Origin of the sequence: Paenibacillus rhizosphaerae, from assembly GCF_014192015.1 — a bacterium.
Taxonomy (GTDB): domain Bacteria; phylum Bacillota; class Bacilli; order Paenibacillales; family Paenibacillaceae; genus Paenibacillus_AQ; species Paenibacillus_AQ rhizosphaerae.
The window spans coordinates 1,208,153-1,438,838 of record NZ_JACHXJ010000002.1 but is presented as its reverse complement, the minus strand read 5'-3'; the positions used below and the strand labels follow the sequence as shown (position 1 = coordinate 1,438,838).

The window sequence follows — 230,686 nt, the reverse complement described above, 5'->3', positions numbered from 1 at the left end:
GGGACGGACATCCTGCGCTGGTGGCCAATGACCAGCGGTACACCACGATCGCGGCAAGCGACCAGCATCCGCCGGGCATCGCCGAGATGGACCGCCATCGGCTTCTCGCAATAGACTCCCTTTACGCCGGCCTCAGCCGCTTGAAGTGTGAAACGTGCGTGGGTGCCGGTAGGCGTTGCGATGATAACCACATCGGGTTTCGTGTCCTGCAGCATAGCAGCATAATCCGTATAGACAGCAGCGCCCCCGGTAATTTCCGCATTGACCGCATGTGCCGTTTCTTCGTTTAGATCACATAAGGCCACCAGCTCGTAATCCGGCAGGGAGGCGACCGCCTTGGCGTGATTCGCGCCCATCCGGCAGCCGACGACCGCCGCCCGAAGCTTCGATTCGTTCGTTGCATTCGTCATTGCTATCGTAACCTCCTTCTTAAGCTGTTACGCCGTCGCCGGCTGCCCGGCGCCCAGCGATCGTACGAACCGAAGCGAGCGCTCCAGACATTCGGCCGGATCCATGTCATCTGGACTTACCATTTCGATCTCCATGACCAGCCGGTCCAGCGGAGCGTGCTTCATGAGAAGCTCATAACATTCGCGCAGCGGCACATCCCCCTCACCGAGCGCCGAGCCCGCGACCTCAAAATGCAGCGGACGCGCGTTGGGACAAGGACGGACGAGGTGATCCTTGAAGTGCGTACCGATAACATACGGTGCGGCGAGTTCGAAGGCCGGAAGCGGACGCTCGCCGATTAGGTATGTATTTCCCGTATCGAGATACAGATAAAGCGAGTCGGTTGCGCGGCACAGATCGACGAGGTCGGAGACGTAGAAGTCGCCATGGTTCTCCACACAGAGCGGCGCGCCGAGTTCCTCACAGATCCGAGCCAGCGGAGCAAGCGATTCCCTTACGCGCTCCAGCTTCGCTTCGACTGGCATAACCCGGTCGAAACGGTGGCCGGCATGCATCGCCGTCGTAACGATCGAACCGCGCAGCAGAGGAAGCGAGCGGCGCAGCTCCTCGCCGATCCGCGCGATCTCCTTCTCCCTTGTGTCGGCATCGGCGTGCAGGAAATCAAAACCGATGTGCGGCGTAAGCTGCAGCCCGTGCTGCGCCGTCAGCTCTCCGACGCGGCTGCGGGCCGCCCCATCCATACGTGTGAAATCGGCAAGCGAGATACCGGTTGACGTCAGTCCGTGACGCCGAAGAAAATCCAGCCTCTCCAGCACCGGGTTCCCCTCGGGCTTCAAAAAGCCCCCGTACCAGACAAGCGCGTACCCCCAGGTTACCACTGGCGGCGCGCTTCGCTGCAGACAATTCATACATCCATCCTCCTTCGCAGTGCGGCGGCGCCGTCCTGCCCTCTTCTAGTGTTTTCCGGCCGTTCAACCCTTTGACGCTGCAATGAAATCCCCTTGACGAAGTACTTCCTGGTACCCCTTCATTCAGGGCTCTTGAGTTTATTGTAGCAAACGCTTTCAGGCAGGGGCTACAATCCGATATTGACATTCATGGTCCATTATTAACTTTTGGGATGATGCACCTTAATTTCATCCCTGAGCAATAGCGATTCACGATACTCCGCCCGATCACGGAGGTTCCGTCCGCAGCCCGTTACGCTTACTTTGGCCCCCCATGGACGGACCTCACCGGTATGCCGTTCGCTTCCATCCGAAAGTGGCGGCGTACGATGCGTCGTTCAATTGTGGACCAACCTTATCCCGGTTCTCCTTATTTCGTTTGGTGGTGGCCGGATTAACGGTTAGCCATATATGGTCTAGTTTTTTTCGGCTAACGATATAGGTTCTTCTCGTCGGGGTTTTACAAGAACCTATATCGTTTTTACTTATTCATCGTCTCCGCATTTTCTCCTATAGCTTAAAAAAATAAGATCCTGCTGTAACCTTTCTTTTTTATAGCACGTCTATAAGATCATACATGGACCAACACACTATACTTACGAGGTGAATGAAATGAAGAGCACTTTCAAAATGATTACGCTATCTACTGCCGTTACCCTGACTCTCGGTCTTGCGGGACAACAACTCGCTTCCGCTGCAGCCTTCAAAGATTTAAATAACGTGCCGGACAAGGAAAAAATCATTTCCCTGCAAAACAGCGGCTTGATCAACGGGATCAGCATCGACCTGTTTGGTCCGTACAAGCCCCTCTCGGAGGTTGAAGGCGTTCAGCTGATCGTCAAAGCTGCGGGACTTAATCTGGATATGGTTCGATTTGTGAAAGAGCCTAAGGCCTCGGACTATTTTCCAAACGCCAACGATCATGCCTGGTACTCGCAAGCCCTTATTATTGCTGCCGTCAACGGACTGGATATTCCGGCCGATCTGAAGCCAAACCAGAAGTTAACCCGGGAGGAATTTACTCACGAGCTTATTCATGCGTTCGAGATCAGCGGCCAGCTGCCCAAGTTGAAGCCGGTTGTGGTTGATTTTAAAGACCAGGATCAAGTGAAGACAGAGTATTCCGGTTCGATTCAGCGTGCCTTGAAATATGGCGTTGTGAAGCTGGATGCCAATGAAAACTTCAACCCTAAACGAGTTATTACCCGGGCGGAGGCCGCTGTTGAAATTAGCAACATGCTGACATATTTGAAAGCCCACCCTGCACCTGGAACGGCTGTAAACGAGACCCTTACCGCGGAGCAGGCTGTTCAATTAATCAAGCAAGTGGCAGGACCGGATGCGGACCTGCAGATTAAGATCGATCCGAAGTCTGAGATGAGCCGTGAATCGTTTACGTACCTGCTGATCCATACGCTTCAAACGAGCGGACAACTGCCGATGATTAATGTCATTCCGGTCGAAATCAAGGATCAGAGTCAGATGGACATCTCGAATTCCGGTGCCGTTCAAACGGCGATTGCTCTTGATTTCGTTACATTAGATGAGGACGGTAACTTCATTCCGAAGGCAGCCATTACCCGTACCGCTGCCACCGACATCGTTAACAGAGTGGCCGAATTCTTTAAAGCCCACCCCGCACCGGATTTGGAAAACAAAATTCTTACAGCGGAGCAGGCCGTTGAATTGATCAAGAAAGCGGCAGGACCGGATGCCGACCTGCAGATCAAGATCGATCCAAGTTCCGAAATGAGCCGCGAATCGTTTACGTATCTGCTGATTCATACCCTCCAAACGAGCGGACAACTGCCGATGATCAACGTCATTCCGGTCGAGATCAAGGATAACGACAAGATTGACATCTTGAATTCAGGTGCCATCCAGACGGCCATTTCCTTGAACATTGTGAAACTGGATGCGGAAGGCAATTTCCATCCGAAGGAAGGAGTCACCCGCGGAGACGCGAACGCTATGGTCAATCGGGTCCATGAGATTATAAAAAAATTCCCGGATCATCAATAAGTGATCATTCAAGAAACTTACGACGAAGAAGCCCTCGGTTTAATCAACCAAGGGCTTTTTCGTTCTGTGTCGGTCGATCTGGCGCTAGCTTGCCTAATTAGTGAAGAATGTCAAGCCGGTATCCGTTTCTTCGATCGGTGCGGCGTATCGCGATAGTGCTTGCAAATCCGCAACTTGCCTTCCAGATCGCGGAGCAAGCTGGAGTGGCCGGCGTTCCGGTCCATGAGCAGCTGCTTGGCGTGTGTCCACGGCCCTTCAATGCGGCCATCGGTCAACACACAATGGCCACGGTACACGCGCCCAGGCGCTGAGCAAAATTCAAGTAACCGTCCTGCTTCAGATCAATCCAGTTCTGAGCTGCGTTCGTCAACAAATAAAACTCGACAAGGCCGCTGGAAAGAAAGAAACGCCTAGCAAATACGGATTGGGTCCTTTCGCTTTCAGCTCGTCCTGCGGCTTAACCAGGTCATCATAGGTGTAGGAGCCTTCGACACGAGATCTCTATTATAGAACATCGCTTATGCAGGGTCTGGGTGACTCTGTTATCTATTCAATTTTTACGGGGAAAACCTGCCCCTCTTTTATTCCGTCATTCACTGGCTTTTCGGCCGGAGAAGAAGTATGTCTGAGGCTTCCTCTTCCAGGACAGAGAATTGAAGTCCTTCCTTTGCCAGCTCCTCTCCGCTCATTTCTCCTATAAATCCGTGATCCTCCGAGCGGATTTCGTAAATTCCGGCAGGCTTCAGTCCTTCTAGATGACATACCCTGGACGGCTCCGCTCCAGCCAGCCGGAACACACAGCGCATGGCCTCCTCTGCTTCTTCCATCAGGTACAGGTAGGCGTTCCACGTCCCTCCTTTACCATCCCGCTCGGTCTGACCGGTCAGGCGGTGCATGTCAGCCTCCCTTACGAAGCGTCTTCCGATTCTTCTATAGAAGTCGATCAGCTCGCCCAAGCGGGTTCTTGTCCAATCCGGAAGCTCGGGAAGCCGGTAAGATACCCAGAAGCCGTTAAGCATATTGGCGCGAATCATTTAATCCAACTTATATCGCGGCATATCCGGCTTGATGGGGTCCTTGTCGACATTACTCTCGTAATGCACAATATTTTGTGACCAGGTGAAATGGAAGCAAGCCGACGGATGCAGCATGAGGGATGCACCCCAGAACAGCTGCAAATGGTGGCGCGTGATGTCCGGATCACTCAAAAAAGAGTCATGGGTATGTTGTGCAAGACCCAGGTCAATGCGAAGCCCTCCAGAGGAACAATTCGCCTGGTATACTTCCGGATACTTGTCCCTGATCCGCTGAAGCAGCTGATAATGAACCATCGCCCCGTCCGCTGCGCTTGATCCGTAATATCCATCCGGTCAAATCCTTCGCCAAACGCTGAAGATTTTGTCCGTCTGTTTTTTATCTCTTTGGGATGATTAGATATGATAAAAATGAACCAAGGCTGCCTTCTGCTTCCGTTTGATAATCTATCTCAATTACGATTAACCATATATGTTGTTGTCTTTTTCGGCAAAAGATATAGGTTCTTGTCGTCGGGTTTTGACAAGAACCTATATCGCTAAAACAAAAAAAGCCGCAGCTACGCGGCTATTTAGCGTGTATGTTCTTGTCGTCTTACAGCGGGCATTACGGAACTCAATTTACGAAGCCTACGCCTAGATCGCTGATCCCACTTTTGAGGTATATTAATCGTTTGGGAGAGGTTCTAACCGTCGTCCTACATCCGATGGGACAAGTCTTCTCGCGGTTCGCCCGAAAGATGGCCTTCTCCGTCTACCATTTGTGCGCCTCCTGGCGGTGCCAGGTAGCGGGCGGCATTCCGCAGCACCTGCCGGACTTCCCGCTGATAATAGATCGGGAAATCCTCGTGCCCGGGCGTAAACCCGAACAGCTTGCCGCGTCCGCGCTCGAACAGGCAGCCGCTGCGGCATACATCTCCGCCTTCCCACCAGGCGATGAAAAGCAGCTTTTCCGGGTCAGGGATCAGCATCGGTTCGCCATACATCTCATCATTCGGAATCTCGATAAAATCGCCGATTCCCTCGCAGATCGGATGACCTGGGGTGATGACCCAGTGCCTCGACTTCTCTCCATTTGGCATCGTGCGAAATCTTCCCCATTCCCCGGCTTCGTATTCGATGCCAAGAAGCCGCTGCCACGGCTTCGAGAAGCTTGCCGAATGCAGGGCAAGGAACCCCATCCCGTCTCTTACGACCCGCCTGCACACCTTACTCGCAACCGCATCGTCCAGCTTTGGATTATCCAAATGGCTCCACCAGATCAGCACGTCGGTGTGGTTCAGCACATCCTCGGTTAATCCATGCTCCGTCATATCCTGGGTCGCAATCGCAACGCGAAACTCGGGATCATCCGCAAAAGCGCCGGCAATCGCCGCATGAATCCCATCAGGATACACCTTGCTTACCGGCTCATAGCGGTCTTGATTATGCTCGCAAAACACGGTTACTCGAATCGTTGGGCTATCCGGCATGTCTCTATGCCTCCTTTAGTAGGATCTCCAGTCGAACAAAACGCAGCTTGCTTCATTCTGCAGGACGTTATCGCCGATTTCGCGGTACACTTCTCCACAATCTGCGGGATCTCGAACCAAAGCAATGCCGTCCACCTGAAGTTTGCCTTCCGCGATCCATTGCAGCGATTTATTCAGACTGTGATCATGGCTGTCCGGCAGAAACGGGCCCGATTTGCGCGGAAGATTCCATTCCCAGCCGGAGTGGACGTGAAGAAAGCCATAAAAGATTTTCAGCAGCAGCCCATGACCGTCCATCGAAGTCGTTTTCCGCCAAGGGACGCCCACCAGGAACAGCTCACCTCCTTGGCGCAAACTGTCAGCGCAGGCGTAAATCCCCGTTTCGTCCCCGCTGCAATCGAAAGCCGCACCGAACTTCCCGGCCATTCCGGGAACGTCCGCAATTTCAGCAACCGGATGCAATATACCGCATTTCTTTGCATAATCCCGCCGTTTTTGCACCGGGTCCACCGCATAAACATCATATCCGAAATTTTGCAGCACTTGACTGCACATCAGCCCAACCAATCCCAGCCCGGTGACAAGCACCGGTTCGGTGGGCCGAACCGTCATCGGGATAATGGAGCTCATCGATACGGCCGGAAAACGGCAAAATACCGCACGCTCAGGCGCTAGCCCGGAAGGGACCGGCAGGATCTCCTCCTCCGAAACCTGGCTGTAAAGCGCGTGTGGTGTACTTGCGTAAAACAAGTCGCCTTTTTTGACCCGCGTGACCGCGGAGCCGGTATCAACGACTTCCAAAACGGCAGCATACCCCGTCACTTGGGGGTACGCCATATTGTCATTGTAATCCATGTATCCCCCCCGCTCAGAGCCGGTGGAAATTAGGGACACGACCGTCTTTCCCAGGATTTCACGTTCCCGGAGAGCCCGTTCCTCTACTGGTTCTTCCACAAAACGGGCATCTTGCTTGCGTGCAAACAACACGCGGCGATTGATCAAGGGAGCGCTCATGCTTCCGGGCCCTCCACTTCCTGGATGAACTCGATTTCCTCCCCGTCAAACCCGACGACGTAAGCAAAATACATGTATACAGGTTTAGGCTGGGCTTCCAGAATATCCGCAAACGTCGGCGCAAGCTTCGGTTTGCCGCCCGCGTCAAGCGCCCGATTGTAACTGGCGTGGATATCGTCCGTCCGCAGCGCTACGTGCAGCCACCGGCCGCTCGCCGGGACGTCCTCTCCGCCGCCTTCAAATACCTCGATGCACGAGCCGTCGCCCATGTCCATCATATACACCCGCTGATCCCTGCCCCAGATATGCTTGATCGTAAAGCCAAGCCCTTCCTGATAAAACTTGACCGTTTCGTCAAAATGATAGGAGGTCATGCCGACATGATGCAGGCTTGGTTCCTTCGGTATTGGATTCATCATGTTATCCTTTCACCGCCCCGGCGACGGAATTGATATAGTTTTTCTGGAAGAAAATGAAAACGAGAATGATTGGAATAATCGAAATAATCGTGGCAGCCGCAATATAGCCGAACTGAAAGTTGAAGGTCCCGCCCAAATAGTTCAAAGCCGCAGCGATCGGATATTTTTCCGGATTCAATACGATGATCGGCCATAGGAAGTTGTTCCATTTGTTGATGAAGTCGAAAATGACGACCGTGGAAACAGCCGGAAGAATTTGCGGTACCATGACCTTGTACCAGATTTTGAATTCCGAGGCGCCGTCAATCCGCGAGGCTTCCATGACTTCATTCGAGACCGAAAAATACGCCTGCCGGAATAGGATAATGCTGAACACCGCCACGGAGCCCGGCAAAATAACGGCCCAATAGCTGCCCATCAACCGCAGGCCGCTAATGGTGATATAATTGACAATCAGCCCGGCGGCCGCAGGCAAAATCTGCGTGGCGATCAAAACGCCGGCGATGATCTTTTTCCCGTAAAAATCGAATTTGGCCAGCGGATATGCACATAAGGAAGCCAGCAAGACGTCCAGCACTATGCCGAGCACAGTCATGACGACCGTGTTCCAGATGTAAATCGGCAAATCGAGGAACTGCACGACCCCGACGTAATTATCGAAGGTCGGGTGTCTAGGGAACAGAGACATTTCATAAATATTTTCATTGCCTTTGAACGAGGTACTGAGCATCCACAGGAAGGGTCCTGCACAGAGCACCGCCACGAGAATCAGGATCAGGTACAAAATGACCTTGCCGGCGATTTTTCGGCCCGTGGTGGTTTTTTTGACGGTAACAACGCCGGTTTGCAAGCTATTCCCCATAACTCATCCCTCCCTTTTTCCCGTAGAAGAAAATAGTCAGGCTAAACACCGTGGTCACCACGCTCATGATAAGGCCGGCGGCGGCGGAGTAGCCAAATTCAAAGGTGCCGAACGCTTTGTTGTACGTATACAGGTTCATGACCATTGTTGCCTTGTCCGGCCCCCCTTTGGTCATGGCGAATACAACGTCGAAGACGCCCAAAGCCGACAGCACGCTGAACAGGCTGCAGAACCAAATATAAGGCTTAAGCATCGGCAGCGTGATCCGGAAAAATACCGTTACTTTCCCGGCACCGTCGATCAGCGCGGCTTCCTGCATCTCTTCGGGAACGGACTGCAGTCCAGCCAGGTACAGCATCATATAATAGCCGAGCCCCTGCCAAATCGTGACGAACATCAGCGAAGCCAGCGCATACCTGGTATCGGCCAGAAAGTAAATCGGCTGCTTGATCCAGCCGTACTGCAGCAGCAGGCTGTTGATGATTCCGTCCGGGTTAAAAATAAAACTCCAAATGATGGAAATCGCGATCATGGAAGTAACGACCGGAATATAGAACAGCACGCGAAAAAAAGTAACCCCGCGCAGTTTCGTGTTTACGACAACTGCCAGTAATATGGACAGGATCTGGAGCACGGGCACACAGGCAACGAAAATCGCCGAGTTCTTCATGGCAATCCAGAATTCAGAGTCGTTGAAAGCTCGCTTGAAGTTATCCAGACCTACAAAGCTGGTGTCCCCGATGGCAGAATAGTCGGTAAAAGCCAATGGGATGCTGTAAATAATGGGATAGAACACAAACAGCACCAAAACGATCAGCGCAGGAGCCATAAACGCATAGGCCATCAAGCTAGTCCTCATTTTTTTACTGGTTTTCTTCGGTGTACCGCTCATGTCGCCAGGGCCGTCTTCCTCTAAAGTTGCAACTGCACCTGTCATGTCACTCATCTCCTTCATGATCCGGCGGGCGGTTCCCCCTCCCGCCGGACAGGTATGCCGTCGTTTCTTATTATTTCAGAAGTTCGTTGACTTTGGCTTCGGTTTCGTCAAGCACCTTTTGCGGGTCTTTGTTCGCCTGCATGATCGATTCGAACATGCCGTTAATGGTACTCACCACGTCGCTTTCCTTCTCGACCCCGAGGCCGAGGTCAAAGCTGACCGCGGTCGCTTTGGCCGCTTCGGCGCGAGCGCGTCCTTCCAGCGTTTCCGTATCCGAAGTGAAGAACGAATCCTTGGCCGCCTCATTTGTCGTAGGCATAATCGCCGCAAGTTTGTCAAAGGCCAGCTGGTTTTTATCGTTGGTCAAGAAGTTCGCGAACAAGATGGCTTCTTCATGGTGCTTGGAAGCTTTCGGAATCGCCAAGCTTTGCAGCGCGCCTTGGGCAATACCTGCGGTACCGAGCAAAGGAGGAGCTACGGCGGTTTTCTTGATGGATCCCGGAGCTTCGTTCTGGATCCGGGTCACCGTTTGGGCCCCCAAACTGATTAATGCCAGCTTATCCTGTGCGTACAATTTGATCATGTTATCCCAGTTGTTCCAATCAGTTCTCGGCATCCACCCTTCCTTGACCCCGTTTTGCAGTTCGGTGAGCAGCTTCAGGGTTTCCGGCGTATTAAATGCCGCTGCAGTTTTGTCTTCATTGAGCAGTTGGATGCCGTTGCTGTACAGCACTTGGCACATTTCGTTAGGGAAGTACAGATAAGCGCCTGTTTTTTCCTTCATGACTTTCGCCATTTCGAACATTTCCGTATAATCGACCGGAGGATGATCCAGGCCCGCTTTTTTGAACAGCTCCGTATTATAAGTCGAAATTGGAGGGGTGACATACCAAGGAAAACCATACAGCCCGCCGCCGAATTCATTGGATTTGTTCAAGCTTTCTTGGTAAATGGACAGCTGCTCGGGCGTTGCTTCCTTGCGCAAATCCACCAGAGCGTCCTTCCCGGCCATGCCAAGCAACAGCGTCGTCCATACGTTGACCACGTCAGGGGCCTTGCTTCCGGCGATTTGGGCTACCAGCTTCTGCTGCATGGCGTCGTAAGGCAGATCCACCCATTTGACCGTGATGTATGGATACTGGGTTTCAAAATCCTTAATGACACCGTTTACATAATTGGTAAAGGTTGGCTGAAGCGATAACGTCCAGAATTCAATCGTAACGGGATCTTTCTTCTCGGTTTCGCCGGAGTTCGCAGGCTGCCCGCTCCCGTTCTCATTTCCGTTTCCGGCCGATTGGGAATTGGAGCTGTTGCCGCCACATGCCGCCAGAGCAAAACAAAGAGCACAAACCAAAATGATTGCCAATGCTTTCTTTACCATTGAAAATCCCCCCTAATTTTTAAACACAGGATGAATCCCGGTGTTATACAACGTTAAGGCATTCGGAGTAGATGCCGCTCAAGCTGCTTCAAATCCTGCTGGGCCACCTCGAATTTGCCGCCACGGGTTACCGCCTCGTTCTCCACGGCGAGCCAGCTGCAGCCGCCCGCGCGGCATTCCTCGAGAATCCGTTGCCAGTCGTTCAAATCGCCGGCTTCCGAGATCCCTGTTTCCACGCCGTCCGCTGCGCTGAAAGGTTTGCAGTGGACGACATCGAGTCTTCCTGAGGCTTCTCTTAGAGCGCGGACGGGGTCGCCTCCTCCTTCGAGGCAGTTTCCAGTATCCAACTCCAAAAAGATCGAAGGCAGGGTATATTTCAAGAGAATTTCCCAAGGCGTGACTCCAGCCAGATCATCCTCGAACTCGTGCGCATGGGTATGGTAGCCAAGACGCAGCCCTTCCGCCTCCAGCAGCTCGGAGATCCGGTTCATTTCCTCCGCGTGGCGCAGCCATGTAGCCGCGTTGTTCTCCTCCGGCCTATGGGCGATGTTCCACGGCCCGCCAAGGCAGGGTATGACGATGTTTCGGTTGCCCAGCTCCTTGTGATAGCGGATCGTCTTTTGGATCGTCTCCGGCTGAAGCAGCTTCCATTCCACATGCCAGCCGCAAATGTCCAGCTCGTAACGCTTCGCAAGCTCCCTTACCTCTGCCGCGGGCCACCGGGCTTCCCCGTACAGCTCCACCCCGGAGTATCCCATTTGATGCAGGGTACTGAACGTATTTTCCAGATCCTTTTGCAGTTCCTCATAAACGGTGTACAGCGCGAGCACGATTTTCATGGGCGGCTCCCAGCGTTTACGTCGGTAAGCCAATTCAGCGCATTAGTGGCCAGCTTCAGCATTTCCGGATCGTTTTGCATTTCCAGCGTATGGCCTTGGCTGATTCCTGCGACGCGGCCTTTACCGTAATCGTGGCACCAGACGCTTGCCGAGGTCAGATGCGCGGAAGTCGCACAGGCGAGTAAATGGGTACGGGCGACGTCCACCTGGCAGAAATAGTGCTCGTCGTTTTGGCAAAACACGCGAACGCCTTCGGTAATTGGATGCCGGACATTGCAGAGAGGGGTAACGGTGACGTCGCTTTGCTCCGGATGATGGACAAACCGGCCCGAGTTCAGTTCCTTATAGAACGGGCTCTCCTCGTCAATGAGGACCAATCCCGCATGATAAAAAAGAATACCCATGCCGCCGAACACTTGATCCACGATTTGAGACTGCTCGGCGAAGGTCAAATCGGTCTCGCCTTCCGGACGGCCGTTGGTGAAAAACACGGTCAGATCCGGCCGCCGGGAATCCAGCAAATCGCGGGCGCGCTCGGTTTTCCGCACATTCCATTCTGAAGCGGGAAACAGCTTCTCGACCGCAGTGGCCAACACTTCCTTGGGATGATAAAAATCGTTCCAGATGATCAACGCTTCTTTTTTCATCATAGATCCCTCCTAAATCCGGTTCAGGATTTTGGATGCTGCGGCCGCGTCCAGCAGAACCTCACAATGGGGATGCAGCTGAACGACCGATGCCGGCATATCCGTCGTGACAGGGCCAAACAAGGCCTCTTCAATGATATCCGCCTTATGCTCGCCCTTGGCCACCAGAATGAGATGACGGGTGTGCATGATGTTTTTAATGCCCCGGGTCAAGCCCCCCAGCGGATAATCGGGTCCTACGCCGGTTTCTTTCCTTACTCTCGCTTCGAAAATAGGGTCCATCGGAGAGACCCAGGTCGTACTCTCGAACGGGGTCCCCGGCTGGTTGATACCGATATGGCCGTTAAAGCCGATTCCCAGCATCTGCAGATCCACCCCGCCGCGGGCTTCCAGCTTCGATTCAAAAATCTCACATTCCCGCTCAAAATCGTCCGACAGCGTTGGCGGCATAATGAAATTTTCCTCGGGAATCCTTAAGTTTCTGACAAGCTGCTCGTAAATCATGGTGTAGCAGCTGCCGGAGTAACTCCGGTCCAGGTTCGTGAGCTCATCTACATTAAAGACGGTCACCTTGGACACGTCGAAAGGATAACTCTTGTAGATTTGCGATACGACTTCATGCATGCCCCCGGTCGTTTGCCCCGTCGACAACCCGATCACGGCCTCCGGCTTCTTCAGCATCTGCCCAATAATGCGCCAGGCCGCGGCAACGTCAAAGGCATGTTCGTCTTTCTCAATGGTGATTTTCATATGCGGCTCCTCCCTAGTAACGCTAAATTTACGAAAGTGCAAGGGTCGCAGCGCCGACTAGCCCTACCGTCGCCGGATCCAGGCGCGAAAAAATAACGCCCTTTGCGACAGAATCCATGACCGGCAACTCCAACCGTTTGGGCAGCTCGCGTCCCATCCAGGCGCTGCCCGCCACGCCTCCCCCCAAAATGACGAGTTCGGGATTGACGACGCGCACCAGGTTCATAATCAATTCGGCGGCCGCGTCGGCGGCGTCGCCGGCGATTCTGACCGCCAGCGGATCACCCTTGTCCGCATGGGCGAAAACTTCCTCCGCGCGGACGAAGCCTCGGCTGGCGAGCTGCAGCAGCGGCGATCCGGGATATCGCTGTCCCAGCAAACGCAGCCGGCGGTCCATCCCCCCGCCAGAAGCGATCGCTTCGGCACAGCCGAAACGGCCGCAGACGCAAGGGGTTCCACTTGTATAATCCACCGTCATATGCCCCACCTCGCCGGCATCGTTTTGCAAGCCCCGAATCAGCTGTCCGTCCGCTACAATCCCCGCGGCGATGCCTGTGCCGATGTTCAGATAAATAAAATGGTCGGTTGCTCGCCCCGCCCCAAATGTTCGTTCCGCTAAAGCCGCCGCTTTGACGTCATTTTCAAGCCGGCAAGGATAGCCGTAACGCTCCTGCAAGAGCGACGCCAAGGCTACCGGGCTTTTTCTTCCCGGATCGATCATGACCCAGTCGCCTTTCGCTGCGTCGACGAGTCCGATCAGCCCGACGCCCAGCGCAGCAGGTTCCGGACCGGAAGGCCTTGCCGTGGCCAAGAAATCGTCCAAGGAGGAACAGATTAATTCCACCGCCTGCTCCTGTTTCAGGTACCCCGAGGGATACGACTTGGAGCTGAGAATCCGCCCCTCTTTGTCCACCTCGCCGATCAGCAGCTTCGTGCCGCCCAAATCAAGGGCAATCACCGTGTCGCCGTTCATTTGCTGTTCACCTTCTCTCCGGGATACAGCTCTTGTTTATCCTCCAGCCTGCCGTCAGGCACCACGACCACAAGCCAAGGGCGGAGGCTGTTCCGTATAACCGTATTCAGCAAGGCCGTTTCTCCGGGAGCTAGGGTGACCGGTTTGATTTCCACAAGATTGTCAGTAAGGAAAGTAAACTCGATTGGTTTGGTCCCGCTGGCGGACAGGGAAATGATTAAAGTGTCGCCTTCGGCCCGCCAAGTCGCGGCATAATCGGCAAACCCGTTGTCCAGTCGATACTCCCTTCCGTTAACGAGTCGCAGTTTTCGAGTCAGCCCCTGCCACTTGAAGCGGTATTCCCCGCTCGGCAGCTCCAGCCTGAAACCTCCGGTATGTGGATCGGTATTGATCACCGTTAGGCGTCGGCTCGCAAGGTTTTCCGCTTCGAGCGGCGTTCCGGGTGCATCAGACAACCAGCCGTAAACGATCGCCTTCCGATTCATTTGGCCGGCCAACAGCAGGTAGCGGATGCTGGGATGAATCCACATTTCCCGGTAAACCGCATTATTGCTCTGCGGCCAATAAGGATAATCCTCGTTGCGGTAGCTCTGAATCCCGACGCAGATCGAACCAGACAATGGGCCGGGGAGGCAAACGTACTGTTGCGCATAATTGTATCCCTCGCCCAGCATTAGCGATTGACCAAACGGATTTTTTCCCACGACCCATTCCAGCTGGCGTTGAGCCAATTGCAGCAGCTCGTAGTCGTTGCGGACTTCCGCACCGAAGGCGGCCAAATTGCCACTGGCAACCACAAGTCCGTTGTTGCCACGGTAGCTGAACCAGGTCGGAAAGCGGCGAAGATAATACCCTTGACCCAAAGCCATGCCGTTTCTGACCTGCTCCCGGTATTCCGCCAGCATACCCGAATGGGCAAACGCCTGCTGGTTTAGGAACAATTCAGCGTCCTGATCCGCTTCGTCCTCATGGTAAATCGAGGCGGGAGCCATCAGGTAAGGCGCGGTATATCCCGCAGCCGTTTTCAGGTACTCCGTATGCAGCACGATCGCGTGATACCAGCGAATCCAGTCGGGATGCTCGGGAAGGATGCGGCACAGCAGGCTCAGCGCCATGACCGGCTCATGCTCGTGGGAGCGATGGTTGTAGTGCTGGATCTGCTCTTTCTTTTCGTCCCGATAATAAAATCCGGTGAGCGGAATGTCCCAGTCCGGATATTCCGTCTGCTGGCAAGCAAGCACGCGTTCGGCGATTTCAACGGCTTTTTCCGCGTAATACTCGTCGCCGGTTACGGCGTAAATATGGCCCGCCGCCAGCACTCCCGCACTGTACAGGAGGATCGGCGAGGATACCCGGGCCGGGTCCATCGCCTCCGTATATTCCTCGAAGTCCAGCTTTTCGTAAGCAAAACCCCAGTCCTCTTTGGCAACCTGTCTCAGATACCGGCTTTGGGGAGGATCGATATCTTCCAGCACCTCGGCGGCTAGCGCTTCGGCCGCGGCGGCCATGAAGTTCTCGATCGCCAAGTTTTGCGCCTGACTGTCGAGCTGGTCGCAATCGCCGATCAGATGACTCGTCCAGACCGATCCGCCGCTCCCCATGGTCCGGTAGCCGTCGCCGAAACGGGTCCGCAGCATCCAGTCGAGCCCCCATTTCCCCTCTTCGATCAATCGCTCGAATAAAGGAACGTTTTCTTTTTGCGCGATGGCGGCATAAAAGAAGGCATAAACGGCTTCCGCTGTGTTCGTCAGGTTTTGGGACATATCCGCCGCATCATGCCAGCCTCCGTTGGCGACCACGCTTTTGTCTCCATGATGGTCCACGACGTTGCCGTGGCAGTATTTATGTATACCGGGCACCTCGAAGCCGCATCGTTCGCAAAAAAAGAGATTGATCGTTTTCCAGATGGAGTTTTCCCACACGTCCTCCGCAATCGGGAAAGTTCGTGTGACCGTCTCGCCGCAAATGAGAAGATAGCTTCCCTCCGTTTGGACTTCGGAAAAATCGAGAAGCGAAAATTTCCCCTGCTCATTTTCCATCCGGATTACCGATTTCTTCAGGACAATACGTCCTGACTTGGCATCCACCAGCTTAAAGAGATCTGCGGCCGATTCGCCCGTAATCGCCGTCTTGACCGCTCCCGGCTGATATCCCGATCCGCAGAACAGGATGCTGCCCGCCTCCGGCTCCCAACCGCTCCACTTTGCGGTTTTCTCCACTCGCTCCAGGCGGATGTCGCTTAGGTAGAAGCACGACTCCTTCACAGCCTCCATCTCGTGGCCGATAATGTCATAGCCGAATTTCAGTGCGGCGACCCGATCCCTCGCCACGTTCGGAATCTCAACGCTCACGTGATTCCACTCGTGATTTTTGAGATTGAAGTGGTGGCAGCCCTCGCGGTTGTAGCGGTCAGGCACCGGGTCCGTCCCTTCGTTGACCAGCTGCAGATGCAGGCTGACGAATTTGAACCCGGGCATCTCCGGCCGGATTCTCAAGGAAATCCGGTTGTATGCCGTCCAGTCTTCCTTCTCGAATTTACGGCTGATATACGGGGTCGCATAAATTCGGGCATAGCTTTCCGTCCACTTTTCTAGACGGGTTGGTGTCGTGAACTTGATGGTTCGGTTACCTTCCCACATTTGTTCATCGCTTAACAACAGATTTGCCAAAGGATCAGCTTCCCAAGCCTCGAGATTTTCAAAGGTTTCAAGCACTCTGCTCTCGATCGCCGGAGTCGTCCCCAGCACATGCTCATAATACTCATCTTCGGCCAAAAACAAAGGCTGATGGATCATTTTGCTATCTTGAAGATGCTTGTCGAACAAAGGATTGGTCATAGCTGTTTTACTCCATTCACTCAGGTTAGCCCAAGAAGATGTTTTTCAAATTTTTATGTGTATCGATACACATAAAATATAACAACGCTTTCACCTGGTGTCAATCCCAAAAATCAGAATAATTCCTTCGAGAATGTTCAAGAAATCGTAAGGATGTGATCGCTTACATTCAATGTAATTTAGTATTTTCATGAATAACGACAAAAAATCCAGGGTCACCCCCCTCTCGGGCGGATGATCCTGGATTTTCTATGATATATGTGTAACGGTACATGTCATGCCTTCTTTTTAGCTGTTTCTGGGCATGCAACTGTCTCTGACGATCAATTCCGCTTTCAGCACCACTTTCTCCTTCGGCAGCTCGGGTTGATTCAGGCTTTTGATCAGCCGCTTGATGCCGATATAACCCAATTCGTACAACGGCTGCCGCATCGTGCTGATCGGTTTGCAACTACATTGGTAGTCCGCTGGGTTTTCGTCGTCGAACCCGATGATGGAAATATCCTCGGGCACCCGAATTCCCGCCTCTTCCATCGCCTGTATTGCTCCAAAGGCGGAAATGTCCGACGCAAAGAATATGGCGTCCGGCAGGTCGCCTCTGGCGATCATATTTTTCATTTCCCGGTAACCGACCTCATAATACGCGCGGTCTCCGCGAAAATTGGAATCCTGGGAAGGCAGGCGCACAGCGGGATCAAACGTCGGATACACGATCAGGTCGCTTTGCACCGGAATTTGATTGTCCTGCAGCGCTCTAATATACCCGTTCAGACGTTCCAGGGTAATCTTCAGGTTCATGTTGCCGGCCATGTGTGCGATCCGTTTATGCCCTTGCTTGATCAAATGCTCCGTGGCTCGGTAAGCTCCTTCGGCATTGTCGATGACGACCTTGTCCACGTCTACGTCGTCGACGTTGTTTTCAATGAGCAAAAATGGGAACGTCGAATCGGCCAACTCCCGAATGATCGTGTCGTCCGACGTCAAGCTTCCATATATGATGATGCCATCCACCCGCCCCTGCGTCAGGAAGCTGATGTGGCGACGTTTCTTCTGCAAGTCTCCGTTGGAGGAACAAAACAACACGTTGTATTTGTTTTCCTTGTCAAAATCCTCCGCCCCTTGCTCCAGGCCGGAAATCAGCCGTCCCGCAAAGGGTGCCCACAGATTGTCCAGAACGATGCCAATGCTTTGCGTTTTTTGAAGGACAAGTGAGCGGGCAATGCCGTTCGGCCGGTAGTTCAACTCCTTGATCGCCAGCTGGATTTTTTCTCTCGAAACCTGGCTTACACCTTTCCGACCGTTCAGATATCGCGAGACCAGCGTGGTAGAAAGACCGGCACGCTCTGCCACATCCTTGATCGTTGCCATCTTAACATCTCCTACAATAAATTAGTTTGCTCCCGCCGCGGTCGTTCTCCAGTCGAAAATCGTACAGGTTTTGGGCGAAGTTTTGCTCACGATTGCCTGGTAAACATCGTCGCAGCGGGCGGGATCGGCCAGCTCGTAAATGCCCTTGACCTTGATGTCACCGTCGTAAATCCACTGCATCCCTTTGGCGAAATTCCCATAATTACTCCCGGGCATCAACTCTGTCGAATGACGGGGAATGCTCCACTCCCAGCCCGAAGTCAAGGTGATGAACCCGTAAAAGACCTTATGAAACACCTCATGCGCCCAGGTGTCCGTCCCTCTGTACCAAGGTACGCCTACAAGGGACAGCTCTCCCCCTTTTCGCAGGACGTCCAGAGCGTCAAGCGCAGCTTGCTCCGCACCCGAGCATTCTACGGCAAGGCCAATCTTTCCTGCAACCGGGCAATCTTGTACGGAAGGATAAACATGGCGGATACCGCAATCCAGTGCGATTTGGCGCCGGTTTTCTCCCGGATTCACCGCGTAAACGTCATAGCCGCAATGCTGCAGCATTTGGGCGCACATCAAACCTACGATTCCAAGTCCCGTGACCAGAACAGGCTCCACCGGTCGAATCTGCGTCTTCAGTAACGTTGTCATCGAAACCGCCGGAAATCTGCACAACACAGCCTCTTCGGGCTTCATTCCCTCGATTACGGGAATGGTCTCGCCCTCCGGAACGACGTTGTACAACGAATGTGGCGCGCTCGCAAACACGAGTTGCCCGGGTGCCGTTCCTTTTACCCCGCTCCCCGTTTCAATGACTTCCATAACAGCAGCGTATCCCGTTTCCATCGGATAACGGTTCCCGCCGAAATAATCCATGTATCCGCCTCGTTCGGAGCCCGATGAAATGAGTGATACGAGCGTTTTGCCCAATATCTCATGGTCCCCCAGCGCTCGTCCCTCCAGGACTTCCTTCACCAGGGCCGCTTTGCCTTGTGCTACGAATTTCACACTAAGATTCTCATAGGTGTCCAAATCCACATTCTCCCCCATACCGTAGATTAATACGTTGAAACGAGATTAAATGTTTAACGTTACACAAAGATACCATACTCCTTTAATTTTTGTCAATGTAACCCATTTGGACAGGGTTGAATAAAGAAAATACCTGCCCCAAAGAATATTCACGATGTTCCTTTTACACTGAATGTTCGTCGCGATACACAGAGCAAAATAATTATAATCTGCTTCAGGCTTCCCGCCGTGATCTGAATCCAGGAAGTGATATCCACCAGTGTCCACTGAGAGTCCAGCGAAGAGGACCAGACGACAAATTCGTCCCCGGCTCGCTTTGCCCCAGTAGAAGCTTGATATCGGCTGTCGCATTACAAGCACTCAAACTCAAATGGTGATGAATAATTTGAATACCCTCACTCCATCACTCCTGCAGGGTTCTCCCACTTCTTTTGACTCCATATTTCGCCGTTACTTATGATCAGGTTCACCCCGCTGTCCGTAACAGCCAGTTTTTAGGCCATCCCTTGTGGGGATGGCCCTTCTGGTACATCGAATGAACGTTATTCACCTGAACTCAATAACCCACCGAATTCCTTAAAGTAAGAATATTCTCCTGAAGAAACGTTTGATTTTTTTCAATTCCTCTGTTTTTACACCAAACGACTGCGCAGAATGCATCGTAAAAATCATAAAATGGCAGCACGCTTTCCATAGCCAACATAGGTCGAATCGATTGATAACCTTCAATGAACGGTATCTTTGTTCTTGGATTGACTTCCCAAATATATCGATTGACCTTTGTAAAATCGATTTCCGACGATCCACCACGGGCGCTCTCGAAATCAATAATGCCGGTAACCTCGTTACCATTCACCAATATATTACCGGGCCTAAAATCCATGTGAACAATGCATGGTCCGTCAGGATCCGGTAAAGCAGAGAAAACTCCGTCAAAGTGAAGAATACATCTTTCATACAATTTTGATTCGAGAATCTCTTTGCATGGCTCTTTCCACTTTTCAAAATTACTTTTGATATGTAATCTCCAATTATTCTGGTCAAGGAACTTAAAACCATCCGTTACATGGTAACCATACCCAGGAGTTTTAACCTCATGGAGCATAGCAAGATACACGCCAATTTGAAAAGAGAGTTTCTCATCAATGTCTCCTATACAAGGCATTCCTTGAATTGCTGAAAGAAGCAATGCTCCAGTGTTGCTTTCATCCCCGTACCAAATGTCCAATACCTTAGGAACAGGAATTACTCCTTTCAATGTTTCAAGTATCTGAAACTCACGAAATAGTTTATCTTTGTTAAATGGAATTTTTACATACACGTTTTCTCCGCTAGCAAGAGTAAGTTTATATACATCAGAACTAAATGACTCTGGAACATCTTCTATATTCGAGACGTTCAACTTTAGCTTTTCAATCACTTTTAGAATAGAATTCATAAGTAACCTCCCGTTTTGAAGCGATTCTTCCGTTTGTTTCTCTAAAAACCGATGTTATAACCCCTCACCTATTGCAGGTCTTGACGAAGATATATTTAGCCATGAGGGAACCGGCTTGAAAATAGCACAGGCCCCAGACGTAGATTCCCTGAATCTAACACTGCTCAACTCCCTTACTGGTTACTAAAATGCCCGTTAGCTTAACGCTTGCAGATCATTGTAAGCAATCCAGCGAACTACATTCTTGCGGCAATCACTGCCCCTTTCTTCTTCATTTGCCAGCGTTAATCCTCCCAGTATCCTTTATCCTCAATCTCTTTCGTTCTATCGCATGGGATCATATGTCAAAAGAAATTCAGATACTCACCCGCTTAGATATTAATGAGGAAAGGTTATTTTTTATCGTTCGGATTTCTGGAGGACTGTTTCCTTTCTTGAACATGCATATATCGCATATACAAAAATGCCTAACGACGTTTTATGCAATAACACCTATCTTTTAGAACCGCTTCAAAGTATGCCCCCTCACCATTTGGGAAAGGAATGTTATGTATAAGATACCAATTTTTCCGATAGGAGAAGTTTCCTCATGAATTCAGCCAGCCAGAACTCAACTAACATCGATTCGGACTTACCCATCAGCGGCCATTTGTTAAACAATGAGCGCATGTTAAGAACAATATTCGAGCGCTGTTCAGACGTTGTGTTTCGGGATGTTACCCTGCAGGGAAACATCCGACTGCTTCTCATTTACGTAGATGGCATGATTGATAAAGATATAATCCAATCCACGATCCTCAAGCCGTTACTTTACGAAGGCATCCCCCAAGGAATCGGCCCTATCGACAGTATCGCACAAATGTGCGAGCAGGAAATGTTTGCGGTTCTCCAAACTAAGAAGGTCTACACGTTTCACGATGTGGCAGATCAGATATTACAAGGTAATGTAGCCTTTTTGGCAAACGGGGAGGATTCTGCTCTTCTGGCGGATGTGACCGGATTTGAAAAGAGATCCGTTGAAGAACCTTCTATGGAAGCAGCGATTCGCGGATCACGGGAGAGCTTCACCGAAACTCTGCGGACAAACACAACCTTGATCCGCCGAATTATTGTCACACCAACCCTGAAGATGGAATCCTTTCGAGTCGGCAAGCTGACCCAAACCGAGGTCGTTCTTGCCTATATCGAGGGCATTGTTTCCACATCAATGCTGGACGAGATTCGTTCAAGGATAGAACAGATCGATCTTCAAGGCGTGTTGGATTCCGGGTACATTGAAGAATCCATTGAGGACACTCACTTCTCTCCTTTTCCGCAAATGCAAAGCACCGAGCGGCCGGATGTCGTTTCGGCAGGACTGATGGAGGGACGGGTAGCGGTATTGGTTAATGGATCACCGATCACCCTGATCGTACCGATGACATTCTGGGACGGCCTGCAGGCACCCGACGATTATTACGAACGGTTTATGTATGTATCTCTGAACCGTTGGATACGCTATTTATTTGCCCTGTTTGCCCTTACGTTCCCTTCGCTATACATTGCGCTGACTACCTATCATCCGGAAATGGTTCCCCCAAAACTGGTGCTGAGCATCACATCCCTCAGGGAACAGGCTCCATTTCCAACGGTCATCGAAGTATTTATTATGGAATTTATGTTTGAGGGATTACGGGAAGCGGGGATTCGGTTGCCCCAGCAAATCGGTCCACTCGTCAGCATTGTAGGGGCTTTGGTTATTGGACAGGCTGCAGTACAGGCCGGGATCATTTCAGCGCCTATTGTCATCGTCGTATCGGCTGCTGGTATATCGTCGTTTGTGATACCACGCTACCGGTTCGGCTACCCCATGCGAATACTTCGCTTCCCACTGCTCGTGTTATCCGGTATTTTTGGACTTTTCGGCACGGCAATCGGCATGATCGCCATTTTGTCCCATCTGATCCATCTCAGCCCGTTTGGATCACCTTACCTTCAACCCGTCTCACCAAACCGAAAAAAGCAGCTGAAATATGTATTTATACGTAAACCGAGAGGGCGTACGAGTTAATTGTGAACAGGAAAGGATTAAGTCGAAGATAACTATGAAAAAAATCCTGTTTGTTTTCTGTCTATTACTTTTTTCAGCTTTGTCCACCGGCTGTTGGAACTTGAAGGAGCCCAACCAGCGTGCTTTTATTATCGGCGTCGGAATGGACATGGCCGAGGACAAGGAGTTGGAGATTAGTTCCGAGATTGCCGTACCCGCAGGTTTGGGCAGCAGCCAGGTTACGGGTGCAGGCAAAAAAAACACATTTACGGTCGTGAGTGCGAAAGGAAAAGATTTTATGGATGCCGGACAGCATATACAGACTGAACTGTCACGCTCCTTGTTTTATGCTCATCGCCAAACGATCCTAATCGGTCAGCATATGGCCGAAGAAGGGCTGGGTAAATATCTAGACATGGTTGTTCGAAACCCAAAATCGGAATTGCGTTCCGTCATACTCGTTGTTAAGGATGGAACGGCGAAAGAAGTCATCCGTGCCGACCCTACTTTTGATCCGTTCATTAGTACGACTCTTGGCAGTCAGCAAAATGCCCTTGGCATGAAGCCCTTCTACTTCCGGATGTTATTATGCGATGCCTTCAGCGAAGGAACCCAGCCAATTGTGCCTGCCATCACAGCGGATCCTGCCAGAGGTTATGTGTACGCTGGCTCGGCTATCCTGGATAAAGATCATGGTCTTAAGCTCATCGGTTTCCTCAATCCGGAAGAATCGATGTACGATAACTGGATTATGGGTAAACAAAAAGACCTCACGGTCACTACTTCCATTGGAAAGGGGAACGAGACGATCAGTTTAGTAGTACAATCCCTAAAGCACCGCATTCAAATTAAAATGGTTAAGCATCAGCCGCAGATTCATATATCGCTGCATGGCGTTGGCAGCATTGTTGAAAACAATTCATCACTCGATCCTTCCAAGGACGATGATCTTAAAACGATTCAACGCAAGCAGAGCCAGGAAGTGGAGGAAAAGGTTCGCAATCTGGTCGGTAAGGCACAGCACCAATATAAAATCGATATTTTTGGAATTGGGGAACGTATGCACAAGCAGCATCCGAGGATATGGAAAACACTCAAGCCGCATTGGCACGAATCGTTTCCCGAACTGCCGATCACTGTATCGGTGCATCTCCGGTACAGGGATCCGGGTCAAACCAATTCTTCTCTATAGATCATCAGAAACTAGGGGAATCACACATCCCGGAAAGGAGGAGAAGCTATGAAGCTGACCGGATCGCAAATATTTTGGACGGTAAGCACCGTAGAAATCATCATGGCTGTCTGGTTAAGAGTATCGCCTGCCATCGAAACGGCCAAGCAGGATGCTTGGATATCCATCATCATTGCGGGTGCGATCGGGCTGGCCATCACGTATCTGGTCACGCATGTCAGCCTACTCCATCCCGGAGAAACCTTAACGCAGTTCAGCCGTAAGCTGCTTGGCGGCTGGATCGGAAGAATCGTGATCCTTCCCTATTTTGTGGCCTGGTTCCTGTTATCCGGAGATGTGCTCCGCTCCTTCGCGGATTTCATCCATCTGACGATCCTGGACCGGACTCCCATCTGGATTCTCATGGTCATGATACTGGCTTTGGCCGTTTATCTGACCGGCATCAGCGGGATTACCGGCATCGGCCGATTTTGCGAACTGGCAGGACCCGTGACGTTCATTACGCTGATCCTCACTTTTTTGCTGAACGCCATGAACACGAAGCTTCTCCACATCCTGCCGATCGTGGGCGACTCAAGCTGGCAAGAGGTTTTCAAGGCGTCGCTGCCGCCCGCTTCTTTTTTTGGGGAATCGTTTATGCTGTTGGTCCTTCTCGCGTTTATATCCAGCAATAAAAAAGTGCTTGCCAAAGCACTGTCGAGTGTCGCATTCACTGCCATCATGGTATTGCTGGCCACGGTTATGGTGCTGCTCGTGTTCGGCCCCTACGTGGGAATGGAGCTGAGGTTCTCTTACTTTATGCTGGTACGCAGCATAAACATCCTGAACTTTATTCAAAATGTCGATGTACTCGTGATTTTCATTTGGATTTTTGGCGTCTTCGCCAAGATCTCCCTTTACTTGTTTATCACGAGCTATGAGATGGCCCAGTGGCTTCACGTGAAAAATTGGAAAAAACTCATGTGGTTTTGTGCACCGGCAATTTTCTTCATTGGATTGTTGATTCCGAATGAAGAAACTATATTAATGATTCAAAAATTCTGGGAGAGAATCGTCATTCCAATCTGTGCAATCGCTGTTCCACTACTTCTGTGGCTTATGACGATTATAAAAAATAAAAATTATCAGAAGAAAATAAAGTATAAAACTTAGTTTGTTGATTTGACGTGGTTTGGAGATGAAAAATCTTCAGGAATATTAGACGGATACACATAGAAGTACAGCGGCAGTCTTAGACTGAAAATAAAGGTCTTAGACTGCCGCTGTATTAATTTAACCATCGTTTTCCGTTAATTCAACGTCCATAGAACTTAAGTTTTTTGATGTCAACCCCCAATCCTAATCTGCTAATTGAAAGCTCTTAACTGGATCTATGCATACACTCACTCGTTATTAGTAGCGAGTGGCGATTTTTCCGGCGAATTGACCATGCAGGGCTTGTGCCAGCGTATCCTCTTCCAGAAAATCATGGGGAAATCCCAGGGGGATGCTACTGGCTCGGGTCAACGAATCCATCTGTTCAGTTGTCAACTCGAAGGTTAGGCAGTTTAAATTATCTTTGATCTGCTTTTCCGTCCTTGCTCCGATAATCGGAATCGTCGTCCCTTCCTGTTGCCGAATCCAGTTGAGGGCTACTTGTGCAGGAGTTCTGCCGATGTCCTGAGCAATGCTTTCAACCGTTTCCAGGATGGAGCGGTTTCTTTCCGAAACACTTAGATCGGTAAAATCAACCCGTTTAGAGTCCTCTGGCCGGCCCCCTTTGTATTTGCCGGTCAGCACGCCACCACCCAACGGACCCCAGGCGAATACTCCGATGTCCAACGCTTTTGCCATTGGGATTAAATCGCGTTCCGCCTCCCTTTGGACCAAGCTATACGAAACCTGCAAACCTGTAAATGGAGTCCATCCCCGCAGCTCCGCCATTGTATTGGCTTTTGCGACAATCCACGCCGGAGTGTCGGAGATGCCGATGTACAGAATTTTTCCAGCTCGAACCTGGTCATCCAATGCCCGCATTATCTCTTCGACCGGCGTCATAAAATCCCATGCATGCAGCCAATACATATCGATATAATCGGTTTTCAATCTTTTTAAGCTTGCATCCAGGGACTGAATCAGGTTTTTGCGGTGATTCCCCCCGGCGTTGGGGTCATGTGGATTCATGGTTAATGAATATTTTGTGGTGACGACAAATTTCTCCCGTTCCGATGAGATAAATTCCCCAACGAATTCTTCGCTATCTCCTCCCGTGTACACGTTGGCTGTATCTATCAAATTTCCTCCTGCATCCACGTAAGAGTCAAAAATTTTGCGACTTTCCGTTTTATCCGCTCCCCATCCAAAGCGATCCCCGAATGTCATCGTACCCAAAGCGATGTCCGATACTCTCAGTCCACTTTTGCCAAGTAATTTGTATTTCACTTGATTTCACTCTCCCTTTAAATTTTAAAACCAAGTTTTCGTTCCGGTCCGGTAATTCACCGATTGATTTAAGATTACTAAATCATACTGAACATGTTCGATCCCCTTTCATATAACCGCAAGGTTTGCCATACGGTGTATGTTGTTTTGTACAATTCAAATCCTACAACCTAAAGTTCACTTTAGATCAAGTGGTTAAATTTTGATTTTTTCGATGTCCGTGTGAAGAACACTGTATATCTTGGTTTATTATTTCTTATCGAGTATATTCTAGAGCATAAAGAACAGCATGTTTCAATAAACGATTAGCGGAAGGTGGATCATAATCGAATGAACGAGGAATTTACAATCGGCCAGGTGGCAGAAAAGACGGGGTTGCCCATCCATACCATAAGATATTACGAAAAAGAAGGTATTCTGCCGTTCATCAAAAGAAACGAAAGTGGAAGACGTATTTTTGAATATGAGGATATCCAGTGGATCAATCTTCTTAACTGTCTTCGCGATACCGGTATGCCAATTGCTCAGCTTAAAGACTATGCTGATCTCACTTTACAAGGCGACCCAACCGGTGAAAAACGTTTGGAAATTCTTAAGAAACAAAAAGAAAAGATAGAAGAACAAGTGAATATATTGAAGTCTCACATCGAGCTGCTTAATCTTAAAATGGAGTGGTATCCCCGACTAAAAAAAGAAAATATTCAATTTGATCATGCAGTGAAAGCGTGGTTGAAGGATGGTAAATTACCTCCTGAACAATAGTGAACTATGTTTCGGCAAACGATATATGTTCTTGTCGTCCTACAGTTATTTTTACCGGTGTCCACGCCACAAAAGATGAAACTTCCTTTGCGGCAATTGGCTGCCGGTTATGTCGCATGTTCGTAAAAAAGAAAAAGAGCCGAAACATCGGCTCATTTTTCTTTAACCCCAACTTTCCGGTTAGCTCAAACCTGCTTTACTTAATCCATATGCGGCGTCTGCCGATCCAGGCACTTGTTTAAAGGCCACGTTGACCCGGTTCCAGGCATTGATCGCCATAACCGAGAAAGTCAGATCGGAGATTTCTTTTTCCGTAAAATACTCGCGTACACGGTTATAAATCTCGTCCGATACCCCATGCTCAGGCAGGTGTGTCAGAACCTCCGTCCAAGCCAGCGCAGCTCTTTCACGAGGTTCGAAGAGAGTAGATTCTCTCCAGATCGAAACATGATACAGACGAAGTTCGCTCTCCCCGTTAATTTTCGCCTGCTTGACGTGCATGTCCAGACAGAATCCGCATCCGTTCATTTGGGAAGCTCTGATGTGAACAAGATCCAGGATCTTTTCCTCCACCGAGCTTCCTTTCTCCGCATTGCTGAATTCCATCATTTTTTTGAAAAGCTCCGGAGATTGCTGCATATAATTTAAACGCTGTGTCATTTTAAATTCCTCCTCTTTGTTTTACACTTCTAAGACAATGGACGAATTAAATTTGTGACACATCTGGAATGTAGTTCGAAATAATTTTTTTCGCATTATAACGCGGTTGGCCGGACCATAATTTCGCTGATTAAGGTATCGTCCGGTTCATTGATTGCAAACGCGATAGCTCTTGCTATGCTGTATGGGGAAATTCCCATACCGCTTATCTGATTTGCCAGAGCCTGTACCTCCGGACTGGTTATACTGTCAAAAAGTTCCGTCTTCGTCAGACCCGGCGCAATCACCGTTGATCTAATATGGGAGGCTGGAGATTCTTCCAGACGCAAACCTTCCGAAATCGCTCTGACCGCAAACTTTGTAGCCGCATATACGGCGGATGTTGCAGATACCTGATAACCGGAAGTAGAGGACAAATTAATGATATGACCCGACTGCTGCTTCCTCATGACGGGTAGAACCGCAGCCATTCCATGTAAAACGCCCTTGATGTTCACATCGATCATTTGATTCCACTCTTCCACTCTTAATTCATTGAGTCTCGAGCTTGGCATAACCCCTGCATTGTTTACCAATACATCAATCCGGCCATACGTTTCCAATGCGAATTTGGCTAGATCCTTCATGTCTTCAGCGGAAACAACGTCCGCTTTTACCGAAACGGCTTCCCCGCCAGCTTGTTTAATGTCATTAACAATTATTTGCAGGCGATCCTCTCTCCTGGCTGCCAATACGATTCTTGCTCCATGCTTCGCTAACAGCTTTGCTGCCGCTTCCCCTATTCCGCTGGATGCTCCGGTAATGATCACGACTTTGTTTTTTATATTTTCCATTGTTATTGGCTCCTTATGATCTATTTTAAAAGACGTTGAATATTTAACGGCCGTTGATTTAAATTATAGACAGCAGCCCTGCATCCTCAATGGTTGATCGAATAGAATTTGTTTCATATCCAACAATCTCTTAAGTTTTGTTGATTATCTGAAGAAGAGGTATCCCGAATAATGGAAAAGGCTATTAAAACCGACCGCCGTATTCTCCGCACAAAGCAATCCATCAAAAATTCGTTCCTTGAGCTTTTTTCGGAAAAAAATTTTGAACAGATTACGATAAACGAAATAGCGGAGCGGGCAAACGTAAACCGCGGCACCGTATATTTGCATTACAGCGACAAGTACGATCTTCTCGACAAATGTATTGAAGATCACATCAATGAAATAATCACATTATGCAAGAAAAGGGATATAAGCAGTCCGGGTATAGGTAATGAATCCAAGCCTGTATTTGACTACTTCCGCGACCATTATCCGTTTTTCTCCGCGATGTTTGCCAATGAAAGAGTTTTTCTGTTCCGGGACCGGCTGCTTAACTTCCTCTCGGTCAACATGATGGCCAAGATGAACAGTTCAAATCCTATCGCCAATGAAATGCAAGCCCAGTTCATGGCTTCTGCCTTTATTGGCATTGTTGAGTGGTGGATCCGAAAACAAATGCCGCAATCCACTCAATTCATGGCTGATCAGGTGAGAAATTTATTCGAGAAAAACCTGGTTTATAGCTGAGCTCAAAAAGCCCCCGTGGGCCCTTAATCGGGCTCACAGGAGCAATTTAGACCTTATATCACCGAATCGTACATGATATACCGCGTATACATCTCTTACATCATTTGGTATATTCATCCGGTGATTACCTTGAATTCAAAATCTGATTCGAATCAATTAATATAACAAGGGAAAAACCGTATGGAATAGGATTCCGTTACCGAGTTTATAATATCCGGTGGGGGGATAATTTCCATGAATACCATAAGTACAAGCATTGAAGTTAATGAAGCCAGTCTCAGGAAAGAATTCGATCATTGCTCGGATATCGTATTCCGTTCTTTTAGGTTAAGGGACCAAACTTTACTTTTACTTGTCTATTTTGATGGAATGACCCGCCTGCAAAGCGTAGAGGATAACATACTGAAGCCGCTTCTATTCAGCGGACTGCCGCAAGGCATAGATCGCATACAGTCTCTGGGCGAGATGTTCGGCCGCGAATGGCTTCCATTAACCGACATAAAAAAGGACAAATCGCTGGAAGACCTGGTCCATCACATTCTGCAGGGAAGTCTGGGCATATTGGTGGAAGGAGAAGCATCTGCGCTATCCGTTCAGGTTCAGGGCTATAAGACGAGAAGCATTGAGGAGCCGAAAAAGGAATCGACCTTGCGCGGATCCAAAGAAGGATTTGTTGAAGATATCCACACGAATGTGTCCCTGATTAGGCGAAGAATCATTCATCCCCATTTGAAGACGGACTCGTTTACGATAGGTACATACACGCAAACCGAAGTGATCCTTGCTTACATGCAAGGACTTGCGGACGAGAAGGTATTAGCGGAAGTAAGAAAAAAGCTCGAAAAGATCGAGATTGACGGCATCATCGATTCCGCCTATATCGAGGAATGGCTCGAAGAAAGCTCTTTTTCCATTTTCCCGCAAATCCAAAATACCGAGCGACCGGATATCGTCACCGCAAGTTTATTAGAGGGAAAGATCGCTCTCCTCACGAACGGAACTCCGTTTGCCCTCATTCTTCCGGTGACTTTCTGGTCAGGTCTTCAATCGGCGGACGATTATTTTGAGAGGTTTATATTCGTCATCTTAATTCGGTTCATCCGATTCTTGATGACTTTTATTTCATTTTCCCTGCCTGCTTTATACGTATCGCTGTCAACGTTCCATCCGGAGATGATCCCAAGAACACTCACGATCAGTATTGCAACCGCCCGAGAACAATCACCATTTCCGACCGTAATCGAAATGCTCCTTATGATGATTATATTCGACGGACTCCAAGAAGCCGGGGTTCATATTCCCAATCAACTCGGCCCTGTCATGAGCATTATAGGTGCACTGATCATCGGCCAGGCTGCCGTTGAAGCCGGCATCATTTCTACGCCGATCATCATTGTGATTTCTTTAACGGGTATCGCAGCGTACATGATCCCAAGATATAGCGCCGCACTTCCCTTTCGGATCATCCGGTACCTGCTGCTGTTCACTTCAGGCTTGCTCGGCTTTGTAGGATTTGCATTCGGCATGATCTTCATGTTGATCCATTTGGTCTCGCTAGAGTCATTCGGAACGCCGTACTTAAGCCCTATTGCCCCATTCGACGGTACACGTATTAAGGACCTAATCATCCGCTATCCCTTTTGGATGAAGAACGGCCGGAATAAGAAAGGACGTCAGCAATGATGCGAACCGTCTTCCTGGCTTTTTTCTCTGTAGGCCTTGTTTTGTCCACTTCCGGCTGCACCGATTTTGTCGAGTTGAATCAATTGGCTTTCATTATAGGGACAGCAATTGATTATGCCGAGAACGGGCAAATCGAAGTCAGCCAGCAGATCGTCATTCCTTCCAAGAAAGAAGACCCGTCCAAGAGAGAAGGCTCCAGCAGTTTTTTCGTTATGTCGGCTAAAGGTAAAGATGTTTTCCAAGCCACTCAGAAAATTCAGCTGCGTATGTCCCGCAAATTGATGGCGAACCATCGGATGATCATCGCTATTAGCGAAGAGTACTTCAAAAAGGACGACGTAAGAAAGCTGTTCGATAAACTCATCCGGGACCCCGCAAACAATCTAAGGGATACGATCGTCATGATTAAAGGAGGAAGTGCCAAGGAATTTCTGATGCTTAACCATCCCATAGAACCTCTCTCTACCATTGCTGTCGGAAAAGAGCTGCAGATTAACGGAATGAGAAGCTTTTCTTCGAGGCAGTTCGTGATTGAGACCCTGACCAAAGGGGCACGGCCATTCATGCCGGTCCTCCAAATCGAAAATGTAAAGCTGAGCAAAGAACATGACAGTCCTGTTGCGGAGTTGCACGGTTTTGCGGTGCTTGACCATCATCTTAAAGTCAAAGGGATATTGGGCTTACCTGAAGCCCCAGGAGCCATATGGATGTCGGGAAAAGGCTCCTCACAGGGAGCAACGATTCCCTGGAACAACAACAAAGACGTCGTATCGTTTCGACTGACCCGTCTTCAACGACAAATGACCTCCGCCAACGGCCATGATCCCAAACACATGGTCCTAACCGTTAAGGCACAGGCTTATCTTCTTGAGAACACGTCCCAACAAGACATGTCCGAGGTAGAGAACATGATGGAGCTTCAGAAATGTCTGAACAAGCAAATCCAAAAGGAACTGCAGTCTACAATTGAAAAAGTCCAGCAGTGGGGGCCTGATGTATTCGGCATCGGCGAGTACCTTCACCACAATTATCCTTACTGGTGGAAATCGCAGCGAGACGATTGGGATGACAAATTCAAGCGGATTGAGGTTACCGTCAAAACGGATATCATACTCAGGTCCATCGGCGTGAGCGGCGCACCGGTGAAATGAATACGGAAAAGAGTGAGTGACTGATGAAAGTAAGCGGTTATCAGATATTTTGGATGATTAGCATCTCTTCGATGATTATATTTTCCTACCTTCCGATCAAACTAGCCGCAGAGAAATCATACCAGGACAGCTGGATTTCCATTCTGCTGGGCGGCTTGATCATGATGACGATCACCTGGATGGTTCTCCGGGTATGCAGGCAGAATATGGACAAGACCTTGGTTGGTTTCATGAAAGATCTGTTAGGCACCGTACTCGGAAAGATCATCGTGGCCGTGTACTTTTTGCATTGGTTCATGCAAATGTCCTTGATCGCAAAAGGTACGGCCGATTTTCAAAATTTAGTCATGCTCCACAACACGCCCATGATCGTCATTTTATCATGCATGATGTTTCTTGCCGTTTATGCGCTGTATAAAGGGGGGATTACGGTGATCGGCCGTTGTGCGGAAATCATCGGCCCTTTTTTCGTATTTATGTTGTATGCCCAGCTGTTTCTGAATCCGCAAGACATGGACATAAAGCGAATTTTACCCATTTATGCCGACTCCGGATGGTTCTCCATTCTAGAGGGTACGTTAAGCTCCGTCAACTATATGATAGATCCTTCAATCATCCTGATGCTGTTCTTTTTTGCCGAGAACAAACAAACGGCCTCACGCGCGATCCTGTGGGGAACGGCAGTTTCCATGCTATGGGGCGTCATAGCCACGCTGGTTGTTCTTTTCGTGACCGGACCGAGCATTGCAGCCGAACTGGTTGTTCCCATATACTCACTTTCGAAGTATGTCTCGATCCTGAATTTTGTTCAGAATATCGATGCTATATTCATCCCCCTCTGGATTATCGGTGCCTTCATTAAAGTAGCGGTATGCTTATTCATCCTAAGTTACGGGTTGTCGGAATGGACCGGCTTTACAAACTGGAAGCGGATCGGCTGCGTCATCTCGGTGATTTGGCTGGCTTACGTACTCTATGGTTCGCATAATATCCGGATCTCGAATACGCTTAGAAGCACGCTTCTCGTCTCCTTCTTTTACCCGCTGGTTTACATAGGAATACCACTGATCTTGTGGTTCATCGGCAGCATAAGAAAACATTGGAAGACATGATTGTCACAGAATTCATTGGTGTGTTGTCTTACATATGAAAGGCAAACAAGCCCCATAGATGGGTAACTAATTAGGAGGATCAACATGAAGATTGTAGTTATTGGCGGCAGTGGGCTAATTGGAACCAAACTCGTGAATAACCTAAAGGCTCTCGGCCATGAGGTAACAGCCGCTTCGCGTTCTTTGGGCGTAAATACCCTCACAGGTGAGGGACTGGCAGAAGCACTTCATGGTGCTGAGGTCGTTGTAGACGTTTCGAACTCGCCTTCGTTCGAGGATAAGGCAGTTCTGGAATTTTTCGAGACATCCACGCGCAATCTCCTTGCCGCCGAGGCAGCCGCTGGCGTGGGACACCATGTTGCTTTGTCGGTCGTTGGTACCGAGCGGCTTCTTCAAAGTGGATATTTCCGTGCGAAAATGGCTCAAGAAGAGCTGATCCAGGATTCCAAGATTCCCTATACGATCGTCCGCGCGACGCAGTTCTTCGAATTCCTCGGCGGTATTGCCGATGTGGCCACCGAAGGAGACATCGTTCGTTTGCCTCCTGCCCTGATGCAGCCTATCGTTTCGAATGATATCGCCGCCGCGCTGGTTGACTTCACACTTGGAACGCCCGTGAATGGTATCGTAGATGTGGCTGGTCCGGATCAGTTCCGTATGGACGAACTCATTCGGCAATACTTGAGCGCCATTCAAGATCCGCGGCAGGTGGTCACAGACAAAGACGCGCTATACTACGGATCCGTAGAGGTGAATGATCAATCTCTCGTCCCAGATGAGCAAAGTGCGCGCATTACAACGACACATTTTCAAGATTGGCTTAGCAATTTGATATCCCAGAGGTAATTTCCCCAAATTCAAAATTATATTTTGTAAAGCATGGCTTAACTGATTTCATGGACGAATTACATTGCCACCATGAAGCTGCGACCGTTCCTCGGTACTCCACTGAGAAATGGTCGCTTCCTTACTTTCTGAGGACATTCACAACGAACGATGAGTGTTATATTTCATCAGCAAAAAGCCACTTCTCATTTTAAGAGAGAGTGGCTTTATCGAATTCTCCTTATAAGTTATTATCTTCGTTCCAGTTCCTTGGCAAAACCGGGATAAGAAAGACCGATTGGTTTAGAAGTTTGTCCCTATCACGAGCCATTTCGCTCTTTCCTTCCAGGCATAATTACATTGGATTAAACGACCTCATCGATACATTTGGATGCGTTACCGGCTTACATAACGATAATGCGTGTGCCCACTTCTCAAACCACTCTTTATCTTTCCAATCCAAGGACAGATCGATAAGTTCAGGTAAGTCGTCCATCCATATTACAACGTTGTTATTCCAATTAACCCGATCCGTTGAAACTTCGATAATTCCCAAGTCATGTGGAATTGTGGCTTGAACCAAAACCGTGGATTCCCGCATCAGCAACAAAAAGCCGGTTACCTTCTGCCCTCTGTAGCAGGCAGATACCCAATCTCCTTCGGTCATAATCCCATCAGCCTCCAATGAATTTGTACTTAGAATTAATGGATCGCCTTTATTTATACTTATGCTTCATGACATCAAATTAGAAAAAAAGCCTGGTTATTCCTAGTTATCTTAGGTCAGCATCTGGTCGGTTTATGCTGTTTGACCGCGGATCATAATGTTCGCTTCGCCTCGTTTTTAAGATACGCTCTATCGTTCCGCAAAGCCTAAGGCCTGCAGCGCAGATATCGATATGTAACTCTGTCTACTCGAACATCGACTTGTCGCTGTCCCTGTAGAAACCAAACGTAAAAAGGTAATGTGATTATTATGTTTTAAATTAAGCTGTGCGCTGAGCTTAAAGTCTTGCGGTTCTTATGGTACGGTTCACCGTAACGGGCCTATCTGCGAAAAACACTCTCGGTACAGATTTGTCTAGGTAGGGAGGAAATCGTCAATTGAAAATAGACAAAAACTGCCGACACTTTGTCGACAGTCTGGATGATCCCAATTGGATGCCCCTCTCCGCGCGTTTTTCCACAATCAATCTTATTGTTGAGAAATCGACTCTTTCAGGATCTCTCTAAAACTTTTTGGAGGCCGATCAAATCAGCTAGAGCAGGATCGACTTGTGCGAAGTCTCCGTGACGGCTCGCCAGAAACATCCCCATCCGCATAGTTATACTCGCTTCCGGCACGCCTTGAGCCAGCATGCGGTTTCGAAACTCTTCGTCCGACACAACGATTCGACGGATGGTCCGCCCTAAGACTTCAGAGGCGATTGTCGCAATCCCTTCCATGTCAATGGCCTCGGATCCAGTAAGATTAGGGCTCATACCATACAATTTCTGCTCACTAATGATCGCCGCCGCAGCCTCGGCCAAATCAGAGTGGGCTGTCCAGGCAACCGGACCGTCCTCAGGGGCGATCAGTTCCCCTGTTTTTATGGCTCCACCGATCAACAGTAGTGCCGATGCGGCGTAGTAGCCATTACGGAGCGACGTGAAGGCAATACCTGAAGCTTGGAGCAATTTTTCGGTAGCTGCATGGTGAATCATAGGAGCGAAGTGTGATGTTGGGGAAGAGCCCATGTGACTTGTGTATAGCACCCGACTAACCCCTGCCTTCTTTGCCGTGTTAATCGCGGTTTGATGCTGCTGAATGCCATGCGGGATGTCAGCTTCGCCCATGATGCCGGACGAAACGATGAGAGCCTGTGACGCCCCCTCAAAGGCGTGGCGCAGACTCTCGGCATGGTCGTAGTCGCCCCGTCGGACACGAACTCCACGTTCACGAAGCTCTTGTGCTTGATTCGGATCGCGGACGCTGACACCGATCTGCTCGGCAGGTACACGCTTAAGTAGCTGTTCTACCACAGCCCGCCCCAATTTCCCAGTTGCTCCTGTAACGATAATCATGGCAAACAACATCCTTTCATATGTATCATAGTGTTTATACGCGAACAGTCTTCCCATTTCTAAATTGCATATTGGGGAAAGAAGCGCCGGCGATCTCCTGTTCTGGTATCGCATCTTCAATTTCCCTGACATCATCTTCAGTCAAATGAATATCAAGCGAATGCAAAGCTTCTTGAAGATGAGCCGGCGATACGGTACCGATAAGCGGTATGATGTCTTCGCCTTTGGATAAAATCCATGCAAACGCCAGTTGGGATAACGTCATTTGTTTTTTTGCGGCGATCTCTCCCAGCTTTTGGGCCAGGGCAACGTTTTTTTCTATATTCTCTTCAAAAAACAACGGAACGTAGCCGCCTTTACTCTTTTGGATTCGCTCATCTGTCCAATGGCCGGCAAGAAGACCATGAGCCAATGCCCCAAAAGCAACTACGCCGATGCCCAATTCCCTCGCAGTCGGTAAAATATCTTTCTCGATGCTTCGGTTAAAAAGCGAGTATTCAACCTCCACCCAGCTGATCGGATGCGTGGCATGCGCTCTTCTCAACGTCTCTGCGTCGACCTGGCTGACTCCGATCTGCCTGACATAGCCGGCCTTAACCAGATCGGAAATAGCGCCGATCGTTTCTTCAACAGGGATACCCAGATCGATTCTTGCAGGCTGATACAGATCAATATAATCAAGATGGAGTCGATTGAGCGAATAGGCAAGATAGCTTTTAACATGATGAGGGGTTACATCCAGTCCGTACAAGGAGCCGCCCGGCGTATTTAATGCCCCGAATTTCAGCGATATATAATAGTCATCCCTTTTGTATCCCTTCAGCGCTTCGGCGATGACCATCTCGCTTCGGCCGGCACCGTAAAAATCCCCTGTATTGAGATGATGGATTCCACTCTCAAAAGCGGCATGAATGGCAGCAATGCCAGCATTTTTGAGAGCTTCGTTGACATTTGACATATGGCCGCAGCCAAGTCCAATTCTGGAAAGCTCCAGTCCGTTTTGTTGATCATTCATCGTGACCATCTCCTGAGCTTCAAAATCATATTATGTAGTCGTCTACATATTTGTTTAAAAAAATATACATAATACATGGCAAATTCATCACTTCGGCGGCTGTTTTTCGACGTTTTCAAAAGCACGGGTCAGCAAAGAAACAAACATGGCCTTTTCGGCATCAGACATCCCTTGCGTGATCAATTCTTCAGATTTCGAGAAGGCATCACTCCTCTCACTAAGAAATTGTTTGGCTTTATCTGTGATGTCAATACGGAGGTTGCGTCCATCCGTAGGGTTGCTATTACGCGTGACAAATCCGGATCTTTCTAAACCGTTTAATAAATTGGTCACAGACGGACCGCTTAGAGCCATTGTTTTTTCAAGATACTTACGATTGATCTCTATATGCTCCTCAATGGATTGATGAATATGCGAGAGAAGAATCGCTTGCGAGCTATTCAAGCCATGATCCTTCAGAAGCTGGTCGATGATTTCCCGGACCCGTTGTGCGATTACTTTGATGTATAGGCTATAGGGGTACATGTCAAAAATGCTTGGCATAGGTTTCTCCTTGAACTCATGTAGATGTCTACACTATATATTGGGTTTTTAGTTTTGTCAATGACTCCTTCTATGCGATCATCAGCGCAGTCACAAGTCTGTAATCGTTATCACTCCCTCTGATAATCAAAAAATAGTCCGGGTCTTTTTGACCTGTTGGAACGGCCCTATTCCGTTTTCGCCTTCTATTTGTCATCGATCATATTCATGATTCTTTTGATCACCGTGACCGCTTCCGCCCGGGTCGTTTGGGCTTGAGGCTTCACCGTGCGATCGGGGTATCCCGAGAGGATCCCTCGTTCTGCCGCGGCTTCGACGGCATTCTTCGCCCAATGTGAGATACGATCCCCATCGGCGAAGGACGGAATGGCCTTCGTATTCTCCACATGCAAGGCATTCGCCGCCATCACCGCCATCTGCTCTCTCATGATGGGCTGATCCGGCATGAAAGTATTGCCGTCGTAACCCCGGATCATTCCATCGGTATAAGCCGTTGAGATGGCCTCCCTGGCCCAATGGTTCTCCGTATCGATGAACACTTTATCTCTGCCTTCGGTTTCTGGATTAATTTAAGGTATTATCAACAGGATCAGCCCCCAATTGTCACTTCCAAAACCATAGCAACCGATGCCTTATAGGAACCATCCTCTCTATTTGCCTATGTAATGAATAGGGTATTCAATAATTTGCTGGTCTTTCATCGAAGCTCGAGATCGATTGACGATTATATGCCTATCATGCAAAATAATGGTTATCATCGGATAGTGACTAATCATCTAAAATGGAGTTGATTTCAAAACGGAATGAAAAATCCAGTTGAACATTTGCTTTCAGATGAATCGCTTGATGCAGAAACGACTCGTTTTGCCCGTCTGATCCATACCTATACTCCATTTGACGGCACCTTTAGCCAGTGCATTCCCGGTTTGAACGTCAGCCGTTATTCAAAAGTAAATATGGACTACGTAAGAACCTTCAACTCCCCCTCTCTGTTAATCGTTGCACAAGGTGCAAAGGCCGCCACCGTGGGGCAGGAGACCTATCAGTTTGGCCGGTCACATATGCTCATGTTCCCTGTCGCTCTACCGATCGCTGTGAAGACCATACAAGCCAGCCCTTTTGAACCTTTTTTGAGTGTAAAGCTGGACCTTGACCCACAAAGGATTGCTGAGTTGGCACTGAAAGTGTATCCCCAGGGCTTGCCTGCCATTGTGGAAAGACGAGCCGCTTATGTCATTAGTGCCGATTTGGGGATGATCAAAGCTGTATCGAGGCTTCTGGAATGCCTTTCTAATCCCGTCGAAGCTAAATTGCTTGCCCCGCTTGCGGTGGATGAGATATTAATACGAGTCCTGCTCAGCCCTGTTGGCGTTCATGTCGCTGAAATTTGTTCTGCCGACTCGAGCATGCAGCGAATTGTAAAGTCAATTATGTGGCTTCACGACAACTTCTCCCAGCAAATGAAGATTCGGGATTTGGCCAAGTTGGTACATATGAGCGAGTCCTCATTTCACGAGCATTTTAAGGCAGTCACTTCAATGAGCCCACTGCAATACCAAAAAGCGCTGCGCCTTCATGAAGCGAGACGTCTGATGGTTTCCAGCTCTATGGATGTAAACACGGTTTGTCAGCTGGTGGGGTATGTAAGCACGTCTCAGTTTAGCCGAGATTACAGCCGCTTTTTCGGTAGCCCACCAAAAAGAGATATCGCTAAATTACGTCAACAAAAGTAAAGTATACAGTAAAAACTCCAACGTCCTCGGACGTTCCTGTATACAGATTAATCCTTTAGCGGCCAGAGATCAGGGTGTATTCCGGGAGGAATAGGCAAAAAGTGACGAGGAACTGGCAAAAATCTGAGCGATACGCAGACTATAATGAGTTAGTCTTGAGGCCGGCGATGCCAATCTTTTATTCGCCATATCGATGCTTCAAGTAGATCCACTTTTAAGGAGGATATCATTATGCGTATTTTTGTCACAGGAGCGACGGGCTTCATTGGTTCCGCCGTCGTGAGCGAACTCATCGAAGCAGGACACCAGGTTGTCGGCCTTGCCCGCTCAGACAAGGCCGCCGAATCGTTGACGACAGTCGGGGCCTCGGTGCATTGTGGTGCCCTCGACGACCTCGACAGCCTGCATAAGGGCGCTGCCGCAGCAGACGGCGTTATTCACTTAGGCTTCAAGACCGACTTCGCGGATTTCTCCGATGCAGTCGCAGCCGATCTGCGCGCCGTCGAAACGTTTGGTACAGCGCTTGAGGGCTCCAATAAGCCATTTGTGTTCACCACAGGTTCCTTAGTGGTCGCATGGTCGAACCCAGTTACGATTCTAGGAACGGAGGAGACCGCGGTCGACTCCAATGTACCACGGGGGGCAGCGGAGAACGCGGCAATTGCTCTGGCAAATCAAGGGGTACGGTCATCGGTCATTCGTCTCGCACCAACCGTACACGGCCCGGGCGATCATGGCTTCATCTCCATGCTGATCGACATAGCTCGTAATAAAGGGTTCTCTGCCTATGTCGGGGACGGGTCCAACCGCTGGCCGGCTGTTCATCGCCTCGATGCGGCGCGCTTGTACCGTCTCGCAGTTGAATCAGCATCAGCTGGTTCACGGCTGCACGGTGTCGCCGAAGAAGGCATTCCATTCCGTGACATCGCCGGCGCCATCGGTCGTAACTTAAACCTGCCAGTAGCCAGCATTTCCCGTGAAGAGGCAGAAGCCCATTTCGGCTTTCTCGGCCCCTTTACGTATACCGACAACCCAATATCGAACACGCTGACAAGGGAACGCTTGGGCTGGCGGCCCGTGCACCCTGCATTGATCTCAGATATCGATCAGGGGCATTGCTTCAACAACAACTGAACCGCAGGGCTACATTAGTATCTTAGTGCCTGGGTTTCATTCGTGAGTCCAGTTGTGTGATTACTCTGCCAGTACCTACTACGCAGATGGGTAACTTTTTTTCAAAACAGGGAGAGTATTGGAAGACACTGAAGAATGAACACACTTGTGTTGACACTATAGCCTGTATAATCAGAAAGAAGAAGACATCTAACCTCAATATGGAGAGAGATGTCTTCTTTTTTGGTATCCAATGGGGGCCTAGTGATGGGACCTTGTTCCTCTTTAACCTTCCTGCCCGTTAGCTTAACCCCAAACACAAAACAGCCATCTCCTCCTCAGCGGACGGAAATGGCTGATACGACGGTACCGGTCAGACGTTTGCCGTCATCGCGCCTTTGCGAGTTTCGTGCCGCGAACCGATGCCGCAGCATATACGACAAGCGCTGTCCAGATGAGAACGAAGCCGATCAAGAGAACCGACGAGACCGATTCCTGGAACACGAATACGCTCAGTAACAGCATGATCGTCGGCCCGATATATTGTACGAAGCCGAGCGTGGACAGCGCCATCCGGGCGGCCGCTCGTGCAAAGAAAAGCAGCGGCAGCGCTGTTACCACACCGGAAAGAAGCAGTTCGATGAATGTCGGCACAGGCAGCGTCCATGCCGTCGTCTTTCCCACGGCGGCCAAATAAATCCAGTAGCCGAGTGCAACGGGCAGGACTACAGCTGTCTCCGACAGCAAGCCTACAGAAGCGTCTTGTCCGATCTTTTTCTTCGCGAGGCCGTACAAGCCAAATGTCGCGGCCAGTGAGATTGAGATCCATGGGAACCGTCCGTAGTCGATGGCGATGATGAGCACCGCGGCACTGGCGATGGCAATCGCGAGCCACTGGCCACGGCTTGGCTTCTCACGAAGGAAGACAACCGCAAGCAGCACGTTCAGCAGTGGATTCAAATAATAGCCGAGACTTGTCTCGACGACATGATCGTTGTTGACCGCCCAGATGAAGATGAGCCAATTCGCAGCGATCAGCAGTCCGCTAGCGGTGAGCGACAGCAGGAGCGAGCGACTAGCCGCGATCCGCTTCATGTCACCCCAGCGACGCTGAACTGCGACAAGAATACCCATAAAGACGAACGACCAGACAACCCGGTGTGACAGAATCTCTCCTGCCGGCACATCGTTAAACAACTTCCAATAAAGCGGGAGAACCCCCCACATGATATATGCGATAATAGCATTGACCAACCCGTTGTTCATCATCAATTTCCCTCTTCTCACTTCGATGTCTTAACGGATTATACGCCTGGATCATCGTTTTAGTAAAGGGAATTCATATTTTGGCCCAAATTAATAGGGGAGATTGCTACTCTGCCTTAGAAGGCAGCTTTAAAACATATTCTTCAACTTCCTGGGCACGAGCATTGGAAAACCCCTTGTCTTCACCACAAATGATAAACCCGCATTTTTCCAATACCCGAATAGAAGCTGTATTATCTTTCACTGCACGAGCAAATAAGGGACGAATGTTAACATAGTTAAGAAGTTGAGAAAGTGATCGAGTTGCAATACCTCTTCCCCAATACTCTCGTCCGATCCAGTAGCTGACTTCTGGTTCACCGAACTGTTCAAAACTCGAAACATGCCCCGCCACTTGATCGTTAAAGAGTACAGTCTTTTTCATGATCCGATCGTCGTCTAATATCTTTTGCCAGTGAGACATAAAGGCAATCTTGTCCGTTGGATCTTTGGCGGTAAAGGCAGCCATATAGTTGGCAGTCATGTCCAATTGTTGTTCAAAAAATATCGGCAAGTCCTCTTTATTCACGTCTCGCAATATCACTTCGTTATTCATATTTTCACCTCACGAAATGGTGTTTTCCGAATTTTTACTTTTAGTAATTCAATACAAAGGCTCAACTATCCTGCCCGTCAGCTTCATTAACCTGAGAATGTAGTCATCGCCTTAGGCTCGAACTCGTAGTTTTAAGGAAGTTACCACGATGATTTCAATTCAGTTCCAAAACCAACTCACGTTGCAGGAAGCAAGACATAAGTTGTTAAATGAATCTTCAGAAGCATCGGATGTTGCTTTTCGCGTAGGATGTCAGACCGTTAAATCATTTTCTGTTTTAATATTCATAGCTTCTTGTAAAAGTCTTTGGAGAACAGCAGCAAAAACGGCGATCACCATAGAGGCGAAAATTATGACCAATCCCATGGGTATGAAGCTTGGAGGGTCGACTCTCTTCCCCAGGAGATAGTAGAGTGGCATACCTAGCAGGTACAAGGTACTGATTGTGATGGCACAGTATCTTATGTTCTTTAAAGCTTTTACCGACAATTCCGAGAACGCTTGGTTCTTATCAATATAGCCTAAAAGTTTAAAAGCTTGATACAGGGCAAAGTAAAAAGGAATCGCTGCTGCGTACATATCGATTACAACGAGAGTGTTCATATAAGCTATATCGGGATACAATTCTCCAGCAAAGTTACCAATCTTAGGCACTAAAAAGATGCACAAAGCGAGAATTGGGATCCCAATAAGAATAACAGCCATCTTCAAAAAAAGTGTTGTTCCTCGTTTCATAAAGTACCCCTCACTTATCTAATATCAGTTTTTACTTTGCCACATTATTTATTGTTTTACAATAAATTAATATCGTTTTCTATAAAAAAGCATTTCTCATTATAAAGAAATAGAAATGCCCATGCTTTAAAATGTTAACTACAACTTATCCAACAAACTGCCGTTAGCTGAACGCCTGCAGCCCAGATATAGCTGCGTAACTCCGTCTACGCGGAGATCAGCTTATCGCTGTCCGTTCTTTTTTCGTAACTGCTCAGCCATGTATATTTAGATGCTTATTCTGGTAACCGAACAACGTTTCATATTCAGGCAACCATATCCGTGTTTTATAATCCTTATCAACCATCGTAAATATATGTTCTTGTCGTCGGGTTTTGACAGAGCATATATCGTTTAAAACAAAAAAAGCCGCAGCCACGCGGCTATTAAGCGTATATGACTTGTCGTCTTATATATTTTAATTCTGCCCGAATTATCCTTGATCTCTTTTTGATCAAATGCGTCATAATTATAGGTCCGTTTTGCAACTTCAACTTAGTTGCTGTTTGCAAAGCGCTGGCTTAATGAATCGATTGTCGGGTGGTTTGGTTGTAAAGGTCTGCAAGCGATTGGGCGATCCGGTCGATGACCGTCTTAGAGCGGTAATACCCGCCGTGTGAATTAAGTGGGGTGCTGGCCAGAAAACCTGGGTTTCTGACCTCTACATCCTCCGTCACGGCCGCATCATATTCCGCGCTTAAACGCTTAAGCGGATAGGCGATCACATCATCTTTATCGTAGAAATTAACCCATTCGCCGTACGGGAGCCCTTCGGCCAAAAGAGCAGGCGAAGGAAACGATATCGGCTTGCCAAAGTCCTTATACCGCATCGTCCAGATCGCGATCGGGCTGCCCATTGTGTAAAAATGTGTCAGCGTATCGCCGCGAACGAGTGCAGAAGGATTCTCACCTATCGAAGCAAGCTTGCCGCTGGGCAACCTGCCGTTTTGCAGGTCGTATAAGAAGTTACTTGCGATGATGGTGCCGAGACTGTGGCTTATGATGCACAGCGGGGCGTTAGGTCCTGTGCACTGCGCGAGCTCCTGCAGCTTTTCATAAAACCGTTCGTGAATTGCGGTGTAGATGTAGTTCCGGTCATCGTCACCTGCTTTATGGGGCAGCGGCTGATAGGCAATCGCATCACCTAAAAAGCTGATCGCGTACCCGCGAGCATCGATCCACGTGTCCCAGTGCAGTTTGTCAGGCGCAAGCCTTTCCTTGAGCTCATCTTCAAGTCGGTCAGTGATGTCCGCCCAATAAATCCCCCTGCTGATTAGCTCGACCGCGGGACATATTTCACCTAACCGCTTGCTAATGACGCCTGCCATGGCCTCATGAAAATGTTCCTTTTGCTTCCCAATGCCGTGCACAAACCCTACCGCGATTTTCATCGAATCCCCCACCACCTTCAGCGCAAATGAACTTCCATATAATTCTAATTATAAGAGAGAGTATTCCTTCTTGTAACTAGTCTCTTACCGGCTCCCAAGGGTCTAATCAAGACCGCCCTTGACCTCATGAAAACGGCAGACGATCATTTAGATCGGCTGCCGCATAGAGATCGCTTGCCTCCGCCCTCTCGCGCTTCGCTAAAAGGTCATTGTATTCGAAGCCGCCGCATACTCCGGTTATGATTGAGATGGCTGACGGCCCATTCAGCGGCTTTGGATCAATAACCAGATTCCCCCCTTATTAAAGAGGGTTTCTTGTTCATTCAAGCTCCTTTTTAGTACTGTGCTTGGGACTTTGCGAATATACTCTAAGGATGGGTATCACAATGGCTTCTGCTATGTTCAGGGAGGAAGATAAGCACATGCCGATAAGTCCGCCAATCCTGCAGAGGGGCGATACCGTTGGAGTCGTTACCTTGGGCAGCCCGCTCGCTGCAGACATCATTAATGCACGAATCGAAATTTTAAGAGCAATGGGGTTCAATGTTGTATTGGGTCAATATGTATACGCTCAAAATGGGTTTCTTGCCGGCACAGACGAGCAGCGGGCTTCGGATTTGATGATGATGTTTCAGGACGAGCGGGTTAAAATGATACTGCCCACCAGAGGCGGTACAGGAGTGGCTGGAATTCTTCCTTACCTGGATTATACTGTGATCCGAAATCATCCAAAAATTGTTACAGGTTACAGCGATATAACGGTATTATTAAACGTACTGCATCAATATGTGGATTTAATAACATTCCATAGTCTGCTGCTAATTGACTTCAAATCCGAAACGCCCGCTTATAGCTTCGATCAGTTTTTTTCCGCGACATCCGTATATTCGTTAACCCGGGCAATCATGAATCCGCCGGGGATGCCGCTGATTAGCCGTGTACCGGGCAACGTTACTGGGCAGCTTGTGGGCGGTAATCTGACATCCTTTGTCGATACGTTGGGCACGCCTTTCGAAATCGATACGAGGGGTAAAGTTCTCGTTCTTGAAGAAACACATGAACCTACCAATACCGTATACAGGTACTTGAATCATTTGAAGCTTGCCGGAAAATTTCGTGACTGTATCGGCATTATTATGGGAGAGTGCTCAGGCTGCCAGGCGGCATATGGTAAATCTTATGAGGATGTTATCAACGAATTTGTTGTACCTCTCGGTAAGCCGATGATAACAAACCTTGCCACAGGTCATGGTTTTTATAAAGCCGCTTTGCCGATTGGCGCAACCGTTAATCTCGATTCAGTCAATAATAGAATAACTATAGTTGAACCTACCATCAGCGTTATCCGTTAGCGCAGGGGATGGGACAATTCGTATCCAGGTGCGCCGGTGTATTGGGCTGGCCGTAAGTGTCTATATGTTAGTGTCGTTGACGTTTATTTTCTTCGCTTTGACGGATGATCTCGTCAACGACGTGCTCGATCGGCGCGGTGGCGTCGATTATAATTCCGTTTTTCGGAATGTCTTCTTTCGTTTGGTGCAATCGCGCGATGAGTACCCGCTCCGCGTTCTTTGCACCCCATTCATTTTCCGGCCGCTCGTCAAGCCGCCGGTTCAATGTGTCAAGGTCGACATCGAGGACAAACACGCCGTCAAATAGATCTATGAATTTCGAAAAATTCCTAGATCCACCACAGAAATATGTTACCGCCTCTTCATGATTGGCGACCAAAGCTTTTACTTTATCTACATGCCAAATGTGGTGCTCGTGCGTGACGCCATCCGTCCGTATTCCCGTTTCCGGATCGCCTTGATAAGCCAGTTCACGGTCACCATGAATGGCATGGTAGCCGCGCCGCTGTAATTCGTTGCAGACCGAAGTTTTGCCTGTGCCGGAAACACCTTCAATTAGATAATTCCTAATGCCCATAGCTAGTCCCTCCATTCAACTAATAATCTTCAATCCTACTTTGCACTCTTTCGTAAAGAAAAGTTATCTCTGCTTCGGTCCAAAGCAGCTGGCATTGGGGTCGGCTTGTATTCACCTGTCTTCATTGAGCTATCGTTCACCGTCAGCTTAATGGGACACATTTGTAGCCTCAATGCCACCTACCTCTTATTCCGTTATTCCCATTACTTCTTATTCACTTGGAATTAATTCATATAAGTCACGAACATCACAACCGACGGAATCGGCGATCGATATGGCAACTTTGAGTGGCATCACTCTTTTGTTTTCAATAAAGTCGTAAACTCGTTCCGGTTTAAAAAGCAAGTCTTTTGCCAGCCATTCCGCTGACTTTCCGGATTCCATCAATCGTTCTTGCAGTAAGCAACGTCCAAGTTCAAATTTCAAGAAGCGATGCCCCCCCTGTGTAATATCAATACATATTTTCGCATCCAATGTATGTTATACGTTGGATTTCCTTATCTTCACTTGGTAAGCTGCGATCATGAAAAAGAAGATCATGCACATCAAACAAAGGATTGCCGCGCCCAAGTCACCCGTGGGTTTTTCACTTGCCTGCAGCCACTGCACCGATATTTCCGGCAAGAAGCCGGGGCTGTAGGCATATCGTGGCAGCCATGTCGAAGCCATGGACAGGAGTATTGCCGCCCCTAAGCTGACGAAGGCGATGCCAGCTGCAGAATTCATGAGAGAGCTCATGAACAGCGTAAGCGATCCGGTAAACCAGAGCCATAGCATATAGAGAAGCGCTGCTTTTAAGGCCGCTGCTGTCTCGACGCTTCCGATCATCTGTACAGTGTAATACCAGGCCCCAGCGTAGCCAAGCACAAAGGATGCGGTAACGAGAGACAGCATGATTGCCCACTTGGCCGCCGCGTAGGATAGGTAAGACACCGGCTTTGCAAAAATCATCTGCGAAACGCCGCTTTGACGCTCACCTGATATCAGGGTCATGATGGAAAGCACCAGGATCATGAGCCCGACTGAGTTGAATTGACCTAGCGTCTGCGCCATCACTTCCATTCCAGAAGGAGGATCGATCGTGATTGTCATGCCTTTTGGCATATTGCCCGAGGATTCCAAAATTACCGGCATAAAACGCGTCACCACGGGTTGCATGATCCCCAGCATCAAAAATACGAGCGGTACCCACAGCCATTTAAAGCTGCGTCCCATCTCCAGCATTTCTTTACGAAAAAATAATAAAAACTGTCTCATGATTGTACCACCTTTAAAAACAAGTCTTCGAGTGTGCTGCGGCCTGCTTCAAGCGAACGAATCATGATGCGGCGGGATGCAGCGTCGGCCATAAGCGCAAGGGAAGCTTGCTCGACGTTCTCAACCCTCAACTTCGCCCGTCTTCCAGAAACCTCCGAATGGATGACAAAATTCTTGCTGCAGGCAGCGGTCAGCCAGGAACGCGAAGCTTCGTCTTCACCCACTTCCAACCTGATCACTGGCTCACTGTGAGTTCGGCGAACATGTTCAAGACTTCCTTGAAGGGCGATAGCGCCACTCCGAATCATGAGAATTTCATCACATATCTCTTCTGCGTCATGCAGTACGTGCGTGGAAAACAGGACTGTCGTCTCCCGGCGAATTCGCTGGAGCAGAGTCAGCACATCCTTACGCCCTGTGGGGTCGAGCGCTGACACTGGCTCATCAAGAATAAGCAGTTTCGGCCTATGAATAAGTGCCTGGGCAAGTCCCAAACGCTGTTTCATGCCACCCGAATAGCCGCCGATCCTTCGCTTACCCTCATCTCGAAGACCCACTGCCTCCAGCCACTCGCCGGTCTCCCTCTTGGCCTCACGGTTCGTCAACCCGGCAAGCTCTCCGGCATAGAGCAGAAATTCAGCCCCGGTCATCCAAGGATAAAACACGGGCATTTGCGGCAAAAAGCCGATGTATGGCCGCCGATCCGTAGTCGGACTTCCGTTTATCAGTAGCTTAATCGATCCTCCTGACGGCTGAAGTAATCCAGTTAGCATCCTGATTGTCGTTGTTTTGCCGGCACCATTTGGACCGAGTAGAGCAGCACAGCTGCCTTCAGCGATACTGAACGTGATTCCTTTGACAACTTCACGCTCTCTAAAGCGCTTGGATAAATCCCTTACCTGGAGCAACGTCCGGGTCATGAGGCATCCTTCCTTCCTATGATAAAATAAGCGACTGAGCCCAGAATGTTACCGCACAAGATGATGATGACCCACAACCATTTCGGTCCGCGAATGGCTTCCGCTTTATACAAAGATACCAATCCCACCACAGCCAGAATCAGCTGCAGGACGATTATAGGCATGATCAGACTCCAAGGAATGCTTGAATTTATCGTATCCATGAGTCTTTCCCCCTTTATTTGTTTGGTTTGTTGCGATCATTGCCTCTCTTCAGGTGTTCTTTTCTCTTGGGCCAATAAATATGAACAAGCCAATAGGCAATAAGCGGTCCCGGAGCCTGGATCAGCCCGACAATCCCCCAGATCCAGTAGTATTTCGTATGGCGGCGGGAATGAGTGAACAAAAATAGGCTTTGGATCAGTAGTATGCACGCGACTAGTAATAACGCCCACACGGGAACCGTTTCGAGATTCGTTTTATGCATGGCCGGATCTCACCTTCTCCTTTGAACGATAAAAAAATCGTACAGCAAACGCGATGGCACCGACGAAGACCAGCCCCTGAATGACGACGAATACAACGATGTTCATGGATGCCAGGAGCAAATTGCTTGCGATTAAGGCCAGAGCTATGATCAAAAACAGCGCAACTTCCAGTACTGCACGTTTGCGGAGCCTTTGCTGCTCGGCTGCGACAAACTGAGCCAGCTCATGTAGCGGCGGCGGATCCGGCTTACGGATAGCCAGCTCCATCTGGTCGAATCCGTGCAACAGTTCAGCGATCAGAGCCGGGTCCTCCGCCAATGATTCTTCATGGAAGCTTTCGCCATCCGTATGATCCTGCTCGTTCAGACCAGCAAATCGTTCCCGCGTTCCTTTATTCCTTTTCATCAGTCGCCATCTCCTTTCGTAACTGCTGCAATCCGTGATGGATTCTGGACTTCACCGTCCCTGGTGGAATGTCCATCATGTCGGCGATTTCATCATAGGTATAGCCGTAATAATGCTTGAGCAAAATCGGCAGCCGCCATTCGTACCCGAGCCTGGACAAAGCTTGGATTGCATCAGTCCATTCCTCCTGCTGGGCTTTCAACTGCCATTCTGTGCTTCGAAGTGCCTGCTCCTGGTCCCTCCACTGCTTCTCTACTTTGATACGGCGCATCTGGTCGATATAAATCCTGGTAGCGATCGTGATCATCCAGGAAGAGAACTTCGATTTTCCGTTATATTGATGAATCTTCTCAATACACCTCAGCATGGTTTCCTGCGCCACATCCTCGGCCAGCTCCGGATTCATCGTCATTTTGATGAGATACTTCATTAAAAAGGAGTAATGGTTCCGCAGCAGCTGCGCCATCGCCTGGCTATCCCCGCGCTGCGCGCGTTTTATTTGCTTGAGCTCATCCAACCGCAGTCCCTGCTCCTTTCCTTGGTTTCATGTTTGCCATAATGATCACATCAGCTCGTACGCGACTCATGCAATCAAACATATGACGAGGAGGTTCACGAAATCGTTCACCGAACCCTAAAAAATGTTTACAAGAACTTCGTTCACAATTACTCAAACTCATTTTCCGTTGCCGTTGCTGACTTTATTCCTAACTTTTTTGACTAGGTTCTATTAGATTGAGCCAATACAATCCCGGTAATTCTTGTTTAGCGTTTGGAAAACCATTATAATTGTTAAAATTATTTCTGGAGACAACAGTTCATGGATAATCAAACATTAATAAAGCAATTTTACGAAATAATCATAGTCGAGGTAAGCTTTCTCTACATCAATCAGACTGTACGGAGGATATAATCCATGTCATCAAATCAAGAGAAAATTCGTGTGAACTATAAAGATGCTTTAATAGAGGATGAAAGATTTTTACGTGATAAGGCTAGCCGAATGGAGTCTTTCTACACTAAAAAATATATCGGTGAGTATATTTCCTCAGAAAAGAATGTTATTGAAATTGGCTGTGGGACAGGTCACTATGGAATGTCTTTGCTGAAAAATGTAGTTCTTATTTAGGAATTGATATTACGCCCGAAAACATCGATTTGTTTAATCAGAAAATATTGAACTCCGGCTTAAAAAATATTAAAGCTCAAGTTGGTGACGCAACAAATCTCGAAGGCATATTAGATAAAAGCTATGACCTTGTATTAATTTTGGGCCCGATGTATCACCTACCACCAGAGGAACGCAATTTAGTAATGCAAGAAAGCAAACGAATATGTAAAGAAAACGGCAATATTGTTTTTGCATATATAAATAAAGTTGGTGCTTATTTGGGAGGATGCTTTATGGCACCTAAAGCTTATCCGAGTAAAACGGCTAACGACTTCGTTTTCAATAAAGGAATTGACGATGTACGACCCGAGGTATTCTATTTCACAACTCCAGAAGAAATGGAAACGTCCGCCACCAATAACAATTTAACCGTTATTAAAAATGTAGGCGTTGATTTTTCTTTCTGTGCAAAAGCAATTAACGCGATGTCAGATGAACAATTGGAGGAATGGATGGTACTGTCTGACGTTATGAGTCAAAGCCCGTCCTGCGTGGGTGTTAGTAATCATGCGTTACTTATTTGCCAAAATAGCTAACCCCGGTGACTCCTTTGCGAACCTGTAGTTTCATGTTGATCTACACTGGCATAAGAGGGGTTATTCTTCATTTTCACTCCGAGACGAGTTCCCGGATTCCCCGAATGATCTGCTCCCTTGCCTTAAGCTTGTCCTTGAGCCGACCAATTTCGGCCTCTGCTTCTTCAGACCTGCCCGAGCCACTGAACTCAAATCCAGTAATAAGCCAATCGGTAGACACCTTGTACAGGTCGGCAAGCCTGGACAGCGATACCAGATCCGGTTCCGCCTTTGCGGTTTCATACCCTCTCAAGGTTTTATTGTTGATCTGCGTCAAACGGAATACTTCCATTTGCGTTAGTTTACGGTTAATACGAAAAAGCAACTTCCTTCGCCGGAACGGTGAGAGCCTAACAGTCGACTTTGTCCATACGGTAGTTGAGGCGCAGCGAATCAAAGTGATTGAAAAAAGCTCGGCGTTTCTTCCGCGGCTGGTATTCACGTTTGGGCTCTGAGCGCGTATCCTATCGGGAAAGGATTTTAATTCGCGGAGGCATTGACAGTGGGATACTATGTGACAGTAGAGCCGGGGGTACAACTCTACGTGGAGGACATCAACCCGGCTGGAAGCAAGACGATTGTGTTTCTTCATGGCTGGCCGCTCAGCCATGACCAGTTCGAATATCAGTTTGACGTGCTGCCGGGCATGGGTTACCGCTGTATTGGTATCGACTGGCGAGGCTTCGGAAAGTCGGACCGCCCCTACGGTGGATATAATTTAGAAAGGCTTGCGGACGATATTCGCGCCGTCGTTGAAGCGCTGCAGTTGAACGATTTCGTGCTCGCCGGGCATTCGACCGGAGGCGCGATTGCGATCAAATACGTCGTTCGGTACAACGGCGGCGGCGTATCCAAACTCGTGCTGATCGACGCTGCGGCACCGCGCGGCTTCACGAAAGAGACGGCAGCGCAGCTGCTGAAGCAGACGTTGAACGACCGGGCAAAAATGATGCTTGGCGTGACGGACATTTTCTTCTTCCGTTACATCACCAAGCCATTCTCGGACTGGTTTCATCAAATGGGCATGCAGGCTGCCGGATGGTCGACGGCCGCAATCATCGTCATGCTGCGGGACTTTGATTTGAATGGCGATCTTTCTCTCATCCAAGTTCCGACGCTGATCGTGCATGGCATTCACGACCAGGTCATTCCTTTCAGCCAAGCGGAGGAGATGCAGCGGAAAATTCCCCATTCCCAGCTCGTGCCGTTCATGTACAGCGGCCACGGCTCGTTCTATGACGAACGAGACAAGTTTAATGAGCTAATACGTGAGTTCGTCGGAAATGCGCGGGGCGCCTCGACGCGAGAACCCCAGTAGCAGGACGACAGGCAAGTTAATAAACGACAGCCTTTATGCGGCTGTCATCTTTTCGAGTTTGATTGAACTATCGTTTCCCGTTAGTTCAATCATGTCTTCACTCTTGGTTAGATTGAGGTATAATACCATCGCAAACTGCTATTCCATAATCATATTTACTACTTGTTTCGCGAATGCAGCATAAGGCTTAACCAGATCCGGCCTTCGATTAATAGCCCACCTGAGGTTATCGAAAGCCCGTAATAAGAGATAATTCCTTATGCCAGAAAGGTCTTCCCCACTTATTCCGTACCCCTCCATAAACGCTTGGAATTCTTCAGTATTTGGGCTTTCATCCAGTCCTAGGATTTGGTAATGCATCAGTTGAGCAACGGTTGCATGCGGTACCACGCTTACTTTTGCATTCCAATCCAGCAAGATCACTTGGTTTGCCTGATTGACAATCGTATTCTTTAAAGAGATATCTCCATGGTTTAATCCGAAACGGAATGGTTCACTCTTTAAATCCTCAAACCGGTTTTTTATTCTCTCCGATTCCATCTGATTGATTACCCCAAGCTCAATCAAGCGATCATGCTCAGTCAAACTATTGATATTATGCTGTACATACCCTTGCCAAGTACCGTCTGATCCAGCATGAGGTGGTGACTGAAACTCTCCGTGGACTGGATCAATCAGATTTTCCCCGTATCCTTTCACCTGAATCGAATGAATAAGCTTGGCATATTCGCCCAGTCTTCTCCAAATAGTGGACTTTGGTACAGTACTGTCTACCCCGTTGTCTCCCTCAATAAAAGGTTGAATCATATATGCGGTCTCATCAACTATGCCAATGGACAACACCTCAGGTCCAGGAACGCCTACTTTGGCTGCTTGCTCGATACACCATTTCTCTTTGATAAAGCTTTGATATTCATCTTTTCCGTTCATACGGACAACCACTTTATGAATCTTTGTTTCAACTACGCAAACCTGATTTGTGATTCCTTTTCCTTCAATCGGATAAGAAGTTTTAACTTTTTCTTGAAGAAAATCCCCTGCAATTCGTGCTGCTTGTTTATCTAAAGAGTCTTTCATTGTGAGTTATATCCTCCCTCAAATACCTTGCTTTGAATAGTTTACCACGAACTTATTTGGGAGATCATTTATTTCACCGTTAGCTTAATGAACCTGCTGCAGTCTAGACTGTAAACATGTCCCTGTCTGCCGCTCCGTATTTAAACCCTCGTTACTCTAAAAGAGTTAATTGTTAACAACTTTTAAATCGAATGTTTAAGATGCCAATCTAAATCGTCGGTATCCTCTCTAAATGCCGAAGTCGCTGCGGCGCATAGGAGTTACTTTATTCTAGTGTGATGACCTTTCCTTTGGAGCTTCTTTCACATTTTACCCCTCCGGTATTGTTCGTTTTAGTTTTCGCTGCAAATTGTGCTGCGATCTTTCGTAATTTTAGTATAGAAAGAAGGATCCCGCTGTTCTATACACTAGTCTTTACATTCGTATACACCTCTTGACACCAGGCAAAAATCAATAAAAGGATATCAAACAAAAAATCACCGGCATACATGCCGGTGATTTTTTAAGATTTGGGAATCTGTAATGGTTTATTCCTGTGTGACAACGGACCGTGTCAAGTATTAATGGTTATGACTTCCCTTGCTTAACTCTTTCGATACTTGGGATTCGGTGCCTGGTTCGACAATGACAAACTGCCCCATCATACCGCTATCCTCATGATATAACAAGTGACAGTGATACATGTACGGTGTATCGGGATCAGGATAGCTTCCAAAGTCGACGGCCAGTCTGACTGTAGTGCCATTCGGAATAAAGACCGTATCTTTTCTCCCACGCTCGTATAATGGCGGCAATTCTCCATTCTTGTCAATTACGGTGAACGCTGCATCGTGAATATGGAAGTTATGATCCCAACCTTTATTTGTGATCTCCCATATTTCACGTGCGCCAGCCGGAATAACCTCATCAATACGATTCATGTCCATTTCCTTGCCATTCATTGCAGATTTCGTGGTGAGTTCAAATTTACGTACCTTTACTTTTTCAGGCACATCGATGAGCGGTTCAGCGGTAAGGTGATCCGGGAGTGGTGTCGAAGGCGATAAACTTGTATCCACGATCATCTTTACGAGATCAAACTCCCCATTCTCGATCCCTTCTTTTCCCGCAAAGCTGTGCAAGATCGTTTCTTCGCCAGCTTCAAACTCCACCACGATCTCTGCACGTTCACCCGGACTTAGCAACAAACGATCTAATAAAACGGGTTCAGGTAAAAGTCCCGCATCATTGCCGATCAGATTAAATGAACGATTATCCGAAAAGCCGATATTATAAGCTCTCGCATTCGAACCATTCAGTAATCTAAAGCGAACCTGACTTGCAGTGATCTCCAGGTACGGATCGTATGTCCCATTGACTAAGATTTGATTGCCTAACAACCCAAACGGAGTCATACTCATATTTTCGTTAAAAGAACCGTCGCCCTTAAATAATTTATCTTGGATGATCATCGGGATGTCGTTAACACCATATTCCGAAGGCAGCTTTTTAGACTCCTCATCCTCGACGATAAATAGTCCTGCAAGACCACGATAAACGTGCTGCGCTGTCTTCCCATGCAAATGGGGATGATACCATGTAGTCGCGGCAGGCTGCTCGATTGTCCAATAAGGTTCCCAGGTTGCTCCTGCTTCGATCATCTGATGCGGTCCACCGTCCATTACGGCGGGTAATCGCATCCCATGCCAATGCAAGGTTGAGCTTTCATTCAATTGATTGATCACATCGAAAGAAACTTGGTCGCCGCGCGAAACCCGGAGGGTCGGCCCTAAATAAGTTCCGTTAATTCCCCAAGTGGGCGTCTGCTTTCCCTCCAAAAACTCCGTTGATCCTGACTGCATGGTTAAGGTAAAATGTTTCTTACCCTCTGACTCCGTCATTGGCTCAAGGATTGGCGGAATTTGCAAAGGATTCTTAAATTCAAGCTTACCAACGTTCGTGGTTGTATCCCCATCACATCCGACTAAAGAAAATGCTGATAAAACGAGCAGCAGCGTGAGCCGTTGAAGGTGTTTTTTCATTTTCTATACTCGCTTTCCTCATCGTTAATTCCTTTTAATCTCAATAGATCTACATGTGACTCGTTCATGTAATGATCATATTAGAGGAATATTGTGAACTTATGACGATGAGTTGCGGTACCTGTGAACTTTACGGATCATTGCCCCTAATACCGCCCTACTCCCGGCTCCCCATCGTAGAACGATCACAAAAAAGGCCAACCAGAAGATTCTGGCTAGCTTGTCGTACGAACCGATAAAAAGCACTGCAGAAGATTTTGAATTACAACTATTTGCACAATTTATTATTTAAAGATGGATCAAAATATTGATAAGTTTCCCGAATGGGTCTCTGACAAAAAAACGCCGAACTCCCCATGGCTCCTCAGTGGGTCCATATTCAATGGGAATTCCTGCTTCTTTTATACGAGTTAATGCGACATCAAGATCATCGACCTCAATTGACAGATCAGGCACAGGTGCTCCGGATCCTCCCTCTAACAGGAAACTAACCTGAGCGCCCATTTTCCCATGCGAACCGTATGTTGCAATAAATCCCATATCCATTAGTTGATCAAGTCCAAGTAACTCCCCGTAAAAATACGAAGCTTTTGAAATGTCCTGCGTCTCAACATTTGCAACAATTCGTTTGATCTTCACTTTTTTATCCTCCTAAAGTTTTGATATCAAATTTTTACTCAACAATGGTCAAGTTCGAGGAACAACCTAAGTCCTTCTGCTCTCCAATTTGCTTTATCAATGTTCATGTTTCCGCTCATTTATCCTTTCGTCATTTCCCTCATCATCAACAACGCGTTCAAGAACAAGCCTAGCGAGATGACGGGATGTACCGCTGCCGCAAATCCGATTTCTTCCGAGAAGACAGCCGTCGCGAAGATCAAAAGGATTAGGCCGATCAGCACCAAACTCTTCATTTTCATGCTCTTGGGCAGTCTGGCCGGAAAAGACAAAATAAACAACAATACGGGGATAGGCGCGAAGTACATGGCAAAATGACCGTGCATCCCCCATTGAGACGAATCTACGAACAGCGCCAATCCAGCCAAGAATACCTGTAATGCGATGCAGATCGAAAAAAGTACGTTCAATATGCTAAAACCCAACCGCGCGTATTGAGCTGCTGCCGGCAGCGAAGCGCGGGTTGCGGTCATTTTCTGTACATCCATGGTTTCATTCCTCCCTTAGATTGGCCTTTCGGAAACCGCACGAATGGTGTAGGGGTACGGATCCAATTGAAACTCCCCTTCTTTAGGATCGAGAATCGTCATTCGAATAGGATGAACTTCTGGAATCATCATCGAGGGATACCATCCGATAGCCATATCCCCCAGAATGAACATTCCATGCTCGTCACCGAGCATCTGAAAGTTCTTTCCGTCCCCGACATATCGCGTGACATCAAAACGGGAATCTAGGCGCTGAATTGCCTCGGATAAGCTGCCGCGAAGCGGAAAGCCGATCTCGCTGACATTCAGAATGGATTTGTGATCGAAAGGCTCTGTTAAGGCATTGTCCATTCGATGCCGAGCGATGAACTCCACCAGATTCCCCGAAGGATCTTCGAAATAGAAGGCATGCGCATCGGTTCCTTCGAAATAAGCGATATCTTCGTTTGCCTGGATTCCTGCATACGGAAGGGGCGCAGCGGAAAGCACCTGACGGCCCTTCGCCAGAAGCCAGCTTTTCGCCTCACGTATTTGGTTCTCGGGGATATTCATTGCAAGATGGTAGGATGGCAGCACCCTTTCCTCCGCCTCGCGAACGAAAGTCAACCGCGTTTCACCAGCAACGATCGTGATTGAATGTTCCGTTATATCTGCTAAAGCAAATCCAAGTCTTTCTGTGTAGAACTCCTTCAGTTCAGCTAACCGGGCGGTTCTCAGTTCCAATTCAATGATTCTCATCTCACTGCCTCCTTCAGATATTTGCGTTTGTCAGGATTTGCAACTGCATAGAGGAAATGAATCCTGCTGTCCGAAGTCTCGAACGAATAAACGTAAGCAATGCGTCCGCCAACAACGGCCACATCATACTTTGCAATCATTCGAAGAAACCTCCTTCATGCGCTCTCATTAAGCAAGACAGGAAGGGGGCCGTTAATGTGACAAAATAAAAAATTGCGAATAAGTGAAATAGCATTGGTCTGCGGTTACAGCTCAATTAAGAAATAAAGCTTTCGTGATGGACAGCTACTAAAAAAAGTCACAGCCATGATCCATGGCTGTGACTTTTCACATAATCTCGTGATGCTTTCAAACAAGACCCGCGAAGGCAAGATGAAGGCGACCGGGGTCAGCAATTTCCTGCCTGACCGTTTGATGGAACTAATCGTATGCCTGCGTTGAACAATTGATTAGATGTTTAGTCGAGGTTTTTAAGTACCTGCTTACTTACGGCGTCCAGCTTGGTCGCTTCCTCTTCGGTCAGTTCTACGTCAACGGAATGCAGATTCTCAAAGAAATGCTTCTCGTTTTGCGTGCCCACGATCGCCGAGGTCAGGCCCTTCTGGTGTAGCAGCCAACGAATTGCGATTTGCGAGAGAGTGGCATTCTTGGCTGCGGCTATTTCCTCCAAGAGACGGATGAGGTCCGCCGTTTTCAGCAGGTTTTCTGATTGGAATAAAGGCCTCTCCTTGCGAAAATCTGTAACTTCTTTGCCTTTGTGGAAAATTCCGGTCAGAATCCCCTTAGCGAGGGAGTTGTAGCTCATAATGCTGATGTCGTTTTGCAAACAATAACCAAGCAATTCGTCTTCAATGCTGCGCTGGAGCATATGATACTCGGGCTGGATCGCGTCAACCCGACCATATTGCATGGCCTTCTTCAGCTGAGCTAGCGAGAAATTGGATACACCGATTGCACGAATAACGCCTTCTTCTTTCAACTTGCTTAGCTCTCCCATAGATTCCTCGATCGGGATTTCGTTACTGGGCGTATGGATGTAATACAAGTCGATATAGTCCGTGTTCAGCCTGAACAAGCTTTGCCACAGGGCCGTACGGATATCTTTGGGCCGCAGGTGATGAGCGCTTACCTTTGTTGCGATTACGCATTGTTTTCTTACATTGGCTAGGGCTTTTCCTACAATAAACTCTGAGCGCCCTGCCCCATAAAGCTCAGCGGTATCGAATGAGTTTACGCCGTTATCAAAAGCTTGGCGGAGAAGCCGGATGTTGTCCTCTTCGGGCTTCAGCTCCCAGCGAGTCAGTCCGCCTGAAAAGGCGTTGCCCCCTCCCAGTTCCATTGCGCCGTACGTAATGCGGGACACTTCCATGTCCGTTCTGCCGAGTTTTGCGTATTTCATTAGACTTCTACTCCTTTCTCGAATCGATATGTACACGAAAAAAAACGATATGCCTTGAATCGAATTACTGCCTTCAGTACTCCCGGTAAATGGATGTGATTTTCGTTCTTTCTCATGAAGTTATGGGATCTTCGAGCACAGCTCATATTTTCATATTCGCGAATCGATTAAGCTATCCTGCCTGTTGGCTGAATTTTTTAAGAGCCAGCTAGTAATCTTATTAATTACGGCTAACCATACAAGTTCTTGTTTTTTCGCCAAATGATATGTACTTGTCGTCAACTAGGGAAATGAACTTGCATCGTTAAAACAAAAAAAAGCCGCAGTTACGCGGCTATGAAGAGTATATGTTATTGTATTGGTCACTTCCATCTTGTCCATCAAAGCGAAAACGGCGGCGTCACTGAATCATCGCCCGGATAGTTCAACGACCTTGGTGGCAATGTTGCTCACAAATTCGCTGTCATGCTCTACAAACAGAAGCGTCGGCATGTATTCGAGCAGCAGCTCTTCAATTTGCATGCGGGAGATGACATCCACGAAATTAAGCGGCTCGTCCCAAATATACAAATGGGCTCTTTCGCTGAGACTTCTAGCGATCAATACCTTCTTCTTTTGACCGCCGCTGTAGGTCGAGATATCCTTTTCAAATTGCAGTCTCGAGAAATCAAGCTTTCGCAATATCGACTTAAACAGGCTCTCATCAATCCCGCAGCTTTTCGCATATTCGGACAAATCCCCCCGAAGGTGGGACGTATCCTGGGCTACGTATGATATTTTTAGCTGGGCGTCCATATGGAATCCTCCGCAGTATGGGATATCCTCACCGCAGACCAGCTTCAAAATACTGGACTTGCCTGTACCGTTTGCACCGGATAACGCAATCCGCTCCCCTTGTTGAATCTCAAAGGTCACGTCTTCGCATACCGTGTTCGACCCGTATGAAATTGAGACGTGATCCAGCTCGGCCAGGCGCTCTTTGTAAAATGGAAGCGGAGAAATTTGGAGACTCTCCGTGTTCTCGATATTTTTGAGAAGCTTACTTTTCTCCTCAATGGCAGAGAGTTGCCGCTGCTGGATTGCTTTCGAACGTTTCATCATTTTGGCTGCCTTATGACCAATATACCCCTTGTCCACTTTGGAGCCGGAATTTCTCGTGCCGTTTTTGGTACTTTCCACTTCATGCGACCAGCCGCTTGTCCGCTTGGCGGAATCCGATAAGCGTTGAACGTCCCGTTTCAGCTTTTCGTTCTGAGCCAGCTCGAATTGGTCCTGTCTCTGCTTGTTCTCCCACCATGTCGAGAAATTCCCCTTCTGGATTTCGATATTGGTTTTGTTAATGGACAAAATATGATCGACGCACCGATCCAGAAAGGCCCGGTCGTGGGAGACCAAAATAAACCCGCTCTTTCGGTTAAGGTAATCGGCGACCAGCTTTCTCGCATGCGAGTCAAGATGATTTGTCGGCTCGTCAATCAGTAAGAAATGGTTGTCCTTGATGAATAAGGCGGCCAGCAGCACCTTTGTCTGCTCTCCGTTCGACAACGTATTAAACGGGCGGTACAGCACATCCTCCGATACTTTCAACCAGTTCAGCTCGCGAATCAGTTTCCATTGAAGATAGTCCGGATAGACCTCGCCGATTACGTCTATAGTAAGATGTTCTTTATGTTGTACCTCGAACGGGAAATAATCGAATTCGACGTTCGCGGATATGGTCCCGCTGTATTTGAGCTGCCCCTGCATCAGATGGAGGAATGTCGTTTTCCCTCTTCCATTCCTGCCCGTAAAACCTAACTTCCAATCGGTATCGATCTGAAAATTGACGTTCTCAAAAATGTTGTCGTAACTTCCCTCATAGGCAAACGTAAGGTTCGAAACATAAATCTGTGACATCAAATGGACCTCCAGTTAAGTGTTGGCGGAAAAAATAAACCGCTCCCGCCCGTTACCGGAAGCCAACAAAAAACGCCGAAAGAACACCAGTCCAACCAGTGCTTCTCGGCGCTCACGTGAACCCGACCATACAATAAATAAACCGAGCGATATCCATTCAATAATCGCTTGGCAGATGTATATATGGGGGACAAAGCTCCGGTAACTGATTGTTTATTCGGTGAACCATGCCAAAAAAACGCCAATATGACAGGTTCACATGAACATCTACAACCTCCAATTCCGACATTGCTTTATCCCTCCCCTCAAGGTCTCATTAATATGAACACAACTTAGCATATCCGTTCACCGAGGTCAAGATTCCGTTTTACGGAAGCATCAATTCAGGCTCAATGTTACCATTAACGGTAGATGGTCTGAGGCTGCCGGCATCTTATGAATGACTTCAACGGAAGTAACCTCTATATTCCGGCTGGTAAAAATGTAATCAAGCTGCAAAACGGGACGTAACGATGGAAACGTATTGCAAGGCGTTTTTGCCGCCATATAACAATCCTGAACAATTCCCGCTATGGTGCTCCATGCCTTACCTCCCCGTTTCATATTCCAATCTCCCGCGATGACAACAGGCGAACGATCCTCCTTAATTTTGCCCGCAATAAATTCAATTTGTTGATTACGTCTGCGTGGATTCAGACTGAGATGGGTGACATACATTTTGAGTGGCTTATCACTTATGACTACATCTGCTTCCAATAAAGATCGGCCTTCGATCATACCGGATTTCATAGGATGATTTTTCTCCGATACAATGGGATAACGAGACAAAAGGACATTTCCATATTGTCCAATCATGTTGCCCTTCTTTTTCTTGATGGTGATCGCCGCCCCAAAAGCCGCATTCATCTTTAATCGTCCGGCTAACCATGATACCTGATCCAAGTAATGACTTCTTTTGGAGAAATACCTGTCGACTTCATTTAGAGCGATAAGGTCAGGCTCACTTTCTTCTATTGCTTCAGCTATTCTGTTCAGGTTTATTTTTCCATCCATCCCCTTCCCATGATGAATATTGAAAGTAACAACCTTTATTTGCAATTCAATCCCCTGTCTTTCTGTTTTGAAATGAACGTTTTGAGCATTTTGAACATAGCTATGGCCAGAATCGCCGATGACTCCATTGTATTCTTGACGACATGTTCCGTAAATATCAGGGGAAACGAATCATGAAAAATCCCAAAGCGAAAACAAAAAAAGCCCGAAAACACGCGGTCTTAAAGCGGTATGTTCTTGAGGGCTTACCACTATCACGCCCTTAAGGCGGCTATATTGCGGCGAACATCAAATGATATTGTGTAAATAATTGCACCCCTTAGAATAGATATTGGACTAACCATCTAGGTAAGCCGATCCATCATAAGGGGCGTTGATTGCTTCAATATTCTCTTCTAATAACTTCTGCTGGTCTTGTTTACTTCTCTATAACCGGAATCCACAATTCACCATATACGATGCCATCTCGCCATCCCATCTCAACCGTTGCATTGGGCCCGCCAACATAGGCATAATGTTCGGCCGCTGGCAAGACTTGACCAAAGGCAATGCCGAAAGCGTATTACTCAACTCATCAGCTGACTTCCCCTCGCCTTTAACGACGAGGTATTGCCCCTTAGGGAATTGGATGACTCTGTGTTCTTCTTCAGCTCCGTTCCAATACCAAGAACATTAAAGCTTTCTTTTTCCTCAAAGGTATACATTAGCATGAATTTCAGCTCCTTTTGTTGAATGGATCCAATGATTTGTTTATTCTCTTGATAGGTTGATCATAACCATAAATCAATTCAAAATATGATCGTGTTTAGAGAGCATGCGATGGTTAATCTGTTGTTAGCAGAAATCTATTGGAATCACGAATAGGCTGGGGCGGTCATGTCTCGGCTTGTTAGATTCTGCGGCCTTTTGGACGCAGTGCCCAGGAGGCAATGCCAAGCGCGGCATAGAAAAGCGGAAGAATAACATGGAATCCACCAGCCCCATAATCATGAGCGAACACATGAGATAAGGCCGCACCCGTCATTAGAAAAAAGATACCGCTATAAGCCCATTCCTTCAGACGTGGGAAACCTGGCATGACGATCGCAAGGACTCCAAGCAATTTCCAAGTCCCGAGAATATTCGTGATATATAACGGGAAACCAATATCGGTCACTAAATCGACATTGCCACCATATCGCATCAATTGCCCGATCCCGCTTAATGCAATAGAGAATGCGAGAATGATGGTGACGGTCCAATAAGCGGCTGTCCTTCCGATATGACGGGATTCAACCTTCGCGATCTTTTCATTACGGGTAATTGTATTCATTTCTATTCCTCCTCTGGTTTCGTTTATTTAATTCTTCACAACCGGAATCCACATTTCCCCATATACAAGGTTGTCACGCTGCCCCATCTCAACCGTTGCATTAGGGCCGCCGACATAGGCGAAGTTATCGGCTTCCGGCAAGATTTGACCAAAGGCAAAGCCGGTAAGCATACGACTCAAATCATCGGGCGTCTTCCCTTCGCCTTTAATGACGAGATATTGACCTTTAGCGAATTGGATCTCTCTGTGTTGTTCCGGTACCGGTGCTTCTGTCATGACGCCGATATAATACATTCTCTTGCGGTTTACCAGTTCGTTCACAGCAAAGACGTAGTCGTTCGCCGCGACAGCCTTTAAAGCGTCAAGCCTTCCATCCTGCTCCACTGTTAGCCTAAAGTTCTCCTTCTCCTTGTTCATGCCCGCATAGTCCGTGTACTCACTCTTCAGTTCCGTTCCAATCCCTACAACGATTAAGCTGACTTTCTCCTCAAGGGTATATGCGACCATCATCTCAGCTCCTTTTTTCGATTTGATCAAATCATTTGTTTACTTGATGGGTTAATCATAACGATTAATCATGTCAAAAAATGATACTGTTTAGAGGCCGATCAAAAAGTAGAACGGATTCACATGATCATGCGGTACGTCTCGGCAACCGCGCATTTTACCATTTCGGAAATCACGCATGAATGAGATTAAACCACGAACGTTTCCATAAGAAACGAAACGACCGTTCCCCGGGAGAGTCCCGAGAAACGGTCGCAAGTCAAGCCGCAGTGATCAGCTAAGCAGTTAACGAACGGGTGTGTAGCGAAGCGCCATGACGCCGGAGCCGAAGGGTTTAATCTCGGTCAGCTTTAGATTCAGTCGATCACGAACTCCCCCCAATAATTGGGGACCACGTCCCGCAACGATCGGCTGTACCAGGAAGTGATACTCATCCACCAAGCCTAGTTGTGCCAGGGTGGAACCGAGGCCGGGACCGCCGTTAACGACTAGATTCTTCCCTTCTGCCGCTAGTCGTGGCACCTCCTCGGAAACAGGCCCTTTCAACAAGAAAGAATTCTGCCACGACACGTGATTCAGCGTTCGCGAGAAGACGTACTTGGGTTTCCGATCGAGCTTGCGTGCGAAGTCGACCAAGAATCGAGGTCCGTCGCCGCTGCTGGCCATGGCTGGCCAAGCGCTTTCCATCAGCTGGTAGATTTCACGACCGAAAAGCAGACCATCGGACTGGTCCATCAGGCCGACCGAATATTGGTGGAGCTCTTCATCCGCAATCGCCTGCGTGTGGTCACAGCAACCGTCCAGTGTCACATTCATCATCAGAATTACACGTCCCATATACAGCCTCCTTATGACTACAGTTTATCATCCAAAAGCAGGCACGGTTTCTCGTGGATTGCTAATGTGCACAGTCCGGGCTAGACCGAATACAACTATAGTAAAACGGAGGATGGTAAATTGAACTACAACAAACGAAATATATTCATGTCACCTTACAAGACAGGTATGTGCCAATCGGCCGCTGGAAGTCAGTCCAGAACGCAAACTCCTCTTCATCGGAGATCGTCCACTCGATATTGCCGCGCTCGTCCTCAATGTACCCGTCCAAAGATGCGTTACCAGCGTATATCATTTTACCCATCCCAATAACGCCCTCTAATTTTCAGTTTTCTTTACGAGAGCAAGACCTGCTTGTTCTGCCAAAAACCGGCTTAGGCCGACCATTTCTTCCATTTCCACAGGAGTCACTCCTTCCCATGATCATAAATAGCCAGGCGTCAGGATATTTAATCGAGTTTATGGTTGTATCGCCCCAAGATATATATCCATTCACCCATATTTATCGTTGTGATCTTTATCTATAATCCAATTTATAACAAATGAATACTTTACATGGATTTTTTATGTATTTATACAAAATAAAGTTTATTTAGTAAATATCGGCATTCCACATTATGACCTTCCCGTTATTGATTATTTATGAAGCCCATCAAATCGCAGATCATACTTGCTTCCGTGCAAAAAGCTCACCCTGTATATTGCTTGGAGTGTTTGATACAGAAATAATCCCCATGAGAATGGCAATAAAATGACAAGGAAAATCGATAGTATCCGACTAGGTATGTGACTAAGTGCACATTTGAATTGAAGCAGATGAGCATCCGGTATTCATTCTAAAAATTTAAGTAAGGAGGTGATAAAGTATGGTAGATGCAAATGAAATATTAAAGAATAGCCGTCGTTTTGAAAAAACCTGAGGTCATTGAAAAGTTAAGCTTGAGGCTTCTTCACAGACTGTATGCAGCTCCGGCACATACGAATTTTATTGCAAAGGCGATGGTAACGAATTCGAAGTAAAAACCGTAATATCCGGTGCTTTTATTTACTAGATTATAAGGAGGATTGAGATGTTCAAATTCAAAAAAGTATTAGGTCTGATGCTCACGTTTTCTTTGGTTGCGCCCTTTAGCGCAGCGGCCGCGGACGGGACAGGCAGCGTGAACATACCCAATCGGTACAACACCCCCTACTCTGTCGATGACGATGAGATCTACATCTTCGCGGTTAACTACAAACCGTTCGAATATGGCGCGGACGAGAGCGACCACACCGGCGGCGATAAGGTATTCAACACGATCATCGGCGACAAGCTCCGGGAAGCTTTTCCGGGACTGAAGATCAAGTACGGCACCTGGGATTACCCGGTCCGCTATGAGGATCTGGATGCGGCCGGGGTCGTACCCGACATCGTCATTGATAATCCGTACAACCGGATCGACCGTGACCTCGAGCCTCTTGGCTGGGTCCAAGACATGACTCCTATGATTGAGCAGAGCGGGATCGACCTGAGCTCGCTCAACCCGGCGGCCGTGGAGATGGTAAAGTCACGGTCCGATGGCGGGATCTACGGCGTTCCACTATTTATTGACGACTATATGCTCTACTACAACAAGAAGATCTTCGATAAATTCGGTGAGAAGTATCCGACGCCGGGCATGACGTACGATGAGATCTTCAAGCTGGCCAAGAAGCTGACCAGGCAGGACGGCCTCGACGCCTACAAAGGATACATGCAGCATCCCGATAACTACATGCAGTATAACCAGCTCGGGCTGTATCCGTTCCAGCCGACCGACAGCGAGGAGCCCGCACCAGAGGACGTGAAGGTAGACATTACGTCACCAGGGTGGAACCAGTTGGGAGAGAATATCGATCGCTTCCTCTGGCTTCCACGTAACGGGTTCACTACGGTCACCGACTTCCTCAAAGGTGACATGAGCCGTCCCGGGCATGTCGCGATGGCGGTAGACTCGTTGCAGAAGCTGCCGGCATACGTTGGTGACGACCTCTTCATCAAGGATGAGGATGAAGCGGAATACCATGAGTGGTTGAAGAGTATCGATGTCGGCGTCACGTCGGTGCCAATACTCAAGAAAAATTCAGAAACGACGTACCAGCCCAACACGATGGCTGCGTTCATTCCACCGCAGGCGCGCCATAAGGAGGAGGCCCTCCAGATTGTGAAATGGCTGGTGTCGGAAGAAGGACAGGTCGAGCTGTCCCGCCATGCCATCAAGGGAGTCCTGGAGACGCCAGCAGTCGTGAACAGTTTTGGTGACGACGTGCCGGGGCTGGCCAACGTCGATACTTCGGGTGTTTACTGGGGTTCCAATGCTGTCGTACAGAATTACCAGAACACCGAGTACTGGGATATTCCGCTGTATTCCGTGTTCCGTCAGCACGTGTTGACAGACGCGATGACGGTTGAAGGTGCATTGACCGTCACCGAGACCGAGGATATTCCCAAATACATTAAATCCCAGGTGAACGCAGGTAAAGACTGGTAACATAACCACACCCGCACCGCCCGGTGCCGCGGTTCGCCCACTGGAAGTAGTGGAGAGCGGTCGCCGGTAGTGTGCCGCGCAAGAAGCAGCTTAAACCGTTGAGGAAATACGGGAAATCAACGTCAGGCGTCTGCGGCCTGGATAGATTTTTCCATAAAAAGCCGGCAGTTGGGATCCTTATTCCCGTCTGCCGGTTTTTTTATGGATTTCGGTTATCTATTAGCTATCCTATCCATCTACGTCCTCTTAATCTACGACAACAATGTCATCTAACCGCCTGGTAATCGAGACCAATGGCCCCAGAATCAAAAGTTTTATTTTCGATAAGTTTAAGATTGACCTTCTCTTTGAGGCCTTGGAATAAGGGCAACCCACTGCCGATCAGGACAGGAGAAACCGTGATCTTATACTCATCAATTAAATCAAGCTCCATAAGGTAGTGCGCGAACCTGGGACTGCCGAGGATGACCATATCTCCGCCTGGCTGCTGTTTTAGGTTCATGATCTCTTCTTTTACATTATTTTTCACCAGTCTGGAATTGTTCCACTCGACGTTCTCCAGGGTTGTGGAGAAAACAATTTTATTTGTTTTTTCGATCCACTCGGCATGATCCAGTTCATGCTGCGAAGCTGATGGGTTCGAAGGCACAGATGGCCAGTAACTGTGCATCATCTGATAAGTCCCACGTCCCCAAATGACAGTGTCGGCAGTACTCAGAATTTCTTTCGCGTGTTTCTCCAAATCAGCATCGTAGGAAACCCAGCCGATGTCCATTTCGCCGTTTGGCCCTTCTACAAACCCGTCAAGCGATGAATGCAAAAATAGCACCAGTTTTCTCATTGTCAGTTCTCCTTTGTTCATGTGGTATCCTTACCATTAACTACACTTTACAACATTTCAGTTCAAGCTGTTTATTATGGATTGCTAATTTAAACTGCCCATTGGCATCATGAAGCTGACGATCACCGCCGAGTTCCCAGTAGCTTAGCGGCAAACAGACTACAAATTCATCCGATATACCCCGGCTTCACCGAGAAAATCTTTTCTGGTCAGTTCTTTTTCTCCAAGCAATTTCCGATAGTGCGTTATCGTACCATCATGTGAAATCATGAATATTTTTTTATAGCTTTCCCCGATCCACTCTAATAACCGTGCAGCATATCCTTCAAAAATATCTTGATCAATCCTATTGATCCCTTCTTTCCAGCAATCCAAATGGAAATCAAGAATTTCAGTATCTCTGTACAGATTTGTAATTTCAGCTTTTGAAAGAATATGATCACATGCTAAAAAGGGAAGTTCGGGGTTCTGAGGAAACATTCTCGGACCAACAAATGGAGAAATAATAAAGTCCATACCGTTTGTGATAATAGTTGCCGTCTCAATAGTACGTTTAGTTGGACTTACAAGAACTAAATCACCAGGATCAATTGTCATTTCATTTCGCAGCTGCGTTACTTGAAATTTGCCGTACTCCGTAAGACCAGGATGCAGAGTATTCAACCGATTTGGATAATCGTTGAGATGTTCTCCGTGACCGTGCCGAATAAATATGAATTCCATTTTCCGTCCTCCTGACATCAAATCCGATTAGGTATTCTATAATTGTATGGAGCAATCCTACCCGTTAACTTCGCTTACCTGATTTTGCAGTATCATTTAATCGCCAACTTCGCCATTGATAATCGGCACCTACATCATTTCTGATAAAATAACGTAAAACGTCCCGGCACCGAAGCTCCTTCGGTGCCGGGACGTTCTTATTAGTTAGTCGCCATATGGCCGGCTACTTGCCCAGATTTGCGCTCCACAGCTCAATGAGTGCCTTAACGCTCCGATTGAGCGTCGTTTTTGCTTGATCCGAAACCTCTTCCTGCTTCTGCTCATTATTCAGCTGCTTCAGCAAGTTCTCCAGATGCTTGATCCCCTGCTTCCAGTCCGGCTTCTTCTTACTGACCGCATCAGCTGCATGCTCAAGCTCCTTATCCAGCTGCTTCAGGATTTTCTCGTCTATCTGTCCGGCTGAGCTAAACCCATCCAGCAGCTTGCCGATGGCAGGAGCGTTGATCGGGGCGGGGAGAACTGTAAAATTGTCGTAGCTCGTTTCATTCATGAACGTCCGCATGCCGACTTTGCCGTGTGTAAACGGTCTGCCGCTAAGGTCCGTATAATCGATAACCGGCTTGCTCATATCATCGACATACACTAGAATGCGGGCACCTTGCACAACGACTTTCACATGCTTCCATTCGCCTGTCTTCACCTCGAGCGGCACCCCTGTCAAATAGGTCCAGCTGTAATTTAACTTGCCGAGATGAACGCCCTGTTTGTTCAGGTACGCGACATATCCTTGCACGAAATCCGCATTGTTCTGATCCAGTTCCTTGCCGTTAGCCGGATTGCTTGCCCGGAACAGAATACCTCCGTCACCGGTATCACTAATCAGCTTGATATCGGACTCCACGCTGTAATCCGACCAATTGGCATCTCCGATCAACGTTTTCCCGAAGCTGCCGACTGCTGCCTGATATTCGCCGGTATGAGCAACTTTCGTTTCGACCGGATTTTGATGAATCCGTATTCCTTGGAAGTCGAATTCACCTTTCACGGTTTCGACCTTCAAGGTATGTGCCCCCGCCGGGAGATAGATGCCTTGCTTCGTTGTTGTCGCCCAGTTCTCCCAGGTGACGGAATTCGGAATATCGACTTCACCGGTTAGATCGGTTGCATCGTCGAGCCACAGCCGGACTTTCGCACCGTCCATCGATGTAGCGGTCACGAAATCGACGTTGTACACGCCAGCCTTGGCAATATCTACGTTGTAGGCCAGCCATTCGCCGGTAGCGTTCCACCCCACATTGTAGCTGCCGCCCGCATTTCGGCGGATGTCGACCGCATCATTCCGGTATTCCGTACCGATGTTAGCGGGAGTCAGATCATGGTAGCCCGTCCCTTCGCCGCCTGCCTTATAATCTGCAGCCTGGATAAATCCGGGCAGCACATGCGGCTTATCGAATTGGGTGAGCGACAGTCTCGTCATGTCAAACTCGCCTTTGACAATTTCGACCTTCAGCTCATGATCGCCGGCAGGTAGCTGAATACCGGACTTCGTCACCGACTTCCACTTATTCCAGTCGCCGGAAGCAGGAACGCCCAATACGCCCGTCAAATCAGTCGTGTCATCCAGCCATAACCGGACTTGTGCATCCGTGAACGTCGTAGCTGCCCACAAGTTGAGATCGTACAGTCCCTCGTCCGCGACGTGGATGTTGTACTTCAGCCATTCGCCTGTTTGATTCCAGCCTACGATCTGATCGCCGGATGCAGCGGATCGAATATCGACGCGATCCTCGCGGTATTTGCCGCCAATATTCGCAGGAGTCAAATCATGGTAGCCTATGCCTTCACCGCCGGGCTTGTAATGCTCGGCTTCGATGACGCCGGGTACAGGTATCGGCTGATCCGTCCTTGTCAGCGCTATATCTGCAAAATCAAATTCTCCGCGGACCGTCTCCGCCTTCAGCGTATGCTTGCCTGCCGGCAGCGTAACACCGGATTTGCGCACCACATTCCAAATGTTCCAGTCACCGGTCTTCGGAATGTCCACGATGCCGGTAAGATCTGTCGTATCGTCCAGCCAAAGCCGGATCTGACCTCCATCCAGCGTAGTAGCCACTTTGAATTCTGCGTTATAGGTTCCGGCTTCCGCAACGTCAATGTTAAACTTCAGCCATTCGCCCGTCTGGTTCCAGCCGACGTTGTAACCCCCGTTGACCGGATTGGAGCGAATGTCGACCGAATCTCCCCGGTACTGGCCGCCGATGTTTTGGAGTGTATTCTCATGATAACCGACACCTTCACCGCCGGATATATAATGGACCGTTCCAATCGTACCCGGGATCGGATGATAAGCGTCATAAGGCTGCTCGTCCTCGGCGATGTCGCTCTTCACGCTCCAGAAGCCTTCATACCGCTGCCAGCCGTCATCCTGGCCATCATCGAAGTTCTCATAAAGAACCGGAACATCCATGTGTCGGTGAAACGACAGCTTGTCCAGTGAGAGAGTGCCCGATTTAACAGCAACTTTCAAAATATGTTCACCCGCCGGCAGGTCTACCGCATTCAGCTGTGCTGTTTGCCATCCTTCCGAAGCGTCAGTGTCTGCTGTCAGCTCAAACTCTCCCAGCGGCTGTCCACCATCCAGAGTGAGCTGCACCTTGCTGCCCAGGGATGCATCCGCATAAGAAAGATCGATATCGTATTTGCCTGTTTCCGCGATGTTCAGCCGGTACTGAAGCCACTCGCCCTTCTCAAAAGCGGTGATATGCGAGGTGCTGTCATCTGCTGTTCCCGTATCCACGCCATCACCGCGATAACCGCCAATTGTATCCGGTGTCTGGTCGTGATACCCGACCCCTTCGCCGCCTGACAGGTAATGAACGGCCGCGACTTGACCCGGAACCGGTTTCGCGGCGTCAAAATCGCTGCTTCCGTTCACATCGTTGCTGTAAGCGACATAACCGAAATCAGCCTTCGCGTTCTCCGTGATGTAACCGATGCTTCCTCCGCCAAGCATGACGCTGCGCGTCTGCTTCTGCATACCGTCGACGTAGATCTTAAACGTATCTCCTGCTTTCTCAACCCGGATATTGTGCAGCTTCGTATAATCGTACCCTTCCGGCAGCGGGCTCTCTACCCATCCCAGATCGGAGCCGTTCACCCGGAACTGCGTCTTCAGCGAATTGCTCGCCGGATCTAACAGCGCTGTGCCATAATCGTTATCGCCTTTATAGGAGAATACGACCCCTAGCCGCGGGCTGTCGGTATCGCTGGACTCAGCCAGCTGCAAGTTAAATTCTGCTGTATAGCTGCTTCCGGTAGCAGAAGTGGTCATCAATTTGCTTGTACCGGCGGCTTGCTGCCGCAGAAGGCCGGAATCTACGCTCCAGCTGCCACTGTCCGCATTCGTCCACGCCGTGCCGAGTTCCGCTCCGTTGAACCGGTCTTCGAAATCCGGCATCTCCGGATCCGGCTGCTCAGTTGTCGTCGGTCCTAACACCGACATTTTATCCCCGTTGAACACGATCCGATCCATGCCCATATGTCGAAGAGGTCCAACAATGCCCGGTCCTTCGAGATTATGGTAGATGATATAGCGGGCATCCAGGTTTGGGCCAACGACGACCGTATTATGGCCGAGTCCGACCGTCGGACCTTCCGTACTGATCAGAATAGGGTTATCCGGATCACGTACGAATCCCGTGAGCGGGTTTGTGCTGACCGCGTAATCGACCCGGTAGCCTTTGCTGAATACATGGTTACCCGTGTACGTCATATAGTATTCGCCGTTCCGTTTGAACAACGTAGAACCTTCCGTCCAACCGTTCATACTTGCGCCTGTATTGACGCTGTTACCGATCGTCGTCGGCGTAGGCATTGTCGCTGCGAGAATTCCCTCTCCGTTCGCATGATAGAAATACCACTTGCCATCATCGTCAATGAAGACGTTGCCATCAATCGAATGACCCAAATTGCCCGTTTGCACCGTGAACGGACCGGTCGGGCTCTCACTGCGCAGCACGTAATGACCATTGCCGGCAGGAGAAGTATACATGTAGAAATATCCGTTCCAATAAACGACTTCGGGAGCGTAGGCTCCCTTCGTAACCGGATCGGTTGCGGCCAATCCTCCATAGCTCCAGTTGACAAGGTCTGGAGAGCTCCACACTTTGACTCCGATATCGGTATCTCTCGTGCTCACATACAAATAATATGTACCGTTAAACTTCAATACGTAAGGGTCGCCAAGTCCATATTGTCCCCATTCGTCCGGCAGCGTTGCCGGATTCTTATAGGCGAATGCCGCCTGAGGCGCAAACAAGAGCAGCACACACAGCATGACCGCAATACCACGTCTCAACATCAAACTTATCACCTCATCGATTGATTTAAAGCGCTTTCATTGATGACTGATCCTGTTGACCTTCCCGTGATACCGTTTTCTTATCACCTCCATTCATACAATGAATTTGTAATACATCGAGAGTATATCGGCATTTTCCCGGCTAAGTCAATGGTTTATTTCAATTATATTGAAATACTCACACATTATTTTGTGTTTTTCAGTTTATCATACAATATTGTTGTAATAAATGAGTTGGATACGGGGTAGTAATTAGTTGTTTTATTCGTTGGTCAATCTGATCGAAAAAAAGGACCTAATCCACATTGGACCGGTCCCTGCTTCATTTTCAATTTCTTACGGCCTGGCGTTTTCGTTTATCTTCTCGAAATATGGTGCCAGCTTAGAAACCAACTGCTCGAACCGATGCTGTTCTTCTTTTGTGAGCTTCTCCTCATGTTTGACCCCATTTTCATCGGTGATCTTCTCACAGGGCATGATTGTCAGGTTAGCTGGCGCGGCGGGAGCGGGCAAACGTTAGCCCAGCAAGGGCCATGCCGGTCAGCCCCAACACGATAGCAATGATAGCCCCAGCTCGCCCGGCACCGGTGCCGAAATCACCAGTGAATATGGTCAAATGCACCACAGCGTAACCTAAGACGATCAGCCCCAACACCATGGCCACGATGGACCCGTTTCGCCCACCGTTGCCGATACGGCGGACAGAGCGGGCGAGAGACAGCCCACCGATAACTGCGCTGATCAGCCCCAAGACCGCGTCCAACGTGGCCCAGAGCCGCCCGGTGGTAAATCCGTATACGACATTACCGTGGGTTGCTTCAGCAGAGGCTATCGTTGGAGCAAGGAGTAATGCAGAAAGTATTACGAATGAAACTAGCTTTATTTTCATTTGTTAATTCCCCTCTTTATTGTTTTTTTCATCATGGATCAACAAGTAAGATTTGCTTATTACCAAAACCTGTGAAAAAATCATTGCGGAAACGAAACGTAAGCCTGCCTTTCAAAGGGTTTAGTTAAAATAACGTTTTCCCAACCGACATCGCATTCCATCCGCTATTCATTCCTTCCGTTTTCAAGAAATACGTTTCATAACCCGATTCACCGGATTCATTGTTCTACTTGCTCTTCACGGCTATTTCTCTCCTTTCACAGCCAGCTTACACAACAAATGTCGAGAACTTATGCAGATCTTCTGCTTTTTGTGTGGATTTCTTTAAGAACCTACCTAATCACGATATAATTTTCAGTAAGTGGTATGTACTCGCAATCGAAGCAAACTAAAAGGGGAGGATGTGATGGGAATGGAAACGAAATTGTTGCTTGTGGAGGACGAACCGGGCATGCTGGAGGAGATGCAGACCTACTTGCAACGTGAAGGGTTTAAGATATTGACGGCCTGTACCGGCAAGGAAGCGCTTAGGATGGCCCGATCTGAACGGCCTGATCTTGTTGTGCTGGATTGGATGCTCCCCGAGAAAAGTGGAATCGACGTATGCCACGAAATAAGGCAAACCTCGCTTTGCGGCATTATTATGGTCACAGCCCGATCGGATGAATCAGATAAAATCGTCGGTCTCGAAATCGGCGCGGATGATTATTTAACGAAACCATTCAGCTTGCGCGAACTTGCATCGCGCATCAGAGCTTTACTTCGCCGCTTACACGGACCTGAAGACAAGTCGACGTTCTTGGAAAGAGACAACTTGATTATTTCCGAGGCCAAATGTCAGGTATTCAAAGACGGTCAGGAAATCCAATTGACACCTACCGAATTCAAAGTTCTGTTCACACTCGCGGGTCGTCCCGGCATTGTCTTTAGCCGTCTGCAATTGTTAAAGGCTGCTTTGGAGGATGAGTATATGGGATACGAAAGAACGATGGATTCCCATATAAGGAATCTTCGCCGCAAACTGGGAGACGATCCTGCCAACCCTCGATATATTCAAACGGTATATGGTTTCGGTTACCGATTCGGTGAACGTTCATGAAGATGACGGTCCGCATGAAAATATTTGCCTGTATGGGATTGATCGTATTCATTGTAAGTATCACCTTCTCACTGACAACACGGGCTTACACGGGCGGCTTGATCGATCAATTTCAAAGGCATCATATGGATGCCGGCTATTTGAGTGCAACGCCCGAAGAGCAAATGGAAATTTTCAAATCTTATATCCTTAACCATATGCAACTGAGCGCACTGCTTAAAGTCACGCACGGCGTGCGCTTGTTCTTTTTTATTGCGATCGGGTTGTTCTTCAGTTTTTGGATATCGGGGGTACTAACTCTCCCGCTCAAAAAGCTTATACCTGCCATAGAGCGTGTGGCGCAGGGCGACCTGAACGTCAAAGTATCTGTAGAGACGAAAGATGAGTATGGGAAGGTTGCCCAGACGTTCAATGAGATGACGTTCCGCTTGCGTGAAGCTGAAGAAGCCCGCAAGCGATTGGTGGCCGATGTTGCTCACGAGCTTCGCACGCCGCTCTCCGTTATGCAGCTTAAACTGGAGAATTATCAGCAGGCCGGTCATCATGTCCCGCCGGAAATGCTGCTCCGTCTTCACGATGAGGTAATCCGAATCAGCCAGCTTGTGAACGATCTTCATGTATTGTCGCTCGCCGAATCGGGCCGGTTGTCCCTCGAACGAAACCCGCTCGATCTGACGGTACACCTGGAACGAATTGTGGACGACGTGAAATACGAAGCCGAAGAGAACGGATTAGATATTTGCCTTTATACGAATTCGAGGCCGGTTACCGTGATGGCCGATGCGAGACGGCTCACGCAGGTATTCATTAATTTACTGACTAATGCGATTCGTTACACGCCTCGTGGAGGAAAGATTACGGTTGAAATCAAAGACCGGGTTTTTGATAGGAATGCATTCTTTGCATGTGTATCGGTGATCGATACCGGCATCGGAATACCGGCGGAAGAGCTCCCCCACCTATTCGATCGATTTTACCGCGTAGACGAAGCGCGCTCGCGGCATACTGGCGGTACGGGGCTCGGATTATCCATCGCCCATCATTTTGTAAAAGCCCACGGCGGTTGCATCCGCGTTGCGAGTCATTCTGATAAAGGTACTACATTTACCGTTTTTCTGCCTATAGGCAATGATATTTTATAACCCCACCATTTGTTGAATTGCCTTGATTACACTAACAGCCTTATCGCCCAGCCCAAAATCCCATCGGATGCATAGACTTATTTATCCAGGAATGTGAGTAAGGAGGAAAAAGCTCATGGCGAACAAGAAAAAAAAGGAACGATCAAAAACGGTCTCACCCCGGCTCAAATCCCGCAAAAAACCGGTACATGTTAATGCATCTCAAAACGAGCTTGAGTGGTTGGCCGAAATCAACCTCCCTAAAGATCCCAAACAGGTCCAGTTAGTTGTAGATCTCCCCAATGAGGTATATGAATACTTACAGGAGAATGAAGCGGAATGGGATCATGCTCTTCAAAATGGTTTGCGGAGTGCATTGGAACCTGCGATAAACCCAGACTCGATCAAAGAAATAAAATACCGAATTCAAGTCGTACAGCCGCCGACGGAAGCCAAGGTATAACAACTTAGAATCTGTTTCAAACACAGCATCTGCCGGTATGCTTAAAAAACATTGATATGGCAACGCTTTTTGAGGAAATCAAAAAGCCCCAACTTGGTATATTAGCAATTCCAAGTTGGGGCCTCGCAACGATCAAATTCGTTCCCCCCTGCACGCTTCCCCGCAGGTCTCCGATCTCCGTGTCTACTTTACTTTATTCAATAAGTTTGTTACCATCCTGCTCAATGTTCCTGGATCGATGAAAGGAGCAAGGCTCGCCAGCAGATCCGGGCTAAGATGTTCAGCCTCGACTCCAGCAATCAATTTTCCGAGACTTTCCCGGTCCAAAAAAGGTGCGAGGCTTATGATCCGGTTCGCATCGATGGTGCCGTCTACCACCCGATCTACCAAACGACTTAATGTCTCTCTGCTGATGAAGGGTGCCAGTCCATTCACGGCATTCCAGCTCACGCTGCCTTCTTCGACTTCTTGTATCAACCGATCCACCTGCTCCCTACTCAGGAAAGGTGCGAGGCTTACGATCCGGTTCGCATCGATGGTGCCATCTACAACCCGGTCTACCAAACGGCCTAATGTCTCTCTGCTGATGAAGGGTGCCAGTTCTTGAACCAAATGCCAGCTTAAGCTACCCTCTTCGACTTGTTGTACCAACCGATCTACCTGTTCTCTTCCAAGAAACGGGGCAATTTCAACAAGGTTATGCACTTCTAAGGAACCGTCAATCGACTTATCTACCAGTCGGTTTAATGAGTCCCGGCTAAGGAACGGAGCGAGTCCGGTGATGGCATCCCACACTATTTCGCTTCCCTCTGCCTGGCGAACCAGTTCATCCAATGTATCTGTTCCGAGGAACGGAGCCAGCCTCATGATCACGTCTAACTTAAGGACGCTGCTGTCTAATCGTTCAGTAACCTTATGCAAAGCGCTTGCTTTTACAAACGGCGCTACTTCTACAAGCTCTTCCACCTCCACTTCTCCGGTATTAACCATCTCTGCAACTTGTTCCGGCTTGTTCTCAGCGATCTCCTCAACGATCGTTCCCAGGTGCTGATGCTCCCGAATTTCTGTGTTATCTCCTGCATTTAAAATGTCGTCCACCGTTTTGCCGAATAGCCTCGCAAACTGCGGAAGCGTTCCAATATCCGGTAGCGATTCGCCCCGTTCCCATTTCGATACCGCTTGATGACTTACATTCAGTTGATCGGCAAGCTCCAATTGTGTCAGATCCTGGTCTTTGCGAAGCTTCGAAATATAAGCTCCAATTTTACGCAAGTCGAGCATCGTATACCTACCTCCGATGAAACAAAATGTACAGTGCGCACTGTCGAAAACAGCATAACATTTCCGAAAACGTCATCCTATCAAGCGTTGGTTGAACTGTCACTTCCGCTTTATTCAACTGCCGGTAGAATTGTCCAGATTCGAAATATGGTAATCAATACTTATTAACATCAATCCATAATGTAATGATCAAGGAACGTATTACGAAACTTCCCTGTTGGATCGTATCGAAGCAGCAACTGACGGAAATCGGGTAACCGTTCATACCGAGCCTGTATTCTCTCCGACTCCATCGTAAACAATTTCGCCCAATGTGGGCGCACTTCAAACGGTTCCAGTTCACGTTCTACAAGCGGAAGTAACTGGCGCACGCGCTCCCAATCCGGCTTCCAAGTGAAATGCAAACCGACGCTGTCTTGCCGGTAGCATGGGCTCATCCAGTGGGAGTCCGCGGCGATTGTTCGGATCTCGGAGATGAAGAGCAGCGGCGCGATTCTATCACGCAGTTTGCCTAGCGCTCGTATCGCTTCGACCGCATGCCGTCTCGGAACGAAATATTCACTCTGCAGCTCGTTGCCCGCACTGGGTGTAAATTCCATGCGGAAATGAGGCAACCGTTCGTACCAGGGTCCAGGAGCGCCTAACTGCTCGCTACAATTCACAACAGATTGGCCAGGCACCATATGCCGTTTGTCCGAAGCTGGTAAAGCTCCGAAGAAATCGGATGATCCCTCCCCCTCCCCGTTGATTCCCAACTTTCGTTTGACCCACACTTGATTGAATACGGGCTCTGCCCAATTCGTAAACAAGCTGACACTGTATGCGGCAGAAAAAATTTCGTCCATGCCACGATCCAGTGCGGAAAAAGGAAGACGCTCATATACAGTCTGACCTACCTGAAACGAGGGTACTAAATCGAGCTTAAGCTTTGTGACGACTCCAAGTCCGCCAAGTCCGACAACCGCCCCTTCGAACTCAGGGTCTATTCCACGCGTGAGCACCTTCATTTCTCCATCCGATTTCACTAGCTCGATCGCACGTACAGAAGACGCCAGGCTTGCATTCAGATCGCCCGAGCCGTGTGTGGCTGTCGCCACGGCCCCAGCCACGCTTATGTGCGGCAGCGATGCTAAATTATGCAATGCATAGCCATGATCATTTAAATAGCGGCACAGATCGCCATAACGAATACCACCCTCGACGGTTACGCTATTCTGCTCGCGGTCGAGACCGATGACCCGATTCAACTTTCGAAGCGAGAGCTGGCTTCCACCGGTGTCGGCAATCCCGTTAAAGGAGTGGCATGAGCCGAGCACACGTATGTTTGTCCGGCTAACGACCAGTTCCTTAACCTCTTCTAGACTATTAGGCTCAAGCAACTCCGTCGAGCAATAGCGATAATTCCCAGCCCAGTTCAGCTGATCTCCCATATGAACTCTCCTCTTTAATATGTTAGTTTTAGACTAATCTAATAAATCATGGGTTTACCTGTATGTCCAAGTCCCCTTCTATTCTGTCAAACTGGATCGGTACCTTTAAACGTTAACAGATACAGGCTATCACACCTTCTTGTTTATTTTCCAGCAATTCGTAGATAAATCAACTTTACACTAGGTATTCGGCATAGCGTCATACGTTCCAGCCCGTGAGTCTAAAGAAGCAACCAGCTATAGTTTTATAACGTTAATACAAATAAGCCGCAGCTACGCGGCTTTTAAGCTTGTTGGTTCTATTCGTCTTGCATAAGTGAATCCGGATGCCAGATTTTTAGAATTCATATTCACCTCTGCACCGTCTTTTCAACATCAAATGGCCGTGCCTTTTGTGGGCACAAATAACCCCGACATGTCGGCACCTTCCAATTCAACCCGTAGGAATCATTACACTCGCATCTGATGAAAGTGGTCTTGTTGGCACTTGGATTGAGGGGCAAAAGTATCATGGGGCTACTATACCTGATGGTGTGATCGTGCGTGACGACATGCCGATATTCCATACCGTAAAAGAATGGCTGAACAAATATTTTGCGGGCAAGAAGCCCGACATTTCAGCATTGCCGCGCAGCAGCGCGGCTTTAAACGTGTATCTTCTTGGCGTCTTACTTCTTTAATACAAATTATGGCCAATGGAAAGTTATCCGGGCTTCCAGAGAGTCCATTCTTTATTCCCCACCGAAGTATTTGAAAGACTCTAGGTTGCAGCCAGCCCGTTTAACATGAAGTTTCGGCATAGGCTTGATAAGCTGTTTCATTATACTCCGCGCTTCCCGGGAAGTTGATGGATTTCAGCACCGACGGTTTCAAGTTTTGCCGAAGAAGAAGCTCGACCACCTCGGCCTCGATGGCCCACATGATGGAAGCGGCCGCGATACCGGATGCCGGGCAGATGGACGCGTTTAATTCCGGCACCTCCAGCATCGCGTCCAGCGGAGGAGCGCAGTTATCGATCACAAGATCGGCAACTTCGAATAATCTTTTCCCGCTGGAATGCTCGCTCTTCAGCAGTGAGGAGTAAGTGACGCTCGTTAAGGCGATGACATAAGCTCCCATCTGCTTTGCATGAAGCGCGATATCGACCGGAAAGACCGTTTTTCCGGATACGCTGCCGACAATGAGCACATCGCCCGGAAGAAGCCGGCTTGCCCGGAGCACGTACTCCATCAGCCCTTCGAGGCTGCGGTCTTTTTCTTTCTCCTCTTCGCGCTCTCGAACCTCGTTGTTCACGTCGAATTGAAAGCGCATAGCCCGAAAAGCGGTGAGTCCGCCCGCACGGTTGACGAGCTCGCTATCCAGCATATGTCCCGTGTCGAACAAATGCACGCATTTTCCGGCCGCCATCGCGCTTGCGATTGCCTGAGCCGCTTCTCCCATGGCCTCCCCCTGGGTTTGTTCGATTTGGGCAATCAGGCTGTTCAGCTTCTGAAAATATTGACCTCTCATCTTCTTCCCCTCCATATCATAAGTACACGGTAAGATTGAATCTTACGGCTTTTTATATATCTTTCGGCTGATAGAGAAACGCTTCGAATGGCGCCTTCAAACGCTGCAGCATCGGACCATCCACAAGATCGCCCTCTCCCATGCGCATCGCCTCGTGGATGACGCCGCCCATGACGGGCTCAAACAACGGCATTGTCGCCACGGCTTTCGGATGCTTCTCCCGAATGACTTCCCGGAACCTTGTGAACATGAGCGAATGCCCCTTCCAGACGCTGCCCGCCGCCATGACCCATGTCTGATCATCGAATGCGTCCCGGTTCATCAGTGCACATACCTGCGAGGCCAGGCTCTCTCCCGCTGCCGCGAAAATCCCCTGTGCCACTGCGTCCCCTGACATCGCTGCCTCGGAAACGATCAGCGAACATGAAGAAATGACTTCTCGGATATCGGACGTGCCATAAATGACGGAAATGATGTCATCCATATGCTTCAGCTGCCACCGCTGTATAATCAATTCCTCGAGCATTGTCACTGGCCCGCGGCCTTCAAAACTTTGAATGGCGGCCATCATTCCCTGCCTTCCAATATCGTATCCGCTGCCTTCATCGCCTAGATGACTTCCCCATCCGCCAAGATGGGTTTGGCTTTCCTCCCTGACACCAAATATTCCGGAGCCCGTACCGGCTAAGGCTACGATACCTCGCCGTCGCTGAATTCCGGCAAGGAGACACATATATCCTTCACTGAAAGCATGCATCTCCCCGACTTGTGCGTATTTCCCGATGACTTCGGCGAGCAAATCGATGGGACCGGGCATCGCCGCATAAACTGCGCCCAGCGTGATTTGCGGATGATCCTTCAAGCATTCCCGGATGCATGCCTCCATGTTGGCCTTGACCGACTCGAGCCTCGTAAAATTCGGATTGATCGGTCCGCTTCGGCCTACGGCCAGGCAATTCCAATCGTGATCAAACAAAACAGCGATAATTTTCGTTCCGCCGCCGTCCACGCTCAGGCAGTATCCCACGGCGATCCCCCTCTTTCCGGCATCAGCCCTTCACAGAACCGACCATGATGCCCTTGACGAAATATTTTTGCAGGAAAGGATATACGCATATAATCGGAATGACAACTATAATCATCGTGGCCATGCGAATGGATTCCGCGGTAAAGGTCTGGGCCGCATAGGTGGCGCTGCGCTGCGCATCCACCGTATTGGCGCCTGTCACTGCTGTAAGGTTCGCTTTGTTGATCAGCTCCATCAGCAGGAACGATACCGTCTTCAAGCTTTTGTCATTCACGAAATACGCGGAATCGAACCAGGCATTCCAATGCCCCACCCCGTTAAACAGGGCAATGGTCGCCAGCACAGGCGCGGAAAGCGGCAGCATGATCCTCAGAAAAGTGCGCAAGTCGCTAGCTCCGTCGATCCTGGCGGATTCCTTCAGTGCCTCCGGCAGCTCGCGAAAGAAGGACATCATGATGATGACGTTAAACACGCTTAATAAGTCCGGGATAATGTACACGGCGAACGTGTTCATCAAGTGCAGCTTTTTAATCAGAATGAAGTAAGGAATGAGTCCTCCAGAGAAATACATGGCAATAATAAAGATGAGAAAATAATAATTTTTGAACATGAGTCCCTTATGAGCGAGGCTGTAGGCTACCAGCGCGGTAAAGGCAAGGCTGGATACGGTGCCGATCAGCGTTCTGGCAATCGTGACTCCGTACGCTTTGATCAGCTGGTCATTGGAGAAAACCGCCTCATAATTATCCCAGGTAAATATGCGCGGCCAGAAAAAGATCCCGCCCCGTGAGGCATCGATGCCGTTATTCAGCGAAATAATGAGCGAATAGTAGAATGGGTAGATGGTTGCGATCATCACCGCTATCAAGATGGCATATACGATGCCGTCGATCACGTAATCTTCCCTGGTACGTCGAAATCCGTGTTTCATCGGTTATTCCCCCCGGTTAGAAAAGTCCCACGCCAGACGCCTTTTTGGCGGAATAATTGCTGACCAGAATCAGCGTGAGCGAGATCACGGATTGAATCAGGCCGATCGCCGTCGCATATGAGTATCTGCCTTGAGCCAGGCCCATTTTTAAGGTATAGGTCTGTATGATCTCTGAAACGCTGTTATTCACCGGATTCCCCAGCAAATACGCCTGCTCAAAGTTGGATCCGCCCAGCCCGCCGCCGAACAGGTTGCCTAACGCCAGGATCAGCACGACGATAATGGTTGTTTTAATGCTGGGAAGCGTCACGTACAAGATCCGCTGCATGCGTCCCGCGCCATCTACGACCGCTGCCTCATGCAGCGTGGGATCAACTCCGGCTATGGCCGCCAGAAAAATAATCGTCCACCAGCCCATCTCTTTCCAAATGTCGCTGAGCACCAGCATCGGCCAGAAATACGAAGCGCTCGCTAAAAAGGAAATCGGTTTGTCGATCCAGCCCACGGCCATCAGCAGCTGGTTAACGACCCCATTTTGCGAGTTCAGGAAGGAGAACAGCATACCCGAAACCACGACCCATGATATAAAGTGGGGCAGATAGCTTGCGGTTTGCGCAAAGCGCTTCAAGCCTTCTTTCCTTACTTCATTCAGCGCTATCGCAAACAGGATCGGAATCGGAAAAGTAAACAGGATTTTCAGCAGACTGATGACGACCGTATTGCGGATAATCTGCCAAAAGCTGATGTCGCGGTAAAACTCCAAAAACCATTTAAACCCGACCCATTCACTGGTGAAAAATCCGGGAATTCCCGACGATAACTTGAAATTCTTGAAGGCAATGATGAGCCCGACCATGGGCACATAGGCAAAAACAAGCAGATACGCGATGCCGATCAAAACGCTTATTTGATAGAACTTTTGCTGCCGAAGTCTTCTCCACACCCGTTTCGCAGAGCCCGAATTCGCAAGCACTTCCGATTGATGATTTGCAGGCAAGCTCCCCACCTCCTGGACTCAGAATCCAATACCGATCATCGATTGTTCCTCATGTCCCGCATGCTATGCATGCACAAAAACGGATCCCTCTTCCATCATCTGTTTGGATTTCTCCAGGCTGCGTCCTTCCCATAAGGCGGTAATGCCCTCAGCCTGAACGTCGGCGAAGAACTGATCGATTAGCTCCTGCCGGTTCGGGACATCCTGCGGCATGGCGGACAGCTGCACGTAGCGAATCGGAAGTCTGGCAACATGAACCCGGTGCAGGATTTCCTCGTCATCGGCAAGCATTTCGGCCCGGTCGAACAGCGCCGCCGCTTGCTCGATCAAGTCCTTCGACAAATACTCGCTCGTCGGCGGATCGTAAATTCCGGTGTGGATATGCTCCCGCTCCACTTTGTCATGCAGCATATCGATATATTGGCGCAGCGGCGTTGCCGCCATGCCGTAATACCCGGTCAGAAATTCATTGATCGCCGTATCGACATCGCTATCCGGATTCCACAGCAGCTTGGATAACACGTATGCCCTCAGTTCGGCAAATTCGCCGCCGCCCCCCTTTTCGTAGCTGCCCTGTTCGAAGATGCCCTTCACCTGATTGCGAATGAAAAATTGGATGTTAGGCTGCAGGACCCGAATATTCGGAAATGGCATGACATAATTCGAGAAGTTCGTAACGTAATCCCATATATACACGCGGCCGCATACCTTACCCCATTCAATGAGATCTTGAGCGAATGAAACCCCGGATTCTGCCCGGCTTTTGAAAGACGCCAGCTCCTGGCATGATTCCAGCGGATGTGCAAAGCAGCATTCGATGCTGCACAGCCTGACGATCACGTTATGGCGTGGTCGCACATACTTCGGCGGCTTGCGAGTATATTGGTAAGCCAGCGTATCAATAGCTACCTTCGGGTATTCGGGCTCAATAGCTTCGGCCACCCGATTCACGAACCGGATGAGGCTGCCGCTGTAGCTGTCTTCGTATTCGTCCACTGCCCGGCAATCGGCGCATTGGCAGGGATTGTACCAGTCATTTTGCGATACGGACAGAATACGGGTTTCCGGATGCTGGCCAAGGTACTCCTTGACCCGGTTGATCATCAGCTCCAGTACCTCGGGGTTCGTCAAACAAAGCTGCGTCTTTTCGGAAATCCGCTCGCCGCCGACCTCCGAAAAGTATTCAGGATGCGCATCGAAATGCTCTTTTACCGGGATGAAGTGATCAAAGGTATGTACGAACAAGGAAGTGTATTCCGTCTTGCCCCCATGGCGGGTTTCCAGTTCAGGGAAGTTGCCGTTCGATTTGTTTCTCGCCGCCCAATCGCCGTCAAAGGCACAGAAGAAAAACGGTTCGCGATATTCCAGCACAGGAACCTGCTCGATATCGATATCGCCCAGCGATACGCGGCTTCGATTCGGAATGCGGCTTACCTTGGAGCTGAACCATCTGCAGCCTAAGTGATCCTCCAGGAAGGTGTACACTCCGTACAGCGTCCCGCGCAGCGCTCCGCCGGCTATGACAAGCCGGCTGCCGGCCGTTCGGATAACGAACCCGTCATTCCCCAGCCGCTCAAAATCGATGGATGACGCCAGATCGGCCATATGCAGATTGAAGCCCACGACGATTTCATGGGGCGTAACCGGACCGTCGTCGTTTTTGATCGGCACCGTCACGCCGGTAATTTCCCGCAAATACGCCTGCAGTTCCGCCCCTGCATACACCTCTGAAGGCGAGGCCTGCTCTCCAATAACAATCGTCCAATCCGTCGTGCCATTCTCAATGAATACCCATTCGTTATTCATGGATCTTCCCTCATTTCCTGGATTCTGATCATACGGGAGGGAAGAGCCCCCCTCCCATACTTGCCTGCCGCTTTGTTCTACTCGTACTTCTTCAAGGCTTCCTGATAAGCTTCATTCATGTAGGTTTCCAGTTGTTCCAGACCGATTTTGTTCGCGTCGGACATCATTTTGTCATATCGCTTCGCGGCTTCATCCTCACTGGCCGCCGTGATAATTTCGACTTTGGCATTGGTGTACAGCTCCGACAGCTTCACGTTGATATTGAACTCATCCGTATCTGCCTTCGGTTTGACGAAGGCCAGTGCCGGATTGCGCACGTACAGCGCCTTTCTGAACTTCAGTAGGTCAACAGAAGAGCTGTATTTCGGATTACTGAGCGCCCCCGAGGAAACGGCAACGCCTTCCCCGAGCCCGCTTGCCTCGAAATACCAGGGCCCGATCCCCGTATCCGTCACCTTCAATTGATTGAAGCCTTCCGGACGCACCAGCAGCTTATCCTCGTTCAAGGTGTAGTGCTTGCCTTCGATTCCCCACTGCGTTAAGGCATCGCCTTCGGGGCTTTTGAGAAACTCGATGTATTGGATGGCGCGCTCAGGATTTTTATTCGTTTTTGGAACGAACAGACTGGCCCAGCCAATGGAAGCATCTACGGGCTTCAGCTTCGCCTCCCCCTTAAAAGTGAGCGCTTTCAATACAGGCACCAGATGCGCTTGAATGCCATTGTCGTCATACACTTTGTTCATTTCGTCGGCTAAACCGCTGTTGTAGGAAGCCGAAAATACATTGCCGCTCTTCATGATCTGCGAGAACTGCTCCGGCTTGTAGGCGAAGCTTTCCGCGCTTAAGTATCCGTTACGGTACAGCGAGTTCATGTATTTGAAATAATCCTTGAACCCGGGGTTGCTGAAGCCTATGTGCACTTTGCCTGCTTCGTCTGTATAGGGATTCTGGTCTGTTAAGCCCATCATTTCCATCAGCGGGTTCGTCCATGTCGGATGTGGGAGGTAGATGATCATGTCGGGGTGCTTTTCCTTGACCAGCTGATAGACGTTCAGCAAATCCTCAAGAGATTCTAGCGGCGGATTGCCTATCTCCTGCATAATATCCTGCCGGATGTAGAACCCTGCGTCACCGGGAGATGGGAGGTTTCTCGGGTCATTCCAGGCTTCGTCGTTGTTATAGTGCGTTTTTAAGGCGTAAAAATGTCCGTCAGGCTGGGTGTTGTTAGCAATTTCTACGGGGTCAAGTAGGTTCATCATTTCAGGGGCATATTTCTTGATCAATTCGTCGAGTGGATAAGCGATGTCCGGATCGTAGAAGCGTTCTACCAGATTGGAAGTGAAGACGAGATCGGGCAATTCATTGGCGGCAATCAATACCTGGAGCTGGTTGAGGTCACTGCCTTTCGTTACGTTCAGGGAGACGCCGGTCCTCTTCGTGATCTCTTTGGATACATCATCCTTCCCCCACGTATCGACGGGGTACCAGTCGAAATCGATGTATGTGTCGAAGGCTACGGGATCGGTGCTCTTTTTCCAGGCCAAGTCCGGGCTGTCCCAACTTGTAATATTGCTGGTTTGTCCCACCGGTTGGTCGTTCTTCGCCGGGTCACCCGCTTCCTCTTCGGTGGTGTCCTTACCTGAACAACCCGCCAAAGTCAGGACAACAATCAGAAAAAAGGAAGAGATCAACAACGCTTTCTTCTTCATTTTATTCCCCCTTAACAACATTTTTCGAAAAACAACTTTCGATAACAAAAGTAAACGAAAATCGAAAGTAAAATTGTTTTCGAATTTGTTTCGATTATAGATTGGTGTTCATCAAAATGTCAATAAGAATAAATTTATATTTTTAAAAAGAGGAAAAACGAAAATAATGTTCTTTTATTCTTTTCGTTGTACGAATGCGTGGACAAAAAAATAGCCCGTCAAGTACATTCCTGTACTCAAGGGCCAGCTGTCAGTGTGGAATACAATATGACATTATTCTTCATTCGCCTCCGCGATGATCACCCGGATATTCTTCTCCTCAAAAATACCCATGTACGAATCATCCGGCAGCCGATCGGTAATGATGGTGTTCACCCCGTCGAAGCTGTCGATTCGGATCAAGGTACGGTTGTTGTTGAATTTGCTGTGGTCTGCCAGCACGATGACCTCGCTGCCGGAATCCATCATCCGTTTGCGGATATCCGCCTCCACCATCGTGATGTCACGCAATCCCTCAAGCAGGACCCCTTTGGGACTGATAAAGGTTTTGGTAGCCCGAAGATCGTTGATCATTTTCTCTGCATACGGTCCGACGAACGTTTGGGTTCTCGGATTTAGCGTGCCGGGGATCCCTATAAGCGTAGCCGTCGTCATTTCTTTCAGCTGTTCGAATACGGGGATGGAATTGCTGATGATCGTCACATTCTCGATATGCCGTGCCAGATTGGCCAGCAGCACTGTCGTTGAGCTTCCGTCCAGAAAAAGGCTATCCCCCGGCTGGATCAAATCGACGGCAGCCTTGGCGATGGCCGACTTCGTTTCGCTTAGAAGCCAGGAGGTCTCCGAAAACGTAGGTGATTCCTGCTCATCCTTCACCATCGCTCCCCCGTAATTGCGCTCGATCTTTCCTTCCTCCTCCAGCGTTCGCAGATCGGAACGGATGGTCACTTCGGATACTTGGAATATATCCCTCAGCTCCGAAACCCTTTTAAACCCGTTCTCTCTAATCATCTTCAAAATTTCGCTTCGACGTTGCATGGCATGCATCTTTTCTTCTCCACCTCTGTTTTATGTATATAATAGGACTTGTTAATCGTTTCATTATACAGCTATAACTACTATAACAGGAAAAAAATCGAAAGAAAACTGTTTGACAACGAAAATGATCGAAGATAAAATCTAGTCACAAGGAAAGAGAAACGAAAAATTTCTGGAGTTCGGGTCGTATGGTTCAGCTGAATCGTAACGGGGAGGATATGCTATGCTGCAAATTAAGCGTTATTTTCAAGCCGTAACGGATAACCTGGTTCAAGTCTTGGAAGAACAGCATGAGGCAATGCAGCAGACCTCGCATGTATTGGCAGACACCGTGGAACAGGGAGGCTCCATCTATATCACGGGATGCAGCCATTCAAGCCTCTTCGCGCAGGAGGTGTTTTACAGGGCAGGAGGATTCATCCTGATGAATCCCATTTTTTTGCCGGGCATGACCTTGGAGACCTTTCCTACCACGCGCACCACCAAATTCGAACGCATATCGGGGCTGGCCGAAGCGGTGCTTTCGGAGACCGCGCTCAAGCAGGGCGATGTGCTCATTATCGCTTCCGTCTCCGGGCGCAACACCGTCCCCGTTGAACTGGCGTTGTGGGCAAAGAATCATGGCGTGAAGGTCATTGCCCTTACATCGATCGCCTATTCGTCGGATGTCGAAAGCCGGCATTCCAGCGGTAAGCGCTTGTTTGAGCTCGCAGACCTCATTTTGGACGTCATGGGTGAAAAGGGCGATGCGGCGCTGTCAATCGATGGGCTGCAAGTCAAAACAGCTCCGCTCTCCACGGTGACCGGGGTTACGATGATGCATGCGGTCATTTCGCAGACGATCGAGCTGTTAATTCATCGAGGCATGACTCCGCCGGTCTTCCTGTCAGCCAACCTCGAAGGAGGAGATGAGCACAATATGAGGCTGCTGAAGCAATACCGACACCAAATTCATTACCAATAATCGATTGGGCAGCTTGCATGCAAGGAGGAACCATGAAATTCAAACTGATCGCTCTGGATCTGGACGGCACTACGATTGACCGCCGGCTGTATCTGAGCGACGCAAACCGCAATGCCGTGAATGATGCTATACACCAGGGGTGCATCGTGGCCATTATCACCGGAAAAATGTTCGCCGCCGCGCTGCCCTTCGCGGAGCGGTTTCAAGGCGCAGCCTACTTGTTCGCCAGCAACGGCGCCAACGTGTACGATATTCCGGGCCAGAAAGAACTGATCTCTTTTCCGATTCGAACGGAGCATCTTCCCCAAATTATACGTACGATTGAAAAGCACCGGGCACGCTACCGCATGTACACACGTGATGCCATGTTCGCGGCAGAGGAATCCCATCTGGTCGATTCGATTCGAAGGGATTATCCGGACTTGCCTGTCTTCATCGGTCCGATTCCACTGAGTGAGACGTATTGTAAAATTTACGTGCAGGATGATGATGCCAAGCTAGCCGCTATCATCAGAGACCTCCAGACTCTCCCGCTGCAAATCCATCCAAGCGATAACAGCAACATTGAAATCACCAACGCGCAGGCCAACAAAGGGGAGGCGCTTCGTTTCCTCAAACAGCATCTTCAGATAGCCACGGAGGACGTGCTTGCCATCGGGAACCATGATAACGATATGCCGATGTTTGCCGAGGCTGGCTATGCGGTAGCCGTTGCTAACTCGCCAGCTCACGTGCAGAAACAGGCACATATGGTGACCCGACCATGTGAAGAAGATGGCGTAGCATACGCTCTGGCTCAACTCGGAATATGCCGCACGGATCCTAACTTCTAAACACGTTAAAAACCCTCACCTATCATACCATGATAGATGAGGGTTTTCCCATTGTTTGTAAATTGCCGTAACGCTTGCTTCCCCTTGAAGTCCGACCGACCGCCATTCATCGTTAACACAAAAAACCGCAGCTACGCGGCTTATTAGCGTGTATGCCGTTCTGCTGAACCATTCACATGTCTAACGACGAAATCTGTCCTTTTTGATCCTCTCTATTCCGGGGCTATTTTTCAAAAGCTTTCATGTCTTTAGATGGTGAAGATCCAAAAAGCCTGCGGTATTCCCGGCTAAATTGCGATACATTTTCATAACCGACTTGCATAGCTGCTGCAGTTACATTCATTGCGCCACCCAGCATAAGACGCCTGGCTTCATATAGCCGAAGCTGCTTTTGATATTGTACAGGTCCTAATGTTGTAACGGCTTTAAACTTATGATGCAGCCCGGATACGCTCATGTTCGATAATTTTGCTAATTCCTTTATGGTAATCGATTGAGCATAATTCTCTTTGATCCATGCGATGACTTTGCCAATCCCCTCGTCTTGCCGATCCATCATGACTTGTTGAAAAAAAATATGCCCTGCATCCCCAGAGAGCAACTGAAAGATCATCTCGCGTTTCATCAGCGAAGACAAATAACGATTTGCATTCGGTTTCTCGATTAGCTTGAGCAGACGGTAAAAAGACTCCACCAAACCTTCGTCGGCTGTCCCGACGTATGCTCCGGTATTCAACTTTTTATGTTTTGGTTTAAAATCAAGGCCAGCCTCCATAACCACAGTAGCGATCTCTTCCATCGTAAAATCAACGCGCAGACCGATATAGGGTGATTGCTTTGTAGCCCCAATAATTTCTGCGGATGCCGGAATATCAATAACAGATACCAAGTAATCCCCAGCATGATAATCAATGACCTCATGGCCAAGATGAAGTTTCTTGGCACCCTGTAGAATCAGACAAATCGCAGGAGTCAAAATACCCGAAATTTCCGAAGTCTGCCGACTATACCGCATCGTCGTTAAAAACGGAATCATCGTCTGGGTACGACCCTCGAATAGGGTAATTCGTTTCGCAATTTCCAGCATTTGATCCAAATACGTTTTTGATTGGGTGCTTTCCGTAAATAAATGGTAGTGCTTGATTTGCCGCTCTCCCACAATAATCACCAACTTTTACTTTGATGGATCCCCAGAAGCTCGTTGGAAACCTTTCTTGTAATCGTAACTTAATTCTGGATAAAGGCAAAGAACAGTTTCTAACATTTACAGTTTTGAGCAAGTTTTAAGCAGAAACAAACTATTTCGATAGATCCATTCAAGTCATAATAACCTTGAGATTAGAAAATCAGGAAAGAAGGAAATCACAATGTCCGAGTCCTCATTGATTACAACCCCATTTCATTCCGAATCGACAGCAAGCGAGGTCGTTGCAGGGATCAATCTTGCGGGTCGCAAAGCTGTCGTGACGGGAGCCACATCCGGCATCGGCCTTGAAACGGCCCGGGCTTTGGCTGAAGCGGGGGCCGAAGTGACATTGGCTGTTCGCAACCTCAATGCAGGCAAGCTCGCAGCTGAAGATATTGCTGTAACCACGGGGAATCCACTCGTTAAGGTGTTGCCATTAAATCTTACCGATCGATCCTCGATAGCCTCATTCGCTGCTTCATGGAGTGGGCCGCTGCACATCTTGATCAACAACGCTGGCATTATGGCAACGCCCGAGATGCGAACCCCCGAAGGCTGGGAGCTTCAATTCGCTACCAATCATTTGGGACATTTTGCTCTAGCCACCGGACTTCACGATGCTCTGGCTGCGGCAGACGGCGCCCGCGTGGTCTCAGTTAGTTCCGCAGGGCATCTCCGCTCGCCGGTGGTGTTTGGTGATATTCACTTCCTGCGTCGTCCTTATGACCCGTTTCTTGCCTATGGACAATCCAAAACAGCTAACATACTGTTCGCTGTGGAAGCTTCAAAACGCTGGATCAACGACGGGATCACAGCAAATGCTTTGATGCCTGGCGGTGTGCGAACCCCGGGAGTTGATCGTATACAGATCACTCCCGAGCAGATCGACAAGCTAAACGAGACAAGAATAGGCTATCCCGAGATCATCTGGAAGACCCCTCAGCAGGGCGCCGCTACCTCCATACTATTGGCAACGTCTCCCTTATTAAACGGGATCGGCGGCCGATATTTTGAAAATTGCAACGAGGTCGGACCCCGTATGGCAGAGACCCCGTCGGGGGTCGCCTCTTACGCAATGGATCCCGACGCGGCTGAACAGTTGTGGAGAGTATCTTTGGCATTGATTCATAGCTAGTGAGTTAAGTGAAAAATTTAGGGAAATAAAAAAACAACTCGGTTTATGAATGCCGAGTTGTTTTTATTATTAATAATTATTTGCCTCCTAACTCTTCACTGTGATTACTACTTTTTGTTATGAACGAACCCTTTGCGGAACTCTTTTAACGTGTCGGTCAGTTCAGGACCTAGCTCGATATAGTTTTGGATCAAATCTTTGCCTTCAATATAGGCATAGTCGTTTACGGAGAACCATACGGCTCCCTTAATATTACTGGCATATTCGTAGTTCTTATTACCGTTGGCACCCTTCTTCAAACTGTCAAACATCTCTTTAACCCATGATGCCTGCGCAGCTTGGTAGCGCCCTTTCTCTGTGTAAACCACTTCACCATTTTGAATAACGAACTCACCACCGGATGCGCAGCCGAATTCACCGATATGCCATGGTAACTTACCGAAAAAATCTTTTTTACTCTCGTAAATACGTTTTAGCTGGTCAGAGAAAGACTCCGGTTTGCCATCATTATTCATTGAGTATAGTGATAAAGCATAAGCCTGCACATAATCATTGCCTGGAAGATAGCTCATCAGATCGCCCCAGTTGGAATATGGTATCGACTTCTCCATTCCATTAATCATCCAGATCGTATTATCAACGCCTTCTTCTGCGAAGATGTCATACATACGCTGCCAAGTTTGCACAAATACTTCACTATCAAGCAGCGTTGCTAAGCCACAGTAGCTGACCCAATCAGAATCCATCTCATTATTCAAGCGGATAAACACCGGCTTGCCATACTGTTTGATCTGCTTAGCAAGGGTCCGGAAGTGGTTATCAAATTTGCCATCGAGAATATCGAACATTGGCGTATATGCACCTTTATTCGCATAGATACCATTGTTATCTGTAGTGAACTGGTACGATACTTGCAAGACCGGCTTACCATTAAAACCATTGCCGCCGGCAAATTCATTAGCTAATTGCAGCGGGAATTCAGTCAGCTGACCTCCCCAACCTAAGTGTAAATAGGTTGGCATAATGTCAAATTGATAATCCATTGAGCTGGATAGTCTTGACTGGTTCGCAGCCAATTTCTCACGGACTGTCCTCACATTTTCCGTTTCTTTATCTTGTGGCATCGAGTTCGTGAAGAAACCCCAGTTCACATGATTGCTCGTACGATACTGCTCGTAGAACCGCCTTGTCTCTTCATTCCATTGCTCAGGAATGTTCACTTCATAAGGTGCGATGTGATTTTTCGCTGCACCTACCGTCTCAATTTGTTTAAATGACCGCAAGATACGATCAAAGACGTCCACTTCGTTCGTCTTCGACTTATGGACGAACAAGAAGAAATCTTTATACTCATTTTGCTCACGTACGATGGCTACATTGTAGTACTGATAGTCTAAGTTCGGCTTATCAACAAATTTTAAGTTAAACGTTGTCACCGTATAACCATCAAGCAAATCCGTCCTGTCTCCAGAATCACGCAACGTGATCAGACCATTATTCTTGAGCCAATCTGCATTACCGATATACGGTACGAGCCACTCGCGGAAGTACGGCTCCCACCCTTCTGGTGTTCCATGAGGAGTCTCCGGGGTCACTCCATAAATATTTTTATCTTCTTTCGATACGGTGAGCACATAGGAATCATCTGCAGCATAATAGCGGTTATACTGAGCACCTAAATCAAATTTCGGATTATTCTTCGTGCCTGGAATCGTCAATAAGTAACCATCCGCAAAGTTAACGATGCGCGTATAGTTATCATTATTGAACAGGAACTTCATGTCCTTTGAGCTATCAATCGACGGATCTTGACTAAGCCCGGCATCTTTGTAAACATTTAATCCTTTAATATCGTCTGCCGTGACAAAACCATTATCCTTATCACGCCAAGCATCTTGCCAAACATCATCTGCTGACTGCCCCCTGTTGCTGTTTGCCGCATCATTACCTGCTGCACTGGCTACACCAGTTACTGGAACCATAAGAATCGCCACTAGCAACAACATCATTATCTTACTTACTTTCATCCTCTTAGCCTCCTTTTTCATATATACTGCTTGATGTGGTCGATATCCTCGACTTGAACCGGTAGTAAGGAAGCGCTTCCATTTCGAGATTCACTAAGAGAAGGCTTCGGCACGGTTTTAGCACTCTTCTTCGATTGAACTCTTTCGTTTAATGGTGGTACCTAATTTCCATACTTGCTGAAATAGATCCCAATCATGTGCTGCACGTACTTACTCCAAGTTGTTCGATGGATCACCCCCTTAGAACGTATTCAGCCTTCTTATCGCCCTGTGTACCCTCATCTCCTTTTTGTTGTGTATAATAATCATAGAGATAATACAATGTTCATATGTAAGCGTATATGCCGTTTTTTGTCTTGTTTGTATCCATTTTCGCTAACTTAAATTCGATGGAGAGAGTACTACATGGAAGTATTCCAAGAACCGATTGAATACCAGAATCCTATTCTATGCTTAAAGATTTGGCAGTTGGTCAACGATGGAATCGAGTACCCGATCGATTGGATATGGCATTTTCATAAACCGGTTGAGTTCATTCTGGTCGAGCAGGGTCGGCTCGACGTACATATACCGGACCGTGTTTATCATTTGAAAGCAGGCGAGAGCTGTGTGATCGGATCATCGCAGCTTCATTTCGGTAGAAAAATCAGCGAAGAGAAGCTCGTATACCATGTACTCCACGTCGATCTCCAGGCCTACCTCGATTCTGCCATGCAGATGTACTACCGGGTCTTCATGGAAATCGATCGATCGCTAGATAGCCTCAACGATTTCATGGAACATCACGCTGGGATAAATAGGGAGATTGAATGCATTTTCGCGGATATTTACAAGGAAATGAATGAGAGGACGAAGGGATATGAAATCGCGACCAGTATACATGTGAAGCGCTTAATGCTGACACTGCTGCGGCACGATAGGCGGGGGTTACTGGAACGTCAAGATACCTCCGATGCGCAGTTGTTACTGCCCATCTTGACTTATGTTGACATGCATCTCGGAGACAAAATCGAGCTGCAGAACGTGAGTGATTTGGCCCATATGAGCTATTCGTACTTCTCCAAGTTTTTCAAAAAGACAATGGGCGTTTCTTTCACTGAATACGTCAATCAGAAAAGGATACAGAAAGCAGAACGGCTCTTGCTCACCGAAAATTGGAGCATCACCAACATCGCCGAAGATGTCGGTTACGAGAACATGGCCCACTTCTACAAAATGTTCAAACGTTACAACGGGTGCACACCAAAGGAATTCGTCAGTAAACTGCGTAAAGTATAGGGAGCGCGAATGAAATTTGACCAAAGGGATCAAACTGGAGGGATAAGAAAATGGATGTAAGGACACTTTTGTTACAACAATGGGCAAGCTGTTTAGATAAAGAAGACTGGTTTCCACCCCTTGAAAAAGTGCTGAAGGATATTACTTTTGAACAGGCCATTTGGAAACCAGTTGATGAAATGAACTCCATTTGGGAATTAGTTTGTCATTTACTTTTCTATGAAAAGAGACTTCTGATGCGGTTTCTTGGTGAAACAGCAAATGAACCACAGGCAGAAGATAACAAATCTACATTTCGATTACCAACTGAGACGTTTCAGAATTGGAAGGAAACAAAACAAGAATACTTTTTTGTTCATCGTGAACTTGAAAAAATACTAGCAAAATCAGAACAAGAAGATTTGTATAGACAGATCCCTGAAGAAAGATCATTAGTGCTTGAACTGAAGAGTTTAGCATTGCACGACGCATATCATATCGGGCAAATTGTATTGCTAAGTAAAATGCAAGGGCTTGGGGCGTGGAAACGCAGCTTTTAACAAAGCTTCACTAGCTGTACAGTCATTCCAGTATAGGTGGTGTTTCCAACCCATTGTGCTTGTTTTTTGAACCGCTCATCACGATTTTCTCTGATCTACCCGGCCGACCGGAGCCATCTGCGCAAACAAGAAAAAGAGCGCGGCCCCTGCAAAGGGACTGCGCTCTTGTTGATATAAGCTCGCCGAGGATGTCCTCAGCAGGTACTTGCATTAGGTTATTTAAAGATTGCCCTGCAATTTCCTTCCTGCCGCAATGGTGCTTGCCGTATTGGCCACGCGCTTTCCAAGGGCTTCTCCTAGCCCGAGACCCTTCGCAAATAGCGATTGGATCAGGTCATCGCGGGTATCTTCGACAGGAGACGTCACTCCGACCCCATAATAACTGCCGTACAGCGCATTCTCCGGAATGTTAGCCGGCAAGCCGACAACCATCATGCCTTGATGCAGCATTGGCGTAACAAGGTTAAGCAAGGTCGCTTCGATACCGCCATGAATAGTTGCCGTCGTACAAAATACCGCGCCGATTTTATCCACTAACGTCCCGTTTGCCCACAAATACCCGAGCTTATCGATCCATTCCTTTAAGCCGGAGCTAATCGTGCCGAAGTGTCCGGGACATCCCCATATAATCGCATCCATACCGGCAAGATCTTTGACGTTCGCCTTATTAACGTGATTGATGAATACCTCCGCGCCTTCAACGCTTTGGGCGCCTTTGGCAATGGAACGGGCCAGCTGTTCCGTATGCCCCGCTTCGCTATCATACACAATATAGATTTTCATCGATTGATCTCCTCTCATGATCGTTGTTCAGACGCGCTTATTTGTTTTCCTTCAGGAGCCCGTTCAATTTCTTGAGCGTTTCCCGATAAGCTTGATCGGGGGACATTTCTTCTTTCTGGTCCGCTTCCTGGTTAGTGGCGTCCTTCAGCTTCAGCAGCGCCTTCCGGTATTCTTTATCGGTGAATTGCCCTTCGTCTTTCGCGGGCTGAGACGGGGTTAAAAACCCTCGAATGGCATTGCGGAATTCGCTATCCTTGTTTTGCAACTCCGCATGAGCCGCTACCTCCGCAAGTGCCGGTTGGGCAGTCACTTCCGCGGGCGCCGGTTGGGCCGCCGACTCACTCGCTTCCGGTGCTTTAACCGGTGCCTGCACCGTATCCTCTTGCGGCTTCACCTTACGAATGAAGAACGCCAGGACGAGCGCGGCGACTGTCAGCCAGGTGGAGACAACGAAAGACTGGTTGATGCCGTAGATGGTCGCCTGCTGCGTGACATCGGCCATCTTGGCCGCGTCGTTCGGGTTGATGTGTCCCGCGATGACGAGTTCTTTCACTTGCGAGGCCGCTTTGTTCGTCATGACCGTGACGAGCAAGGCGGTACCGAGCGCGCCTGATACGTTCCGCAGCGTCTGGGACATCGCCGAGCCGTGCGCGTTCAGGCGGCGCGGCAGCTGGTTGAGGCCGGCCGTCTGGATCGGCATCATCAGCATGGACATCCCGAACATCCGCGCCGTATAAATGAGCATCATGTGGTTGTATGAAGAATCAGCTTCCAGATGACTGAACTCGTATGTCGTGATGGTCGTGATGACGAGGCCGGCGACGGCCAGCCAACGCGCGCCGATTTTGTCGAACACCATGCCCGTGATCGGGGACATGATACCCATCAGGATGGCACCCGGCAGCAGCAGGAGACCGGAATCAAGCGGCGTGAAGTGACGGATGTTCTGCAGGAAGATCGGCAGCAGAATCATGCCGGAGAACATCGCCATCGTGATGATGGCGTTAATCAGGGATGTGAGCGAGAACATGGAATATTTGAATACCCGCATTTCAAGCAGCGGATTCTTCACCATGATCGAACGCACGATGAACAGGATGAGCGCGACCGCGCCGACGGCCAGGCAGATGATGACTTCCTCCGAGTCCCAGCCTTTCGTGCCGGCATCGCTGAAGCCGTACAGCAGACCGCCGAAGCCGAGTGTCGACAGGATCACGCTCAGGACGTCGAGCTTCGGACGGGACGTCTTGATGACGTCCTTCATCGAGAAGGCACCGAAAATCACGGCGATGATCGCAAGCGGCAGCACGATGTAGAACAGCACGTGCCAGTCGTAATTCTCAACGATCCAACCGGAGAGCGTCGGTCCGATCGCCGGCGCGAAGATCATCGCGACCCCCATCAGCCCCATGGCTTTACCACGTTCCTCGACGGGGAAGATAGTCAGCGTCACGACGGTCATCAGCGGCATCAGGATGCCGGCGCCTACGGCCTGCACGAGACGGCCGGCCAACAGCCAGCTGAAATCCCCGGATAACGCGCAGATGACCGTGCCCAGCGCAAACATGGATGAGGCTAACAGAAACAGTTTCCGGGTCGTAAACCGGTTGATCAGGAATGCACTGACCGGCACAAGCACGCCGTTCACCAGCATATAGCCGTTAGACAGCCACTGGATTGTGCTTTCCGTTACGTTGAGATCCGCCATCATTTTCGGAAGCGCAACGTTAAGTACCGTTTGGCTTAACAGCGCCACGAACGCGGCGATGAGCAAGGAGGCCATGATCGGCCCTTTGCGTAATTGATTGGATACCATACTAGTCATGGCTTAACCTTCCTCTCTAGATTTTCTTAAAAGATGCAATACTTTTTGCTGGATGCGATGAAGCTCCCGCTGGTCTTCCTCAGGTAGCTCTAGCAGGGACCGCATCATGTGCAGGCGGGTGGCTTCCGTTTCGCGCCAGAGCGCCGCCCCTTTCTCGGAAAGGGTCAGCGTCATCGCTCGCCTGTCGGTCTCGGTCCGCTCCCGGTCAACGAGACCTGCCTTGACCATCCGGTCGACGATGCCGCTGGTCGTGCTATTGCCGAGTTTCACTTGTTCGGCAAGGTCCGAAAGGCGGATTTCGGGGTACTCCTTCAGCACCTTCAGCACGACAAACTGCAGCGCCGTGAGTTTATGCTTGCTCGCCGCTTTGGTCATCAACTGGAAGAACGCCTGATGAACTTCGCGGTAGCTTTGGAATATTTCCAGGATCTGCTGTTCTCCCAACGTCAAGCTCCCTTCGCAAAATATTTCGCATGCGAACTATTATCTAACCATTCAACCGATATGTCAATAAGTTCATAGTAGTAAATGTTGTTTAGGGTACCATCAGCTGAAGACCCTTATGATTGACACATGGCAAGTCGTTCATCGTTCAACAGCTTCATTAGATTTTGGACAAAGAGCGCTGTAAGGCTCCAATTTGTGACACCAGAAACGAACGATATCCTTGAATCCATTGAGAATGCCTTTGTTATCGTACCCGTTTGTTGAGTCAACCTGTCCGTTCGATTAGTATCTCTGAGCATATTGAAATTCATTACTTACGATGACGACAACTTCGATATTACAAATGAACGCCAGCCTCATAATTGGATAATTCTTATCAATTATGGTTAAAACAAAAAAGCCGCAGCTACGCGGCTAAGAAGCGTGTGTATTCTATATTTGTCAGAGGGTATCAGTAAAACATTGGTAACCTACATTTTTTCAACCTTCAGACTTTTTCCACAAATTGTACAGCGAGTTCTCGTTCAGGTTATGCAGTCCACTCGGATCAACCCTGTACACCCCTGGGAATTATTACTGCCAGCTTTATTAGGTCATTTTTCCTGTGCTCGGCATGCCTATTTGATCATACGCATATCTCATCTGACCGTCCCTGTCGTCCAGAGCAAGCAACGGGACTGACGGCCGAATCGATGGCCGGACTGTATAACGACAACCGGATCAAGCCGTCTGTACCGCGGGGCAAGCCGCAGATCCTCTTGGCGCATGGCCCCGCTAACAACGGGATTGTTCGAAATAGGCGCGATTTCTTTCACCTTATTCCCTTTGTACTCGGGTCGTTCTTGGGCCGGTGCTTTCATCATAGCTTCGGTCTCATGAAACATGGTGCCTGTATGACTAAAGATCAGATTGTTATAGATCTTCGTCCCTACCGGCTGTAGGTTCTTCCACCGAGGGTAAATGCAGGAGTGTTGTTGCCTACATTGACAATCGTATTATGGTAGATTTGGACATTATACTGACGCCAGTGTCCGCGCAGCAGCTATATTCATTCGTCCTCCGGAAGGCTGTTCAACACGGCGCTCTGTTCATTCTCTCCGCCCCAGCGGACAGCGCGGATTCGTTTTCATGCCTCATCTCATAGATTTTTTGCAGGGTGTGGAGGTGCAACGTTCTTTCATCATCACCCGATCCTGCGTTCATAAACCACTCTACAAGCCTGTAACCAAACATAAGTAGAATCAGTTCATAAATGCAGTTATCCGTTATATGTGAAATATCCGCATGTTCCGAAAAGCCCTTGTAGTACGCCGGGATACATCTACGGTAGTATTCAACCATGTGCTCAATATCAGCTTCGTCTGCGATAAGACTTGCCATATCTTCACCTAAATAGCCCCATCCCGTGGTATCCCAGTCGATGAGTATGATGTTATCGTCTGAATAAAATAGGTTTGTCACCCAAAAATCCCTGTGGCACAGGACGATGGGCAGCTTTTCAATACGGTTGAATATTTCGTCTGTGTTTTCATCAATATCGATGAGCATGTTACATAGGTGTTTCGGGATTTCGCAAACGTCGGATCGTATATAATCGTACACTCTATTCCATGACCGATAATGAAGATAGAAATTCTTCATATTCTCCACTTTACTCAGGTTGGTCAAGTTCTGCAAAAAAGCTGGCTGCTCGGCATATAACTTGCCCTGGAATCGTCCTAATTCCTTTGCTGCACGTTCATACATATCGCCGGTCAGGTTCAAACCCGATATGCCGTTGATATATTCCATCCATATCCGCGTTTCGTTCTCTTCTTCGTTCTTCTCGACGTGATAACATTCGGGCCAACGGAAAGTTTCAGAAAACAGAGCTCCGAAATTGGAGTTATACAAATCATATTCTCTACGCCATGAATCGGGGTCGCTGTAGCGATCCCATTTCTTCTGCGTTTTTAATACGATTCTATAGGTTATTTCCCCGCCGTCAGTCGTTGTGGCTTTGCCCGTTACAAGCTGTACATTACCTACTGTACCGCCATGTAATGGTGTGGTTTGGATATCGGCGCAGATTATTTTCGTACCGTGCATTTGGCTTAAAACCTGTGCCAGAGTTTCAGCTTGGATTTCGCTCATCATGAAGTCCTCCAATCGTACTTTAACAAGGTAAAACATTGTTGTACTTCAAGTTTAGATTGTCATCCTGTAATAATGAAGGGAAAAGGTAATTTTAAAAAAACTTCCCCATAGTGGCGCAACTTACTAAACTGGGTCGAACCTTTATATTTGAACCGAGGTACTTGACTATGACGTTAGGTCATAGTGCATAATTCTCACTATAAACGACTTGGAGTGAGAGAAATGAAAATAAAAACACTGCGCTCAGATTATATTTATCAACAAGTTGCCCAAGCTTCGCCGGAGGAAAAACTTGAATTATTCAGAAACGAAATGATGGCTCCCTTTATGAAACAATGGCAAATTCAACAGATTCCTTTTAAAGCTGAAGAGGCGAATGGGTTTGATGTTATTGCGTTTAACAGCATGATGCATCGATCCCCTAATCAGATTACCCCTCAGATTTCGGCAGAGATCGGGCTGATTTCGTCGGAATCCTTTTGGCTAGAGTGTGAGCATGCGGTGAAGAAAAGCCTGCATCTCTTTGTAGAGCAGGGAATTAACCTCCCCGTATCCGACTATTTGTTTACCATTCAACTAGGGAATCCGGAAAGCCGTGCCTTAGCAATAAACGAAGGATATAGCGGCTTTGGGGGCATTCCCGGGTTTATCTGGGGTACACTCTTGCCAAATGAGTATACGATTCCACGAATGAAGGTTGCGCTGTCGCACGAATGCAACCATAATGTACGATATCAATTTATTCAGTGGGATCACACCGTTAATTTGGGCGAGCTTATTGTCAGTGAAGGATTAGCTGAAAACTATGCTGCGTTCATATTTGGCGAAGAATGGCTCGGCCCTTGGGTGACGAAAACAAACGCAGAAACACTGAACAGGCGCATAAAGCCTGTGCTTAGAGAGCAGCTGCAAGTAACTGGGTTTGATAAAATCGGTCCGTATCTATACGGTGACGAGATCGCAAAACTTCAAAACTTTAAACCGGTCAATATGCCTTATAGCGCCGGTTACGCTTGCGGATATTATTTAATCCGATCCTATTTAAGAAAAACAGGAAAAACGATCTTTGAGGCAACAATAACGTCTGCTGCTCAAATACTAGAAGAAGTCAAAGGATTTTGGGATGAAGAAACCATTATTAACAGTTAAAGATATTGTTCAGATTACAGGCATTACAGGCCGGACTTTGCATTATTACGATAGAATTCATTTATTTAAACCGACACATCTGACGGAAAAAGGGTATCGCCTATACGACCGAAGCAGTTTGGAAAAACTTCAAACGATTATGTTCTTAAAGGAATTGGATTTTTCCTTGAAAGAAATTGCGGACATTTTACAGTTAACCAGGGAAGAACAGAAACAAATATTAAAGAAGCAGAAACAAACTTTATTATCGAAAAAGCAAAGACTGGATACAATCATGACAGCTCTCGAAGAATACGTTGCGGGAAATGATATAAGTCATTTGCAAATTTTCAATAGTACTTCCGCTTTGCCATTGAGAGAACAATATGCAAATGAGGCGAGATTTATTTATGGTGAAACAGAGGCGTATCAAGTGTTTAATGAAACGTTGGAAGCATGTTCACCAGATGAACAAGAGGAACGTTTTTCAGCCATGGAGGAAATTTTCAAACGAATGGCGTCTTGTATCCATCAAGATCCTTCCTCCGATGAAGTGCAGCGATTCATCGAGGAGTGGAAAAACATATTAATGCAATTCATGCCATGTGATGCAGAATTACTGGCTTGCATTGCCAATACGTATAAATTCGATGCACGATTCAAAAGCTATTTTAATCAATATAGCAATGAGGATTTAGCAGATTTTCTTTACAGTGCAATTATGTACAATATCAATCGGTAGAGCATCTCTCCACTGACCTAATGATCAAAAGGAAAACAACCTGTTTCCTAAGATTCCCTTCCGCAGCAGAAGTAGAGTATAGTAAGGAGTAGTTGAAAATATATTCCAGGGGGCCACAGCCATGTCACAGGAGATTTGGATTAACCTGCCGGTCAAAGATGTTGAGCGATCAACTGCCTTTTTCAATGAAATTGGATTCCATGCGGTGAGCGTTGGTGACGAGAGATCCAAGCTTGTCATAGGCCAAACAACGATTCTGCTGTTTCCGGATGCGGCGTTTGAAAAATTTACAGGCGCAAAAACCGCGGATACTTCACATAGCGCAGAGGTGATATTTTCCATCGGAGCTGACAGCAGAGAAGAAGTCGATGCCTTTATTCAAAAAGTAGAGTTTGCCGGAGGAAGCATCTTTGGCAAGCCGAGTGAAATTGACGGCTGGATGTACGGCGCGGGATTTGCCGACCTGGACGGTCACCGCTGGAACCTGCTGTACATGGATGAGAGCAAAATGCCGAAACGTTAATATGGAAACGCCGGTCCCTTGTTGAAGGTCTCCGGCGTTTTTTTCACCCGTATAATCTCATGTCTGCAGGGCATCACTATATTCCGCTCATCCTTGCGTCTATCCTGCAATCTCCGCTTCGATCAGCTTCCAGACCGCTTCGAATTCCGCTTTACAATCAATCCGCAGCCAACGATCTGCGTACACTGGAGCAGAAAAATAAGTAGTTGTTTTGTCACAATAATTTAAACCTTTAAACCCTCTCTACCACTCCACTTGATCGAAGCGCATGTTTTTGTAGTAATATACTCTGTCATGTTCCGTGATTTCACGAAGAACCTTACATGGATTTCCCACTGCGATTACGTTCTCTGGAATATCCTTGGTTACAACGCTTCCAGCACCGATGACGCTCCCCTTTCCGATGGTAACGCCTGGTAAAATAATCGCCCCACTGCCAATCCACACCCCATCTTCAATGACCACGGGTAGAGCAAACATTTCACCTTCTTTACGCTTTTCTGGGTGTACAGGATGGCTGGTTACAGCGATTGTTACGTTGGGGCCAAACATGACGTCATCACCAATCGTCACCTTATAGTCGTCAACTACGGTTAAATTAAAGTTAATATAAACGTTATTGCCTATCGTAGTGTTCGATCCATACGCCATGCGAATGGGTGGTTCCATCCACACATTCTCACCCATGCTCCCGAAAAGCTGTTTCATCAAAGCCTGGCGTCCTGCCGTATCATCAGGATGTAAACGATTGATTTCATAACACAGTGCCTTCCCGCGTTGGCGAGCACGTGCCAATGCTGCAGCTTCTTCTGGATAATTTGCGTCATGGTCAGTAAATAATTGGCAGCTCGCCATTCGTTCTTGTATATTCATTCTCAGTTCTCCTTTTATCATTCTTGATTTCATCAGACAAAACCATTTCGTTATTATCAGGTTTCCGCAAAAGTCCTTGTAATATTGTTAAGCCACTTGTACTGACGAAACCGAATTAAAGCGACCGGCAGTTTTATGATTTCATCCAGGCTGATCATTGCAAACAGCAGAATAGGAGGTACATGCCAAACAAAAGCACCTAGATAGCCTAATGGCAAAATAATGCCCCACATCACTACGGCATCACACCAAAAACCAAATTTGGAATCCCCTCCAGCAGTGAATATACCTGCAATCGTAGTCGAATTCATAGACTTGGCGATACAATAATAAGCGCAGACATACAACATACCATCGAGGTAATGTTGTGCCATAGCATTTAGACTAACCATCAAGAAAACGAGCGGCTTCATTAACAAAATAGTACAGCCTGCCAGGGCACCAAAAATCAAAGCATATACATTCATTCGGTTACCTGCATGTTTGGCTTTCTCGATCTCCCCCTCCCCCAGATATTTCCCGATTAGCACAGACCCACCGCTGGCAATGCCTCCACATAATACAATGGCCAAGTTCTTGACGACTGACGATACGGAATTAGCTGCAACCATATCGGCACTTACATGGCCAATAATGGCAGCTGTTGCAGTCAAGGCCCCTCCCCAGACGATATAATTCCCTTGTACGGGCATGGTGTACTTGAAGAAATCCTTAAGCAATTTCCGCTGTATTCCATCATGCACCGGCAGTGTAAAGCGAATGGATCCCCGTGTAACAGAGTGAACAACGCAGCAGCCTAATTCAATGAAACGTGCACAAACTGTCGCCAGGGCAACTCCCGAGATAGCAAGTTCGGACCTGCCGGGAAAAAAGATAAAGATACAAGCCGCGTTGAATATGATATTCATAACTAGACAAGCCGAACTTATCCATGCACTTAGCCTGGCATTTTCCATACTTCTTATTACACTGAGATACATCTGCGAAATTCCCATCGCTAGATAAGAAAATGAATTCATCTGCAAAAACCTTGCACCATAGCGGATCAACTCGTCATCGTTAGTAAAAATTCGCATCAGCATGCCTGGGTATAAGAAGGAAAACAAAAAAAAGAAGACGGATATGCAGAAGGAAAACATGCAAGAAATGCTGAGGACCCTTTGTATTGTCTTTAAGTCCTTCTTTCCCCAATACTGTGCAGTAAGTATCCCCGCCCCCGTTGACATCCCCATGTAGAACAAGGTTAAGGCGAAAGTGATTTGTCCTGCGAGTGATACGGCCGACATCGCGGATTGGCTGATCATACCCAACATGAAGACATCTGCAGATATAACCGTAGCCGAAACCAAGTTTTGCAATGCAATTGGTACAACCAGCACCATCAACTCTCGTCTGAAATGAACATTCATGGGTTTCTTAATTAGGAATTGTTTTTTCACCCCGTTCCCCTTCCCTCACGTATATCATAATGTTATAAAGATAGTATAAACAAATGCTCATATCCATTAAAATTGGTTAATTTTTTATAATAATCGTATGTATTTAACGAGGTGACCTGATGATTAAATCACTAGAAGTGTTTTCAGACCTATCCGAGCGCCTGGATTATAACCTAGCTGATTTACTACTCTATGTACGAAAAGGAAACTTACAGCAGTTTACCAATTATTCTGCCGCTTGCCATTGGCACCCAGATGTAGAGTTGATTATGGTTCTTGAAGGATCTATGGAATACTTTGTAAACGGACAAACGATTCGAATCGATCAGGGGAATGGGATTTTTGTAAATAGCAAACGCATGCACTATGGTTTTTCCCCGGAGCAGATTGATTGCACTTTCATTGTAATCGTCATCCATCCCTCCCTTCTTGGTGACACTGCGTCGCTGGCAAGGAAGTATGCGGACCAAAAATTCGGGACCCATATGGATGACTTTTTATTGCTTACTGATCAAGTTGCTTGGCAGCGGGAAGTTTTGCTTTCCATACAAGAGATTTATGATGAGATGCACAACCGTGAACCACATCATCCGCTTCGACTCCTGTCCTTGGCAATATCCATCTGCGCCTCCGTAGGAGATCACGTGCAACAAAAAGCCGGGTATACTGACAACGAACGATCATGGACCCTTATTTGGAAAATGACCGAATTCATTCATCAAAACTATGAATGTAAAATAACCCTAAACGATATTGCTGCAGCAGGGACCGTTTGCAGAAGCCGTTGTTGTAAATTGTTTAATTCGTATGTAGGACAAACCCCAAATGAGTATCTAACACGATACCGAATTCAAAAAAGCTGCGAAATGCTACAAGAAACGAACCGATCCATAAGTGAAATAGCAATGGCTTGCGGATTTCAAAGTGCAAGCTACTTTACATTAATTTTCCGTAGACAGATCGGACTGGTTCCGCAGGATTACAGAAAACAAGGCCCTCAGAGTACATAGACTATTACCTAAACCATCTTCCTAATCATAGGCGGCCAGCAATTCATTGAATATTCCCCATCCGGCAAATAAAAAACCATGAAATTCAATTAGCTTGAATTTCATGGCTGCTTAGAATTCATACTTATCTTCTAGCGTTGAACCCGATAAAGGCTTTTGTGTTGAAGTCAAACACGACGGTCAACGGTCCAAGCAGCTCGTCTTGGTCCGTGTTATATGTTACCGTCACAACGTTTCCGTTGGCAGCTTGAACGTCTTCAAGCAATTTCTTCTGCTCGGCCGTGAGCGCTAATACGCCAACCTCTTTAGAGGAGACAATGCGAACGGCTGCTTCGTCCTGCTTTGTCGTAATATGGGAAGCTTGCGCACTCACTTGGGCCCATGCCAAGCTGCGGTATTCCTGCGCAGTCTCTGGTGACATCTTCAGCCCGCCTGTAACAGGCGCTTGAGCCTGAACGACCAGGAGGAAAACAGGGCTTTGTGGAGGAAGGCTTTGCGCCTCGAAGGGGCCGTAGTAGGCTTTTACTTTCATTCCAGCCTTCAGGTCCTCCCAATTCACGGACTCCCCTTGGGATGTCATGACGCGCGTTTCCTTACCTGCGTTCAGTACCAAAGCGTCGCCTAATTGAACTTGCCAGCCGTTATCCGTATGTTTCACCGCTTTGATGGTATCTTCTTTGACCAAGCGATTGGCGTGAACGTTAATCCTTACGGCTTGCGCTTGGCCCGGGAAGCTCATCGCCATGGCTGGTCCGAACTCCGCATCGATTTGGGTGCCGGCTTTCAAATCGGTAGGGGTTAGCGTTTTGCCGTCTAGACTTTTAATCGCTGTCGATTTGTCAACGGTCAATATGACCCATGTGCTGCCAAGCAGCTCAATACGGTATTTCCCGTCTTCATTTGCCTGCACGTTTACGATTACACCGGAGGCATGCATCAGGTCCGCCGCTTCGCTGAGCTCAATTTCTTTGCTCGCTTCATCGTAATTCAACGTATATCCAAGCTTGGCAGCAGCATCACGCACTGGGATATACAGTTTTCCATCAATAGAGACAGGTGTAAGCATGCTGTCTTGTCCATTAATGAGAACCTTTGTATCTTTTTGCAAGTAACCTGTAATCTTTTCAACTAAAGCGTCAGCTTCGACTGCGGCCGTTGTGCCGAGTATCCCGGCCAAAGTTAATAAGACAGTTAATTTCTTTTTCATACCAAAAGCTCCTTCCAACTTTGAGATGGTTGACGTCAATCATACGATCAAACCATCAGACGGAAAACAGATCGATTAGGTTGCAGCCATTTGAAAGCTTCGCTTTTTTCTCCATTTATAAGTGATTCGTTCGTTTCCGTTGTCACAGACCAGAGCTCTACAGCGTCATATGTGCAAAACGTTAAGGGAGCTGAGGAAAGGAAATGAATTGAATGCGAAGAGACGAAGTTCAAGAATTACGTAAGACAACTTCATCTGCTGAAAGGAGCTTGAGCATTGAACCTTGAAGCGATCAAAAAGGAGCCTTCCCGAGTGAGGTATTGCCGATTGGCGTATTCCATCCTTGCGTTCGTACTTTTGATCTGTATCATTGTGCAAGTATATCTAGCCGGAGTGGCATTGTTCGGGAATTCGGAACTTTGGAAATATCATCGGTCGTTCGTTCCCATGTTTGGATATATCACGCTTATCCTGTTCATCCTTGGCATCATCGGGAAGCTCAACCGGAAAATGATCTGGGGGAGTCTTGGCCTGTTCGTTCTTATCAGTTTTCAATATATAACGGCTCTCCATATCGCAAGCGCGCTCCACCCCGTTCTGTCGCTCGCCTTGTTCTGGGGGTCCCTTGTTTTGGTCCGAGGCTCTTATCCATTTTTAATGAAACGAAAATAAACAGAAGCAGGACCCTTACTTTCAAGTAAGTTCTGCACTTTAAAGTGCGTTCTTAACCTTAAGGAATGATCAATGACCTTCTGAGGCATAGTGCGCTAATCCATGGATAGCTTACACATTTCTACCCGTTAAATTTGGATACATCCATGAAAAAGGAGCCGCTGTCGAGAGACAGCGGCTCCTTTTTTACTTACTTAATGAACCTTTCCATGTACTATAACGTTACCGATCATCTCGACTATAATAAGTGACCGCTCTCTCCCAGCAGCTTGGTAGTATATTTCAATGAGCAAAAAATACGCTGCAGTGCGTGGGTACTTGCTATATTTTGTCTCATTCCTCCACGATTGCGACCGGACGGGCCCAGCCGCCGCTTGCCTTTTCTACTTTAATTGGAAAGCAGCTTACTTTGAAGCCAAACGGCTTCGGTATTTTCTCCAAATTGGCCAGCTTTTCAATCTGGCAATATTCCTTGTCCTTGCCGACGTAATGCGCCGCCCACAGAACGCCTTCTCTCGGCTGCTTTTTATACGCTTCAGCCTGCAGGTTGAGCGGAATATCCCAGCCCCAGCCGTCCGTACCGACTACCTTAATGCCTTGGTCCAGAAGCCACAGCGTAGCTTCGGCCGATACCCCGGCATGAAGGAATGCATAATGTTCGTGATACAGCCGTTTGTCCGCATCGCTCCGGATGAGAACGATATCGAAAGGCTTCAACGTATACTCAATCCGCTTCAGCTCGGCGATCAGGTCGTCCGTCGTAATCTCATATCCCGGCGGCTTCGTGCTGAAATCGAGCACCACGCCGTCGGAATAAAACCATTCGAGCGGCAGTTCGTCAATCGTCCTTGCTTGCTTTCCTTCCGAGATCGGCCAGTAATGCCATGGCGCGTCAATATGAGTACCCGAATGCGTATTCAGCGTCACCATTTCCGTTGCCCATGCCTTGCTCTCTGGAAAATCCTCCTGCTTCAGTCCAAGTATCTCGGCCGCTTGCCGCGCACCGTCTTCATGGGTCGCATATTCGATCTTTGCCGGCAGCGGCTCGCGGATACGCGGACTAATCGGCACGCTCAAGTCAATAAGCTTCATAATTGATTTCCTCTCCCTCTCATCTCGAATCATGCACATTATACTAGATTGTACGTATAGCGGATAGGCCAATGTTACGTTGTGCCATTCCTTTGAGCAGAGAGTCTCACGTGACGCCCTACGATGGCGCGTAAGCTCGAGCGGAATAAACACTTATGACTTTCAATTACAAATTGCCGTAATGCTCATCCGTTACAGGTTCCAACCATTCCGTTAAATCGAGAAGTTATACTGCAATTTTTTGGGGCAGCCGTAGTCGGGGCCGTGGAATGGTGGTTCAGGAATGGAATGCCTGTTCCCCCTCGTGTCATGGCAGAACAGACAGGAATATTGCTGGATCGAAATTTATAACCTACTGAATAACAAAACCACCTGTAATTCATATAGAAATATATGGATTACAGGTGGTTTTCTATTAATAAGTAGGGGCAAAGTTCCTCCCCATTTTATTGTCTTTATGAACATCTTCCGTTCCGGCATCCAGTGCGGTCTTGTAATAGAAGCATTTATGTTCGATGACTTCCATCGTTTTTTTGAGTTCTTCCATTTGCGCCTCTACGGCAGCTTTCCGTTCTATGAACATGTCATATCTTTGCTGCAGAGTCGTATCCCCCTCAGAACACCAATTAATAAAATTTTTTATTTCCTTGATCGGCATCCCCGTGGCTTTCAAGCATTCGATTATTTTTAGAGCATCGATATCAGACTTTTTAAACAAGCGTGTTCCGCTGATTGTCCGTTCTACATTAGGCAAAAGACCCTCTTTGTCGTAGTAACGCAAGGTATATATAGTAAGGTTCAATTGCTTGGCGACTTCGCTGATTGAGAATGTCTTCAACAGGATCCTCCTTTCATTGCGATATAGACCTCGAGCTAATCCTAAAGCGACGAGATCATATTATTAGAAAAACGTCTATCGACGTACTTTCACAGAAGACAGACCGCGTTTAGATGAAGTTCTTCTTGCAATATCAAGAATGCATTGGCTCTATCGTTATACCTTTTCTGATAATATCATAAAATCAGCACTTGACCTAGAGTTAACTCTAGGGGATAAAATTGGTTTGCAACATTTGAACATACATTGATAGGAGGATTTCGAGATGATTACTGCTAAAGCTAGAGCTGTCGACGGTCCGGACAAACCGTTTCGAGCAGCTGAAATTAAACGGCGCGATCTTGATTCGCAGGATATTTTAATTGAAATTAAATTTGCGGGAATATGCCATTCCGACATCCATACGGCTCACGGCGAATGGGGACCTGTCAACTATCCGCTTGTGCCTGGACATGAGATTGCGGGAATTGTTACGGCTGTTGGCCCTCATGTCACAAAATACAAGGTCGGTGACCGTGTAGGAGTTGGCTGTATGGTTGATTCCTGTGGTGAATGCGAGAACTGCCGTAAAGGGGAAGAACAATACTGCCTCAAAGGAAATGTCCCGACCTACGCTGGTGTTGACAAATACGGGGAACCAACTCAAGGCGGCTATTCTACCCACATTGTCGTCACTGAAAACTTCGTCGTCAGAATTCCTGACAATATTGAGCTTGATGAAGCAGCGCCATTGCTTTGCGCGGGTATTACAACCTATTCCCCGCTTAATCACTGGGGGGCCGGCCCAGGCAAAAAAGTGGCTGTGGTCGGTATGGGCGGCCTCGGACATATGGCTGTCCAAATTGCGCATGCGATGGGTGCCGAAGTCACCGTTTTGTCCCAAACACTTAGTAAAAAAGACGATGGCTTGCAATTGGGTGCAGATAACTACTACGCCACCAGCGATCCGGAAACATTCGAAAAACTCGCCGGCCGCTTTGATCTGATTATTAATACGGTAAGTGCAAGTATCAATATGGATGCTTATTTCGCACTACTCACGCTTGACGGAACTTTGGTAAACGTTGGTGCCCCTGGGGAGCCGCTGTCGCTGAATGTCATGTCGCTCATCGGACATCGACGTTCATTTGCTGGTTCCATGATTGGTGGGATCCGCGAGACGCAGGAAATGCTGGACTTCTGTGCAGAACACAACATTGTTCCTAAGATTGAAGTGATATCGGCCGACCAGATTGACGAAGCCTACAAACGTGTATTAGCTTCGGATGTGAAATATAGATTCGTCATTGATACTAGCACGATCTAAGCTGCGTAAACCATTTGTTTTATAAGTGATTACATGTTGAAGGTGCCTCAAAAGCAAGCTTTTGGGCACCTTCGTTTCATTTTATGATCTTCATTCCACGTCCTTATTCCTTATCAAAATAAACGGTTTTCCCTGTATCTGCGGATATATACACCGCTTCTAATATTTGTGAAACAACCATAGCTTCCCTCGGTTTAACCAAAGGCTCGGTATCATTCACGATACTGTCAATCCATTGTTTGGCTTCATACTCAAAATCGGTCATTTCTTCTCCGCTGAATCGTTCTCTTGCATTCGGATTCACATCGATTTTATTCAGGAACAGGCTCCCGTCCCTCTCACCATTGATCCGCAGCTCATTTTTGGCAAAATCCGCTCCTCCCTTCGTTCCGCACAGCAGGTTGCCGCCACCTTCCGCAATGTTAAGGGCCCAGCTGGTTTCAATGATAACCGTAGCTCCATTCTTAAATTTCACATACCCAAACGCCGAATCTTCTACCTCGAACTCATTTGGATCCCAGGACCCCCATTCGTTCGCGGCATTTTCGGTATACTTCAGTTTATGGAAGACGCTGCCGACGACACTAACCGGTTCATAGTTATCCATCAACCACAGGATCAGATCCAGGGAGTGGGTTCCAATATCGATCATAGGACCGCCTCCCTGTTTCTCTTTATCCAGAAACACGCCCCATGTAGGTACGCCTCTTCTCCGGGTCGCAACAGCTTTTGCAAAATAGATATCTCCAAGTTCTCCATTGGTGATCATCTTTTTTAACAGCTGGCTTCTGGCATTGGAGCGATTCTGGTACCCGACGGTTAGCTTCTTGCCTGTACGCAAATGGGCTTCGTACATCGCTTTGGCCTCCGCACCTGTGACTGCCATCGGTTTTTCGCACATGACATGTTTGCCGCTTTCGAGAGCATCAATGGATATCTGCGCGTGAGCGCTGTTCGGTGTCAGCACATGGACGACCTCAATATCTTCCATGGCAAGCAAATCTTTGTAATTTGTATACACCTTTGCATCCGGCGTGCCGTATTTTTGGGCCGCTTCCTCGGCCCTTTCCGGCTTCAAGTCGCAGAAGGCCACCATCTGTACATGATCCAACTTGGACAAACACGGCATATGTTTCCCACCCGCAATCATGCCGCAGCCGATGATCCCTACTTTTACGGTTCTCATTAGAATTCCCTCCCCTGCGTTATTTGAACTCTACCGTCCGGTTTTCCTTATGAGCGGTGTATGCCGCTTCCAATAGCTCCGTCAATTTCGTCCCCTCTTCCAGTCCGAAGGGCATCGGCTTGTCATGAAGCAATGCATCCGCCCATTGGATGATCGGAAGCGGCTGCTCTTTCGGGAGTTGGTTCGGTGAAATCCATCCGGAGAAAGGCAAATCGAGCTTCTTCGAGATGACTCTAACGGTATTATCTGAGACCATCAAGGTGCCCTCCGTGCCATAAATCTCAAGGGCGGAAGGAGTTTTATACGTAACAAGACTTGTTTCGACAAGCGCGACCGCATTGTTTACGAACTCAATGGAGCACTGCGCATTATCTTCCACTGCACGATGAGTGAAGTAATGAAACATGGATGTGATTCTTTTGGGCTTACCGAGCAGCATACTTGCGATGTACATCGGATGACAGCCCAAATCCATCATGGCTCCGCCCCCCGTTTGCTTTTCGTCATACCAGTATTCCGGCAGCCAATTGTTCAAAGCACCGTCGTGGCCGTTACGAATACGCAAAAGGGTAATGCCCCCTAATACTTGGTCATCGATCAGTTGTTTAGCGAACAATGGGTGTGGTCTTGTAAGAGCAGGAAATGAAATGCAAAACTTGACGCCCGCTTTGCGTACCGCTGCAGAGATCCGATCGCATTCCTGGGTGGTAAGAGCCATGGCTTTCTCGGTAAAAATGTGTTTGCCGGCCTCAGCGGCGGCTACCATGACGTCTGCGTGCATGCTTGTAGGGGCATCCACCACGACTGCATCGACGTCTTCCCGTTGCAGCAAAGTGTCCAAATCCGCTTCAAAATCCGCTCCCAACTCAGCAGCCCATTCGCTTCCGCGTTCAGGCTGTTCGTCCCAGACGGCTGTAATCTTAACATTTCCATGATTTTGAAGCCTTCTGGCGTAATCAGCTGCATGCACATGCCATTTACTTAACATCGCAACGTTCAACATGCGTTTCCCCTCCGTCATCGTATAATGGTTGTCGTATGTGTTTGAATACTCGTTAGAAAGTGAATTGGGATGGCAGTAACGCCACCCCATAATTCTTCATGATATCGAATGAACTAAAGTTTTGATTTGAAATTTCTTTCTTTCATACTATCTAGAACCCTACATCATCTCTTTCCGCTGCTTTTTGAGCTACGAACTCCGCCATTTCGTCGACACCAGCAGCTTTAAATTTCCCCTGAACATTATGAAGCATATTTAGAGCTTCTTCATCTGACGGCGCAAAAAGTGCTTTCTTAAATTCGTCATCGAAATTCAAACTGCTCGTTTTACTGATAAATTCCTGATAATTAGGCCATTCTCTTGCAAGGTAGCTGGCGCTGACTTTGTCTATGATTTTGATAGGCATTTTTGCCGAGAAGCTCTCCTCCAGCTTTTGCCACTGCGTTTTTTGATCTTCAGGCGTAGGCCAAGTGACTTCGTTGGAGAATGCCCCGATGAATCTTCCTGGCAGGAAATTGAGCCCTGCGTCTCTCTTCAGATCCGGGTTTTCATCGAATTGTTTTTTCACATCCGGCATCCATTGGGGCATCCCGTTTTCCAGGGTGTAGTGCGTTCCTTCGATCCCGAAATACGCAAGCAGTCGGCCTTCCTCGCTGTTGACATAATCGATGTACCGCAATGCCGCATCGGGATCTTTGATGTCAGCGCTCAAGAACAGGACAGGGAAACCGGAACGGCCGGGTTTCTCAACTTGCGTACGAATGTCTCCGTTCTTATTCTTCATCGGTCCGAGTAGTTCATATTGCATTTCCGGATTCGTCTTATACAGCGTTTTTTGTAAATCAGCTAACATCGGTTGGGCTCCGAATACGGCCAGCTTGCCCGTCGTAAGCTTTTCATTTGCTGTTGTACTCGTATTGTTGAAAGCTTCAAGATCAAACAAACCTTCCTTTAATAGCTTTCTCATGTATAACAGCCTGGCTTCATAATCCTTGGACTGCGTCCAGTGGATCAGTTTTCCATCCACTTCACGGAAGTCCGAAATCGAGTAATCCGACCATCCGGCAAGGAACTGCCCGTAATCCCAACCATCCCACATCGTTCCGGCCGGGATGACCGGCTTCCCGCCAATATCTTTGAAACCACCATCTCTGATCTTGACCAATAGATCATACAGTTCGTCTTGCGTATCAATATCCTCCGCTTTTACATTTAAAGCTTTCAGGATATCTCCCCTGGCAAAAAGGCCGTAATTCCAATTATGAATGCTCTCGGGGGTTCCGTCCGGGGTCTCCGTAGGAATGAGATAAGTCTTGCCTTCAAAATCGGGACTATTGAGATCGAACTCGGCAAAATCCTTCGCAATCCCGGTCGTCACCAGTCTTTTAATATTCGGGTATTTATCGAGATAAGGGGTTAAATCCAGAAGCTGTCCTTCCATAGCCGCCTTTTTGATGACTTGCCCTTCTCCTCCTGTAGTAGACCAGAAAGGTGCGTTAACAATATCCGGAACGGTACCGGAAGCAAAAATGGTATTCAGTTTCTCTACTTCGCTTGTTGTAATGGATTCCAGGTTTAATGTTACCCCGGTCTTTTCCCTGATTTTTTGGGCTACGGGGTTATTTTTCTGGTCCTGCGGGAAACCCGCTCCGCCGCCGTTCCAAGCACTAAGGAAAGTCAAGGTGACCGGCTTTATTTCTTCAGTACCTGACTTATTCGGACCCGGGTCAACCGTACCTGCATCCTCTTCTTTGCCTGTTCCCGTGCATGCCGTCATGGTCACTAACAGCAGCAAAGCGATTAGTGTCATGGCAAGAACACTCCTACGCCTGTTCTTCCTCATCCTACAATCCCCTTCCATTGGAAGTTTATATATAAAAGGCTCGGCCTTTTATACCAACTATTCCTTAAGCGAACCTACCAATACGCCTTTGACAAAATATTTTTGAAGAAATGGATACACACAGATGATCGGGGTCGTGATAATAATGACGAAAGTCATCCTCAAAGCTTCCGGAGTTACACCCCGCAGCTCCATCTGAGACTCGGTCATGTTTTGAATCGCAGATCCGCTGTTTCCCGACGACGACGTCATCGACTGGAAAGACGCTTCACTGATCATCTTGTTCAGGAACGTAGCCGCAGGCTGCAGTTTTTCATTCTGTATGAAAAACTGACCGGTAAACCAGTCATTCCATACGCCTACCCCGACAAACAAGGCTATGGTAGCAAGCACCGGCATCGAAAGAGGCAATATGATCCTTGCAAATACCGACAACTCACTTGCTCCGTCGATTCGGGCCGACTCCGACAGACCTTCAGGGATCCCATCGAAGAAGGTTTTCATGATGATCGCATTGAAAAAGTTGTACAGGGACGGCAATACCAGCACCCAAAACGTATCCAGGATGTGCAGCTGCCGGTACAGGATAAAGGTCGGAATAAGTCCCCCACTGAACAACGTGGTAAAGAAAAAGAAGAATACGATATATTTTCTTCCGGGTAACCCTTTCCGCGAAAGTGCGTAGGCTAATAAGGCCGTCAAAAATACCGAGCCAACCGTTACGATAAGGGTACGGGAAATGGAAATATAAAACGAATTTAAGATCAAAGGGTTGCTAAAAGCTTTAGCATAGTTTTCTAATGTAAACACTCTAGGAAAAAAGTAGATTCCACCCTTCATCGCGTCGTAGCCATCATTGAAAGAAAGGGCTAGAAAATAGATAAATGGATAGAGTGCCGTAGCGCAGAATAAAAGCAGCACCGAATAGTTAAGCGTCGTATACATTTTATCTGCCAGCGTCAGCCTTCTCTCACCCATACACACACCTCCTCAATCTTCAGCGCCAGCTGGTTACCACAACGATACGTCACTCACGCGTTTGGATACTTTGTTGACAACCACGATGAGAAGCAGCGAGATTGCAGACTTGAATAACCCAATGGCCGTTGAATAGGCTAATTGACCCTGTTGAAGGCCTGTTTTTAAGACATATGTGTCCAGTATCTCCGAGACGCTTAACGTTGCCGGGGACTGCATCAGCCAGATCTGGTCAAAACCCGCGTTCAGGATTCCACTGAGGGAGAATATAAGCAATATGCCGATCGTTGGAGTAAGGCATGGAAGCGTGATCTTAAACAGTTTGCTCCATCGGCCGGCCCCGTCGATTTCCGCTGCTTCATACAAGTGCGGATCGATATTCGTTAACGCGGCTAAATAAATGATCGAACCCCAGCCTACACCTTTCCAGATGTCGGAAATGATGACCAATGGATAGAATAATTCCGGCTTTCCCATAAAAAAGATCGGATCCAAACCCATCTGGTACCGAATGTCATTGATAAGCCCTACGTTCGGAGACAGGATTTTTTGAAGTAAGGTGACGACAACGACCCACGACACGAAGTGCGGCAGATAGGAAATCGTCTGAAACACTCTTTTGATTTTTTTGTGCATGATTCCATTGAGCATTAAGGCCAGGACCAATGGAGCCGGAAATCCGAAAACAAGTTTAAGGGCACTGATGGATAACGTATTTCGGAGTACATCGTAAAAGCTGGAGTCGTTTAAAAACTGTTCGAAATATTTAAAGCCTGCCCACGGACTCCCCAATATCCCCAGATTGAATTTGTAATCTTTGAACGCGATTAAGATGCCGTACATCGGATAGTAAGCAAAGACCAGAAACCAGAGAATCGCAGGAAGAATAAATAAGTATATATACCTGAATTGCCATATTTTAATTAATTTTCTGTTCTTTTTTAATTGTTCAAATCCAGGGATAACAGCACCTTTGGGTACCATTCCGAACACCTCCTACATCTTCGTCGTATCGGGTTTTATATCGCATGGGCTTCAAAAATTTTGGTGTCACTTTTGCCTATGGCATATAGCACGGTTTCCCCTCCTTTGTTGCAAGCGGTTTCATTTGTATGATTCAAATATATTCAATATGGTGTAGGAATCATTCCATAATTTCCTCATTCGGATCAAAGTAATATCCAGGTCAAAAAAAAGCGAATTTCATGAGAGAACGTTGTGGTTGACCTAAATAAGAGTCCAACTGGCCTCGCTCCCCTTGTCAGGTTCGATTGAAGGCCGTCGGACTCGTTATGAGGTTACATATATAGAGGGAAAGGTGCAGGGGCGGGTTGATATCATGAGATGGAGAAAACGTTTTTCCCCGTCGTCTCGCCAATCACCAATTCCGGCTCCACGAGGGTTTTAATGTATTTTCCGTGTTGGCTCTCATCACTGTTAATGACCTCAAGCAGCGTGTAAGCCGCCCGGTAGCCCATGTCTCGTTCAAACTGTTTGACATGCGTGAAGGTGCTGTACCCTTCGATAATGGAGGTCGGATCGTCAAAACTGATGATGGATATGTCCTCAGGCACCTTCAATCCGGCTTGGCGCGCAATCTGGTGGATTTTCACTCCAAGACTTCCGTTTAGCGTAATATAGGCCGTTGCCATCCGATTTTGGATATAGCGGTACAGCGGATGTGATTCAGCCTGCTCAAGACTTCCGATTTCAAAACCGGTTACAATGTGGGCAGGGTTAATTAGGGATCCCTTTTCCTTGAAGGCATTCATATATCCATCGATCCGCTCTTGAACGGTAACGGTTTGTATGGGCGAATCAGAGCATATGGCGATTTCACGATGCCCCAGCTCCCACAGGTAGTTGACGGCCATATTAGCGCCAAGCCTACCGTCTGATGCGATATAATGAGTTTCCACTCCAGGAAGGTAACGGTCGATGAGAACGAACGGAAATCCCGCAAATTTCATGCTTAATATTTCCTCATTGAATAATTCCTCGTCGACCGGGAAAATCAGCAACCCCTCCACTCCAATTTTACTGCAGGTCTGGATAGCTTCTTTTTCCTTCTCAATGCTGCCCTCCGATAAATAGATAACGAAACGGTAATCGTTCTCATGAAGTGCTTGCTGAATTCCATGTACAAGTCTGATGGTAAAATAATCATAAATGCTGGGCATAATTAGACCGATTAACCTCGTCTGCATGACTCCGCTAGTTTTATTTGTTTGCTTTACCGCACTTTTAGGAGATGTGGTCGGAATTTCATATTCAGGATCGCTTACAAAAGTCCCCTTCCCGGGAACCCTGGTTATGATCTTTTCGTTAACAAGACCAGACAAGGCATGAACGACAGTGATCTTGCTTACTCCGAAACGCTCCATGAGTTCCTTTTCCGTAGGTATTCGGTCTCCAACCTTCATTACCTGCGACGTGATCAAGTCGCGTATATAGTCTTGAACCATCTGATACAAAGGTATTCTATCCGCTGAGTTCATCCGAATCACCACATTTCATATCAATATGTTCAATATATAAATTACGAATCATGCAAGCGTTTTATTCCATGTCCGTTCTTTGTTTGTGGTTGTTACGCGCCCCCGGGTCGGGATATGGCGGATTTCATTTGCTTTTTATAGCCAAATTCCGGGAATTTGAATAATAAAAAACGGGACAGCGCAGATTGGGTTCTGGACTGTCCCGCTTCTCTTTGTTTGATTATTGATATGGAATCCAACCGTCAGGTTTCCAAATCGTGTTAACGGGATTACTGAAACAGTGGAGGCCCGATAATCAGTGTGTCATTCTGCTCGGCCAGTCCCCCAATTTCCTCGAGTGAATGTTGGCCGATTTCTCGGAAGAAGTCGTCAATGCCCCCGGGTGCGAAGGTAAAAAGAATACGCCCCATTTCGGATCCAACGTTAGCCCATGCGTGAGGTAGTCCACGTGGAACCACGACGCTCGTTCCGGGAGTTGCCTCAAATTCTTCATCCCCGCATTGAAAACGGAAAGTTCCTTCAAGAATCTCGAATACCTCTTCCCGCTCCTTGTGGATATGCTTCGGAGGACCAATCAAAACCGGTACACGCGCTTCGATGACGGTAATCCTTCCTCCAACTTGATTACTGTGGATGCGAATGGCCATTTGTTCGCCCGGCATCGTGTCGAACCATTCGAGATCCTTGGCGAAAATAACAGCTGCGCCAGTTACGGCTTTATTTGTCTGTTCCATTTTCGTTCTCCTCTATTCTATGAACGCATTCTTCACATTCGAATTCTAAGATTACATTTGCGCTTTCTTTGTATAGCCTCAAACGACAACAGAACTTTAATAGTGAGAATGTTAGGCGGCAGAACCTCTTCAGTCATAAAGGGCGTTCTGCCGCCTTTGCAATGTTCTATTATATTGCAAATGTCAAACCAACCAGCTGTTCACTAAGGCTCCAGAGTCGATCGGCCGCCTTGGGATCGACCGCATATGGCATCACGCCAGAGTCCGTTAATGTCGAATTGTTGTCCAGATGAAATTCATCCTCTGTATCCTGTCCCAGAGGGGCGATATCACAGTTTTCACAATAGACTCCGCCCATACCGTCAAGCTGAGGGCTCGTCGCACACCATACGCTGGTAGCAGCCCCTTGCCCTACCGTCTTTAGATTTTTCGTCGGGTCGAGGACCGGCTGTCCATTCTCGTCGATAACGCCAGACGCATGAAGTTCCTCCCTCGAGAGATGTTTTTCGAGACCGGTACCAACGATGCTGCCCGGATGAAGGGAAAAGGAACGAACGCCGTCGGCCTGCCCGCGTTGGTCCAGTGCAACCGCGAAGAGAATGTTGGCTGTCTTCGACTGACCATAAGCCGCCCAGCGGTCATACTCGCGTTGTTCGAAATTGGGATCATCGAACACGACAGGCGAAAAGTGATGCCCCCAGGACGACACGGAAACCACTCGTGCGCCGTTCGCCTTGCGCAGCGCGGGCCAGAGCCGGGCTACAAGCTGGAAATGGCCCAGATGGTTCGTGGCGAATTGCGATTCATATCCTCGCGAGTCGCGTTTCATGGGAGATGCCATAATGCCTGCGCTGTTTACCAGAATGTGCAGCGGCTGGCCGGAGGCAAGAAACTTCTCTGCAAAGGCATCGATGGAGGCAGGGTCCAGCAAGTCCATCATTTCAATTTCGATACCATCAATACCCGCAAGCGCGGCCGCGGCTTTGTTGCGGTCACGCGTCGGGACGATAACCTTAGCTCCAGCAGAACTTAGCACACGCGCGGTTTCAAGTCCGAGCCCCGAGTAGCCACCGGTGACGATGGCGATTTTGCCGGACAGATCGATCCCCTTGATAACGTCTTCGGCTGTCGAGGAAGCTCCAAATCCGGAGCCGATGGGTGTTTGCTTAGTTGTCATATATAAGATCTCCTTTAATATGCTCGAATTTTTGTATAACTGATCGTTTATTGGGAGAGTCCGAAAATGTTCTAATTCTAGATCCTTACTAATGTTTTGAAGCCAACTGGAGAAATGAATTCTGTTTGAATGTTAGGGTGCTGTCATCGGTAAAGATCCTCTCTATTTGATATTTAGACAAAAAACGTAATTTGTCTATGTGTCGATTATATACAACTAGACAATGTTTGTAAAGTGTATAATAATAATTTTATGGACGACAAAAAGAAGCTTCACATTCTAACCGTTGCACTGGACGTTTTCTTCAAGTATGGCTATAAGCGAGTATCAATGAACGAAATCGCAGAGGCCGCCGGCATTTCGCGTGCGAGTCTCTATCTGTACTTTAGGAACAAGGAGGAAGTTTTTAACGCGAGTATTTTACTATATGGCGACAATCTCATCGAAGAAATACTGGAAGGTCTCCCTTCAAAACATTTGCCTGAAGAGAAAATTTTATACGCATTCGAAGTGTGGTCTATAAACAATTTCGATCAATCGTTGAACTCGCCGGAAGTAAAAGATGTGACCGACAGCTCTTTCTCATTCGCTCAGGAGGCACTCGATGCGAGCTACAGCAAGCTAGAAGTCATACTGGCCTCTATTTTGGAATCGCGATCGAAATCCAACGGCATCCCCAACAGCCTTTCTTCAGAGAGAATGGCGCATCTTTTAACAAGCGCATTGCGCGGGTTTAAATTAGTCGCAAGAAACTCATCGGAACTTCGCCAAATGATTGAAGATTTGCTCCGGGTTATTCTTATCTCCTAGGAGAGGAATGGCTCGTCTCTTCTATCGGGAAATCCGATTATAGCAACAATCGCAAAACTCTACGCAAATTGAAGTGTGCCGACGGAAATGAGCTAAGTTGAAGTCACTTATTCAAATGAAACTAAGGCTGCCAGTTACTGGCAGCCTTTTCATTTTTGACTTTGTGGTGAATTGTTGGACGACCTTTTTTCTTGGCGCGGAATGGTCTTTCCAAACGAATCCCTGTATAGTCTTTTCAGATTGGAGCATAACTAAATGAATTGAACAGGAATTTGTTACGATACGAATGCAGGGAGAAACGAACATGAGATTGACAAAAAATAAAGGCCTGTACCAACTCACGTTTATGATGCCAAATCTTTTCCCAGTGAGCTGTTATTTCGTCGAAGAGGAAGACGGATTAACGCTGATCGATACCGCTCTGCCGTATAGCGTGAAAGGTATTATGAACACGGCAGCCCAAATCGGCAAGCCGATTACCCGAATCGTGCTGACCCATGCGCATAACGACCATATCGGTGCTTTGGATGGACTGAAATCCAAACTTCCGGACTCGCAGGTATATATTTCGGAAAGGGATGCGAAATTGCTGAAAGGCGACGCCACACTGGAGCCGCAGGAGCATCAGACGCCGATCAAGGGCAGGGTTCCGAAGCCCGGAAAAATCGTGACGAAGCCCGATGTGCTGCTCCGTGATGGCGACAGAATCGGATCGCTGGCCGCCGTTTCCTCCCCAGGTCACACGCCCGGATCGATGTCATTTCAGGATACGCGAAGCGGCGCAATGATCGCGGGTGATGCGTTTCAGTCTAAAGGCGGCCTGGCGGTATCTGGCCGATTGAAACTATTGTTCCCGTTCCCCGCTATGGCAACCTGGAGCAAGGAAACGTCGGTTAGCTCCGCGCGCAAGCTGCTGGAGTTAAACCCTACGCTGCTGGCGGTCGGCCACGGAGCGATGCTGGAGCATCCGCAGCAAACCATTGCTCGTGTAATCGCGGATGCCGAGAAGGCGCTGCGCGGTAGCGCGGGCAAAGGAAGTCGCAGCCATGCCTAGAGCTGGTCTTGATGAGACTCTACAGAGACATATTCAAGCAAAGTATTCTCATCCTACCCCCTCATCGTCAAAAAGAGGCTTCCGATGATTTCGGAAGTCTCTTTCATAATCGATCTGCTGTTTTTAGGTTATAACGAATCGATAACCATCAAGAATGAAGGTAAAATTATTTCAATTTAGCGACGGATACAGCTACCTTCTCCAGTTGTGCGTTCGAGAGGGAATGATCCTGCGAGTAGAGCGTAACAAAACGGTCATCGAGTTTAAAAGTCAGCATCGTGGTATTGCTTGGTGTATACCATTTAGCCTGTACCCCATTGGAGAGCGTGATGTTTTTGCCATCATATTCAAACGAGTTGTCTCGAGGCGAGATCTGTACGGTCATATGGTTAAAAGCAAACGTTACCGAGTCGCCACCAGCAGCTACTTTCTGAAAACTATCGTTTTTTGCCGCCTGCATTGGCGCATAAGCCGTAGTAAAGCCGTCGAATTTCGCGAACTCGCTCTTAATCGCCTGAATTTGGGAAGACGAGTAAGTGACAGCCACAAGATCGGTTCCTGTATGGTTACCTGTGTTCCCATTGTTAGGTGCAGAAGGCGTATCAATGGTGATGACACCGGTATGGCTATTATAATTAACCGATGCTTTCAATGCCTCAGACAGGGCACGAACCGGAAGATAGGTCGAGTCGTTGTATACGATTGGGGCCAATTTGTTTCCATTTCCATCGGTCGGTACAAAGGTCTTTCCGTTGATTTCGAAACTGATATTGTGCTTGAGGTAGGCGGAAATTTTCTGCAAGTTGCTACCGGCATAAACCCCTGCCGTCCCCGATAACGTCATTCCTACGACAAGCGTGGCCAAAATAGTTCCTTTAACACGATTTTTCATGATTATTCTCTCCCTTATTGTTTGTTGCCTGCCGGAGCAAGCTCTATGTCTTTTGTACTTCGTAGAACGCTAACCTTCTTCATGTCCCCGTTTATCTTGTTTAAGGCGGGTGTTCCTTATGTATCTAACTATAGAGCGACTTTATCTCCAAACGATCTCCGACTTGTATCCGACTTGTAAACATTTTCGTTCGCACGCTAATAATATTCTGCCTTAATCAACTACCAGGGAGAATAGGATTCACCCAGCTTGACATTATCAGAATTTCCAATCAAGCTTAGAATGATTTGCTGGTTGTTCATCACTAACGGATGAGGGAAATTTCCTATCTTCGACCTTTCAAGAAAGGATATCGTGAATAATTGTGAGTGCGAAAATTTTAATTGTAGATGATGAGAAAGATATCGCGGACCTGTTAGAAGTTTATTTAAAAAATGACGGATATTCCGTCTTTAAGTTTTATAACGGAACTGAAGCATTACAATGTATTGAACGAACCGAAGTGGATTTGGCAATATTAGACGTGATGTTGCCTGATATCGAAGGATTCAAACTTTGCAGTAAAATCCGGGAAAAGTATTTCTATCCCATCATTATGCTTACGGCCAAGATTGAGGATATCGATAAAATAACAGGTCTTACCATCGGTGCGGACGACTATATTACCAAGCCCTTCAATCCAATAGAGGTTATGGCAAGAGTCAAAACGCAGCTTCGCAGATATTTGAGCTATAACGGACAGAATCAAATCCAAACAGAGAAAAATGATACCGTAGAATATGATATCAGAGGACTTATTATCAATAAAGCAACGCATAAATGCACCTTATACGGCGAAGAACTCACCCTGACCCCGATTGAGTTTTCAATTCTTTGGTATTTGTGTGAGCGCCAAGAAGAAGTGGTTTCTTCGGAAGAACTATTCGAAGCGGTATGGAAAGACAAGTTTTTAAATAACAACAACACGATAATGGCGCATATCGGAAGACTCCGCGAAAAGCTGCATGAACCGGCGCGAAAGCCGAAATTCATAAAAACAGTCTGGGGAGTAGGATATAAAATTGAATGAAAAAAAATTTAAAATCCGTTTGCTGGGACAAATGCTATTACGCTTTTTTATTTTATCTGTAGTCAGTTTTGCTTTGATATGCGTGGTTGTTATGGTCGTCTTCATATGGGGTGACAATCCTACTGGAGGCATATACCATTGGATTGAATCCCGCATCCTCTACCTTGCAGCGGCTTGCTTTGTCCTGTGTATACTTTTCATTCTTGGCCTGCAATGCATTCAGCTCATATCCTACTTGGCAAAAGTGGCTGGGGCAGTTGACATCATCGGTAATGAAGAGCAGAGACCCGTGGAACTCCCTTCAATCCTTCGGGAAACACAGGATCGTTTCAATCAAGTCATGAATAAAATAAAAGACAAGGAAAGTGCTGCCCGTGAAGCAGAACAACGAAAAAATGATCTGGTTGTTTATCTTGCGCATGATTTAAAAACACCTATTTCCTCCATTATCGGATACTTGACGCTACTTAGGGACGAAAAACAGATTTCGCAGGAGATGCATGACCGATATGTTGGTGTCGCGCTAAAAAATTCGGAACGGCTGGATGATTTAATTAATGAGTTTTTTGAGATCACCCGTTACAATTTATCAAATATTACTCTGGAGTACAGCAGAACGAATCTAACACGCATGCTGGAACAACTGGTTTTTGAACTTCAGCCGATGCTTGTAGAGAAAAATCTTACATGCCGTATAGAGATGCCCTCGGATCTTGAGCTTCGATGCGATGCGGATAAAATCCATAGGGTGTTTGACAATTTGATTGGTAACGCCATACTTTACAGCTTGGAAAACAGTGAGATACAAATTACGGCATCTGTTTCGGATACTGCGATTACCTTGAACTTTATGAACTGCAGTCATACGATTTCTGACGAGAAACTCAATCGGATTTTTGAGCAATTTTATCGACTGGATGCTTCCCGCTCCTCACGCACAGGCGGATCGGGACTCGGGCTTGCTATTGCGAAAGAAATCATAGAACGACACCAAGGCCGTATTTTTGCATCAAGCCAGGACGACAGTATATCTTTTTCTGTGGTACTCCCCTTTTCGTGAGAAAATCGTAAGAATTTCCGAATAAAAAAATCACAAGTCCGTGAACTGCCGCGAATAAATTACACCCTTGTTTTGAGTACGATAATGGTACTGAAAAGAAGGGTGTTTTGTTTTGTGAAGTTCTATAAGGGGGAGCATACATGAGGATTCTAGAGGTAAAAAATTTAAAAAAAATATACAAGACAAGATTTGGGGGAAACCAAGTCGAGGCGTTATCAAATATATCCTTTTCTATTGACCATGGAGAGTATGTTGCCATCATGGGTGAATCCGGATCAGGAAAAACCACACTGCTAAATATGATGGCTTCCTTGGACAAACCGACAGAAGGTTCCATTTTACTAAACGGGACAACCTATGCGGACATCAGAGAAGATCAGTTGTCCTCTTTCCGACGAGATCATCTGGGCTTTGTGTTTCAAGACTTCAACCTGCTGGACAATTTCAACATCAAGGACAACATCCTTCTGCCGCTCGTACTGTCTGGTCGCCCTAGAAATGAAATGAAAGAAAAGCTGCTTCCGCTAGTTCAAATACTAGGAATTGAGAAGCTGCTCAAGAAATATCCTTATGAAATTTCCGGTGGCCAAAAGCAGCGAGCTGCAGCAGCTCGTGCGTTAATTACATCCCCAAGTTTAATCTTGGCAGATGAACCGACCGGTGCATTGGATTCCCGTTCTTCCGATGAGCTTTTGAAGCTGTTTTCCGACATCAACCGGGAAGGACAAACTATCGTTATGGTGACCCACAGTGTACGGGCCGCAGGGTGCGCCAGTAGGGTACTTTTTATCAAGGACGGGAGCATCTTCAGTGAGGTCTCTAAGCAATCTACAAATGAAGATATAACACCAAAGATATTCAACGTCCTTTCTGCTATGTCGGGTGGAGGGAACTCCCATGAATAAAAAACTCTTCCGAAGATTGGCGGTAACGAATTTAAAGAAAAACGCAATGATGATCCTCCCCTACCTGATCACCTGTGTCATCGTCGTTTCACTTTTTTATATCGTCACCAGTCTCAGCGCGAATTCAGGACTGAATACGATGTCCGGTGGAAATCTTGTCATTGACTTGATGAAGTTCGGTAATCGTTTGTTTGCAATCCTTTCCCTTCTTTTTCTGCTCTATGCCAACAGTTTTATCATGAAGCGCCGAAAAAAGGAGTTCGGGCTTTATCACATTCTAGGACTCGAGAAAAAGCATATTCGCCAAGTGATTTTGTTGGAAAGCGTGATTTGCTCTTTTGTTACGATTGCATGCGGCCTGATCATTGGAGTAGGCTCCAATAAATTCGTAACGGCGGCATTGTCCAAAATAATCGGCACAGAGCTTTCGTTTACAGGTTTTGTATCGGTAGGAGCTGCAGCACAAACAATCATAACTTTTACGGTGATATTTTCGCTAATTTTCCTATATGATATACGCCAAATTCAGACTACAAATCCCGCAGAGCTATTAAAGGGAGGGCAAATCGGCGAGAAAGAGCCCAAAGCAAAATGGCTATTGGCTGTTTTGGGTTTGGGGCTGCTTCTGTACGGTTATACACTTTCGCTCTCCGTAAACGATCCGGAGAAAGACATCAAGACGGTGGTCGGTGCCATTGTCTGCGTGACGATTGCAACGTACTTGCTGTTTATCGCTGGCAGCATTGCAGGATTAAAGCTGCTGCGGAGTCATGAGAATTTTTATTATAAGCCCAAAAATTTTACCTTGATCTCCGGCATGCTGTATCGTATGAAACAAAATGCCGTAGGACTTTCAAATATTTGTATTCTCTTTACGGCTACCCTTTTCGTTATGACAACGACAGTTTCTCTCTATTTTGGTATTAGTCATTCGGTGGCTAACCAATTTTCCCGTGATATTTCATTGAGTGCGCCGGCATCTGATAAAGAAAAGCTATCCGAATTGGTAAAGTTTATTGAAAAGAATAAAAAGCTGCACTCGCTGCAAACGGTAAACGTCCAACAATACACGGGTGGAAAATTTGAAGACGATCTTAACGAAGACAGCAAATCTGATAATTTCTTTTTAATGCCGCTCGAATCCTATAATCGGCTGACCAGTCAAAGCCTCAGTCTTGCTAAAGACGAGGTGCTCGTATTTTCAGGAAGCGCCGCGATACATTCCGATACCCTTTCTTTTGCTCTGAACAAGGTTAAGGTTAACGTAAAAGAATATTTGAGGCAATTTCCACTAAGTAACGATTACAGCGGTATTTACGGCTTGGAACGGCTGTATATCGTATCCCCGGAAGATGGTCTCTTGGCAGGTTACTTTGGTACTGACGGCGCGTCCGACTTGTATTATGAGTTTGATTTGGCAGGAAGTGAAAGTGATAAATCCGATTTTTCTTATACTATTTCTAAAATGGCTGAAGGTTTCGGCCTAACCGTCAATTCCAGATTTACATTCCGCGACTCGCTTAACGTACGTTTCGGCGGATTGCTGTTTCTTGGAATACTAATTAGCATGATCTTGTTCACGAAAACAGCGCTGAGCATTTTCTACAAACAGATTTCTGAAGGATATGACGATCAAGAACGCTTCAAAATTTTGGAAAAGGTTGGCATGAGCCAAAAGGAAATTCGCAGCACCATCCGCAGACAGATTTTAATAGTCTTTTTCTCGCCAATACTGATTGCCACGCTGCACCTGTGCTTTGCACTTCCCATGGTGATGAAATTGCTTAAGATTGCGTTTATGGACGATGGCGTTCTAATTGTAACCAGCAGCGCTGTTTCCGCAGCTGCGTTACTGATCATTTACGGTGCTGTTTTTCTTCTGACAGAACGGGTATACCGAAAAATTGCAGCACCTTTAACAACGTCTATCGGGAGAATTACAGGATGACGGGGAATTGGCGGACTATCATTAACTTTATGATTCTATAATCAGCTTAGAGATAGGAGGAACCTTAAATGACTGACGTTCAAAACCTGATTTTTGATAGCATGATCCGTGCATATGAAAAATTAAGTCAGCTTAGTGGCGCATTTAGTTTCGTGGAGGATGAAAGGATGCAAAGATTTGAATCCGCTATTCCGTTCGGCTTGTTTAACAGTGTATTTACCTTCAAGCCTTCAGAAGGTATAGACCCGGTGGTCGAAATTAGATCTCTGGCTTCCGCGTACCACGAGCGGGGTCAAAAACTTTCTTGGCTTACCTCCTCTCACAAACCGGATGAAGCCGTAGATCAGGCACTGGCGATTAACCAGTTCAACCAGGTTGATGTGATCTCGGGGCAGGCCCTTTCACTGAAAGACTGGTCTTACGAAAGAGCAGCGATCCCGGGTCTGGAAGTACGCGCCGTACGTGATGCTGAAGAAATAGATCAATACCGTAAAGTGATTTTGGAGGGATTTAGCATTCCTGAATCTATGGCTGAGATTTTCAGCAAAGTGTTTGTGGATGGTCCAAATAAGGATACAACAATGGTTCAGCATTATCTTGCTTATTTGAACGGCGCACCGGTAACTACCTTGACGACTTTTATCGAGGGGGATGTTGCAGGCTTTTACAACATCAGTACAAGGGAATCTTACCGTTCGAAAGGTCTGGCCAGCAGTACGCTCGCCTTTGTATTAAGTAAAGTACAGCAATCAGGCGCTAAATGGGCTGTGATTCATGCCACGCCAATGGCTCGAAGTGTTTACCCAAAGGTTGGTTTTCAAGAAGAACTGACGATCCGCATTTTTAACGGATGATTGGTGTTCTCCATTCTTTCAAGTGGAGCTAACTTTACTTCAGATAAGTATTATATGTTTGTTACACAAAAAAGCAGGCTTCCGATGATTTCGGAGGCCTGCTTCTACATAAGCGGACTAAATAAATTATTTCAATTTAGCGACGGATACAGCTACCTTCTCCAGTTGTGCGTTCGAGAGGGAATGATCCTGCGAGTAGAGCGTAACAAAACGGTCATCGAGTTTAAAAGTCAGCATCGTGGTATTGCTTGGCGTATACCATTTAGCCTGAACCCCATTGGAGAGCGTGATGTTTTTGCCATCATATTCGAACGAGTTGTCTCGAGGCGAGATCTGTACGGTCATATGGTTAAAAGCAAACGTTACCGAGTCGCCACCAGCAGCTACTTTCTGGAAACTATCGTTTTTTGCTGCCTGCATTGGCGCATAAGCCGTAGTAAAGCCGTCGAATTTCGCGAACTCGCTCTTAATCTCCTGAATTTGGGAAGACGAGTAAGTGACAGCCACAAGATCGGTTCCTGTATGGTTACCTGTGTTCCCATTGTTAGGTGCAGAAGGCGTATCAATGGTGATGACACCGGTATGGCTATTATAATTAACCGATGCTTTCAATGCCTCAGACAGGGCACGAACCGGAAGATAAGTCGAGTCGTTGTATACGATTGGGGCCAGTTTGTTTCCATTTCCATCGGTCGGTACAAAGGTCTTTCCGTTGATTTCGAAACTGATATTGTGCTTGAGGTAGGCGGAAATTTTCTGCAAGTTGCTACCGGCATAAACCCCTGCCGTCCCCGATAATGTCATTCCTACGACAAGCGTGGCCAAAATAGTTCCTTTAACACGATTTTTCATGATTATTCTCTCCCTTATTGTTTATTGCCTGCCGGAGCAAGCTCTATGTCTTTTGTACTTCGTAGAACGCTAACCTTCTTCATGTCCCCGTTTATCTTGTTTAAGGCGGGTGTTCCTTATGTATCTAACTATAGAGCGACTTTATCTCCAAACGATCTCCGACTTGTATCCGACTTGTAAACATTTTGGGTCGAAATCACGATGAACAAGATTGAATAGAATCGAACCCCAGGAATTTTTTTCAAGGGCATTATCCACAATTTTATATGTCAATTTTGACACATGCTTGGACATTTTAAGGTATAATTCTTCTGTACGAACCGCAAATCGCGTATCAGTCCTAAATAAATGAAGGAGCGGTGAACAGAATTATGAAATATTCCTATTTGGGCAAGTCCGGATTAAAGGTCAGCCGACTGTGCCTTGGCACGATGAATTTCGGTTGGAATACAGAGGAGAAAGATGCTTTTCGTATCATGGATGCGGCGCTCGATGCAGGCATCAACTTCTTTGATACGGCAAACCAATATGCCTTGGGCCGAACCGAGGAAATTATCGGCAATTGGTTTAAACAAGGTGGAGGCCGCCGTGAGCGAACCGTACTGGCAACGAAAGTCTACAATGATATGCATGACGACAACGATGGTCCGAACCGTGAGGCCGGTTTGTCTGCATATAAAATCCGCCGCCATCTAGAAGGATCGCTGCGCCGTCTACAAACAGACCATATCGAGCTGTACCAAATGCACCATATCGACCGGAACGTGAGCTGGGCTGAACTGTGGAACGCATTCGAAACTGCTGCTGATCAAGGCAAAATCGGATACGTCGGATCGAGTAACTTCGCCGGCTGGGATATCGCGGTTGCTCAGGGCGAAGCTAAAGCTCGCGGAATGCTTGGCCTTATATCCGAACAGCATAAGTATAATTTATTATGCCGCCTTCCGGAGCTTGAGGTGCTTCCCGCATCGCAAAGCCTCGGGCTTGGCGTTATGCCGTGGAGCCCGTTGGACGGCGGGCTTCTTGCGGGCAATGCGCTGCGTGGCGACTCAGGCAAACGCAGTGGCGATACCGTGCGGCTGGACAAGCACCGGTCGCAACTCGAAGCATTCGCCAAGCTGTGCGATGAGCTCGGAGAGAGAGAAGACGTCGTCGCTCTTGCCTGGCTGCTCTCCAACCCGGCCGTGACCGCGCCGATTACCGGCGTGCGTACCATGGAGCAGTTCGATCGCACGCTACGCGCAGTCGAGTTGGAGCTCGACGAGGCAACGCTGAAGCGTCTCGACGAAATCTTCCCGGGTCCTGGCGGAGAAGCGCCACAAGCTTATGCGTGGTAATTTTTAGGTAGCGAATAATGGTAAGTTAGCGGCAGCCAGATTAGTAATGGAAGGCTGCCGCTAACTTATAACCCTCCTTTCTCATGTACCCGTAGTTTCATATATCAACTGGTCGCAAGAGAGCTTAAAAAGGCCGCCATGCGGCAGCCTCCTTGAAGAATCCCATTTTAAATTTGATTTAGTAAGATGCTGCTTAGTTCAGCAGGATTTGAAAACAACGGCGTATGATCCGTATCCAATGAAAATACTTCTTTGCAGGGAGAAGCGGCATGCATTTGCCTCTGTGTTTCAATGGATATGGAGTGATCACGGAGACATTCAATGTAGTAACGAGGGACTTGACCAAAATTTCTCTCCGTCAAGTGGACCGGTGTCAACAATGGACTCATCGCTTGCACCCTCCACTGGGCTAATGCCTTGGCTACATCCTCATCCTTGCAATTGTTATATAGCATATCTTTTACTTTGTCTGCAGCAACGGTAATCGTACTTCCATCTTCAGAGATCTGTACATCGGGATGTGGTGGAATCACATCGATCATATTTTGACCATTTTTAAATAAAAATGCGGAAATATAAACAAGTGATTTAATCCGCTTCGGCCGGTATTCAGCTGCCTGCGATACAGCAACCCCTCCCATGCTATGTCCGACTAATATCACCTCTTGTTCAAGTTCATCAATGACGGCTACTATGCGGTTTGCGTACGCATCAAGCGTTATCTCTGAAATGGGTGTTTGGTCTTCCCCGTGCCCAGGTAAATCAATCGTAATGGCTCGATGTCCCGCTGCTTCTAACGAAGGAATTATTTTTTCCCAACACCACGCACCGTGCCACGCGCCATGGATGAGCAAAAATACCGACATTGAATTCACCTCATAACTCTTTTGTTGTAACTCGCGATGATGGGATGCTGCTAACATCATATTTATGAAAAACGACAGTCCGCGTGATCTCCGGGGACTGTCGCGCTACTTTGAAATCAGTTTACGATTTAAATCACGAATTTCAAGCCGGTTAATTGTTCGCTTAAGGTCCATAGCCGCTCGGCGTTGTCAGCGTTCACTGCCCATTCAAAAACACCAGGGGTGTATGGCGTACTCGTAATGACCGCAATATCCACGTTCTCGCAGTAGACGCCGCCTTTTCCGTCGAGTTGCGGATGAACTGCGCACCAGACAGCTGTGGCTGCACCTTCTTCAATTGTCTTGAGTTCATCGTTATACTCCGTAAAGACGTGCTCCCCTTGTTCGTTCAATGCGCCCATGGATCGCAATTCGTCTTTGCTCAGATTACGGGACAAGTCCGTCACAATCGTGCCCGGATGAACGGAAAATGCCCGAACGCCATGTGACTCTCCACGCTTGTCCATCGCTACAGCAAACAACGCGTTGGCCGTCTTGGATTGTGCATAGGCAAGCCATTTATCATAGGGGCGCGTCTTGAAGTTGGGATCTTCAAAATCAATGCCAGCGAGTTGATGAGCACGTGACGATACAGAGACAATCCTCGCGCCTTCCGCTGCTTTAAGCGCAGGCCATAACCGTAACACGAGCTGAAAGTGTCCCAGATGGTTCGTTGCCAACTGTGACTCATATCCCCGTGAATCACGGTTAAGCGGAGCCGCCATAATGCCTGCGGAATGGATAAGGATATGCAACGGACGTCCAGAAGCGATGAACCGTTCGGCAAACGCATCGATGGATGTCGGATTCATGAGGTCTAATTGCGCCAACTCCACGCCAGGTACTGCGCTTAACGTTACCGCTGCTTTCTCCGGCGTGCGGACGGGCACGATGACTGTTGCTCCTGCTGATGCAAGCACCTTGACGGTTTCCAGGCCAAGTCCGGAATAGCCTCCTGTCACGATGGCGGTCTTGCCAGTCAAGTCCTGTCCGCCCAAGACTTCCATTGCAGTCGTCCGAGGCCCGAAGCCGGAATGAATCGGTGTTTGTAGCACGGTATGATTTTGAGTTGTCATATGGATAGCCTCCAAGGATTTAGTGTGATTTATTAGGAAACTTTTTTCAGCATCCTAAATGCTCAAGCGGACAACGTACTGTTCTCGCGCGTTTCAGCCGTTTAGGTATTTGTATATTCGTAAAAGTACACACGACTTGGTGAAAATTTTCACGGGAGTACGGATATTGCATCAGGTTTCGAACTTCACGCCAGTCATGTCCTCGCTGAGCTGCCAGAGCCGCTCCGCCAATAAAGGGTCAATGGCCCAGGTCATGACACCCGACTGACCCGTGGGGGAATCGTCAGGCACGACTTTAGCGATATCAGCATCCTCGCAGTAAACGCCACCTTTTCCGTCAAGCTGGGGGCTCGTTGCGCACCATATGCTCGTCGCCGCGCCTTGCTCAGGCGTTTTTAAATGGTGGTTCTCGATACGGCGTCCCTCCTTGTCCCGGGCGTAGATGGCAAGCATCTCGTCATCCGTCAAATTGACCGACAGATCGGTTTCAATAATGCCTGGGTGCAAAGAGAAAGCACGTACGCCGGATGAATACCCGCGCTTGTCCAGTTCAACGGCAAACAGCGCATTGGCGGACTTGGACTGTGCGTAGGCGATCCACCTGTCGTACTCCCTCCGCTCAAAGTTCGGATCGTCAAAATCAACCCCGCCTAAGCTCACAGCTGATGAGGAGACCGCGATCACCCTTGCCCCACCCGCCTTTTTTAATGCCGGCCAGAGTCGTGCGGTAAGCTGAAAGTGCCCGAGATGATTGGTAGCGAACTGGGACTCATATCCTCGGGTGTCCCGCATTAACGGCGGAACCATGATGCCTGCTCCGTTGACGAGGATGTCGAGTGGACGTCCAGAATCGAGAAACCGCTGCGCAAAGGCATCAACCGATACCGGGTTCATCAGATCCAGCTCCTCCAGTTCCACCCGAGGGATGCCTGCGAGCGCGTTCCGGGCTTTCTCAAGCGAACGTGCTGGCACGACGACCACCGCTCCTGCTTCAGCCAGAACGCGAACGGTCTCCAGTCCGATACCCGAGTATCCCCCTGTTACAATGGCCGTTTTTCCAGTCAGATCGCGTCCGTCAAGTGCTTCCGTCGCTGTCGTATTATGTCCAAAACCCGATGCTATCGGTACCTGCGGTGTAATCATATAACCGTTAGTTGTCCCCAAGTAAATGACCTCCTTTAATCGACCGAGTTCTTTACAGGTCCGGACTGCGATGGATCGTGACCCATCAGCTCCTTATAATTCTCTATTTTATATTTCATCAATTCCAAAGCGGTCTGCATGTCCGATATCTGTTCCTCGATCATGATCTTGTGATCTTGTAGGACGTCATAACAGCCTTTGTAATTTTGGGCGTGATAGAACATGATATACCGTTCGATTTCCTTCAGCGGCATATTTGCCCGTTTCAGAAAAGCGACGAATGTGAAACAGTCGAGATCGGTCTTCGTATACTCCCGGCGTCCGTTATCCTTACGCCGTATCTCCGGCAGCAGCCCGATCCTTTCATAATAGCGGATGGTATCTTGGCTGAATCCTGTCTGTTTCGCAATGTCCGAGATCGAAAATAGTGGTTCCATACTCGCTCCTTTCTACAAGCCGGATTGATCAGGCAGTGAGGCTTTCGGCTTGTTCCCTTGCATTCTATAACTTGGAGTATAGTCCAAGTCAAGAGGGGATCTTCCGTCCAATATTTGTATATTTCTGAGTTGACGATGTTTACTAAGCACGTTTAACAATTGATGCCTCTCGGTTAAAAAATAAGCTGCAGACGCAACACTCCAGAAATCAAGAGTATTTAGTATACCTGGTTCTTGCTAAAAACATGTTTAACCAATGAATACATATCGTTTCAATAAAAAAAGCCGCACTATGCGGCCATTAAGCATGTATACTCTTGTTATGCTCTTGTCGTCTTACAATCGTCCACACGAAAAGCACTCTTGCATCGCAAAAGCACATATGAACTCTAACATTAAAATTTTCTCGGCTTATTTTAAGCTTTAAGGGACCATCCGGATCGTTGAATAAGGTTGGTTACAAGTTCATCGTCGAAGACGATTCCAAAACCCGGGGTGGCCGGAATATGAATCTCTCCGTTTTCGATTCGATAGCCCGATACATCCATTCCTTCGATGGTAATGTCGTCATATTCCACAAATTCGAAGTTTTGCACCGCGGCTGACAAATGTCCCGACGCGTAAATACCATAAGCATTGCCGTAACAATGAGGCGCAGACCGCAAACCATGGGCATCCAGCTTCTCGCCTAACTCCATCCAATGTGTGAAACCGGGCGAGATGATATCGTACTGCAGCACATCGACACGTCCACGAGTCGCCCACTCCACAAGATGCGGCGAGGCTTGCCCTTCCCCATCTGCGATCAGCACATCCTGCCCGCGTTGCCGGAGCCACTCCTTCAGGTCCTCGTACAGGGCTTCATCCTCATGGAACGCTTCTTCCACCCAATACAGGTTCACATCCGTCAAAGCCGCCAAGACCTCTTTGGTCAAGTTCAGATTATATGCATTATTTGCATCGATCATGATTTTGCCTGTGGGACCTGCCACTTCTGAGATCCCACGTACGATTGCGATATCCCGTTTCGTCCCTTCCCATAGCGGCATATGGCGTCCGCCTCGGCCAACCTTAATCTTAAAATGACGTTGGCCCTTCGCAAAACCTTGTACCGCTTCTTCTTGCATCAACGCAACTGCGGTCTTCTCGTCGGACAGGTGCAAATCGTCGAAGTATAGAGAGGTATCATAACATGGGACAACGAATGGGACTCCCCTTTCCAGGTGGGCACCCGACACCAAATCATATACGGGTTTACCCTGTCTCTGTCCTAACCAATCTAACAATGGATATTCCAAAGGCAAGCGATACGCTTCGCGCAGTCTGCCCCGGTCATCGAATAAATCAAGCAATTGGCGGCCTATGATGCCTTCAGCCCATTCCGGCGTCATATGTATCGAGCTGCCGTAACCGGTTTGTCCATCGATCGTAATTCTGGCGATATCCACGGTGCAGCTTTTGCCATGAATGCCGATCCTGCCATTGGCCCCAGCGATTCTGGCTCGTTCTCCCGTTAACCTGGCGAATTCGATGTTTTCCACTTTCCAATCCGATTGTATTCCAGTGATATCCATAGGATCCTCCTCCTTAACCGACTCGACGGTATCTGTTCACCATTTGATACTGAAGTAGATGATCACATAATAGAATTATACGATTAGCAGATAAGAACATTCTTCATCTATTGCAAATCTGTTCATAAGCCGCAATAACAAAATATGCAATTATCCCCATACTAGAGTATTCGTCTGTCACATTTCGTAATGCTCTCTCTATATTTACCAGGCGTAATCCCCTCGATCTTCTTAAAAACTCGAATGAAAACGCTGTCACTTGTGTAACCGACCATCTTGGCAACCTGTGCGTTGGTCAACCCAGGATCCGACATCAGTTTCTTTGCGTGATCCATGCGTACGACAGTCAGGTAGTCGTTCAAGTTCTGCCCACTTACCTTTTTAAAAAATTGTGAGATATATTGTGGTGTGATTTGCAAATGTTCAGACAATAAATTTAAGCTCATATTGGGATCAGCGTAATTCGCTTGAATGCAGGCCTGTATTTGCTGAAGGAGCTGTTCACTGTGGTCACTCCGTTCCAATCTGAATGATTCGGCAGCCGACAAATACAGTTCCTTCGCTTTTTCAAACATTTCACCGGTTGTTTTACAGGAGAGAAGAAAACGCACAGGGTGTATGTCTCCTTCTGTAAGCCTCCGGTAGGCCAGAGTATCTGAAGTCATGATACGCAACAGGGTACTGGCAAGGCTGAATAACAGGCATCTCCCAAGCTCAGGCGTTATAGATTCATCGCTAAAATTTCGATCGAACAGCTGTTTCAGCAGAAAGACAACCTGCTCTTTGTCACCACTTCGAACACAATTGATTAACTGAAGCTCGGTTTCGACGGGGTAATAATATTGCAGCTTTTGCTGGCGAATATCATGATAATAAAAAATCGACAGTTGTCCATTTACCATCCTGTACTCCAAGGCGGCAGCAGCTTCCAGATAGGCTTCTCCAATCTGATGCTGGCCCTTATGAACTCCGCTTACGGCGATGCTGATCTCCAGCTTGAATCGGCTCTCCAAAATGCGGTGTAATTCGGAGACGATGTCCATAACCCGGCAAGTCGGATGACCTAACTGATCCGGCATTAGATTAACGAGCAGAGCCAGCCGGTTTTTCTCCAGGTCGATCGTATGTATCGTATGCCATTCATAGGTTGAATCTTCAGCCAGATTAGAGATGATAAATCGGACCAATGCCCACTGTTTTTCACTTTGGTCCGGTGCAAAACGGGTCAAATCGTCCACTTGTACGAGAATAACGACAAAATGAGGAAACGGAAACTGGAGGCCCATAAATTCCAGCGACTGTTTCATTTGCTCTGGAGGCTCAAAATAGCCTTGAAGCACACGATGCAAATAATTTGAACGAAGTATGGGCAGTTGTTGTGTCAGTTTGTTTTTAATATGCCGTTCTTCATCCCAGGAAATCCTCATCATTTCCAGGACGTAGTCTAATTCATTCACAGCCGGTTTACGTGGATGGGACTTCCCGGCCGATATCGCCTCTACCATTCTTTTGATTGGAAAATAATTTCTATACGCGATTCCATATGCAGCCGCGCTCCCCACAAGGATGCATAACAAGAGAAGCCACAGCGCAAGATGCTCCATTTGTTTTAATTTATTCAGATATAAATTCAATGGCATCACATCAATATAGTACCATCCGGCTTGTCCCGAGGTGGTAAATGATACCATCACATCTTGACCGTTCAGATGGGTATTGAGTAAACCGGTATTAGACTTTAGCTCATTCAATATGGAGTTTGTTAAAGGGCTTGAGCCGGGTGTACTGCTGATGAGTTCATGATTCTGGTCCACGATATATACGGAACTCCCGTTTGCGGACTCGATTTGCCGTGTCATTTCGTGAATTTTGGTTTCATCGATCAGAACGATAAGACTCCCTTTAATCGTGGAGGTGTCTTCGACAGGCAGCGATTGCATAAAGGTAATCACTTTCATAGGGTTATTCTTCAGACTGCCGTTTCGCTGTAAGGTGGAGGCCGGCAGGTAAGTTTGGCTGTGGTAGCTGATCATCTGCTTACGCCATTCTTCATAGGTAAGATGATCAAAGCTATAATACTTATCGTAAAAGTTGTGCGAATCGGCCACAAGATTCGGTTTGATCACAGAATCACTTCGGTCCAAATAAATATAGAAATCGTAAACAAAATTGTTGGTCATGTTCGAATACATTTTCAAATAATCTCTTGAAAACTGGACCAGATGATATCGTTCGGATAAGTCCTTGTTTTCCGTATCCAATAAATACCGCAGCTTAGGATTGAGTATAATTTGATTGGATAAATGTTCGATATCTTTCAGATTGCTGTCTATATTGAGACGCATTTGCTCCAGCATGCCGACATTGGAGCGTTCCGCATTTGCTTTCATGATATGTTCAATATGGGTATAGAAAACAAACCAGATGATAATGGGAAGCAGGAGCAGAAGACAATTGGATACGAGCATCCTGATGAAGAGGCTTCTTCTTTTGCTTCCGGCATTCTTTTTACGGATGATTGAAAACATTGCGATCCTCCTAGTATAGAAAAGCTTGCTCAATCCCTATAATTCGGGAAGAGCAAGCTTACTCCCTTCGTTGGATGACCGATTCGTGTGACGATCATTCTTTTAACGCACCGATCAGGGCACCGTGCACAAAATACTTTTGCAGAAACGGATACAGGCATAATATCGGAAGTGTGGAAATGATAATTGTCGCATATTTGATCGTGATCCCGATGTCCAACCGATCTGAGGCTGCTGCGTCGGTCGTCATGCTGTCCGTACTGTTCGAGATCAGAATTTCACGGAGCACGAGCTGTAAGGGGAATAACTCCCGGTCACGCAAATAAATCAATGCGCTAAAATACGAATTCCAATGTCCGACCGCATACCACAAAATCATGACGGCAATCACGGGCATCGAGAGAGGAACAATGATCCGGCTCATAATGGTCCAGTCATTCGCTCCGTCGATCCGTGCGGATTCCTCCAGACTTACAGGTACCGCTTGAAACGCGGTTCGCATAATAATTAAGTTAAATGAACTCACAGCTCCAGGCAAGAGAAGTGCCCAAGGCGTATCCATCATGCCGAGACTGTTAACCAGCAGAAAAGTTGGAATGAGCCCCCCATTAAACACCATCGTGATCACGATCATGAACATGATGGAATTGTTGAAATAGACGTTGCGGCGAGAAAGGGCATAGGCTCCAAGCGTGGTCATGAATAAGTTGATGGCAGTACCGCCAGCGACATAGAAAATCGTATTCCGGTAACCGGTTAATATCATGGGATTATTCATTACGGCTTTATATGCCTCCAAGTTAAATCCTGTAGGGTAAAACAGCATCCCGCGAAATCGGGCCATTTCTGTTGGGTCGCTCAAAGAAGCGAATAATACGTAAAGGAACGGGTAAAGCGTGACGAAGCAAAGCAGAATCATGAAGCATGTATTGACGCCGGAAAATATCCATTCCCCCAGGCTGCGTTTGTGAAGCATACCGCTCCTCCTTTTACCACAATTTATGTTCGCTCACTCGTTTGCTAATGGAATTGGCGAGTACGATCAGAATGAAACTGATGACCGAATTGAACAGCCCAACGGCAGCGGTATAACCGAAATCGGCTCCAAGAATACCTTTCCTGTATACATAGGTGGAGATGACATCGGCCGTCTCATAAGTGATCGGATTGTACATGAGGATAATTTTCTCGCTCCCGACAGAAAGCATGGATCCCATGTTGAGGATGAGCATGATCACAATAGTTGGCATGATTCCGGTTAAGGTAATATGCAAGGTCTGTTTCCATCGCCCTGCTCCGTCGATCCGGGCCGCATCATAAAGTGTCGGGTCGATATTGGCAATGGATGCGAGATAGATGATAGAACCCCATCCGATTCCCTGCCAGATGCCCGAGGAAATATACATGAACCGAAACCAAGCCGGCTCCTGCATGAAAGCAATCGGTTGAAGTCCAATCATGAGGAGAAGGTTATTAATCAGACCGTCGCGCGCAAAGAAATCGATCATCATCCCTACCACAACGACGATGGAAATAAAGTGCGGGAGGTAACTTATCGTCTGTACGATCCGTTTAAAAAAGCCCTTACGAATTTCATTAAGCAATAACGCAAGGATAATCGAAGCGGGGAATGCAAACAGCAATTCATAAATATTGATCAACAAGGTGTTCCGGATCAGTCTCCAAAAGTAGAAGTTTCCAAAAAAGCTTTTAAAATGGTCGAAACCAACCCACGGACTTCCCCAAATGCCGTCTGCAAGCCCGTAATCTTTAAAGGCAATTTGCAGACCATACATCGGTCCGTAATGAAAGACGATATAGTAGGCTATGACGGGCAGCAGTATAAGATAAATGTAGCGGTTCCGAATAATATCCCTTTTTATCATGCTCCATTTCTTGTCTGCCTGGTTCCCCGTTGCCGTCTTCACGATGTTTCCCTGCACATTAGGCATGGTTTTACTCCTTTTTTGAACACTGGAGAACGGCAAGCCGCAAACTTTCCGTCTCCAGTTTAGTAGGCATATTAGCGGTTGTTGTAGCGTTCCAATCCGGATTGCTGCATTTGGATCGCTTCGTCGAGCCCCATGCTTTTCATGGTAGCGACATACTCATCGAACTTATTTAACGATTCTGCGCCCATAATAAATTTAACGATCATTTCATTTTTGTAGGTGTCAATATCGTTCATGATCGAGGCATATCGGCTGTTGTCTTCCCTGGCGATAGTGATCGGCGGCATTCTTTTTTCATTTGAAGGTTCTGCCCAGACGGTTAAAGCCTCTTGCTGCTCCGGTCTGGCCGCATATTGCTCAATATAGCGTTCATCCTGCAAGAACGGACCGGAATCAGCGGACAAGACATGCTGTTTAAGGGATTGGGCAAGCGGCAATCCATCCGGATTGTGCATCACGGAGTCCGTGTACTTGGGAAAACCGTTATCCATCGTATAGGATACGCCTTCTTTACCGAAGTTCAAGATCATTCGTCCTTCTTCACTATAGAAGTAATCGAAGAATTTTACCGTTTCAGCGACGTGCTTGTTGCTTCCGGTGATCGCGGTGAATATGCCTACAATCTGATTGTCCATTTGGCCGAATATCGGTTTATCGCCGGACTTCAATGTCGGATAGGGTGTGGCAACAAGCCTGAATTTCGGTTCCTTGGACTCCATTAAATCCATAAACCTGCCCAAGCCTCCGCCTACAGCCATAACAGCTGCACCGACCTGATTGCCGGTCATTTTGGCATCGTACATTTTGCTGTCATTGGCTGCAAAGTCTTTGTCCAGCAAGCCCTCATTGTACCAACGGTTCATGGCCTCCAGGTATTGCTTATATTCGGGTTGAACGGGACCATATTTGACCGTATTTCCTTCGTGGTAGAAGCCGTTCGGGATGCCAAAAACGCCAGTAAAAGCAAGCTCGCCTGCTCCGATCATGATCGGAATCTCATCCGCCTTTCCGTTGCCGTTGGGATCTTGTTCCTTAAACGCTTTCAAAACGGTGTACCATTCATCGATCGTTTTAGGAATAGGCAAACCCAACTTGTCCAGCCAATCTTTTCGTATAACCGGGCCGTCGTGGGTTTGCAGTTTTCTAACGGGGCGGATGAACGGGAAGCCAATAATATCACCTTTGTCAGTAGAGGCTTGCCTTCTCCATTCCGGGTTATCGTCCAGCAGCTTCTTGAAGTTAGGCGCGTGATCCAAATAGTCGTTTAATGGAATGATTTTACCATCCTGAATCGCTTTTTGAGCGCCTCCCGGGTAATTATTCCACGAATACTCAACGACATCTGGCAGGGATTTCGAGGCCATCATCAAGTTGAATTGTTCCCCACCTTGGCCTTGGGCCGGGTGTTGATAATCAATTTTGACACCGGTGTTATTTTCGATTTCTTTAATAGCGGTAATTTCTCCATAGCTTTTCATAATGGCCGCTGCGTCCGGATGCATCTCTTTCCAATACGATAAGTGGCTCAAAGGTTGAGTTGACTCAGCCGATTTCGTACTCCCCTTTGGCATCTCCTCACTGCTGCAGCCGGCTATCGCTATGGCGGCTAGTCCCAAACATAAAACGGGTGCAAGCTTGTTGATTATTTTCCTGCTCATCTGCATAAATCGTAGCTCCTCCTCAATTTTAGATGTGCTTTTGCCATATTCAGCATAAAGGATGGTTGTTTATCCCGAAATCGTACAAAATCAGAAAAGGTTTGCCGTTATTAAGATCGGGCACTGGCGAAAATAAAACTGAATCGACCATATTAATGAATATAGACGAAAAGGCCGATACAAACCTTGATCTTCTATCTCCTACTCTACATTCCCTCATCGCGGATGCTAACTAAGAACAGATATTGTTATAACACAAAAAGCCGCAATATTGCGGCTTACAGTTACCCACTTTTACGATTCCGTTATCTGAAAGCCCCTTGGGGAGCCAGTTTTAATGCAGGTGAGCTGGCCATTCAAGCAATGCCCCCTTTGACGGTCACCGCTTGGAGATTCCTCATAGCCGCAGCACTCATGCTGTTGCTTCTATTTGTGAAGGAAAAGCCATCGTGGAGCACTCGATGCACCGTAAGAACGCGATCAGTGGAAGATTACTAAATTGGTCAGCGCAACAAGATCAAAATTCAACCTCCCGAGATTCGGACAAGTATTTCGTTGTTATGAGACATGCTCTAAGTCTTTCTGTATTCATTAGCCCTTTTGTTCTGTCTGTATCGAATGATGGCAAAAGGTAAATTAACCACTCCAAAAATAAAACAGGATACAATAGGTATCATTTGAGGTATTGTAGGCTGATTTGGTATTCCGTTTCCTACAGGTCCTGTTTTGGGTTGATGACGATCCCACAAACCATATAAAAGACCAATAGCAGGTATCAAGATACAAATTACACTCGCAACGATATGGAGTAGAAATTTGTTCAAACCTCCCCTCCTTCTTTGGACAAAAACCTATTTCGCTATAACCAAAAAAGCCGCAGCTTCGCGGCCATAAAACAAGCACAGCCTTATCAACATGTGAAAGCCCTTTTATTGATGTTTACGATGCGCTGGCGGTCAAAATGTGGTTAGCGCTCTCCGATTGGCATTTTTAAAATGGCTTAACGACCATTAGCACCAATACGGCAATCATCAGGAGCAGTACTGCCGTCTCGGCTGGTACGATCTTTTTTAACAGGAGTCCGAATTCGGCGGGTATTTGATCTCCCTGATCTTGACGTTCAGATATGGTTTTTCTGACCTTTTTCATACGCGGCTCGATCCATCCGTCGATCAGTGCAACCAGGATAAGCGCTAAGAGAATGGATACATTCAGCCACATTTGGGATAGTCCCATTTTTGTTATGATCATAAGCCCAACCCCGGTTAGAATAAGTACGGTTCCGCCAATTTTAGGCATGATGGCCAGTTTGGCCGTTATACCTAAAACAAAGTGCATCTGACCGACAGTTCTAGCGGATCTCCGAATAATGGGCGTCACGAAAGCGGGGCCAATAAAAGCGATCGAAGACAATATATGCAAAACGAGCAGTAATCCAAATAAACCCATCGTCCTCTTCTCCTCAGCTCACCGCAATATGGCTTTGATAGGCTAAACCGACCCTTTTTCTTGTAAACGATCCTCCGAGCCCAAGATGGTCCAGCATACACATGACGACATCGTCATATGCCACATTCAGCTCATGAAATCTGCTGAACAAGTGACCGGCTATCTCTGCCTCAGAAGATTCCTTGATCGTCTCCGGCATCGGAACGGGTAAGATTTCCGTTGTTACATGCAGATGAGCTGAATCTGGAAGCTCTATCGAATCGATCATGGTTCCCGGACACATCATGGACCAGTCGAGCTCCGTCCGCTGCAGCCTTTCGAAATTCCGGTTGTGATTTTTATACTCAGGCGGGAAGCCGGGCAAATTGTTGCCGATGTGATCAGTATAAGGAATATTCAGCAGGCCGGCTCCTCCCATAACCCAGACCCGCCCAGAGAAACTAGGCTGGACTTCGCATTGGCTTATAATGTTATCGACGATACGTACAAACTCTTCTCCCTGCCCCGCATGGCCGGCTGCAATAATAGCGGCGTCTTGATTCGCGAGTGCCTCACGGACGCTCACCGGGTCCATCATATCATCCACGATTACTTTCACTTGCTGTGCGGATTGCTCTCCCAGTTGATCGTAAAGTTTCTCGGAATTTCGCACAAACGCGGTCATTTCATGCCCCATTGTTATCCCTTGTACCATCACTCTTTTCCCTGTATTTCCCGTCGCTCCAAAAACAATAATCTTCATTGTTCTTTCCTCCTCTTGAATGGGCCCCATTATTTGGTTAACTCAAGCTTAGCATCGCTTCAAATTGATGTTAAGAACCCACTTTAAAGTAGGGGACTTACTTAAAAGTAAGTATGACGGAAAGGGACTTCATTCATTGATTTCAGGAGTGCGGCTGCAGGTAAACAAAAAGCTGCCCGGTATCCCGTGGCAGCTTTTATTCTGAGTTGATTGAATTCATGTTCAAGTTCATTAAACCCGCTTTATGACGCCGGCTCTTCATATTTTCGCTTATTATGGTTCTCTCCCCAAACACACATGACTTCCGCAACAGGAATCAAGGTTTGGCCGTATTCACTAAGAGAATATTCTACTTTTGGAGGGACCGTCGGGTAGACCGTTCGATCGACTATACCTTCCCGTTCCAAATCCCGGAGATGTTGTGCAAGCATTTTTTGTGAAACATCTGGTATAAGCTTCTCCAGATCGTTAAATCGCTTAGTGGATTCAATCAAGTGCCATAAAATCATCGGCTTCCATTTACCACTTAAAACATGAATGAGTGTCTCGATCGGACATTCACGCTGATGAATCATTGATGAATCATCCCCTTACCTGTAAGTAAGTGCATTAACTACAATGAACATAACAAAATTTTACAATAGCTCTATATTCAAGTCAATCAATAACCGTCTGACCGTGTTCGCAAGCTCATCCGAATGCCGCACGGTGTCCAAACCTTCCTGCTTAAAGAGGAATACCTTATGATATCCTCTTCAAGTTAGGAGCTGATATCATGAGCCGTTTTCCGGATGTGGTCATTATCGTCAGAAGCAAAAAAAATTTTGCCAACATCGGCAAAGTACGTATTATCGGAAGCGCAGCCCCTTGCCTCAGTACTTTAAGAGTAGGGGCTCCCGTAAAGGATGCTGTACTCTGTCTGCTGAAACATGGCTTCGTGATAACGGAAAAGCAAAATATCGGCGTATTCTTCCGTATTCGATGAGTGGGACCCGGTAGATTCATTGGTATCCCTCTTTTTACTTTTTTATCAACCCTATTAGATAAAATGGTTTGCCATATTCCGAATCACTGGAAGGTTTGGTGAATTCGCGAGAAAGGATGGTGAAGATGTTTGAGAAGTGTGGAAAACCTGCAGCGGATAATCGAAGTAGAGGTATTATGACGGGTACTGTTTTACGATTTTACGTCCGCTTTTTGTACGCCCTCATCGCAAAGGCATAAGCTACGAGCATAATTCCGACGCACCACGCCAGAGCAATCCAGATATCATTGCCTACCGGTTGATTTGACAATAGTGCACGGATGGTTTCTACAATAGAGGTTACCGGCTGGTTTTCGGCAAAAGCCCGAATTACCTTCGGCATCGAATCGGTCGGCACAAAGGCCGAGCTGATAAATGGCAGGAAGATCAGCGGATAGGAAAATGCGCTGGCACCTTCGACCGATTTTCCGGATAATCCGGCAATCGCTGCGACCCATGTCAAAGCAAGCGTAAACAGCACGAGTATACCGGTTACAGCGAGCCATGGCAGGATCCCTGCCGAGGAGCGAAAGCCCATCATGAGCGCTACGAGAATAATGACGACAAGAGAAATGACATTGGATACCAGCGAGGTCAGCACATGCCCCCAGAGCACCGCGGAACGCGCAATCGGCATGGAGTGGAACCGCTCAATGATGCCCCGCTGCTTATCCATAAACAGGCGGTAAGCCGTATAGGATATCCCGCTCGCAACCGCAATCAGCAGGATGCCGGGCAGCAGGTAGTTCACATAGTTATCCGTACCGGTGTGGATTGCGCCGCCAAATACATAGACAAACAGCAGCATCATCGCAATCGGCGTGATGCAGACCGTAATGATAGTGTCCATGCTGCGGAATACATGACGCATGGAACGTCCTAGCATAACGCCCATATCGCTGAAAAAGTGATTCTTGACTGACTCCATTTACATTGCCTCCTTCTTTCCGACGATTGCGAGGAATATCTCTTCTAATGTCGGCTGTTTTTCAACATACTCCACCTTTGCGGATGGGAACAGCTTTTTCAGCTCAGAGAGCGTGCCACTCGCAATAATCCTGCCTTCATGCAGAATGGCTATACGGTCGGCGAGCTGCTCGGCTTCCTCCAAATACTGCGTGGTCAGGAAAATCGTCGTACCGCCGCCCGACAGTTCCTTGACGGTCTTCCAAACCTCGATACGAGCCTCGGGGTCAAGTCCGGTAGTCGGCTCATCGAGGAAAATGATCTGCGGGTTGCCCACAAGGCTCAAGGCGATGTCGAGTCTGCGGCGCATCCCTCCCGAATAAGTAGATGCCTTACGGTCAGCCGCGTCTGTCAAGCCGAAGCGTTTAAGCATGTTATCCGCGACTTCGCGCGGATTTTTGAGGTGCCGCAGCTTGGCGATCATGATCAGATTTTCCCGCCCGGTCAAAATCTCGTCCACGGCGGCAAACTGCCCGGTCAGGCTGATCGATCGTCGTACCTGGTTAGGCTTTGATGCGACGTCACAACCGTTTACGGTGGCGGTCCCTCCGTCCGTTTTAAGCAGCGTGGTGAGGATTCTGACCATCGTCGTCTTGCCCGCGCCGTTGGAGCCAAGCAGAGCGAAAATCTCACCTCGCCCCACTTCAAGATCAACACCCTTGAGAACTTCTGTGCCCTTAAAAAATTTTCGCAGGCCTTTCACTTCAATTGATTTTTCCATCCGGATATCCCTCTTTTACTTTGTTTTATCCGTTCCCTTTTTTATAGCCTTGCTACCTTCTCGGGCAACAGATTCTTGATAGATGTCAGCGTAAGTTTTTGAATCTTTGATTAGCTCGTCGCAGAAAGCCGCTACGTCTCTCCCCGTCACTTCGAGCACGCCTTTCCCCCGTGCAGCGCCCTCTTCAAAAAGATCGACAATTCCCGAGAGTAAGCCGGTTCCTTCGGTCAGCTCAACAGGGCCAACCTTAAAGAGATATTTTTGAATCTCTTTATACACAATCTGATAATCCCGCGGGAGCGCTTTGACACGCGCCACGTGAGCCCGCCACTCTTTTTTGCCTTCGATGATATCTCGTATACTCATGTTATCCTCCTCCTATTTGCCTAATTTTTTAGCGATATTATGGTTGAGCTGCTCGCGCCACTTGTCCCGAAAAGACTTTGCCCCTTCTTCGCCGGCCAGCGCTGAACAGAAGCCCTGGATATCGTCACCCAAAACCTCTTGGACACTCTGACCATCCGCTGCCGTTTCTTCAAGCAGGCCAAGCACACCGTCAAGAATCGGCATGAGGTTGCGGCCGGTGAAATCGGAGTGCAGCCAAAGATTGGCATTAATTTTGTTCCATGCCGCTTGATAATCAGCGGGCAGCTTATTGGCTCGCGATTCAAAAGCTTTCATTTCCCTGGTCATGTCACTGCCGGTGATTTTTTCCCAAAAATTCATTTTTCTTTCTCCTTTAACTCATTAATTTTGGATGATACGAATTCCCATTTTTCCCAGAACCTCCGCAGCTCTTCACGCCCCGCGTCGTTGATCGCAAAAAACTTTCGCGGCGGTCCCATGTCAGAGGGTTTCTTGGTGATTTCCACCGACTTGTTTTTTTCAAGCCGGATCAGGATGGTGTATACCGTTCCTTCCACAACATCTGTGAAGCCGAGGGCGTTCAGCTGCCGCGTAATTTCGTACCCGTAGGTTTCTTGCCGGCTTATAATTTCAAGGACGCAGCCCTCAAGCACGCCTTTGAGCATTTCCGTTAAATTTTCCAACACAATCGCTCCTTGCTATTCTGTGTGACTGGTATCAAGTATTACTTACTACCGCTATAAAGTAACACGTAGTAGTTAGTTTTGTCAATGGCCTTTCTCGGCATACCATAAAAATAGGCTTACATTTAATTTTCCATCAAAGGAAAAAATACACATGTTTGTCCCTGGTTTTGACATGAGCATTTACCGCTAGAATATACAAAAAGCCGCAAGCATGCGGCTTTTAAGTGTTTATGTTTTTTGTAGTTTAATATCAGTCTGCCTTTTGATATGCGGATCGGCCGCCGTCTACAATCAAAGAAGTTCCCGATATATAACTCGATTCATCAGAAGCGAGAAATAAGGCAGCCTGAGCGACATCCTCTGGGGTTCCAAAACGACCGACCGGGTGCGTTGCGAGCATCGCCTGTTCTTTATGCACCCGGTCTGGAAACTGACTCATGAACTTCTCAGACATGGGTGTCCATATAAAGCCGGGACACAAATTGTTCGCGCGAATGCCCTGCGCCCCAAAGTCAACGCAAATGCCGAGCGTCATCGCATGCATGCCGCCTTTGGCTGCGTGATAAGGAAAGTGATTTTGCTGTGTCCGCATGACATGCGTCGAGGACATGTTGACTATACTCCCTCCACTTCCTTCGATCATGAGCGGAATCGCATATTTACAGCAATACCACGCACCTTTAAGATTCGTATTGATGATTCGCTCCCACTCTTCCTCGGAGGTGTTTACGACGTGACTTGTTCCTCTTACCCCCGCGTTATTGATCAAGGTATCCAATTGGCCGAACCGTTCACGAACCGTTTCCAGCATGCATCGAACCTCCTCCTCACTGCGCAGGTCCGCCTGCATAAAATCTGCTGAACCGCCTGTCTCGACAATTTCCGCCGCTACCTTAGCACCTTCTTCCGAAACATCGTTGATAATGACGGCCGCCCCTTCCGCTGCAAAACGTTGTGCAATGGCTTTGCCGATCCCTGCCCCGGACCCGGTAATGAGCGCAACCTTATCCTTTAACCGCATGCCATAGTTCACCTGCCTTATGCTTATTTCCAATATTTCTTATAGATGTCCAGCGCTTGGCTCAATCCCACTTTCTCCAAATCACTCAAATAATCGGTCCACACCTTGTCGCTGCTTACATCAACAATTCCCATTACGGCTTTGGTCGCAAACTGATACGCAACATCCTTCAAGGCAGTGACGAGTGTATTCATCGTTTGCTCTTCTTCTGCTGTCAAATGAACACTTCGAGGCGTCACATTATAAACATCACTCATGTTCTTCATCGCCTCCTGCTTCTTCAGGAATAGAGGATCACCTGCGAGTGCGGCATCACTCTGTTTCAGGATATAGTCGAATCCATATTGCTCCGCCACCTTCTTGCGATTCAATCCATCCTTGTACTGAATGTTTCCGTCCGCTGTTTTCTCATAGGTTACACCTTCCAGCCCCATCGTATGGAACAACTGCCCCTCTTCCGTCGCACTCCACTCCACATATTGAAACAGACTGTTCCGTTTCTCCGGCTCATCCGCCAGCTTGCTGCTGAACACAGGTCCGAAAGAAGCAAAGCTCATCGGCTTGAACTCTAATGCAGGCTGATCCGGGGAAGCGGAAGGCAAAAAGCGGCTATACTCCCATTGTCCTCCCGGAATATCATTAAGGGCGTAGTTAGGGTCTACCGTGTGGCTGGACCATTGGAAATCAATCAGCACTTTGCCTGTCAGCCGCTTCGCTTTCCATTGGTCTTCTGTCAAGGTAGCGAATTCCGGCTCAATAAGCCCTTCCTTGTACAATTTCGCCAGAAAACTCAGCATATTTCGCTGCTTATCTGTTGCAAGGCTATACACGACCTCGTTATTCATATCGGGATCCTGCCAGAATCCATTCTCGGGACTTGCCGGGTTTCGAAATGCCTGCCGGAAGCCGTCCATCAGATTCACAATGCCACCGTTCCCCGTTCCGCCGCGAACGCCAATCCCTACGGATTCCGGGTATTGCTTTTTCAATTTCTTCAAAGCTTCATACAGCCCATCCAGCGTTTTAGGAAACGTCGTTATTCCCGCTTTATCAAATGAATCCTTGCGGTAGATCCAAGTCTTTGGATCACTGACAACCTTGTTCGGCAGATAGTACAGCTTCCCATGGACCGTGGAGAAATCAAGCATCATATTCCATTCGTCATCGGTGAACAGCTTGCGATAGTTCGGCAGTTGATCCATATAATCACTGATGGGAAGCAGAAACCCGGAATTCGCCCATTTCGTCACACTGGTTGGATTGTTCATGTTCGGAATAAAGTCCGGATAATCGCCCGAAGCGAACATCACATTGTACTTCTCCACGCCAGCGGAGAGCGGGATCGCCTGGTAATCCCAATCCATATGGAACCGTTTCTCAACTTCCTCCACATAAAGGTTCGGTACTTTATTCGGAGCGTATTTCGACATACTCGCGACCGTTATCGTGCTCTGCGATGAATCCTTCCCATCACTGTCCGCGCTCTTCTGCTGCGAACATCCCGACATCACCAACGTACCCACCAGAATCACATTCAGCAGTCCGATCGACCATTTCAAACTCCCCATAGTTCTCCCTCCTGATCGTCATTTACTAACCCTTGAGCGAACCTAACATAATGCCCCTCACAAAATATTTTTGAATAAACGGGTAAACGATTAACATTGGCATAATGGAGATAAACAGCGTAGCGTACTGAACGCTCTCCGGTGTAAGACTTGAGCTCAAATCCTCGGCAAGCACCGCATTCCCCTCCTCTGCCATCTGACTGGCTAAAGTACTCTGCAGCACAATTTCCCGAAGAATCAGCTGAAGTGGATAATCGTTATAATTGTTCATGTAGAGCATGGCGGAGAAATACGAATTCCATAACGAAACCGCATAGAACAAAGAGATGGTGGCCACACCGGCCATCGACAATGGCAGGACGATACGCAGCAGAGTTTGAACATCGCCGCAGCCATCCAGCTTGGCAGCTTCTTCAATTTCAACAGGGAAATTTTTGAAGAATGAAATCATCACCATCAGCCACCACGTACTGATCAATCCGGGAATCGTTAACGACCAGATCGTATTCATCATTCCCAGCGATTTGACAAGCAGGAATTGCGGGATTAGCCCCCCGGTGAAAAACATTGGAATGATACAATACGTTAGAAGGAACGGGCGAAAGATCAAATCATTTTTCGATAGGGCATATGCCGTAATGGTCGTGACTACAACGCTTAAGACGGACCCTACGCACGTGATGATGATGGAGTTAAGAAACGAGCGAGGAATATGTGCATTTTCAAAAAGGATTGTCTTATAAGCGCTTACACTTACATGCGAAGGCCATAAGCTCACCATCCCTTTGGCAATATCCTTTGGATCGCTAAGCGATGTTGCAACAATATGAAGCAGGGGAAAAAGCGTAACCAAGATCATGACGAGCATAACCGTGTGCACAACGACACTGATGATTCGGGAGCTGAGCGTCGTATCCTTTACCATAAACTCTCGTCAGCCACCTTTCGGGCGATGTAGTTCGCTGTCACAAGGAAGATAACATTCACTACCGCATTGAATAGATCGACGGCAGCGCCGAAGCTGAAATCCAACTCGACCAAGCCTCTGCGATAGACGAACGTAGAGAACACGTCGGCGGTATCATACGTAAGCGGGTTATACATCAGAATGATCTTCTCCGAGCCAACACTCAGAATGCCTGACATATTCAAAATCAGCGTAATCACGATCACCGGTTTTATAGCCGGAAGCGTAATATGCCACATCTGCCGCAAACGTGAAGCGCCATCCATAACAGCCGACTCATACTGCTCGCCATCCACTTTGGACAAAGCGGCAAGATAGATCACAGCCCCCATGCCCAGCCCGGCCCAAATGCTTGAACTGACGAAGAGAAAACGGAACCATTCCGGCAGCGCCATAAAATATATCGGCTGCAGCCCTAGCTTGGTCAGCAGGACATTTACGAAGCCTGTGCTGGGCGACAGCACCATTTTCATCATCCCTACGACCGCAACCACAGACAGGAAATAAGGCATATAGCTAATGGTTTGAACAAAGCTTTTATAATATTTGTTTCTTAGTTCATTGAGCAGCAGGGCGAAAATGATTGGTATGGGAAAGCCAAAGAGGAGTGAATAGAAGCCTAACAGGAAGGTGTTTCTGAGCAGTTTCAAAAAATACGGGCCTTCCATAAATTCTTTAAAATGATCAAGTCCAAATCTGCCGGCCCACGGCGAATGGAGTATCGTGGATAAAAAGCTGTCCCCGGCATCCATTTTAAAATTTTTAAATGCAATCAATACACCGTACATCGGAATGTAATTGAAGATGAAGTAATACAAAATCGCGGGAATCAGAAGGATCAGCAACATTTTTTGTTTACGGACCTTCGCCCACATCCGCCTCCATTTGCCTACTTGAACAGGCGCCCGATTAGGTTTCACCGCTGCATTCTCTAACACGGCATTCCCCCCTTTACATTCGGTTACTGGACTTGAGTCGGCATGACAGCGTTCTCAACAACACCATAGTGTACATATTTGGCGTTCGTAAAGGGACATTTCTTTACGGGCACACCATCCTTCAGGAGCATGGCTCCATGCTGAGCGTATACTGACACACCTCAATTCTAAAACACGCATTTTTTTCTACGCCCCGCCGGAAGAAGCTTGAGACGCCTTGCGATAATCCGTAGGCAGTATGCCATATACCCGTTTAAAGGCTCGCCGAAATGATTTGTCGCTGTTATATCCCGATTGCAATGCGACATCCTGGATTGCCAAGTCGGAAGCCGTAAGCAGCATACAGGCCTTATCCAGCCGAAGGTTCTCAACATACTCCGAGAACGTGACGCCCATATGATCTTTGAACGAACTGGATAGTGCGCTTTCGGTCTGTTTATAATCACTCGCCAGACGGCGGAGATTCAGATTGCTGTCCGTGAACTGCTCATGAATAAAGCTTACGATTTCACTCAGCATGCTTTCATGCTGATGATCTTGCTTCTGACGCGCAGCGCTGCACATGGATGCAAATATGGATTTCAAAAGCGGATACATCTGATCCCTGTCATGCCCATGCACAGCCTTCAACGGATCGGCGCTGAACATCGAATCACTAAGCGTGTATCGCGTTTGATCGGCCAGCTTATACAATGTTCCTTCCAGTTCAAGCAGCAGCTTTAACTTGGCTTTCGCATTCAGCTTCCTGAGCTGAAAATTCTGTGTCTCTATATGTTCAAACACCTGTTCCAGTCCCTGCTGATCCCCTGTTCGTACCGTATTCATAAGCTTTAATTCCATTTCGAGCGGATAGTAGTACTGATCATCCTGATGAAGAATCATGTGGAACGCAAGCAACGGGGACGGAGCATCGGGCTCAATCATTTCCAGGGCATGTATAGCCTCATGGAAAGATCGCCATAATTCTGAAGAGCTTGGATAGCACTGCCCAATTCCGATGCCGGTTACAATATTTTTCCGCTGTAGGAGCTCTTGCTGCATCCGGCTCAGCTTCCCGATCAATGCGGACATCATCGATGATTCTTCAACTTCGCCTGCCCAGGAGTATATATAGACATATTGGTCCCTTTTGACTTGATGGATGTAGCATCCTCGTTGTAACAATTGATTTAATGCAGTAATGAATTCCACCGTCTGGTCCAGCTGCCCCTCAAGAGCATCTCTTGAAACAAAATTCAACCCGTAAATTTGAATAACCGCCGCGATGACATGATCCTCGAATATTTCCATTTGAGCTTCTTTCTGATGCTGCATGCGCTCGGCTTGATGATGGAACCCGTCCTTCAACAGCCGTTCCAGATAGGTGGCCTGTAAAATAGGCAGCTGCCGATTCATTCGGACATGCATGCTGCGGTTTTTATGAATCATTTGCTGCACACCATCTTTCAGCACATCCATCTCGCTATGCCGAAGGTCGGTGCTCCCTGTTGATTCCCTCAAAATCTCCACCAATTCGAGCAGCGGCTTGCTGTTGCGATACGCGAACAGTAAGGCAATGAACGCCGTCATCATGACAGCCGTCAATGCAATCGCCCAATTGATTCGTTTAATGAACTCTGCCTTGGAGAAGACGACGCTGGTTGGCAAACCGGAGATAAAAGTCCAGCCGCTTTCCGTGGACCGTGTATAAGTAATCAGCATTGGCCGGCCATCACGGTCTTCGAAGAAGTAATTGCCGCTCCCTTGAACAGAAAGGCTGATCGGTGTAACGGGTTTTCCGTCTGCAGAAGCTGAAGCAACAATGCTGTTGTTACCATCTGCGATATATGCAAATGAATGGCTGTGAACGAGGAGAGGTCCCAGCATATTTAGAATGGATTGCTCGTCAATCAATAGGATCGCCGTCGCTTCAGCTCCTCTCCCGCTTCCGACGGGGAGTGAGCCGACATATGCCAAGTAATTGGCTGTAGCTGTCCCGTCATGGACCTTCGGTAAATAGACAAAACGATTTAATTGATCCTTCTGCTTCATTTCATGTAACCAAACGTCAAATGCATGATCGCCAATTTGCACAGGGAGCTCGTTCTCACGTGCAATCAGATCAGGCGACAAGATGGTCTTGCTGCGTTCCAGATGGACATAGAGCCTGGATATCAGCCGATTCGTCACCAGCTTGTCGAGCTCTTTCCGCTGAAGCGAAAACTGGTACAGGGTTTGAGGTGACCATGCCCCATCCGCAGTAAGCATGAGCCGCAGGAGATCTGAATCCAGCGATAATTGCGTCACCACATCCCGCATTTCTTGCAGCAAGCGGTTCATGTTGTCTTCGCTCTGCCGCAGAACGGCAAGATTCATTTGTGTCGCATCATCCCGTGATACATCTAAAGTCTGATGATACGCGTAGATTCCAACCAGCATAGGAATGATAAGCACGACCATGTAGGACATCAGAAACTTAACAAAGAATCTTCCTTTTCTCTGCATCTGCTGAACACCTTTTTCGTCATCTTTTGGAATGCCATCAAACCCTTTAAGTACTTCTTCTCCAGATGTCTTTCCGGCTTATATTCTCTGGGTTGATAAATTCCGGAAGCATGCGACGAATGAAACGATGCGCCCTGCGCAGGCATATCCGAGCTCAGATGTCTTTGGATAAGTCTAAATGGTGCGTGATTTATAAAAAATAGGTCATTTCCATCATCAGCTAGGGCAATTCTGTTCCATCTCCGTTCTATGAAAACCTGACAACCCTTTTGTCTTTCCGGCTAGCGATATATGTTATAAAAACAAAAAAGCCGCAGCAATGCGGCTCTTCAGCGTGTTTGTTATTGTAGCCTTACAATTCATCATGAGCTGTGCGAATATCTATAATGATCTCTTGTCAGGATAGCACCAGAGCCCGGTCGTGCTCCTCAAGCAGCAGCAAAGGATAGCCTCTAATCAGGGGTCAATTTCTCATCATTGCCATATGTACACTCTCCTGTTGTGTTTTCCAAAAAAACATGTTCATTTCTGTATTTGTTTCTGATTGCGGAAATCCGTCACATGATGTATATTGATTTTACTTTGACATTACTGCAGGTCTAAAAAAGGAGGAGCCATGTCACCACGCACCAAAGAACAGAATGAGGCGATCCGGGAGTTGCGGATGAACCAAATTATGCAGGCCGCTGCGGAAGTATATTTGGAGAAAGGCATCCAATTGGAAATACGCGATGTTGCGCTCAAGGCAGAACTCGGCTACGGTACCGTGTATCATTACTACAAAAACAAGCACATGCTTTTGGAAGATTTACTGTGGGATGCCCTGCATCGAACGGAGTCGGCAGTACAACCCGCTCTAAAGGGAGACGGCAGCAGTTTGCATAAGGCTGAGTCATTCTCCAGGCTGCTCCTGCAAAAATGCGTCCAGGATCCTACCGTATTTATTTTGCTAAAAACGGTTGCGGATAATTTTCATCACTTCCCGGGAAACCGGTTCATCAAGCTGTCTGACCATTTTCAGGAACGGATCTATATGCCGTTTGTGGAATTGATTCGTGAAGGAACCGGTTCTAAGTCACCGGAGAAAACGGCTAATCTGATCTATGGCTCGCTTGTTGGCTGCACGGCGCTGAACATCCACCACAATATGCGAGATGAAGTGGATGTGGAAGGCATCGTTGACATGATCTTTTCAGGCATACAGGCAAAGGAGAGATAAGTGGAATGATCACCCTGAAATCGAAAGCGGAAATTGAAGAAATGAGGAGAGCCGGCCGAATCGTCGCTGCTTTTCATCAAGCCATCGCAAGAATGATCCGGCCGGGTATCACAACACTCGATATTGAGTCGTTCGCTGTACGGTTCCTGAAGGAGAATAACGCCAAGGCTTATACGATTGGATACAACGGCTATCCATATGCGACATGTGCGTCTGTCAACGACGTCATTGCGCATGGTTTTCCGAACCGGAAGCCGCTCCAGGAAGGTGACATCGTCACCATCGATATTGTTGCGGAAGCGGATGGCTGGATCGGCGATTCCGCTTGGAGTTATGCGGTCGGCAATGTGTCGGAAGAAGCCCGCCAGCTGATGCAGGTAACGAAGGAATGTTTATATCTTGGTATCGAAAAGGCTGTCGTCGGAAACCGGATCGGCGATGTGATGCACGCGGTTCAAACCCACGCGGAGCGAAACGGATATTCGGTGGTACGCGATCTGCTTGGTCATGGCGTAGGAAGAGAGATGCACGAGGAACCTAATTATCCTCACGTCGGAAAGCCGGGCAAAGGGTTCCGCTTGAAGGAAGGTATGGTTATGACGATTGAGCCGATGATCAATGCCGGAAAAGCATTCATGACGGTTGATGCCGACGGATGGACCGCCAGAACCGCAGATGGATCGCTTTCTGCACAGTACGAGCATACGATCGCGATTACTGCGGATGGACCGATTATACTGACTGAACAATAGAATTAGATTCCCTTTTTCGGATTTCATCAAAAAATCGGCCACGGTTCGCATGTTTGTGAACGGGCCGATTTTTGTTTTTCTTGAATTGCTTCGGTTATCAATAAGATATGATATTTATAAATAAGGCTTTAACAATGACTCAGTCGCATTCCATAACAGACTTTGCATGTTGGCATCTCCACCGGGGTGTACCGGAATGATCGCTTTCCCTGAATCGACATTAAAATATCCGCCTGTAACGCACCGATACCTTGAATCCGTGATCAATTGAACGATAATTCCCGCACCTCTACGCGGATCGCCGATTTTTAAAAATCGCAATACTTTCTCAAGAACCGACGAAAATGCTAGCTCACGGCCAAGACCTGTTACATTGAAACCAGGATTAAGCGCATTCACCGTGATGCTTGTTCCGTCCAACCGCCGCGACATTTCACCCGTGAACATGATATTAAAAAGCTTTGTCTTTCCGTATATTTTGGAGGAACCCCATCGCGAAAACTCCGCTGTATCCGTAAGGTCCTGAGGCAGTTTAAGTTCCCCGTGATGACGGGAAGCCTCGGAAGCTACATTAACAATTCTTGCTTGCCCAGCATTCTTTAGTGAAGGAAGCAACAGATGCGTCAGCAACCAAGGCGCTAAGTAGTTGACCGCAACCATCTCCGGGTACCCCTCCTTGGTAATTCGTTGTTCAAAACCATGCAAGCCCGCATTGTTTACCAATCCATCAATTTTAGGAAAAGCTGAGCGAATTTCATTCCCTATCCGCTTGACATGGTCCATTCGTGAAAGATCACCGAAGAAAAAGTCCACTTTGGCCTGAGGAGCATGCTGGCTTAGTATTTCTCTCGTAGTCTCCGCCCCCTTTTCGCTTCTTGCCGTTAGTATGAGATGGGCGCCCTGCTTGGCCAGGGTAATGGCTGCCAATTGTCCTAAGCCTCTCGTTGCCCCCGTTATAGCAATAATTGGATGTGACATGATAAACCTCCCTGATTCCTTATGTGGATGCATTAAACTTGATGTGTGCGCAACTCTTTCATATAATTGATATATATCAACTATATTTAATTATTTGATATATGTCAACTATATTAGATTTGATGGGGGTTTATCATGGACAACAACAATCACATTTCCGGGAGAGAACAGCTGGAAATCCATCTTGGCCAGCAGTTGAATGCTCTGTTAAGCTCATCTCATGCACTTCACGTAAAAACGGCGGCTATTTTTGATCCGAATTTGCAGCCCGCGGCTTTCTTTCTGGTTCGATCGCTTCTTGCCTACGGTCCGGCCAGCGCTACCTCATTGGCTGAATCCTTGGCTATGGACCGCAGCTCCATAAGCAGACTCGTCGCGCAGCTCAAAAAGGCGGGTTATGTTCATAGCGAACCCGATCCCCAGGACCGCCGCGGGGTCGTGCTGACTTTAACCGACTTGGGACGCGACAAAGCCGTTCAGGCCACCAAAGAAAAAGGAGCTGAATTTTATCACCGCATTCAGGGCTGGGACGACTCGAGCCTGGAAGCTTTTATTCAGCTGCTTAAGCGCTTTAATGGTCTTGATGAAGATGGAACGCTTTAAAAAAGAGTAGTGTCATCTTCGTTCTATGCTCGTTACGATTCCTCCTCTTCACCACGTTTGCAGCTAGAACATTTAACAAAAAATCACCGGCACGCATGCCGGTGATTTTCAACCTGCCATATCTGTTTGGCTTCATATCCGCCTATTCTTCCTCGAACAATTTCTCACCGCGATGTAGCCGCCATGCAATTTTCGCCGTATGAGGCGTCTCACGGGAAGTCGGAGCATGTGCGGCCAAATAACGGGTAACCGCAAAAATCAGCGTTTCGCAGGCCTTCTCAGCAAACGCTCCAGACTCGGATGCCCAGCGGTCATATTCCGCCACGGCCGCCTCGTACATCTGGAATGAGTGGAATTCCGCATCCTCACGCAGCAGGGCATGACCCAAGACGTTGAATAATGGCTCCGGCTTACCGCCGCTGCGCAGGTAACCCATCACCCATGCCGCAGCCAGTGCCACTTGCTGCTGCTTGTCGAGAATTTCCAGCAGCTCTGTGGGCTGCTCCACAAAATCAAGCAGGGCCCGCATCGGGAGTGTTCTGGACCATCTACAATATGTGCCGCGCGATCAGCCAAGCGCTAGTTTTGGTCATCATTCAATGGGTCGCGAAGCCTGATGTAGCTTCTCATTTGTTGGCGGGCGCCCAAAATCTTGACTTAAATCGATCAAGGGATGCCCTTATTCATGCATCTAATGTTGGTTTTCGGCTGTTCGCAGCCTTTCTTGCACTCGCCATCCTGCTTGGATTGTTTTTACTGGGCACGCAAAAAAAACGACAAGGGACTCGTCCGGTTAAAAACTCGGAATAAGCCAAGGAAGTAACCGTGCATGGAGCCATTCATTTACTACTACAAGCACCGGATCCCTGCGGGAATCCGGTGCTTGTAATAGTAAACAAAATTCAACGATTGGCCCTATAACAACATCACGAAACATCCATTATTCTTCAGGTTTTACGGCCCGTGCTGCAATAAAGCTGTTTGTATAGCGGTCCAAGAGCTTTTCCCCTCCGAAACATGCTTAGATATCGTAAAAAGGGGAGCCGCAGGCCCCCCGCTTAAAGTCTGCAATTAACTGCCTAAACCCGAGTAAGCTTATCCGGGTTTCGTACGATGTAGATTCCGGCAAGCTTTCCGAAACGGCGTTGTAAAAATATAGCTGCCACAGTTTCGTCCTTTGAACGGAGCACGATGCTGGTCTCCCCGTTCAAAAGGGCAAACTCGGAGCGAAGACTTCCCTGATAGTAGGGTTTTATGCCCTCGAACGCACCGGCAAGGATTCGGGCCACTTGATCGCGCGCTTGGATCGGACGTGTAAAGGCAAGCACTTTTCCGCCCCCATCCGAGACGAGCATGACATCTTCGGTCAGAAGGGACAGGATTTCATCGATGTTACCTTGCTCGAAGGATGTGAGGAACCGGCTAACCCACTCCATTTCGGTCGCTTTGGCCGTAACCGGCTCCCCTTCGGATATTCCCATCTTGCTTTTTGCCCGGCTCATGAGCTTTCGGCAATTCGCCTCTTGCTTACTGAGCAGTTCGGCAATTTCGGGATATTCAAAACCCAGCGCCTCACGCAGGACGAAAACCACCCGCTCTGTCGGCGTCAGTCTCTCAAGCATAACGAGCATGGCATAGGATAGCATATCCCGGCGGACAACTGTCGACTCGAGCGTATCCACCTCCGGCGTACGAAAAGGTTCGGGGAGCCATGGACCAACGTACATCTCCTTCCTTCTCCGCGCTGATTTCTGCAGATCAAGGCAGCGATTGGTTACCATTTTGCACAAATACGCCTTAGGCTCCTCCAAACACTCTACATGTAAATCGTAAGCCTTAATAAACACGTCCTGTACCGCATCTTCCGCATCTGCCGCAGAACCTGTCAACTGATAAGCCAGTATGAACAGCAGTGATTTATATTGACCGTACAGTTCATCCAATCGCCGTCCCTCCGATCATTTCTATCTAAGCATACTGGCAGTATCTTCGACCAGCTTTTTGATTCTCCCCGGAAGTTTTCCTGTCAAGACCATATCGAGTCCCCGCTTGCGAATCCAGAACACTCCTTTCTGGCCCAAAGCGATGGTGAACACATCCAAATTCGATTTGGCGGAATGATGACTTGGAGCCGGACGTCCCTCTAAATCTGCCGTCACGATTTTGCCCAGCCGAAGCCCCTGCTCCCCAGCTTCAAAGCACGTCATCTGGGTTGCTCTGCCGTCTCTTGGATCAACAATGCCCGAACAGTCGCCAATGCAGTAAACGTTCGGCATCCCTTTGACACGATAGCATTCATCTACCTTCACCTTCCCCTCAGGAGTAAGGGGCAGCCCCATCCCCTTAAGTCCCGGATTAGGGATCAAGCCTAAAGTCCAAATACATAGGCCAACCGACATACAGACGCCGTCATGGAGTGCCAACGATCCTGCTTCCTCCCGAAGTGCCTTCCGATTGTGAAGCACAGTTACCCCACATTCAGTGAGTTGCTGATCCAACTTTCTTCTGAGCTTCCCCGATACTTCCGGGAGCAGTCGTTCCTTTGCGTTCAGCATATAGACGGTGACATCGGATAGGTTCAGCCCTAACGGCGCGGCCTCCTTCCTCATGGCGAGAGCGAGCTCGGCCGACGTCTCAATGCCGCTGATGCCTGCTCCCGCGACAGCGATGGTCATCAGTCTCTTGCGTTCCTCAGGATTCATCTCGCGAGCAGCCTTCCGCAGGTTCGCGCGCCAGCGCTCCCGGATGTGTTCCGCGGCTTGTGGATCGGTCAAAGCGATGCCGCCTTGATCCGGATCCGGTTGCCGAACGACGCTGCCCACCGTCACGACTAGAAGGTCATAACGAATTCGTTTATCATTTCCTTGCGAGTCGATATATCGAACCCATTTTTCCGTACTTTGCACAGACGTAACTTTGCCTTGCACGAATTCGAAATCTTTAAGATTTAACTGATTCCATGGAATGATAATCTGTTCCTCGGTCGCGGTCGGACGGAACATTCTCAATTTGCGCAAATGACCGGGCTGCTTATCGATAAGAATAAACCGAATCCTCCGCCCGTTCGTGATGCCCCGTGTTTTTTTCTGTATTGATTTGAGAGCTTGAAGCCCTGCATATCCTCCACCTAGGATGACACAGGTCAAGTCGTTCATCGTTCCTCAGCTCCTTTTACATTTTGCACAAAGAACGATGTAAGGCACTGATTTGTGACATGGGATACGCCCAAAAATTTCATGGGTCCATTTAGTAAGTTCATGTCATCGGCTAAGTTCCAAGTTCTAGTCTATTGGAGCACGCCTTTTTCCTGCAAGTGCAGCGAATTCCAAACCTTCTGAAAGATGCACATATTTTCTACCTATTTGCTTGGTGCAACAGCCTCCCCCTATGCGCCAAAAAGTCATAACCACATAGATGTGATTATGACTTTTTGGTTCCGCTTTTGTCCCTTCAGCTGGCTGTTTGCTCCCAAAATGGGGCCAAATTGACGGATAAAACCTCAATAACTTCTTCAAACATCGTTTCCACGGGGTGATCTTGGGGGTTCCGGCTCCACAGCATAGCTGATCCAAATATCCCCCAACTGATAACGAGTGCTGCAGCTTCCAATTTCTCTGGCGAAAAGCCCTGTGTATCCATTTCATTGACCCGTTTTAGCACGAGTCGATAAAGATCTTGATGCATGACATTCTCAAACAACGCTTCAAACGGCTTGTCTCCCGGCGTGCTACATTGTTGAAACCTCAAAAGAAAATCAAATATGGTTTGAAGAAGGAGTCCGTGATGTGGACAAGGTACGTGATCTGCACGAACGCGGGGTCCGTGTTCGGCAAGGAGATTTCGATGATTCCGGAAGTCTTCTTCACGCCTTTGAGGATGCGTCTCAAGTTCTTATGATCTCGTCCCACTCCCTGGGAGAAGCTGCTGTTCGTCAGCATCAAACCGCAATCGACGCGGCAAAGAAAGCTGGAGTACGTCGACTGCTCTACACCAGCTAAATGTTTTCATCTGCAACGTCGCATTTTTCTCCCATGAACGTTCACGCAGCTACAGAAGAGCTGCTAAAATCTTCAGGAATGGCATTCACGTCGCTGCGAAACGGATTTTATGCCGCATCAGCGATCATGTGGATGGGTGATGCCTTGGAAACAGGGGAATTGATTGCCCCCGAAGATGGTCCCGTTGCCTGGACTACCCATTCCGACCTGGCTGAAGCCGCAGCGGTCATCCTGACAGAGCAGAGATATGACGGTATAACGCCTCCCCTTACGGCTTCTGAAGCCTTTGATATGGATAGAATCGCATTGATTGCTTCCAAGGCTTTGGATCGACCCCTTCGGCGAATTGTCGTGTCTGATGATGAATATCGGAGCCACTTGGTGTCCCGGGGACTGCCGAAAGCGATGGTCGACATGCTTACAGGAATGTTTCAAGCAAGTCGACTGGGAGATTTTTCGCAGACCAATCCGGCATTGGAAAATCTGATTGGCAGATCCCCCGTAAATTTTACGGATTTTTTAAAAGACGCGATTTCTCATTAACGCTTAAATACTGATTGGTTATGTACACCGGAACAAGGGTGTCCACTATGGATGCCCTAATCCGTTCTTGACCATTTCATAATCTAATAGACGACCTTGATCATGCCGTTCACCGTACATTTTGTTTTCCCTCGTGTTTGTTATGAATTTGTCTAATCTACTCTTAAATCATGCCGGCTGATAATTACTTCTTCAACCGCATCCAAATACAACAACATATCAGGGATGGGTTTCATTTCCCTTTCTAGATGCAATCTTAAAAATGGCCTTTCCAGTGAAAGACCATTTTTCAATGAATTACTGTTTGTTAGAAATGACGTTATCCAGAAACTGGTCTGCGTCTCGATTGAATTTCCAGGAAACGCCGAATTGATCAACCAGCATTCCAAAGCACGAAGACCAAGGTGTATTGGATAATGGCATGATGACATAGCCGCCCTCAGACAAATTAGAAAAGTAATTTTCCAATGTCTGTTGATCCTCATTAACGAGACTAATCAGTATATGATTGCCTTTAACGACCTCGCCCGTTACATTCTTCATCGAAGGCAAAATATCCGACATCATGATTCTTCCGCCTGCAAATTCTATTGATGACTCCATGACCATATTCAGCTCATTTTCCGGCATTGGATAGTTTGGATCTTGCGGGAAATCCTTAAATTTCACCTTTTTTACTTCAGTTGCGTTTAAAGCCTCCGCATAGAAATCAATCGCTTGTTCTGCAACCCCATCAAAGTTTAAATAGACAACAGCTGACATCATGTAAAACCTCCTTCTTGGAATAACTGTAGTATAATGAATAAGAGGTGACAGCTGTATGTCACCATTTATAAAAAAGTACATAAAAAGAAGGAGTACCTATGGAAAAGGTTGAGAGATTAATATCCATCATCATGATCCTGCTGAAAAAGGATGTTGTTTCAACCACAGAATTCGCACAATTATTTAACGTTACCAAAAGAACGATTCTTCGTGATATGGAAACACTGAGTGTATCCAACATCCCCATCTATTCGGTCAACGGAGTTCATGGCGGCTACGGTATTATGGACGAATACAAGGTTGATAAACGCCTTTTGAGCAGCGCCGACCTGGAGAATATATTAACGGCACTCAGCGGATTGGAACAAATTCTGATCAGCGAAGACGTTGAAGTGACCATAAAAAAAATAGAAGCCATGGTTAGCCCATTGGCTCCGAAAAGTTCAATCCGACTGTCTTTTTATGATTGGGAGGGCCGGTCTGAAATTCGGCAAACCTTGAAGCAGTGCCAAGAAGCAATATTAGCAAGAAGGTTGATTTCATTTGATTATATCGATAAAAATGGCGTGAATACGAAAAGGATGGTCGAGCCATACCAGCTTCATTTTAGCGAAACAAGTTGGTATTTGAAAGGATTCTGTTTACATCGTAGGAGATGTAGAACATTTAAATTATCTCGGATCGACCATCTTCATGTGGATGAAAAAACATTCAACCCTAGAGATTATTTGTTAGAAGAAAAACATGAGGCGAGTTATCAACCGGAAGTAGTCGCTGTAAAAGCGTTAATTTCGCCCAGCATAAAGGACCCATTCATTGAAAGGTATGGCCGTAAGAGTATTGAAAACTATAGTTCTGAACTATTCCTGGCAACAATCCACGTTCCTCAGAACATGATCGGATTTCAATTTTTAGCAAGCTTCGGCACAAATCTTAAAATCATAGAGCCTCAATCATACGTTGAAGAATTCCGAAATTATTTACTTGAAATGGTTAATCAATATTCCTAAATGCCCCACCGAAAGGAAACTTGCCAGCAGCTCAATCGGAAGAGCCGGCATGCCAAGCCTTGAGCATCTCTTGTGCTTTTTGCGGATCGTCCATAAGTAGAGTCCGATACTCCAGCATTTTGTTAAGGGTGTCCAGTATTTGGTCGTATTCTTCCTTCTTGCTTTCGATCTCCTTTTTCTTGCTCCGGATCCAATCTATAATCTGCTGGTTCGTGTGCGTATTGGCGTCGTGGTCCTGCAGGACGCCCTTCAGTTCAGCCAGCGAACAGCCGATGGACTGGAACTTCTTGATGAGCTTCAACCGCTCGACAGCCTTATCTGAATAGTTACGGTAATTGTTGCGTTCTCTCCGGACATGGCGATCATCCAGCAGGCCTTCCTTTTCATAAAAGCGGATCGTATGAATCGTTAAACCCATCTTGTCCGCCAGCTCCTGAATTTTCATTCACATTTCTCCTTTGGGCCGCTTGCCCTAGAGTTCACTTCATAGTTTATGCTTAATATGTTCAAGCAGTCAACTCATGAAGGAGGATATCATGATGCATGTTTTTGTTACAGGAGCAACCGGTTTTGTCGGTTCCGCGGTCGTCCGGGAACTGATCGGCGCGGGACATACCGTGTCGGGTCTTTGCCGTTCGGAAGAGAAAGCCGCGGGATTACAGGCGGCTGGAGCCGAACCGCTGTACGGTACGCTGGGCGATGCCGACATTCTGAGCAGCGCCGCCGCAGCTGCGGACGGCGTGATTCATCTGGCGTTCACCAACGACTTTTCCGACTTTGAAGGTGCGCTGGCTCTGGACTTGCGGGCCGTCCAAGTCATGGGAGCGGCGCTCGAAGGCTCCGGTAAACCGTTCATTACCACGGCACACGCCAATGGGCATGCCGTGGATCAAGCCGTGCTCGCCATGACGGAGCGGGGTATCCGGGCTTCGATCGTCTCGCTTGCACCGTCCGTGCACGGCGAAGGCGATAAGGGCTTTGTGCCCATGATGATCAACATCGCCCGGGCGAAGGGCTTCGCCGCCTACATCGGTGACGGAACGAACCGCTGGCCGGCGGTTCATCGTCTGGATGCGGCTGTTCTGTACCGTCTGGCGCTGGAATCCGCCCCGGCGGGCTCACGGCTGCTTGGCGCCGGCGATGAAGGCATTCCGCTCCGCGAGATCGCCGAGGTCATCGGACGGCAATTGAACGTGCCGGCGATCAGCATAACACCTGCAGTAGCTGCCGCCCATTTTGGCTTTCTCGGCACCATTGCGGCCCTCGACATTACAAACTTATACAACACAGCGCAAGCGAGTCTCGCAACACGGGAGCTCCTAGGGTGGAAACCGATGCAGTCCGGACTTATCGCAGATCTCGAAGAAGGGCATTATTTTGCATAAAAAAGGAGGGTGTTCCAAGTCCTTAATCGGCTTGGGACACCCTTTATATTTTCAGTAAAGGCTATCCGTATTCGCTTCATTCGATAGTTTTGCTCGGTCTTGCCGCGGCCTGTTAAGCTTTTTTATTCAAACGAAATTGGACCATGACTCCATCCGATGTATTGGTTACCCCAAAAGGTACCCCATGCATTTCCAGAATCTTTTTGGCAATGGCTAGACCGAGCCCGGTACCTCCGGTTAACCGTTGTCGGGAAGATTCGCCCCGATAAAATCGGTCCCAGATCTTCTCAAGCTGCTCGTCCGGAATGAAGGCTCCTTTATTTTCGATACAAATTTGAACGGTGTCCTGATCATCCGAGGTCGCGTTGTCTTCTTTCGGTACAGCAGCTGCGATGCTGTTTCTTACATTATAATATATTCATGTTTCTTTTTCCGGTACGACTCATGGCCGAAATCGTTTGACCGCCCGCCGCACGAGGGTCGGCGGGAAATGGGAATGTAACCTTATTAACACCGGGCACATCTTATTATCGTAGTCTAATTCTGCAATATAAAGAAGCTATAGGACAATGCATGCAGAAAATAGCCCAGTTTATTACCGGGCTTAAAACGCTGCCGTAAAAGTATTACTTATGTATATACTCAACCATTTTCTTATGCAGTTCCAGCCCAGAACATTGAAAGATTCCATCGGTTATAAGCTGTTCAAGACGAATTTATTATTCATTCTCCCCGACAGTTAATCTCCAGTCATTACATCGAATAATCGTTCCAATGGGGTATTCAAAATCACACTCATCCATAAATGAGAAGCCGAGCTTGCGACAAATGGCGTTTGAACCGGGATTGTTGATTTTAGGAAAGGCGTGAATGAATTTATGTTTCTTTTCAGATTTGATAGAAGCTATGGCCTTCGCTGTTGCTTCAGTAGCTATCCCCCTGCCTTGAAATGCCGGCAAAACACTCCAGCCTATCTCATAAATAGATTCTCCTTGCCAGGTCTGATCCCAATAGCCTACACTACCAACGACTTCAAAATGCGGAAGCAAAAGAATCTTAAACATTCGCCCTGTTCCTTTCTGGGCAATTTCATAGTAACGCTTATGACGAGTAAGGATTTTTTCCTCAGTTTCCGGCCCCCCAAAGTGCACTGTCATCTCAGGCGAATTTAATTGGCGAAGCAAATCTAGATCCCCTTCGTCCCAAAGCTTAATGATGACCTCTGGCGTATTCCTTTGTTCCGTCATGTCACTCACCCCACTGTTTATATTTCCGACCCAATTATAAAGATCGAGGTTTACTATTCAAAGTCCAATTATACCAGAACACACATTCCCATACTATCAAAGATCATCGCTATTACGCAAACTCTCCCGTTTCAAAAGCGCCAAATCCACAGACCAGAACTCAAATGTCCATCTATATAAAAATGATTCCTATCGCAAATATTATTCATATTATTCAAGCGGACTGACGCATGCTAACATAAATGAAAAGAAATCGATTTTTTGGTACAGAGGAGATCATTGATGTTACGAAGGTCCGCGTTTCCATTACTTCTTTTGAATATGTTTCTCGCCAATCTTAGCATGGGTCTCGTCATTCCGATTGTGCCGGAACTGCTCGAGATGTTTTCAGCGGGCGGCCAGGCCGCAGGCTATCTCGTCTCCTGCTTCGGTTTGACGCAATTTCTTTTCTCACCCTTTGCAGGAAATTTATCCGACCGATACGGTCGTAAACCGATGATCATCACCGGTTTGATTTTATTTGCACTTTCTAACTTACTGGCGGCGTTTGCAGGCGATTTAACTTTATTATTCGTATCGAGACTGGTCGGCGGAATAGGGTCAGCCGCCCTGGTCCCTGCGATTATTGCTTATGTTGCGGATATTACAGAGGATGCCCGGCGCAGCAAGGCCATGTCGTGGTTAGGCGCATCGATGACCTCCGGGTTTATTATCGGGCCGGGTGTAGGAGGATTGCTTGCGGAGTGGGGTATCAAAATGCCTTTCTTCGCTTCCGCATCCGTTGGACTGCTGGCAATGATATGCAGTATGTGGATGCTCCCCGAACCGCTGTCGCCTGATATCCGCCGGCTTCGTCAGTCTGTGCAGGACAAGAAAGACCATATTTTTCGTCAAATTGGTCTTTCCGTAAGATCTCGTTATTTTATCTTACTGCTGATTGTATTCGCCATGACGTTTGGTTTAACGCATTTTGAAGCCATTTTCCCACTTTTTGTGGTTCAAGGTTACGGCTTCACCACGCAGCAAATCGCCCTTTTGCTTACCGTGTGTTCTTTAATCGGGACGCTGAACCAAGTGCTCCTGACCGACTGGATCACCCGCCGGTTCGGGGAAAAGCGGGTGATCGTCGCCATGCTTTTGCTATCCGCTCTCACGCTCGCATCGTTGCTTTTCTCAGGAAATTACTACTATGTCATGATCATCACAATGCTATTTTTTTCATTCAATAATATATTACGCCCAACCATCAATACACTCCTGTCCAAAGAAGCTGGAGAGGAACAAGGATTCGTGGCAGGCATGAATAATGCCTATACGAGCCTTGGTACGATCTTTGGGCCGTTACTCGCAGGTATTTTGTATGAAATCCATATTGACTTGCCTTATCTATTTGGTGCATTCGTGCTGCTTGCAAGCAGCTTCGTCTCGGTAAGAAAGTTGAATAAAAATTCGTCATCAGCGTCTACTGATCCGTTAACTCGGAGCATAAATCCATAGTATCGCTCTCAACCCATCTCTTCTCTCAAATCATGCTCCATGAAAAGAATATCGCGTTTCATTTCCTTCATGCCCTGTCTGGAAATCCGCCATGTGAATCGCTTTGTACTAAAGTCAAGAGGCCTATTCTATAGTTACCATAGGTATTATCATCGGAAATACTGACAGCTTCTTTAAACCATCCTATTTTTCATCTTGTTATTCACCATAGATGGCTATTAAGCGTGAAAAAGCCTAATTTCTCGGTAGTAGGTGAGAAATTAGGCTTTGGTACTTCATTAAAGTGCCCTTAGCGAATATTACAAGTTATTCTCGCTCCTGTGGCCAAGAGCCTTGTTGCTTGCGAATAAATACGATTTGTCCGATATGGTATACGTTATGCAGCATTTGACGAGCCAGCCTCCCAACCTGCTCCTCATCCAGCTGACTGTCATTCATTTGTGCCAGGGATTGACGCAACTCTTCACAAATCAGGCGGGTTTCTGCCACGGTAGCCTTCCACTTGTCAGAATCTGCCGGGTTCCCGATCTCTCCAAATGTATTCCCTGCCAAAACGGCCTCCCATTTAGAATTAGGGGGTTCTCCGATATCTCCATATGTAGGCTTGTTATTAGATGCCTCTGTTCCAGGCGTTGTGTCATTGAGTTGTCTGACAAGCAGGGCGTTGTAATAATTTAGATGGTTTACCGTTTGCCAGATGGTATTCCCTCCTCCAGGGGGCTGCCAGCTTGCCTTTGTTGAATTTAAACCGGCAAGAGCAAATTCTAAAGGTAAAAACCAGGTTTCCGTATCCCAAACAAAGTCAAATTGCATACGAAAAATATCCATCAGTTTCATATTCATTTGCTCTCTCCTCAATGCTTCATACTTAATGCGTCTTAACACAGATCACTATCGTCTCTTGTTACTTTAAATGACTTTTAAGACAAAACAATAAAAAGCGTCACCATTCGATTGATTTTCTTTATGTTCGTCCATCCACCATACGCCGTAAGCGTAATAATAAGTCCCTTTGTCTGTGGGAGCACGAAAACTATTTTCTATGACGGAAACCTCTTTTGGAGTACCCTCCGCCGTCATTTGTGTGACGTGATATTTGTTGGGTTTCGGCTCAACATTCATGACTAACTTCACAACTTCACCGGGCTGTACAGAAACAGGAACTTCGTCTTTTAAAAGTTCAACGGGTCCAACGGTATCCACACATATACTTTGATTGGTTGAGGTCCAGCAATATGTGCCGAGTTTAGTCGGATATACCCCTTCACCTATCAAAATATCAGCCTCAGGAGGTTTCTTTAAATCTGGTTTTCTCACTGGCTCGCTCTCGGGTTTCCTGCTTGGTGATTGTTTTTCAACGACTACATCCTTACCGTTTGTTAATGTGCTGGAACAACCAAATAAGCTCATATAGGCAAGAATCAAAACGAGCAGCATGACACTCCTCTTCATTTTCGGCTCCTCCTGTCGTAATCATCACTGCTTAGACGTTAAAAATTTCCATTTTGTTGCAGTTAAAACACAAAAAAGCCGCAATTACGCGGCTATGATGTGTGTATGTTCTTGACTAGGTGTTCACGATGCGGACTTACTCTTCCCATCTGGAATGAAGCACGTGATTGCAAAAGTTGGGCCGTTTATAGCCCGGCAGAAACAGCTCGCATATATCGGCGTTAATCGTGCCGTAGGTCGTTTCCGGTTTATGCTTAAAGCCTTCCAAGAAGGCGCGCAGAATGTTGTGCTTAAACCGGTTGCGCGGGAAAGCATCAACGATTTGCCGGCGAACTTCTTCCGAGATCAGCTCGAAGTTTTTCCCCACGACGTCGTAACCGACGCCAAAATTCATCAGGGCCGCTTCGGTTTCTTTATATTCGACGATCCCCATCGTGGTATGCAGGGCAACGGCATCCCATACCAGCCGGATGGATTCTTCCGGGACGCCGCGGCTTTGCAGGAAATCCCGAGCGGCATTCGCGCCGTCGACTTCAAACCGCTTGTCTGGACTGCGGAATGAAGGCGTCAGGCCTAAGTCGTGGAAAAGAGAACTGATATACAGTAATTCTGGATCATACTTCAATTGATTCTGTTTACCTCTGATGGCCGCGAAAAGAAACACCCGGTTCGAATGGTTCCACAGCAAATCATCGCCATGTTCCCGCAATAATTCGGCCGCTTCCTTGGCCAGTTTGCTATCAGGTATTTGAATATCCGCGATTGACATTGACATCGCTAAGCGCCCCCTATTTATGTCGTTAAGCTTATACTAGGGTTTCATGGATTGGAGATCAATGCGCGTGTTTCTATGATCATAATCGACCAAATGAATGATCTCCTACCTATTTCCAGTATCCCCTTAAGTCATTTGAATATTCCCGGGGGGAGGCTTCGGATCTTTTTTCTTAATATCTTTTGACATAAGTTTTAATTTTACAGCAAAGTTATACCCCATTGACTCTAACAACGACACAGCTTCCGCATTCTGTTCATTAACCAGCGTCTCAACTTCGTTTCGACCGTTCTTCATGTGATACTCAAATCCCTTTGTTATGAGGAACCTACCCAGCCCTTTATTACGCCATTGAGGAATGACGAATAACCTCTCAACTGCTCCGGTTTGCCAACACATAACGCTGCCAACAAGTTTATCACCATCAAATGCAGAAATGGTATGTAACTCAGGGCCACCCATCATCCATTCCAACATATTTACACTTCGGTATACAACACCTTGATAAAATTGATTTTCCAATTCGGTATATTGGATTCTTTCCTCTCTGGATTCCATCGGGTGGTATTTGACATTAACTCCAACAGGCGTTCTGACTTCAGGTATAGGTTCTTCAAGTGAACGCTGCGCTTTATAATATGTTTGATAAGGGCTAAAACCCTTTTCCTCGTAAAACTCTCTGTTGCCATAGAAGTCCTTCCAAGCAACCAGCTTTGTTTTCTTGTTTGGATTACGCAGATTTTGACAGGTATCTATAAAAGTAGGGTAAAGAGCCCTTCTCACTTCATCCATGCGGTTGAAAGCTAATTCATTCGTGGGCATTTCGACTTCGAAAACATCATAATCATCAGCAATTCCATGTCGTAAGTATCCCACAGAAATTAAATTTTCGTCCTCGTTAAATACACAACTCATCCTCTGATGATCGTAATCTTTATTGTACTTAAAAAGTATCCATGCTTTGTGACTCAAATTTTTAACGGTTTCCTCTAATTCAGCACAATATGAACGGACCTGTAATGACATCCCAAATGACCTCCCTGAAAGGTGTTTCTTCAATCGTAGCAAAGGAAGTCGTTATAAAATATATAAAAGATAATTCAAAATTATTTATTACACAAAAAATCACATCATAAGATACGATGTGATTTCTTCTATGGCCTATATTTTTGAATAAATGATTTTTTTAATACTATCGTTGGAAAGGCAGAATTGAGCAGAGAGTTCATCGATCGTTGCACCATCGATAAATTGCTGACGTATGGTTTCGTTTCTGGAGCTCAAATATTTTCGGCTTCCTGAATTTTCGCCCCATTTCTTCCGTTGTCCTTCAGGAGTTGGGATGTAAACCATGCTTCCGTGGATATATTTCTGTATTTCCTTTAAAAGTTCTTCCGGAAAAATGATATCTGCGTTTACATATTTCATGATAGCTCTGCTCCTTAAAATTTTTATTAAAAATTTAAGGTTGCAAAGTCTATCCTATAAACAATTTATTATCATGAACGCTGATATTAAGGCGGTAAAAAATATACCTTGCTCCATACAAACAACCGCCGTTGTTTATAGTTCAAGACTTTGCATGGAGCAGATCGTAGATTTACTCATCATTGAGACCTCTCTTCCAAAAAATAATCGGTGTCTAATTCTATACCAAATATTATAATCGATAATATTTTTATTTTACTGATTTCTCCACTTCATGTAAATGTCTGGAACTGCGCGCTCAACTGTCATTTCAAAGAATGAAGGGCTGGCCGTACTTTTTCATAGACTCGTTCGCAGATCCAAGAAATCCGATTGCGTTCGGCTGATAATAAGCTCAACACCCATGGTTTGGATCTCTTGCGCGATTCCACAATGATCAGGATGAAAGTGGGTTACCATCAAATAGTGAATGTCACTCCATTGGATGTTATACTTTCGCAATTGGCTGGTCATCTTCCCCAGCGTACCCGGTAACCCCATATCGATGAGAAGGTAGCAATGCAGGAATCAAAATATCCGGGTCCGACCATTTGTATTGATCCAGAATATGGCTCAGCCGGCTTGTCTTTGAATACTCCCATACGATAGCTTTTTCAAGGATTAAATACTGTCTGGTGAGATGCAAATTGTTGTTCCATACCCCGTGGACCCCGGAATGCTGCAAACAATGTGCATCGGCTAATATAAATGGGGATAGACTTGTTCCATCCATAAAGTTCATTGCCAGATCGTTGAAAACGTCAAAACATTCAAAGACTCCACCCATAGTATTTGATCCGCCAAATGGGCATCTGCCATGATCCTTCAACTTTATGCCCTTTTTCTGGGCTTGCTGCTCTATGCCGATAAATGGAAAAAAGCCGCAACAATGCGGCTTTTAAGCGTGTTTATTTTTGTCGTCTTACGGCTTTGCAATGTATTCCTTTATGGCCAGTGCAACTCGTTCTGGCTGTTCTTCCGCTGAAAAATGTCCGCAATGTTCGATTGTTTTGGCTTGGATATGTCGCAGGCCATTTTCTCTAAATCCGGCAAGGTATTTTTCAATATCTGCATTTTCATCCGATCCCCGCAAGTACAGAATTGGCGTTGACACCATGACATTTTTTGACGCGGCATTATCCTGTTCATCTTGATGGAAACTTCTGTATAAATCAAACCCTGCTTTCAATGCGTCTAATCGGGAATAGGCTTCGACATATAATTTTCTGCGGGCATCACTCATTCGTTTGCCCTTTCCGGCCAGCACGTCATAGAAATAAGAGAAGTAAGGAAGTTCTTTGCCTGAAACCAGGAGCTCTGGCAATTCAGGCACGTTATGAAGTGCAAAATGCCAGACGTAAGGATTGCTTTTCACCTCGTTCCACGGATAAACTCCAGGAACGGAGACATTCATAATTACCGCCCGTGATAATCGGTCAGGAAAGCTTTTCAGAAAAGCATACGTCACCTGGCCTCCGGCATCACCCCCTACTAATGTAACATCCTGCAAATTCATATGATCCATGATTCCTCGAACATACTCAGCTATATTGCGTTTACTGTATGACTGCAAAGGAACGACTGAATTCCCGATACCGGGGATGTCGATAGCGACAACATGAAACTCTGCGGCAAGCCGATTCATCACGCCTTCAAATTCCAGCCAACAGGTCGGCCAGCCATGGATAAAAAACACGGTGGGCTTTGATATCGTACCGGCTTCGACCACATGGATCGGGACTTCCTTGACTCTTACTTCCCGGTGTGTGAACAAACCTTCTCCCTCCTATCGTATTTTCTGATCACCTCTCGATCTTAGCATCCAAAACATGACAACTGCTTGTCACAATTGATATATAGTAGTTCCAAAATGCGGACGGACATTAGAGAGCCAACTGAGCTTAGCCGGCGGTACCCGACTCGTCTGTTGCTGGCGCGTGCCCCGTAACGGCCGCCCGCCGCTTCATGCGCCGCTCCAGGCGCAGGCTAATAGCAAACAAGACGAGCGACAGCGCCGTCATAGCGCCTGCGAAATAGCCAATCTGCCCGACGGTAGCGAAACGAACCACTGCTCCTCCGGCAGACGCGCCCAAGGCACTCCCGACATACAGGACGGAAGACTGCAGTGAGAGGACGATACCGGACGATGGCCCCGACAGCCCGATCAGCCGATGCTGCTGCGCAGGATTAAACATATAGCCGCTAAAGCCGAACAATGACATAGCAGCCACCGCCATGGCAAGAATACCAGGCCGCCCGGCAAACCCGTATAATGCCGACATCAAGAAAAGCGCGGCTGTAAGCAGAGTAAGCGCCAGCGGGATCGCCCGGTCCGGTCCGATCCGGTCCGCGGCGAAGCCACCTGTCCGCACCCCGATGAAGCTGGCGATACCGGACAGGCACAACACCACGCTGATCGTCCGGCCTCCGGCACCAAAGCCGGAAAAAAGTTCGGAAACATACGTAAACAGCGCAAAAATTCCGGTGGCCCAAGCGAGCGTGATCAGCAAGGCGGAGAGCAGCTCCGGCTTCTTCAGATATGTCAGGCGTTCCCGCATGCCGATCGCCCCGGCCGGCGCCACCTGCGGGAACAGCAGCCGGATGGCTAGCGCAGCGAGCAGCGCCACCCCGCCAACGATCCAGAACGTCGTGCGCCAGTCGAATGTCAGGGCGACCCACATCCCGAACGGGACGCCCAGAATCAGGGAGACGGTCTGCCCGGCAATGACGATCGACACCGCCCGCCCTCTTTTCTCAGGCGCGGCCAGTGTGGAGGCGACGGCGACCGCCCCCGGCGAGAACAGACCCGCCCCCAGCGCGGCGATAATCCGCCCGGTCATCATGACGCCGTAGGAGGAGGCGAACCCGCACAGCACGTTTCCGACGGTGAGCAGCAGCAGCGAACCGAACAACAGTGTTCTGCGCTCCATCCTCCCGGTCAGTGTCGTCAGAAGCGGCGACGACACGGCATACACGAGCGCGAATGCCGTCACCAGCTGTCCGGCAAGCGCCGTCGACACATGCATCGCCGCCGCCAGTGTCGGCAGCAGCCCGCCGATCATATAGCCTTCCGTGCCGACCGCGAACGCCCCAAGCGCCAGCCAAAAAATTCGTTTGTCCATGAAATCCCTCTCCTTACCTGGATTCGACTTTTCAATAGAACTGAACCAGTTACAATGAAGTGCAAAAAAAGTTCAATACCGGTTACATCTTAAATTTTTCGTTACCAACACAACCGAATTGGTTACATTGAACGCCGTGATGAATCCTCCATCAGCCGATTCGCACATACATCGGACAAGCTACCACCACCCCCTCATTGAAACTACATTAGTTACATTGAACGCCAAAAAGAGAAGCGGAGCGCCTAATCAAACGGCCTGCCGGATTTCTCACCCGGGTTTCCGGCGGCTGGAACCTCGGAGCCAGCCGTTGTTTCGGTAGGCCGTTCATCTGGCCGCCTCCGTCGAGCGACTCTCCACAGATGCCTGCGTTGCGGTTTATCACCGCTTCCCCTGCTCCAGCGAGGAGGCGACCAGATCACTGATCGATTCCTGTGCCAGCCGGCGCTTCAACGTTTCCTCGCTGTCCTCGTAAACCGATTGCAGAGCAGGCTGAATGCCTTGGCCAATAATACAGCTCGGGTTCGGCTGGCTGTGATGCAGCTCGAAGAGGGGTGTCTGCACAACGGCTTCGTATACGTCCAGCAGGCTGATCTCCTCCGGAAGGCGTGCCAGCTTCCATCCGGCTCCAGTCCCTCCGTGCTGCACCAGAACCAGGCCCGCTTTCGCGAGCTGACCGAGAATCCGTCTCAGAAAAACCGGGCTCGTTCCCACGCTGTTCGCAATGCGGTCGGAAGGGAAAAATTCGTCCTTCTCCGACCAATACGCCAGCCAAGTCAAAATATGAAGCGCAACGGTGTAGCGGCTTACGATAGCCATATTCGGCATCCCCTTTCAATAAAACCATTATAGTTTCATTGAAAGCACCCCGTCAACGGCTCCCTTTCCTCGATCCAGCAGCAATTGGATGTCTATTGTAATGGATTGGCTTCCTACTTCATGACCTGCCAATTATTGAAATCGTGGATGGCGAAGCCGGCATAGCTTGCATAATGAGCTAATTGATTATGGGCGGACTGCAGCTCTTTATCCATTGCATCGCTGCTCATGGAATAGAATGAGACTCGTGGCCCCTCATTGCTTTTGACCGTTTCGACAGCAATAACTATCTTCTTGTTCAGCGTGGTGGCTTCTCTCAGCATAGCCTGCGCATTTTCAACAATGCCATTGCCGCCCGACGCATGATTCCGATAATTCATGATGACAAGGGAATCGAACTTCTCCAGCATCCATGCGCTCATGCTGTAATCCTTCCCAGGTACTTTAATCGTGTTCAGCCAATACGGGACGTCGATCGCAATGTTTAAGCCGCTTCCTTTGGTTTCTTTTTCGATCAGTCTCAAATTGTCCATCCAGCTTTCCATAATCGTCTTATTGTCCGTGGTCCATTCGCTTAGTCCATAAGGTTCAATATCGAAATGCAATCCCGTAAAGCTTGCTTCCGGGCCAACTGAGGAATTAAAGGCTTTAACCCACGCGATAAATTGTTGAATATCCTCCTGCGCAGATTTTTTGGCCCATTGGGGACGACCCTCCAGCGCCTCCACTTGAATTCCTTCGCTCTTCGTTTTTCGAATAAAGGCCTCATATGTGGCTGGATCTATATCCCGATCCACTTGAAGGTAAATGGATGTTACTCCTTTTACTTTTGCGAAGTTTATAATATGATCTTGATCCTGCTTCAGGATGTTACTGTCCCATATCCAGGTTCCTTTCGGAACACGGGCCACTGAAGACATGATGCTCACCAGATTAAGCGTAGGCTGCCAATCCACGATGGAGTGCAAGGCTTCACTAATAAAGCGCAGTGGAACCATCGTGCGGCCATTTTTAAGCACCGCTGACCCGGCAAAGTCCACTCTTTGTCCATTGACCAGCGCATAATGATGACCAATCACCAAAATAATGATGTCACGGTTAAGCGTAATCGTGATTTGTTTTAAACTCCCGTTCCATTTCGTTGTTGCTCCGAGCTTGTCGGATACAAAAGCAAGCGGAACCATCGTAAGGTTGGATTTTTGATCGACGTAGGGGTGTCCATCTGGGAATTGAATTTCACGCCCATCCACGGATACACGTACTTCAGAAGCGTAGGTCGCGGGGGTAAATGCACTTAAACTTAGCATGATCGCTAATGTGCACACTAGCCATTTTCTCATGAGTGACTTCCTTATCCTAATTAATTTGTTCTTACCTCGCTGTGCTTGCACGCATAGCCGCACACTGAAATTATACGGTATGTAATAATTGGTAACAAGCTCAGCAGGAAAATTACGCTTAACCAATAGGAATCGCTCTGTTGGATGTATCTTCTCGGCACCCCTATTTTCTGTACATTTTTCACAAGCGTTCTTTACGTCACAAAAGGACCACCGAAATAATCAGCGGCCCTTCTAATGATTTGAATGATCCGATAAATTCCTTTTAAAAAAATCAGATCCGGTTTCCTAGGTTTTAGTTCCAACCAAGCGCTTTTTTTCCGGCTTCGATGGCGGTGACAATCCGATCTACATCGTAAACATTGCCTTTCCATGTCCCTCCACTGACGGCCTGCAGAGCAGCCCATAGCTTCGTGTCGTCCGGGAGGTCATCATCGGGACGCATTCCTGGGTGGAATGGCCTCTGGGCCAATAATCGGGCCCCTTCATCCGGCGTTACCTCCTGGTCCCCTTCTCCGATAAAATCAACCCGCCCTTCCAGTCGGTTACGGTCAACGACAATTTCAATCAAATCGCCGTCCTTGAGCTTGCCGATCGGTCCGCCTGCCAGCGCTTCAGGGCCGACATGACCGATGCAGGCACCGGTTGAAACGCCGGAAAAACGGGCATCGGTGATAAGCGACACATATTTACCGAAGGACAGGTGCTTAAGCGCGGACGTGAGCTGATACGTCTCCTCCATGCCCGTTCCAGACGGTCCCCTGCCAATGAGAACCATGATATCACCTGCCTGAATACCCCCGTTCTTAATCGCACGGATCGCGTCGCGTTCGGTTGTAAACACCTTGGCCCTACCTTTATGATGATATATGCCATCCTCATTCAGGACGGAAGGGTCAATCGATGTGGATTTGATCACAGAGCCTTCCGGAGCGATATTCCCGGTTGGAAACGTGACGGTGGAAGTGATGCCAAGGAGCCTCGATTGGTCCGGGCTCATAATGACACTGTCCGGATCGATTCCGTCCTTTTCCTTAAGCTGCTTGCGCAGCCGATGACGACGCTCCGACGATTCCCACCAATCAAGAACTTCTCCCAGTGAGGAGCCCGTTACCGTAAGCACCGATTCATCTAACACACCGAGACGTCTGAGGTGCAGCATCACTTCAGGCACGCCTCCGGCCAGAAATACCCGAATGGTCGGGTGAAAAACCGGGCCGTTCGGTAGTACGCTGACGATGCGCGGTACATCCCGGTTGACTTGGATCCAATCCTGCACCGCCGGCACCTGTAATCCAGCAGCGTGGGCGATCGCGGGGATGTGGAGCAGCAGATTGGTCGAGCCTCCGAACGCAGCATGAACGACCATGGCATTTCGTACCGCCGCATCTGTGAGGATGTCACCCATCCGCAGTCCTTGAGACTCCATCGCCATCAGCGCACGGGAGGATTGACGAGCCATTTCCTCCCAGATGGGCTGGCCCGAAGGCGAGAGCGCGGCATGAGGAACCGTCATGCCAAGCGCCTCGGCGACAACTTGGGCCGTTGCCGCCGTACCGAGAAACTGGCATCCCCCACCAGGCGTCGCGCAGGCCCGGCAACCAAGCTCCGCCGCTGCTTCCAGCGTGATTTCGCCGCTCGAGTACCTGGCGCCGATCGTTTGAATTTTGCCGGCATCCTCCCCTTCAGTCGGCGGAAGCGTTACCCCTCCAGGAACGATAATTCCCGGAAGCTGCGGCATGCCCGCAAGCGCCAGCATCATCGCAGGCAGCCCCTTGTCACAGGTGGCAACGCCAATAACACCTTTTCGCGTAGGCAACGAGCGGATAAGCCGGCGAAACACGAGGGCTGCGTCGTTCCGGTAGGGGAGCGAATCGAACATCCCCGACGTTCCCTGTGACCTGCCGTCGCATGGGTCGCTCACGTAGCCGGCGAACGGGATACCACCGCGGCCGGAAATTTCCTCCGCCGCAGCCTTCATCAGCAAGCCAACCTCCCAGTGTCCTGTGTGATATCCCAGGGCTACGGGACTGCCGTCCTCTTGGCGAATCCCTCCCTGCGTGCTTAGAATCAGAAACTGCTTTCCGTTCAGTTCTCCCGGCTTCCAGCCCATCCCGACGTTTTGGGACATGCCAAACAGGTCTCCGCTTGGGGCATTTCTCAGCAGATCATCTGTTAATGGCAGCCTTCCCTGCACCCCGGGGGCATGCGTTGTAATGTCGCCGCTTGCCAGGTCATCCTTCCCCATGATCGACTTGATCGAATTGTGCATGGCACCCTCCCCAAGATTATGGCTTCACGAAAACCGTTTTGATGGAAGTGAAAAATTCGATGGCCGCCTGCCCCTGTTCTCTGGAGTGCGAGCTCGACATTTTCATCCCGCCGAACGGGGCCTGCAGCTCAACGCCCGCTGTTTCCGCATTCACTCGGACCAGCCCGGCATCCATGTCCTGAATAAAGGACAGCATGGCGCCTATATTTTGCGTATAGATGGAGGCACTCAATCCATAATCGCTATCGTTGGCCGTCGCTATCGCTTCTTCAAGGCTGTCCACGGCAATCAGAGCAAGCACCGGACCGAAAATTTCCTCCCTGGCAATGGACATTTGAGGAGTCACCCCGTCAAATACGGTCGGCTGGACATAGAACCCGTCCTCAAGTGCCGGGCCGCTCGCCCTTGCCCCTCCGGTCAGCAATATGGCTCCTTCATCCAGCCCTTTTTGGATGTAGTGCAGCACAGTTTCAAGCTGCCTTTCATTAGCGCAGGGCCCCATCCAGGTCTCGGGCAACATGCCGTCACCAAGCCGAATGCCCTCGATTTGGGACAGCAGCTTCGCTTTAAAGGCTTCATACACTTCGCGCACAACGATAACCCGGCTGGTCGCCGTACATTTTTGGCCAGTGGATTTCAAGCCGCCGCTGATCGTCGCTTCGACCGCCAAATCCAAATTGGCATCCGCGGCGACAATAATCGGGTTTTTGCCGCCCATCTCGAGCTGGTACTTGGCTCCCCGAGCCAGTGCCGCCGCGCCGACGCGCTTGCCGACTTCGTTTGAGCCCGTGAAAGTGATCCCGCCAACGTCGGGATGCTCTACAAGCGCCGAACCGGCCACCGAACCGCTGCCGCATACAAGATTGAAGACACCGGCCGGAATCCCCGCCTCCTCGAAGCATTCGGCCAACTTGGCTGCCGTCACCGCCGTTTCCTGGGCCGGTTTCAACACGACCGTGTTGCCGTATATCAGAGCCGGTGCGGTCTTCCAGAGGGGGATGGCCACCGGAAAATTCCAAGGGGCAATCACACCGACAACCCCCAGCGGCACCCGGGTCGTGAACATCAGCGCCTCGCTGTCCGTCGAAGGAATCACGTCACCCGCCTTGCGCATTCCCTCACCGGCGTAGTACCGCAAGATGGCAACCCCGCGCATTGTCTCCCCCTTGGCTTCCGCCAGCGTCTTGCCCATTTCCCTTGTCATCGCCTCAGCGACTTCCTCTGCCCGCCGTTCCAATACGCCGGCCGCACGAAACAGGATATTGCCGCGTTCCGATCCGGGCAGGCTGCGCCAAGCCTGGCGAGCTGCTTTGGCTGCTGCGACGGCACGGTTTACATCCTCTGCCATGGAAACCGGTACATACCCGACCACTTCATGGCGATTGGCGGGATTGATGCTGGGTTCCGTTTCTCCGGAGGAAGCAGCCGTCCATTCTCCATTGATGAAATTGCGATAAACTTGTTCTCCTTGAAATGCCATTACAATCTCCTCCCCAAATACCTAGTTTGATATGACGTGGTTCACCAACGTCCCAATCCCGCTAATCGAAATTTCGATGCGGTCGCCGGGGGCAAGCGTGAAGTCCGCAGGCGGCACAATAGCTGTGCCCGTCAACAGAACGGTGCCGTCAAACAAATCGTTGTCCGCTGCCAGGAAGCTGACCAGCTCATCCAGCTTGCGGTTTAATTGACTTGTGCTGGCCTCACTTTCCACAACAACGAGTCCAGCGCGGTAAATCTGGCAGACGATTTGGAAATCATAGGGGTCCTCCACAGTATCCGCCAGCCGGATCGCCGGCCCGATCGAGCAGGACTTCCGCCATATTTTTGCCTGCGGCAGATAAAGCGGGTTCTCCCCCTCGATATCACGGCAGCTCATGTCATTGCCAGCCGTGTATCCCACGATGGTCCCATCGCCGGCAAGCACCAAGCCCAGCTCCGGCTCGGGGATTTGCCATACAGAATCGCTGCGCAGCGTTACATCCTGATTCGGTCCGACCGTGCGTGCTGCTGTAGATTTCATAAAAATTTCAGGTCTCACGGCATCATAGACCTTGTCGTAGAACGTCTCCGCATCCAGCCTTCCGCCAGTTGCTTCATAATTCCTCGCCTCCCGGCTGCGCTGATAGGTGACGCCGGCTGCCCAGATCTCCGGAGCATCTACTGGAGTAAGCAGCTGCAGTGACGGCCATGCGGCAGTCAGCTCATTTTGCGGTGTAACAGCGCTTTCAACAATCCGGATCGGGGAGACGCCCTTCGCCCTGGCCTCATCAATCAACGACATAAAATCAGAGTGAGGCAATGGATAAGCCCTGTCGTCATCCGTCACCGCCGCGAGTCTCGTCTGCCGTCCGTCCAAATAACGAATAATTCTCATTCAATATTGCCCCCATTTCCTCCCTATTCGGGTTGATAATACTACCATATCATCGCCTATGACCCTTGACGATGCGCTAATCTTCACTTCGATTTACCCTTTTCACGCATTTCTTTTCCAGAAGGATCAAGCTATAATCGTAACAAATTGATAGATTGTACCATACTGAGGAGGGTATCCCCGTGACCGAACTTCCAGGAGTTTATTTTGGCCGTCTTCCCGATGTCCGCATGTCTTTTCAACTGCTGGGCCTGCATGCGCGAAAAGTTGATTCCCGCTGGACCTATCCTTCCCACGAACATCCCATGTACGAAATCCACTGGGTAGTGGAGGGTGAAATGGACATGGTGATCAATGGGCGAGAATACCGGCAGTCCCGGGGTGACCTGCTGTTCATCCATCCTGGCATGACGCATTCCTGCACCCGTGCCGGATCCCAGGGTTTCACCTACTTTTCCGTTCACTTCAGCGTGGACGATACATCCTTTTGCAAGGAGCTCAACCGCTGCAAGGAATTTTATTATCCGGCAGACTCACCGTTGGTCCAAGGACTCTCCCCGTCTCTATCGACGCTGTATCGTCTTGCGGCAGAACATTTGCGCAGCCCGCTCCCAACCTCCAAACAGATGAAGGTCCATGCGGCTGTATTCGAGCTGCTCGGAACGCTGGTTGGCCAACTGTCTGAAACTGCAACCGTCACCCAATCCAAAAAAGAATCGATTGCCCAGCAAATCGCCGAGCAAATCGAAGAATCCGTAAAATACATTCTCCTTCATGGAGAGATTCGGGAAACCGAACGAACCTGGATTCAGGACATTGCCAAGTCGATCCATATGAGTCCCTCGCAAGTGAACCGGATCTTTAAGCAGATATACGGGAAAGCTCCGCGCAAGTTTATGTCCGAAACGCTGCTGAATGAAGCCCAGCGTCTGCTGCTGCAGACCGACCTGGGGATCGACCATATCGCTATGATCCTTGGGTACAAAACCAATTCGCATTTCAGCCGCCAGTTCAAGCGCTGGACGGGGATAGCGCCCAGCGAGTACAGAAACCGAGTCCAGCAACAGTCATTAGCTTATGAGACGGATCAGTAGGCTCATTAAGTATGCGTATCACGTGCAATGAAGTTATTAGATGATCACTCATCCCTTTTCTTGGTGAACGTGTAGGAGCGGCCGGCTTCCCCCTCAAACGAAACGGGGTCAAGTCCAGGGGCTTCTATACGGCATGGACCGGAGGCAGCGCAGATGACGACCGCTTCAGTAACCTGGCCCTTCGTCCAGGCGAAATCCAGAGTGAAGCCGCCTCGGGCCCTCAGCCCTCTGACTTCCCCCTCGCTCCAGCTGTTAGGCAAAGCGGGCAGCAGCCGGATCAAACCGTCGTGGCTTTGCAGCAGCATCTCGGCTATGCCCGCCGTGCCGCCGAAATTACCGTCGATTTGGAACGGCGGATGATTGTCAAAAAGGTTAGGCAGCGTGGAATGTTGGAGCATCGCCCTTACGTTGTCGTAAGCCTTGTCGGCATCCAACAGCCGAGCCCAGAAGTTGATGATCCACGCCCGGCTCCAGCCGGTGTGTCCGCCGCCGTTAGCCAGCCTGCGCTCCAATGTCGTTCGAGCCGCTGCGGCCAGCTCCGGCGTGGAATCCACGTTAATACCTTCGCCCGGATAAAGCGCAAACAGATGGGAGATGTGGCGGTGCCCCGGCTCCACTTCCTCGTAATCCTCCATCCACTCCTGGAGTTGCCCATATTTGCCGATTTGCGGTTTGGGCAGCCGATTCAAGGCAGCAGCGAGCTCCTCGCGGAACGCCTCATCCCTCTCGATGATTTCTCCACTGCGGATGCAGGCCTTAAACAGCGCTTCGATAATCTGAAAATCCATCGTAGCCCCGGCACAGAGAACCCCTGTTTCGCCATTGGGCAGCCTGTAGCTGTTCTCGGGGGAAACGGAAGGACAAGTCACCAGACCTCCTTCGTTATCCTCGATTAAATAATCGAGCAGAAACACTGCCGCTTCTTTCATCGTTTCATAGGCATGCGCGAGAAAATAACGGTCCTGGCTGAAACGGTAATGCTCCCACAAATGCAGGCACAGCCAGGCGGCGCCGAGCGGCCAGAATGAAGCCGGAAGATAAGTGTCCTGCGGTGCCGTATCCGCCCAAATATCCGTATTGTGATGCGCCGTGAATCCTTGGCAGCCATACATGACGCTGGCCGTGACCCGCCCGGGCTCACGCATCCTTTCGATCAAATCGAATAATGGCTCATGGCATTCGGACAGATTGCAGTTTTCCGCCAGCCAGTAGTTCATCTGCGCGTTAATATTGATCGTGAATTTACTGTCCCATGGTGGAGTAAAGCTATCGTTCCAGATCCCCTGAAGGTTCGCGGGCAAGGAACCCGGCCGGCTGGAGGAAATAAGCAAGTATCGGCCGAATTGAAAATAGGTTTCGATCAGCCCGTTATCCTCTTCGCCCTCCCGGAACCGTTTCAGCCTGTCATCGGTCGGCAGCGTGTTTTTTTCCGGGCTTTCCGGCAGACTTAGGGTAACCCGCCCGAACAGTCCGGTGTAATCTTTAATATGCCGGACCAGCAATTCAGTGTAGGAAGCCTGGCCCAATTCCTCCAGCAGACGTTTGCCGTAAAGCTCAGGATCAGGATGCCGGAAGGTCGTACCCGCGGTAAGCAGCAGCGTTACCGCATCCGCATTTTCGACCAAAAGATATTCGCCTATAGTCTTGCATACTCCGCCCTCTGGAAGCGCCTTCACGATGGCGCAAAACGAGCTGCCTCCTTTGCCGCCGCATTCCCCTCGCATCACAAGTCCCTGATGCTCCCATTTTGCTGTCTTCTCCATGTATCTCCAGTTCCGGCGGTTAAACCTTGCCTTCAAAGATACCGCCCCCGGTTTGTCAGCCGAAATCCGCATGATGATCGCCTGATCCGGGTAACTGGCAAACAGCTCACGGGTATATCGGATCTCGCCAATCCGGTAACTGATCCGTGATACGCCGCGCTCCAAATCCAGTTCCCGCTCATAATCCTCGGCTATGTCATGGCGATCGAACGAAATCAGAAGATCGCCGAGCGGCAGGTAGTGCCGCTGCGATTCGGGCAGCCCGGCCATCGTCATCCCCGCTAGTACCTCCGCCTCCTTCAGCCGTCCCTCCATAATCAGCTTGCGGATTTCCGGTAGATGTGGCAGAGCATCTTCGTTGTTGCGATCGCGCGGACCGCCATACCATACGGAATCTTCATTGAGCTGCAGCTTTTCCTCAGATATTCCGCCAAAGATCATTGCGCCCAGCCGGCCGTTCCCAATCGGCAGAGCCTCGTTCCACTCAGTGGCAGGTTTGAGATACCATAATCGCTGCTTCTGTTCCGCGGCAGCAGTGCGAGTCGTATTCGTCATGCTTCTCCTCCAATCCGCCATAGAGGCGAAAAAATGGTGTGTTCAATCCAGCTCCATCAACGATATAATGACCGTGAGTTTTCTCCGGTTTGGTAACTTTTCTTAGAATCCACCTTTATATTTTGCATATCGTCTATTTCACGGTAAGCACCTGGTGTAATCCCCGTGTACTTTTTGAAGACTTTGGTGAAATAATGTTTATTCTCATACCCGGCCCGCCGCCCGATCTCGCTTACGGAAAGATGCCGATGCGTCCTCAGCAACTTCTGCGCTTCCTTGATCCGAAATGCGTTCAAATAATTCACAAACGTGTCTCCTGTCACCTTCTTGAACAGGCTGCTGATGTAATTCGGATGAAGATTCATTAAATCGGCAAGGTGATCCAATGATAGATCGTTCATAAAATGCGTTTGCGTATAAGCCAGAATGCGTTTCGTATGCCGTTCACACTCCGAATCGGCTTCGGCAGGCAGCTCTTCGTTGATAAGCATAAGCAGCTTGGAAATTTCGTCTTTGTCAAGCGGTTTAAGCAAATAATCCACCACGCCGCTGCGAAGTGCTCTTCTTACGTATTCAAATTCGTCATAGCCCGTCAGGATAATAAACCGGTCGCACAATCCGCTTCCCTTGGCCTCCTCCATCAACTCGAACCCGCTTTTTTCCGGCATATGAAGATCCGTAACCGTAACATCCGGCATAAAACCCGTCATGACTTCAAGTGCCTCAAAAGCGTCCCCAGCCTCGCGCACCTCCGTACCGAGCGGAGCCGCGTCCTTGATGACCTTGACTAATCCCTCAAGAATAATCGGCTCATCATCTACAATCAATAGTTTCAACGTTGACCGCCGCCCCTTTCGTTATGATGATCGTGAGACATGTTCCTAGGCTTTGCTCACTATCAAGAATCAGTCGTGAAGCACCGCCAAAAAAGGATTTGACCCGCTCGCTGACGTTAATCAGGCCAACCCCGCCTCCCTCGTTCTCTTTACCGGGATGGTTATCATCCGCTTCCATGAGTATGGAACGGAGCTTGGACAGCTTGGCTTCCGGAATACCTATACCACTGTCCGAAATGCAGATCCGAATTTCGTCGGCGGTCTCCGACGCATGAAGCTTGATGTGGACGGGTCGAAGCGTTGCTGCAGCCCCATGGATGATGCTGTTCTCGATCAAGGGCTGAAGTATAAAACGGGGACATGCGATCTGATCCGCATCAACGTCGATGTCAATCTCGTAGCTCAGCCTATTTCGGAGCCGCATCTTGTGTATATTAAGATAGAAGATGACCGTCTCGATTTCCTTGGCGAGAACCGTATGGTCTTCTTTGGAAGATAAGCTGTAACGCATCAGCCTCCCGAACCAAAAGGAAATATCGGCTACCTCCTTATCGTTATTTGACTCGGCCAGCATTCTGATAGTTTCAAGCGTGTTATACAGAAAATGCGGTTTGATTTGAGCTTGAAGCACTTTATAGGCCGCTTCTTTATTTCGCAGCTCAGCCCGGTGGACATTGTTGATCAATTCGTCCATCCGCTGAATCATCGAATTGTAAGTCATGATCAGAAACCCGATCTCATCCTGGCGGTTCGGACTATCGTGCTTGCTGATGTACGGTCTCAAATTGTTGTCGTCCAGATTACGCATGTGTCTAGCCAGGCGGAGAATGCGCTTGGTGATCGTGGATGCAAGTACATAATACGCTAGCGACAGTGCCGCCAAAAATACAATAACGGTTGAAATCAGAATAATCTCCTTGCGTTTGATCGTGTGAAACACGACGTCTACCTTGCCGATAACGACGACCCGGACCCCAAGCTCCTCAAAGGAGAGCTGATTCACGATCGTTTTCCGATTAATAAAATAAGGCTTCGCGTTGCTTGCGCTGAGCAGTTTCAGCGTCTCCTCATCCATTCCGGCAGCCGCGCCGTCAGCTGACGCCGCCCCAAACGGTATCAGGATCGCTTTCCAGTCTCCTTCTATGCCAATGGCCTTGTAAAATTTCTGCATAAAACCACTGCCGATACGCAGCTCAAGAAGGCCGACGATCTCGGTAAACTCCGGGTTGTAAATGTTCTGATAAAAAACGAGCCGCGGCTCCTGCGCTCCCGGACCTTGAACAATCCATTCTCCTTGACCGGGTTTCAAGGAACCTGCGATCTCCTTGCCCCGTTGATCAAGGGACGATATATCGAGAAACCGGTCGGTGATACGGAGCGCTTGTTCCTTGGTTTTATAGATTCGAAGCGACTCGATTTCCGGATTGGCAAACAGCGACTGTGTAATGATCGGACTGATATAACGGTTGTAAGCATAGATGCTTTCCGAGTCGGATCCATAAATTCCGCCCAGATAGTCCGTAACATATGGGTTATATTGAAGCAAGCGATGGATGGATTCGATTCGGGTCAGGTCCGCCTTCATATTTGCTTTGGCTTGCTCCAGTATCTTTTGCCGGCTTTCTACAAATTGTTGGGTCAGATTACCGTAAATTTGTACGTAGTAGTAATATCCAAACACAACGACCGGGATAAAGACAAGGAAGATATATCCGATAATGATTTTGCGCATGATACTCACGGTAATGAATCCCCCCGCTGCCGATTGATTTCTACTAACCGTACCATGAGCAAGCAAAATCCGGTAGAGATTTTACGTCCCTACCGGTTTGATGACAGCCGATTACTCGAATAAACCTTTTTTCTTCTGATAGGTCTTGTTTGCCCAATCGACGAGTTCCTGCAAGCCCATATTCTCGGCGGTCTTCACCATATTTTCGTAATTCGCAACCGCTTCTTCCTCGGATTTCGCCAAATAAATTTTCACCTTCTCATTTTTAATCATCTCGTCGATCTTTGTCTTGAGCGTCTTTTCTTTGGAATCCGGCTGCGTTTGAATAAGACCGATCGCCGGCTTGTAGGTTGTGATGGCCTTCGTCTCCATTAAAGCCTGTGTCTTCTGCGTTCCCGGAACATAGGACAGCATGCCTTCGGTGACCCCATCATTGTACAGGTACCACCATTTTATTCCATTGCTGTTCACGAAATCGGCATCGGATGGATCGTATTTCAGATTTGGATAACCCGCTTCATTCCATGTCCAATGTTCGCCTTCGACACCAAACATGGTCAGTTTTTTGCCTTCGTCGCTTGCCAGGTACTGAATAAACTTGATGGATGCTTCCGGATCCTTATTTTTCTTCGTGATGAATGTACCGGCAAATCCCAGGCCCGTACTCACGGCTTTGGCATCCTTCGACAATGCGCTCGGAAGCATTTTCAGCGTAAAGGCGCCCCCGGTACTCTTGATTTTATTGTTGTCCGCTTCCGCCGCGGAAACGGTGTAACCGTGAGCAAAGGCTTTGCCGCTTGTCACGTATTGATCGTCAATCTGGTCATTGGCAAAAGCAAAATTTTCGGCGAGGATGTATCCATTGCGATATAAGCTGTTCATAAACTTGAAATACTCCAGCATCTTCGGCTGTCTGATCGCATAATCGACTTTGCCGTCTCGTTCATACCAGCCGTCGATGAGAGCTTCCGTGCCGAACTGCTGCATAAAGTACTGCTCAATCCATTCCTTATCCAGGACCAGCGGAACCATCTCCGGGTGCTTCTGTTTGACCATGCCTAGAACCTTAACGAAATCGTCCAGCGATTGGATCGGCGGATTGCCAAGCTCCTTCAGAATATCTTCCCGAACGGCAAGTCCGGGATGGCCGTCGCTGCCAATCGAATACTTGTTTTGAGCCATTTCCTCCTGCGTCGCAAAGGAATTCCGCACTGTATAGAAGTTGCCGTCGTCCATCGTATGGATCGCAATTCTCGTTTTATCGATTTTGAAATCCGGGGCATATTTCTCGATCAGCTCATTCCAGGGATAGGACAGCTTCGAGTCCGACAGCCGATCGATGTTAGCATACGTGAAGACGAGGTCCGGCAAATCTCCTGAAGCGATCATCAGCGGCAGCTGCTTATCGTCGGTTGCGACAGTGACGTTCAGCTTGACACCTGTCTTTTCGGTAATTTTCTCGGCTACCGGGCCTTTCCATTCCTTAACCGGATACCATGGCGCATCGATAAACAGCGACAATTCCTTCACGCCGCCAGATGAAGCCGACGAATTACCGTCCTGCTTCGCGGCCGAATCCCCGCCGTTACCGTTGCCGCCGCAGGCGGAGAGCAGCGTAAACGCAAGCACCACCGATAGTGCCGCAACGAGCAGTTTGTAGCTCTTGGTTGTATTCAAGTTAACCCCTCCAAATGATATATTCGTATTTTAATGTAAGCGATTAAATATAGAAACAACTTTTATCCTTTGACAGAGCCTAGCATAATCCCATGCACAAAATATTTTTGTAAAAATGGGTATACGCATATGATCGGCACGATGGAAATGACCATCGCAGTCACCTGCAGCGAGAAGCTCGTCACTCCGGCCGAGGCCGAGGCGCTGTTTGCAACGGCAATGGAATCCATAGGCGAGTTGCTCTTGTTGATCACTTCCATCATCCGGAAAGTAAGCGTTCGCAAGTTTTCGGATTGCACGAAATAAGCCGAATCCAGCCACGAATTCCATTGGCCGACGCCCATGAATAATGCCATCGTGGCGAGTACCGGCGTTGAAACCGGCAGTATAATTCGAAAAAAGATCTTGAGTTCGCCAGCACCGTCTATGTGCGCCGATTCCTTCAGCTCACCAGGGATTTCGCGGAAAAACGAGATGGCAATGAGCAGAAAAAACGTGTTGAGCATGGACGGCACGATGTAAACGGCAAATGAATTAAGCAATCCGATCGAGCGCAGCACGACATAATAGGGTATCAATCCACCGGAGAAATACATCGCGAAAATAATGATCGTAAAATACGTTTTGCTGAACAACAAATCACGGTGCGAGAGGGCATACGCGACCAGGCTTGTCAGCAGCAGCCCCAACGCCGTGCCCGATATTGTCCGGGCAACCGTAACCAAAAAAGCTCGATACCACTTGGGATCTTCCAGAAAAATGTTGTAATTTTCCAGAGTAATGTTCCGGGGCCACAAATATACGCCACCCAGGAGCGTATCGGAGCCTTTGTTGAACGAGGCGATGAATACATAGTAGAACGGATACAGCATGACGAGCATCATAATAAACAGCACGATGTAAATAAAGCTGTCAAAAACAACATCCTTCTGTCTTTGGCTCTTAAGCACCACCAACCCTCCTTTTTAGAATAAGCTTGATCCTGACACCCGCTTGGCGATGAAGTTACTGGAAAAAATCAAAACTACCGAAATGACGGACTGAATGAGATCGATCGCCGCCGCATAGGAAAAACGCCCGTCACTCAGACCAACTTTGAATGCGTAAGTCTGGACAATCTCCGATGTCGGATTGTTGATGCTGTTGCCGAATAAGTATGCCTGCTCGAAGTTTGAGCCGACCAGACCGCCGCCGAGAATACTGCCGATCGTCAGAACCAGCACAACGACGACCGTTCCCCTTATGCCTGGAAGCGTGATATAACGGATCCGCGCCAGCCTGCCGGCACCGTCCATCTCAGCGGCTTCATAAAGCGAAGGATTAATTCCCGTTATGGCCGCCAAGAAGATAATCGTCCACCAGCCCATTTCCTTCCAGATCGCACTGCCGACAGCAAGTCCCCAGAAATAGTTGGGACTCGTCAAAATGTTGAGCGGTTTGTCAATCAAACCTGCTTCGACCAGGGCCCTGTTTACCATGCCAACATCCGCGGACAGGAAGGCATAGGATACTCCGACGACAACAACCCAGGAAATAAAATGCGGCAAGTAGCTGATCGTCTGCACGAATCGTTTGAACGCCATGGTTTTCACTTCGTTCAACAGGATTGCAAGCAGAATCGGAGCGGGAAAAGCGAAGATGACCTTCAGTAAGCTCAAAACAAGCGTGTTGCGAACAATCGTGGCAAACTGATAATCATGGATGAATTCATCGAAATATTTCAAACCGACCCACTCGCTGGTAAAGATCCCCTTGATGCCAGTTGAAATACTGTAGTCTTTAAACGCCATAAGAATACCGAACATCGGCGTGTACGAGAAAATCAGCAGAAAGATCATTCCCAGCCCTACAAATACATGCAGTACCTTTTGCTTTTTGAACCGCTTCCATAATTGGTGCTGCTGGCCAGCATGCTCCGAGGTCCTCGTAAACTGTGCATCCAAATCCATATGCGCTCCTCCTTTATTGTTAGTCTATCCTCTTGCCCCTTCTGCTCGTAAGCCAACATTCTTAAGAAAGCGTTGTCATTTTTTAATAATCAGTCTCCATTGCTTATCCTTTAATCGTCTCACAAAATGCAAAAAACAGTTCCGGGAGATGCCCGGAACTGCTCGCGTATTTCTATGACCTGGTTCCCCAGGCGGGTGACTCCCATATAGCAGCTGACCGCAGAGTGCCGCGGTTAAAACCACTAAATATTCCTTTGCAGCTTGACCTTGCACTCAGACGTTGTAGCAGTGATGTACTCCATATAATTCACTGAGCCGTTAAAATTCAAATAGGCTTCATAGCGCTTCCGGATTCCGGGTAAGGTAATCAAATCCAGAACATTCTCTTTTGGTACCCACCTGCATTCGCTCGTCTCCTCAGAAGTCGATAACTCTCCCCCTACAGCCGTACACACGAAGTCAAACATGACCTTCGTCGGAACATCGGTTTCACCGTCATACCACTTATGGATCGCTGTATTTGAAACAACACTTATTAAATGGCCAACCGTGGCGTCTATACCGCTTTCCTCTTTGATTTCACGGATCACTCCATCCACCAGGTTTTCTCCAACCTCAGTGATCCCACCAGGATATACCCAACCATCGTCATGGGCTTTTACTAATAGGATATTTCCCTTTCCATCTTCTACAATTCCGCCTGCCGATACGATATGTGTCGGGAACGCCATTTCATGACCTCCTAAATCGGATGATTTGTCTATGTATTCCTCTTGCAGCATGTACTTTCCTGCTTTTAGCATTTGTTCTGATCCTCGGGCTTGTCTAGTATCATATATCGTAAAAACACAAATAGCCGCAATTATGCGGCTTTTAAGCGTGATACGTTCGTGCAAATAAGACAGCCGATCATAATGACGGCCGCCTTCTTAACCTGTCTCATGATTCAATTTGCTGATTGATTCCCAGAACTTCATGTTAATGGTGAGTTTTCTGAAAGGCTCTGTGCCCTTTCTTGAGGTGATACATCGAGGCTTATGTTACCAGATGTCAGTCTTCGATGGCCTGATAGACCGTGGTCCAGAAGTCGTGGATTAGCCGCGCTGAATCCGGGGTAGACATCCCGACCTGGGTGAGAAGAATACCCGTGAGCTGGTTGTGTGGGTCGCCGTAGGTCGCGGTGCCGCTTCCGCCGTCCCAGCCGAACTGGCCGATGGGCGCGTAGTCGCCACGGTAGGTGCGCACCGCCATCCCGAAGCCCCAGCCGCCGTGCTGCCCTTGACCAAATGACACGTGGACGTTGTTGGTGGCCATGGCGTTCCGGGCGGTTAGCTGCTCGGGCGTGAGGCGGTTGGTGGTCATCAGCTGGACGGCGGGCCGGGACAGAATCCGTTTGTTCCCGTGCATCCCCTGATTCAGCAGCATCTGAAAGTACGCGTGGTAGTCATCAACAGTGGAGCAAAGTCCGCCTCCACCGCCTTGGAATGCCGGAGGCTGGCTGTAGCGTCCCCCTTCGGCTTCGTCCCACACGATGAACTCACCAGTCTGCGGATTGGGGGCGTAAAGGGGCGGCAGGCGGTCGATCTTGTCGGCGGGCACATGGAAGCCGGTGTCTTTCATGCCAAGGGGAACGAAGATGCGTTCGCGCAGGAAGGTCTCAAACGACTGGCCCGTAACCCTGGCCACGAGTACGCCGAGCAGATCGTTGCTGATGTGGTACTGCCAACGCTCCCCGGGCTGGTGCATCAGAGGAAGCGTACCAAGGCGGCGCATCCACTCATCCGGCTCGGGCATCGGCTCCGGCAGATCGGGTGTAAGCCCCTGCTCGAAAATCGCGTTCATAATCGGCGTGCCCAGCGACGTCATATCCATGCCGAGCCCGAACGTGGAGGTCAACAGGTCCCGTACGGTGATCGGACGCCGCGCCGGCACGGTATCGTCCAGCGGGCCGTCGGCTCTCTTCAGCACCCGCCGGTCGGCGAGTTCGGGCAGCCAAGGATCGACCACTTCGTCAAGCCGCAGCCTACACTCATCAAGCAGGAGCATGGCCGCAGCCATCGTGACCGGCTTGGAAGTGGACGCCATCCGGAAGATCGTATCCCGGCGCATCGGCGCACCTCCGTCATGGCGCATCGTGCCGATCGCTTCGACATGCGTTTCACCGTGCCGGCTGACCAGGGCGACGAGCCCGGGAATCTTCCCCGATTCAACATGCCGTGCCAGTACGTCGCGAATTCTCTGCAGCCCTGTTTCGGAGAAGCCTCTGCTGCTTTTTCCCGTAATAATCTGTTCCATTTGGATTACCTCTCTTTACTTTTTATTAGCCCTATGATTCTCTCAAGTCATCATGCTTTAAAGCCCTTTGTCAAAAAGGTATATTCGATGCATCAACGAGACGAAATATTGGCAAATAAAAGATGGCTCACCTCCTGTTCCGGGTATCCAAATCGAGATATGTACTAGATAACTGTAACCTTTGACAAATCGGCTTCCATGCCCTTGAGTGCGGCAAAGGTTAACTTATCCATCGTTGCGCCGTCAAAGCAGATGGTTTTTATGGCACGGTAATATTTCTTGGACAACACGGACCCTTGGAAGGACACATTTTTGAGCGTCGCGCCCTTGAACGAAACTTCTTTCAACCCCGCTCTGTCGAACTTGACACCAATGAAGATTTGACCGTCAAAACGCTGCCCTGTCAGATCGGAAGATGTGAAGTCCACTCCGTCGAAAACACAATTCTCAAAGACGGTTTTTGTGAGAGCAGTCATCGTCATTTTAACGTCGGTCAGGTGAACGCCTGTAAATTTGGCTCCGGCCAGCCACGACTTACTGAAGTTGGTTCGTACAAGAATGGATTGGTTAAAGCTTGCATTCGCCAGGTCCAGGGTGGTCAGATCGCAGTCGGTCAGGTTTGCCCCGTCGAAACGGGCATCCTTCATGTCACTGCTCTTAAATGAGCTGCCGGTCAAGTCCGCATTCGTGAAGTCGGATCCCCGCAATGCACTCGCTGTAAATGTTCCCTTATGGGCTGTAACACCCGCAAAGTCGCTCTCTGTCAAGTTGCTCGCGCTGAGGTTGGTCAGCACCTGCCGCTCCAGCGAACGGGAGAGGTTTGCCACCTCCAGTACGGTTTGCTCAATGTCGCCGATGCTGTCGATGGTCATCTCAAAAGCCGTTTCATCGTCCTTGCCCTCGGCTTTCAGCTCACGGAACCGTTCCTGCAGATCGGAGTGCAGGTCCGCCTTTAAGTCGCTTACACTCTTCACCCCGTCGTAAGGCGCAAAAACCCCGTTCAGATAGTTCGTCAATTTCTCATTCATCCCATCGACTCTCCTTATAATAAATTTTCAAGCACGCGTTTGGCGTACTCCCAGTTGCTTTTGTTGCGCTCATAGGTTTCCTTGCCCTTCTCGGTAATTCGGAAATATTTGCGCCGTCCGCCCTGCGATTCATCACCCCAATACCACTCGATATCTCCGTCCCCTTCAAGCCGCCGGACGCTCGAATACATTGTGGCTTCCTTTAGTTCGTACTCACCTCCCGAACGTTCGGCAATCAGTTTGACAATTTCATAACCGTAGCGGTCCGCTTCGGATAAAAGTCGTAAAATCATCGTGTCGGTATGGCCTCGCAGCAGGTCGGATGTGATTTTGTTGTCACTCATACAATCACCTCCATATCTGCATAATACGACATACTACTGTGACTGTCAAGGTAGTTTATGAATTAAAATACTTTGCTAAAATCCCTTTTGCGCAATAAGTAATTAGTTAACATAATTTAATTACGGTTAACCGATTAGGCTCCATGTCTATTTTCGTCAACAAATACATGTTCTTTATTTTCCAATTTTTAAAAAATATGCATTGATGAAAAACATAAAAAGCCGCAGCTTTGCGGCTATTACGCATATATGCTTTTGTCTTCGTACGTGCTTTGATTCGGCATAGGCCTATTCTCTCTATAACATCCCTAAGATGCTGTAATTAAAAGCTTCGCCTACAATTTAATCAACACTTCCGTACCGTCCTGAACCTGGACATCGACCAGTACTGTCCCTTTGCACCGTTGCAGCTCGTTGATAAGCTTCCTGATCGCTTGCTGCGTGTTTGCGTTCTCAAGAATCGAAAACAGCAATTCAGTCTCGAATCGTCTGCCGTCCGAATCGAAATCATGTTTCCAGCTCGAGTGCCCACCTGCATGTACGTCAGACTTGTTCATCCAATCCTTCATTTTGCGCTGAACTAAACTGGAAGTCAGAATACCGCTTCCTATGCGCAATATGACATAAGGGACTGGAATCGTAAAAGCGTGCCCTTTGCTCTTAACTTTTACAGTCATCATGGCCAATTACTCAATCACTACCGCGACGGTATTCCCATCACCAGTACGGACATCAACGATTTGCCCGTCAAGCTCGTTCTCGATTGCATCGATCAGCAGATTGATATCGATATTCTTCACATATTCCGCGGCTTGTGGGATATTAGATGCGATGCTGTGCCCCGCTCCGAGAACCGCCTTCACCAGTTTAATCGGTAAATTGATGCGGACATTATCGTTTTCTTCTGTAGTTACTTGAATTTTCAACGTTTTGTCTAAATAACGGCCGGAACCCGACGGCAATTTCTTCGAATAGTCGGCGGGTTTCCCCAGTACCTGCACGGCTTGCGATGGATGAGCCATTTGCTTCTCCTGCAGTGCATTAATCAACTCCGATGCCTTGTCAGAATCAATTTTGCCTGCCTGCATCATGGACAGCACTTTGCCGATTTCTTCTCTCATCGTTTCTTCCTCCTTAGTCATCCTTCAACATTCTGACCGCTTCATCCGCGGTGATTTCGCCATTCTCCAGCATGGAAATGATCTTCTTCTCATCGACTTCCTGCTTCTTTCGCGTATCGTATCCGAGCGCCGTGATGATATCATTGAGCTTCCCGCGCACCGTCGGGTAAGATATGCCGAGCTCTTTCTCTACTTCCTTGATGTTGCCCCTGTTCACTAGAAAGGTGATCACAAAATGGAGCTGTTCAGGTGAGAGTAGAGCCAATTTTGATAATTCAAACGTATTCTCAATCGTCGTCCGGCAATGTCCACATTCCAGCTTGACTGCGTGAAGCGGATGGTTGCATACAGGACACTGTGTGATGATGGGATACTTCATACTCTACTCCTTTCTTTTTTTGAATTATAAAACAACATATTCCATTTGTGAATCCCAAAAATTAATTTTTTTAATATTTGAATCAATATTGTTAATTTTTCTTGTGATTATTATAAATATTCCAAAATCAATAATCGATTATAACCGAAAACTTCACGAATCCAAAGGGACGATCGTTCAGTTTTCCCCTGGTCCTTCCTCATCCCAAGAAGTATCCGCTTTAACCGGGATATATACCGTCATCTTTAAGTCGGGGGCATCGGCGACCGTAAGCGACTGGTGTTCGAACGCAAGTTCACCGAGCCTTGGGTGATTGAACCTTTTCAGTCCCAGCGGGATACCGAGCACTTCATGATTTTCCCACCATTGATTGAACATTTCGCTCGTCTTCTTAAGCAGGTCCACCAACTCTTCGAACGAAGGATCGCCAATGTGCTGACCGTAGCTGGTCCGGAATTGGGCCAAGAGGCCCTGGGCAACATGCGGCCAATCCGGAAGCAAATCGGGGTAATCGGAACGGGCGAACATTCGCCACAAACTGTTTCTTTCCAGGATGTTCATCCGGTTAAAATCGCCAAACAGCTCGCAAGCCGCATGGTTCCAAGCGAGCGTGTCCCACCGGGGTCCTCTGATGTAAGCGGGGAAAGGTTCTAATTGATCCAGCATGCGCTGCAGAGACCGATCAACGTGAATGTCGGACATCAAATCCTTGGCGGGCGGACGGTGCTCCGCAAGTGTGTATAAATGCAGCAGCTCGTACCGGTTCAATTGGAGAGCTTTGCCCAAACTGTCCAGCACTTGGGCAGAAGGACGGACATCCCGCCCCTGCTCCAGCCACGTATACCATATGTTGCTGACCCCGGCGATGTCGGCCACTTCTTCACGGCGAAGCCCTTTGGCGCGGCGATGCGGCGCGCTTTGAATACCAAGGTCGGATGGGGAGATGCGCGTTCGACGCGATTTCAGGAAAGCCCCCAGCTCTTTGCGGCGTTTCACATCTGCTTCCACTGGATTGCCTCCGATCTATCTGGATTGGACTATAAGATATGAGTTTGTTCGTTCATTTTAAACGAGGTATTACTATTTATAATCGTATAAACGGTATTCTTACGAAAAAACCTTTTTCATCTAGGATAAGGATATAACGTGATGGAGAAAGGTGATTGAAATGATCAAAACAAATGGAGAGGGCATTGATCCTCGCAGATGGTGGGCTTTGGCGGTGGTGTTAGCAGCGACATTTATGGCATTGCTTGATTCTTTTATCGTTAACGTTGCGATTCCCTCCATCCAATCCGATTTACGGGCAAGCGCCTCGGACATTCAGTTTATTTTAGCGGGCTATACGCTGGCTTATGCCGTTCTGCTCATTACCGGGAGCCGGCTTGGCGATATGTTTGGACGAAAGCGTCTGTTTCTTACCGGGATGTTAGGATTCGTGGTCGCTTCGGCGCTATGCGGCGCGGCTCCTTCCGCGCTGTACCTGATCCTGTTTCGTGTGCTCCAGGGTATAACGGCGGCGGCTATGATGCCGCAAGTGCTCGCCATGATCCAAGTGAGTTTTCCCGTGAATGAAAAAGCGAAAGCTATCGGTTTGTATGGTGCGACCATCGGCATCGCCACCGTATCCGGGCAACTGCTCGGAGGTTATCTTATCAGCCAAAATCTGTTCGGCCTGGGATGGCGTTCCGTGTTTCTTGTGAACGTCCCGATTGGTGCGGCTGCGTTACTGGCCGGATTTCCGCTGCTTCAAGAGTCGCGCAACCCTTCAGCCAAACAGCTTGATCTGGCCGGCGCCATCATTTTAACGGCAAGCCTGCTGGCACTCGCATTTCCTCTTGTTCAAGGCCGTGAGGCGGGATGGCCCGTATGGTCGTTCATCTTGCTTGCCTGCTTCCCGGTTGGTTTGACATTGTTTATTATATATGAGCGCAAAATGCTTGAAAATGGAAAGTCGCCGCTCCTCTCCCCTTCACTTTTCCGTGATCGTTCCTTTAGTCTCGGCATATCGCTTATACTCGTTTTTTATGCGATCGCATCGGCGCTGTTCTTCACGTTGGCCGTTATGCTGCAGCAGGGCTTCGGCTACTCTGCTTTAACGTCGGGGTTAACCTATTTGCCGCTGGGCATCGGGTTTTTCCTTGCCTCACTGGCATCGCCAAAGCTCGTGAGCAAGTTCGGGCCGGCTGTTCTATTAGTCGGAGCCGTAATTACGGCCTGCGGCATCGGTTATACATTGGAAGTTGTCCATCATGACGGTGGTCATTTGGTTTGGTATGCGCTTTGGCCGAGCTTGTTCGTCATTGGCGTTGGGCAGGGCACCTGTGCGGCGCCGCTTATCGGAACCATTCTGTCCAAGGTCCGTCAGGTGAATATTGGGGCGGCTTCCGGAGTTTTGACGACGGCGACCCAGCTCAGCACCGCGCTCGGCGTATGTTTTGTCGGAATCTTTTTCTATCGTGCTTTAGATATTTCAGCTTTGCCTGACGCACACGCCCGTTACGCACAAGCCTTTACCATCGCGCTGGAATTTGTTCTGATCTTGTCCGTAATCTATGCGTTCCTGCTCATCTTCTTAATGAAAGCGGGACAGCATCGGCAACCAAAAAAAGCTGTCAGCGCTTCGGAACAAAGGGGTTGAATCCATATGGCCAGCTGGCTGAATCATATATGTTTCACAAATATCCCGGTAACAAATCTGGAGTATTCGCTTGAATGGTAACAATCATTCCTCGGATTTGATATTCAATATAAGAATGACGAAATCGGAATATTGCCTTTGGAGTGCGGCCCAGGATTAATTCTTACCCGATCTGATAACAGGTCATCCAATGGAAAAATAGGAATGGAAGGAAAAGCTGTTCCTATGATCGGACTTGAGACTCATCAAATCGATAAGCTCTATCGCTTTCTGCGTGCAAAAGGCGTTCCGGTTACACCCATCCGCAATGAAGACATTGGCCGCTTTTTTGGGTTTATTGACCCTGATGGACATATGTACTCTGTCCTGAGAGTTAATCATTAAAGCCGGCCGCGCACAAAAGCCCGATTAACTTCATGTTGGTCGGGCTTTTGTTTTACTGTCCTCCCCTGCTTCTTCAAGGCACCTATGGTTGACAACCTTTTTATTCATTTGGGGTGGAGCTCCATTTTTCTCCCCAATGGCGCATTTCAAGAAGTATTGCCCTGTACTCTCTGCCTTTTTCCGTTAAAGAGTACTCGACGCTAATAGGATTTGTTGGGTAAACCTGACGATTTACGATTTTATAATGTTCTAAATGCCGCAGGATACCGGTTAAAGATTTGATGCTGATGGTGCTCAAATTTCGGCGCAGCTGATTAAAGCGCTGAGGACCATAATACAATTGAGAGATTACCAAGAACGCCCATTTGCTGCCTATCACTTGTAACGCTTCGTTAACCGCGGATAGGCATTTTTGTTCATCATTTGGGTTCAAGCAATCACTTCCTCACAATGTACTTACTATTCGTAAGTATAACTCAACAAAGTGTCTCCTTACAAAGAAATCATATATGGTTTACACTTTTAATTAGTTATTCCATTACCTTGAAGGAGGAAGCATATGACTACACTTAATAAAACGGTTTTGGTTTTAGGAGCTACAGGCCAGCAAGGGGGTGCGGTAGCGGCACATCTGCTTGCGGATGGCTGGCAGGTTCGTGCTTTCACCCGCGATCCTTCAAGTAAGGCAGCCCATACCCTTGCACAGGCGGGTGCTCAATTGTTCCAGGGGGATATGGGAGATCGCGCATCGCTGGATGCTGCCATGCAAGGAGTGTACGGGGTCTTCAGTGTTCAACCACCTGCGTGGGAGCCAAGCGATGCAAGAACGGCCGAAGAAATTCGTTGGGGTAAAAATGCTGCCGATGCGGCGAAAGATGCCGGGATTCAGCATTTCGTTTATTCATCGAATAGCGGTGCTGACGTACAGTCCCGCTTTCGTTATTTTGCCAAGTGGGAAATTGAACAATACATGAAGACGGTTGGCCTTCAAGCAACGATCTTGCGCCCTTCGGGATATATGGAAAGTTACGTCAGCCCGTTATATGGTATTCAGCATGGGACATTGGCAGAAGCCACCAACCCGGACGTGCCTGTACATTGCATTGCTGTGGATGACATTGGTGCATTCGTCAAGCTGGCCTTCAAACATCCCGGCAAATTTCTGGGCAAGACGATCGAAATCGCCGGTGACGCACTGACTCCGCCTAGCATTGCCGCAGCCATCACTCGTGCAACGGGTCGCCCGATTAGCTACGTCCAGATTCCTATAGAAACGGTACGTCAGCATAACGAGACCTTAGCCCGGATCTATGAATGGTTGAACGGGGACGGCTACGAAGTCGATTTTCCAACATTGCGCAGCCTTCACCCTGGTCTGATGGATTTCGACACTTGGCTGGAGAAGAAAGGGAAAGCGATGTTCGAAGTGCTTTTTCAAACCAACCTAACAAGTTAAAGTTTATGTTCTTGATGTCTAACAGCTGCATTTAACGGAACGGGACGGCGTCCGGTCCCATTAGCGGTGAACGCTCTAGCAATTTCTTGATAATCCAGCCGTCGTCCCGAGTGCCTGCCTTCAGGTGCTTACATGCATTCTCAATCAGCCCCGCCCACCACATGGGCGTGATCAGCTCCCACTCCTCAAGCTCAAGAGGGGATACTTCATCATAACCATAAATGACTTCGTCGTACTTTCCCCGCCACGAGAGAGCAAAGTCGCCTACTCTATGATCCCAATGAGCAAGCTCAAAATCGAGTATGCCGGAGAGCTTTCCATCCTGGAATCGTAAGTTCCAAGGTGTAAAATCTCCGTGGACGACGATCCCCGGCCTGGTATGAAGCTGCAGCTTCTCCACCCGCTTGCGGGCACGCTCCAAATGCCAACGCAGAATACATATTTCCTCAGGTTGCTGCTTTTCATTTCGTGAGAGCAATTGATCTAACTCGGAGTCAAAAAGAATCTCTTCACACCTCCGCCAATCCTTGCGCTGTCCAATTCCACTAAGCTTCCGAAGGTCAGCGTGAAACTGAGCCATAAGCCGCCCCCTTGCACGCTGTTCGGCGGCCCGATTGTCGACAGATGGCGGTTCACCGTATAGATAAGGGAACAAACCCCAGATTCGCCCCTCCAACTCGAATGGACCTTCAATGACAGCTGCAACAGGCCATCCAAGCTCAGAAATGGATTTCAGCAAATCCACCTCATAATCGATCTCATCCACATGAGTGTCTTGGTGCCAGCGGCGTAATACTAGGCGCTCGTTCTTATAATTCACCAGCCAGTGCTGGTTGAGTCTCCCTCCCAATGGAGAGGCTACTTTGATATGAAACTGTTCAAAAAGCTTATCCACTGGCAGCACCGAATCCGAATTATTGCTCACTTCCAATCCCCCTTCTACCAGATGTCATCATACATGACATTTAGCTTGCCGAATATTTTGAATACGGTAAGCAAATAATGTGGCTTAAGAACAGGCTTGCAGAAAAAATTGGCAGGTGAATAGGTTGCAGCAAATTATCTTCATTTGTATCGATACGTTAATGAGTCAATCGATTGATAAGGGAATCGAACAAAACAAACTTCCCACTTTTCAGTTTTTGATTGAACACGGTCAATACTATAAGAATGTCGTTACCTCATTTCCGACGATGTCCGTGTCGATTGACTGCACTTTGCTGACGGGAACGTATCCGGATGAACATCGTGTACCGGGACTGGTCTGGTACTCTACACAGGACAAGAAAATCATTAATTATGGCAGCGGATTTTGGGAAATATACAGAAACGGAATCAACCAATATCTGAAGGATGCATTAATCCGTATGAACGGGGATCACTTGAATCCGCAAGTCCCGACCATTTTTGAAGAATTAACCCGTATGGGATTACAATCGGGGACTGTTAATGGACTCATTTATCGGGGAAGCGCAGATCACCAGCTGAATTTTCCTTTTTGGCTTCATAAGCCAACCTCGTTACCTAAAAATACCATCGTCAAAGGCCCGGATATGCTGGCCTATGGAGCTTTTTCAAATCCGCTGAAAAATGTGAAAAAATTGCCGGTGAGCCCCATCGGAAAGTTCGGTTTTAACAATGAATATTCCCTTGGAATCGTGACGCATCTCATTCAAAACGAGAAATTGCCTCATTTTCTATATGTCTATTTCCCCGATCTGGACCCCAGAATACATAAAAAGGGGCCGTCGGATTTGGATGGCGTGATCCGCACCGATCACCAATTGCAGACTTTGCTGCAGGCATTTGGTTCACGGGAGGAGGCTCTGAAAAAAGCCGTGATCATCATTATGGGGGATAACGGAATGGCTCACGTCCACCCGAAACATCGTCAACCGGTGATTGATTTAGGACAAGCCTTGAAGGGATATCGCATTTTACGGCAGGGAGGCGTCGTCACGGACGAAACCGAGATTATACTTGCTATCAATGATAGAATGGCTTATCTGTACAAGCTAACCTCACAATATTCTTTTGAACAAATATCGGACGTTTTGAAGGATGACCCGAGAATCGATATTTTGGCGTGGAAAGATCATGAATGGATTCGCGTCGCCCGATCAGGATCATCCAAGGAATTCGCCTATCGATCGCAAGGAGGCATGGTTGATCCCTATCATCAATCATGGACATTGACCGAAGATCCCGAAGTGCTTGATTTACAAATCAATAACGAAAAGCAAACGGTGGACTATGGACATTATCCCGATGTTCTCCGCCGATTGTCCGCAGCCTTACATTCACATCATGGTGATTACATGGTCGTCACGGCAAAGCCGGGATATGAATTGAAGTACGGCAGTTCACCTACCCATATAGGAGGCGCAGGGCACGGTGGTATCAGTCAGACGGAGTCGCTCGTTCCTCTAATTATTGCCGGTACAGACCATAAACCAGAGTCACTGCGGGTCGTTGATTTAAAATCTTATTTTCTTCAACTTTTAAAGGATTGAGCTGATAATAACATGAGCTCTGCCCCAGGTGATTGGATTGATTTCATCAAGACATGATATAAAATAACGATAGCCGGGGTATGGATATCCCGGTTTTTTTACGATCATATTCCTCTGCCTCTTAACACTTGAGGTGATGTCGGTGGACGGTTTATAATTTGAGTACCATTTTTTAGAAAGCGGTGAGCAGATGGAGATTAATAGTGAACTGGTGCGCCGATTAGTCGATAGCCAATTTCCAGAATGGATGAATCTAGAGATAAAGCCTGTGGAAAAAAGCGGCCACGATAACCGTACCTACCAGCTGGGCAGTGAAATGACCGTTCGTTTACCAAGTCATGAACGATACGCCTCGGCTGTTGAAAAAGAACTGACCTGGCTTCCCATTTTCAAACCACTTCTTTCCGTCCCCATTCCGGTTCCGGTTGCAAAAGGAGCGCCCACAGACGAATATCCTCTTCCCTGGTCCGTTAACCGCTGGATTGACGGCGACACGGTCACGCATAACAACATCTCCGATCATAACCAATTTGCCGAAGACCTCGCCCGTTTTTTACAAGAGCTGGAGGCGATCGACGCAAGCCGCGGCGTCCCGGCAGGGGTCCAGAACTTTCATCGAGGGGGAAATCTTGCGGTTTATGATGATGATACAAGAACGATCATCGACAAGCTATCCGGCCAATACGATCACAAGCTGCTGACGGAAATATGGGAGCTTGCCCTTGCGTCAAGATACCAATCAGAGCCGCTATGGCTGCATGGTGACGTTGCCGTAGGCAATTTGCTCGTGAGGGATGGACGACTGTGCGGCGTCATTGACTTCGGTACGATGGGCGTAGGCGATCCTTCGAGTGACCTTGTGATGGCCTGGAACTTTTTTGACGACGCCAGCCGCGACATATTCCTGAAACGGATGGATTTTGATGAGGACACCATTCACCGCGCTCGCGGCTGGGCTCTATGGAAAGGGCTCATCACCTATGAATGGAATGTAAAGGGCTCGGAAGCTTCGGACTGGGGACAGCATGTGGTGGATACCATTATCCAAGACTACAAGCGGCCATAGGGATTAAACCTTTATGTCTTAAGCCATACCCCTTCTATCCACATGTTACCCCCCACGATGAATCTTAACCATACAAGTTCTTGTCTTTCGAAAAAGACGAGAACTTGTTTTTTGTTAAATAAATGGTTCCGCGAACTACACGGCATGAACGGGAGAATTCGCAAGTATTTCCCGTGCTGTTCCTATAAAAGAGTCTATGATTGGTGAAAGCCACTTGTCTTTATGCCATGACATCTGGGTATACACGTACAGATCCGGGATTTGCCATGGAAGAGCAACAAGTTCGCCCCGTTCAACTTCAGCTTCCGTTACGATTTCAGGAAGGAAGGCAATACCGATTCCCGAAATGGCGCATTGTTTAATGGCTTCAGCACTTTGAAACTCTAAATACGTAATACTATCTATACCCTCTCTCTCAAATGACCGGTCAAACATGGTTCGATAGGGACAACCCTTTTCATTCGTCAGGAACACTTCTCCGTGAAAATCTTCCAGCTGCAGCAGGTTTCTATTAGCGAGGGGATGGTCGGGAGCAGCGAAAAGGCGGAAAGTCTCTTCCACCAACGGTTCCACGGCAAGTCCGCTCGAGCGGATGGGCTCGTCCAACATAAAGACGACGTCGGCAGTTCCCTCAAATAGTGCTTGCTTGAGCTCTAGATTGGGAACGGAGCGGAAGATCAGACGGACTCCCGGGTGCTGCGAGCGAAAACGTTGAAAGACAGCCGGGAGCCGATAGACGCAAATCACCTCATTGGCACTGATCGTTAGGGTGCCGGTAAGATCATCATTGTCATAAACCACGCTGCGAGCTTCGTCCAATTTGTCCAGTACGTCTTGGATATGAGTTAAAAAGCGTTTTCCCGCAGTCGTGAGAACAAGCTGCTTGCCCAAGCGGTCAAAGAGACGAACCCCGAGCTCATCCTCCAATGCTTTCATTTGCATCGTGACGTTGGAGGGGACGTAGTTTAGCACTTCCGCAGCCCGGCTGAAATTTAATGTGGATGCAACCGTACGGAACGTATTCAACTGGCGCAATTCCATCACACGCTCCCCTTTCATTTTCAATAATATTGAATGCAGCTTTGAATTCTATTCACTTTTATTGAGAGTAACACAGAACTATACTGACAACAAGAACTACAATCTATTGGTTTCATTTTGAAAGGAGCAAACGATATATGTTGGATTATGAGATTTTTGATTTGGGTGACGCAGCCTTGCAATCGGGAGTGACGTTACCGGGCGCTTTTCTTGCTTATAAGACTTATGGAAAATTGAATGAAAAGAAAGATAATGTCATCGTCTATCCAACGGCGTTTGGAGACCAGCATGTTCAAAATGAATGGCTGATCGGTAGCGGCATGGCACTGGATCCGCGAAAATATTTCATTATCGTTCCCAATTTGCTGGGCAACGGATTATCTTCTTCTCCCAGTAATACGCCTCCTCCTTTCGACCGGGCGAATTTTCCGCAGGTCACTATCCATGACAACGTTAAATTCCAGCATCGGCTGGTGACCGAAAAATTCGGCATTCAGAAGATCGCCCTCGTCGTCGGTTGGTCCATGGGAGGCATTCAAGCCTTCCAATGGGGGGCAAGCTACCCCGACATGGTGGAACGAATCGCGCCTTTCGCCGGAGTTGCCAAGACATGGCCCCAAACCTACGTCGTCCTGGATGGAATGAAAGCTGCGCTCCTGGCTGCAGTCCGATTCGATTCCAGTAAACTTGACCGGTTGACTTCTGCTGACATGCGCGCCGTTGGCCGTGTCTATGCGGGATGGGGCGTATCTCAGGCCTTTTACCGAGAGGAAATCTATCGTGAGATGGGATTTGGCTCATTGGCAGATTTTATGACCGGCGTCTGGGAAGATAGCTTTATGAAGATGGATCCGCACAACGTCCTGGCTATGCTATGGACTGGCCAACATGCAGATATCAGCGCAAACCCCACCTATAACGGGGATTTCGAGAAGGCGCTGGGCAGCATTAACGCGCAGGCCTGCGTCATGCCAGGGAGCACGGATCTCTTCTGCCCGGCGGACGATAGTGAATATGAGGCTAAACTTATGCCACATGCTGTATTTCATCCGATCGAGTCGATCTGGGGACATTTTGCCGGCCGCGGTATCAACCCTGCCGATAATCAATTTATTGATGACAACCTGAAACGCCTGTTGGCGATTCGTACAAATGAATAATAGATGTCTGGTCGGCCTCATTATTTTGTGATTGTACACGCTTAGACAATTTCGGCGAACGATATTTGTACTTGTTCTACGCCAGGTCAAGGATGTATTTGTTAAAACAAAAAAGCCGCAACAATGCGGCTATGAAGTGTGTATGGGGCATTGCTGCTTCATTTGGCAGGTCACAAAGTGACATGCTTCACGCCCAGCAGCTGCCCTACCTTCTCGAAAAGCTTCGCATGGTGACCGACGGAAAGCGCACAATGATGCGTGGGCGCTTCCGCGAACCATCTCGTCATGTAGGCATCGGGTCGCTCATGAAAACGAACGGGGGTCTGGGTGTTGCCGATCCTCATGATCGGACCGTTCGTGGACTCGCCTTCGCTGCTGATCAGCTTGAGCTTGCCGTCGCCCGTCTGGGTGACGTTTAAAGTGGTGACGGGACCAGCAGCGACTTTGGCTTCGACCGAGACGCCCGTTCCCTGCTTGCCGTGGTATAGACCCATCCCTCTCAACACCGGTTTTCCTTCGGCAATCGCGATGTGGAACGGGCCGTCGTGGCCGAGCAGGATTGTTCCATCGACATAGTCGGTTACAACGATCTCGGAGAAGCTCCCGCCGGTCCCTAATATATCGCAGATTTTCATGGCGACCGCCGTCTTCAGATCCCCTTCTCCCGAACAAGGAATGCCGCGGGCCGTGAGCAGGGAATGGCCGACGATGAATCCGCCTTGAAGTTTCTCATAATCGCCGCCCGGCGACCCGTGATAGTAATAGGACAAGGCATCCAGGTCGTAATCCAAGGCAAGCTTCTCTTGGGCAACAGCTACGCGGCAGGACCAATCAAGCTGCTCGTCGGAAGGCCTGCGCGCAATCGGATCGGAGGGCGAATCGCCGCTGATCTCGAATACTTCCTTAACTTCCTCCAGCTTACGCCTCACCTCTGCAGGCGTTACCTCACGAAGCCTGCTGTCGAGATCGCACATCTCGAGCACTTCCACATGCAGCCCCGTCTGGGCCTGGATCATGGTGAAGTCGCTATACATATCGAGCATGCCGCTGTACGTATTGCCGAGGAATCCGAAACGGCTGTATCTCAGTGTCCTCGGGACTGAGGCAGCCCGCGACCATTCCCGGATTTCCTCCCAAGCTCGTTTCGCTTCCTCGCGCTCATACGTTACCTCGTTCGTCAAGGAAATCGCGGGTGTCTTATCGAGCCCGAGCAAACCGTTAACGACTCGAAACGGGATACCTGCACGATTGAACGCGTTCGCAAATTCGGGGATCGGACATGCTCCACAGTGCGCAAGCCATTCCCCAGTTGTCGTTTTCTCATAGTTGATGCGGTCGGTCGGCTGCAGGTTCAGAAAGACGACAGGAGCTTTGTTGATTTGATGGACGGGGAGCACCGTCGAGCTGGTCGAATACGTCGCCGCATGACAAAAGACAAGATCGACGTCCTGGCGGTTCAGCCAATCGCCTGCCCGGCGGCCTTCGTCTTCCGTATCAACCAAGCCGTAGTTGAACACGTCCGCCCAAGCGGTAATCTTGTTTTCAATGAAACGGCCGTAATCTGTAAGCCTCTCGCGAAGTCCGGGGAATTGCTCCCAGTATGCGGCTAGCCCCACGGAATACAAACCGATACGAGCTTTGCGGGACGGTTTGACAGGCGGCAGCAAGGACATATGGCTACTTCTCCTTTCTACATAGAACGATCATTTTTAATGAGAATCGTTCGGGATTACCCTTTGACGCTGCCGAGCACGATGCCCTTCATAAAATACTTTTGCAGGAACGGGTACGCCAGCAGAACCGGGAGAGAGCCTAGAAACACTTGGGCGGCCCGGGTCGTGCGCGGATTGATGTTTTCGAACTGCCGGATGGCGTCTTCCGCCCCCAGTACGGTAAGATCCTGATCGATGATAATGGTCCGCAGGTACGTTTGCAGCGGATAGTGATCCGGATGATTCATATATATCATCCCGTCGAACCAGGCATTCCAGTGACCGACCATCGCGAAAAGCCCAATTGTTGCAAAGACGGGTGCGGACAGTGGAAGATAAATTCGGAACAGCGTCACCCAATGACCGGCTCCATCCATGTGGGCCGCTTCTTCCAGCTCTTTCGGTATGCCGCGGAAAAAATTGAGCAGCAGCACGACATGGAACACCGGAATCGCTCCTGGAAGGATGAGCGACCAGATCGAATCCAGAAGTTTCGTTTCCTTGACCACCATATAGGTCGGGATCAAGCCGCCATTGAACAGCATCGTAAACACAACGAACCAGGCGAAATAGGTGCGAAGCGGAAATACCTTAACCTCTTTGGAAAGCGGATAAGCGAGCAGTGTGACCAGCAGGAGATTTAGCGGAACCCCGATCGCGAGACGCTCCAGCGTAACCAGGATGGAATCCAAAAATTCCGATTTCCGTAATACGAATGCATAGGCATCCGTCGTAAAATCCACCGGCCACAGCCCGACAAGCCCGGCCTCGACCTCCGTGCTCGAGCTGAAGGACATTGCCAGCACATGAACGAGTGGAACGACGCAAAGCAGCGACAGCAGAATTAGGAACGAGTAATTGCAGACTTGGAAAAGCTTATTCGACCATGAGGAGTCATGGACCAAGTGGATTCCTCCCTCCTAGAATATTCTGTAGTTAGCGAACCGATAAGCCAGAGAATAAGAGATGGCAATGAGGAGGAATCCGATCACCGATTTGAACAACCCGATTGCCGTAGCGAGCGAATACTTCACTTGCTCAATCCCCATCCGGTATACGAGCGTATCGATAATATCCCCGGTCTCATAGACGGACGAGTTGTACAAGTTGAACACCTGATCGAAACCTGCGCTCAAAATGTTCCCCAGGCTCAGTGTAGCCACGAGCACAATCACGGGCGTCATGCCGGGCAGCGTGATATGCCAGATCTGGCGCATCCGGGACGCACCGTCAACGACCGCAGCTTCGTACAAGTGCGGATTGATGCTTGTAAGCGCCGCCAAATAGACGATTGTGCTGAAGCCGAATTCCTTCCATAGGTCGGAAACGACGAGAACGTATGGGAAGATGTCCGCATTTCCTAAGAAGAACACCGGATTGTATCCGAACGCTTGAATGATTTGATTGACAATCCCTCTGGAAGGGGACAGAATTTCAATCAATATCCCCCCCAGAATGATCCAGGATAAGAAATGCGGTAAATAAATAAGTGTCTGAATGCTTCGTTTGACGATATTGATCCGGATCTCGTTCAGCAGCAGCGCGACAAGGATCGGAAATACCTGCCCGGCAACCACCTTCATGATGGAAATATAAAAGGTATTCCAGATAACCTGGTAGATATTCGGCAGATTCATGATGTAGACGAAATTATCAAGCCCCACCCATTTCGAATCGAAAAATCCCAAGGTCGGTTTAAAATTTTGAAAGGCCATCACAAAACCCAGCATCGGCAAGTAATGATAAATGATCAGCAGGATGGCTCCAGGAACGATCATCGCGTATAAAGGCCATTGTGCATACATAGATCTTGCCGAAGAAGGCCGCAGGGTCATTCGACTTGCACCGGATGCAGGTTTCAAGCTTCATCGCTCCCATCGGACTTATTTCTGTGTCGCGGCCCACTCGTTGACATCTTTGGTGATCGCTTCTCCTCCGAGCTTGTTCCAGTTGGCTACAAATTTATCGAAGTTGTCGAGCGAATCGCCGAGAATGATTTTGGTGAACGTCTCGAGTGCCATGTCGTTCAGCGGCCCGTTCTTCTCCACCATGTTGGCCGTCGGTAAACCGTAGAAGCCGTCAACGAGCATCATGTCATTGGATACGTACTTGTCTATGAGCGACAAGGACCCTTCCTGACCGAAAATGTCGGCAATGCTCCACTTCGACAGATCTCCGCCCTCAAATTTTTTAATATCGTCATAGTACCCTTTCTGCTCCGGGTTCAGCTTGCTGACGTCACCAGACGCGGTTACTTCTTTGATAAGCCTCCAGTTGTCCACGTTCTTCGTGACCCCGAAGTTTCGCACGGGGGCATATTGGTGCGTACGGTGTGGCCCGTCGTACATATAGGTGTAGTCGGCGGTTTCACCAAAATTTTTCTCGATGAAGAAGTTCATCAGCTTCATGAGCGCCTCGGGGTTCTCTGCATTTTTATTTACGACATAGTAGGTCGGAGGTGTGTAGGAAATTTGCGGCTTGGCCGGCTTGTCATCGACAGACGCGATCGGATAGTACTGCCATTCGGCCTTCGGGTTCTTCTCCTTGCTTTGCAGCAGCGGGTTCAGCGGATTCGACATCGTACCGTAGAACATGCCGACTTTGCCCGCGATGACGTCCGGACCGACTCCCGTTTTGGTCGTAAACTCACTGTCGATCAGCCCTTCTTTGTACATCTCCTGCAGCTTGGCCAGCGCCTGTTTCGTTTCCGGCTGGATCAGGCCGTTAACCAATGGTCCGCCCTCTCCTTCCGGAATCCACGCATTAGGGTAGACATGGAACCCGTTGAAAAATCCGAGCAAGCCGCCCCCGCCGCCGAATATCTTTTGCCCGGTCGCCAGTCCGATCGTATCGTTCTTGTTGTTGCCATCCGGATCCTTCGTTGCAAACGCTCTTGCAATCTCAACCACGTCGTCGATCGTTTTCGGCTCCGGCAGCTTCAGATTGTCGAGCCAGTCTTTGCGGACCCACAGCATCGTAGCCCCGTCGATCGCCGCCGTAACATAAGGCAAAGCCATCAATTTGCCGTCAAAGGTCGCGGATTTCAAGCCGATGCCGCCATCTTCCTTGAATTTTTCCGCTGCCAAGGGCGATGCGTATTTCTCGTAAACCTCCGTTAAGTCCGCCAACTGGTCGGCTTCCGCCAGCTCCTTCAGCTGAACAGGCGAAACGTTGAAAATATCCGGGAGCTCGCCTGAGGTAATAGCGATATTCAGCTTCTCGTTATATTGCGTCGAATCCGTGATCCAGTCGTACTTGAGGTTAATCCCCAGCTCATCCCGGTAAGAGCGGGTAAAGATATTGTTCTCAATGGAATCCCCGCTCGGGAAGGTCAAATTGTCCGGCATGTCTCGGGCCATCGTAACGGTGATCGGGGGCTCATATTTTCCTGCAGGATCGACGTTGTTCGGCACCTTCGTTTCGTTAGACGCACCTGTACGATCGGACGGGCTGCCTGCTTCCCCGGAATTACCCGAGCAGGCAGAGGTCAAGGCTAGAATGACACAAGCACTTGCCATCAGCAAAGTTCTCATATTCCGACGTTTCAAAAAACCATCATCCTCTCCGCATTTTGAAAGCGTTTTACACTCGATTTAAGCGTAGCCGACCACGACCGCAGCATCTAGGGGAAGATTTTGCGATATGTGGCAATCTGTCAACTTGTTGCTTTTTCCGAGCGGGCGCTTTCGTCGGAGACATAAGATACGGTATTCGCATTGATCGGGATATGCAGCAAAACCCGATTGCCTCCCCCGGGGATGCGGAGGAACGTCACCCAGCCGTGATCTCCGAACTCCAGTCTCATTCTGCGGTGAACATTGACCAGGCCGGTCGTTTCGCCATCCACCCATCCGGTCGTTTGCAGCTTGCGGCTCAACTCATCGTAATTGTCCGCTGAGATGGTTTCGCCATTGTCTTCTACCGCAATGACTAGCGAATCGCCGCAGACCTCGAAGCGTACCTCAAGCAGACCGCCTTCGATCGTATCGCGCAGCCCATGCTGATATGCATTCTCGATCAGAGGCTGCAAGATCAGCTTCGGCACTTCCAGGTCGGCATAGGCGACCGGCAATTCCTCGAATCGGACCGCGATCCGTTCCTCAAACCGGAACGATTGGATTTCGACGTACGCACGCGAAAAGTCCACCTCTTCCGCTAGCCGGACCGTGTTCTTGTGGCTCCGTGTAATGAACTGAAAATATCGTCCGAGGTACGACGTAAACCTGGCGATGCTTTCGTTCTCTTCGTCTTTGGCCATCCGGTACAGGATAAAAAAACTGTTATACAGGAAATGCGGGTTGATCTGCGATTGAAGCTGCCGCAATTCGGACAAGTTGGTTCGATATTGCTGCTCGTAGACTTCCTGAATCAGTTCGTTGATCTTCACGACCATGGTATTGAATTGAATGAACAAATAGCCAAATTCATCCTGACGTTTGGGAGCGAGCGCGACCCTCCAATTGCCGTGCTCCAATTTATGGAAGGCACGCAGCAGCGACCGCATCGGCTTATGGATTTGCAGGTATATCCAGTACGCGAATAATGCGACCAGCAGCAGCGAGAGGCTGGACAGCACCCAATACCAGACGCGGTAGAGCGATAGGGAACCGATGATTTCCGTTTCGGGCATGTACGACAGCAGCGTGATCCCTAGAGACCGGGACTTCTGGGCCGAAATCCAATAAGTCTCTCCACCGATCCGGAATTCTTTCAGGAACTCATCGGTATCCGGAGGGATACCTCCAATCGCTTCTTTGATCTCCGGCCAGGAGACCTTGCTCGTATCCCCAGAAATCGCCCAGTTGCCGTACGGGTCGATAATCATCGACCCTCCGCTTCCGCCAATGGTAAAGCTGTCGAGCACCCGCTTCAATTGCGGCAGATCGAGTTCCACACCGACCACGAAGATCGGTTCCCGATGATCTACCGGCACCATTTTCGTATACACGAAGCTGAGGAACAAGCGGTTCTGCCAGTAGACGAACGGATTCTCGAAGCGATCCTTAATCGACTTCATCGCGTTATACTGCTCCTTCGGGATGTCGGCATAGATGGCCGCTTCCGAATCAGAGATCCACTTATTTGTGGAGGGCAAATAAATACCCGCGCCGCGGATATAAGGGCTCGTGTGGACCGTCCTGCTGAGCTGATTGTGAATCTCGTCAATCACTTCGTAACGTTCGACCTCACTCATGATCGGTTCCGTGTAGATCAGCTTCCGCAGTGTACGGTCGTTCACGTATTCCTCTTGCATGGCGATGTACCGGGTAAAGTCGTTTTCCAGCAAGCGGATGTAGAAGTTAACGCGGGAGGAAATGGAATGTTCTGTTTTTTTCCGCACATTTTTCTCGCCGTATTCATTCATTTTCAGGCTGAGATAGTACATCGGCGCGACGATGATGATGAACGAGACAAGCAATTTCGGATAAATGCGGTTCAGTCGGTTCCACCAGTGCATAAGCATCCCCCTCAGTCATTGCCGTTTAAGCAGCTGGACCTATATTCCTGCGGCGTCATATGCATATTTTTTTTGAACACTTTGGCGAAATAATGCGCTGATTCGAAGCCGACGCGGGTTGCGACTTCCTGAATTTTCAGGGTTGGAATCGCAAGCAGTTCCGCCGCTTTTTTAAGACGTGCTTCTTTGATGTAATCGGAGAGACGGATGCCTGAAATCTGTTTGTAGAGGCGGGATAAATAAGTCGGGTGCAAGTAAACGCGGTCGGCGAGCTTCTCCAGCGAGAGATCCTCCGCGAGATGCTGCTCGATATAATGATTGAGCGAAGCCAGCATTTTCTCAGTCCGGTCGATCTGCTCGTCCGTCCGATGAGCAAACAAAAGTTCGGACAGTTTGCGGTAGTAGGCAAACGCCTCTATCCATGAAGGAAATTCGGTATGATGCAGAAGCGGGCCTAAATCGATAGTGGACGAGAAGGTCTCGAGGAGCCCCCATTGATTCAAATAGGATACGAACAGTGAGGCGAGGGAGTATTCGAGCTGAATGAGAAAAAGGCGCATCGAAGGCTCATTCTGGAGCATGCGCGCGGTCTTCTCGATCTCGTCGAACAATACGAAAAATTCCTTACTCCGCCCCCCCATTAAAAGCGGCTCCAGCTGATTGACCGCCTTCAAGCGAAGCGCCAAATACTGTTTGGCAGGCACGGACGAAGGATCGGTCGCCTCCCTCAGGTTCCGGTCGGACAACAGCATCTCGTGACCGTGTCCGAATCCGTTGTGGAGCAGCTGCTCCAAGCGCAAATACTGAACTGCCGCTGATGTCCAGGCGCATGGCACGCCGCTCAGGGCGATCGACACCGGGAGCTTCAGCATCGTTTTGCAGGTATCCTGAATGTCGGAAGATGTCCCATGCACGAAAGACAAGCAGGTCCCCCAATCGGCGTCTGACTTCCCGTCGCTGCCGTTTTCGGCAGGCTGAACAAGAATCGCGAGGTGGGAGGCCGACATCGAACACGACACAACCGTTACTTGGCTGAAATATTCGCTTGCGATATTGCCGATCGCATACATCAGAAGCGAACGGTCCGTCGGTCGTATGTTTTCGGGCCAGCGATCGACCCGGCAAATTGACAACAGCACACTCTGCTGCGCCGATAGCGGGATGCGCAGCTCGTCCAACCGATCCTGCCTGACGGAGCATCCCGAGAGCTCTCCTTGCAGCAGGGAGATTAAGAAATCCTTTTGCAGCATAGGTATCGCCGCCTCGTACTGCTGCTTCGCTTTTTGAAGCAGCTGCTCGGACATCCTCTCTTCCCTCAGACGTCCGATGGCCTTGCCGACAGCGGCGAATATCTGATCGTCACCTTCGAGTTTGAGAATGTAATCCAGCCCGCCGTCGCGCAAAGCGGACTGGACGTATTCGAAATCGCTGAAGCCGGACAGGAAAATCACCTTGCACCGGGGCCAGAGACGGAGAATTTGCTTCTGCAGCTCAATGCCGTTCATTCCCGGCATATGGATGTCGCTGAGAACGATGTCGATCTTCGTTACGCTCAAGATCCGCATCGCTTCCACCGCGGAGAGCGCCCGATAAACGCTCAGTTCCTCCTGTTTCCAATCCAAGAATTGCTCATAGAGGCCATTGACGATCCTCGGCTCGTCGTCAACGATCAGAAGATTATACATACTCCACTCACCTCGTATCGTTGTTTCGCAGGCGGTATGTAGAGATTATTCTGACGGCCCGTCCCGGCCGTTACCGCCATGTATGGACGGTCCCGCCACTTTCTCCCATTCGGTTGTCAAGCGTAGTTATTTGGTTATTGCATGGTAACACATCCACTGCCACACTGAAAACATCTTTTCGTTCTGATCACTCCCGGCAAGCCGCTTTTATGCCGCTAACGGCGCATCGAATTCCGATATTGGCCTGGCGGCATACCTTCCATCCGCTTAAACAGCTTGCTGAAATAGTACACGTCGTCAATGCCCACCGCGGCGGCAATCTCCTTAAGTGGAGAGGTCGTCGTGGTAAGCATCTCTTTGGCCCGTTCCATGCGGACGTCGAGCAAATACTCCGTGATCGTGCGGCCGGTCGCCCCCTTGAACAGCTTGCCGAAGTACTTCGGCGACAGTCCGCGCGGGGCTGCCAATTCATCATAGGCAATCGGCTCGCGATATCGCTGCCGGATCGTCTGCATCGCCTCCCGGATGAGATCCGCGTGTGGATAACCCTTTGGAATTCCCTCGTCGGTCGTTAATTCTTCGGCAGCCATGGCGACGATTCTCAGGAAGGCCGCCTTCATGTGAAGCTTCGAGCCGAGCCGGGCATCGCGGAAATGCTTGACGACCTCGCGAAAGGAAACCAGGAACGACGAAGACTCGCTCACCGTGAGGAGCGCCGGCCAAGCGAATTCGGCGAACTCATCCGCCGGCCGGTCTTCGAGCTTCTTGGCCGCTGCCTTGCTTACAGATGCTTGTTTGACATTGAGATACACCCCGATCGGGGAAAAGTCCGAAGTCGGCCCCAAATCCGTCCAATCAAAATGCACACAGACGCTGCGGAATGGCTTTTCATCAACCACCTTCATCGTATGAGGAACATGCGGCTTGATGAGGAGCAGATCGCCTGGCCGGATGACGTGCGTCCTGCCTCCCATCGTTACGAAAGCCTGACCGGAAATGCCAAAAACGAATTCATGATCGTAAATGATTCGGTCGAGCAGCAAATACCCTTTGTATAAGTCCAGTTCGTGTGCATACCGGATATACGGAGATAAATTCCGATCGTGTACGGATAGTACCGAATACATATAAACTCCTCCCACCTGCGTATCATTCGACGTATCCATTCGACGGGATTACAAAAAAACCTCCCCTTCTCCATTTTTCAGGCCGGTCTTTGTCTGTAAAATGGTTCCTGCAACCGAATGATCGAAGGAGGCTTGAAGAAGCATGGACAAAATCGCAGAACAGTTCCGGACCCCGCCCAAAGACTATTCCCCCGCGCCGATATGGTGGTGGAGCGGCGATCGGCTGGAATTGGACAGACTGCGCTGGCAGATGGACCTGTTCAAGGAGGGCGGCGTCTACAATCTGGTCGTCCTGAATCTGGCGCCGACCGGCCCGATGTATGGCTCGGATGCCGACCGGCCCCGATTTCTATCGGAGGAATGGTGGGATATCTTCGATGGCGTCTGCGCGTATGCCGACGAGATCGGTATGCGGATCTGGTTTTACGACCAAATCGGTTTCTCCGGCGCCAATCTTCAGGGTGAACTGGTACGGGAAAACGCCGGTTATGCCGGGCAGCATCTCGAGTGCCTCGTAACGGAAGGAACGGGCCTGCTGGAAGCGCATTGCCCTTCAGGCGGCACACCGCTGACGGCAACGGCCGCAGCAATCGATGAGGATGGCCGGACGACGGGACCGTTCGAGTCTGTCCCCGTCGAAGATCGGCGTGCCTCCATCGAATGTTCCACACCGCATCGGCTGCGGTTGATCTATACGGTCCAGCGCAATTTCGATTATTTTTCAGCCGAGGCTTGCGACCGATTGCTCGGCATGGTGCACAAAGAATTCGAGCGGCGCCTTGGCAAGTGGTTCGGCCGCGTGATCGTCGGCTCGTTCCAGGATGAGCTGCCGAATGTGCCCGCCTGGAGTGCGGAATTCGCCGAAGCTTTTGCCGCGCGGAAGGGTTACGACTTACTCGAGTACGCCTCTTATTTGTGGGAGGGCGAGCATAGCGAGGCGCAGCAGGTCCGCATGGACTATCAGGAAGTGCGCGCGGAGCTGGCTGAAGAAGCATTTTTTATTCCTTTCTACGAATGGCACGTGCGAAACGGACTCATCTGTGGATTTGACCAGCAGGGTCCTGCAAGGGAAGGAGACGCTCCGGGAGGTGTACGCAGCTATGCCGATTACTTGCGGACGCACCGTTGGTACGGCGCCCCGGGCAGCGACCATCACGGCGAAACCAAAATCCACAGCTCGCTCGCACATCTGAATGGCCGCGAACGGGTATGGATCGAAGTGTTCCACAGCAGCGGATGGGGCGGAACCTTGGAGGAAACCTACGATTGGCTGATTCCGTGGATCCGCGCAGGCGGCAACCTGTATAACCCGCATGCTGCTTATTACAGCACGCGGGGAGGCTGGTATGAATGGGCTCCGCCGTCGACCTGCTGGCGGCAGCCCTATTGGCGGCATTATTCCCGGTTCGCTGACGCTGTGAGCCGGCTCTGCTACTTGCTGACCCGAGGCAGCCACGTATGCGATATCGGCGTCTTGTTCCCGACGGCGACGGTTCAGGCGCATCACACCCTGCAGGGGCCGCTCGAGCCGACTTTGCTCGCTAGAGATTGCTACCGCGCCCTGGTCGGCAAAATGTATTGGAACATGCCCAAGACCGGCGTTCTTGACGGAGATGGCAGGGATTTCGACGTGCTCAGTGACGAAGCGGTCACCGAGGCGGTCGTCAGGGACGGCAGACTGCTGATCCGAGACGAGAGCTATCGAGCCGTCGTGCTTCCGGCCTGCTCCGTCGTCCGGGAACGGACAGCGGAGATTCTGGTCCGTTTCGCTGAAAACGGCGGCCTGCTGATCGCGGTAGGAACGATTCCCGGGCCACCGTCTACCGGAGGCGAATGGACGGTTAAGCTTAAGGGTTTATTCGATCGCGGGCAAGCGCGTTTCATCGCTTCCGCCGAAGCGCTGCCGGACGCGCTGTCGGGGTTGCCGAAAGAAATCGAAGCGGCCGTGCCGACCCTTCACCGGCGCGTAGACGATTATGATCTCTTGTTCGTGCCTTCGCTATTTCCGATGGCGACGGAACATGGTCCGTTTACCGTATGGCAGCATCCCGATTACAGCTTTTCTCCAGACCGTTACGTTCGTGAAACCTCGATTACTGTACGGGAAAAAGTGCGGGATGCCGAGCTTTGGGATCCCCTCTCCGGTGAGCGTCGTCCCGCCGCCGTATCGCAGGACGCCGAAGGCCGCAGTGTGATCACCGTGCCGTTCGATCAGGGACCCGCTTCCGTACTGGTATGGAAAAGGACGGATGAACGTTCGAAACCCTTGAGATCGGAAGAGAAACCGGCTGACTCGTCACCCCTTCACCAAGGCGTTCTCGCGGAAATCAGCGGTCGATGGAAGACCAAGCTCGTACCGACGCTGGATAACCGGTTCGGAGATTTTGACAAGCCGAATTCTCCAGGGTCTCCTCCCGTGTCCACCTGGTATTTCGGGCATCGCAAGGAATCGCCCGGAATCGACGGCATTACGGCCGGTTGGCAGTGTGAAAACGGTGACAACGGCTGGACAGGGGTTCAGGCAACGTTCGGCGTTTACGGACAGTGGACGGGTCCCGCGGCTGAGCATGAATTACCTGCGCCCCATTCGGACATGAGTGCTCCGGCAAGCCGCGAAGTGAAGTGGAAGGCTGCGGAATATTCCCTTACGCGGGGCATTGCCCATGATCGCATTCACGTTCGCACGCTAGGTCCGAAGGCGCACGTACCAAGCGAATTTCTCGCTTTCGGTACCGTCGAGGCCGGCGAGGCGGTGCAGGTGCGGACCGCCGCCTGGTCCGATGAAGAGCAGACGCTCCTTCTGGCGGTTGGTGCCGGCGCTGACAAGCGGATCTGGGTGAACGGCCAGGAGGCCGAGTCAACTGACCGGGGTTATCTTGCCTATTTCCCTGTCCGTCTTCGCGAAGGGCTCAACGCGCTCGAATTCAGGCTGACCGCGAGAACCAAGCAGGAGCTGCGCGCCTATTGGTCATTCGTTCGCAGCAGGGACAATTTCGCGCGGCCGGAATGGCTGCAAGTGCCTGCCCCTTATGTCAAGGACGATCGGGTCACTTTCACCGGCAAGGTTCATCTTCCTTTCCCTCCGGTGAGGGGGACGATCCAGATGGCGGCGGACGGCACCGCAAGCATAAGAGTCAACGGAACGACCGTCGGAAGGCAGGGCGGCTTCGATCCGTACGCTAAGGGCAGACGGGTTCTGCCTTATCCGGTGTCATGCTTCCGGCAAGGTGAGAATACAATCGAGGTGGTCATGGAGGACATCGGCAAGGCCGCCGGCATCCTGATCGACGGCATCGCCGAAGCGGAGGACGGGCGAACGGTCACCTTCCCATCGGGAACCGATTGGACCGTGTGCCGAGAGGCTCATAGCCCACAGCAAGCGGACCTCTGGCTGGATTGGAAAATCAATGACCTGTCTATCCAGGAACCGGCCTACCACGAGCTTTGGCGCAGGCCGCATCCGCTTCCGGGGGCCGAATGGATTGAAGACCGGACGGCGGACGGAACCGTCGTCACGCTCGACGTAGACGCCGGCTTAGCGAGCGGTTCGGTGGAATGGCTTCGCTGGACTCTCCCGCCAGGCGCGACGCACGCCATCATTCCGGCGGACGGGGAAGCCCGGCTGTGGGTGGACGGGAAGGAAATCCCTATCGTCGAAGAGAGCACGAAGCTGCCGAATCCAGAGGGCGTCCGGAGGACCGCCGTGCTTCGCATCATTCCGAATCGCGGCAAAACCGGAGGCGGTATACTCCGAGGTCCTGTCACCTATCGTGTCGGAACCGGCCGCATGGAGCCGGGCGACTGGACGGCTCAGGGCCTCGAAACCTATTCCGGCGGTGTTCATTATGAATCGGCTGTCAACCTGGACCGTACGCCGAAAGGCAGGGTTATTCTCGACCTTGGCGAAGTCAGAGGCACAGCTGAGGTACGCGTTAACGAGCGTCAGGCCGGGATCTGTATCTGGTCCCCTTACCGGCTCGACGTGACCGAGCTGCTGACAGTCGGGAACAACCGGATCGAAATCACCGTGTTCAACACGATCGCCAACTATTTGCATGGAGCGAGTCCGACCCACTACATCGTGGAAGGCCAGCTGCGGTCGGGGCTTTTCGGTCCGGTACGGCTTCTTTCAGAAACCCGTATAGGAAGATCGACAATCCTTAAATGAACCCGCCAAAGCCATCGCGGCTTTTCGCCGGGAAATCGTAACAATCGTTGTTCCTGTCGTCCTTCACCAATAACAATGAAAGCCACTCCTAGGTTAGGAGTGGCTTTGACTTTTATACCTGCTCTACCACATCATCTGCATCTGTGGGATAAGCGAGTTCTTTTGGTGTTTCCCAAGCAGACAATCTCTCCAAAACGGCTTCTAAGCGTGTAAATTATTCATCTATACCCAGGCGTCATTCGAATATCCGCGCTCTTCCCAATAGCCGATATGATTTTCTGATATCAGCTCGATTCTGTTCAGCCATTTGACGGATTTGTAGGCATACATCCTGGGGACGATCAGGCGTACGGGCCCGCCCAGGTCGCTAGGAATCGGCTTGCCGTCATGCATAACAGCGACCATAACGTCATCCATAGACGCTTGCTCCAGTGTCAGCGTGTCCGTGTAGACACCGTCACCTGAGTAGAATTTGACGTTTTTTGCCCCTGGTTTAACTCCGGCTAATTGAAGCAGTTGTGCGAGCGGGATTCCCTCCCAGGTGTTCTTATAGACCGACCACCCTGTGACGCAGTGAAAATCGCTGACCTGCACGGACCGCTTTAAATTGACGAACTGTTCCCAATCCCATTTCATGCTTTTCTCGACAAGCCCGTTGATCGTAAAAGACCAGTTCTTATTCGTAAACATCGGAATCGGCGCAACCGTGTAGACTCGAAAATGGCCTTGCGCCCCGCCTCCAGCAGGCGGCATGGACGCTGGCAGCGGAATGGGGTCAGGCATCAGTGAGTTGGCGTTGTCCTTGATTAGCTGGTCGATGGAGTTACTCCCACCCGCGCTGCCGAGCGAGTAAACCAGCCATTTCATAAAAGACGGGCCCAGGGTTACCGCCAGCCCGGCTCCGATTGCTCCGCGAATAAATGCCCTCCGTGTATAAAATGGCGGCTGGGATACGCCTTCCACCTTCTTTTCAATGTCTGTGCGTTTAACTATGCTTCGACGTTCAGCTGCCTTGAGCCACTTCAATCTTGTTACCGAATGATAAATGATGTATGGAAGACCTATCCAGGTCAATACGTCATGCAGGACCAGCGCCATGTTCGTTGCTCTTGGCCCGGCCATCCGGAACTGCCACAATAGGATGCCTGAAGCAAACCAGCCCAAGAGCAGTCCTAGGACGACCAGCACGTTAAACCGCTGCCAAGGTCTCTTCTTCAGCTTCTTCCAGTGCTTCCCCGCCAGGAACAGATAATAAATGACCGGCAGGATCGACAGGATACCGACAGTAACATGGCCCCATTTGATCCAAACTCTGCCTTCGCCCAGGAATCCTCGCCAGAATCCGCTGATAAGAACAAGTCCTGTCAGCGCTAAGATGGCGACGATCCAGCCGTTCCAGGCATGAAGCGAGACTAGCTTCTTGCCGTAATCACGGCGAATACGCTCCATTATTCCTCTCATGCTTGCTTCCGCCTTTCCGCATCGCGGGTTTCATTCACATGCCGTTAATCGATCAGAATCCGGACACACGGTAAACCAGAACGCGCTTCCCTGAAGCCCGTTATCTCTAACGCCGATTTGACCTCCGTACTGCTCAACCATGCGTTTGGCAATCGACAAGCCGAGTCCCGCTCCTCCACCTTCCCTGCTTCGTGAGCGGTCCGAACGATAGAACCGGTCAAAAACCCGTTCCTTCTCTTCATCCGCAATTCCTTCACCCTCATCCGACACGGTAAACTTGACCATGTATCCGTCTAGTTCCCCTGTTTGCTCGGCTTCAATCATAATCAGACCGTGACGGGGGGAGTGCCTGACGGCATTTTCAAGCAGGTTCTGCAATATTCGTTCTAGATGCTGCGGTGCGATCCGAATACGGAGCGGCTGCTCGGGGAGCTTCACCTTAAGCTGAAGCGATTTCGCTTCCATCGGCATGGTGAATCTCACCAGAAGCTCCACGAGGACGTCCTCGGCAATCGACAACCGCTCTGCACCCGTTCCGCGCCTCCCCGCGTCAAGCGTTGACAATTCAAATATATCCTGGATCAACTCCCCAAGCCTTACGGTCTCCGAGCGAATGGTGGAAAGGTAGTTGCGGAAGGTCTCCTCGTCTTGGATAACGCCATCCTCCAGTGCCTCCGCATAAGACTGGACGGAGGCGAGCGGGGTTCTTAAATCATGCGCCATGTTCGCCACAAGCTCCCGCTGCGCTGATTCGGCCGCCCTTATCTGGCGGAAGCTCTCCTCAAGACTGCTTCCCATATGATTAAACTGCTCTGCAAGTTGCTTAAATTCCTTCAATCCCGTTTGGGGAACCCGGGCCTTCAGGTCGCCGGCGGCAATCCTCCCCGCACCTTCGCCGAGCCGCTTTACCGAAGCTTCCAGGGGGCGGACCAGTACGAAATGCAGCAGTGCGGATGCGGCTCCGGCTCCGATCGTAGCCGCCGTCAGCCACAGAAACTGCTCCATACTCAGCAGCATGTAACGGTAGAACGCCGTCAGTAAAAAAATTATGCAGGCGATGCTGATTGCATTCGCAAGCCATAACCAGGTGCGCAGCTTCATCGGTCCGATCCCTTGCCTTCCAGCTTATATCCAATTCCCCATACTGTCTTGATCCATACAGGGTCAGAGGGGTTTGCTTCAATCTTTTCCCGAAGACGGCGAATATGAACCGTCACGGTAGTCGTGTCCCCATCATAAGCAACATCCCATAGTTGACTAAGGACCTGGCTTCGTGAGAACACTTTGCCGGGGTATTCGGCAAGTAAATGAAGGAGATCGAATTCCTTGGCGGTCAGCTCTACTTCTTCCCCCCAGACGGTCACCCGTCTTTCTTGCGGGAAAATCGCAAGCCCTTCAAACTCGATCGTCAAATCAGGCCCGTTGCCGTTGTTTGATTGCATTCCCTTTGTGGCGGTTCCCGAGTGTATACCCGCCCTTCTTAAAATATTTTTGACACGAAGTACCAGCTCTCTGGGACTAAACGGTTTCGTCATATAGTCATCGGCACCCATCGTAAGACCCAGCAGCCGGTCGGCCTCTTCACCCCGTGCCGTGAGCATGATGATCGGGGTTTCATCGGTTTGACGTACCCGGTCGCAGATGTCTAGTCCGCCAAGCTTGGGCATCATCAGATCAAGCACCAGCAAATCCGGACGATGTTCCTCCCACAGCCTGATAGCCTCCTCGCCGTCCTCCGCTACCCAAACGGTCCAGCCCTCGCGCTCCAAATACCGCTGACACACATCGGTAATATTACGTTCATCATCCGCTACTACAATGTTCACGCTCATGTCGGTTCCTCCAATTAAGCTGCATCCTTATTTGTGCTCGATTATAAGTGATTCGCAGCCGTTTGGACAGGCACAAGGTTATCCTGCGCTTGCGCCCGTTTCGACTTTTTCATAGGTTTTCTACATGCCGCCTTTGCCCATGCCGTTTGTCGTCGCATCTTTCTCCGGCATGTCACTATGATCCGTGCCCATCCCTTTTTGCGATGGTTCCATCATGTTTGTGTCTTCACTGTTCATGTTTTCTTCTTTCATATCCTGGCTGCCCATCATATCCTTTGTGTCGGTTCCGCCCATTTCGTTTTGAACATGGTTGCCTTCACTCGTCATCTGATTACCCATATCCTTATCCCCAGAACTGCAGGCACTTAAAGAGAGGACGCTTCCAATGAGCATTATGGACCAAAATAATTTCTTCATCCTGTTACCTCCTGATTTGTTTTATATTCCGCCGCATGCAATCATCTTAATGGATAATGCTAACCATACAAGAACGAACCCCTTGCGATTCCCTTAACAAAAGATTAAGAAAGTCTTACAGGCAGATCGAACAAACACGTGATTTCATTTAACTAATTGTACGTACATTGATCCGCCGGACTAAGCACCTCCCAGAGCACGTAAACAGCCCCCACCTTTAGGTGAGGGCTGTTTAGTGTCACACAGAATTTGCGCCTAATCCGTAAGCCGATTATTTTGCTGCAACTTCGGCGGAAGTTTTGACCGGGGTAAGCGTTACCCCGCTTGTATTGAAGATGGATCCGTCATCCGATACGTATTGATATTCTTCTGTATCGCTGCTGAAGAGCTTGAATGTTCCGGTGGAATCCTCATAAAGCTCTTCCTTGACCGGAAAGCCGGATTTCTGATCTACATACACAATGTACTGCATATTGGCCAGCGTGTTGTCGTCAATATAGGACTGATAGCTGTCTCTCATAAGCTTATTCAGAGTTTTCCCGCCGGGCGTTTGCTCGGTTCCGACGGATGTCCAATAGCTGGCTTTATAATTGTTCTTTACGCCGCTAAAACCGAGATTTTTTTTGTCCGACGGTTCGAAAGGCTTTGGATCATCGGATCTCTTGAGCATTTTCCCGCTGACGGGATCGCCGTTTGGGTCCCGCTGAATCACGACCATGACGTTGTTGCCGTTGAGAAAGTAAGTGCTTTTATAGCTCAGCAGCTGATGATCGGCTGAATAATCCCTTACATCCGATCTGAAATCCTTCGTTTGCGGATTATACCAATGTTCCATTGTAACGTTCTGACTGCCGTCGGTTCTCGAATAAGTGGTCTTACCGTATTCAATCGTTCCCTGGGCTTTGTCCGATGATGTAACCGACGTGTCAGTCAGTGCAGGCGCCGTCATGACCGTATTTTTCGGAATGGCGTCGCTTCCCTTTGCCGCAAATGCGGTCATGGTGCCGAAGCTGGCGATGACGAGCGCCGACGCCAGGACGGTACCGGTTATTTTTTTGCTTGTGACTGCTTCGAAAAGTTTCATGTTCTATGCCTCCGGATTTGAGATTTGCAGTTGGGATGCGCATTTCCAACTTGCACTTTCATTATAAAAGCGCCTTATTTCATAACTATCGGCAAGTTGTAAATTAGTTGTATGATCCGGGAAGGATGATCCGAACGACGGTTCCTTCGTTCAAGCGGTTTTGAATGTCGAGCTCACCCTTATGCAGCCTGACGATTTCGGCACAAATAGCAAGTCCCAATCCGGCGCCGCGGTTCGTCTGCGAGCGAGCTTGATCCACCTTGAAAAACGGCTCAAACACGTTCGGGATATCCTGTTCGGGTATCCCGATACCTTCGTCCTGCACTTCGATGACATATTGGTGGTCGTTTGTCTTGTACCCGCGGATACGGATGCGGTCTCCGGCATTCGAAGCTTTAATGGAATTGTCGATCAGATTGGTGCATAGAATTTGGATCAAATCTTTTTCCATCGGCAGTCTTATGGCTTCTACGGTCATGGACAAACCCACCTGCGCCTTTTCCAGCTGCGGTCTCATCGTTTGCACGGACTCTTCAAGTACCGTTTCCATCTCCCAGACGGTCATCCGGGGTTCGTTATTTTCGAACAGAATGAGGTCCATGAGTTTAAAAGCGAGGCTCTCCAGCCGTTTTCCTTCGCTGTATATATAATGGAGGGACTTGTAGAACACTTCTTCATTAAATGTCGCCGTTCTGAGCAAGTCGGCGTATCCGATAATGGAAGTAAGCGGCGTCTTTAACTCATGCGTCAAGTAATGAATAAACCGCTGCTTGTTCCTGTCGGTCGTCTCCAACGCATTGACTTTTTCCTCGATCGCCTCTGCCATTTTGTTGAACTGCTCCGCAAGCAGGCCAATCTCGTCCCTCGAGATCACGTTAACGCGATGCGTATACCGGCCCGAAGCTATCGTCTGTGCGGATCTGGTGAGCATGCGGATGGAGCGTGTGAGAAACCAAATCAATCCGTACAGGCCGGCAGCCAGGACGACGGTAATGACAATATTGATTCTGATAAAATTTCGGATCTGCGCGTTCTTATCCTCATAAATGCCGGTCAAATCCAGGCTGTATGTGAGCTTAAAATCGCTCCCGCTCAGAGTGAGCACGCCGGCGACAAACAAAACGCTCTTATGGCCGAAGCTGCGAATGATATATTTTCTGTCCCCGGGCTCTTCTACTTCAAGCTCAGGTCTCGGGCCGGCAACCGTTTCGGATAAATTGGTGAATACCGTTTGATTCCGATTGTTCTTAATTTCAATAGATGCATTGCCCGGATCAAAGGATTTCAGGTACTTGGATGCGTTATGCTGCAAAAACTCGTCTACACCTTCTTTTGTGGTATTCAGCAGCTGGTTCAAATTGTTGATATACGACCAGTCTGTTTCGATTTGAGCGGTTATTATATGCTGCTCCGATAAACCTCTATCGACTTCCCTTACCTGATTGTGATTGAAATTATGCTGGATCAGGTAAAAGGAAGCTGCATTAAACAGCACTTCAAAGAGAAGGAAGGTGCACCAGAACACTTTCAGCCACAGCTTCATGAGAGAACCTCGAGCCGGTAACCGAATTTATAGACGGTCTTAATCCGGTCTTCCCACCCCAGCTTTTTGCGTATTTTTTGGATATGAATATCGACGGTTCTCGTCTCGCCGATATACTCGTAGTCCCAGACATGTTCAAGAATTTTTTCCCTGGACAGGGCTTTGTTTCGGTTGTGGATGAGAAGCAGGAGCAGCTCGTATTCTTTCAACGTAAGATCGACGATGAAGCCATCTCGCTTGACCGTGCGTTCCTCCAGATCAATCTCGAGCCCCCCGAAATCCATGCGATCGCTTTTCCTGCCGTAACGGCGAAGCACCGCTTCGATTCTGGCCAGCAGCTCCATTGCTTCAAAAGGCTTGACGATATAGTCATCGGCCCCCATCTTCAATCCTTTTACCTTATCGATAAGGGCGCTTCGGGCCGTCAGGAAAATCACCGGCACTTCGCTGTTCTTGAAGCGGTCCAATAGCTCGTACCCCTCCATGTCGGGTAGAGAGATATCCAGCAGCACCAAATCGGGCGAAAAATCTGTGAGAATGCATTGCGCTTCTTGACCGCTGTAAGCCTGCCGGCAATCGTATCCTGCCAATTCAAGATTCAGTTTGATCAGATCGGAAATCGCCGGGTCATCTTCAATGATGATTATTTTTTCCATTTCAATACCTCTCAGATATGATTTCCTTCCTCCTTGATGATAGATGAAATGGCACACGAACCTATCTCCAAGTTGTAAACAAGTTGTAAACTTTATTTAGGTGTGATGAGGTGTAAGTGACAGGAAAAGGAATCACTGTAGCGCCATTTTAGCACGTGCGAAATCCGAGCAGACTTGGTAATTCATGTAAACGTCCTGCTTCGTAGAACGCAAAAATTTCGCTACAAGATCACTTATGTAATCTCCTATTTCAGACGATGATTTTTTGCTCCTCCCTTCCTTCTTTTTTTCATTTCATATAAAATGAATTAGCACTATGTAAACAAATACATAGTTTCGCTTCACCGAAACTATGCGTTCGGCATTTTTTTACACCAAGAAAGGATGACTTGCATTGAATGTAAACACTTCGTCCGTGCTCCATAACCGCTCGTTTTTGCGCTTATGGATCGC

General features: G+C 48.6%; 223 protein-coding genes and 3 pseudogenes (2 of these 226 cut by a window edge). 61 read left to right on the top strand and 165 right to left on the bottom strand.

The window, feature by feature from the left end; translation table 11 throughout:
• Both FHS19_RS15230 and FHS19_RS15225 read right to left on the bottom strand, forming a co-directional pair.
• On the bottom strand, positions 1–410 hold the beginning of the coding sequence (locus FHS19_RS15230) for a Gfo/Idh/MocA family protein (protein WP_183582609.1). It extends 670 nt beyond the left edge of the window; only the first 410 of its 1,080 coding nucleotides appear in the window; the start codon lies at positions 408–410; its stop codon lies off the left edge, out of view.
• A 27-nt stretch (positions 411–437) separates the two neighbouring features.
• Positions 438–1,319, bottom strand: a complete 882-nt coding sequence (locus tag FHS19_RS15225) for a sugar phosphate isomerase/epimerase family protein (RefSeq protein ID WP_183582608.1) — start codon at positions 1,317–1,319, stop codon at positions 438–440.
• A 651-nt stretch (positions 1,320–1,970) separates the two neighbouring features.
• Here FHS19_RS15225 and FHS19_RS15220 point away from each other — a divergent pair.
• Complete coding sequence (locus FHS19_RS15220) at positions 1,971–3,380, top strand: S-layer homology domain-containing protein (RefSeq protein WP_183582607.1); 1,410 nt, start codon at positions 1,971–1,973, stop codon at positions 3,378–3,380.
• 110 nt (positions 3,381–3,490) lie between these two features.
• Here FHS19_RS15220 and FHS19_RS15215 read toward each other — a convergent pair whose 3' ends face one another.
• The 17 genes from FHS19_RS15215 to FHS19_RS15135 form a co-directional block, all read right to left on the bottom strand.
• Positions 3,491–3,658 (bottom strand): hypothetical protein, encoded by a 168-nt coding sequence (locus tag FHS19_RS15215; RefSeq protein WP_183582606.1) that lies wholly within the window; start codon positions 3,656–3,658, stop codon positions 3,491–3,493.
• 315 nt (positions 3,659–3,973) lie between these two features.
• Entirely contained in the window at positions 3,974–4,414 is a 441-nt protein-coding gene (locus FHS19_RS15210; RefSeq protein ID WP_183582605.1) for a hypothetical protein, read from the bottom strand.
• Positions 4,415–4,711 (bottom strand): alpha-galactosidase, encoded by a 297-nt coding sequence (locus FHS19_RS15205; RefSeq protein ID WP_183582604.1) that lies wholly within the window; start codon positions 4,709–4,711, stop codon positions 4,415–4,417.
• Between the two features lie 401 nt (positions 4,712–5,112).
• Entirely contained in the window at positions 5,113–5,886 is a 774-nt protein-coding gene (locus tag FHS19_RS15200) for a ThuA domain-containing protein (protein ID WP_183582603.1), read from the bottom strand.
• 15 nt (positions 5,887–5,901) lie between these two features.
• A complete protein-coding gene (locus FHS19_RS15195; RefSeq protein WP_183582602.1) occupies positions 5,902–6,900 on the bottom strand; it encodes a zinc-dependent alcohol dehydrogenase in 999 nt (332 codons plus the stop codon).
• Positions 6,897–7,319 (bottom strand): VOC family protein, encoded by a 423-nt coding sequence (locus FHS19_RS15190; RefSeq protein ID WP_183582601.1) that lies wholly within the window; start codon positions 7,317–7,319, stop codon positions 6,897–6,899. The genes FHS19_RS15195 and FHS19_RS15190 overlap by 4 nt, the downstream gene beginning before the upstream one ends.
• A gap of 1 nt (position 7,320) precedes the next feature.
• Entirely contained in the window at positions 7,321–8,181 is an 861-nt protein-coding gene (locus tag FHS19_RS15185; RefSeq protein ID WP_183582600.1) for a carbohydrate ABC transporter permease, read from the bottom strand.
• The gene (locus FHS19_RS15180) at positions 8,171–9,118 is read right to left on the bottom strand and encodes a carbohydrate ABC transporter permease (RefSeq protein ID WP_246426574.1); all 948 of its coding nucleotides are present in this window, start codon (positions 9,116–9,118) and stop codon (positions 8,171–8,173) included. Before FHS19_RS15180 ends, FHS19_RS15185 begins: the two co-directional genes overlap by 11 nt.
• A 70-nt stretch (positions 9,119–9,188) precedes the next feature.
• Positions 9,189–10,499 carry an ABC transporter substrate-binding protein gene (locus FHS19_RS15175; protein ID WP_183582599.1) on the bottom strand — a complete coding sequence of 437 codons (1,311 nt, stop codon included), beginning with the start codon at positions 10,497–10,499 and terminating at the stop codon, positions 9,189–9,191.
• 53 nt (positions 10,500–10,552) lie between these two features.
• Complete coding sequence (locus FHS19_RS15170; protein WP_183582598.1) at positions 10,553–11,338, bottom strand: sugar phosphate isomerase/epimerase family protein; 786 nt, start codon at positions 11,336–11,338, stop codon at positions 10,553–10,555.
• Complete coding sequence (locus FHS19_RS15165) at positions 11,335–11,988, bottom strand: ThuA domain-containing protein (protein WP_183582597.1); 654 nt, start codon at positions 11,986–11,988, stop codon at positions 11,335–11,337. The genes FHS19_RS15170 and FHS19_RS15165 overlap by 4 nt, the downstream gene beginning before the upstream one ends.
• Positions 11,989–11,997: 9 nt before the next feature.
• Positions 11,998–12,735: a 6-phosphogluconolactonase gene (locus FHS19_RS15160; protein ID WP_183582596.1), complete on the bottom strand. Its 738-nt coding sequence runs from the start codon at positions 12,733–12,735 to the stop codon at positions 11,998–12,000.
• A gap of 28 nt (positions 12,736–12,763) precedes the next feature.
• Entirely contained in the window at positions 12,764–13,708 is a 945-nt protein-coding gene (locus tag FHS19_RS15155) for an ROK family protein (RefSeq protein WP_183582595.1), read from the bottom strand.
• Complete coding sequence (locus FHS19_RS15150; RefSeq protein ID WP_183582594.1) at positions 13,705–16,545, bottom strand: glycoside hydrolase family 9 protein; 2,841 nt, start codon at positions 16,543–16,545, stop codon at positions 13,705–13,707. The genes FHS19_RS15155 and FHS19_RS15150 overlap by 4 nt, the downstream gene beginning before the upstream one ends.
• A 288-nt stretch (positions 16,546–16,833) precedes the next feature.
• A complete protein-coding gene (locus tag FHS19_RS15145) occupies positions 16,834–17,913 on the bottom strand; it encodes a LacI family DNA-binding transcriptional regulator (protein WP_183582593.1) in 1,080 nt (359 codons plus the stop codon).
• A 21-nt stretch (positions 17,914–17,934) separates the two neighbouring features.
• Positions 17,935–18,912 (bottom strand): zinc-dependent alcohol dehydrogenase, encoded by a 978-nt coding sequence (locus FHS19_RS35505; RefSeq protein ID WP_183582592.1) that lies wholly within the window; start codon positions 18,910–18,912, stop codon positions 17,935–17,937.
• A gap of 580 nt (positions 18,913–19,492) precedes the next feature.
• Positions 19,493–20,374 carry a phosphotransferase family protein gene (locus tag FHS19_RS15135; RefSeq protein WP_183582591.1) on the bottom strand — a complete coding sequence of 294 codons (882 nt, stop codon included), beginning with the start codon at positions 20,372–20,374 and terminating at the stop codon, positions 19,493–19,495.
• 589 nt (positions 20,375–20,963) lie between these two features.
• Between FHS19_RS15135 and FHS19_RS15130 the strand changes: the two genes are divergently transcribed.
• From FHS19_RS15130 to FHS19_RS15120, 3 genes are read left to right on the top strand one after another with little or no spacing between them, the layout of a single operon-like run.
• Positions 20,964–22,424, top strand: coding sequence for a spore germination protein (locus FHS19_RS15130; RefSeq protein ID WP_183582590.1), 1,461 nt, complete (start codon positions 20,964–20,966; stop codon positions 22,422–22,424).
• Positions 22,425–22,458: 34 nt separating this feature from the next.
• Positions 22,459–23,595 carry a Ger(x)C family spore germination protein gene (locus FHS19_RS15125; RefSeq protein ID WP_183582589.1) on the top strand — a complete coding sequence of 379 codons (1,137 nt, stop codon included), beginning with the start codon at positions 22,459–22,461 and terminating at the stop codon, positions 23,593–23,595.
• Between the two features lie 48 nt (positions 23,596–23,643).
• Positions 23,644–24,747, top strand: a complete 1,104-nt coding sequence (locus FHS19_RS15120; RefSeq protein ID WP_183582588.1) for a GerAB/ArcD/ProY family transporter — start codon at positions 23,644–23,646, stop codon at positions 24,745–24,747.
• Positions 24,748–24,987: 240 nt separating this feature from the next.
• On the opposite strand, the gene FHS19_RS15115 is transcribed toward FHS19_RS15120, so the two are convergent.
• On the bottom strand, positions 24,988–26,016 hold the full coding sequence (locus FHS19_RS15115) for an aldo/keto reductase (RefSeq protein WP_183582587.1): 1,029 nt from the start codon (positions 26,014–26,016) through the stop codon (positions 24,988–24,990).
• 330 nt (positions 26,017–26,346) lie between these two features.
• On the opposite strand from FHS19_RS15115, the gene FHS19_RS15110 reads away from it, so the two are divergent.
• A complete protein-coding gene (locus tag FHS19_RS15110; protein ID WP_183582586.1) occupies positions 26,347–26,778 on the top strand; it encodes a MerR family transcriptional regulator in 432 nt (143 codons plus the stop codon).
• A gap of 180 nt (positions 26,779–26,958) precedes the next feature.
• Here the strand turns inward: FHS19_RS15110 and FHS19_RS15105 are convergent, their stop codons facing one another.
• Together FHS19_RS15105 and FHS19_RS15100 are read right to left on the bottom strand one after the other, a co-directional pair.
• Entirely contained in the window at positions 26,959–27,438 is a 480-nt protein-coding gene (locus FHS19_RS15105) for a carboxymuconolactone decarboxylase family protein (RefSeq protein ID WP_183582585.1), read from the bottom strand.
• A gap of 95 nt (positions 27,439–27,533) precedes the next feature.
• Positions 27,534–28,271, bottom strand: a complete 738-nt coding sequence (locus FHS19_RS15100; protein ID WP_183582584.1) for an SDR family oxidoreductase — start codon at positions 28,269–28,271, stop codon at positions 27,534–27,536.
• A 171-nt stretch (positions 28,272–28,442) separates the two neighbouring features.
• Here FHS19_RS15100 and FHS19_RS15095 point away from each other — a divergent pair, with 171 nt between their 5' ends.
• The 5 genes from FHS19_RS15095 to FHS19_RS15075 all read left to right on the top strand — a co-directional run bounded on the left by FHS19_RS15095 (position 28,443) and on the right by FHS19_RS15075 (position 33,792).
• Positions 28,443–29,000: a TetR/AcrR family transcriptional regulator gene (locus FHS19_RS15095; RefSeq protein WP_183582583.1), complete on the top strand. Its 558-nt coding sequence runs from the start codon at positions 28,443–28,445 to the stop codon at positions 28,998–29,000.
• Between the two features lie 234 nt (positions 29,001–29,234).
• Positions 29,235–30,683 carry a spore germination protein gene (locus tag FHS19_RS15090; protein WP_183582582.1) on the top strand — a complete coding sequence of 483 codons (1,449 nt, stop codon included), beginning with the start codon at positions 29,235–29,237 and terminating at the stop codon, positions 30,681–30,683.
• Entirely contained in the window at positions 30,680–31,834 is a 1,155-nt protein-coding gene (locus FHS19_RS15085; protein WP_183582581.1) for a Ger(x)C family spore germination protein, read from the top strand. Before FHS19_RS15090 ends, FHS19_RS15085 begins: the two co-directional genes overlap by 4 nt.
• 23 nt (positions 31,835–31,857) lie before the next feature.
• Entirely contained in the window at positions 31,858–32,946 is a 1,089-nt protein-coding gene (locus FHS19_RS15080) for a GerAB/ArcD/ProY family transporter (protein WP_183582580.1), read from the top strand.
• Positions 32,947–33,030: 84 nt separating this feature from the next.
• The gene (locus FHS19_RS15075; RefSeq protein ID WP_183582579.1) at positions 33,031–33,792 is read left to right on the top strand and encodes an SDR family oxidoreductase; all 762 of its coding nucleotides are present in this window, start codon (positions 33,031–33,033) and stop codon (positions 33,790–33,792) included.
• A 334-nt stretch (positions 33,793–34,126) separates the two neighbouring features.
• On the opposite strand, the gene FHS19_RS15070 is transcribed toward FHS19_RS15075, so the two are convergent.
• The 5 genes from FHS19_RS15070 to FHS19_RS35500 form a co-directional block, all read right to left on the bottom strand.
• On the bottom strand, positions 34,127–34,438 hold the full coding sequence (locus FHS19_RS15070; RefSeq protein WP_183582578.1) for a hypothetical protein: 312 nt from the start codon (positions 34,436–34,438) through the stop codon (positions 34,127–34,129).
• Between the two features lie 551 nt (positions 34,439–34,989).
• Complete coding sequence (locus FHS19_RS15065; protein ID WP_183582577.1) at positions 34,990–35,835, bottom strand: NmrA family NAD(P)-binding protein; 846 nt, start codon at positions 35,833–35,835, stop codon at positions 34,990–34,992.
• A 34-nt stretch (positions 35,836–35,869) separates the two neighbouring features.
• Complete coding sequence (locus tag FHS19_RS15060) at positions 35,870–36,850, bottom strand: aldo/keto reductase (RefSeq protein ID WP_204797526.1); 981 nt, start codon at positions 36,848–36,850, stop codon at positions 35,870–35,872.
• Between the two features lie 87 nt (positions 36,851–36,937).
• Positions 36,938–37,393, bottom strand: a complete 456-nt coding sequence (locus FHS19_RS15055; RefSeq protein ID WP_183582575.1) for a MarR family winged helix-turn-helix transcriptional regulator — start codon at positions 37,391–37,393, stop codon at positions 36,938–36,940.
• A gap of 185 nt (positions 37,394–37,578) precedes the next feature.
• The gene (locus FHS19_RS35500; protein ID WP_183582574.1) at positions 37,579–37,932 is read right to left on the bottom strand and encodes an S-layer homology domain-containing protein; all 354 of its coding nucleotides are present in this window, start codon (positions 37,930–37,932) and stop codon (positions 37,579–37,581) included.
• Positions 37,933–38,196: 264 nt separating this feature from the next.
• Between FHS19_RS35500 and FHS19_RS15045 the strand changes: the two genes are divergently transcribed.
• Positions 38,197–39,126: an AraC family transcriptional regulator gene (locus tag FHS19_RS15045; protein ID WP_183582573.1), complete on the top strand. Its 930-nt coding sequence runs from the start codon at positions 38,197–38,199 to the stop codon at positions 39,124–39,126.
• A gap of 231 nt (positions 39,127–39,357) precedes the next feature.
• The gene (locus FHS19_RS15040) at positions 39,358–40,260 is read left to right on the top strand and encodes an SDR family oxidoreductase (RefSeq protein ID WP_183582572.1); all 903 of its coding nucleotides are present in this window, start codon (positions 39,358–39,360) and stop codon (positions 40,258–40,260) included.
• A 366-nt stretch (positions 40,261–40,626) separates the two neighbouring features.
• On the opposite strand, the gene rarD is transcribed toward FHS19_RS15040, so the two are convergent.
• The 4 genes from rarD to FHS19_RS15020 form a co-directional block, all read right to left on the bottom strand.
• Complete coding sequence (gene rarD, locus FHS19_RS15035) at positions 40,627–41,505, bottom strand: EamA family transporter RarD (RefSeq protein WP_183582985.1); 879 nt, start codon at positions 41,503–41,505, stop codon at positions 40,627–40,629.
• Between the two features lie 106 nt (positions 41,506–41,611).
• Positions 41,612–42,100: a GNAT family N-acetyltransferase gene (locus FHS19_RS15030; RefSeq protein WP_183582571.1), complete on the bottom strand. Its 489-nt coding sequence runs from the start codon at positions 42,098–42,100 to the stop codon at positions 41,612–41,614.
• A gap of 252 nt (positions 42,101–42,352) precedes the next feature.
• Positions 42,353–42,835 (bottom strand): DUF2975 domain-containing protein, encoded by a 483-nt coding sequence (locus FHS19_RS15025; protein WP_183582570.1) that lies wholly within the window; start codon positions 42,833–42,835, stop codon positions 42,353–42,355.
• 560 nt (positions 42,836–43,395) lie between these two features.
• Positions 43,396–44,265 (bottom strand): chemotaxis protein, encoded by an 870-nt coding sequence (locus tag FHS19_RS15020; RefSeq protein WP_183582569.1) that lies wholly within the window; start codon positions 44,263–44,265, stop codon positions 43,396–43,398.
• 422 nt (positions 44,266–44,687) lie between these two features.
• On the opposite strand from FHS19_RS15020, the gene FHS19_RS15015 reads away from it, so the two are divergent.
• The gene (locus tag FHS19_RS15015) at positions 44,688–45,617 is read left to right on the top strand and encodes a S66 peptidase family protein (protein WP_183582984.1); all 930 of its coding nucleotides are present in this window, start codon (positions 44,688–44,690) and stop codon (positions 45,615–45,617) included.
• A 67-nt stretch (positions 45,618–45,684) separates the two neighbouring features.
• On the opposite strand, the gene FHS19_RS15010 is transcribed toward FHS19_RS15015, so the two are convergent.
• The 7 genes from FHS19_RS15010 to sigY form a co-directional block, all read right to left on the bottom strand.
• The gene (locus FHS19_RS15010; RefSeq protein ID WP_183582568.1) at positions 45,685–46,194 is read right to left on the bottom strand and encodes an AAA family ATPase; all 510 of its coding nucleotides are present in this window, start codon (positions 46,192–46,194) and stop codon (positions 45,685–45,687) included.
• A 210-nt stretch (positions 46,195–46,404) separates the two neighbouring features.
• Positions 46,405–46,620 carry an XRE family transcriptional regulator gene (locus FHS19_RS15005; protein ID WP_183582567.1) on the bottom strand — a complete coding sequence of 72 codons (216 nt, stop codon included), beginning with the start codon at positions 46,618–46,620 and terminating at the stop codon, positions 46,405–46,407.
• 54 nt (positions 46,621–46,674) lie between these two features.
• Positions 46,675–47,451, bottom strand: coding sequence for an ABC transporter permease (locus FHS19_RS15000; RefSeq protein WP_183582566.1), 777 nt, complete (start codon positions 47,449–47,451; stop codon positions 46,675–46,677).
• Positions 47,448–48,371, bottom strand: a complete 924-nt coding sequence (locus FHS19_RS14995) for an ABC transporter ATP-binding protein (RefSeq protein WP_183582565.1) — start codon at positions 48,369–48,371, stop codon at positions 47,448–47,450. The genes FHS19_RS15000 and FHS19_RS14995 overlap by 4 nt, the downstream gene beginning before the upstream one ends.
• A complete protein-coding gene (locus tag FHS19_RS14990; protein ID WP_183582564.1) occupies positions 48,368–48,574 on the bottom strand; it encodes a PLDc N-terminal domain-containing protein in 207 nt (68 codons plus the stop codon). The genes FHS19_RS14995 and FHS19_RS14990 overlap by 4 nt, the downstream gene beginning before the upstream one ends.
• Before the next feature lie 255 nt (positions 48,575–48,829).
• The gene (locus tag FHS19_RS14985; protein ID WP_183582563.1) at positions 48,830–49,243 is read right to left on the bottom strand and encodes a YxlC family protein; all 414 of its coding nucleotides are present in this window, start codon (positions 49,241–49,243) and stop codon (positions 48,830–48,832) included.
• On the bottom strand, positions 49,230–49,760 hold the full coding sequence (gene sigY / locus FHS19_RS14980; protein WP_183582562.1) for an RNA polymerase sigma factor SigY: 531 nt from the start codon (positions 49,758–49,760) through the stop codon (positions 49,230–49,232). The genes FHS19_RS14985 and sigY overlap by 14 nt, the downstream gene beginning before the upstream one ends.
• A gap of 399 nt (positions 49,761–50,159) precedes the next feature.
• Here sigY and FHS19_RS14975 point away from each other — a divergent pair, with 399 nt between their 5' ends.
• Together FHS19_RS14975 and FHS19_RS14970 are read left to right on the top strand one after the other, a co-directional pair.
• Positions 50,160–50,372, top strand: a complete 213-nt coding sequence (locus FHS19_RS14975) for a hypothetical protein (protein WP_183582561.1) — start codon at positions 50,160–50,162, stop codon at positions 50,370–50,372.
• Positions 50,373–50,401: 29 nt separating this feature from the next.
• Positions 50,402–50,950: a class I SAM-dependent methyltransferase gene (locus FHS19_RS14970; protein WP_221223923.1), complete on the top strand. Its 549-nt coding sequence runs from the start codon at positions 50,402–50,404 to the stop codon at positions 50,948–50,950.
• A 73-nt stretch (positions 50,951–51,023) separates the two neighbouring features.
• Here the strand turns inward: FHS19_RS14970 and FHS19_RS35275 are convergent, their stop codons facing one another.
• A complete protein-coding gene (locus tag FHS19_RS35275) occupies positions 51,024–51,581 on the bottom strand; it encodes a helix-turn-helix domain-containing protein (protein WP_281382515.1) in 558 nt (185 codons plus the stop codon).
• Here FHS19_RS35275 and FHS19_RS14960 point away from each other — a divergent pair.
• Complete coding sequence (locus FHS19_RS14960; protein ID WP_183582559.1) at positions 51,492–52,307, top strand: alpha/beta fold hydrolase; 816 nt, start codon at positions 51,492–51,494, stop codon at positions 52,305–52,307. The two genes, FHS19_RS35275 and FHS19_RS14960, sit on opposite strands and share 90 nt — an antisense overlap.
• Positions 52,308–52,445: 138 nt before the next feature.
• Here the strand turns inward: FHS19_RS14960 and FHS19_RS14955 are convergent, their stop codons facing one another.
• The 14 genes and pseudogenes from FHS19_RS14955 to FHS19_RS14890 all read right to left on the bottom strand — a co-directional run bounded on the left by FHS19_RS14955 (position 52,446) and on the right by FHS19_RS14890 (position 64,617).
• Positions 52,446–53,384 carry a phosphotransferase gene (locus FHS19_RS14955; protein WP_183582558.1) on the bottom strand — a complete coding sequence of 313 codons (939 nt, stop codon included), beginning with the start codon at positions 53,382–53,384 and terminating at the stop codon, positions 52,446–52,448.
• Between the two features lie 560 nt (positions 53,385–53,944).
• Positions 53,945–55,405: a multicopper oxidase family protein gene (locus FHS19_RS14950; RefSeq protein ID WP_183582557.1), complete on the bottom strand. Its 1,461-nt coding sequence runs from the start codon at positions 55,403–55,405 to the stop codon at positions 53,945–53,947.
• Positions 55,406–55,693: 288 nt separating this feature from the next.
• A complete protein-coding gene (locus FHS19_RS14945; protein ID WP_183582556.1) occupies positions 55,694–56,044 on the bottom strand; it encodes a VOC family protein in 351 nt (116 codons plus the stop codon).
• 119 nt (positions 56,045–56,163) lie between these two features.
• A complete protein-coding gene (locus FHS19_RS14940) occupies positions 56,164–56,571 on the bottom strand; it encodes a DUF6220 domain-containing protein (RefSeq protein ID WP_183582555.1) in 408 nt (135 codons plus the stop codon).
• A gap of 15 nt (positions 56,572–56,586) precedes the next feature.
• Positions 56,587–57,309 (bottom strand): VOC family protein, encoded by a 723-nt coding sequence (locus FHS19_RS14935; RefSeq protein ID WP_183582554.1) that lies wholly within the window; start codon positions 57,307–57,309, stop codon positions 56,587–56,589.
• Positions 57,306–57,449 carry a hypothetical protein gene (locus FHS19_RS14930; RefSeq protein WP_183582553.1) on the bottom strand — a complete coding sequence of 48 codons (144 nt, stop codon included), beginning with the start codon at positions 57,447–57,449 and terminating at the stop codon, positions 57,306–57,308. The genes FHS19_RS14935 and FHS19_RS14930 overlap by 4 nt, the downstream gene beginning before the upstream one ends.
• Before the next feature lie 317 nt (positions 57,450–57,766).
• The gene (locus FHS19_RS14925; RefSeq protein WP_183582552.1) at positions 57,767–58,708 is read right to left on the bottom strand and encodes an aldo/keto reductase; all 942 of its coding nucleotides are present in this window, start codon (positions 58,706–58,708) and stop codon (positions 57,767–57,769) included.
• A gap of 408 nt (positions 58,709–59,116) precedes the next feature.
• Positions 59,117–60,604: an Lsa family ABC-F type ribosomal protection protein gene (locus tag FHS19_RS14920; RefSeq protein ID WP_183582551.1), complete on the bottom strand. Its 1,488-nt coding sequence runs from the start codon at positions 60,602–60,604 to the stop codon at positions 59,117–59,119.
• A gap of 378 nt (positions 60,605–60,982) precedes the next feature.
• Entirely contained in the window at positions 60,983–61,702 is a 720-nt protein-coding gene (locus tag FHS19_RS14915) for an endonuclease/exonuclease/phosphatase family protein (RefSeq protein ID WP_183582550.1), read from the bottom strand.
• 373 nt (positions 61,703–62,075) lie between these two features.
• A pseudogene (locus FHS19_RS14910) lies at positions 62,076–62,305 on the bottom strand (effector binding domain-containing protein); the annotation flags it as partial.
• A 241-nt stretch (positions 62,306–62,546) separates the two neighbouring features.
• The gene (locus tag FHS19_RS14905) at positions 62,547–62,969 is read right to left on the bottom strand and encodes a DoxX family protein (RefSeq protein ID WP_183582549.1); all 423 of its coding nucleotides are present in this window, start codon (positions 62,967–62,969) and stop codon (positions 62,547–62,549) included.
• 27 nt (positions 62,970–62,996) lie between these two features.
• Positions 62,997–63,476: a GyrI-like domain-containing protein gene (locus FHS19_RS14900; protein WP_183582982.1), complete on the bottom strand. Its 480-nt coding sequence runs from the start codon at positions 63,474–63,476 to the stop codon at positions 62,997–62,999.
• Between the two features lie 285 nt (positions 63,477–63,761).
• Complete coding sequence (locus tag FHS19_RS14895; protein ID WP_183582548.1) at positions 63,762–64,313, bottom strand: dihydrofolate reductase family protein; 552 nt, start codon at positions 64,311–64,313, stop codon at positions 63,762–63,764.
• Positions 64,314–64,458: 145 nt separating this feature from the next.
• A complete protein-coding gene (locus tag FHS19_RS14890) occupies positions 64,459–64,617 on the bottom strand; it encodes a dihydrofolate reductase family protein (RefSeq protein WP_183582547.1) in 159 nt (52 codons plus the stop codon).
• Between the two features lie 766 nt (positions 64,618–65,383).
• Here FHS19_RS14890 and FHS19_RS14885 point away from each other — a divergent pair.
• A complete protein-coding gene (locus FHS19_RS14885; RefSeq protein ID WP_183582546.1) occupies positions 65,384–66,823 on the top strand; it encodes an ABC transporter substrate-binding protein in 1,440 nt (479 codons plus the stop codon).
• A 265-nt stretch (positions 66,824–67,088) separates the two neighbouring features.
• On the opposite strand, the gene FHS19_RS14880 is transcribed toward FHS19_RS14885, so the two are convergent.
• The 4 genes from FHS19_RS14880 to FHS19_RS14865 all read right to left on the bottom strand — a co-directional run bounded on the left by FHS19_RS14880 (position 67,089) and on the right by FHS19_RS14865 (position 73,636).
• On the bottom strand, positions 67,089–67,664 hold the full coding sequence (locus FHS19_RS14880; protein WP_183582545.1) for a dihydrofolate reductase family protein: 576 nt from the start codon (positions 67,662–67,664) through the stop codon (positions 67,089–67,091).
• A gap of 159 nt (positions 67,665–67,823) precedes the next feature.
• Positions 67,824–68,387: a phosphoglycerate mutase family protein gene (locus FHS19_RS14875; RefSeq protein WP_183582544.1), complete on the bottom strand. Its 564-nt coding sequence runs from the start codon at positions 68,385–68,387 to the stop codon at positions 67,824–67,826.
• A 223-nt stretch (positions 68,388–68,610) separates the two neighbouring features.
• Entirely contained in the window at positions 68,611–72,747 is a 4,137-nt protein-coding gene (locus FHS19_RS14870) for a carbohydrate-binding protein (protein ID WP_183582543.1), read from the bottom strand.
• Positions 72,748–73,234: 487 nt separating this feature from the next.
• A complete protein-coding gene (locus FHS19_RS14865) occupies positions 73,235–73,636 on the bottom strand; it encodes a DUF6223 family protein (RefSeq protein WP_183582542.1) in 402 nt (133 codons plus the stop codon).
• Between the two features lie 412 nt (positions 73,637–74,048).
• Here FHS19_RS14865 and FHS19_RS14860 point away from each other — a divergent pair, with 412 nt between their 5' ends.
• From FHS19_RS14860 to FHS19_RS14850, 3 genes are all read left to right on the top strand, one after another.
• Positions 74,049–74,735, top strand: a complete 687-nt coding sequence (locus FHS19_RS14860; RefSeq protein ID WP_183582541.1) for a response regulator transcription factor — start codon at positions 74,049–74,051, stop codon at positions 74,733–74,735.
• On the top strand, positions 74,732–75,877 hold the full coding sequence (locus FHS19_RS14855) for a sensor histidine kinase (RefSeq protein WP_183582540.1): 1,146 nt from the start codon (positions 74,732–74,734) through the stop codon (positions 75,875–75,877). The genes FHS19_RS14860 and FHS19_RS14855 overlap by 4 nt, the downstream gene beginning before the upstream one ends.
• Positions 75,878–75,992: 115 nt before the next feature.
• Entirely contained in the window at positions 75,993–76,319 is a 327-nt protein-coding gene (locus FHS19_RS14850) for a hypothetical protein (RefSeq protein ID WP_183582539.1), read from the top strand.
• A 183-nt stretch (positions 76,320–76,502) separates the two neighbouring features.
• On the opposite strand, the gene FHS19_RS14845 is transcribed toward FHS19_RS14850, so the two are convergent.
• Together FHS19_RS14845 and FHS19_RS14840 are read right to left on the bottom strand one after the other, a co-directional pair.
• A complete protein-coding gene (locus FHS19_RS14845; protein WP_183582538.1) occupies positions 76,503–77,600 on the bottom strand; it encodes a helix-turn-helix transcriptional regulator in 1,098 nt (365 codons plus the stop codon).
• A gap of 170 nt (positions 77,601–77,770) precedes the next feature.
• Positions 77,771–79,030: an FAD-binding protein gene (locus FHS19_RS14840; protein WP_183582537.1), complete on the bottom strand. Its 1,260-nt coding sequence runs from the start codon at positions 79,028–79,030 to the stop codon at positions 77,771–77,773.
• Positions 79,031–79,422: 392 nt separating this feature from the next.
• On the opposite strand from FHS19_RS14840, the gene FHS19_RS35660 reads away from it, so the two are divergent.
• A complete protein-coding gene (locus FHS19_RS35660; RefSeq protein WP_376771879.1) occupies positions 79,423–79,710 on the top strand; it encodes a hypothetical protein in 288 nt (95 codons plus the stop codon).
• Between the two features lie 100 nt (positions 79,711–79,810).
• On the opposite strand, the gene FHS19_RS14835 is transcribed toward FHS19_RS35660, so the two are convergent.
• From FHS19_RS14835 to FHS19_RS14805, 7 genes are all read right to left on the bottom strand, one after another.
• Positions 79,811–80,539 (bottom strand): sugar isomerase domain-containing protein, encoded by a 729-nt coding sequence (locus tag FHS19_RS14835; RefSeq protein WP_183582536.1) that lies wholly within the window; start codon positions 80,537–80,539, stop codon positions 79,811–79,813.
• 52 nt (positions 80,540–80,591) lie between these two features.
• Positions 80,592–81,566: a BadF/BadG/BcrA/BcrD ATPase family protein gene (locus FHS19_RS14830; protein ID WP_183582535.1), complete on the bottom strand. Its 975-nt coding sequence runs from the start codon at positions 81,564–81,566 to the stop codon at positions 80,592–80,594.
• 22 nt (positions 81,567–81,588) lie between these two features.
• Entirely contained in the window at positions 81,589–82,497 is a 909-nt protein-coding gene (locus FHS19_RS14825) for a carbohydrate ABC transporter permease (RefSeq protein ID WP_183582534.1), read from the bottom strand.
• 16 nt (positions 82,498–82,513) lie between these two features.
• Positions 82,514–83,503 (bottom strand): ABC transporter permease, encoded by a 990-nt coding sequence (locus FHS19_RS14820; protein ID WP_376771878.1) that lies wholly within the window; start codon positions 83,501–83,503, stop codon positions 82,514–82,516.
• 54 nt (positions 83,504–83,557) lie between these two features.
• Positions 83,558–85,300, bottom strand: coding sequence for a glycoside hydrolase family 20 protein (locus tag FHS19_RS14815; RefSeq protein ID WP_183582533.1), 1,743 nt, complete (start codon positions 85,298–85,300; stop codon positions 83,558–83,560).
• 77 nt (positions 85,301–85,377) lie between these two features.
• Positions 85,378–87,009, bottom strand: a complete 1,632-nt coding sequence (locus FHS19_RS14810) for an extracellular solute-binding protein (RefSeq protein WP_183582532.1) — start codon at positions 87,007–87,009, stop codon at positions 85,378–85,380.
• Positions 87,010–87,282: 273 nt separating this feature from the next.
• The gene (locus tag FHS19_RS14805) at positions 87,283–88,056 is read right to left on the bottom strand and encodes a DeoR/GlpR family DNA-binding transcription regulator (RefSeq protein ID WP_183582531.1); all 774 of its coding nucleotides are present in this window, start codon (positions 88,054–88,056) and stop codon (positions 87,283–87,285) included.
• 214 nt (positions 88,057–88,270) lie between these two features.
• On the opposite strand from FHS19_RS14805, the gene FHS19_RS14800 reads away from it, so the two are divergent.
• Both FHS19_RS14800 and FHS19_RS14795 read left to right on the top strand, forming a co-directional pair.
• Positions 88,271–89,011 (top strand): SIS domain-containing protein, encoded by a 741-nt coding sequence (locus tag FHS19_RS14800; RefSeq protein WP_183582530.1) that lies wholly within the window; start codon positions 88,271–88,273, stop codon positions 89,009–89,011.
• 32 nt (positions 89,012–89,043) lie between these two features.
• A complete protein-coding gene (locus FHS19_RS14795) occupies positions 89,044–89,844 on the top strand; it encodes a Cof-type HAD-IIB family hydrolase (protein ID WP_183582529.1) in 801 nt (266 codons plus the stop codon).
• Between the two features lie 223 nt (positions 89,845–90,067).
• On the opposite strand, the gene FHS19_RS14790 is transcribed toward FHS19_RS14795, so the two are convergent.
• Complete coding sequence (locus FHS19_RS14790) at positions 90,068–91,003, bottom strand: AraC family transcriptional regulator (protein ID WP_312887233.1); 936 nt, start codon at positions 91,001–91,003, stop codon at positions 90,068–90,070.
• 208 nt (positions 91,004–91,211) lie between these two features.
• Between FHS19_RS14790 and FHS19_RS14785 the strand changes: the two genes are divergently transcribed.
• Positions 91,212–92,165: an SDR family NAD(P)-dependent oxidoreductase gene (locus FHS19_RS14785; RefSeq protein ID WP_183582528.1), complete on the top strand. Its 954-nt coding sequence runs from the start codon at positions 91,212–91,214 to the stop codon at positions 92,163–92,165.
• Between the two features lie 107 nt (positions 92,166–92,272).
• Here FHS19_RS14785 and FHS19_RS14780 read toward each other — a convergent pair whose 3' ends face one another.
• Positions 92,273–94,192 (bottom strand): glycoside hydrolase family 26 protein, encoded by a 1,920-nt coding sequence (locus FHS19_RS14780; protein WP_183582527.1) that lies wholly within the window; start codon positions 94,190–94,192, stop codon positions 92,273–92,275.
• Positions 94,193–94,597: 405 nt separating this feature from the next.
• Between FHS19_RS14780 and FHS19_RS14775 the strand changes: the two genes are divergently transcribed.
• Both FHS19_RS14775 and FHS19_RS14770 read left to right on the top strand, forming a co-directional pair.
• The gene (locus FHS19_RS14775; RefSeq protein ID WP_183582526.1) at positions 94,598–95,470 is read left to right on the top strand and encodes a helix-turn-helix transcriptional regulator; all 873 of its coding nucleotides are present in this window, start codon (positions 94,598–94,600) and stop codon (positions 95,468–95,470) included.
• A gap of 50 nt (positions 95,471–95,520) precedes the next feature.
• On the top strand, positions 95,521–96,009 hold the full coding sequence (locus FHS19_RS14770) for a DinB family protein (protein WP_183582525.1): 489 nt from the start codon (positions 95,521–95,523) through the stop codon (positions 96,007–96,009).
• Positions 96,010–96,228: 219 nt separating this feature from the next.
• Here the strand turns inward: FHS19_RS14770 and FHS19_RS14765 are convergent, their stop codons facing one another.
• The 5 genes from FHS19_RS14765 to FHS19_RS14745 form a co-directional block, all read right to left on the bottom strand.
• A complete protein-coding gene (locus FHS19_RS14765; RefSeq protein WP_183582524.1) occupies positions 96,229–96,792 on the bottom strand; it encodes an NAD(P)H-dependent oxidoreductase in 564 nt (187 codons plus the stop codon).
• Between the two features lie 37 nt (positions 96,793–96,829).
• Positions 96,830–98,617, bottom strand: coding sequence for a DHA2 family efflux MFS transporter permease subunit (locus FHS19_RS14760; protein WP_183582523.1), 1,788 nt, complete (start codon positions 98,615–98,617; stop codon positions 96,830–96,832).
• Positions 98,618–98,620: 3 nt separating this feature from the next.
• A complete protein-coding gene (locus tag FHS19_RS14755) occupies positions 98,621–99,061 on the bottom strand; it encodes a MarR family winged helix-turn-helix transcriptional regulator (RefSeq protein WP_183582522.1) in 441 nt (146 codons plus the stop codon).
• 641 nt (positions 99,062–99,702) lie between these two features.
• Complete coding sequence (locus tag FHS19_RS14750) at positions 99,703–99,927, bottom strand: hypothetical protein (protein ID WP_183582521.1); 225 nt, start codon at positions 99,925–99,927, stop codon at positions 99,703–99,705.
• 208 nt (positions 99,928–100,135) lie between these two features.
• On the bottom strand, positions 100,136–101,200 hold the full coding sequence (locus FHS19_RS14745; protein ID WP_376771877.1) for an aminoglycoside phosphotransferase family protein: 1,065 nt from the start codon (positions 101,198–101,200) through the stop codon (positions 100,136–100,138).
• A 222-nt stretch (positions 101,201–101,422) separates the two neighbouring features.
• On the opposite strand from FHS19_RS14745, the gene FHS19_RS14740 reads away from it, so the two are divergent.
• From FHS19_RS14740 to FHS19_RS14730, 3 genes are all read left to right on the top strand, one after another.
• Positions 101,423–102,349, top strand: coding sequence for a DUF2268 domain-containing putative Zn-dependent protease (locus FHS19_RS14740; protein ID WP_183582520.1), 927 nt, complete (start codon positions 101,423–101,425; stop codon positions 102,347–102,349).
• Entirely contained in the window at positions 102,324–103,070 is a 747-nt protein-coding gene (locus FHS19_RS14735; RefSeq protein ID WP_183582519.1) for a MerR family transcriptional regulator, read from the top strand. Before FHS19_RS14740 ends, FHS19_RS14735 begins: the two co-directional genes overlap by 26 nt.
• 121 nt (positions 103,071–103,191) lie before the next feature.
• Positions 103,192–103,593: a VOC family protein gene (locus FHS19_RS14730; RefSeq protein WP_183582518.1), complete on the top strand. Its 402-nt coding sequence runs from the start codon at positions 103,192–103,194 to the stop codon at positions 103,591–103,593.
• A gap of 243 nt (positions 103,594–103,836) precedes the next feature.
• Here FHS19_RS14730 and FHS19_RS14725 read toward each other — a convergent pair whose 3' ends face one another.
• On the bottom strand, positions 103,837–104,466 hold the full coding sequence (locus tag FHS19_RS14725; protein WP_183582517.1) for a sugar O-acetyltransferase: 630 nt from the start codon (positions 104,464–104,466) through the stop codon (positions 103,837–103,839).
• A 56-nt stretch (positions 104,467–104,522) separates the two neighbouring features.
• Complete coding sequence (locus tag FHS19_RS14720) at positions 104,523–105,905, bottom strand: MATE family efflux transporter (protein ID WP_312887232.1); 1,383 nt, start codon at positions 105,903–105,905, stop codon at positions 104,523–104,525.
• A 119-nt stretch (positions 105,906–106,024) separates the two neighbouring features.
• Between FHS19_RS14720 and FHS19_RS14715 the strand changes: the two genes are divergently transcribed.
• Positions 106,025–106,915, top strand: coding sequence for an AraC family transcriptional regulator (locus FHS19_RS14715; protein WP_221223921.1), 891 nt, complete (start codon positions 106,025–106,027; stop codon positions 106,913–106,915).
• Between the two features lie 124 nt (positions 106,916–107,039).
• On the opposite strand, the gene FHS19_RS14710 is transcribed toward FHS19_RS14715, so the two are convergent.
• Positions 107,040–108,122: a stalk domain-containing protein gene (locus FHS19_RS14710; RefSeq protein WP_183582516.1), complete on the bottom strand. Its 1,083-nt coding sequence runs from the start codon at positions 108,120–108,122 to the stop codon at positions 107,040–107,042.
• Between the two features lie 312 nt (positions 108,123–108,434).
• Here FHS19_RS14710 and FHS19_RS35655 point away from each other — a divergent pair, with 312 nt between their 5' ends.
• Positions 108,435–108,794, top strand: a complete 360-nt coding sequence (locus FHS19_RS35655) for a DUF6220 domain-containing protein (RefSeq protein ID WP_376771908.1) — start codon at positions 108,435–108,437, stop codon at positions 108,792–108,794.
• A gap of 333 nt (positions 108,795–109,127) precedes the next feature.
• Here FHS19_RS35655 and FHS19_RS14705 read toward each other — a convergent pair whose 3' ends face one another.
• Complete coding sequence (locus tag FHS19_RS14705) at positions 109,128–109,886, bottom strand: cyclase family protein (RefSeq protein WP_183582515.1); 759 nt, start codon at positions 109,884–109,886, stop codon at positions 109,128–109,130.
• Positions 109,887–110,051: 165 nt separating this feature from the next.
• On the opposite strand from FHS19_RS14705, the gene FHS19_RS14700 reads away from it, so the two are divergent.
• Entirely contained in the window at positions 110,052–110,237 is a 186-nt protein-coding gene (locus FHS19_RS14700; RefSeq protein WP_446686414.1) for a TetR-like C-terminal domain-containing protein, read from the top strand.
• A gap of 64 nt (positions 110,238–110,301) precedes the next feature.
• Here the strand turns inward: FHS19_RS14700 and FHS19_RS14695 are convergent, their stop codons facing one another.
• Entirely contained in the window at positions 110,302–110,724 is a 423-nt protein-coding gene (locus FHS19_RS14695) for a MerR family transcriptional regulator (RefSeq protein ID WP_183582514.1), read from the bottom strand.
• 265 nt (positions 110,725–110,989) lie between these two features.
• Between FHS19_RS14695 and FHS19_RS14690 the strand changes: the two genes are divergently transcribed.
• On the top strand, positions 110,990–112,030 hold the full coding sequence (locus FHS19_RS14690) for an NAD(P)-dependent alcohol dehydrogenase (protein WP_183582513.1): 1,041 nt from the start codon (positions 110,990–110,992) through the stop codon (positions 112,028–112,030).
• Positions 112,031–112,133: 103 nt separating this feature from the next.
• Here FHS19_RS14690 and FHS19_RS14685 read toward each other — a convergent pair whose 3' ends face one another.
• The 8 genes from FHS19_RS14685 to FHS19_RS14650 form a co-directional block, all read right to left on the bottom strand.
• Entirely contained in the window at positions 112,134–113,216 is a 1,083-nt protein-coding gene (locus FHS19_RS14685; RefSeq protein WP_183582512.1) for a Gfo/Idh/MocA family protein, read from the bottom strand.
• Positions 113,217–113,235: 19 nt separating this feature from the next.
• Positions 113,236–114,219, bottom strand: a complete 984-nt coding sequence (locus tag FHS19_RS14680; protein WP_183582511.1) for a Gfo/Idh/MocA family protein — start codon at positions 114,217–114,219, stop codon at positions 113,236–113,238.
• Positions 114,220–114,370: 151 nt separating this feature from the next.
• Positions 114,371–116,029 carry an extracellular solute-binding protein gene (locus tag FHS19_RS14675; RefSeq protein ID WP_183582510.1) on the bottom strand — a complete coding sequence of 553 codons (1,659 nt, stop codon included), beginning with the start codon at positions 116,027–116,029 and terminating at the stop codon, positions 114,371–114,373.
• A 90-nt stretch (positions 116,030–116,119) separates the two neighbouring features.
• Complete coding sequence (locus tag FHS19_RS14670; RefSeq protein WP_183582509.1) at positions 116,120–117,040, bottom strand: carbohydrate ABC transporter permease; 921 nt, start codon at positions 117,038–117,040, stop codon at positions 116,120–116,122.
• A gap of 33 nt (positions 117,041–117,073) precedes the next feature.
• The gene (locus FHS19_RS14665) at positions 117,074–118,024 is read right to left on the bottom strand and encodes an ABC transporter permease (protein ID WP_183582508.1); all 951 of its coding nucleotides are present in this window, start codon (positions 118,022–118,024) and stop codon (positions 117,074–117,076) included.
• A gap of 353 nt (positions 118,025–118,377) precedes the next feature.
• A complete protein-coding gene (locus FHS19_RS14660) occupies positions 118,378–119,538 on the bottom strand; it encodes a GntR family transcriptional regulator (protein ID WP_183582507.1) in 1,161 nt (386 codons plus the stop codon).
• A gap of 269 nt (positions 119,539–119,807) precedes the next feature.
• The gene (locus FHS19_RS14655) at positions 119,808–120,272 is read right to left on the bottom strand and encodes a cupin domain-containing protein (protein ID WP_183582506.1); all 465 of its coding nucleotides are present in this window, start codon (positions 120,270–120,272) and stop codon (positions 119,808–119,810) included.
• A gap of 169 nt (positions 120,273–120,441) precedes the next feature.
• Positions 120,442–121,449, bottom strand: coding sequence for an SDR family NAD(P)-dependent oxidoreductase (locus tag FHS19_RS14650; RefSeq protein WP_183582505.1), 1,008 nt, complete (start codon positions 121,447–121,449; stop codon positions 120,442–120,444).
• A 252-nt stretch (positions 121,450–121,701) separates the two neighbouring features.
• Here FHS19_RS14650 and FHS19_RS14645 point away from each other — a divergent pair, with 252 nt between their 5' ends.
• A complete protein-coding gene (locus FHS19_RS14645; protein ID WP_183582504.1) occupies positions 121,702–122,259 on the top strand; it encodes a TetR/AcrR family transcriptional regulator in 558 nt (185 codons plus the stop codon).
• 304 nt (positions 122,260–122,563) lie between these two features.
• Positions 122,564–123,313, top strand: a complete 750-nt coding sequence (locus FHS19_RS14640; RefSeq protein WP_183582503.1) for an MBL fold metallo-hydrolase — start codon at positions 122,564–122,566, stop codon at positions 123,311–123,313.
• Positions 123,314–123,479: 166 nt separating this feature from the next.
• Here the strand turns inward: FHS19_RS14640 and FHS19_RS14635 are convergent, their stop codons facing one another.
• Positions 123,480–124,205: a stalk domain-containing protein gene (locus tag FHS19_RS14635; RefSeq protein WP_183582502.1), complete on the bottom strand. Its 726-nt coding sequence runs from the start codon at positions 124,203–124,205 to the stop codon at positions 123,480–123,482.
• 364 nt (positions 124,206–124,569) lie between these two features.
• Here FHS19_RS14635 and vanR point away from each other — a divergent pair, with 364 nt between their 5' ends.
• From vanR to FHS19_RS14610, 5 genes are all read left to right on the top strand, one after another.
• On the top strand, positions 124,570–125,274 hold the full coding sequence (vanR, locus tag FHS19_RS14630) for a VanR-ABDEGLN family response regulator transcription factor (protein WP_183582501.1): 705 nt from the start codon (positions 124,570–124,572) through the stop codon (positions 125,272–125,274).
• Entirely contained in the window at positions 125,267–126,334 is a 1,068-nt protein-coding gene (locus tag FHS19_RS14625) for a sensor histidine kinase (protein ID WP_204797525.1), read from the top strand. The genes vanR and FHS19_RS14625 overlap by 8 nt, the downstream gene beginning before the upstream one ends.
• A gap of 140 nt (positions 126,335–126,474) precedes the next feature.
• Positions 126,475–127,239, top strand: a complete 765-nt coding sequence (locus tag FHS19_RS14620) for an ABC transporter ATP-binding protein (protein ID WP_183582500.1) — start codon at positions 126,475–126,477, stop codon at positions 127,237–127,239.
• Positions 127,232–129,187, top strand: coding sequence for an FtsX-like permease family protein (locus FHS19_RS14615; RefSeq protein WP_183582499.1), 1,956 nt, complete (start codon positions 127,232–127,234; stop codon positions 129,185–129,187). The genes FHS19_RS14620 and FHS19_RS14615 overlap by 8 nt, the downstream gene beginning before the upstream one ends.
• Positions 129,188–129,255: 68 nt before the next feature.
• Positions 129,256–130,041: a GNAT family N-acetyltransferase gene (locus FHS19_RS14610; protein ID WP_183582498.1), complete on the top strand. Its 786-nt coding sequence runs from the start codon at positions 129,256–129,258 to the stop codon at positions 130,039–130,041.
• A gap of 126 nt (positions 130,042–130,167) precedes the next feature.
• Here FHS19_RS14610 and FHS19_RS14605 read toward each other — a convergent pair whose 3' ends face one another.
• Positions 130,168–130,893 carry a stalk domain-containing protein gene (locus tag FHS19_RS14605; RefSeq protein ID WP_183582497.1) on the bottom strand — a complete coding sequence of 242 codons (726 nt, stop codon included), beginning with the start codon at positions 130,891–130,893 and terminating at the stop codon, positions 130,168–130,170.
• A 371-nt stretch (positions 130,894–131,264) separates the two neighbouring features.
• On the opposite strand from FHS19_RS14605, the gene FHS19_RS14600 reads away from it, so the two are divergent.
• Positions 131,265–132,230: an aldo/keto reductase gene (locus tag FHS19_RS14600; RefSeq protein ID WP_183582975.1), complete on the top strand. Its 966-nt coding sequence runs from the start codon at positions 131,265–131,267 to the stop codon at positions 132,228–132,230.
• Between the two features lie 167 nt (positions 132,231–132,397).
• Here the strand turns inward: FHS19_RS14600 and FHS19_RS14595 are convergent, their stop codons facing one another.
• The 9 genes from FHS19_RS14595 to FHS19_RS14555 form a co-directional block, all read right to left on the bottom strand.
• Positions 132,398–133,096, bottom strand: coding sequence for an alpha/beta fold hydrolase (locus FHS19_RS14595; protein ID WP_183582496.1), 699 nt, complete (start codon positions 133,094–133,096; stop codon positions 132,398–132,400).
• A gap of 128 nt (positions 133,097–133,224) precedes the next feature.
• A complete protein-coding gene (locus tag FHS19_RS14590) occupies positions 133,225–134,211 on the bottom strand; it encodes an oxidoreductase (RefSeq protein ID WP_183582495.1) in 987 nt (328 codons plus the stop codon).
• A gap of 171 nt (positions 134,212–134,382) precedes the next feature.
• On the bottom strand, positions 134,383–135,354 hold the full coding sequence (locus FHS19_RS14585) for an oxidoreductase (RefSeq protein WP_183582974.1): 972 nt from the start codon (positions 135,352–135,354) through the stop codon (positions 134,383–134,385).
• A gap of 35 nt (positions 135,355–135,389) precedes the next feature.
• Positions 135,390–135,791 (bottom strand): MerR family transcriptional regulator, encoded by a 402-nt coding sequence (locus FHS19_RS14580; RefSeq protein WP_183582494.1) that lies wholly within the window; start codon positions 135,789–135,791, stop codon positions 135,390–135,392.
• A 416-nt stretch (positions 135,792–136,207) separates the two neighbouring features.
• Positions 136,208–137,365: an enolase C-terminal domain-like protein gene (locus FHS19_RS14575; protein ID WP_183582493.1), complete on the bottom strand. Its 1,158-nt coding sequence runs from the start codon at positions 137,363–137,365 to the stop codon at positions 136,208–136,210.
• Positions 137,366–137,526: 161 nt separating this feature from the next.
• Positions 137,527–139,893 (bottom strand): AraC family transcriptional regulator, encoded by a 2,367-nt coding sequence (locus tag FHS19_RS14570; RefSeq protein WP_183582492.1) that lies wholly within the window; start codon positions 139,891–139,893, stop codon positions 137,527–137,529.
• 94 nt (positions 139,894–139,987) lie between these two features.
• Positions 139,988–140,869 (bottom strand): carbohydrate ABC transporter permease, encoded by an 882-nt coding sequence (locus FHS19_RS14565; protein ID WP_183582491.1) that lies wholly within the window; start codon positions 140,867–140,869, stop codon positions 139,988–139,990.
• 13 nt (positions 140,870–140,882) lie between these two features.
• Entirely contained in the window at positions 140,883–141,845 is a 963-nt protein-coding gene (locus tag FHS19_RS14560) for an ABC transporter permease (RefSeq protein WP_183582490.1), read from the bottom strand.
• Positions 141,846–141,916: 71 nt separating this feature from the next.
• Positions 141,917–143,509, bottom strand: coding sequence for an extracellular solute-binding protein (locus tag FHS19_RS14555; RefSeq protein ID WP_183582489.1), 1,593 nt, complete (start codon positions 143,507–143,509; stop codon positions 141,917–141,919).
• 219 nt (positions 143,510–143,728) lie between these two features.
• Between FHS19_RS14555 and FHS19_RS35650 the strand changes: the two genes are divergently transcribed.
• Positions 143,729–144,001, top strand: a complete 273-nt coding sequence (locus FHS19_RS35650) for an EamA family transporter (protein ID WP_376771907.1) — start codon at positions 143,729–143,731, stop codon at positions 143,999–144,001.
• Positions 144,002–144,075: 74 nt separating this feature from the next.
• Here the strand turns inward: FHS19_RS35650 and FHS19_RS14545 are convergent, their stop codons facing one another.
• From FHS19_RS14545 to FHS19_RS14530, 4 genes are all read right to left on the bottom strand, one after another.
• Positions 144,076–144,327, bottom strand: coding sequence for a hypothetical protein (locus FHS19_RS14545; protein ID WP_183582487.1), 252 nt, complete (start codon positions 144,325–144,327; stop codon positions 144,076–144,078).
• Between the two features lie 166 nt (positions 144,328–144,493).
• Positions 144,494–144,952 carry a DUF2269 family protein gene (locus FHS19_RS14540; protein WP_183582486.1) on the bottom strand — a complete coding sequence of 153 codons (459 nt, stop codon included), beginning with the start codon at positions 144,950–144,952 and terminating at the stop codon, positions 144,494–144,496.
• Positions 144,953–144,965: 13 nt separating this feature from the next.
• The gene (locus tag FHS19_RS14535) at positions 144,966–145,694 is read right to left on the bottom strand and encodes an NAD(P)-dependent oxidoreductase (RefSeq protein WP_183582485.1); all 729 of its coding nucleotides are present in this window, start codon (positions 145,692–145,694) and stop codon (positions 144,966–144,968) included.
• Positions 145,695–145,936: 242 nt separating this feature from the next.
• Positions 145,937–146,269, bottom strand: coding sequence for a winged helix-turn-helix transcriptional regulator (locus tag FHS19_RS14530; RefSeq protein WP_183582484.1), 333 nt, complete (start codon positions 146,267–146,269; stop codon positions 145,937–145,939).
• A 200-nt stretch (positions 146,270–146,469) separates the two neighbouring features.
• On the opposite strand from FHS19_RS14530, the gene FHS19_RS14525 reads away from it, so the two are divergent.
• On the top strand, positions 146,470–146,679 hold the full coding sequence (locus FHS19_RS14525) for a hypothetical protein (RefSeq protein ID WP_183582483.1): 210 nt from the start codon (positions 146,470–146,472) through the stop codon (positions 146,677–146,679).
• A gap of 199 nt (positions 146,680–146,878) precedes the next feature.
• Here the strand turns inward: FHS19_RS14525 and FHS19_RS14520 are convergent, their stop codons facing one another.
• From FHS19_RS14520 to FHS19_RS14475, 10 genes are all read right to left on the bottom strand, one after another.
• On the bottom strand, positions 146,879–147,646 hold the full coding sequence (locus FHS19_RS14520; protein WP_183582482.1) for an ABC transporter permease: 768 nt from the start codon (positions 147,644–147,646) through the stop codon (positions 146,879–146,881).
• On the bottom strand, positions 147,647–148,405 hold the full coding sequence (locus FHS19_RS14515) for an ABC transporter ATP-binding protein (RefSeq protein WP_183582481.1): 759 nt from the start codon (positions 148,403–148,405) through the stop codon (positions 147,647–147,649).
• A 15-nt stretch (positions 148,406–148,420) separates the two neighbouring features.
• Entirely contained in the window at positions 148,421–148,771 is a 351-nt protein-coding gene (locus FHS19_RS14510; RefSeq protein ID WP_183582480.1) for a DUF1048 domain-containing protein, read from the bottom strand.
• Between the two features lie 12 nt (positions 148,772–148,783).
• Entirely contained in the window at positions 148,784–149,131 is a 348-nt protein-coding gene (locus tag FHS19_RS14505) for a DUF1048 domain-containing protein (protein WP_183582479.1), read from the bottom strand.
• Positions 149,128–149,436, bottom strand: a complete 309-nt coding sequence (locus FHS19_RS14500; RefSeq protein ID WP_281382530.1) for a PadR family transcriptional regulator — start codon at positions 149,434–149,436, stop codon at positions 149,128–149,130. Before FHS19_RS14500 ends, FHS19_RS14505 begins: the two co-directional genes overlap by 4 nt.
• Before the next feature lie 271 nt (positions 149,437–149,707).
• The gene (locus FHS19_RS14495) at positions 149,708–150,478 is read right to left on the bottom strand and encodes an SDR family NAD(P)-dependent oxidoreductase (protein WP_183582477.1); all 771 of its coding nucleotides are present in this window, start codon (positions 150,476–150,478) and stop codon (positions 149,708–149,710) included.
• A gap of 23 nt (positions 150,479–150,501) precedes the next feature.
• Entirely contained in the window at positions 150,502–152,046 is a 1,545-nt protein-coding gene (locus FHS19_RS14490; RefSeq protein ID WP_183582476.1) for an extracellular solute-binding protein, read from the bottom strand.
• A 25-nt stretch (positions 152,047–152,071) separates the two neighbouring features.
• On the bottom strand, positions 152,072–152,905 hold the full coding sequence (locus FHS19_RS14485) for a carbohydrate ABC transporter permease (protein ID WP_183582475.1): 834 nt from the start codon (positions 152,903–152,905) through the stop codon (positions 152,072–152,074).
• 59 nt (positions 152,906–152,964) lie between these two features.
• Positions 152,965–153,951, bottom strand: coding sequence for an ABC transporter permease (locus FHS19_RS14480; RefSeq protein ID WP_312887227.1), 987 nt, complete (start codon positions 153,949–153,951; stop codon positions 152,965–152,967).
• A gap of 186 nt (positions 153,952–154,137) precedes the next feature.
• Positions 154,138–156,306: a helix-turn-helix domain-containing protein gene (locus FHS19_RS14475; RefSeq protein ID WP_183582474.1), complete on the bottom strand. Its 2,169-nt coding sequence runs from the start codon at positions 156,304–156,306 to the stop codon at positions 154,138–154,140.
• 745 nt (positions 156,307–157,051) lie between these two features.
• Between FHS19_RS14475 and FHS19_RS14470 the strand changes: the two genes are divergently transcribed.
• Both FHS19_RS14470 and map read left to right on the top strand, forming a co-directional pair.
• Positions 157,052–157,654 (top strand): TetR/AcrR family transcriptional regulator, encoded by a 603-nt coding sequence (locus FHS19_RS14470; RefSeq protein WP_183582473.1) that lies wholly within the window; start codon positions 157,052–157,054, stop codon positions 157,652–157,654.
• A gap of 5 nt (positions 157,655–157,659) precedes the next feature.
• Positions 157,660–158,406: a type I methionyl aminopeptidase gene (gene map / locus FHS19_RS14465; protein ID WP_183582472.1), complete on the top strand. Its 747-nt coding sequence runs from the start codon at positions 157,660–157,662 to the stop codon at positions 158,404–158,406.
• Positions 158,407–158,520: 114 nt separating this feature from the next.
• Here the strand turns inward: map and FHS19_RS14460 are convergent, their stop codons facing one another.
• Entirely contained in the window at positions 158,521–159,387 is an 867-nt protein-coding gene (locus FHS19_RS14460; RefSeq protein ID WP_376771906.1) for an SDR family NAD(P)-dependent oxidoreductase, read from the bottom strand.
• Positions 159,388–159,519: 132 nt separating this feature from the next.
• On the opposite strand from FHS19_RS14460, the gene FHS19_RS14455 reads away from it, so the two are divergent.
• Positions 159,520–159,987: a MarR family winged helix-turn-helix transcriptional regulator gene (locus FHS19_RS14455; protein WP_183582470.1), complete on the top strand. Its 468-nt coding sequence runs from the start codon at positions 159,520–159,522 to the stop codon at positions 159,985–159,987.
• 142 nt (positions 159,988–160,129) lie between these two features.
• Here the strand turns inward: FHS19_RS14455 and FHS19_RS14450 are convergent.
• Positions 160,130–160,489: pseudogene (locus FHS19_RS14450) on the bottom strand (Rieske (2Fe-2S) protein); the annotation flags it as partial.
• A 32-nt stretch (positions 160,490–160,521) separates the two neighbouring features.
• Between FHS19_RS14450 and FHS19_RS14445 the strand changes: the two are divergent.
• Complete coding sequence (locus FHS19_RS14445) at positions 160,522–160,797, top strand: hypothetical protein (RefSeq protein WP_183582469.1); 276 nt, start codon at positions 160,522–160,524, stop codon at positions 160,795–160,797.
• A gap of 269 nt (positions 160,798–161,066) precedes the next feature.
• On the opposite strand, the gene sigJ is transcribed toward FHS19_RS14445, so the two are convergent.
• The 3 genes from sigJ to FHS19_RS14430 form a co-directional block, all read right to left on the bottom strand.
• Positions 161,067–161,930, bottom strand: coding sequence for an RNA polymerase sigma factor SigJ (gene sigJ, locus FHS19_RS14440; RefSeq protein ID WP_183582468.1), 864 nt, complete (start codon positions 161,928–161,930; stop codon positions 161,067–161,069).
• Positions 161,931–161,951: 21 nt separating this feature from the next.
• Positions 161,952–163,142 (bottom strand): NAD(P)/FAD-dependent oxidoreductase, encoded by a 1,191-nt coding sequence (locus tag FHS19_RS14435; RefSeq protein WP_183582467.1) that lies wholly within the window; start codon positions 163,140–163,142, stop codon positions 161,952–161,954.
• A 295-nt stretch (positions 163,143–163,437) separates the two neighbouring features.
• On the bottom strand, positions 163,438–163,671 hold the full coding sequence (locus FHS19_RS14430) for a hypothetical protein (protein WP_183582466.1): 234 nt from the start codon (positions 163,669–163,671) through the stop codon (positions 163,438–163,440).
• 101 nt (positions 163,672–163,772) lie between these two features.
• Between FHS19_RS14430 and FHS19_RS14425 the strand changes: the two genes are divergently transcribed.
• Entirely contained in the window at positions 163,773–163,985 is a 213-nt protein-coding gene (locus FHS19_RS14425; protein WP_183582465.1) for an NAD(P)H-binding protein, read from the top strand.
• Between the two features lie 33 nt (positions 163,986–164,018).
• Positions 164,019–164,528 carry a Rossmann-fold NAD(P)-binding domain-containing protein gene (locus FHS19_RS14420; RefSeq protein ID WP_183582464.1) on the top strand — a complete coding sequence of 170 codons (510 nt, stop codon included), beginning with the start codon at positions 164,019–164,021 and terminating at the stop codon, positions 164,526–164,528.
• 297 nt (positions 164,529–164,825) lie between these two features.
• On the opposite strand, the gene FHS19_RS14415 is transcribed toward FHS19_RS14420, so the two are convergent.
• Positions 164,826–165,290 (bottom strand): VOC family protein, encoded by a 465-nt coding sequence (locus tag FHS19_RS14415; RefSeq protein ID WP_183582972.1) that lies wholly within the window; start codon positions 165,288–165,290, stop codon positions 164,826–164,828.
• Positions 165,291–165,391: 101 nt separating this feature from the next.
• Between FHS19_RS14415 and FHS19_RS14410 the strand changes: the two genes are divergently transcribed.
• Complete coding sequence (locus FHS19_RS14410) at positions 165,392–166,303, top strand: helix-turn-helix transcriptional regulator (RefSeq protein ID WP_183582463.1); 912 nt, start codon at positions 165,392–165,394, stop codon at positions 166,301–166,303.
• Positions 166,304–166,334: 31 nt separating this feature from the next.
• Here FHS19_RS14410 and FHS19_RS14405 read toward each other — a convergent pair whose 3' ends face one another.
• The gene (locus FHS19_RS14405; protein WP_183582462.1) at positions 166,335–166,748 is read right to left on the bottom strand and encodes a MerR family transcriptional regulator; all 414 of its coding nucleotides are present in this window, start codon (positions 166,746–166,748) and stop codon (positions 166,335–166,337) included.
• Positions 166,749–166,842: 94 nt separating this feature from the next.
• Here FHS19_RS14405 and FHS19_RS14400 point away from each other — a divergent pair, with 94 nt between their 5' ends.
• Positions 166,843–167,688 (top strand): SDR family oxidoreductase, encoded by an 846-nt coding sequence (locus FHS19_RS14400; RefSeq protein ID WP_183582971.1) that lies wholly within the window; start codon positions 166,843–166,845, stop codon positions 167,686–167,688.
• Between the two features lie 112 nt (positions 167,689–167,800).
• Here FHS19_RS14400 and FHS19_RS14395 read toward each other — a convergent pair.
• A pseudogene (locus FHS19_RS14395) lies at positions 167,801–168,031 on the bottom strand (ATP-binding protein); the annotation flags it as partial.
• A gap of 376 nt (positions 168,032–168,407) precedes the next feature.
• Positions 168,408–168,935, bottom strand: a complete 528-nt coding sequence (locus tag FHS19_RS14390; protein ID WP_183582461.1) for a GNAT family N-acetyltransferase — start codon at positions 168,933–168,935, stop codon at positions 168,408–168,410.
• A gap of 282 nt (positions 168,936–169,217) precedes the next feature.
• Between FHS19_RS14390 and FHS19_RS14385 the strand changes: the two genes are divergently transcribed.
• Complete coding sequence (locus FHS19_RS14385) at positions 169,218–170,432, top strand: MFS transporter (protein ID WP_183582460.1); 1,215 nt, start codon at positions 169,218–169,220, stop codon at positions 170,430–170,432.
• A gap of 306 nt (positions 170,433–170,738) precedes the next feature.
• On the opposite strand, the gene FHS19_RS14380 is transcribed toward FHS19_RS14385, so the two are convergent.
• From FHS19_RS14380 to FHS19_RS14320, 14 genes are all read right to left on the bottom strand, one after another.
• Entirely contained in the window at positions 170,739–171,275 is a 537-nt protein-coding gene (locus FHS19_RS14380) for a DinB family protein (RefSeq protein ID WP_183582459.1), read from the bottom strand.
• Between the two features lie 66 nt (positions 171,276–171,341).
• Complete coding sequence (locus FHS19_RS14375; RefSeq protein ID WP_246426571.1) at positions 171,342–171,884, bottom strand: hypothetical protein; 543 nt, start codon at positions 171,882–171,884, stop codon at positions 171,342–171,344.
• 136 nt (positions 171,885–172,020) lie between these two features.
• Positions 172,021–172,659: an HD domain-containing protein gene (locus tag FHS19_RS14370; RefSeq protein ID WP_183582458.1), complete on the bottom strand. Its 639-nt coding sequence runs from the start codon at positions 172,657–172,659 to the stop codon at positions 172,021–172,023.
• 126 nt (positions 172,660–172,785) lie between these two features.
• Complete coding sequence (locus FHS19_RS14365; RefSeq protein ID WP_183582457.1) at positions 172,786–173,685, bottom strand: GNAT family N-acetyltransferase; 900 nt, start codon at positions 173,683–173,685, stop codon at positions 172,786–172,788.
• A 135-nt stretch (positions 173,686–173,820) separates the two neighbouring features.
• Entirely contained in the window at positions 173,821–174,087 is a 267-nt protein-coding gene (locus FHS19_RS14360) for a CD3324 family protein (RefSeq protein WP_183582456.1), read from the bottom strand.
• 339 nt (positions 174,088–174,426) lie between these two features.
• Entirely contained in the window at positions 174,427–174,633 is a 207-nt protein-coding gene (locus FHS19_RS35645; RefSeq protein WP_376771905.1) for an MBL fold metallo-hydrolase, read from the bottom strand.
• Positions 174,575–174,955, bottom strand: coding sequence for a DUF5946 family protein (locus FHS19_RS35640; RefSeq protein ID WP_221223919.1), 381 nt, complete (start codon positions 174,953–174,955; stop codon positions 174,575–174,577). The genes FHS19_RS35645 and FHS19_RS35640 overlap by 59 nt, the downstream gene beginning before the upstream one ends.
• A gap of 93 nt (positions 174,956–175,048) precedes the next feature.
• Entirely contained in the window at positions 175,049–175,900 is an 852-nt protein-coding gene (locus FHS19_RS14350) for an alpha/beta fold hydrolase (protein ID WP_183582454.1), read from the bottom strand.
• A gap of 127 nt (positions 175,901–176,027) precedes the next feature.
• Positions 176,028–177,248 (bottom strand): MFS transporter, encoded by a 1,221-nt coding sequence (locus FHS19_RS14345; RefSeq protein WP_183582453.1) that lies wholly within the window; start codon positions 177,246–177,248, stop codon positions 176,028–176,030.
• Between the two features lie 381 nt (positions 177,249–177,629).
• Positions 177,630–178,067 carry an Rrf2 family transcriptional regulator gene (locus FHS19_RS14340; RefSeq protein ID WP_183582452.1) on the bottom strand — a complete coding sequence of 146 codons (438 nt, stop codon included), beginning with the start codon at positions 178,065–178,067 and terminating at the stop codon, positions 177,630–177,632.
• Between the two features lie 113 nt (positions 178,068–178,180).
• On the bottom strand, positions 178,181–179,407 hold the full coding sequence (locus FHS19_RS14335) for a copper amine oxidase N-terminal domain-containing protein (RefSeq protein WP_183582451.1): 1,227 nt from the start codon (positions 179,405–179,407) through the stop codon (positions 178,181–178,183).
• Positions 179,408–179,702: 295 nt separating this feature from the next.
• Positions 179,703–181,679: a YjhG/YagF family D-xylonate dehydratase gene (locus tag FHS19_RS14330; RefSeq protein ID WP_183582450.1), complete on the bottom strand. Its 1,977-nt coding sequence runs from the start codon at positions 181,677–181,679 to the stop codon at positions 179,703–179,705.
• A gap of 16 nt (positions 181,680–181,695) precedes the next feature.
• On the bottom strand, positions 181,696–183,159 hold the full coding sequence (gucD, locus tag FHS19_RS14325; protein ID WP_183582449.1) for an alpha-ketoglutaric semialdehyde dehydrogenase GucD: 1,464 nt from the start codon (positions 183,157–183,159) through the stop codon (positions 181,696–181,698).
• Between the two features lie 21 nt (positions 183,160–183,180).
• Positions 183,181–184,056, bottom strand: coding sequence for a fumarylacetoacetate hydrolase family protein (locus FHS19_RS14320; protein WP_183582448.1), 876 nt, complete (start codon positions 184,054–184,056; stop codon positions 183,181–183,183).
• A 230-nt stretch (positions 184,057–184,286) separates the two neighbouring features.
• Between FHS19_RS14320 and FHS19_RS14315 the strand changes: the two genes are divergently transcribed.
• Positions 184,287–185,150, top strand: coding sequence for an AraC family transcriptional regulator (locus FHS19_RS14315; protein WP_183582968.1), 864 nt, complete (start codon positions 184,287–184,289; stop codon positions 185,148–185,150).
• Between the two features lie 44 nt (positions 185,151–185,194).
• On the opposite strand, the gene FHS19_RS14310 is transcribed toward FHS19_RS14315, so the two are convergent.
• From FHS19_RS14310 to FHS19_RS14245, 14 genes are all read right to left on the bottom strand, one after another.
• Complete coding sequence (locus FHS19_RS14310; protein WP_183582447.1) at positions 185,195–187,468, bottom strand: glycoside hydrolase family 95 protein; 2,274 nt, start codon at positions 187,466–187,468, stop codon at positions 185,195–185,197.
• Between the two features lie 56 nt (positions 187,469–187,524).
• Positions 187,525–188,304, bottom strand: coding sequence for a response regulator transcription factor (locus FHS19_RS14305; protein WP_183582446.1), 780 nt, complete (start codon positions 188,302–188,304; stop codon positions 187,525–187,527).
• Entirely contained in the window at positions 188,282–190,036 is a 1,755-nt protein-coding gene (locus tag FHS19_RS14300; protein WP_221223983.1) for a sensor histidine kinase, read from the bottom strand. The genes FHS19_RS14305 and FHS19_RS14300 overlap by 23 nt, the downstream gene beginning before the upstream one ends.
• Before the next feature lie 111 nt (positions 190,037–190,147).
• Positions 190,148–191,713 carry an extracellular solute-binding protein gene (locus tag FHS19_RS14295; RefSeq protein WP_183582444.1) on the bottom strand — a complete coding sequence of 522 codons (1,566 nt, stop codon included), beginning with the start codon at positions 191,711–191,713 and terminating at the stop codon, positions 190,148–190,150.
• A 62-nt stretch (positions 191,714–191,775) separates the two neighbouring features.
• Entirely contained in the window at positions 191,776–192,663 is an 888-nt protein-coding gene (locus tag FHS19_RS14290) for a carbohydrate ABC transporter permease (protein WP_183582443.1), read from the bottom strand.
• Between the two features lie 15 nt (positions 192,664–192,678).
• Entirely contained in the window at positions 192,679–193,662 is a 984-nt protein-coding gene (locus FHS19_RS14285) for an ABC transporter permease (protein WP_183582442.1), read from the bottom strand.
• 242 nt (positions 193,663–193,904) lie between these two features.
• Entirely contained in the window at positions 193,905–194,393 is a 489-nt protein-coding gene (locus FHS19_RS14280) for an NUDIX hydrolase (RefSeq protein ID WP_183582967.1), read from the bottom strand.
• Between the two features lie 319 nt (positions 194,394–194,712).
• A complete protein-coding gene (locus FHS19_RS14275; protein ID WP_183582441.1) occupies positions 194,713–195,957 on the bottom strand; it encodes a serine hydrolase domain-containing protein in 1,245 nt (414 codons plus the stop codon).
• A gap of 164 nt (positions 195,958–196,121) precedes the next feature.
• Positions 196,122–196,985 (bottom strand): pentapeptide repeat-containing protein, encoded by an 864-nt coding sequence (locus tag FHS19_RS14270; protein WP_183582440.1) that lies wholly within the window; start codon positions 196,983–196,985, stop codon positions 196,122–196,124.
• A gap of 14 nt (positions 196,986–196,999) precedes the next feature.
• On the bottom strand, positions 197,000–197,329 hold the full coding sequence (locus tag FHS19_RS14265) for a PadR family transcriptional regulator (RefSeq protein WP_076164694.1): 330 nt from the start codon (positions 197,327–197,329) through the stop codon (positions 197,000–197,002).
• 335 nt (positions 197,330–197,664) lie between these two features.
• Positions 197,665–198,009, bottom strand: coding sequence for a hypothetical protein (locus FHS19_RS14260; protein WP_183582439.1), 345 nt, complete (start codon positions 198,007–198,009; stop codon positions 197,665–197,667).
• 6 nt (positions 198,010–198,015) lie between these two features.
• Complete coding sequence (locus tag FHS19_RS14255) at positions 198,016–198,450, bottom strand: hypothetical protein (protein WP_183582438.1); 435 nt, start codon at positions 198,448–198,450, stop codon at positions 198,016–198,018.
• Positions 198,451–198,463: 13 nt separating this feature from the next.
• Positions 198,464–198,829 carry a DUF2089 domain-containing protein gene (locus tag FHS19_RS14250; protein WP_183582437.1) on the bottom strand — a complete coding sequence of 122 codons (366 nt, stop codon included), beginning with the start codon at positions 198,827–198,829 and terminating at the stop codon, positions 198,464–198,466.
• Positions 198,830–199,006: 177 nt separating this feature from the next.
• Positions 199,007–199,837 carry a helix-turn-helix transcriptional regulator gene (locus FHS19_RS14245; protein ID WP_183582436.1) on the bottom strand — a complete coding sequence of 277 codons (831 nt, stop codon included), beginning with the start codon at positions 199,835–199,837 and terminating at the stop codon, positions 199,007–199,009.
• Between the two features lie 160 nt (positions 199,838–199,997).
• Between FHS19_RS14245 and FHS19_RS14240 the strand changes: the two genes are divergently transcribed.
• Both FHS19_RS14240 and FHS19_RS35635 read left to right on the top strand, forming a co-directional pair.
• Complete coding sequence (locus FHS19_RS14240) at positions 199,998–201,470, top strand: MFS transporter (protein WP_183582435.1); 1,473 nt, start codon at positions 199,998–200,000, stop codon at positions 201,468–201,470.
• Between the two features lie 102 nt (positions 201,471–201,572).
• A complete protein-coding gene (locus tag FHS19_RS35635; RefSeq protein ID WP_376771904.1) occupies positions 201,573–201,854 on the top strand; it encodes a VOC family protein in 282 nt (93 codons plus the stop codon).
• Between the two features lie 100 nt (positions 201,855–201,954).
• Here the strand turns inward: FHS19_RS35635 and FHS19_RS14230 are convergent, their stop codons facing one another.
• Positions 201,955–202,287 (bottom strand): winged helix-turn-helix transcriptional regulator, encoded by a 333-nt coding sequence (locus tag FHS19_RS14230; protein ID WP_183582433.1) that lies wholly within the window; start codon positions 202,285–202,287, stop codon positions 201,955–201,957.
• A 126-nt stretch (positions 202,288–202,413) separates the two neighbouring features.
• Between FHS19_RS14230 and FHS19_RS14225 the strand changes: the two genes are divergently transcribed.
• Positions 202,414–203,310 (top strand): NmrA/HSCARG family protein, encoded by an 897-nt coding sequence (locus FHS19_RS14225; RefSeq protein WP_183582432.1) that lies wholly within the window; start codon positions 202,414–202,416, stop codon positions 203,308–203,310.
• Positions 203,311–203,341: 31 nt separating this feature from the next.
• On the opposite strand, the gene FHS19_RS14220 is transcribed toward FHS19_RS14225, so the two are convergent.
• The gene (locus FHS19_RS14220) at positions 203,342–204,235 is read right to left on the bottom strand and encodes a phosphotransferase enzyme family protein (RefSeq protein ID WP_183582431.1); all 894 of its coding nucleotides are present in this window, start codon (positions 204,233–204,235) and stop codon (positions 203,342–203,344) included.
• Positions 204,236–204,359: 124 nt separating this feature from the next.
• On the opposite strand from FHS19_RS14220, the gene FHS19_RS14215 reads away from it, so the two are divergent.
• A complete protein-coding gene (locus tag FHS19_RS14215; protein WP_246426570.1) occupies positions 204,360–205,823 on the top strand; it encodes an alkaline phosphatase family protein in 1,464 nt (487 codons plus the stop codon).
• A gap of 190 nt (positions 205,824–206,013) precedes the next feature.
• Positions 206,014–206,889: an aminoglycoside phosphotransferase family protein gene (locus FHS19_RS14210; protein ID WP_183582430.1), complete on the top strand. Its 876-nt coding sequence runs from the start codon at positions 206,014–206,016 to the stop codon at positions 206,887–206,889.
• A gap of 135 nt (positions 206,890–207,024) precedes the next feature.
• Here FHS19_RS14210 and FHS19_RS14205 read toward each other — a convergent pair whose 3' ends face one another.
• The gene (locus FHS19_RS14205) at positions 207,025–207,930 is read right to left on the bottom strand and encodes a LysR family transcriptional regulator (RefSeq protein WP_183582429.1); all 906 of its coding nucleotides are present in this window, start codon (positions 207,928–207,930) and stop codon (positions 207,025–207,027) included.
• 140 nt (positions 207,931–208,070) lie between these two features.
• On the opposite strand from FHS19_RS14205, the gene FHS19_RS14200 reads away from it, so the two are divergent.
• On the top strand, positions 208,071–209,090 hold the full coding sequence (locus FHS19_RS14200) for an alpha/beta fold hydrolase (protein WP_183582965.1): 1,020 nt from the start codon (positions 208,071–208,073) through the stop codon (positions 209,088–209,090).
• A 170-nt stretch (positions 209,091–209,260) separates the two neighbouring features.
• On the opposite strand, the gene FHS19_RS14195 is transcribed toward FHS19_RS14200, so the two are convergent.
• The 7 genes from FHS19_RS14195 to FHS19_RS14165 form a co-directional block, all read right to left on the bottom strand.
• Entirely contained in the window at positions 209,261–210,763 is a 1,503-nt protein-coding gene (locus FHS19_RS14195) for an L-fucose/L-arabinose isomerase family protein (RefSeq protein ID WP_183582428.1), read from the bottom strand.
• A 56-nt stretch (positions 210,764–210,819) separates the two neighbouring features.
• Positions 210,820–211,707 carry a carbohydrate ABC transporter permease gene (locus FHS19_RS14190; protein ID WP_183582427.1) on the bottom strand — a complete coding sequence of 296 codons (888 nt, stop codon included), beginning with the start codon at positions 211,705–211,707 and terminating at the stop codon, positions 210,820–210,822.
• A gap of 15 nt (positions 211,708–211,722) precedes the next feature.
• Positions 211,723–212,637 carry an ABC transporter permease gene (locus FHS19_RS14185; protein ID WP_183582964.1) on the bottom strand — a complete coding sequence of 305 codons (915 nt, stop codon included), beginning with the start codon at positions 212,635–212,637 and terminating at the stop codon, positions 211,723–211,725.
• A 48-nt stretch (positions 212,638–212,685) separates the two neighbouring features.
• Positions 212,686–214,350, bottom strand: a complete 1,665-nt coding sequence (locus tag FHS19_RS14180) for an extracellular solute-binding protein (protein WP_183582426.1) — start codon at positions 214,348–214,350, stop codon at positions 212,686–212,688.
• 107 nt (positions 214,351–214,457) lie between these two features.
• The gene (locus FHS19_RS14175) at positions 214,458–216,260 is read right to left on the bottom strand and encodes a cache domain-containing sensor histidine kinase (protein WP_183582425.1); all 1,803 of its coding nucleotides are present in this window, start codon (positions 216,258–216,260) and stop codon (positions 214,458–214,460) included.
• Between the two features lie 11 nt (positions 216,261–216,271).
• A complete protein-coding gene (locus FHS19_RS14170) occupies positions 216,272–217,945 on the bottom strand; it encodes a response regulator transcription factor (protein WP_183582424.1) in 1,674 nt (557 codons plus the stop codon).
• Positions 217,946–218,160: 215 nt separating this feature from the next.
• Entirely contained in the window at positions 218,161–219,072 is a 912-nt protein-coding gene (locus tag FHS19_RS14165; RefSeq protein WP_183582423.1) for an AraC family transcriptional regulator, read from the bottom strand.
• A gap of 142 nt (positions 219,073–219,214) precedes the next feature.
• On the opposite strand from FHS19_RS14165, the gene FHS19_RS14160 reads away from it, so the two are divergent.
• Positions 219,215–223,240: a glycosylhydrolase-like jelly roll fold domain-containing protein gene (locus FHS19_RS14160; RefSeq protein WP_183582422.1), complete on the top strand. Its 4,026-nt coding sequence runs from the start codon at positions 219,215–219,217 to the stop codon at positions 223,238–223,240.
• Between the two features lie 222 nt (positions 223,241–223,462).
• Here FHS19_RS14160 and FHS19_RS14155 read toward each other — a convergent pair whose 3' ends face one another.
• The 7 genes from FHS19_RS14155 to FHS19_RS14125 all read right to left on the bottom strand — a co-directional run bounded on the left by FHS19_RS14155 (position 223,463) and on the right by FHS19_RS14125 (position 230,233).
• A complete protein-coding gene (locus tag FHS19_RS14155; protein ID WP_183582421.1) occupies positions 223,463–224,701 on the bottom strand; it encodes a molybdopterin-dependent oxidoreductase in 1,239 nt (412 codons plus the stop codon).
• A 30-nt stretch (positions 224,702–224,731) separates the two neighbouring features.
• Positions 224,732–225,802 carry a HAMP domain-containing sensor histidine kinase gene (locus FHS19_RS14150; RefSeq protein WP_183582420.1) on the bottom strand — a complete coding sequence of 357 codons (1,071 nt, stop codon included), beginning with the start codon at positions 225,800–225,802 and terminating at the stop codon, positions 224,732–224,734.
• Positions 225,799–226,533, bottom strand: a complete 735-nt coding sequence (locus FHS19_RS14145) for a response regulator transcription factor (protein WP_183582419.1) — start codon at positions 226,531–226,533, stop codon at positions 225,799–225,801. Before FHS19_RS14145 ends, FHS19_RS14150 begins: the two co-directional genes overlap by 4 nt.
• A 120-nt stretch (positions 226,534–226,653) precedes the next feature.
• Positions 226,654–226,950, bottom strand: a complete 297-nt coding sequence (locus FHS19_RS14140) for a hypothetical protein (RefSeq protein ID WP_183582418.1) — start codon at positions 226,948–226,950, stop codon at positions 226,654–226,656.
• Positions 226,951–227,221: 271 nt separating this feature from the next.
• Complete coding sequence (locus FHS19_RS14135) at positions 227,222–228,034, bottom strand: hypothetical protein (RefSeq protein ID WP_183582417.1); 813 nt, start codon at positions 228,032–228,034, stop codon at positions 227,222–227,224.
• A 103-nt stretch (positions 228,035–228,137) separates the two neighbouring features.
• Entirely contained in the window at positions 228,138–229,577 is a 1,440-nt protein-coding gene (locus FHS19_RS14130; protein ID WP_183582416.1) for a sensor histidine kinase, read from the bottom strand.
• Positions 229,574–230,233 (bottom strand): response regulator transcription factor, encoded by a 660-nt coding sequence (locus FHS19_RS14125; protein WP_183582415.1) that lies wholly within the window; start codon positions 230,231–230,233, stop codon positions 229,574–229,576. Before FHS19_RS14125 ends, FHS19_RS14130 begins: the two co-directional genes overlap by 4 nt.
• A 394-nt stretch (positions 230,234–230,627) precedes the next feature.
• Between FHS19_RS14125 and FHS19_RS14120 the strand changes: the two genes are divergently transcribed.
• On the top strand, positions 230,628–230,686 hold the 5' end (the start) of the coding sequence (locus FHS19_RS14120) for an MFS transporter (protein WP_183582414.1). Its footprint extends 1,168 nt past the window's final position; 59 of the gene's 1,227 nt are visible here — the first part of the coding sequence; the start codon lies at positions 230,628–230,630; its stop codon lies beyond the right edge, outside the window.

Coding starts and splice junctions, on each gene's coding strand:
- FHS19_RS14655 (WP_183582506.1), bottom strand. CDS start 120,272: ATGGAACAGACAAATAAAGCCGTAACTGGCGCAGCTGTTATTTTCGCC.
- FHS19_RS14360 (WP_183582456.1), bottom strand. CDS start 174,087: ATGAAATATGTAAACGCAGATATCATTTTTCCGGAAGAACTTTTAAAG.
- FHS19_RS14905 (WP_183582549.1), bottom strand. CDS start 62,969: ATGAATACAATTACCCGTAATGAAAAGATCGCGAAGGTTGAATCCCGT.
- FHS19_RS15160 (WP_183582596.1), bottom strand. CDS start 12,735: ATGAAAATCACCATTGAGAAAGACGAACATGCCTTTGACGTTGCCGCG.
- FHS19_RS14900 (WP_183582982.1), bottom strand. CDS start 63,476: ATGGTCGCATATACCCTTGAGGAGAAAGTCAGCTTAATCGTTGTAGGG.
- FHS19_RS15080 (WP_183582580.1), top strand. CDS start 31,858: ATGAAAGTAAGCGGTTATCAGATATTTTGGATGATTAGCATCTCTTCG.
- FHS19_RS14635 (WP_183582502.1), bottom strand. CDS start 124,205: ATGAAAAATCGTGTTAAAGGAACTATTTTGGCCACGCTTGTCGTAGGA.
- FHS19_RS14765 (WP_183582524.1), bottom strand. CDS start 96,792: ATGAAAATCTATATTGTGTATGATAGCGAAGCGGGGCATACGGAACAG.
- FHS19_RS14530 (WP_183582484.1), bottom strand. CDS start 146,269: ATGATTCATCAGCGTGAATGTCCGATCGAGACACTCATTCATGTTTTA.
- FHS19_RS14950 (WP_183582557.1), bottom strand. CDS start 55,405: ATGAAAAAACACCTTCAACGGCTCACGCTGCTGCTCGTTTTATCAGCA.
- FHS19_RS15205 (WP_183582604.1), bottom strand. CDS start 4,711: ATGGTTCATTATCAGCTGCTTCAGCGGATCAGGGACAAGTATCCGGAA.
- FHS19_RS14615 (WP_183582499.1), top strand. CDS start 127,232: ATGAATAAAAAACTCTTCCGAAGATTGGCGGTAACGAATTTAAAGAAA.
- FHS19_RS14340 (WP_183582452.1), bottom strand. CDS start 178,067: ATGGCTATCGTAAGCCGCTACACCGTTGCGCTTCATATTTTGACTTGG.
- FHS19_RS14300 (WP_221223983.1), bottom strand. CDS start 190,036: ATGCGCAAAATCATTATCGGATATATCTTCCTTGTCTTTATCCCGGTC.
- FHS19_RS14275 (WP_183582441.1), bottom strand. CDS start 195,957: ATGGAACAGATTATTACGGGAAAAAGCAGCAGAGGCTTCTCCGAAACA.
- FHS19_RS14610 (WP_183582498.1), top strand. CDS start 129,256: ATGACTGACGTTCAAAACCTGATTTTTGATAGCATGATCCGTGCATAT.
- FHS19_RS14260 (WP_183582439.1), bottom strand. CDS start 198,009: ATGATGACTGTAAAAGTTAAGAGCAAAGGGCACGCTTTTACGATTCCA.
- FHS19_RS14510 (WP_183582480.1), bottom strand. CDS start 148,771: ATGAGTATACGAGATATCATCGAAGGCAAAAAAGAGTGGCGGGCTCAC.
- FHS19_RS15185 (WP_183582600.1), bottom strand. CDS start 8,181: ATGGGGAATAGCTTGCAAACCGGCGTTGTTACCGTCAAAAAAACCACC.
- FHS19_RS15000 (WP_183582566.1), bottom strand. CDS start 47,451: ATGAGACAGTTTTTATTATTTTTTCGTAAAGAAATGCTGGAGATGGGA.
- FHS19_RS14170 (WP_183582424.1), bottom strand. CDS start 217,945: ATGTATAATCTTCTGATCGTTGACGACGAGCCGAGGATCGTCAATGGC.
- FHS19_RS14130 (WP_183582416.1), bottom strand. CDS start 229,577: ATGAAGCTGTGGCTGAAAGTGTTCTGGTGCACCTTCCTTCTCTTTGAA.
- FHS19_RS14410 (WP_183582463.1), top strand. CDS start 165,392: ATGGAAAAGGTTGAGAGATTAATATCCATCATCATGATCCTGCTGAAA.
- FHS19_RS14935 (WP_183582554.1), bottom strand. CDS start 57,309: ATGAGAATCATTGAATTGGAACTGAGAACCGCCCGGTTAGCTGAACTG.
- FHS19_RS14850 (WP_183582539.1), top strand. CDS start 75,993: ATGGCGAACAAGAAAAAAAAGGAACGATCAAAAACGGTCTCACCCCGG.
- FHS19_RS14455 (WP_183582470.1), top strand. CDS start 159,520: ATGGACAACAACAATCACATTTCCGGGAGAGAACAGCTGGAAATCCAT.
- FHS19_RS14800 (WP_183582530.1), top strand. CDS start 88,271: ATGCTGCAAATTAAGCGTTATTTTCAAGCCGTAACGGATAACCTGGTT.
- FHS19_RS14865 (WP_183582542.1), bottom strand. CDS start 73,636: ATGAAAATAAAGCTAGTTTCATTCGTAATACTTTCTGCATTACTCCTT.
- FHS19_RS14590 (WP_183582495.1), bottom strand. CDS start 134,211: ATGACAACTCAAAATCATACCGTGCTACAAACACCGATTCATTCCGGC.
- FHS19_RS14540 (WP_183582486.1), bottom strand. CDS start 144,952: ATGGGTTTATTTGGATTACTGCTCGTTTTGCATATATTGTCTTCGATC.
- FHS19_RS14155 (WP_183582421.1), bottom strand. CDS start 224,701: ATGAGAGGAATAATGGAGCGTATTCGCCGTGATTACGGCAAGAAGCTA.
- FHS19_RS14210 (WP_183582430.1), top strand. CDS start 206,014: ATGGAGATTAATAGTGAACTGGTGCGCCGATTAGTCGATAGCCAATTT.
- FHS19_RS14855 (WP_183582540.1), top strand. CDS start 74,732: ATGAAGATGACGGTCCGCATGAAAATATTTGCCTGTATGGGATTGATC.
- FHS19_RS14990 (WP_183582564.1), bottom strand. CDS start 48,574: ATGGATACGATAAATTCAAGCATTCCTTGGAGTCTGATCATGCCTATA.
- FHS19_RS14690 (WP_183582513.1), top strand. CDS start 110,990: ATGATTACTGCTAAAGCTAGAGCTGTCGACGGTCCGGACAAACCGTTT.
- FHS19_RS15055 (WP_183582575.1), bottom strand. CDS start 37,393: ATGCCAAGCATTTTTGACATGTACCCCTATAGCCTATACATCAAAGTA.
- FHS19_RS14860 (WP_183582541.1), top strand. CDS start 74,049: ATGGAAACGAAATTGTTGCTTGTGGAGGACGAACCGGGCATGCTGGAG.
- FHS19_RS15150 (WP_183582594.1), bottom strand. CDS start 16,545: ATGACCAATCCTTTGTTCGACAAGCATCTTCAAGATAGCAAAATGATC.
- FHS19_RS14185 (WP_183582964.1), bottom strand. CDS start 212,637: ATGACCCTGCGGCCTTCTTCGGCAAGATCTATGTATGCACAATGGCCT.
- FHS19_RS14605 (WP_183582497.1), bottom strand. CDS start 130,893: ATGAAAAATCGTGTTAAAGGAACTATTTTGGCCACGCTTGTCGTAGGA.
- FHS19_RS14660 (WP_183582507.1), bottom strand. CDS start 119,538: ATGAACTCAGCGGATAGAATACCTTTGTATCAGATGGTTCAAGACTAT.
- FHS19_RS14175 (WP_183582425.1), bottom strand. CDS start 216,260: ATGCACTGGTGGAACCGACTGAACCGCATTTATCCGAAATTGCTTGTC.
- FHS19_RS15015 (WP_183582984.1), top strand. CDS start 44,688: ATGCCGATAAGTCCGCCAATCCTGCAGAGGGGCGATACCGTTGGAGTC.
- FHS19_RS14835 (WP_183582536.1), bottom strand. CDS start 80,539: ATGAGAGGTCAATATTTTCAGAAGCTGAACAGCCTGATTGCCCAAATC.
- FHS19_RS14575 (WP_183582493.1), bottom strand. CDS start 137,365: ATGGATATCACTGGAATACAATCGGATTGGAAAGTGGAAAACATCGAA.
- FHS19_RS14160 (WP_183582422.1), top strand. CDS start 219,215: ATGGACAAAATCGCAGAACAGTTCCGGACCCCGCCCAAAGACTATTCC.
- FHS19_RS14710 (WP_183582516.1), bottom strand. CDS start 108,122: ATGAAAAAGAAATTAACTGTCTTATTAACTTTGGCCGGGATACTCGGC.
- FHS19_RS14415 (WP_183582972.1), bottom strand. CDS start 165,290: ATGTCAGCTGTTGTCTATTTAAACTTTGATGGGGTTGCAGAACAAGCG.
- FHS19_RS14985 (WP_183582563.1), bottom strand. CDS start 49,243: ATGAAAAGGAATAAAGGAACGCGGGAACGATTTGCTGGTCTGAACGAG.
- FHS19_RS14750 (WP_183582521.1), bottom strand. CDS start 99,927: ATGATGAAAGCACCGGCCCAAGAACGACCCGAGTACAAAGGGAATAAG.
- FHS19_RS15010 (WP_183582568.1), bottom strand. CDS start 46,194: ATGGGCATTAGGAATTATCTAATTGAAGGTGTTTCCGGCACAGGCAAA.
- FHS19_RS14565 (WP_183582491.1), bottom strand. CDS start 140,869: ATGCTTCACAAACGCAGCCTGGGGGAATGGATATTTTCCGGCGTCAAT.
- FHS19_RS14825 (WP_183582534.1), bottom strand. CDS start 82,497: ATGAAACACGGATTTCGACGTACCAGGGAAGATTACGTGATCGACGGC.
- FHS19_RS14150 (WP_183582420.1), bottom strand. CDS start 225,802: ATGAAGCTGCGCACCTGGTTATGGCTTGCGAATGCAATCAGCATCGCC.
- FHS19_RS14330 (WP_183582450.1), bottom strand. CDS start 181,679: ATGCACAATTCGATCAAGTCGATCATGGGGAAGGATGACCTGGCAAGC.
- FHS19_RS14315 (WP_183582968.1), top strand. CDS start 184,287: ATGTCTTTTCAACTGCTGGGCCTGCATGCGCGAAAAGTTGATTCCCGC.
- FHS19_RS14810 (WP_183582532.1), bottom strand. CDS start 87,009: ATGAAGAAGAAAGCGTTGTTGATCTCTTCCTTTTTTCTGATTGTTGTC.
- FHS19_RS14265 (WP_076164694.1), bottom strand. CDS start 197,329: ATGAGTGACAACAAAATCACATCCGACCTGCTGCGAGGCCATACCGAC.
- FHS19_RS14775 (WP_183582526.1), top strand. CDS start 94,598: ATGGAAGTATTCCAAGAACCGATTGAATACCAGAATCCTATTCTATGC.
- FHS19_RS14225 (WP_183582432.1), top strand. CDS start 202,414: ATGACTACACTTAATAAAACGGTTTTGGTTTTAGGAGCTACAGGCCAG.
- FHS19_RS15090 (WP_183582582.1), top strand. CDS start 29,235: ATGAATACCATAAGTACAAGCATTGAAGTTAATGAAGCCAGTCTCAGG.
- FHS19_RS15045 (WP_183582573.1), top strand. CDS start 38,197: ATGAAAAATCCAGTTGAACATTTGCTTTCAGATGAATCGCTTGATGCA.
- FHS19_RS14515 (WP_183582481.1), bottom strand. CDS start 148,405: ATGGAAAAATCAATTGAAGTGAAAGGCCTGCGAAAATTTTTTAAGGGC.
- FHS19_RS14405 (WP_183582462.1), bottom strand. CDS start 166,748: ATGAAAATTCAGGAGCTGGCGGACAAGATGGGTTTAACGATTCATACG.
- FHS19_RS14420 (WP_183582464.1), top strand. CDS start 164,019: ATGAACGTTCACGCAGCTACAGAAGAGCTGCTAAAATCTTCAGGAATG.
- FHS19_RS14645 (WP_183582504.1), top strand. CDS start 121,702: ATGGACGACAAAAAGAAGCTTCACATTCTAACCGTTGCACTGGACGTT.
- FHS19_RS14495 (WP_183582477.1), bottom strand. CDS start 150,478: ATGCGGTTAAAGGATAAGGTTGCGCTCATTACCGGGTCCGGGGCAGGG.
- FHS19_RS15175 (WP_183582599.1), bottom strand. CDS start 10,499: ATGGTAAAGAAAGCATTGGCAATCATTTTGGTTTGTGCTCTTTGTTTT.
- FHS19_RS14385 (WP_183582460.1), top strand. CDS start 169,218: ATGTTACGAAGGTCCGCGTTTCCATTACTTCTTTTGAATATGTTTCTC.
- FHS19_RS15225 (WP_183582608.1), bottom strand. CDS start 1,319: ATGAATTGTCTGCAGCGAAGCGCGCCGCCAGTGGTAACCTGGGGGTAC.
- FHS19_RS14505 (WP_183582479.1), bottom strand. CDS start 149,131: ATGAATTTTTGGGAAAAAATCACCGGCAGTGACATGACCAGGGAAATG.
- FHS19_RS14270 (WP_183582440.1), bottom strand. CDS start 196,985: ATGAATGAGAAATTGACGAACTATCTGAACGGGGTTTTTGCGCCTTAC.
- FHS19_RS15125 (WP_183582589.1), top strand. CDS start 22,459: ATGAAAAAAATCCTGTTTGTTTTCTGTCTATTACTTTTTTCAGCTTTG.
- FHS19_RS14885 (WP_183582546.1), top strand. CDS start 65,384: ATGTTCAAATTCAAAAAAGTATTAGGTCTGATGCTCACGTTTTCTTTG.
- FHS19_RS14195 (WP_183582428.1), bottom strand. CDS start 210,763: ATGTCCTTGCTGCCGCCTGTCAAACCGTCCCGCAAAGCTCGTATCGGT.
- FHS19_RS14620 (WP_183582500.1), top strand. CDS start 126,475: ATGAGGATTCTAGAGGTAAAAAATTTAAAAAAAATATACAAGACAAGA.
- FHS19_RS14670 (WP_183582509.1), bottom strand. CDS start 117,040: ATGGGTGAGAGAAGGCTGACGCTGGCAGATAAAATGTATACGACGCTT.
- FHS19_RS14520 (WP_183582482.1), bottom strand. CDS start 147,646: ATGGAGTCAGTCAAGAATCACTTTTTCAGCGATATGGGCGTTATGCTA.
- FHS19_RS14490 (WP_183582476.1), bottom strand. CDS start 152,046: ATGGGGAGTTTGAAATGGTCGATCGGACTGCTGAATGTGATTCTGGTG.
- FHS19_RS14955 (WP_183582558.1), bottom strand. CDS start 53,384: ATGAAAGACTCTTTAGATAAACAAGCAGCACGAATTGCAGGGGATTTT.
- FHS19_RS14940 (WP_183582555.1), bottom strand. CDS start 56,571: ATGGATGTACAGAAAATGACCGCAACCCGCGCTTCGCTGCCGGCAGCA.
- FHS19_RS14380 (WP_183582459.1), bottom strand. CDS start 171,275: ATGAATATGAAACTGATGGATATTTTTCGTATGCAATTTGACTTTGTT.
- FHS19_RS14285 (WP_183582442.1), bottom strand. CDS start 193,662: ATGGATTTGGATGCACAGTTTACGAGGACCTCGGAGCATGCTGGCCAG.
- FHS19_RS14890 (WP_183582547.1), bottom strand. CDS start 64,617: ATGGGTAAAATGATATACGCTGGTAACGCATCTTTGGACGGGTACATT.
- FHS19_RS14650 (WP_183582505.1), bottom strand. CDS start 121,449: ATGACAACTAAGCAAACACCCATCGGCTCCGGATTTGGAGCTTCCTCG.
- FHS19_RS14730 (WP_183582518.1), top strand. CDS start 103,192: ATGTCACAGGAGATTTGGATTAACCTGCCGGTCAAAGATGTTGAGCGA.
- FHS19_RS14375 (WP_246426571.1), bottom strand. CDS start 171,884: ATGAAGAGGAGTGTCATGCTGCTCGTTTTGATTCTTGCCTATATGAGC.
- FHS19_RS14390 (WP_183582461.1), bottom strand. CDS start 168,935: ATGACGGAACAAAGGAATACGCCAGAGGTCATCATTAAGCTTTGGGAC.
- FHS19_RS14470 (WP_183582473.1), top strand. CDS start 157,052: ATGTCACCACGCACCAAAGAACAGAATGAGGCGATCCGGGAGTTGCGG.
- FHS19_RS15130 (WP_183582590.1), top strand. CDS start 20,964: ATGAATTCAGCCAGCCAGAACTCAACTAACATCGATTCGGACTTACCC.
- FHS19_RS14840 (WP_183582537.1), bottom strand. CDS start 79,030: ATGGGAGATCAGCTGAACTGGGCTGGGAATTATCGCTATTGCTCGACG.
- FHS19_RS14525 (WP_183582483.1), top strand. CDS start 146,470: ATGAGCCGTTTTCCGGATGTGGTCATTATCGTCAGAAGCAAAAAAAAT.
- FHS19_RS15100 (WP_183582584.1), bottom strand. CDS start 28,271: ATGGAAAATATAAAAAACAAAGTCGTGATCATTACCGGAGCATCCAGC.
- FHS19_RS14435 (WP_183582467.1), bottom strand. CDS start 163,142: ATGAACGACTTGACCTGTGTCATCCTAGGTGGAGGATATGCAGGGCTT.
- FHS19_RS14875 (WP_183582544.1), bottom strand. CDS start 68,387: ATGGAATTCATATTTATTCGGCACGGTCACGGAGAACATCTCAACGAT.
- FHS19_RS15020 (WP_183582569.1), bottom strand. CDS start 44,265: ATGAAAATCGCGGTAGGGTTTGTGCACGGCATTGGGAAGCAAAAGGAA.
- FHS19_RS15165 (WP_183582597.1), bottom strand. CDS start 11,988: ATGATGAAAAAAGAAGCGTTGATCATCTGGAACGATTTTTATCATCCC.
- FHS19_RS15065 (WP_183582577.1), bottom strand. CDS start 35,835: ATGATTATCGTTACAGGAGCAACTGGGAAATTGGGGCGGGCTGTGGTA.
- FHS19_RS14345 (WP_183582453.1), bottom strand. CDS start 177,248: ATGGACAAACGAATTTTTTGGCTGGCGCTTGGGGCGTTCGCGGTCGGC.
- FHS19_RS14680 (WP_183582511.1), bottom strand. CDS start 114,219: ATGTTGAACGTTGCGATGTTAAGTAAATGGCATGTGCATGCAGCTGAT.
- FHS19_RS14740 (WP_183582520.1), top strand. CDS start 101,423: ATGAAAATAAAAACACTGCGCTCAGATTATATTTATCAACAAGTTGCC.
- FHS19_RS14705 (WP_183582515.1), bottom strand. CDS start 109,886: ATGAAGCTTATTGACTTGAGCGTGCCGATTAGTCCGCGTATCCGCGAG.
- FHS19_RS14795 (WP_183582529.1), top strand. CDS start 89,044: ATGAAATTCAAACTGATCGCTCTGGATCTGGACGGCACTACGATTGAC.
- FHS19_RS14880 (WP_183582545.1), bottom strand. CDS start 67,664: ATGAGAAAACTGGTGCTATTTTTGCATTCATCGCTTGACGGGTTTGTA.
- FHS19_RS14280 (WP_183582967.1), bottom strand. CDS start 194,393: ATGGCGTTCCCGACACATATCGTATCGGCAGGCGGAATTGTAGAAGAT.
- FHS19_RS14145 (WP_183582419.1), bottom strand. CDS start 226,533: ATGAGCGTGAACATTGTAGTAGCGGATGATGAACGTAATATTACCGAT.
- FHS19_RS14255 (WP_183582438.1), bottom strand. CDS start 198,450: ATGAGAGAAGAAATCGGCAAAGTGCTGTCCATGATGCAGGCAGGCAAA.
- FHS19_RS14600 (WP_183582975.1), top strand. CDS start 131,265: ATGAAATATTCCTATTTGGGCAAGTCCGGATTAAAGGTCAGCCGACTG.
- FHS19_RS14400 (WP_183582971.1), top strand. CDS start 166,843: ATGCATGTTTTTGTTACAGGAGCAACCGGTTTTGTCGGTTCCGCGGTC.
- FHS19_RS15210 (WP_183582605.1), bottom strand. CDS start 4,414: ATGATTCGCGCCAATATGCTTAACGGCTTCTGGGTATCTTACCGGCTT.
- FHS19_RS14165 (WP_183582423.1), bottom strand. CDS start 219,072: ATGTATTCGGTACTATCCGTACACGATCGGAATTTATCTCCGTATATC.
- FHS19_RS14595 (WP_183582496.1), bottom strand. CDS start 133,096: ATGTCGGTATTTTTGCTCATCCATGGCGCGTGGCACGGTGCGTGGTGT.
- FHS19_RS15105 (WP_183582585.1), bottom strand. CDS start 27,438: ATGACACAGCGTTTAAATTATATGCAGCAATCTCCGGAGCTTTTCAAA.
- FHS19_RS14925 (WP_183582552.1), bottom strand. CDS start 58,708: ATGAAATACGCAAAACTCGGCAGAACGGACATGGAAGTGTCCCGCATT.
- FHS19_RS14485 (WP_183582475.1), bottom strand. CDS start 152,905: ATGATCTTGGTTACGCTTTTTCCCCTGCTTCATATTGTTGCAACATCG.
- FHS19_RS14930 (WP_183582553.1), bottom strand. CDS start 57,449: ATGATTGCAAAGTATGATGTGGCCGTTGTTGGCGGACGCATTGCTTAC.
- map (WP_183582472.1), top strand. CDS start 157,660: ATGATCACCCTGAAATCGAAAGCGGAAATTGAAGAAATGAGGAGAGCC.
- FHS19_RS14250 (WP_183582437.1), bottom strand. CDS start 198,829: ATGAAGTATCCCATCATCACACAGTGTCCTGTATGCAACCATCCGCTT.
- FHS19_RS14785 (WP_183582528.1), top strand. CDS start 91,212: ATGTCCGAGTCCTCATTGATTACAACCCCATTTCATTCCGAATCGACA.
- FHS19_RS14580 (WP_183582494.1), bottom strand. CDS start 135,791: ATGGAACCACTATTTTCGATCTCGGACATTGCGAAACAGACAGGATTC.
- FHS19_RS14715 (WP_221223921.1), top strand. CDS start 106,025: ATGATTAAATCACTAGAAGTGTTTTCAGACCTATCCGAGCGCCTGGAT.
- FHS19_RS14815 (WP_183582533.1), bottom strand. CDS start 85,300: ATGAATAACGAATGGGTATTCATTGAGAATGGCACGACGGATTGGACG.
- FHS19_RS15085 (WP_183582581.1), top strand. CDS start 30,680: ATGATGCGAACCGTCTTCCTGGCTTTTTTCTCTGTAGGCCTTGTTTTG.
- FHS19_RS14535 (WP_183582485.1), bottom strand. CDS start 145,694: ATGAAGATTATTGTTTTTGGAGCGACGGGAAATACAGGGAAAAGAGTG.
- FHS19_RS15170 (WP_183582598.1), bottom strand. CDS start 11,338: ATGAAAATCGTGCTCGCGCTGTACACCGTTTATGAGGAACTGCAAAAG.
- FHS19_RS14310 (WP_183582447.1), bottom strand. CDS start 187,468: ATGACGAATACGACTCGCACTGCTGCCGCGGAACAGAAGCAGCGATTA.
- FHS19_RS14555 (WP_183582489.1), bottom strand. CDS start 143,509: ATGCAGATGAGCAGGAAAATAATCAACAAGCTTGCACCCGTTTTATGT.
- FHS19_RS14805 (WP_183582531.1), bottom strand. CDS start 88,056: ATGCATGCCATGCAACGTCGAAGCGAAATTTTGAAGATGATTAGAGAG.
- FHS19_RS14430 (WP_183582466.1), bottom strand. CDS start 163,671: ATGCATCAAGATCTTTATCGACTCGTGCTAAAACGGGTCAATGAAATG.
- FHS19_RS14665 (WP_183582508.1), bottom strand. CDS start 118,024: ATGGTACCCAAAGGTGCTGTTATCCCTGGATTTGAACAATTAAAAAAG.
- FHS19_RS14845 (WP_183582538.1), bottom strand. CDS start 77,600: ATGCTCGACTTGCGTAAAATTGGAGCTTATATTTCGAAGCTTCGCAAA.
- FHS19_RS14500 (WP_281382530.1), bottom strand. CDS start 149,436: ATGCTCAAAGGCGTGCTTGAGGGCTGCGTCCTTGAAATTATAAGCCGG.
- FHS19_RS14685 (WP_183582512.1), bottom strand. CDS start 113,216: ATGAGAACCGTAAAAGTAGGGATCATCGGCTGCGGCATGATTGCGGGT.
- FHS19_RS14475 (WP_183582474.1), bottom strand. CDS start 156,306: ATGAATCTTGCCGTTCTGCGGCAGAGCGAAGACAACATGAACCGCTTG.
- FHS19_RS14570 (WP_183582492.1), bottom strand. CDS start 139,893: ATGTTTTCAATCATCCGTAAAAAGAATGCCGGAAGCAAAAGAAGAAGC.
- FHS19_RS15070 (WP_183582578.1), bottom strand. CDS start 34,438: ATGACCGAAGGAGATTGGGTATCTGCCTGCTACAGAGGGCAGAAGGTA.
- FHS19_RS14745 (WP_376771877.1), bottom strand. CDS start 101,200: ATGATGAGCGAAATCCAAGCTGAAACTCTGGCACAGGTTTTAAGCCAA.
- FHS19_RS15135 (WP_183582591.1), bottom strand. CDS start 20,374: ATGAATTCTATTCTAAAAGTGATTGAAAAGCTAAAGTTGAACGTCTCG.
- FHS19_RS14920 (WP_183582551.1), bottom strand. CDS start 60,604: ATGTCACAGATTTATGTTTCGAACCTTACGTTTGCCTATGAGGGAAGT.
- FHS19_RS14770 (WP_183582525.1), top strand. CDS start 95,521: ATGGATGTAAGGACACTTTTGTTACAACAATGGGCAAGCTGTTTAGAT.
- FHS19_RS14735 (WP_183582519.1), top strand. CDS start 102,324: ATGAAGAAACCATTATTAACAGTTAAAGATATTGTTCAGATTACAGGC.
- FHS19_RS35275 (WP_281382515.1), bottom strand. CDS start 51,581: ATGAAGAAACACAATCGTCTTGCTTCCAGCCGGGTTGATGTCCTCCAC.
- FHS19_RS14335 (WP_183582451.1), bottom strand. CDS start 179,407: ATGAGAAAATGGCTAGTGTGCACATTAGCGATCATGCTAAGTTTAAGT.
- FHS19_RS35650 (WP_376771907.1), top strand. CDS start 143,729: ATGCTAACTAAGAACAGATATTGTTATAACACAAAAAGCCGCAATATT.
- gucD (WP_183582449.1), bottom strand. CDS start 183,159: ATGGCATTTCAAGGAGAACAAGTTTATCGCAATTTCATCAATGGAGAA.
- FHS19_RS14560 (WP_183582490.1), bottom strand. CDS start 141,845: ATGCCTAATGTGCAGGGAAACATCGTGAAGACGGCAACGGGGAACCAG.
- rarD (WP_183582985.1), bottom strand. CDS start 41,505: ATGAACAACGGGTTGGTCAATGCTATTATCGCATATATCATGTGGGGG.
- FHS19_RS14585 (WP_183582974.1), bottom strand. CDS start 135,354: ATGATTACACCGCAGGTACCGATAGCATCGGGTTTTGGACATAATACG.
- FHS19_RS14995 (WP_183582565.1), bottom strand. CDS start 48,371: ATGACCCGGACGTTGCTCCAGGTAAGGGATTTATCCAAGCGCTTTAGA.
- FHS19_RS14125 (WP_183582415.1), bottom strand. CDS start 230,233: ATGGAAAAAATAATCATCATTGAAGATGACCCGGCGATTTCCGATCTG.
- FHS19_RS15025 (WP_183582570.1), bottom strand. CDS start 42,835: ATGAAACGAGGAACAACACTTTTTTTGAAGATGGCTGTTATTCTTATT.
- FHS19_RS14135 (WP_183582417.1), bottom strand. CDS start 228,034: ATGAAACTTTTCGAAGCAGTCACAAGCAAAAAAATAACCGGTACCGTC.
- FHS19_RS14365 (WP_183582457.1), bottom strand. CDS start 173,685: ATGTCATTACAGGTCCGTTCATATTGTGCTGAATTAGAGGAAACCGTT.
- FHS19_RS15220 (WP_183582607.1), top strand. CDS start 1,971: ATGAAGAGCACTTTCAAAATGATTACGCTATCTACTGCCGTTACCCTG.
- FHS19_RS15110 (WP_183582586.1), top strand. CDS start 26,347: ATGAACGAGGAATTTACAATCGGCCAGGTGGCAGAAAAGACGGGGTTG.
- FHS19_RS15195 (WP_183582602.1), bottom strand. CDS start 6,900: ATGAGCGCTCCCTTGATCAATCGCCGCGTGTTGTTTGCACGCAAGCAA.
- FHS19_RS14140 (WP_183582418.1), bottom strand. CDS start 226,950: ATGAAGAAATTATTTTGGTCCATAATGCTCATTGGAAGCGTCCTCTCT.
- FHS19_RS14760 (WP_183582523.1), bottom strand. CDS start 98,617: ATGACTAGTATGGTATCCAATCAATTACGCAAAGGGCCGATCATGGCC.
- FHS19_RS15120 (WP_183582588.1), top strand. CDS start 23,644: ATGAAGCTGACCGGATCGCAAATATTTTGGACGGTAAGCACCGTAGAA.
- FHS19_RS14320 (WP_183582448.1), bottom strand. CDS start 184,056: ATGAGAATTATTCGTTATTTGGACGGACGGCAGACGAGACTCGCGGCG.
- FHS19_RS15190 (WP_183582601.1), bottom strand. CDS start 7,319: ATGATGAATCCAATACCGAAGGAACCAAGCCTGCATCATGTCGGCATG.
- FHS19_RS15095 (WP_183582583.1), top strand. CDS start 28,443: ATGGAAAAGGCTATTAAAACCGACCGCCGTATTCTCCGCACAAAGCAA.
- FHS19_RS15075 (WP_183582579.1), top strand. CDS start 33,031: ATGAAGATTGTAGTTATTGGCGGCAGTGGGCTAATTGGAACCAAACTC.
- FHS19_RS15180 (WP_246426574.1), bottom strand. CDS start 9,118: ATGACAGGTGCAGTTGCAACTTTAGAGGAAGACGGCCCTGGCGACATG.
- FHS19_RS15030 (WP_183582571.1), bottom strand. CDS start 42,100: ATGAATAACGAAGTGATATTGCGAGACGTGAATAAAGAGGACTTGCCG.
- FHS19_RS14975 (WP_183582561.1), top strand. CDS start 50,160: ATGTCATCAAATCAAGAGAAAATTCGTGTGAACTATAAAGATGCTTTA.
- FHS19_RS14370 (WP_183582458.1), bottom strand. CDS start 172,659: ATGTCAATGTCAATCGCGGATATTCAAATACCTGATAGCAAACTGGCC.
- FHS19_RS15200 (WP_183582603.1), bottom strand. CDS start 5,886: ATGCCGGATAGCCCAACGATTCGAGTAACCGTGTTTTGCGAGCATAAT.
- FHS19_RS14725 (WP_183582517.1), bottom strand. CDS start 104,466: ATGAATATACAAGAACGAATGGCGAGCTGCCAATTATTTACTGACCAT.
- FHS19_RS14640 (WP_183582503.1), top strand. CDS start 122,564: ATGAGATTGACAAAAAATAAAGGCCTGTACCAACTCACGTTTATGATG.
- FHS19_RS15040 (WP_183582572.1), top strand. CDS start 39,358: ATGCGTATTTTTGTCACAGGAGCGACGGGCTTCATTGGTTCCGCCGTC.
- FHS19_RS14870 (WP_183582543.1), bottom strand. CDS start 72,747: ATGTTGAGACGTGGTATTGCGGTCATGCTGTGTGTGCTGCTCTTGTTT.
- FHS19_RS14675 (WP_183582510.1), bottom strand. CDS start 116,029: ATGACACTAATCGCTTTGCTGCTGTTAGTGACCATGACGGCATGCACG.
- FHS19_RS14895 (WP_183582548.1), bottom strand. CDS start 64,313: ATGGGACGTGTAATTCTGATGATGAATGTGACACTGGACGGTTGCTGT.
- FHS19_RS14240 (WP_183582435.1), top strand. CDS start 199,998: ATGATCAAAACAAATGGAGAGGGCATTGATCCTCGCAGATGGTGGGCT.
- FHS19_RS14780 (WP_183582527.1), bottom strand. CDS start 94,192: ATGAAAGTAAGTAAGATAATGATGTTGTTGCTAGTGGCGATTCTTATG.
- FHS19_RS15155 (WP_183582595.1), bottom strand. CDS start 13,708: ATGAACGGCGACACGGTGATTGCCCTTGATTTGGGCGGCACGAAGCTG.
- FHS19_RS15060 (WP_204797526.1), bottom strand. CDS start 36,850: ATGAATGATCAACAAAACGGACTGGAGCTTTCCAGAATTGGACTTGGC.
- FHS19_RS14205 (WP_183582429.1), bottom strand. CDS start 207,930: ATGGAATTGCGCCAGTTGAATACGTTCCGTACGGTTGCATCCACATTA.
- FHS19_RS15145 (WP_183582593.1), bottom strand. CDS start 17,913: ATGGCAACGATCAAGGATGTGGCAGAGCGTGCCGGTCTTTCTACCACG.